The sequence below is a fragment of the Methylobacterium nodulans ORS 2060 genome (assembly GCF_000022085.1).
Taxonomy (GTDB): Bacteria; Pseudomonadota; Alphaproteobacteria; order Rhizobiales; family Beijerinckiaceae; genus Methylobacterium; species Methylobacterium nodulans.
Genome location: NC_011894.1, coordinates 7,250,084 through 7,471,992, shown reverse-complemented (window position 1 = coordinate 7,471,992; position 221,909 = coordinate 7,250,084). Strand labels below are relative to the sequence as shown.

The 221,909-nt window shown below is 70.8% G+C and carries 220 protein-coding genes, 2 tRNA genes and 1 pseudogene (1 of these 223 cut by a window edge); 141 read left to right on the top strand and 82 right to left on the bottom strand.

Annotated features, from left to right (window positions below; translation table 11 throughout):
* Positions 1-254: 254 nt before the first annotated feature.
* Positions 255-1,496 carry an argininosuccinate synthase gene (locus MNOD_RS34960; RefSeq protein WP_015933681.1) on the bottom strand — a complete coding sequence of 414 codons (1,242 nt, stop codon included), beginning with the start codon at positions 1,494-1,496 and terminating at the stop codon, positions 255-257.
* Positions 1,497-1,684: 188 nt separating this feature from the next.
* On the opposite strand from MNOD_RS34960, the gene MNOD_RS34955 reads away from it, so the two are divergent.
* The 7 genes from MNOD_RS34955 (at position 1,685) to MNOD_RS34925 (ending at position 8,636) form a co-directional block, all read left to right on the top strand.
* Positions 1,685-2,311 (top strand): 2-hydroxychromene-2-carboxylate isomerase, encoded by a 627-nt coding sequence (locus tag MNOD_RS34955; protein WP_015933680.1) that lies wholly within the window; start codon positions 1,685-1,687, stop codon positions 2,309-2,311.
* 332 nt (positions 2,312-2,643) lie between these two features.
* Entirely contained in the window at positions 2,644-3,336 is a 693-nt protein-coding gene (locus tag MNOD_RS34950; protein WP_015933679.1) for a DsbA family protein, read from the top strand.
* A gap of 242 nt (positions 3,337-3,578) precedes the next feature.
* Positions 3,579-4,151 carry a F0F1 ATP synthase subunit delta gene (locus MNOD_RS34945; RefSeq protein ID WP_015933678.1) on the top strand — a complete coding sequence of 191 codons (573 nt, stop codon included), beginning with the start codon at positions 3,579-3,581 and terminating at the stop codon, positions 4,149-4,151.
* 62 nt (positions 4,152-4,213) lie between these two features.
* Positions 4,214-5,743, top strand: coding sequence for a F0F1 ATP synthase subunit alpha (gene atpA / locus MNOD_RS34940; protein ID WP_015933677.1), 1,530 nt, complete (start codon positions 4,214-4,216; stop codon positions 5,741-5,743).
* 28 nt (positions 5,744-5,771) lie between these two features.
* Positions 5,772-6,650: a F0F1 ATP synthase subunit gamma gene (locus tag MNOD_RS34935; RefSeq protein WP_015933676.1), complete on the top strand. Its 879-nt coding sequence runs from the start codon at positions 5,772-5,774 to the stop codon at positions 6,648-6,650.
* Between the two features lie 25 nt (positions 6,651-6,675).
* A complete protein-coding gene (gene atpD / locus MNOD_RS34930; protein ID WP_015933675.1) occupies positions 6,676-8,130 on the top strand; it encodes a F0F1 ATP synthase subunit beta in 1,455 nt (484 codons plus the stop codon).
* Between the two features lie 104 nt (positions 8,131-8,234).
* Positions 8,235-8,636 (top strand): F0F1 ATP synthase subunit epsilon, encoded by a 402-nt coding sequence (locus tag MNOD_RS34925; protein WP_015933674.1) that lies wholly within the window; start codon positions 8,235-8,237, stop codon positions 8,634-8,636.
* Between the two features lie 374 nt (positions 8,637-9,010).
* Here the strand turns inward: MNOD_RS34925 and MNOD_RS34920 are convergent, their stop codons facing one another.
* The 6 genes from MNOD_RS34920 to MNOD_RS34900 form a co-directional block, all read right to left on the bottom strand.
* On the bottom strand, positions 9,011-9,688 hold the full coding sequence (locus tag MNOD_RS34920) for a carbonic anhydrase (protein WP_015933673.1): 678 nt from the start codon (positions 9,686-9,688) through the stop codon (positions 9,011-9,013).
* Positions 9,689-9,789: 101 nt separating this feature from the next.
* Positions 9,790-10,299 carry an NUDIX hydrolase gene (locus tag MNOD_RS34915; protein WP_015933672.1) on the bottom strand — a complete coding sequence of 170 codons (510 nt, stop codon included), beginning with the start codon at positions 10,297-10,299 and terminating at the stop codon, positions 9,790-9,792.
* The gene (locus MNOD_RS34910; protein WP_015933671.1) at positions 10,296-11,036 is read right to left on the bottom strand and encodes a DUF429 domain-containing protein; all 741 of its coding nucleotides are present in this window, start codon (positions 11,034-11,036) and stop codon (positions 10,296-10,298) included. The genes MNOD_RS34915 and MNOD_RS34910 overlap by 4 nt, the downstream gene beginning before the upstream one ends.
* 2 nt (positions 11,037-11,038) lie before the next feature.
* Positions 11,039-11,173 (bottom strand): hypothetical protein, encoded by a 135-nt coding sequence (locus MNOD_RS50185; protein WP_015933670.1) that lies wholly within the window; start codon positions 11,171-11,173, stop codon positions 11,039-11,041.
* Between the two features lie 7 nt (positions 11,174-11,180).
* Positions 11,181-13,358, bottom strand: coding sequence for a protein-disulfide reductase DsbD family protein (locus tag MNOD_RS34905; protein WP_015933669.1), 2,178 nt, complete (start codon positions 13,356-13,358; stop codon positions 11,181-11,183).
* A 107-nt stretch (positions 13,359-13,465) separates the two neighbouring features.
* Positions 13,466-13,795 carry a hypothetical protein gene (locus MNOD_RS34900; protein WP_015933668.1) on the bottom strand — a complete coding sequence of 110 codons (330 nt, stop codon included), beginning with the start codon at positions 13,793-13,795 and terminating at the stop codon, positions 13,466-13,468.
* On the opposite strand from MNOD_RS34900, the gene MNOD_RS34895 reads away from it, so the two are divergent.
* Both MNOD_RS34895 and MNOD_RS34890 read left to right on the top strand, forming a co-directional pair.
* Positions 13,788-14,000: a hypothetical protein gene (locus MNOD_RS34895; protein ID WP_043749962.1), complete on the top strand. Its 213-nt coding sequence runs from the start codon at positions 13,788-13,790 to the stop codon at positions 13,998-14,000. The genes MNOD_RS34900 and MNOD_RS34895 overlap by 8 nt on opposite strands.
* Positions 13,997-14,512 carry a GNAT family N-acetyltransferase gene (locus MNOD_RS34890; RefSeq protein ID WP_244424620.1) on the top strand — a complete coding sequence of 172 codons (516 nt, stop codon included), beginning with the start codon at positions 13,997-13,999 and terminating at the stop codon, positions 14,510-14,512. Before MNOD_RS34895 ends, MNOD_RS34890 begins: the two co-directional genes overlap by 4 nt.
* A 154-nt stretch (positions 14,513-14,666) precedes the next feature.
* Here MNOD_RS34890 and mutL read toward each other — a convergent pair whose 3' ends face one another.
* From mutL to MNOD_RS49595, 5 genes are all read right to left on the bottom strand, one after another.
* Complete coding sequence (gene mutL, locus MNOD_RS34885) at positions 14,667-16,532, bottom strand: DNA mismatch repair endonuclease MutL (RefSeq protein WP_015933666.1); 1,866 nt, start codon at positions 16,530-16,532, stop codon at positions 14,667-14,669.
* Positions 16,533-16,774: 242 nt separating this feature from the next.
* Complete coding sequence (locus MNOD_RS34880; RefSeq protein WP_015933665.1) at positions 16,775-16,987, bottom strand: hypothetical protein; 213 nt, start codon at positions 16,985-16,987, stop codon at positions 16,775-16,777.
* 214 nt (positions 16,988-17,201) lie between these two features.
* Positions 17,202-18,965 (bottom strand): ABC transporter ATP-binding protein, encoded by a 1,764-nt coding sequence (locus MNOD_RS34875; protein WP_015933664.1) that lies wholly within the window; start codon positions 18,963-18,965, stop codon positions 17,202-17,204.
* 236 nt (positions 18,966-19,201) lie between these two features.
* Positions 19,202-20,563 carry an MFS transporter gene (locus MNOD_RS34870; protein WP_015933663.1) on the bottom strand — a complete coding sequence of 454 codons (1,362 nt, stop codon included), beginning with the start codon at positions 20,561-20,563 and terminating at the stop codon, positions 19,202-19,204.
* Positions 20,560-21,249: a PRC-barrel domain-containing protein gene (locus MNOD_RS49595; RefSeq protein WP_244424619.1), complete on the bottom strand. Its 690-nt coding sequence runs from the start codon at positions 21,247-21,249 to the stop codon at positions 20,560-20,562. Before MNOD_RS49595 ends, MNOD_RS34870 begins: the two co-directional genes overlap by 4 nt.
* A 438-nt stretch (positions 21,250-21,687) precedes the next feature.
* Between MNOD_RS49595 and MNOD_RS34860 the strand changes: the two genes are divergently transcribed.
* From MNOD_RS34860 to MNOD_RS34835, 6 genes are all read left to right on the top strand, one after another.
* Entirely contained in the window at positions 21,688-22,446 is a 759-nt protein-coding gene (locus tag MNOD_RS34860; protein WP_015933661.1) for a pyridoxine 5'-phosphate synthase, read from the top strand.
* Positions 22,443-22,841 (top strand): holo-ACP synthase, encoded by a 399-nt coding sequence (gene acpS / locus MNOD_RS34855; protein WP_015933660.1) that lies wholly within the window; start codon positions 22,443-22,445, stop codon positions 22,839-22,841. Before MNOD_RS34860 ends, acpS begins: the two co-directional genes overlap by 4 nt.
* A gap of 134 nt (positions 22,842-22,975) precedes the next feature.
* Positions 22,976-23,767 carry a signal peptidase I gene (lepB, locus tag MNOD_RS34850; protein WP_015933659.1) on the top strand — a complete coding sequence of 264 codons (792 nt, stop codon included), beginning with the start codon at positions 22,976-22,978 and terminating at the stop codon, positions 23,765-23,767.
* Positions 23,768-23,778: 11 nt separating this feature from the next.
* Positions 23,779-24,513: a ribonuclease III gene (gene rnc / locus MNOD_RS34845; protein WP_015933658.1), complete on the top strand. Its 735-nt coding sequence runs from the start codon at positions 23,779-23,781 to the stop codon at positions 24,511-24,513.
* Between the two features lie 3 nt (positions 24,514-24,516).
* Positions 24,517-25,479, top strand: a complete 963-nt coding sequence (gene era / locus MNOD_RS34840; RefSeq protein ID WP_015933657.1) for a GTPase Era — start codon at positions 24,517-24,519, stop codon at positions 25,477-25,479.
* A gap of 254 nt (positions 25,480-25,733) precedes the next feature.
* On the top strand, positions 25,734-25,967 hold the full coding sequence (locus tag MNOD_RS34835) for a hypothetical protein (RefSeq protein ID WP_043749959.1): 234 nt from the start codon (positions 25,734-25,736) through the stop codon (positions 25,965-25,967).
* 438 nt (positions 25,968-26,405) lie between these two features.
* Here the strand turns inward: MNOD_RS34835 and MNOD_RS34830 are convergent, their stop codons facing one another.
* A complete protein-coding gene (locus tag MNOD_RS34830) occupies positions 26,406-28,481 on the bottom strand; it encodes a prolyl oligopeptidase family serine peptidase (RefSeq protein WP_015933656.1) in 2,076 nt (691 codons plus the stop codon).
* A gap of 179 nt (positions 28,482-28,660) precedes the next feature.
* Here MNOD_RS34830 and MNOD_RS34825 point away from each other — a divergent pair, with 179 nt between their 5' ends.
* Together MNOD_RS34825 and MNOD_RS34820 are read left to right on the top strand one after the other, a co-directional pair.
* Complete coding sequence (locus MNOD_RS34825) at positions 28,661-29,803, top strand: ceramide glucosyltransferase (RefSeq protein WP_015933655.1); 1,143 nt, start codon at positions 28,661-28,663, stop codon at positions 29,801-29,803.
* 59 nt (positions 29,804-29,862) lie between these two features.
* A tRNA-Leu gene (locus MNOD_RS34820) sits at positions 29,863-29,947 on the top strand.
* Between the two features lie 25 nt (positions 29,948-29,972).
* Here the strand turns inward: MNOD_RS34820 and MNOD_RS34815 are convergent.
* Genes MNOD_RS34815 through MNOD_RS50800 form a run of 3 tightly spaced genes read right to left on the bottom strand, consistent with a single transcriptional unit; the run spans position 29,973 to position 31,493 of the window.
* The gene (locus MNOD_RS34815) at positions 29,973-31,007 is read right to left on the bottom strand and encodes a tyrosine-type recombinase/integrase (RefSeq protein ID WP_015933654.1); all 1,035 of its coding nucleotides are present in this window, start codon (positions 31,005-31,007) and stop codon (positions 29,973-29,975) included.
* An 8-nt stretch (positions 31,008-31,015) separates the two neighbouring features.
* The gene (locus MNOD_RS34810) at positions 31,016-31,219 is read right to left on the bottom strand and encodes a hypothetical protein (RefSeq protein WP_015933653.1); all 204 of its coding nucleotides are present in this window, start codon (positions 31,217-31,219) and stop codon (positions 31,016-31,018) included.
* A 19-nt stretch (positions 31,220-31,238) separates the two neighbouring features.
* Positions 31,239-31,493: a hypothetical protein gene (locus MNOD_RS50800; RefSeq protein WP_015933652.1), complete on the bottom strand. Its 255-nt coding sequence runs from the start codon at positions 31,491-31,493 to the stop codon at positions 31,239-31,241.
* Between the two features lie 64 nt (positions 31,494-31,557).
* Here MNOD_RS50800 and MNOD_RS34800 point away from each other — a divergent pair, with 64 nt between their 5' ends.
* The 7 genes from MNOD_RS34800 to MNOD_RS47390 all read left to right on the top strand — a co-directional run bounded on the left by MNOD_RS34800 (position 31,558) and on the right by MNOD_RS47390 (position 38,136).
* Positions 31,558-31,815: a hypothetical protein gene (locus MNOD_RS34800; protein WP_015933651.1), complete on the top strand. Its 258-nt coding sequence runs from the start codon at positions 31,558-31,560 to the stop codon at positions 31,813-31,815.
* Positions 31,812-32,000 (top strand): hypothetical protein, encoded by a 189-nt coding sequence (locus MNOD_RS45860; RefSeq protein ID WP_015933650.1) that lies wholly within the window; start codon positions 31,812-31,814, stop codon positions 31,998-32,000. The genes MNOD_RS34800 and MNOD_RS45860 overlap by 4 nt, the downstream gene beginning before the upstream one ends.
* Positions 32,000-32,209, top strand: a complete 210-nt coding sequence (locus tag MNOD_RS45855) for a hypothetical protein (protein ID WP_015933649.1) — start codon at positions 32,000-32,002, stop codon at positions 32,207-32,209. The genes MNOD_RS45860 and MNOD_RS45855 overlap by 1 nt, the downstream gene beginning before the upstream one ends.
* A 537-nt stretch (positions 32,210-32,746) precedes the next feature.
* Positions 32,747-33,139: an MT-A70 family methyltransferase gene (locus MNOD_RS34785; RefSeq protein ID WP_015933648.1), complete on the top strand. Its 393-nt coding sequence runs from the start codon at positions 32,747-32,749 to the stop codon at positions 33,137-33,139.
* A 311-nt stretch (positions 33,140-33,450) separates the two neighbouring features.
* Positions 33,451-34,386, top strand: coding sequence for a helix-turn-helix domain-containing protein (locus MNOD_RS42050; protein ID WP_015933647.1), 936 nt, complete (start codon positions 33,451-33,453; stop codon positions 34,384-34,386).
* Positions 34,387-34,589: 203 nt separating this feature from the next.
* The gene (locus MNOD_RS34775) at positions 34,590-37,556 is read left to right on the top strand and encodes a tetratricopeptide repeat protein (RefSeq protein ID WP_015933646.1); all 2,967 of its coding nucleotides are present in this window, start codon (positions 34,590-34,592) and stop codon (positions 37,554-37,556) included.
* 304 nt (positions 37,557-37,860) lie between these two features.
* Positions 37,861-38,136: a hypothetical protein gene (locus MNOD_RS47390; protein WP_157091626.1), complete on the top strand. Its 276-nt coding sequence runs from the start codon at positions 37,861-37,863 to the stop codon at positions 38,134-38,136.
* Between the two features lie 40 nt (positions 38,137-38,176).
* Here MNOD_RS47390 and MNOD_RS34770 read toward each other — a convergent pair whose 3' ends face one another.
* The gene (locus MNOD_RS34770; RefSeq protein WP_015933645.1) at positions 38,177-38,539 is read right to left on the bottom strand and encodes a helix-turn-helix domain-containing protein; all 363 of its coding nucleotides are present in this window, start codon (positions 38,537-38,539) and stop codon (positions 38,177-38,179) included.
* Positions 38,526-38,807 carry a BrnT family toxin gene (locus MNOD_RS34765; RefSeq protein WP_015933644.1) on the bottom strand — a complete coding sequence of 94 codons (282 nt, stop codon included), beginning with the start codon at positions 38,805-38,807 and terminating at the stop codon, positions 38,526-38,528. The genes MNOD_RS34770 and MNOD_RS34765 overlap by 14 nt, the downstream gene beginning before the upstream one ends.
* A 110-nt stretch (positions 38,808-38,917) precedes the next feature.
* Here MNOD_RS34765 and MNOD_RS34760 point away from each other — a divergent pair, with 110 nt between their 5' ends.
* The 3 genes from MNOD_RS34760 to MNOD_RS34750 all read left to right on the top strand — a co-directional run bounded on the left by MNOD_RS34760 (position 38,918) and on the right by MNOD_RS34750 (position 41,331).
* The gene (locus MNOD_RS34760; RefSeq protein WP_015933643.1) at positions 38,918-39,376 is read left to right on the top strand and encodes a hypothetical protein; all 459 of its coding nucleotides are present in this window, start codon (positions 38,918-38,920) and stop codon (positions 39,374-39,376) included.
* A gap of 209 nt (positions 39,377-39,585) precedes the next feature.
* Positions 39,586-40,308, top strand: coding sequence for a hypothetical protein (locus tag MNOD_RS34755; RefSeq protein WP_043749951.1), 723 nt, complete (start codon positions 39,586-39,588; stop codon positions 40,306-40,308).
* Positions 40,309-40,473: 165 nt separating this feature from the next.
* The gene (locus MNOD_RS34750; protein ID WP_015927380.1) at positions 40,474-41,331 is read left to right on the top strand and encodes an IS5-like element ISMno12 family transposase; all 858 of its coding nucleotides are present in this window, start codon (positions 40,474-40,476) and stop codon (positions 41,329-41,331) included.
* Positions 41,332-41,495: 164 nt separating this feature from the next.
* Here MNOD_RS34750 and MNOD_RS49590 read toward each other — a convergent pair whose 3' ends face one another.
* The gene (locus MNOD_RS49590) at positions 41,496-43,265 is read right to left on the bottom strand and encodes an alpha/beta hydrolase family protein (RefSeq protein WP_244424618.1); all 1,770 of its coding nucleotides are present in this window, start codon (positions 43,263-43,265) and stop codon (positions 41,496-41,498) included.
* A 335-nt stretch (positions 43,266-43,600) separates the two neighbouring features.
* On the opposite strand from MNOD_RS49590, the gene MNOD_RS34740 reads away from it, so the two are divergent.
* The 14 genes from MNOD_RS34740 (at position 43,601) to MNOD_RS34660 (ending at position 54,388) form a co-directional block, all read left to right on the top strand.
* Positions 43,601-43,873, top strand: a complete 273-nt coding sequence (locus MNOD_RS34740) for a hypothetical protein (protein WP_015933640.1) — start codon at positions 43,601-43,603, stop codon at positions 43,871-43,873.
* Between the two features lie 79 nt (positions 43,874-43,952).
* Positions 43,953-44,840 (top strand): recombinase family protein, encoded by an 888-nt coding sequence (locus MNOD_RS34735; RefSeq protein ID WP_015933639.1) that lies wholly within the window; start codon positions 43,953-43,955, stop codon positions 44,838-44,840.
* Positions 44,837-45,115 (top strand): hypothetical protein, encoded by a 279-nt coding sequence (locus MNOD_RS34730; RefSeq protein WP_015933638.1) that lies wholly within the window; start codon positions 44,837-44,839, stop codon positions 45,113-45,115. Before MNOD_RS34735 ends, MNOD_RS34730 begins: the two co-directional genes overlap by 4 nt.
* 77 nt (positions 45,116-45,192) lie before the next feature.
* Positions 45,193-45,363: a hypothetical protein gene (locus MNOD_RS34725; RefSeq protein WP_157091625.1), complete on the top strand. Its 171-nt coding sequence runs from the start codon at positions 45,193-45,195 to the stop codon at positions 45,361-45,363.
* Positions 45,356-45,583 carry a hypothetical protein gene (locus tag MNOD_RS34720; RefSeq protein ID WP_015933636.1) on the top strand — a complete coding sequence of 76 codons (228 nt, stop codon included), beginning with the start codon at positions 45,356-45,358 and terminating at the stop codon, positions 45,581-45,583. Before MNOD_RS34725 ends, MNOD_RS34720 begins: the two co-directional genes overlap by 8 nt.
* 347 nt (positions 45,584-45,930) lie before the next feature.
* Positions 45,931-46,134, top strand: coding sequence for a CsbD family protein (locus tag MNOD_RS34710; RefSeq protein ID WP_015933634.1), 204 nt, complete (start codon positions 45,931-45,933; stop codon positions 46,132-46,134).
* A 238-nt stretch (positions 46,135-46,372) separates the two neighbouring features.
* Positions 46,373-46,588: a hypothetical protein gene (locus MNOD_RS34705; protein ID WP_015933633.1), complete on the top strand. Its 216-nt coding sequence runs from the start codon at positions 46,373-46,375 to the stop codon at positions 46,586-46,588.
* A gap of 1,329 nt (positions 46,589-47,917) precedes the next feature.
* Entirely contained in the window at positions 47,918-48,376 is a 459-nt protein-coding gene (locus tag MNOD_RS42045; protein WP_015933631.1) for a phage terminase small subunit P27 family, read from the top strand.
* Between the two features lie 4 nt (positions 48,377-48,380).
* Positions 48,381-50,126, top strand: coding sequence for a terminase large subunit (locus tag MNOD_RS34685; protein WP_015933630.1), 1,746 nt, complete (start codon positions 48,381-48,383; stop codon positions 50,124-50,126).
* Positions 50,123-51,409, top strand: a complete 1,287-nt coding sequence (locus MNOD_RS34680; RefSeq protein ID WP_015933629.1) for a phage portal protein — start codon at positions 50,123-50,125, stop codon at positions 51,407-51,409. Before MNOD_RS34685 ends, MNOD_RS34680 begins: the two co-directional genes overlap by 4 nt.
* Positions 51,381-52,094 carry a head maturation protease, ClpP-related gene (locus MNOD_RS34675; protein ID WP_015933628.1) on the top strand — a complete coding sequence of 238 codons (714 nt, stop codon included), beginning with the start codon at positions 51,381-51,383 and terminating at the stop codon, positions 52,092-52,094. Before MNOD_RS34680 ends, MNOD_RS34675 begins: the two co-directional genes overlap by 29 nt.
* A 64-nt stretch (positions 52,095-52,158) precedes the next feature.
* Complete coding sequence (locus MNOD_RS34670) at positions 52,159-53,412, top strand: phage major capsid protein (protein WP_015933627.1); 1,254 nt, start codon at positions 52,159-52,161, stop codon at positions 53,410-53,412.
* A gap of 74 nt (positions 53,413-53,486) precedes the next feature.
* Positions 53,487-53,780 carry a hypothetical protein gene (locus MNOD_RS48450; protein ID WP_015933626.1) on the top strand — a complete coding sequence of 98 codons (294 nt, stop codon included), beginning with the start codon at positions 53,487-53,489 and terminating at the stop codon, positions 53,778-53,780.
* Between the two features lie 2 nt (positions 53,781-53,782).
* Positions 53,783-54,388 (top strand): head-tail connector protein, encoded by a 606-nt coding sequence (locus MNOD_RS34660; RefSeq protein WP_015933625.1) that lies wholly within the window; start codon positions 53,783-53,785, stop codon positions 54,386-54,388.
* Between the two features lie 79 nt (positions 54,389-54,467).
* Here the strand turns inward: MNOD_RS34660 and MNOD_RS34655 are convergent, their stop codons facing one another.
* Genes MNOD_RS34655 through MNOD_RS50180 form a run of 3 tightly spaced genes read right to left on the bottom strand, consistent with a single transcriptional unit; the run spans position 54,468 to position 55,334 of the window.
* Positions 54,468-54,845 carry a helix-turn-helix domain-containing protein gene (locus MNOD_RS34655; RefSeq protein ID WP_015933624.1) on the bottom strand — a complete coding sequence of 126 codons (378 nt, stop codon included), beginning with the start codon at positions 54,843-54,845 and terminating at the stop codon, positions 54,468-54,470.
* 9 nt (positions 54,846-54,854) lie between these two features.
* Positions 54,855-55,157, bottom strand: a complete 303-nt coding sequence (locus MNOD_RS34650; RefSeq protein WP_043752892.1) for a type II toxin-antitoxin system HigB family toxin — start codon at positions 55,155-55,157, stop codon at positions 54,855-54,857.
* 48 nt (positions 55,158-55,205) lie between these two features.
* Entirely contained in the window at positions 55,206-55,334 is a 129-nt protein-coding gene (locus MNOD_RS50180; protein WP_015933622.1) for a hypothetical protein, read from the bottom strand.
* A gap of 134 nt (positions 55,335-55,468) precedes the next feature.
* Here MNOD_RS50180 and MNOD_RS34640 point away from each other — a divergent pair, with 134 nt between their 5' ends.
* Genes MNOD_RS34640 through MNOD_RS34630 form a run of 3 tightly spaced genes read left to right on the top strand, consistent with a single transcriptional unit; the run spans position 55,469 to position 56,769 of the window.
* Positions 55,469-55,807, top strand: coding sequence for a head-tail adaptor protein (locus MNOD_RS34640; protein ID WP_015933621.1), 339 nt, complete (start codon positions 55,469-55,471; stop codon positions 55,805-55,807).
* Positions 55,804-56,358 (top strand): HK97 gp10 family phage protein, encoded by a 555-nt coding sequence (locus MNOD_RS34635; RefSeq protein WP_015933620.1) that lies wholly within the window; start codon positions 55,804-55,806, stop codon positions 56,356-56,358. The genes MNOD_RS34640 and MNOD_RS34635 overlap by 4 nt, the downstream gene beginning before the upstream one ends.
* On the top strand, positions 56,359-56,769 hold the full coding sequence (locus tag MNOD_RS34630; RefSeq protein WP_015933619.1) for a DUF3168 domain-containing protein: 411 nt from the start codon (positions 56,359-56,361) through the stop codon (positions 56,767-56,769).
* A gap of 183 nt (positions 56,770-56,952) precedes the next feature.
* Here the strand turns inward: MNOD_RS34630 and MNOD_RS34625 are convergent, their stop codons facing one another.
* On the bottom strand, positions 56,953-57,462 hold the full coding sequence (locus MNOD_RS34625) for a cyclic nucleotide-binding domain-containing protein (RefSeq protein ID WP_015933618.1): 510 nt from the start codon (positions 57,460-57,462) through the stop codon (positions 56,953-56,955).
* A gap of 375 nt (positions 57,463-57,837) precedes the next feature.
* On the opposite strand from MNOD_RS34625, the gene MNOD_RS34620 reads away from it, so the two are divergent.
* The 13 genes from MNOD_RS34620 to MNOD_RS47380 all read left to right on the top strand — a co-directional run bounded on the left by MNOD_RS34620 (position 57,838) and on the right by MNOD_RS47380 (position 70,190).
* Positions 57,838-58,287 (top strand): phage tail tube protein, encoded by a 450-nt coding sequence (locus tag MNOD_RS34620; RefSeq protein WP_015933617.1) that lies wholly within the window; start codon positions 57,838-57,840, stop codon positions 58,285-58,287.
* An 18-nt stretch (positions 58,288-58,305) separates the two neighbouring features.
* On the top strand, positions 58,306-58,701 hold the full coding sequence (locus MNOD_RS34615; RefSeq protein WP_015933616.1) for a gene transfer agent family protein: 396 nt from the start codon (positions 58,306-58,308) through the stop codon (positions 58,699-58,701).
* Positions 58,698-58,856, top strand: a complete 159-nt coding sequence (locus tag MNOD_RS47385) for a hypothetical protein (protein ID WP_157091624.1) — start codon at positions 58,698-58,700, stop codon at positions 58,854-58,856. The genes MNOD_RS34615 and MNOD_RS47385 overlap by 4 nt, the downstream gene beginning before the upstream one ends.
* 3 nt (positions 58,857-58,859) lie before the next feature.
* Positions 58,860-60,884, top strand: coding sequence for a phage tail tape measure protein (locus MNOD_RS42040; RefSeq protein WP_015933614.1), 2,025 nt, complete (start codon positions 58,860-58,862; stop codon positions 60,882-60,884).
* Positions 60,884-61,519: a DUF2460 domain-containing protein gene (locus tag MNOD_RS34605; RefSeq protein ID WP_015933613.1), complete on the top strand. Its 636-nt coding sequence runs from the start codon at positions 60,884-60,886 to the stop codon at positions 61,517-61,519. Before MNOD_RS42040 ends, MNOD_RS34605 begins: the two co-directional genes overlap by 1 nt.
* The gene (locus MNOD_RS34600) at positions 61,516-62,400 is read left to right on the top strand and encodes a DUF2163 domain-containing protein (RefSeq protein WP_015933612.1); all 885 of its coding nucleotides are present in this window, start codon (positions 61,516-61,518) and stop codon (positions 62,398-62,400) included. Before MNOD_RS34605 ends, MNOD_RS34600 begins: the two co-directional genes overlap by 4 nt.
* A complete protein-coding gene (locus MNOD_RS34595) occupies positions 62,381-62,833 on the top strand; it encodes an NlpC/P60 family protein (protein ID WP_015932913.1) in 453 nt (150 codons plus the stop codon). The genes MNOD_RS34600 and MNOD_RS34595 overlap by 20 nt, the downstream gene beginning before the upstream one ends.
* The gene (locus MNOD_RS34590; RefSeq protein WP_015933611.1) at positions 62,830-66,732 is read left to right on the top strand and encodes a baseplate multidomain protein megatron; all 3,903 of its coding nucleotides are present in this window, start codon (positions 62,830-62,832) and stop codon (positions 66,730-66,732) included. Before MNOD_RS34595 ends, MNOD_RS34590 begins: the two co-directional genes overlap by 4 nt.
* The gene (locus tag MNOD_RS44530; protein WP_015932915.1) at positions 66,725-68,392 is read left to right on the top strand and encodes a DUF2793 domain-containing protein; all 1,668 of its coding nucleotides are present in this window, start codon (positions 66,725-66,727) and stop codon (positions 68,390-68,392) included. The genes MNOD_RS34590 and MNOD_RS44530 overlap by 8 nt, the downstream gene beginning before the upstream one ends.
* Before the next feature lie 74 nt (positions 68,393-68,466).
* Positions 68,467-69,042, top strand: coding sequence for a glycoside hydrolase family 108 protein (locus MNOD_RS34580; protein WP_015933610.1), 576 nt, complete (start codon positions 68,467-68,469; stop codon positions 69,040-69,042).
* Positions 69,043-69,092: 50 nt separating this feature from the next.
* Positions 69,093-69,281: a hypothetical protein gene (locus MNOD_RS34575; protein ID WP_015933609.1), complete on the top strand. Its 189-nt coding sequence runs from the start codon at positions 69,093-69,095 to the stop codon at positions 69,279-69,281.
* Between the two features lie 73 nt (positions 69,282-69,354).
* Positions 69,355-69,690, top strand: coding sequence for a hypothetical protein (locus MNOD_RS34570; RefSeq protein ID WP_015933608.1), 336 nt, complete (start codon positions 69,355-69,357; stop codon positions 69,688-69,690).
* 359 nt (positions 69,691-70,049) lie between these two features.
* Positions 70,050-70,190 (top strand): hypothetical protein, encoded by a 141-nt coding sequence (locus MNOD_RS47380; RefSeq protein WP_157091623.1) that lies wholly within the window; start codon positions 70,050-70,052, stop codon positions 70,188-70,190.
* Between the two features lie 65 nt (positions 70,191-70,255).
* Here MNOD_RS47380 and MNOD_RS34565 read toward each other — a convergent pair whose 3' ends face one another.
* A complete protein-coding gene (locus MNOD_RS34565; protein ID WP_244424617.1) occupies positions 70,256-71,317 on the bottom strand; it encodes a hypothetical protein in 1,062 nt (353 codons plus the stop codon).
* Positions 71,318-71,405: 88 nt separating this feature from the next.
* Here MNOD_RS34565 and MNOD_RS34560 point away from each other — a divergent pair, with 88 nt between their 5' ends.
* Positions 71,406-72,110 carry a carbonic anhydrase gene (locus MNOD_RS34560; protein ID WP_015933605.1) on the top strand — a complete coding sequence of 235 codons (705 nt, stop codon included), beginning with the start codon at positions 71,406-71,408 and terminating at the stop codon, positions 72,108-72,110.
* Positions 72,111-72,138: 28 nt separating this feature from the next.
* On the opposite strand, the gene MNOD_RS34555 is transcribed toward MNOD_RS34560, so the two are convergent.
* The 4 genes from MNOD_RS34555 to MNOD_RS34540 form a co-directional block, all read right to left on the bottom strand.
* Complete coding sequence (locus MNOD_RS34555) at positions 72,139-73,293, bottom strand: MBL fold metallo-hydrolase (RefSeq protein ID WP_043752874.1); 1,155 nt, start codon at positions 73,291-73,293, stop codon at positions 72,139-72,141.
* Positions 73,294-73,548: 255 nt separating this feature from the next.
* Positions 73,549-74,184, bottom strand: coding sequence for a molybdenum cofactor guanylyltransferase MobA (gene mobA / locus MNOD_RS34550; RefSeq protein ID WP_015933603.1), 636 nt, complete (start codon positions 74,182-74,184; stop codon positions 73,549-73,551).
* Entirely contained in the window at positions 74,181-75,305 is a 1,125-nt protein-coding gene (apbC, locus tag MNOD_RS34545) for an iron-sulfur cluster carrier protein ApbC (protein ID WP_015933602.1), read from the bottom strand. The genes mobA and apbC overlap by 4 nt, the downstream gene beginning before the upstream one ends.
* Before the next feature lie 500 nt (positions 75,306-75,805).
* Positions 75,806-76,102 (bottom strand): hypothetical protein, encoded by a 297-nt coding sequence (locus MNOD_RS34540; protein ID WP_015933601.1) that lies wholly within the window; start codon positions 76,100-76,102, stop codon positions 75,806-75,808.
* Between the two features lie 153 nt (positions 76,103-76,255).
* Between MNOD_RS34540 and MNOD_RS34535 the strand changes: the two genes are divergently transcribed.
* Complete coding sequence (locus MNOD_RS34535) at positions 76,256-76,624, top strand: VanZ family protein (RefSeq protein ID WP_015933600.1); 369 nt, start codon at positions 76,256-76,258, stop codon at positions 76,622-76,624.
* Between the two features lie 404 nt (positions 76,625-77,028).
* On the opposite strand, the gene MNOD_RS34530 is transcribed toward MNOD_RS34535, so the two are convergent.
* On the bottom strand, positions 77,029-77,811 hold the full coding sequence (locus MNOD_RS34530) for an SDR family oxidoreductase (RefSeq protein ID WP_015933599.1): 783 nt from the start codon (positions 77,809-77,811) through the stop codon (positions 77,029-77,031).
* 17 nt (positions 77,812-77,828) lie between these two features.
* Positions 77,829-79,217, bottom strand: coding sequence for an argininosuccinate lyase (gene argH, locus MNOD_RS34525; protein ID WP_015933598.1), 1,389 nt, complete (start codon positions 79,215-79,217; stop codon positions 77,829-77,831).
* On the opposite strand from argH, the gene tlpA reads away from it, so the two are divergent.
* Together tlpA and nhaA are read left to right on the top strand one after the other, a co-directional pair.
* Positions 79,216-79,869, top strand: coding sequence for a thiol:disulfide interchange protein TlpA (tlpA, locus tag MNOD_RS34520; protein WP_015933597.1), 654 nt, complete (start codon positions 79,216-79,218; stop codon positions 79,867-79,869). The two genes, argH and tlpA, sit on opposite strands and share 2 nt — an antisense overlap.
* Positions 79,870-79,927: 58 nt before the next feature.
* Positions 79,928-81,127, top strand: coding sequence for a Na+/H+ antiporter NhaA (gene nhaA, locus MNOD_RS34515; protein WP_015933596.1), 1,200 nt, complete (start codon positions 79,928-79,930; stop codon positions 81,125-81,127).
* A gap of 483 nt (positions 81,128-81,610) precedes the next feature.
* Here the strand turns inward: nhaA and dnaE are convergent, their stop codons facing one another.
* Positions 81,611-85,087, bottom strand: a complete 3,477-nt coding sequence (gene dnaE, locus MNOD_RS34510; protein ID WP_015933595.1) for a DNA polymerase III subunit alpha — start codon at positions 85,085-85,087, stop codon at positions 81,611-81,613.
* Positions 85,088-85,562: 475 nt separating this feature from the next.
* Here dnaE and MNOD_RS34505 point away from each other — a divergent pair, with 475 nt between their 5' ends.
* From MNOD_RS34505 to MNOD_RS34490, 4 genes are all read left to right on the top strand, one after another.
* Positions 85,563-86,930 carry a glutamate--cysteine ligase gene (locus tag MNOD_RS34505; protein WP_015933593.1) on the top strand — a complete coding sequence of 456 codons (1,368 nt, stop codon included), beginning with the start codon at positions 85,563-85,565 and terminating at the stop codon, positions 86,928-86,930.
* 269 nt (positions 86,931-87,199) lie between these two features.
* Positions 87,200-87,601: a hypothetical protein gene (locus tag MNOD_RS34500; RefSeq protein WP_015933592.1), complete on the top strand. Its 402-nt coding sequence runs from the start codon at positions 87,200-87,202 to the stop codon at positions 87,599-87,601.
* Positions 87,602-87,659: 58 nt separating this feature from the next.
* Positions 87,660-87,923 carry a sulfurtransferase TusA family protein gene (locus MNOD_RS34495; protein WP_015933591.1) on the top strand — a complete coding sequence of 88 codons (264 nt, stop codon included), beginning with the start codon at positions 87,660-87,662 and terminating at the stop codon, positions 87,921-87,923.
* A gap of 163 nt (positions 87,924-88,086) precedes the next feature.
* Positions 88,087-88,701, top strand: coding sequence for an NUDIX domain-containing protein (locus MNOD_RS34490; RefSeq protein WP_015933590.1), 615 nt, complete (start codon positions 88,087-88,089; stop codon positions 88,699-88,701).
* A gap of 420 nt (positions 88,702-89,121) precedes the next feature.
* On the opposite strand, the gene MNOD_RS34485 is transcribed toward MNOD_RS34490, so the two are convergent.
* From MNOD_RS34485 to MNOD_RS34475, 3 genes are all read right to left on the bottom strand, one after another.
* Entirely contained in the window at positions 89,122-89,751 is a 630-nt protein-coding gene (locus tag MNOD_RS34485) for a L,D-transpeptidase (protein WP_015933589.1), read from the bottom strand.
* Between the two features lie 272 nt (positions 89,752-90,023).
* Complete coding sequence (locus MNOD_RS34480; protein ID WP_015933588.1) at positions 90,024-90,395, bottom strand: cell division protein ZapA; 372 nt, start codon at positions 90,393-90,395, stop codon at positions 90,024-90,026.
* A gap of 27 nt (positions 90,396-90,422) precedes the next feature.
* The gene (locus MNOD_RS34475; protein WP_015933587.1) at positions 90,423-90,704 is read right to left on the bottom strand and encodes a DUF4164 domain-containing protein; all 282 of its coding nucleotides are present in this window, start codon (positions 90,702-90,704) and stop codon (positions 90,423-90,425) included.
* A gap of 392 nt (positions 90,705-91,096) precedes the next feature.
* Here MNOD_RS34475 and gap point away from each other — a divergent pair, with 392 nt between their 5' ends.
* From gap to MNOD_RS34410, 13 genes are all read left to right on the top strand, one after another.
* Positions 91,097-92,104 (top strand): type I glyceraldehyde-3-phosphate dehydrogenase, encoded by a 1,008-nt coding sequence (gap, locus tag MNOD_RS34470; protein WP_015933586.1) that lies wholly within the window; start codon positions 91,097-91,099, stop codon positions 92,102-92,104.
* A gap of 136 nt (positions 92,105-92,240) precedes the next feature.
* A complete protein-coding gene (locus MNOD_RS34465) occupies positions 92,241-92,705 on the top strand; it encodes a hypothetical protein (protein ID WP_015933585.1) in 465 nt (154 codons plus the stop codon).
* A gap of 37 nt (positions 92,706-92,742) precedes the next feature.
* Positions 92,743-93,939: a phosphoglycerate kinase gene (locus MNOD_RS34460; RefSeq protein WP_015933584.1), complete on the top strand. Its 1,197-nt coding sequence runs from the start codon at positions 92,743-92,745 to the stop codon at positions 93,937-93,939.
* 198 nt (positions 93,940-94,137) lie between these two features.
* On the top strand, positions 94,138-95,226 hold the full coding sequence (gene fba / locus MNOD_RS34455) for a class II fructose-bisphosphate aldolase (RefSeq protein ID WP_015933583.1): 1,089 nt from the start codon (positions 94,138-94,140) through the stop codon (positions 95,224-95,226).
* 252 nt (positions 95,227-95,478) lie between these two features.
* The gene (locus tag MNOD_RS34450) at positions 95,479-96,120 is read left to right on the top strand and encodes a thiamine phosphate synthase (RefSeq protein WP_043749936.1); all 642 of its coding nucleotides are present in this window, start codon (positions 95,479-95,481) and stop codon (positions 96,118-96,120) included.
* Positions 96,117-97,076, top strand: coding sequence for a tetratricopeptide repeat protein (locus MNOD_RS34445; protein WP_015933581.1), 960 nt, complete (start codon positions 96,117-96,119; stop codon positions 97,074-97,076). The genes MNOD_RS34450 and MNOD_RS34445 overlap by 4 nt, the downstream gene beginning before the upstream one ends.
* Before the next feature lie 95 nt (positions 97,077-97,171).
* The gene (locus MNOD_RS34440) at positions 97,172-97,966 is read left to right on the top strand and encodes an inositol monophosphatase family protein (protein ID WP_015933580.1); all 795 of its coding nucleotides are present in this window, start codon (positions 97,172-97,174) and stop codon (positions 97,964-97,966) included.
* A gap of 74 nt (positions 97,967-98,040) precedes the next feature.
* Positions 98,041-98,586, top strand: coding sequence for an adenine phosphoribosyltransferase (locus tag MNOD_RS34435; protein WP_015933579.1), 546 nt, complete (start codon positions 98,041-98,043; stop codon positions 98,584-98,586).
* A gap of 119 nt (positions 98,587-98,705) precedes the next feature.
* The gene (locus MNOD_RS34430) at positions 98,706-99,548 is read left to right on the top strand and encodes an isocitrate lyase/PEP mutase family protein (RefSeq protein WP_015933578.1); all 843 of its coding nucleotides are present in this window, start codon (positions 98,706-98,708) and stop codon (positions 99,546-99,548) included.
* Complete coding sequence (locus MNOD_RS34425) at positions 99,545-100,711, top strand: GNAT family N-acetyltransferase (RefSeq protein ID WP_015933577.1); 1,167 nt, start codon at positions 99,545-99,547, stop codon at positions 100,709-100,711. Before MNOD_RS34430 ends, MNOD_RS34425 begins: the two co-directional genes overlap by 4 nt.
* 23 nt (positions 100,712-100,734) lie before the next feature.
* Complete coding sequence (locus MNOD_RS34420) at positions 100,735-101,481, top strand: SDR family oxidoreductase (protein WP_015933576.1); 747 nt, start codon at positions 100,735-100,737, stop codon at positions 101,479-101,481.
* A gap of 21 nt (positions 101,482-101,502) precedes the next feature.
* The gene (denD, locus tag MNOD_RS34415) at positions 101,503-102,486 is read left to right on the top strand and encodes a D-erythronate dehydrogenase (protein ID WP_015933575.1); all 984 of its coding nucleotides are present in this window, start codon (positions 101,503-101,505) and stop codon (positions 102,484-102,486) included.
* Positions 102,487-102,601: 115 nt separating this feature from the next.
* Entirely contained in the window at positions 102,602-103,087 is a 486-nt protein-coding gene (locus MNOD_RS34410; RefSeq protein ID WP_015933574.1) for a hypothetical protein, read from the top strand.
* 50 nt (positions 103,088-103,137) lie between these two features.
* Here the strand turns inward: MNOD_RS34410 and MNOD_RS34405 are convergent, their stop codons facing one another.
* Genes MNOD_RS34405 through MNOD_RS34395 form a run of 3 tightly spaced genes read right to left on the bottom strand, consistent with a single transcriptional unit; the run spans position 103,138 to position 105,841 of the window.
* On the bottom strand, positions 103,138-104,556 hold the full coding sequence (locus MNOD_RS34405) for an ATP-binding protein (protein ID WP_015933573.1): 1,419 nt from the start codon (positions 104,554-104,556) through the stop codon (positions 103,138-103,140).
* A 3-nt stretch (positions 104,557-104,559) separates the two neighbouring features.
* Complete coding sequence (locus MNOD_RS34400) at positions 104,560-105,282, bottom strand: response regulator (RefSeq protein WP_015933572.1); 723 nt, start codon at positions 105,280-105,282, stop codon at positions 104,560-104,562.
* A gap of 4 nt (positions 105,283-105,286) precedes the next feature.
* A complete protein-coding gene (locus MNOD_RS34395; protein ID WP_015933571.1) occupies positions 105,287-105,841 on the bottom strand; it encodes a MarR family winged helix-turn-helix transcriptional regulator in 555 nt (184 codons plus the stop codon).
* A gap of 196 nt (positions 105,842-106,037) precedes the next feature.
* Between MNOD_RS34395 and MNOD_RS34390 the strand changes: the two genes are divergently transcribed.
* The 3 genes from MNOD_RS34390 (at position 106,038) to MNOD_RS34380 (ending at position 107,736) form a co-directional block, all read left to right on the top strand.
* Positions 106,038-106,925, top strand: a complete 888-nt coding sequence (locus MNOD_RS34390) for a branched-chain amino acid aminotransferase (RefSeq protein WP_015933570.1) — start codon at positions 106,038-106,040, stop codon at positions 106,923-106,925.
* A gap of 122 nt (positions 106,926-107,047) precedes the next feature.
* Entirely contained in the window at positions 107,048-107,305 is a 258-nt protein-coding gene (locus MNOD_RS34385) for a DUF3072 domain-containing protein (protein WP_015933569.1), read from the top strand.
* A 230-nt stretch (positions 107,306-107,535) separates the two neighbouring features.
* Positions 107,536-107,736, top strand: a complete 201-nt coding sequence (locus tag MNOD_RS34380) for a Flp family type IVb pilin (RefSeq protein ID WP_015933568.1) — start codon at positions 107,536-107,538, stop codon at positions 107,734-107,736.
* A 27-nt stretch (positions 107,737-107,763) separates the two neighbouring features.
* Here MNOD_RS34380 and MNOD_RS34375 read toward each other — a convergent pair whose 3' ends face one another.
* Positions 107,764-108,675, bottom strand: a complete 912-nt coding sequence (locus MNOD_RS34375; RefSeq protein WP_050783578.1) for a LysR substrate-binding domain-containing protein — start codon at positions 108,673-108,675, stop codon at positions 107,764-107,766.
* Between the two features lie 86 nt (positions 108,676-108,761).
* Between MNOD_RS34375 and MNOD_RS44525 the strand changes: the two genes are divergently transcribed.
* Complete coding sequence (locus MNOD_RS44525; RefSeq protein WP_015933566.1) at positions 108,762-109,082, top strand: DUF1127 domain-containing protein; 321 nt, start codon at positions 108,762-108,764, stop codon at positions 109,080-109,082.
* On the opposite strand, the gene MNOD_RS34370 is transcribed toward MNOD_RS44525, so the two are convergent.
* The 4 genes from MNOD_RS34370 to MNOD_RS34355 all read right to left on the bottom strand — a co-directional run bounded on the left by MNOD_RS34370 (position 109,020) and on the right by MNOD_RS34355 (position 114,546).
* Positions 109,020-110,495 (bottom strand): MATE family efflux transporter, encoded by a 1,476-nt coding sequence (locus tag MNOD_RS34370; RefSeq protein ID WP_015933565.1) that lies wholly within the window; start codon positions 110,493-110,495, stop codon positions 109,020-109,022. The genes MNOD_RS44525 and MNOD_RS34370 overlap by 63 nt on opposite strands.
* The gene (locus MNOD_RS34365; RefSeq protein ID WP_015933564.1) at positions 110,488-112,380 is read right to left on the bottom strand and encodes a monovalent cation:proton antiporter-2 (CPA2) family protein; all 1,893 of its coding nucleotides are present in this window, start codon (positions 112,378-112,380) and stop codon (positions 110,488-110,490) included. Before MNOD_RS34365 ends, MNOD_RS34370 begins: the two co-directional genes overlap by 8 nt.
* A gap of 148 nt (positions 112,381-112,528) precedes the next feature.
* The gene (locus tag MNOD_RS34360; RefSeq protein WP_015933563.1) at positions 112,529-113,188 is read right to left on the bottom strand and encodes a response regulator transcription factor; all 660 of its coding nucleotides are present in this window, start codon (positions 113,186-113,188) and stop codon (positions 112,529-112,531) included.
* Positions 113,185-114,546, bottom strand: a complete 1,362-nt coding sequence (locus MNOD_RS34355; RefSeq protein ID WP_015933562.1) for a sensor histidine kinase — start codon at positions 114,544-114,546, stop codon at positions 113,185-113,187. Before MNOD_RS34355 ends, MNOD_RS34360 begins: the two co-directional genes overlap by 4 nt.
* 309 nt (positions 114,547-114,855) lie before the next feature.
* Between MNOD_RS34355 and MNOD_RS34350 the strand changes: the two genes are divergently transcribed.
* From MNOD_RS34350 to MNOD_RS34340, 3 genes are all read left to right on the top strand, one after another.
* On the top strand, positions 114,856-115,761 hold the full coding sequence (locus MNOD_RS34350; RefSeq protein WP_015933561.1) for an MBL fold metallo-hydrolase: 906 nt from the start codon (positions 114,856-114,858) through the stop codon (positions 115,759-115,761).
* Between the two features lie 157 nt (positions 115,762-115,918).
* The gene (gene ispH, locus MNOD_RS34345) at positions 115,919-116,920 is read left to right on the top strand and encodes a 4-hydroxy-3-methylbut-2-enyl diphosphate reductase (protein ID WP_015933560.1); all 1,002 of its coding nucleotides are present in this window, start codon (positions 115,919-115,921) and stop codon (positions 116,918-116,920) included.
* Between the two features lie 120 nt (positions 116,921-117,040).
* On the top strand, positions 117,041-118,006 hold the full coding sequence (locus MNOD_RS34340; protein WP_015933559.1) for a homoserine kinase: 966 nt from the start codon (positions 117,041-117,043) through the stop codon (positions 118,004-118,006).
* On the opposite strand, the gene MNOD_RS34335 is transcribed toward MNOD_RS34340, so the two are convergent.
* Complete coding sequence (locus tag MNOD_RS34335) at positions 117,972-119,195, bottom strand: MFS transporter (protein WP_015933558.1); 1,224 nt, start codon at positions 119,193-119,195, stop codon at positions 117,972-117,974. The genes MNOD_RS34340 and MNOD_RS34335 overlap by 35 nt on opposite strands.
* Positions 119,196-119,664: 469 nt before the next feature.
* Between MNOD_RS34335 and MNOD_RS34330 the strand changes: the two genes are divergently transcribed.
* On the top strand, positions 119,665-119,868 hold the full coding sequence (locus tag MNOD_RS34330) for a hypothetical protein (RefSeq protein ID WP_015933557.1): 204 nt from the start codon (positions 119,665-119,667) through the stop codon (positions 119,866-119,868).
* A gap of 3 nt (positions 119,869-119,871) precedes the next feature.
* Here the strand turns inward: MNOD_RS34330 and MNOD_RS34325 are convergent, their stop codons facing one another.
* The gene (locus MNOD_RS34325) at positions 119,872-120,528 is read right to left on the bottom strand and encodes a GntR family transcriptional regulator (protein ID WP_015933556.1); all 657 of its coding nucleotides are present in this window, start codon (positions 120,526-120,528) and stop codon (positions 119,872-119,874) included.
* Between the two features lie 157 nt (positions 120,529-120,685).
* Here MNOD_RS34325 and dctP point away from each other — a divergent pair, with 157 nt between their 5' ends.
* The 8 genes from dctP (at position 120,686) to MNOD_RS34285 (ending at position 129,526) form a co-directional block, all read left to right on the top strand.
* Positions 120,686-121,702, top strand: a complete 1,017-nt coding sequence (dctP, locus tag MNOD_RS34320) for a TRAP transporter substrate-binding protein DctP (RefSeq protein ID WP_015933555.1) — start codon at positions 120,686-120,688, stop codon at positions 121,700-121,702.
* The gene (locus tag MNOD_RS34315) at positions 121,699-122,328 is read left to right on the top strand and encodes a TRAP transporter small permease (protein ID WP_015933554.1); all 630 of its coding nucleotides are present in this window, start codon (positions 121,699-121,701) and stop codon (positions 122,326-122,328) included. The genes dctP and MNOD_RS34315 overlap by 4 nt, the downstream gene beginning before the upstream one ends.
* Entirely contained in the window at positions 122,325-123,680 is a 1,356-nt protein-coding gene (locus MNOD_RS34310; RefSeq protein ID WP_015933553.1) for a TRAP transporter large permease, read from the top strand. Before MNOD_RS34315 ends, MNOD_RS34310 begins: the two co-directional genes overlap by 4 nt.
* Before the next feature lie 149 nt (positions 123,681-123,829).
* Positions 123,830-125,239 carry a malonyl-CoA decarboxylase gene (locus MNOD_RS34305; RefSeq protein ID WP_015933552.1) on the top strand — a complete coding sequence of 470 codons (1,410 nt, stop codon included), beginning with the start codon at positions 123,830-123,832 and terminating at the stop codon, positions 125,237-125,239.
* Between the two features lie 35 nt (positions 125,240-125,274).
* On the top strand, positions 125,275-126,798 hold the full coding sequence (locus MNOD_RS34300; protein ID WP_015933551.1) for a malonate--CoA ligase: 1,524 nt from the start codon (positions 125,275-125,277) through the stop codon (positions 126,796-126,798).
* Positions 126,799-127,372: 574 nt separating this feature from the next.
* Positions 127,373-128,533, top strand: coding sequence for an IS481 family transposase (locus tag MNOD_RS34295; RefSeq protein ID WP_043750061.1), 1,161 nt, complete (start codon positions 127,373-127,375; stop codon positions 128,531-128,533).
* 384 nt (positions 128,534-128,917) lie between these two features.
* Positions 128,918-129,130, top strand: a complete 213-nt coding sequence (locus tag MNOD_RS34290; RefSeq protein ID WP_015933550.1) for a hypothetical protein — start codon at positions 128,918-128,920, stop codon at positions 129,128-129,130.
* Positions 129,131-129,271: 141 nt separating this feature from the next.
* A complete protein-coding gene (locus tag MNOD_RS34285) occupies positions 129,272-129,526 on the top strand; it encodes a hypothetical protein (RefSeq protein WP_015933549.1) in 255 nt (84 codons plus the stop codon).
* A gap of 174 nt (positions 129,527-129,700) precedes the next feature.
* On the opposite strand, the gene MNOD_RS34280 is transcribed toward MNOD_RS34285, so the two are convergent.
* Positions 129,701-130,591: a LysR family transcriptional regulator gene (locus MNOD_RS34280; protein ID WP_015933548.1), complete on the bottom strand. Its 891-nt coding sequence runs from the start codon at positions 130,589-130,591 to the stop codon at positions 129,701-129,703.
* 301 nt (positions 130,592-130,892) lie between these two features.
* On the opposite strand from MNOD_RS34280, the gene sdhC reads away from it, so the two are divergent.
* From sdhC to MNOD_RS34245, 7 genes are all read left to right on the top strand, one after another.
* A complete protein-coding gene (gene sdhC / locus MNOD_RS34275) occupies positions 130,893-131,294 on the top strand; it encodes a succinate dehydrogenase, cytochrome b556 subunit (RefSeq protein ID WP_015933547.1) in 402 nt (133 codons plus the stop codon).
* A 13-nt stretch (positions 131,295-131,307) separates the two neighbouring features.
* Positions 131,308-131,721 (top strand): succinate dehydrogenase, hydrophobic membrane anchor protein, encoded by a 414-nt coding sequence (gene sdhD / locus MNOD_RS34270; RefSeq protein ID WP_015933546.1) that lies wholly within the window; start codon positions 131,308-131,310, stop codon positions 131,719-131,721.
* A gap of 26 nt (positions 131,722-131,747) precedes the next feature.
* Positions 131,748-133,574, top strand: coding sequence for a succinate dehydrogenase flavoprotein subunit (gene sdhA, locus MNOD_RS34265; RefSeq protein ID WP_015933545.1), 1,827 nt, complete (start codon positions 131,748-131,750; stop codon positions 133,572-133,574).
* A gap of 46 nt (positions 133,575-133,620) precedes the next feature.
* Positions 133,621-134,433 (top strand): class I SAM-dependent methyltransferase, encoded by an 813-nt coding sequence (locus MNOD_RS34260; RefSeq protein ID WP_015933544.1) that lies wholly within the window; start codon positions 133,621-133,623, stop codon positions 134,431-134,433.
* Between the two features lie 24 nt (positions 134,434-134,457).
* The gene (locus MNOD_RS34255) at positions 134,458-135,240 is read left to right on the top strand and encodes a succinate dehydrogenase iron-sulfur subunit (protein WP_015933543.1); all 783 of its coding nucleotides are present in this window, start codon (positions 134,458-134,460) and stop codon (positions 135,238-135,240) included.
* A gap of 167 nt (positions 135,241-135,407) precedes the next feature.
* On the top strand, positions 135,408-136,013 hold the full coding sequence (locus MNOD_RS34250; RefSeq protein WP_015933542.1) for an AprI/Inh family metalloprotease inhibitor: 606 nt from the start codon (positions 135,408-135,410) through the stop codon (positions 136,011-136,013).
* Positions 136,014-136,131: 118 nt separating this feature from the next.
* Entirely contained in the window at positions 136,132-137,211 is a 1,080-nt protein-coding gene (locus tag MNOD_RS34245) for a D-TA family PLP-dependent enzyme (protein WP_015933541.1), read from the top strand.
* A gap of 42 nt (positions 137,212-137,253) precedes the next feature.
* Here the strand turns inward: MNOD_RS34245 and MNOD_RS34240 are convergent, their stop codons facing one another.
* From MNOD_RS34240 to MNOD_RS34230, 3 genes are all read right to left on the bottom strand, one after another.
* Positions 137,254-138,837 (bottom strand): outer membrane beta-barrel protein, encoded by a 1,584-nt coding sequence (locus tag MNOD_RS34240; protein ID WP_244424615.1) that lies wholly within the window; start codon positions 138,835-138,837, stop codon positions 137,254-137,256.
* 112 nt (positions 138,838-138,949) lie between these two features.
* Positions 138,950-140,152: an MFS transporter gene (locus MNOD_RS34235; protein WP_015933539.1), complete on the bottom strand. Its 1,203-nt coding sequence runs from the start codon at positions 140,150-140,152 to the stop codon at positions 138,950-138,952.
* Positions 140,149-140,697, bottom strand: a complete 549-nt coding sequence (locus MNOD_RS34230; protein WP_015933538.1) for a GNAT family N-acetyltransferase — start codon at positions 140,695-140,697, stop codon at positions 140,149-140,151. The genes MNOD_RS34235 and MNOD_RS34230 overlap by 4 nt, the downstream gene beginning before the upstream one ends.
* Positions 140,698-140,852: 155 nt before the next feature.
* Between MNOD_RS34230 and MNOD_RS34225 the strand changes: the two genes are divergently transcribed.
* Positions 140,853-142,307: an MFS transporter gene (locus MNOD_RS34225; protein ID WP_015933537.1), complete on the top strand. Its 1,455-nt coding sequence runs from the start codon at positions 140,853-140,855 to the stop codon at positions 142,305-142,307.
* A gap of 13 nt (positions 142,308-142,320) precedes the next feature.
* On the opposite strand, the gene MNOD_RS34220 is transcribed toward MNOD_RS34225, so the two are convergent.
* Entirely contained in the window at positions 142,321-143,400 is a 1,080-nt protein-coding gene (locus tag MNOD_RS34220; RefSeq protein ID WP_015933536.1) for an NAD(P)H-dependent flavin oxidoreductase, read from the bottom strand.
* A gap of 500 nt (positions 143,401-143,900) precedes the next feature.
* On the opposite strand from MNOD_RS34220, the gene MNOD_RS34215 reads away from it, so the two are divergent.
* From MNOD_RS34215 to MNOD_RS34200, 4 genes are all read left to right on the top strand, one after another.
* Positions 143,901-145,421, top strand: a complete 1,521-nt coding sequence (locus tag MNOD_RS34215; RefSeq protein WP_015933535.1) for a DEAD/DEAH box helicase — start codon at positions 143,901-143,903, stop codon at positions 145,419-145,421.
* Positions 145,422-145,646: 225 nt separating this feature from the next.
* Complete coding sequence (locus MNOD_RS34210) at positions 145,647-145,832, top strand: YegP family protein (protein ID WP_015933534.1); 186 nt, start codon at positions 145,647-145,649, stop codon at positions 145,830-145,832.
* Positions 145,833-145,919: 87 nt separating this feature from the next.
* Complete coding sequence (locus tag MNOD_RS34205; protein WP_015933533.1) at positions 145,920-146,195, top strand: hypothetical protein; 276 nt, start codon at positions 145,920-145,922, stop codon at positions 146,193-146,195.
* A 106-nt stretch (positions 146,196-146,301) separates the two neighbouring features.
* Positions 146,302-146,553 carry a hypothetical protein gene (locus MNOD_RS34200; protein WP_157091622.1) on the top strand — a complete coding sequence of 84 codons (252 nt, stop codon included), beginning with the start codon at positions 146,302-146,304 and terminating at the stop codon, positions 146,551-146,553.
* Between the two features lie 53 nt (positions 146,554-146,606).
* Here the strand turns inward: MNOD_RS34200 and MNOD_RS34195 are convergent, their stop codons facing one another.
* From MNOD_RS34195 to MNOD_RS34145, 11 genes are all read right to left on the bottom strand, one after another.
* Positions 146,607-147,767 (bottom strand): ABC transporter permease, encoded by a 1,161-nt coding sequence (locus MNOD_RS34195; protein WP_015933531.1) that lies wholly within the window; start codon positions 147,765-147,767, stop codon positions 146,607-146,609.
* On the bottom strand, positions 147,764-148,789 hold the full coding sequence (locus MNOD_RS34190; protein ID WP_015933530.1) for an ABC transporter permease: 1,026 nt from the start codon (positions 148,787-148,789) through the stop codon (positions 147,764-147,766). Before MNOD_RS34190 ends, MNOD_RS34195 begins: the two co-directional genes overlap by 4 nt.
* A complete protein-coding gene (locus tag MNOD_RS34185; protein WP_015933529.1) occupies positions 148,786-150,780 on the bottom strand; it encodes an ABC transporter substrate-binding protein in 1,995 nt (664 codons plus the stop codon). Before MNOD_RS34185 ends, MNOD_RS34190 begins: the two co-directional genes overlap by 4 nt.
* The gene (locus MNOD_RS34180) at positions 150,777-151,670 is read right to left on the bottom strand and encodes a hypothetical protein (protein ID WP_015933528.1); all 894 of its coding nucleotides are present in this window, start codon (positions 151,668-151,670) and stop codon (positions 150,777-150,779) included. The genes MNOD_RS34185 and MNOD_RS34180 overlap by 4 nt, the downstream gene beginning before the upstream one ends.
* Positions 151,670-153,544 carry an ABC transporter ATP-binding protein gene (locus tag MNOD_RS34175; RefSeq protein WP_015933527.1) on the bottom strand — a complete coding sequence of 625 codons (1,875 nt, stop codon included), beginning with the start codon at positions 153,542-153,544 and terminating at the stop codon, positions 151,670-151,672. Before MNOD_RS34175 ends, MNOD_RS34180 begins: the two co-directional genes overlap by 1 nt.
* On the bottom strand, positions 153,541-155,556 hold the full coding sequence (locus MNOD_RS34170; RefSeq protein WP_015933526.1) for a glycosyltransferase: 2,016 nt from the start codon (positions 155,554-155,556) through the stop codon (positions 153,541-153,543). The genes MNOD_RS34175 and MNOD_RS34170 overlap by 4 nt, the downstream gene beginning before the upstream one ends.
* The gene (locus tag MNOD_RS34165; protein ID WP_244424614.1) at positions 155,553-156,581 is read right to left on the bottom strand and encodes a glycosyltransferase; all 1,029 of its coding nucleotides are present in this window, start codon (positions 156,579-156,581) and stop codon (positions 155,553-155,555) included. Before MNOD_RS34165 ends, MNOD_RS34170 begins: the two co-directional genes overlap by 4 nt.
* A 170-nt stretch (positions 156,582-156,751) precedes the next feature.
* On the bottom strand, positions 156,752-157,993 hold the full coding sequence (locus MNOD_RS34160) for a glycosyltransferase family 4 protein (protein ID WP_015933524.1): 1,242 nt from the start codon (positions 157,991-157,993) through the stop codon (positions 156,752-156,754).
* 13 nt (positions 157,994-158,006) lie between these two features.
* Positions 158,007-159,203 (bottom strand): glycosyltransferase family protein, encoded by a 1,197-nt coding sequence (locus MNOD_RS34155; RefSeq protein ID WP_015933523.1) that lies wholly within the window; start codon positions 159,201-159,203, stop codon positions 158,007-158,009.
* A 174-nt stretch (positions 159,204-159,377) separates the two neighbouring features.
* Positions 159,378-159,716 (bottom strand): c-type cytochrome, encoded by a 339-nt coding sequence (locus tag MNOD_RS34150; RefSeq protein WP_015933522.1) that lies wholly within the window; start codon positions 159,714-159,716, stop codon positions 159,378-159,380.
* A gap of 145 nt (positions 159,717-159,861) precedes the next feature.
* Positions 159,862-160,110: a helix-turn-helix domain-containing protein gene (locus tag MNOD_RS34145; protein WP_015933521.1), complete on the bottom strand. Its 249-nt coding sequence runs from the start codon at positions 160,108-160,110 to the stop codon at positions 159,862-159,864.
* A 694-nt stretch (positions 160,111-160,804) separates the two neighbouring features.
* Between MNOD_RS34145 and MNOD_RS47375 the strand changes: the two genes are divergently transcribed.
* The 6 genes from MNOD_RS47375 (at position 160,805) to MNOD_RS44520 (ending at position 166,608) form a co-directional block, all read left to right on the top strand.
* Positions 160,805-160,932: transfer RNA gene (locus MNOD_RS47375), tRNA-OTHER, on the top strand.
* 227 nt (positions 160,933-161,159) lie between these two features.
* Positions 161,160-162,752 carry a TROVE domain-containing protein gene (locus MNOD_RS34135; protein ID WP_015933520.1) on the top strand — a complete coding sequence of 531 codons (1,593 nt, stop codon included), beginning with the start codon at positions 161,160-161,162 and terminating at the stop codon, positions 162,750-162,752.
* Between the two features lie 146 nt (positions 162,753-162,898).
* On the top strand, positions 162,899-163,906 hold the full coding sequence (locus MNOD_RS34130; protein WP_015933519.1) for an LLM class flavin-dependent oxidoreductase: 1,008 nt from the start codon (positions 162,899-162,901) through the stop codon (positions 163,904-163,906).
* 94 nt (positions 163,907-164,000) lie between these two features.
* Complete coding sequence (locus MNOD_RS34125) at positions 164,001-165,704, top strand: lysine--tRNA ligase (RefSeq protein WP_015933518.1); 1,704 nt, start codon at positions 164,001-164,003, stop codon at positions 165,702-165,704.
* 28 nt (positions 165,705-165,732) lie between these two features.
* Positions 165,733-165,966: a DUF5397 domain-containing protein gene (locus MNOD_RS34120; RefSeq protein ID WP_015933517.1), complete on the top strand. Its 234-nt coding sequence runs from the start codon at positions 165,733-165,735 to the stop codon at positions 165,964-165,966.
* Between the two features lie 210 nt (positions 165,967-166,176).
* Positions 166,177-166,608 carry an HlyD family efflux transporter periplasmic adaptor subunit gene (locus MNOD_RS44520; protein WP_083786640.1) on the top strand — a complete coding sequence of 144 codons (432 nt, stop codon included), beginning with the start codon at positions 166,177-166,179 and terminating at the stop codon, positions 166,606-166,608.
* A 36-nt stretch (positions 166,609-166,644) separates the two neighbouring features.
* Here MNOD_RS44520 and MNOD_RS34110 read toward each other — a convergent pair whose 3' ends face one another.
* Entirely contained in the window at positions 166,645-167,043 is a 399-nt protein-coding gene (locus MNOD_RS34110) for a hypothetical protein (protein ID WP_015933515.1), read from the bottom strand.
* A gap of 206 nt (positions 167,044-167,249) precedes the next feature.
* Here MNOD_RS34110 and MNOD_RS34105 point away from each other — a divergent pair, with 206 nt between their 5' ends.
* From MNOD_RS34105 to MNOD_RS34095, 3 genes are read left to right on the top strand one after another with little or no spacing between them, the layout of a single operon-like run.
* Positions 167,250-167,549 carry a hypothetical protein gene (locus tag MNOD_RS34105; protein WP_015933514.1) on the top strand — a complete coding sequence of 100 codons (300 nt, stop codon included), beginning with the start codon at positions 167,250-167,252 and terminating at the stop codon, positions 167,547-167,549.
* A 1-nt stretch (position 167,550) separates the two neighbouring features.
* Positions 167,551-169,497 carry an AAA family ATPase gene (locus MNOD_RS34100; RefSeq protein ID WP_015933513.1) on the top strand — a complete coding sequence of 649 codons (1,947 nt, stop codon included), beginning with the start codon at positions 167,551-167,553 and terminating at the stop codon, positions 169,495-169,497.
* Complete coding sequence (locus MNOD_RS34095) at positions 169,494-170,486, top strand: hypothetical protein (protein ID WP_015933512.1); 993 nt, start codon at positions 169,494-169,496, stop codon at positions 170,484-170,486. The genes MNOD_RS34100 and MNOD_RS34095 overlap by 4 nt, the downstream gene beginning before the upstream one ends.
* Before the next feature lie 468 nt (positions 170,487-170,954).
* Here the strand turns inward: MNOD_RS34095 and MNOD_RS34090 are convergent, their stop codons facing one another.
* Positions 170,955-172,391 carry an aminotransferase-like domain-containing protein gene (locus MNOD_RS34090; protein WP_015933511.1) on the bottom strand — a complete coding sequence of 479 codons (1,437 nt, stop codon included), beginning with the start codon at positions 172,389-172,391 and terminating at the stop codon, positions 170,955-170,957.
* Positions 172,392-172,500: 109 nt separating this feature from the next.
* Here MNOD_RS34090 and MNOD_RS34085 point away from each other — a divergent pair, with 109 nt between their 5' ends.
* On the top strand, positions 172,501-173,397 hold the full coding sequence (locus tag MNOD_RS34085; RefSeq protein WP_015933510.1) for a DMT family transporter: 897 nt from the start codon (positions 172,501-172,503) through the stop codon (positions 173,395-173,397).
* Positions 173,398-173,461: 64 nt separating this feature from the next.
* On the opposite strand, the gene MNOD_RS34080 is transcribed toward MNOD_RS34085, so the two are convergent.
* A complete protein-coding gene (locus MNOD_RS34080) occupies positions 173,462-174,361 on the bottom strand; it encodes a hypothetical protein (protein ID WP_015933509.1) in 900 nt (299 codons plus the stop codon).
* A complete protein-coding gene (locus tag MNOD_RS34075; RefSeq protein WP_015933508.1) occupies positions 174,333-176,738 on the bottom strand; it encodes a YfhO family protein in 2,406 nt (801 codons plus the stop codon). The genes MNOD_RS34080 and MNOD_RS34075 overlap by 29 nt, the downstream gene beginning before the upstream one ends.
* A 184-nt stretch (positions 176,739-176,922) precedes the next feature.
* Between MNOD_RS34075 and MNOD_RS34070 the strand changes: the two genes are divergently transcribed.
* The 4 genes from MNOD_RS34070 (at position 176,923) to MNOD_RS34055 (ending at position 180,611) form a co-directional block, all read left to right on the top strand.
* On the top strand, positions 176,923-177,486 hold the full coding sequence (locus tag MNOD_RS34070; protein WP_015933507.1) for a nitroreductase family protein: 564 nt from the start codon (positions 176,923-176,925) through the stop codon (positions 177,484-177,486).
* Between the two features lie 145 nt (positions 177,487-177,631).
* Positions 177,632-178,261, top strand: a complete 630-nt coding sequence (locus MNOD_RS34065) for a flavin reductase family protein (RefSeq protein ID WP_015933506.1) — start codon at positions 177,632-177,634, stop codon at positions 178,259-178,261.
* A gap of 117 nt (positions 178,262-178,378) precedes the next feature.
* Entirely contained in the window at positions 178,379-179,368 is a 990-nt protein-coding gene (locus MNOD_RS34060; protein WP_043749921.1) for a lytic transglycosylase, read from the top strand.
* Between the two features lie 22 nt (positions 179,369-179,390).
* Positions 179,391-180,611, top strand: coding sequence for a DUF2336 domain-containing protein (locus tag MNOD_RS34055; RefSeq protein ID WP_015933504.1), 1,221 nt, complete (start codon positions 179,391-179,393; stop codon positions 180,609-180,611).
* Positions 180,612-180,897: 286 nt separating this feature from the next.
* Here MNOD_RS34055 and MNOD_RS34045 read toward each other — a convergent pair whose 3' ends face one another.
* Positions 180,898-181,944, bottom strand: coding sequence for an IS110-like element ISMno22 family transposase (locus tag MNOD_RS34045; RefSeq protein WP_015927379.1), 1,047 nt, complete (start codon positions 181,942-181,944; stop codon positions 180,898-180,900).
* 123 nt (positions 181,945-182,067) lie between these two features.
* Positions 182,068-182,843, bottom strand: a pseudogene (locus MNOD_RS34040) (MaoC/PaaZ C-terminal domain-containing protein); the annotation flags it as partial.
* Positions 182,844-183,225: 382 nt separating this feature from the next.
* Here MNOD_RS34040 and MNOD_RS34035 point away from each other — a divergent pair.
* The 7 genes from MNOD_RS34035 (at position 183,226) to MNOD_RS34005 (ending at position 189,195) form a co-directional block, all read left to right on the top strand.
* Positions 183,226-184,104 (top strand): PaaX family transcriptional regulator C-terminal domain-containing protein, encoded by an 879-nt coding sequence (locus MNOD_RS34035; RefSeq protein WP_015933503.1) that lies wholly within the window; start codon positions 183,226-183,228, stop codon positions 184,102-184,104.
* A 62-nt stretch (positions 184,105-184,166) separates the two neighbouring features.
* Positions 184,167-185,180, top strand: a complete 1,014-nt coding sequence (paaA, locus tag MNOD_RS34030) for a 1,2-phenylacetyl-CoA epoxidase subunit PaaA (RefSeq protein ID WP_015933502.1) — start codon at positions 184,167-184,169, stop codon at positions 185,178-185,180.
* Positions 185,181-185,190: 10 nt separating this feature from the next.
* Positions 185,191-185,478, top strand: coding sequence for a 1,2-phenylacetyl-CoA epoxidase subunit PaaB (gene paaB, locus MNOD_RS34025; protein WP_015933501.1), 288 nt, complete (start codon positions 185,191-185,193; stop codon positions 185,476-185,478).
* Positions 185,479-185,655: 177 nt separating this feature from the next.
* Positions 185,656-186,426: a 1,2-phenylacetyl-CoA epoxidase subunit PaaC gene (gene paaC / locus MNOD_RS34020; RefSeq protein WP_015933500.1), complete on the top strand. Its 771-nt coding sequence runs from the start codon at positions 185,656-185,658 to the stop codon at positions 186,424-186,426.
* A complete protein-coding gene (gene paaD / locus MNOD_RS34015) occupies positions 186,423-186,905 on the top strand; it encodes a 1,2-phenylacetyl-CoA epoxidase subunit PaaD (RefSeq protein WP_015933499.1) in 483 nt (160 codons plus the stop codon). The genes paaC and paaD overlap by 4 nt, the downstream gene beginning before the upstream one ends.
* Positions 186,906-186,916: 11 nt before the next feature.
* Positions 186,917-187,993, top strand: coding sequence for a 1,2-phenylacetyl-CoA epoxidase subunit PaaE (gene paaE / locus MNOD_RS34010; protein ID WP_015933498.1), 1,077 nt, complete (start codon positions 186,917-186,919; stop codon positions 187,991-187,993).
* Positions 187,994-188,757: 764 nt separating this feature from the next.
* Entirely contained in the window at positions 188,758-189,195 is a 438-nt protein-coding gene (locus MNOD_RS34005) for a Ros/MucR family transcriptional regulator (protein WP_015933497.1), read from the top strand.
* A gap of 240 nt (positions 189,196-189,435) precedes the next feature.
* Here the strand turns inward: MNOD_RS34005 and lpdA are convergent, their stop codons facing one another.
* From lpdA to MNOD_RS33985, 4 genes are all read right to left on the bottom strand, one after another.
* Entirely contained in the window at positions 189,436-191,295 is a 1,860-nt protein-coding gene (gene lpdA / locus MNOD_RS34000) for a dihydrolipoyl dehydrogenase (RefSeq protein ID WP_015933496.1), read from the bottom strand.
* 13 nt (positions 191,296-191,308) lie between these two features.
* Positions 191,309-192,631 (bottom strand): dihydrolipoyllysine-residue acetyltransferase, encoded by a 1,323-nt coding sequence (gene aceF / locus MNOD_RS33995; RefSeq protein ID WP_015933495.1) that lies wholly within the window; start codon positions 192,629-192,631, stop codon positions 191,309-191,311.
* A 125-nt stretch (positions 192,632-192,756) separates the two neighbouring features.
* Positions 192,757-195,426, bottom strand: coding sequence for a pyruvate dehydrogenase (acetyl-transferring), homodimeric type (gene aceE / locus MNOD_RS33990; RefSeq protein ID WP_015933494.1), 2,670 nt, complete (start codon positions 195,424-195,426; stop codon positions 192,757-192,759).
* A gap of 357 nt (positions 195,427-195,783) precedes the next feature.
* A complete protein-coding gene (locus MNOD_RS33985; protein ID WP_015933493.1) occupies positions 195,784-196,047 on the bottom strand; it encodes a DUF6489 family protein in 264 nt (87 codons plus the stop codon).
* 427 nt (positions 196,048-196,474) lie between these two features.
* Between MNOD_RS33985 and MNOD_RS33980 the strand changes: the two genes are divergently transcribed.
* Positions 196,475-196,771 (top strand): GCG_CRPN prefix-to-repeats domain-containing protein, encoded by a 297-nt coding sequence (locus MNOD_RS33980; protein ID WP_015933492.1) that lies wholly within the window; start codon positions 196,475-196,477, stop codon positions 196,769-196,771.
* A 451-nt stretch (positions 196,772-197,222) separates the two neighbouring features.
* Entirely contained in the window at positions 197,223-197,357 is a 135-nt protein-coding gene (locus MNOD_RS50175) for a hypothetical protein (RefSeq protein ID WP_280113439.1), read from the top strand.
* Between the two features lie 102 nt (positions 197,358-197,459).
* Here MNOD_RS50175 and MNOD_RS33970 read toward each other — a convergent pair whose 3' ends face one another.
* The 4 genes from MNOD_RS33970 to MNOD_RS33955 form a co-directional block, all read right to left on the bottom strand.
* Positions 197,460-197,897 carry a hypothetical protein gene (locus MNOD_RS33970; protein ID WP_015933490.1) on the bottom strand — a complete coding sequence of 146 codons (438 nt, stop codon included), beginning with the start codon at positions 197,895-197,897 and terminating at the stop codon, positions 197,460-197,462.
* A gap of 109 nt (positions 197,898-198,006) precedes the next feature.
* Positions 198,007-198,267 (bottom strand): hypothetical protein, encoded by a 261-nt coding sequence (locus MNOD_RS33965; protein WP_015933489.1) that lies wholly within the window; start codon positions 198,265-198,267, stop codon positions 198,007-198,009.
* A 178-nt stretch (positions 198,268-198,445) separates the two neighbouring features.
* The gene (mfd, locus tag MNOD_RS33960) at positions 198,446-202,018 is read right to left on the bottom strand and encodes a transcription-repair coupling factor (RefSeq protein WP_015933488.1); all 3,573 of its coding nucleotides are present in this window, start codon (positions 202,016-202,018) and stop codon (positions 198,446-198,448) included.
* A gap of 142 nt (positions 202,019-202,160) precedes the next feature.
* Positions 202,161-202,457 carry an FAD assembly factor SdhE gene (locus tag MNOD_RS33955; protein WP_015933487.1) on the bottom strand — a complete coding sequence of 99 codons (297 nt, stop codon included), beginning with the start codon at positions 202,455-202,457 and terminating at the stop codon, positions 202,161-202,163.
* A gap of 185 nt (positions 202,458-202,642) precedes the next feature.
* Between MNOD_RS33955 and recG the strand changes: the two genes are divergently transcribed.
* Positions 202,643-204,757: an ATP-dependent DNA helicase RecG gene (recG, locus tag MNOD_RS33950; RefSeq protein ID WP_015933486.1), complete on the top strand. Its 2,115-nt coding sequence runs from the start codon at positions 202,643-202,645 to the stop codon at positions 204,755-204,757.
* A gap of 42 nt (positions 204,758-204,799) precedes the next feature.
* Here the strand turns inward: recG and MNOD_RS33945 are convergent, their stop codons facing one another.
* Both MNOD_RS33945 and MNOD_RS33940 read right to left on the bottom strand, forming a co-directional pair.
* On the bottom strand, positions 204,800-205,141 hold the full coding sequence (locus tag MNOD_RS33945) for a response regulator (protein WP_015933485.1): 342 nt from the start codon (positions 205,139-205,141) through the stop codon (positions 204,800-204,802).
* A gap of 180 nt (positions 205,142-205,321) precedes the next feature.
* Entirely contained in the window at positions 205,322-206,602 is a 1,281-nt protein-coding gene (locus MNOD_RS33940; RefSeq protein WP_157091621.1) for an AMP-binding protein, read from the bottom strand.
* A gap of 252 nt (positions 206,603-206,854) precedes the next feature.
* Between MNOD_RS33940 and MNOD_RS33935 the strand changes: the two genes are divergently transcribed.
* Complete coding sequence (locus MNOD_RS33935) at positions 206,855-207,637, top strand: invasion associated locus B family protein (protein ID WP_015933483.1); 783 nt, start codon at positions 206,855-206,857, stop codon at positions 207,635-207,637.
* 85 nt (positions 207,638-207,722) lie between these two features.
* On the opposite strand, the gene hspQ is transcribed toward MNOD_RS33935, so the two are convergent.
* A complete protein-coding gene (gene hspQ / locus MNOD_RS33930; protein ID WP_043749914.1) occupies positions 207,723-208,082 on the bottom strand; it encodes a heat shock protein HspQ in 360 nt (119 codons plus the stop codon).
* 170 nt (positions 208,083-208,252) lie between these two features.
* Positions 208,253-209,305 carry an HpcH/HpaI aldolase/citrate lyase family protein gene (locus MNOD_RS33925; RefSeq protein WP_015933481.1) on the bottom strand — a complete coding sequence of 351 codons (1,053 nt, stop codon included), beginning with the start codon at positions 209,303-209,305 and terminating at the stop codon, positions 208,253-208,255.
* A 145-nt stretch (positions 209,306-209,450) separates the two neighbouring features.
* Here MNOD_RS33925 and MNOD_RS33920 point away from each other — a divergent pair, with 145 nt between their 5' ends.
* The 3 genes from MNOD_RS33920 (at position 209,451) to MNOD_RS33910 (ending at position 213,316) form a co-directional block, all read left to right on the top strand.
* Positions 209,451-210,446 (top strand): AEC family transporter, encoded by a 996-nt coding sequence (locus tag MNOD_RS33920; protein WP_244424613.1) that lies wholly within the window; start codon positions 209,451-209,453, stop codon positions 210,444-210,446.
* 214 nt (positions 210,447-210,660) lie between these two features.
* Positions 210,661-211,962, top strand: coding sequence for an SLC13 family permease (locus MNOD_RS33915; RefSeq protein WP_015933479.1), 1,302 nt, complete (start codon positions 210,661-210,663; stop codon positions 211,960-211,962).
* 124 nt (positions 211,963-212,086) lie between these two features.
* Positions 212,087-213,316, top strand: coding sequence for a patatin-like phospholipase family protein (locus tag MNOD_RS33910; protein ID WP_015933478.1), 1,230 nt, complete (start codon positions 212,087-212,089; stop codon positions 213,314-213,316).
* 7 nt (positions 213,317-213,323) lie between these two features.
* On the opposite strand, the gene hisI is transcribed toward MNOD_RS33910, so the two are convergent.
* Together hisI and folE are read right to left on the bottom strand one after the other, a co-directional pair.
* Positions 213,324-213,737 carry a phosphoribosyl-AMP cyclohydrolase gene (gene hisI / locus MNOD_RS33905; protein WP_015933477.1) on the bottom strand — a complete coding sequence of 138 codons (414 nt, stop codon included), beginning with the start codon at positions 213,735-213,737 and terminating at the stop codon, positions 213,324-213,326.
* Positions 213,737-214,396, bottom strand: a complete 660-nt coding sequence (gene folE / locus MNOD_RS33900; protein ID WP_015933476.1) for a GTP cyclohydrolase I FolE — start codon at positions 214,394-214,396, stop codon at positions 213,737-213,739. Before folE ends, hisI begins: the two co-directional genes overlap by 1 nt.
* 253 nt (positions 214,397-214,649) lie before the next feature.
* On the opposite strand from folE, the gene MNOD_RS33895 reads away from it, so the two are divergent.
* From MNOD_RS33895 to thrS, 3 genes are all read left to right on the top strand, one after another.
* Positions 214,650-215,102: an iron-sulfur cluster assembly scaffold protein gene (locus MNOD_RS33895; RefSeq protein ID WP_015933474.1), complete on the top strand. Its 453-nt coding sequence runs from the start codon at positions 214,650-214,652 to the stop codon at positions 215,100-215,102.
* Positions 215,099-215,434, top strand: coding sequence for a membrane protein insertion efficiency factor YidD (gene yidD, locus MNOD_RS33890; RefSeq protein ID WP_015933473.1), 336 nt, complete (start codon positions 215,099-215,101; stop codon positions 215,432-215,434). Before MNOD_RS33895 ends, yidD begins: the two co-directional genes overlap by 4 nt.
* Positions 215,435-215,540: 106 nt before the next feature.
* Entirely contained in the window at positions 215,541-217,553 is a 2,013-nt protein-coding gene (thrS, locus tag MNOD_RS33885; protein ID WP_015933472.1) for a threonine--tRNA ligase, read from the top strand.
* Between the two features lie 57 nt (positions 217,554-217,610).
* On the opposite strand, the gene MNOD_RS33880 is transcribed toward thrS, so the two are convergent.
* Together MNOD_RS33880 and MNOD_RS33875 are read right to left on the bottom strand one after the other, a co-directional pair.
* A complete protein-coding gene (locus MNOD_RS33880) occupies positions 217,611-217,916 on the bottom strand; it encodes an alkylphosphonate utilization protein (RefSeq protein WP_015933471.1) in 306 nt (101 codons plus the stop codon).
* Between the two features lie 260 nt (positions 217,917-218,176).
* The gene (locus tag MNOD_RS33875) at positions 218,177-218,857 is read right to left on the bottom strand and encodes a hypothetical protein (protein WP_015933470.1); all 681 of its coding nucleotides are present in this window, start codon (positions 218,855-218,857) and stop codon (positions 218,177-218,179) included.
* 348 nt (positions 218,858-219,205) lie between these two features.
* Here MNOD_RS33875 and MNOD_RS33870 point away from each other — a divergent pair, with 348 nt between their 5' ends.
* The 4 genes from MNOD_RS33870 to MNOD_RS33855 all read left to right on the top strand — a co-directional run.
* On the top strand, positions 219,206-219,916 hold the full coding sequence (locus MNOD_RS33870) for a hypothetical protein (RefSeq protein ID WP_015933469.1): 711 nt from the start codon (positions 219,206-219,208) through the stop codon (positions 219,914-219,916).
* Between the two features lie 377 nt (positions 219,917-220,293).
* Positions 220,294-220,719, top strand: a complete 426-nt coding sequence (locus MNOD_RS33865) for a response regulator (RefSeq protein WP_043749913.1) — start codon at positions 220,294-220,296, stop codon at positions 220,717-220,719.
* A gap of 376 nt (positions 220,720-221,095) precedes the next feature.
* Complete coding sequence (locus MNOD_RS33860) at positions 221,096-221,305, top strand: NepR family anti-sigma factor (protein ID WP_015933467.1); 210 nt, start codon at positions 221,096-221,098, stop codon at positions 221,303-221,305.
* Between the two features lie 175 nt (positions 221,306-221,480).
* Positions 221,481-221,909 carry the start of a dienelactone hydrolase family protein gene (locus tag MNOD_RS33855; protein WP_015933466.1) on the top strand. It continues 798 nt past the right edge of the window, so the window shows 429 of its 1,227 coding nt (coding positions 1-429); it begins with the start codon at positions 221,481-221,483; its stop codon lies beyond the right edge, outside the window.

Genomic DNA, 221,909 nt, shown 5'->3' with positions numbered 1-221,909 from the left:
CGGGGCCGGCCCGCCTGCGCGGCGGTCGGTCCCTGCATCGTGACGGCGGCGAGGAACCGGGCCGGACGGATCGGCCGCTCCACGCTCACCGTCGACAAGGGCCGCCCGGAGACGCCGGTCGGCGTCTGCCGGACCGGCGTGACGAAGACGGGCCCCCCACCTTCCGGTGGGGGGCCCGCGACTTACGTCCCGGACGAGGATCTCCGGGTGCTCTTCGTGTCGAGCGACGCGGCCAGCGGGCGCCCGCCCGGCGATCAGGCGCCGAGCTTGCGGCGGCGCTGCCCGAGCGTGCGCAGCCGCAGCGCGTTGAGCTTGATGAAGCCGGCCGCGTCGCGGTGGTCGTAGGCCACCGCGCCCTCCTCGAAGGTGACGAGGTCCTGGTCGTAGAGGGAGTTCGGGCTTTCGCGGCCGATCACGTGCACGCCGCCCTTGTAGAGCTTCAGCCGCACCGTGCCGGTGACCATCTCCTGGCTCTTGTCGATCAGCGCCTGGAGCATCTCGCGCTCGGGCGAGAACCAGAAACCGTTGTAGATCAGCTCGGCGTAGCGCGGCATCAGCTCGTCCTTGAGGTGGGCTGCGCCGCGGTCGAGGGTGATCGACTCGATCGCCCGGTGAGCCGGCAGCAGGATGGTGCCGCCGGGCGTCTCGTACATGCCGCGGCTCTTCATGCCGACGAAGCGGTTCTCGACGAGGTCGAGGCGGCCGATGCCGTTGGCGCGGCCGAGTTCGTTGAGCTTGGCGAGCAGGCTCGCGGGCGAGAGCCGCGTCCCATCGATCGAGACCGCATCGCCGCGCTCGAAGCCGATCGTGATCTCGGTCGGGGTATCGGGCGCCTCCTCGGGCGACAGCGTGCGCGAATAGACGTAGTCCGGCACGGTCTGGGCCGGATCCTCCAGCACCTTGCCCTCAGAGGAGGCGTGCAGGAGGTTGGCGTCCACCGAGAAGGGCGCCTCGCCCCGCTTGTCCTTCGCGATCGGGATCTGGTGCTGCTCGGCGAAGGCGATCAGCGCCTCGCGGGAGCGGAAATCCCATTCGCGCCAGGGGGCGATCACGGTCACGTCGGGCTTGAGCGCATAGTAGCCGAGCTCGAACCGGACCTGGTCGTTGCCCTTGCCGGTGGCGCCGTGCGCGACCGCGTCGGCCCCGACCTTCTCGGCGATCTCGATCTGCTTCTTGGCGATCAGCGGCCGGGCGATCGAGGTGCCGAGCAGGTAGACGCCCTCGTAGACCGCGTTCGCCCGGAACATCGGAAAAACGTAGTCGCGGACGAATTCCTCGCGCAGGTCCTCGATGAAGATGTTCTCGGGCTTGATCCCGAGCAGCTCCGCCTTGCGCCGGGCGGGCTCGAGCTCCTCGCCCTGGCCGAGATCGGCCGTGAAGGTGACCACCTCGCAGCCATAGGTGGTCTGGAGCCACTTGAGGATGATCGAGGTGTCGAGGCCGCCCGAATAGGCGAGCACGACCTTCTGCACGCGCTTCTGGGTCTTGTCGGACATGGGGATACGGGGCCTCGGCTGGCGGTGGGTGTGCGGAGAGGCGGGCCTTATCAGCCGAGCCCGCCGGGGTGCAACCGCCACGACCTCGCCGCGCTTCTTCCGCATGGCGGAGCAAGGCCCGGCCCCGCGCTTGTGGCGGGGAAGGTCCGGAGCGAAGCTCGAGGACACACGCGAAGGAGGACATCCGCATGCCGCGCCGGCCCACCCTCGAATTCTGGTTCGAGTTCGCGTCGACCTACTCCTATCTCGCGGCGATGCGGATCGAGGCGCTGGCGGAGGAAGCCGGGGTGGGCCTGCGCTGGCGGCCCTTCCTGCTCGGGCCGATCTTCGCGGGGCAGGGCTGGACCACCTCGCCCTTCAACCTCTTTCCCGCCAAGGGCCGCGCCATGTGGCGCGACCTCGCCCGCGAGGCCGCGCGGCTCGGCCTCCCACCCATCCGGCGGCCCGCCGACTTCCCGCAGAACAGCCTCGCGGCGGCGCGGGTCGCCAGCTACGGGGCGGACCAGCCCTGGATCGGCCCCTTCACCCGGGCGGTGTTCGAGGCGGAGTTCGCGCGCGGCCAGTCGATCGCCGAGCCCGCCGCGATCTCGGCGCTGCTCAACGGCCTCGGACTCGACGGGCCGGCCATCCTCAAGGCGGCGACCTCCGAGCCGAACAAGAGCCGGCTGCGCGTCGTCGGCGAGGAGGCGAAGTCCCGCGGCATCTTCGGAGCCCCGACCTTCCTCACCGAGGACGGCGAGTTGTTCTGGGGCAACGACCGCCTCGAGCAGGCCCTCGCCTGGGCGACGGGGGACCGCCCGCCGGGCCTCGCGTGAGACGGTTTATCGATGATCGGCTCGCCCGGCCTCCTCTCGCCCGCTCTCCCTGTCCCGGGCGCATATAGCGGCAGCGGAATGCGACCCGGGACCCGGATCTCCTTCCGCTGCTGCGGCAGTCGTCCGGGAAAGTGGGAGCGGGAAGGGGCGGAGAACCCGCGATCCGGTCCGCGAAGGATCCCGTTCGCATCCCGTCTCATCGCGCCCCCTTAAGCAACGCCGGCATCCGCAAGGCGAAACCATCGACCGGATGTCGAATGAGAGGCAACGGGCCGCCATCTTCCGGCCAAGCCGCTGCGCCACACCGGACGGGCAATCGCCGGATCACCCCCATGCCGCTCTCCCGCCGCTCCCTCCTTGCCGCGCTCCTGACCGCGGCGCCCGCCGCCCGGGCCACGGAGGGTCAATGGTTCCCGCTCACGGGCGACGACGGCCGTCCCGTGGCGAATACCCGGCTTCCGGGCGAGCTCGCCTCGGAGATCGCGGAGCTTCCGGGCATCACCTGGGTCGGCAGCGCCGAACCGGCGGTGACGCTCTACGAGTTCTTCGACTTCAACTGTCCCTGGTGCCGGGCGGCGGCGCGCGACCTCTCCGGCCTCCACGCCGCCAGCCCGACCCTGCGGATCGGCCTCGTCCACAACCCGATTCTCTCGCCCCGCTCGGCGCAGGCCGCCAAGGTCGCGCTCGCCCTGCAGCGCCGGGCGGGCTCGGGCGCGGCCTTCGCCCTCTACGGCGCCCTGCTCGGCCGCAGCGGGCCGATCGACGGCCCGCGCGCCCTCGAAGCCGCCCGCGACCTCGGCCACGACCGCGCCGCCCTGGAGGCGGAGGCCGATTCGGACCTCGTCGGCCGGGCGCTCGCCGGGCAGATGCGGCTCGCCGCCAATCTTGGCCTTTCGGCCACCCCGTCCTACGTCGTGGGGACGACCGCGCTCCTCGGCCATCCGGGCGGGCGGACCCTGGCGCGGGTGCTCGCAGCAGTCGAGACCTGCGACTCCGTCCTGTGCGGAGCGGAGAGCCCGGGCTGAGGCGGGACTTGAGGCATCCCGCCGAGCCACCCCCAACGCGCTCAACTCCCTGCCGAATGGCGGGCCTCCAGCCCCCCGGGCGTCGCCTTGCGCCCCCCGTGAACCCATGCTAGGCCCGCGCCGCGCCGGGAAGGGGGGCAGTGTCCGGTCCGGCGTCTTCCCATCATCGACGGGCCGCGCCGCCGCCACGCCTGCGACCGGCGGAAGCGGAACCCGGCGGGCCAGGTAGAGAGAGAGCGCTGGTGGCTCAGAACGGATCGGAATCGGGTTCCACCCTGGGCGGCGTCGCGGGGCGCTACGCCTCGGCCCTGTTCGAACTGGCGCGCGAGGAGCGCGCCGTGGACGCAGTCTCCGAGGGGCTCGACCGGTTCGACGCGCTGCTCAAGGAGAGCGCCGACCTGCAGCGCCTCGTGAGGAGTCCGGTCTTTACCTCCGAGGATCAGGTCAAGGCCATCGACGCGGTGCTCGCGCGCGCCGGGATCACGGGCCTCGCCGCCAACTTCATCCGCCTCTCGGCCGCCAACCGCCGCCTCTTCGTCCTGCCCGACATGATCCGGGCCTTCCGGGCGCTGGTGCGCGAATCCAAGGGCATCGTGCAGGCCGAGGTGCGGCTCGCCGAGACGCCCTCCGACGCGGTGCTGGAGGAGATCAAGGCGTCGCTGCGCGACGTGGCCCGCGCGGAGGTCGATGTCGACCTGCGCATCGATCCGAGCCTGATCGGCGGCATCGTGGTCAAGGTCGGCAGCCGCATGGTCGACGCCTCGCTGCGCACCAAGCTCAACAGCATCCGCCTCGCGATGCGGGACGCGCGCTGACGGCCCTTAAGCCTTCAGCGCCCCCGCTTCCTCGATAAACCCGAACGAGAGACGATCCGACCATGGACATCCGAGCCGCTGAGATCTCCGCGATCCTGAAGGAGCAGATCAAGAACTTCGGCCAGGAGGCCGAGGTCACCGAGGTCGGACAGGTCCTCTCCGTCGGCGACGGCATCGCCCGCGTCTACGGCCTCGACAAGGTCCAGGCCGGCGAGATGGTCGAGTTCGAGTCGGGCGTGCGCGGCATGGCCCTCAACCTCGAGCAGGACAATGTCGGCGTCGTGATCTTCGGCGTCGACCGCGACATCAAGGAAGGCCAGACCGTCAAGCGCACCGGCGCCATCGTGGACGTGCCGGTGGGCAAGGGCCTGCTCGGCCGCGTCGTCGACGCGCTCGGCAACCCGATCGATGGCAAGGGCCCGATCGTCGCCAGCGAGCGCCGCCGCGTGGACGTGAAGGCGCCGGGCATCATCCCGCGCAAGTCCGTGCACGAGCCGATGGCGACCGGCCTCAAGTCCGTGGACGCCCTGATCCCGATCGGCCGCGGCCAGCGCGAGCTGATCATCGGCGACCGCCAGACCGGCAAGACTGCGATCGCCCTCGACACGATCCTGAACCAGAAGCCGGCCCATGAGGGCTCGGACGAGAAGGCCAAGCTCTACTGCGTCTACGTCGCGGTGGGCCAGAAGCGCTCGACGGTCGCCCAGTTCGTGAAGGTGCTGGAGGATAACGGCGCCCTCGAATACTCGATCGTCATCGCGGCCACCGCCTCCGACCCGGCCCCGATGCAGTTCCTGGCGCCCTTCTCGGGCTGCGCTATGGGCGAGTTCTTCCGCGACAACGGCATGCACGCCGTGATCATCTACGACGACCTGTCCAAGCAGGCCGTCGCCTACCGCCAGATGTCGCTGTTGCTGCGCCGTCCGCCGGGCCGCGAGGCCTATCCGGGCGACGTGTTCTACCTGCACTCCCGGCTCCTGGAGCGCGCGGCCAAGATGGGCGACGCGGCCGGCGCCGGCTCGCTCACCGCGCTGCCGGTCATCGAGACCCAGGCGAACGACGTCTCGGCCTACATCCCCACCAACGTGATCTCGATCACCGACGGCCAGATCTTCCTCGAGACCGACCTGTTCTACCAGGGCGTGCGCCCGGCGGTGAATGTCGGCCTCTCGGTGTCGCGCGTCGGCTCGGCCGCGCAGACCAAGGCGATGAAGAAGGTCGCCGGCAAGATCAAGGGCGAGCTCGCGCAGTACCGCGAGATGGCCGCCTTCGCGCAGTTCGGCTCGGATCTCGATGCGGCGACGCAGCGCCTGCTCAACCGCGGCTCGCGCCTGACCGAGCTCCTCAAGCAGCCGCAATTCTCGCCGCTGAAGATGGAGGAGCAGGTCGCGGTGATCTATGCGGGCGTGAACGGCTACCTCGATCCGATCCCGGTCAACCGGGTGCGGGCCTTCGAGGACGGGCTGCTCGCCACCCTGCGCGGCAAGCATGCGGACCTTCTGGAGGCGATCCGCGCCTCCAAGGATCTCAGCGACGAGTCGGCGGCCAAGCTGAAGGGCGTGGTCGAGGCCTTCGCCAAGTCCTTCGGTTGAGACCGGCACGAGCCCCGAGGGACCCCCGATGGCGAGTCTGAAGGACCTGCGCAACCGCATCGCCTCGGTGAAGGCGACCCAGAAGATCACCAAGGCGATGCAGATGGTGGCGGCGGCCAAACTCCGCCGCGCGCAGAATGCGGCGGAGAATGCCCGCCCCTACGCGGAGCGCATGGCCGCCGTTCTCGGCAACCTCGCCACCAACCTGACGCCCGGGGCGGAGACGCCCCGGCTCCTGGCAGGGACCGGGGCGGACCGGGTGCATCTGCTCGTCGTCTGCACTGCGGAGCGCGGCCTCTGTGGCGCCTTCAACTCCTCGATCGCGCGGCTTGCGCGCGATCACGCCCGCCGCCTCGTGGCGGAGGGCAAGACCGTCAAGATCATCTGCGTGGGCAAGAAGGGCTACGACATCCTGCGCCGCGAGTTCCGCGACCAAATCGTCGAGCTGATCGAGCTGCGCGGCGTGCGCCAGCTCGGCTTCGAGAACGCGGAAGCGGTCACCGAGAACCTGCTCAACCGCTTCGAGGCGGGCGAGTTCGACATCGCGACCCTGTTCTACTCGCGCTTCCGCTCGGTGATCGCTCAAGTTCCGACCGCTCAGCAGATCATCCCGGCCGAGATCTCGCCGGCGTCCGAATCGGCGCAGACCGACGCGGCCTACGAGTACGAGCCGGAGGAGGGCGAGATCCTGGCGGCCCTGCTCCCGAAGAACCTCACCGTCCAGATCCTCCGCGCGCTCCTGGAGAACGCCGCCTCCGAGCAGGGCGCGCGCATGAGCGCCATGGACAGCGCAACCCGCAACGCCGGCGAGATGATCAAGAAGCAGACGCTGGTCTACAACCGGACCCGTCAGGCCATGATCACCAAGGAGCTGATCGAGATCATCTCCGGCGCCGAGGCGCTCTGACCGCACACTTCAGGGAATCCTTCAGATGGCGAATACTGCGACCCCCGGCGCCGGCTCGAACAAGGTCGGTCACATCACCCAGGTCATCGGCGCGGTCGTCGACGTGCAGTTCGACGGCCACCTGCCCGAGATCCTGAACGCCCTCGAGACCAAGAACCAGGGCAACCGCCTCGTCCTCGAAGTCGCCATGCAGCTCGGCGAGAACACCGTGCGCTGCATCGCCATGGACACCTCCGAGGGCCTGGTGCGCGGCCAGGAGGTCACCGATACGGGTGCCCCGATCAGGGTGCCGGTCGGCGCCAACACGCTGGGCCGCATCATGAACGTGATCGGCGAGCCGATCGACGAGGCCGGCGAGATCGCCGCCGAGAGCTACCGCGCCATCCACCAGCCGGCCCCGACCTACGCCGAGCAATCCACCGAGGCGCAGATCCTCGTCACCGGCATCAAGGTCGTGGATCTCCTCGCCCCCTACGCCAAGGGCGGCAAGATCGGCCTGTTCGGTGGCGCCGGCGTCGGCAAGACCGTGCTGATCATGGAGCTCATCAACAACATCGCGAAGGCCCATTCGGGCTACTCGGTCTTCGCGGGCGTGGGCGAGCGGACCCGTGAGGGCAACGACCTCTACCACGAGATGATCGAGTCCAAGGTGAACATGGACCCGAAGGAGCACGGCTCCGCCGAAGGGTCGAAATGCGCCCTGGTCTACGGCCAGATGAACGAGCCCCCGGGCGCCCGCGCCCGCGTCGCGCTCACCGGGCTGACCGTCGCCGAGCATTTCCGCGACGAGGGCCAGGACGTGCTGTTCTTCGTCGACAACATCTTCCGCTTCACGCAGGCGGGCTCGGAGGTGTCGGCGCTTCTGGGCCGCATCCCCTCGGCGGTGGGCTATCAGCCGACCCTCGCCACGGACATGGGCGCGCTCCAGGAGCGCATCACCACCACGAACAAGGGCTCGATCACCTCGGTCCAGGCGATCTACGTGCCGGCCGACGACCTGACCGACCCGGCGCCCGCCACCTCCTTCGCCCACCTCGACGCCACGACCGTGCTGTCCCGCTCGATCGCCGAGAAGGGCATCTACCCGGCGGTGGACCCGCTCGACTCGACCTCGCGCATGCTCTCGCCGACCATCCTCGGCGAGGAGCACTACAACGTCGCCCGCCGCGTCCAGCAGGTGCTGCAGCGCTACAAGGCGCTCCAGGACATCATCGCCATCCTGGGCATGGACGAGCTGTCCGAGGAGGACAAGCTGACGGTGGCCCGCGCCCGCAAGATCGAGCGCTTCCTCAGCCAGCCCTTCCACGTCGCCGAGGTGTTCACCGGCTCGCCGGGCAAGCTCGTGGCCCTCGAGGACACGATCAAGGGCTTCAAGGGCCTGGTCGAGGGTCAGTACGACCACCTGCCGGAGGCGGCCTTCTACATGGTGGGCACCATTGAGGAGGCGGTCGAGAAGGCCCAGCGCCTCGCCGCCGCCTGATCGGCACCGCGGATCGTCACGGTCGGCCGGGGATCGGGCTCGCGCCCGGTCCCCGTTCTGCGAACGAAACCGGGCACGCCCGAAACCGGAACTGACCTCATCCCATGGCCACTTTCCAGTTCGACCTCGTCGGCCCCGAGCGGGTCCTCTATTCGGGCCCGGTCGATGCCGTGCAGCTGCCCGGCTCCGAGGGCGAGATGACGGTGCTGCCGGGCCACGCGCCCGTGCTGACCACGCTCAAGACCGGCGTCCTCGTCATCACCGAGGGCCCGCAGCACGGAAAGCGCGTGCTGGTGCGCGGCGGCTTCGCCGAGATCAACGCCACCGGCCTCACCGTCATCGCCGAGCGGGCGACGCCGGTCGAGGAGCTGACCTCCGAGAGCATCGACGCGGAGATCATCGCCGCCGAGACGCATCGCGACGCCACCGATGATCTCGACAAGCGCCGCGACATCGACATGGCCATCGCGCAGCTGCGCGAATCGAAGGAAGCGCTGAAGTTCTGAAGTATGTCCAGGAGACATGGACACCGGCTCCCCGGCACCTCGTCTCCGTCCAGACATCCGATCAATCAAGGGCTGATCCCGTCTCCGAACTGCTCGTTCGGAGACGAACTCATTGAGCCCGCGCGGCGCGGAGCTCTGCTCCGCCCCTGTCCCGGGCGCATGCAGCGTCAGCGGAATGCAACCCGGGACCCAGCACAGGAAGTCGCGCAGCGACCGCTTGTCAGCGCCGGTGCTGGAAGATTGAGCCGCTTCGCGGCAACTCACCGTGCTGGATCCCGGATCTCCTTCCGCTGACGCTCCGGTCGTCCGGGACAGGGCGGAGACCGTGTCATCGCGCCCCCTTCAGCGAAGCCGTCGACCGGATGTCGGATGGATCAGCCTCCGGCGCCGGCCTCCTGGCAGCGGATCAGCCGCGTCGGGCTCGCCGAGGCCTCCGGCACCACCGGCTGGAACACGCCGGTCTCGGGATCGCGCACCCGAAGCTCGCCGGTCGCGATGCCGAAATGCGCCCCGTGCAGCTGGAGCCTGCCCTTCTCGACCAGGATCCGCACGCACGGAAAGGTCATCAGGTTCTTCAGGCTGTTGGCCACCGTCGCGTATTCCAGCTGCTCCAGGTAGTCGGGCCCGTCGCCGGAGCCGATCCGCTCGGCCGCAGGCGCAATCAGCGACACCCAGCGGCCGATGAAGTCGCCCGGCGAGAGCGGCGCCGCAGAATCCGCGAAGGCCCGCACGCCGCCGCAGCGGGCATGGCCCAGCACCACGATGTGCTTCACCTTGAGCGCCTGCACGGCGTACTCAAGGGCCGCCGAGGTGCCGTGATACTCGCCGCCCGTCTCGAAAGGCGGCACCAGATTGGCGACGTTGCGCACCACGAACAGCTCGCCCGGTCGCGCATCGAAGATCACCTCCGGCGAGACCCGGCTGTCGCAGCAGCTGATGACCATGATCTCGGGGCTCTGCCCCTCTGCGAGCGATTCGTAGCGACCGCGCTCGCGGGCGAAGCGGTCGTCCAGGAAGGCGCGGTAGCCTTCGGTGAGCGTATGGGGAAGCATGGGCCGGCTCATCGGTTGGGACGGGCGGTGTGAGTGGCGAGCCTGCCCGGGGCACTGCCCCGGGACCCCGGCAGAGGGACCAAGTCCCTCTGCACTCCCATCTAGGCTGCCCCCTCGCCCCAGACGAGTTGGACTTCCGTCACCGTCTCTCCCGCCGCGATCCGGCGGGCGAGGGCCGCAAGGCCGACCGGCTCGACGCGCTCCCGGGTGGCTTCGAGTTCGTCGAGCGGCCACCAGCGGGTGCCGAGCACCGGGTTGTCCTCCGTCTCGGCAAGGCGGGACGTGTCGATGCCGTCGCTCGGCAGGCGCACCACGAAGTAGCGCTCACGGGCGATGCGGGGCTTGATGAACAGCGTGAACGGCCCCTCGCAGCGGGCGACCAGCGGCCCGATCGGCGCGTCGGTCACGCCGATCTCCTCCTCCAGTTCGCGCCGGCAAGCCTCCTCGGGCGTCTCACCGGGCTCGATTCCGCCGCCCGGCATGAACCAGAAGCAGCGTTCGCCGGGCCGCGCCGGATCCACGTCGCGCACCGCCTGATAGGCGATGAGGAGCAGGCGGTTCTGCGGGTCGAAGACCAGGGCGCGGGCGATGTCGCGGGTCGGCAGGGTCATGGCGGAGCCTCGTGCGGGAGGAGGGTCCAGATCGCGGCGGACAGGCCATGCGCGTCGCGCTCCGGCGGATCGGGATAGGACACCCCGCATCCGCGCGCGATCCCCCGCGCAACGACGAGGGCGGCCAGGGCGTCGAGAAGGTCGTCGGGCTTGGCGCCCCGCGGCGGCGGGCCGGCGACGACCGCCTCCGGCAGGCCGGAGCGCCGCAGCAGCGCCCGGCGCTCGGCCATCCCGCCGGCCTTGCGCTTCGCTTGAGCGAGCGGCACGCCCCCGTTGAGGCTCGCGAAGGCGAGTTCGGGGTGGACCTCGTAGATGCGCTCGCGCAAAGCCGGGCGCGTCCGCAGAAGCCCGTCCACCGCGCGGATGCGGGGGAAGATGGCGTTGGCGGGCGGAGAAGGAGCGAAGGGCTGCAGCCCCGGCTGCCGGGCGAGCGCGATCGCCGCCGTGTAGTCGGCCGCATAGACCACCGCCCGCGACGAGGTCGGGAAGACGGAGCCGCGGCGCGGGCCGAGGAGCGGGCGCACGAGCTGCTCGGCGGCGCGCCCGCCCGCACCGACCTGCTCGGGCAGCCCGATCGGGATGTCGACCGCGACGACGGCCGGCGCCTCCGGCGCGTCGCAGATGGCGGCTAGGTCCGGCAGGATGCGGACGACGACGCGGGAGGGGTCGTCGAGGGCCTGGAACGCGGCGATCCAGCCGCCGGGGCATCCGTCGACCCCCGCGACCCAGGCGGGCACGCTTACGAAGCGTCTTTCACCGGGCAGCCATAGGGCTGCACGGTCTTCACCGCCATGGGCCGGCCGGCGGCCCCGCAGCCCAGGACCGCGCCGGACAGCGGCAGGATGGCGAGGGCGGCGCGGCGCTTCGTCCGCATCGGATCATCACTCCTTGGCGGAAGCCGGCGCGTCGAGGGCGGCGGCGCGGCGCGGCGGCGCGAGGCTCTCCAGCGCGGCGAGCACGGTCGATTCGGTGAGGATCTGCGGCAGCACCTGCGCGTCGCCGGGGCCCCGATAGAGCAGGTAGAGCGGCACGCCCGAGCGGCCATGCGCCTCAAGCACCCGCGTGATCTCGGGGTTCTGATTGGTCCAGTCGCCCTTCAGATAGACGACGTCGCGGGCGCGGAACGCCTGCCGGACGGCGGCCGTGGACAGGGAGGTGCGCTCGTTCACCTGGCAGGTGATGCACCATGCCGCCGTCATGTTCACGAAGACCGGTCGGCCCTCGGCCAGGAGCCCGTCGAGCCGCGCCTGAGTGAAGGGCTCGGGCCCGCCCGCCACCGCGACGGGGACCGCCTGCGCGCGGTCGCGGTCGAGGGCCGCGACGAGGATGCCGAGCGCCAGCACCCCGAGCACGGCTGCCCCTTGTGCGAGGCTTCTGCCCCAGGGACCCGCCTGGCGGGCACGTTCCAGCATCCAGGCGCAGAAGCCCACAAGGACGAGGCCGATCAGCGCCAGGAACAGGCCGCCCGGGCCGACCTGCTGGCTGAGCACCCAGACGAGCCACGCCACCGTCGCGTAGAGCGGGAAGGCGAGGAAGCCCCGGAGGGTCTCCATCCAGGGACCGGGCCGCGGCAGGCGCCGGATTGCGGCGGGCCAGAGGGTGAGGAGCAGGAAGGGCAGGGCGAGCCCGAGCCCGAGCGCCGCGAAGACCGCGAGGCTTAAGGTTGCTCCTTGCGTGAGGGCGAAACCCACCGCCACCCCCATGAAGGGCGCCGTGCAGGGCGTCGCCACGACGGTGGCGAGGACGCCGGTGAAGAACGAGCCTTCGAGCCCCGCCCGCCGCGTGAGCCCGTCGCCGATCCCGACGAAGCGCCCGCCGAGATGCACCACGCCCGACAGGCTTAAGCCCAGGGCGAACAGCCCGTAGGCGAGGCTCGCGACGACGAGGGGCGATTGCAGCTGGAAGCCCCAGCCGATCTGCGCGCCGCCGGCCCTGAACCCGACGAGCAGCGCGGCGAGGCCGAGGAAGGACGCCAGCACCCCCGCCGTGTAGGCGAGCCCGTGCAGGCGCACCCGCCCGGGGCTCTCGCCCGCCTGCCGCACCAGCCCGAGCACCTTGATCGACAGGACCGGGAACACGCAGGGCATCAGGTTGAGGAGGATGCCCCCGAGAAAGGCGAGAAAAGCTGCCTGCCACAGGCCGGCGGGGGCTTCCGGCGCCGCCGGCGCCGAAACCGGGGGAGATACCGCGGCAACGGCTTGCGCCGGCGCCTCGCCGAGCGCGAAAGCATGCCGGACCGGGCCGCTGCCCGTGTCCTCGGTGAGCGCCAGCACCCCATCGAGGCGCTCGACCGGCTCGGACGGGTTCAGGCTGCTGCGCTTGAGCCCGAGATGGAGCCCGCCCGCATCGACGGAGACATCCTGCGGGGCCGCGTGCTCGATCACCGTCTCGGAATAGGGGAAGAAGGCGACGTCGCGGATGGCCTCCCCCTTGAGGCCGGGCGCGTCGAGATGGAGGGTGAGCGTGTCGCCCGCGGCGGTCACCCGGGAGGGCCAGGGGGAGGGCTGCGGGAGCTGCGCCCGCGCGGCCTCGAACAGGTCGCGCTGACGGGGATCCGGCCGCACGCTAGTGCCCGGCGGCGCGACCGGCAGCGTGGCCGACACATTCGCCTCGCCCGGAATGCACTCGCGCTCGCAGACGAGGTAGGAGACCTTCGCGCGCAAGGTGACGGAGCGGGTATCGAGCGTCGCGGGCGGCGTCAGCGTGGCGGTGAGGAGCGTCTTGCCCTCATAGCCGAAATTGACGAGCTCCGAGACCGGGATGCGCGCGGGCACCGGCCACGCGATCGCACCCGCCGCGAAGCCCGGCGGCAGGGCCCAGGCGATCTCGGGGGCAAGGCCGGAATCGCCCGGATTGCGCCAGTAGACGTGCCAGTGCGGCTTCATCACCAGCCGCACTCCCACCGTGAAGGGCTGGCCCGCCGCCACCGCCCCGGGCTCGGCCACGAGTTCGGCCCGCACGAGGTCGGCGTACTTCGGGTTTATCCGCGGCGCCTGCGCGGCGGCGGGCAGGGCGGCGAGAGCCGCGATCGCAACGAGGAGCGACGGGACGTGGCGCATCGGAACCTTCCTGGTTCCCCATAGCGGCACTCCGTGGCGGGGGCGAGGCGGCGGGGGGACGCGTTTGCGTGAGCGGGTGCGGGACCACCATCCCGCGCCGCCGGCCCCTATTTGTGCGGGTTGCCGGACTGGCTGCCCGGGCCGGTCCCCGGCGAGCCGCTGCCGGTCGGGCGCTGCGTGCTCGACGTGACGCTCGGACCCATATTGCCGCCGCTCGCGCCCTGCGTGCCGGTCGAGCCCATACTGCCGGGATTGTTGCCGCCGATTCCGCTGCCGGGCGGCTGGCTCGACATGCCGGACCCGGTATTGGTGGGGGCGGCCGGGGCCGCGCCCGAGCCGTTGTTGATGCCCTGGGCCAGGGCGGGGGCGCTGACCGCCACCAAGGCCGCGAGGGCGAGGGCAGTGGGACGAGGCTTGATGGAAAGGGGCTTGGTCATCGGGACGCTCCGTGGTCGGCGCAATGCGCCGTTGCGACGGGCAACGGGATCGGCGCGCCGCCGTTCCGACTCCGGCTCCTGCACCACCGCCCGCATTGTCCGAACGCCCCTCACGCAGGAGGCGGCAGAGATCATGACCCAATCGGCACTGGTGGTCGGCATCGTCGGCAACACCCTCGCCCGGCACCTCCTGGTCGAGGGATGAACAAGACGATGCATGGCGCGCAATGGAGACGCCTGGAGGCCTCCGATTTGGCAGCAATCAATTCGATTGCCGATATTGTTCATGCAAACTACCCGGAGGATGAGGCGATCCTCCTCGAACGCTTGGCTCTGTATCCGGACGGGTGCTTCATCCTTGCAAGAGAGAACAATCCTGTCGGCTATATCATCAGCCATCCCTGGCAGTTCGGCCAACCACCAGAACTCAACTCTCTGCTAAATTCCATTCCAGATCCGGCAACAACTTATTTCATCCACGACATTGCGCTTTTGCCTATTGCCCGAGGGACGGGGGCCGCCTCCGCGATGATCCCGAACCTTATGAGACATGCAGCAACGGCACGCCTCCCCAACGTCTCCCTTGTGGCCGTGAACAACTCGATGGAGTTTTGGGAGCGACACGGTTTTCGTGTGTTCGAGGACCCTTCCCTCGGCACGAAGCTCTCAAGCTACGACGAAGATGCCCGTTTCATGTTTCGAAGCGTGCCGGCCTGAGTCTTGTTCTCACGCGCTCCCTGACGCCGAACCGGCCTCCACTGTGGCGGAGAGCGCTCTAAGCAGGCTTGCGTTGGCGTGCCACCACTTCGCTTGCTTAGGTCCTTAGCCTGTCGCAGGTTTTTGTCGGAAAACCGCGGGCTCCGAAACCTGCTTAGCGCCGCCCGAACAGCCGCTCGATGTCGTGGAGCTTGAGTTCGACATAGGTCGGGCGGCCGTGGTTGCACTGGCCCGAGAGGGGCGTCGCCTCCATCTCGCGCAAGAGCGCGTTCATCTCCTCGGGCCGCAGGCGGCGCCCGGCCCGGATCGAGCCGTGGCAGCTCATGCGCGAAAGCACGGCGTCGAGGCGCCGCGCGAGCGGATCGGCGCCGCCCTCCTGCAGCACGTCGACCACATCGGCGAGCAGCGCCCGGACGCTGCCGCCCGCCAGCGCCGCCGGCACCTCGCGCACCAGCACTGCCCCATGCCCGAAGGCTTCGAGGACGAGGCCGAGGGCTTCGAGGTCGCCCGCCGCCTCGGCGAGGCGGTCGGCCTCCGCCGGATCGAGCTCGACCACATCGGGGATCAGGAGGAGCTGGCGGGCGATGCCGCCCGCCGCGCGCTCGCGCTTGAGCCGCTCGTAGACTAGGCGCTCATGGGCCGCGTGCTGGTCGACGATGACGATGCCGTCCTGCGTCTGCGCCACGATATAGGTCTCGTGGAGCTGCGCCCGGGCGGCACCGAGCGGATGGGTCGGGGAGGCGGGCTCGGGCGCCGGCTCGCGCCAATCGGCGCCCGGCGGCATCGCCGCGCCGGCGAACGCCGCCTGCGCCTCATCGGCGAATCCGGCCGGCTGCTCGGCGGCTTCAGGCGCCCCGAGGAAGTCCTGCGCGAAGGACTCGACCCGGCCCGAGCCGCGGGGGGCGGCCGGCGGCGGATCCGGGCGGCGCAGCGGCAGTAGGGGGCCTTGCGCGGGGCGCAGGCTCTCCAGGGTTTTTGCCGCCACGCTGCCCGAGGCGCGCCCGCCCTCGCGGCGCAGGGCCTCGTGGATGGCGCTGACGATGAGGCCGCGCACCAGCCCGGGCTCGCGGAAGCGCACCTCCGTCTTGGCCGGATGCACGTTGACGTCGACTTCGGTCGGGTCGCAGGTCAGCGCCAGCGCCAGCACGGGATGGCGGTCGGAGGCCATCACATCCGCATAGGCGCCGCGCACCGCCCCGAGGAGCAGCCGGTCGCGCACGGGCCGGCCGTTGACCACGAAATGCATGTGGGTCGCCGCCGCCCGGTGGAAGGTCGGCAGGCCGATATGCCCGTCGAGGGCGAAGCCCTCGCGCTCCAGGCTCACGGGAACCGAGTTCGCGGCGAAATCGGCCCCCAGCACGGCGGCAAGGCGCCTCAGCCACGATCCCTGGCCGGTCTCGGCCGGGAAGGTGAGCCCGGCACCGCCTTCGCCCCGCAGGGTGAAGCGGATCTGCGGATGGGCAACCGCGAGCCGGCGCAGGATCTCGGCGACGGCGCCGGCCTCCGCCCGGTCGGATTTGAGGAACTTGAGCCGCGCCGGGGTGGCGGCGAACAGATCCGTGACCTCGACGCGGGTGCCGCGCTCGGCCGCGACCGGCCGCACCGGCCCCTTGATGCCGGCATCGACCACGAGGCCGTGGCCGCTCTCGGCCTCCGCCGTGCGCGAGACGAGGGAGAGCCGCGCCACGGCGCCGATCGAGGGCAGGGCCTCGCCGCGGAAGCCCAGCGTGTCGATGCGGTCGAGGTCGCCCTCCGGCAGCTTCGAGGTGGCGTGGCGCTCGACCGCGAGGGCGAGATCCTCGGGGCCCATGCCGATGCCGTCGTCGAGGACGCGGATCAGGCGCCGTCCCCCGGCCTGGATCGTCACCTCGATGCTGGTCGCGCCCGCGTCGATGGCGTTCTCGACCAGTTCCTTCACGGCCGCGGCCGGCCGCTCCACCACCTCGCCCGCCGCGATGCGGTCGACGAGCACCGGGTCGAGGCGGCGCACAGCCGGACGGGGCGGGGACGAGACGAGCATGACCTCAATATAGAGGTCGGGACGGGGCTTTGCGACGGCCCGCCCCCGGTCGGCGCCCATCACCCCCGCGCGGACTCGTCTCGGAAGGAATCAACCGGAAACCGTATGAAATCGTCCGGCATGCGCCTCGCCGTGTTCCGTTGCGGGGGGACGCTCGCCAATGTCCCCTCGGCGAGGGGGGTTCCGGACGCGCGAAGGGCCGCGCGAGGCGGCCCTTCGGGGAAGTGGATCGGACGGGTGGCCTACTCGCCGGCCATCATCTCGGGCGAGTAATGGCCGCACCAGTCGGAGGCCGAGACGACGGGCCACAGGCCGTGCCCCTGCGGCTCGGGCTGGCTCACGGGCGGATTGAAGCGGCACAGGCCCTCGTCGCCCTGCGGGCGGCCGGTATTGAGCTTGTGCGTGTCGTAGTAGCGGCAGGTGCGGCAAGCCATGCCGGTTTCGGTGCTCGCCATGCTCGTCTCCTCGCGCGTTTGGAATCCCTCCAGACAACCGTCGCCGAGCGCGGTGGGTTCCCGCGCCCGCTCCGACACTCACCTCACCACGGGTCGAACGAGAATCTGTCGGGCGCTTCGAGAAGCGCCCGACAGATTCTCAGGCATCGGTGGATCGGATGTTCGGACGGCGAAAAGGTGCCGGGGACCGGCATCCCCTTCTCCGGGACAGATTCTAGGCCGCCTCGCGCGACAGCTTGAGCGTCTCGCGCTGGATGAGATCGCGGTAGAAGCCGTCGAGATGGACGAGGCGCTCGGGCGAGCCGTCCTGGATCACCTGCCCGCCGTCCAGCACCACGATCCGGTCGAAATCCTTCAGCGTCGACAGCCGATGCGCGATGGCGATGACGGTGCGGCCCTTCATCAGGTTGCCGAGCGCCTCGCGGATCGCCTCCTCGGATTCGGTGTCGAGGGCCGAGGTCGCCTCGTCGAGGAGCAGGATCGGCGAATCCTTCAGGATCGCGCGGGCCACCGCGATGCGCTGGCGCTGGCCGCCCGAGAGCTTCACGCCGCGGTCGCCCACGATGGTGTCGAAGCCCTGCGGCAGGTCGTTGATGAACTCCGTGCAGCGCGCCGCCTCGGCGGCGGCCCAGACCTCCTCGTCGGTGGCGTCGGGCCGGCCGTAGCGGATGTTCTCGCGCAGCGAGCGGTGGAACAGCGAGATGTCCTGCGGCACGACGGTGATCGCCTCGCGCAAGGATTCCTGCGTCACCCGGCCGATATCCTGGCCGTCGATGAGGATGCGGCCGCCCTGCGGGTCGTAGAAGCGCTGCAGCAGGGTGAAGAGCGTCGACTTGCCGCCGCCCGAGCGCCCGACAAGCCCGACCCGCTGGCCGGGCTCGATGGCGAGGTTGAACTCCCTGAACACCTCGCGCCCGTCCGGGTAGCTGAAGGCGACGCGCTCGAAATCGAGCCGCGCGCCCTCGCCGACGAGGGGCTTCGCCTCCGGGTGGTCGCGCAGGTCGTGGGGCTGCAGCAGTGTGCGCAAGGCTTCCGAGAGCCGTGCCGTGTGCTGGGTGACGTCGACGAGAGCCACCGCGAGGTCGCGGGTCGCGGCCAGGATGGTGAGGCCGAGCGTGCAGACGAGCACCACCTGACCCGCCGTCGCGGCGCCCACCTCCCACATCCGCACCGCCCAGTAGAGCAGGCCCAGCACCGCCACCACCGTGATGATGGCGTGCATGACGCGCAGCTTCTCGAGATAGAGCAGGCTGCGGCGGCGCGCCGTCATCTCGACGCCGATGGTGCCGTCGAAGCGCACATATTCGCGCTTGAAGGCCGAGAAGGCGCGCACGAGCGGCATGTTGCTCACGAGGTCGACCATCTCGCCATCGACGGCGGCGGCCTTCTCGGCGAAGTCGTGGTGGAGCGGCTTGCCGGCCGCGGCGATGCGGAACATCAGCACCACGACGCCGCCGCAGATCACCAGCAGGCCCACCGCCATCGGGAGGCTGACCGCGCCGACATACAGGATGGCGCCGAAGGCCGCCGCGCAGGGCGGCATCACGTTCCAGACGAACATGTTCTCGGCGGTGAAGATCGCGTTCGAGGTCGCCGTGATGCGGCTCGCCAGCGTTCCGGGCTGCCGGTCGGCGAAGTAGGAGGGCGAATGGCCGGTCAGGTGCCGGAACAGGTCGCGGCGGATGTCGCCGGTCACCGCCACGAAGGTGAAGCTCGCGATCAGGCTCGCGACGCGCCAGAGCATGTTGTCGGCGCCGATGAAGACGATCAGGAGGGTGAGCGCCCCCCAGATCTCCCCGGATTGCGGACCCTTGCCGAGAGCGTCGACCACGCTCTTGAGCCCGTACTGCGTGCTGACCGAGCAGGCGACGGCACCCAGCACCGCCAGGACGATGGCCGCGTGCGGGAGCACGCGGCGGCGCAGGTAGCGGGCCACGAAAGCCCAGGGCCGTTCAGCGTAGGCGCAGAGGTCATCCATCGTGACGATCGATCCCGGTTCTTCGCCCGCGTGCGGCCGGTCGTGGGACGGAACGGATGTCCGGGAAGCCCGGAATACCCGCCAAAGCCGCAACGCGGAAGCGTCGCCTTATGTTGCAGGCAAAATAGGTCGGCCGCGTGGTTTTATAGCGAGCCTACATGAACAGGAGTTGAGCGGGCATGCTGCAATGCGGCAGCCTCGTGCGGCAGAGCAGCATACCGATGCCGGCCTGTGGCTCATCCGCCACGCCCCCGCCGCGTTTCCGGCATCACCAGCACGAGGGCCACGAACGCGAAGGCCGCGACCGCGGCGAGCCCCAGGAAGGCGGCGTTGGTCCCCAGATGGTCGGCCATGTAGCCCGAGAGCGTGGTGCTGATCGCCGCCCCGATTCCCATGCCGGTGCCGATCGCCCCGAGCGCGAGGTTGAAGCGGCCGGTGCCGCGGGTCGCATCCGCCACCACGAGCGGTACCATCACGCCGATCACCGCCGCCGAGACGCCGTCGAGCACCTGGATCAGCACCAGGAGCTCAGGTTCCTGCGTGTAGGCGATGAGGAGGCCGCGCAGGGGCAGGGCGGCGAAGCCCAGGATCAGGAGCGGCCGCCGGCCGTAGGTCTGGGCGGCCCGCCCGACCGCGGGCGCGATCAGCGCCATGACGATCTGCGGCGCCATGATGCAGGCAGCGATCAGCACCGTGGCGGTCTGGCTCGCGCGCATGGTGAGGACGCTGCCGACGAGGGGCAGCATCGCCGCATTGGCGACGTAGAACAGGAGGATGCAGGCGCCTAAGCACAGCAGCGCCCGGTTGGTGACGAGCAGCCTGAGGCCCGCCCAGCCGCTCGGCGGCGGCCCGCCGTCGCGACCTTGAGGGCGCACCACGCCGATCTCGTTCGCGCGGATGAACCAGAGGGCCACAAGCGTCGGGGCCACCAGGGCCGCCGTGACGTAGAACACTGCCGCGTTCGACAGATAGTAGCCGCAGGCGCCCATGCCGGCCGCCGCGAGCGCGTTGCCGATCGAGGAGAAGCGGGCGTTGCGGCCGAGCCGCTCGCCGAGGCGGGCATGGCCGGTGAGCCCGAGGCTGATCGCCGCGATGGCGGGGGTGAGCGTGCAGCTCGCCAGCGAATGGGCCGCCATCGCGAGCGCGGCGATCAGGAAGCTCGGCCACAGGCCGAGCCCCGCCGCGCTGGCGCCGATGATCGCGACCGAGAGGGCGGCGACGAGGCGCTTCGAGCGCACCCAATCCACGAAGGCGCCGCCCGGCACCTGCCCGAGCAGGCTGAACAGGCCGCCGATGGTGAGGACGAGGCCGATATCGGCCTGCGTCCACTGATGAGCGGTGAAGTGGACGGCGACGAAGGGGCCGAAGCCGGTCTGCAGATTGGCGACGAAGAACGCGAAGGCATCGAGGCCGCGGGTGCTCGCCTGCGACGGCTCCGGCTTCTCGCGGCGCTTGGCGGGCTGCGGCGGCAGGGCCGCGGTCCGCTCGCGCGGGGGCTCTGCCGTCGCACGCTCGCGCGACGCGTCCGGGCGCGCGTCGTAGCGGGGGACCTCGCGGTGGGCCAGGGAGCGGCGCTGAGAGTGGCGGGCCGGCGTCATTTCTCGGGCGGGTTGCGCGCGGCGGCCTGCTCGGGGTCGGTGGCGGGCGGCGCGGAGGCCGGTCCCTGGGCCGGCGAGGCCGGCCCCAGCACCACGATCGGGTCGCCGGGCTTGTATTCGGGGGACACCCGCACTTGGTTGCGGTTGAGCTGGAGCACGGCGCGGCCGGGCTTGTTGTCGGCCGAGAAGTGCAGGGCACGCCAGTCGACCGCGATCTTGCGCGAGCCGACGCCGAGGAAGCCGCCGAAATCGATGATCGCGGCCCGCGGCCGGCCTTCCTTATCCACGATGATGTCGATGATGCGGCCCATATCCTCGCCCGCGGCGCTGCGCACCGGCTTGCCGAGCACGCCGTCGTAATCCTGGGTGTCGAGCACGGTCGCGGGCGTGCCCGGCGGCATTGCCGGGGCGGGGGCCGGAGCCTGCACGGCAGCCGGCGGAGCCGGCGGGGCGGACTGCCCGGCCGGCGGGGCCGGCTGTGCGGCGGGCGGAACCGATTGCGAGGCGGGAGGCGGAGCCTGCGGCGCCGAAGGCGGCGCACCTGCTGAGGGCGGCGCGCCCGCGGGCACGTCCTGGGACTTCGCGGCGGGCGGCGATGAGGGCGGCACCGATCCGGTCTGCCCGACCGCCGCGACGGCCCAGAGGCTCGCGAGGGCCGTGACGGCCAGCCGCAGGATCGTGACCACTGTGTCTCCTCGTCTCGCTCGCATCACCATCCGATCGCCAACCGCGGCGAATCCGGCAGGTTCCGGCGCGGCGCGGAATGCACAGGGATAGCCGGCCATCGCGGCGAAGTTGTGGGCATGGTTGTGGGCATGGGCCGGCCGGGGCGGCCGGGCCGTCGGGCGACCGCCGCGGGCGGGCCGTCGAACAGACATGGTGGTGCGTCTCCGGGGCGGGCCTGCGGCCGGCCGAGCCTCATCGTGGATCCTCGCGAGCGGGTGACGGCCGGCACGGCCGCCTAATCCCGCCACCGCGTGACCAACCTTGCGGGCGCCCCGGCGAGGTGTCCAGGCGCGTCGGGCGGGATTCCGGGCGGGGAAGCGGCGAAACGCACAAGGGACGCCGCTGGCCCTGCCGCCCGCGCTCCGCTACACCGCGCCCATCCCGGGAGTCTTCGACCGATGTCCGCGTCACCGCTTCGCCTCGGCGTCAACATCGACCACATCGCCACGCTCCGGAACGCCCGCGGGGGCGTCATGCCGGATCCCCTGCGCGCCGCCCGCATCGCCGTCGCGGCGGGGGCGGACGGCATCACCGCGCATCTGCGCGAGGATCGCCGCCACATCCGGGACGAGGACGTGGAGCGGCTGAAGCGCGAGGTCGACCGGCCGCTCAACCTGGAAATGGCGATCACCGACGAGATGGTGGCGATCGCCGTGCGCCTGAAGCCGCACGCGGCCTGCCTCGTGCCCGAGCGGCGCGAGGAGCGCACCACCGAGGGCGGCCTCGACATCGTCACGGCCCGCGAGCCGGTCCGCGCCGCGGTGGCCCGCCTGTCGGCGGCCGGCATCCGGGTCTCGCTCTTCGTCGAGCCCGACGTGCACATCATGGACGCGGCCCGCGGCCTGGAGGCGCCGGTGGTGGAACTCCATACCGGCCGCTATTGCGAGGCGGTCGCGGCGGGCCACGCGGAGGAGGCGCAGCGCGAGCTCGCCCGCATCGCCCGGGCCGCGGCGCACGGCACCGCGCTCGGCCTCGAGGTCCATGCGGGGCACGGGCTCACGCTCGACAGCGTCGGGCCGGTCGCCGCGCTGCCGCAACTGCGGGAACTCAACATCGGCCACGCCATCGTGGCGGAATCGGTGTTCGTGGGCTTCTCGGAGGCGGTGCGCGCCATGCGGGCCGCCATGGATGCCGCCCGGGCCGGGGCAGCCGCGTGATCATCGGGATCGGCTCCGATCTCTGCGACATCCGGCGGATCACCCGATCCCTCGAGCGGTTCGGCGACCGCTTCACGCACCGGGTCTTCACCGAGGGCGAGCGGGCCCGCAGCGACCGCCGGGCCGCCCGGGCGCCGTCCTATGCCCGGCGCTTCGCCGCCAAGGAAGCCTGCGCGAAGGCGCTCGGCACCGGGATGGCGCAGGGGGTCTTCTGGCGCGACATGGAGGTGGTGAATCTCCCCAGCGGGCGCCCGACCCTGCGGCTCACCGGCGGAGCCGCCGCGCAGCTCGCCGCCATCACCCCCGCCGGGCACCGCGCGCTCGTCCACGTCACCCTCACGGACGACCCGCCGCTCGCCCAAGCCTTCGTGGTGATCGAGGCCCTGCCGGAATAGAGACCCGGACGGCGCAGCGGACCTCTCGCGTTGCGGGCGGCCAAGCGTTGGTCTAGACCGCCCGGCACCGCGGCTTGCTCGCCCGCGTCGGCGGTCGCCACGGCGAGAGGACGGACCGCCGGAGGCGATTGATCATGGAACGTGCCCGCAGCAACCACGACCTCAAGCCGGCCAAGGAGGCGGGCCTGTGGGAGTCCATCAAGGAGACCGTGAAGGTCGGACTCCAGGCGCTGCTGATCGCGGTCGTGGTGCGCACCCTGCTGTTCCAGCCCTTCAACATCCCGTCGGGCTCGCTGGTGCCGACCCTGCTGATCGGCGACTATCTCTTCGTCTCCAAATACTCGCTCGGCTACTCGAAATACTCGCTGCCCTTGAGCGAGTATCTGCCCTTCGAGATGCACGGCCGGATCTGGGGCGCGGCACCTAAGCGCGGCGACATCGTGGTGTTCAAGCTGCCCAAGGACAACGCGACCGACTACATCAAGCGGGTGATCGGGCTGCCGGGTGACCGGATCCAGATGATCAACGGGATCCTCAACATCAACGGCAAGCCGGTGAAGCGCGAGCAGATCGCCGATTACAGCACGACCGACGCGTTCGGTCAGCCGACCCAGGTGCCGCAATACGTCGAGACCCTGCCGAACGGCGTCTCGCACCGCATCATCGAGCGCGACGGCGACCGCGGGCTGTGGGACAACACCAATGTCTACACGGTGCCGCCCGGCCACTTCTTCATGATGGGCGACAACCGCGACAACTCGACGGATTCCCGCGACCTCGGCAGCGTCGGCTACGTGCCCTTCGAGAACCTCGTCGGGCGCGCGGAGGTGATCTTCTTCTCGATCGACGAGGGCTCCTCCGCCTGGCAGATCTGGAACTGGCCCTGGACCGTGCGCTGGAGCCGCCTGTTCAACCCGATCCACTGACGGAGGGCGCCGTGGGCGCAACCCGCCGGGGAAAACGCCGGGCCGACCGGCCGGACCTCTCGACCCTCGAAGAGAAGATCGGCCACCGCTTCGCCGACCAGGAGCTGCTGGTGCGGGCGCTGACCCATGTCAGCGCGGCGACCGGCCCGGAGAGCTACCAGCGCCTGGAGTTCCTCGGCGACCGGGTGCTCGGCCTCGCGGTGGCGGACGGGCTCTTCGCCGCCCTGCCAGGGGCCGACGAGGGCGATCTGTCGCGGCGCCTGTCGGGCCTCGTGCGCCGCGAGAGCTGCGCGGCGGTGGCCACCGCCTGGGACGTCGGGCCGCACCTCAAGCTCGGGGCGGGCGAGGTGTACGGCGGCGGGCGGCGCAACCCCGCGATCCTCGCCGATGTCTGCGAGGCGATCCTCGGGGCGATCTTCCTCGATGCCGGCTACGAGGCCGCCAAGACCGTGATCGACCGCGCCTTCGCGGCCGGCAACGAGGTCGAGGGCACGCGGACCCGCGACCCGAAATCGGCGTTGCAGGAATGGGCCCAGGGGCTCGGCCTCCCGACCCCGACCTATGCGGTGGTGGAACGCGCCGGCCCGGACCACGCGCCGATCTTCCGCATCGAGGCCCGCGTCTTAGGCGTCGCACCGGGCGTCGGCGTCGGCGGCTCGAAGCGCCTCGCCGAGCAGGAGGCCGCCCGCCTGCTCCTCATGCGCGAGGGCGTCTGGCGCGACGAGGGGGCCGCGGGTACGGAATGAGCCATGGCCGAGACACACGATCCCACCCGACCCCAAAACTCCACCGGACCCCAGGACCCCACTCCGCCCCTTGAGACCCGCGCGGGCTTCGTCGCCCTGATCGGGGTGCCGAATGCCGGCAAGTCGACCCTCCTCAACAGCCTCGTGGGCAGCAAGGTCTCGATCGTCTCCCGCAAGGTGCAGACGACGCGGGCGCTGGTGCGCGGCATCGCCATGGAGGGATCGGCGCAGATCGTGTTCGTGGATACGCCGGGCATCTTCGCGCCCAAGCGCCGGCTCGACCGGGCCATGGTGACCTCGGCCTGGAGCGGGGCGGCGGACGCGGACGCGGTCTGCCTGCTGATCGACGCCCGCAAGGGCGTGGATGCGGAGGTGGATGCGCTGCTCGACAGGCTGCCGGAGCTGCGCCGCCCCAAGATCCTCGTTCTCAACAAGATCGACGTGATCGCGCGCGAGCGGCTGCTCGAACTCGCCGCCTCCCTCAATGCGCGGCTGCCCTTCGACCACACCTTCATGGTGTCGGCGCTCACCGGCGACGGGGTGGCCGATCTGCGCCGGGTGCTGGCCGGGCTGATGCCGCCGGGCCCCTGGCTCTACCCCGAGGATCAGGTCTCGGACGCGCCCCTGCGCATGCTCGCGGCCGAGATCACCCGCGAGAAGATCTACGACCGGCTGCACGAGGAGCTGCCCTATTCCTCGACCGTCGAGACCGACCAGTGGCAGGTGCGGCCTGACGGGTCGGTGCGCATCGAGCAGACGATCTTCGTCGAGCGCGAGAGCCAGCGGAAGATCGTGCTCGGCAAGGGCGGCCAGACCATCAAGGCGATCGGGCAGGCGGCCCGCGTCGAGATCGCGGAGGCGGCCGAGGCGCCCGTCCATTTGTTCCTGTACGTGAAGGTGCGGGAGAACTGGGCCGACGATCCGGAACGCTACCGCGAGATGGGCCTGGAATTCCCGCGCGGCTGATGCTTGGTCCGTCGGCGCGTCAATCCTCATCGAAGGACCGGGAGAAGCGGGGTCCGGCGCGTCCTCCGGACCGGCAAGACGGCATGCGCCCGCAGGCGGCTCGACCTTTAAGGGGTCGTTAACAGGATCCGCCGATGGTCGGGGCGCCGGACAAGACGTTTCGACCTCCGGCCTCTGCGGCGGTTCGGTCCTGCCCCGATCACCGGTTTGCCGAGCCGTCGCCCTCCTCATCCTGCAAAGATCATGAGGTGGTGATGAGCCTGAACTGGACCCGGAGAGCCTCGGCCGCCAAGGCGATGGCCGTCACGAAAGCGCTCGCCGACCGGCGGGCGAGCGACGTCGCCCCGATCCTGGCCGAGATCCAGGCCGAGGGCATCACCACGATCGCCGGGATCGCGCGTGCGCTGACGGAGCGCGGCATCCCGGCCCCGCGGGGCGGCGGCTGGCGCCGCGAAACCGTCCTGAGCGCCTTGCGGCGCACCCACTGAACGCATGACATCAACGACCTTGCCGACCCTGACGGCTGAATGAACGCTCCCGGCAGTGGCGATCAATCCCGGCCCTCGTGCTGAGGTGGCGGCGATCGAAGATCGCACCGGCAGCCGGCCCTCTGGCCGGCATCAGCCGTCACGCACCCCTGACCGGTGATCCCGGCCACCCGAATCTTGGACGAGCGGTCAGGCGTGCTTCGAGGCCGCCCGCGCGATCTTCGATCACCAGTGCGATCTGTGATCGCCTGCACCTCAGAGGCTGTGAATCTTTCGGTTTTGGACTTTTCTGATCCTAATAAAATCAATCACTTAGCGGACGCTAGAAGGTCGAAAAGCCAAAAGATTCACACGCTCTCAGCATGGGGAGCGGGGCGGCTGCCAGGCAGGTCAGGTTCGCTTGAGGCGGCAGGGCGCCCGCTCCGGGTATCAGCCGCTTTAGGCCACCTCCGGCTCCCAGCCGATGCTCCGGCGCAGGAAGGCGGCGCAGAGGGCCGCGAAGGTCGCGGTCTCGGCGCTGTTCTTGCCGTAGGAATGGCCGCCGGCCTCCGGCTCGTAGAACCGCGCCGGATAGCCCATGGCCTGGAGCTTGGCAGCCATCTTGCGGGCATGCCCCGGATGGACCCGGTCGTCCCGGCGCGTGGTTGCGATCAGGATCGGCGGGTAGGGCCGGCCCGGCGCCGCGGCGTGGTAGGCGGAGACGTGCTGCAGGAAGTCCCAGTCCTCCGGCTTGTCCGGATCGCCGTACTCCGCCACCCAGCTCGCTCCGGCCAGGAGCCGGTGATAGCGGCGCATGTCGATGAGCGGGATGGTGCAGAGGAGGGCGCCGAAGCGCTCGGGGTAGCGGGTGAGCATGTTGGCAATGAGAAGGCCGCCGTTCGAGCCGCCCTCCGCGGCGATCCGGCCGGGCCGCGTCACGCCCCGCCGGACGAGGTCGGCAGCGACGGCCGCGAAGTCGTCGTGCGACAGGGCCTTGCCCTCGCGCCGCCCGGCCTCGTGCCAGCGGGTGCCGAACTCGCCGCCGCCGCGGATGTTCGCCACCACCCGGGTGCCTCCCTTCTCCAGCCACAGCCGCCCGAGCACCACCGAATAGCCCGCGAGATTGGAGACCTGGAAGCCGCCATAGCCGGAGAGATGCACCGGCGCCTCGCCGGTCTCGCCGGGCGGTCCCGCCTGGACGTAGGGGATGCGCTCGCCGTCGACCGAGACCGCCTCGTGGCGCGTCACCACGAGCCCCTCCGCCGAGAAGGCGGCGGGGGCCTGCCGCAGGACCGCAGGCGCGCCGGAGCCGGGGCGGGTCAGCATCAGGGTCGCGGGCGTGACCGGATCGTTGGCGGCGGCCAGGAGATCGCCGTTCGTCTCCTCCTCCTCTCCATCGAGCGGCCAGACATTCACCATGCCGAGTTCGGGCAGGCCCCCGACCTCGCTCTGCGCCCAATCCTCGGCGGGCGTGAAGACCGGGAAGGCGGCGCGCAGGTCGTCGAGCACCGAGAGGACGAGGTAGGGGCCCGACCAGAAGAAGCCCTGCAGGGCCCGGCGCGGGCCGGGCTCGAACAGCACCCGGAAGTCCCGGTCACCCGCCAGGAAGGCCTCGAGCCCGATCCCCAGCACCGTGTCGGACGGATGGGTCGCCGCCCCGATTGTCCAGGGCGTGCGCAGCCGGACCGCGAGGAAGCCTCCGTGCCACTGGGCCTCCGCATCCGTCGGCAGATCGAGACGGATCTTCGGCCCGGAGCGGTCGCCCAAATGGATCATCGCGTCGAAGAAGCCCGTGCGCTCGACGAAGACGAGGCGCTCAGGCGTGACGTCCCGGTCGGGCGCGCCGAAGACCGCCATGCTCTCGGGCGGCGCGGCGAACAGGACCGGAGCGGTCAGCGGATCGCTGCCGCGGGTCCAGAGCCGGACGGTGCGGGCGTATCCGGAGAGCGTCGCCATGTCCTCGCCGAGGGGGCTGGAGAGCAGCACCGTATCGCGATCGAGCCAGTCCGGATGGCTCTTGCCTTCCGGCAGCACGAAGCCGTCCGGCACGAAGCTCCGGGAGGGGAGATCGAATTCCCGCACCACGGTGGCGTCGCCGCCGCCCCGCGAGAGCTTCAGGAGCGCCCGGTCGTGCGAGCCGGGCAGGCTCACCGCGCCGGCCCAGACCCAATCCTCCTCCTCGGCCTGCGCCAGGGCATCGAGGTCGAGCAGCACCTCCCAGGCAGGATCGGGGGTGCGGTAGGCGTCGAGGGTCGTGCGCCGCCACAGGCCGCGCGGATGCTCCGCATCCTGCCAGAGATTGTAGAGGAGCCCGCCCCGGCGGGTGATGCCCGGGATCTTGTCGGGCCGGTCGAGGGCGGCCTTGAGACCGTCCCGGTCGGCGGCGAAACGCCCGTCCGCGTAGGCTTCGAGCGTCGCCGCGTTCTGCGCTTCGACCCAGGCCAGGGCCCGCGCGCCGTCGATCTCCTCCAGCCAGAGATAGGGGTCGTCGTCGGGGGCCGCGAGCGTCGGGCGAGGATCGGGCTCAAGCGTCATGGTGTTCCCTCGGCGGGTTCCGTCAGGGCAGGATGCAGCCCTCCGAACCTAGCCGCCGGCCGGCGCCCGTCCAGGGCCGGGGCCGCACCGTCACACGCCTGAAACACGCGGACTGTTTGTACGCCGGGCGTCCGGCACCTGCCGCGCGCGAACCATCCTTCGTGCCGACGGGACCTCGCATGACCGGCTCCTGGCTCGCCGCCGCCCTCTGCCTCGGCTTGACGGCGATCAACCTCGTCAGCCTCGCGATCGCGCTGTGGCGGATCGGGCGCAAGGCCCGGGGCCCCGCGCTCCTCCCTGAGCCGGTGACGATCGTGCGGCCTCTCTGCGGGCTCGAACCCTACAGCGAGGCGACCCTGGCCTCGGGCTTCCGGCTCGACTATCCGGCCTATGAGCTGATCTTCTGCGTGGCCCGGGCGAGCGATCCGATCGTCCCGCTGGTGCGGCGGCTGATGGCCGCCCATCCGGCCGTGCCGTCCCGGCTGATCATCGGGGACGAGCGGGTGAGCGAGAACCCCAAGCTCAACAACTGCATCCGCGGCTGGGAGGCGGCGCGGCACGACTGGATCATCCTGGCGGATTCGAACGTGCTGATGCCCACCGACTACGTGCAGCAGCTCTTCGCGGCGTGGCGGCCGGACACCGGCCTCGTCTGCTCGACGCCGGTCGGCGCAATGCCGCAGGGCTTCTGGGCCGAGGTGGAATGCGCCTTCCTCAACACGCTCCAGGCGCGCTGGCAATATGTGGGCGAGAGCCTCGGCCTCGGCTTCGCGCAGGGCAAGAGCATGCTCTGGCACCGGCCGTTCCTGGAGGCGCAGGGCGGGATCCGGGCGCTTGCCGCCGAGATCGCCGAGGATGCGGCGGCGACGAAGCTCGTGCGCGCGGCGGGCCGCCGCGTCCACCTCGTCGGGGCGCCGTTCCCGCAGCCGCTGGGGCGGCGCCGGGCCGCGGAGGTCTGGGCCCGCCAGCTGCGCTGGGCGCGCCTGCGCCGCGTGACCTTCCCGCTCTTCTTCGCACCCGAGATCGGCATCGGCGCGGTGATCCCGCTCGTCACCGGCTTCCTCGCCGCCGGGGGTGCGCCCGGCCTCCTCGCCGCCTGCGCGGTCGGTGCCGCATGGTACGGGGCCGAATGGGGGCTCGCCGCCCGGAACGGCTGGCATCGCTCGTGGCGCTGGCCCGCCGCCTGCCTCGCCCGCGACCTCATGCTGCTTGCGGTCTGGCTCGCCGCCTGGGTCGCCCGCGACATCGTCTGGCGCGGCAACGCCATGGACATCCGCACGAAGCCCGCGGCCCGCCTGGACGCCGACGCGACCGCAGCCTGACCCGGGCAGCCTGACCCGGGATTGACACCGCCGGGCGCTCACGGCACAGCGGGGCACGTGCCCGCATGGCGGAACTGGTAGACGCGGACGACTCAAAATCGTCAGCCGAAAGGCGTGGGGGTTCGATTCCCTCTGCGGGCACCACCTAATTTTCAAGCCGCTGAATTAGCTACGAATTTCCCGATGCATCCCGCACCTTGGACAAGGGTGCGGGAAGAACGGGTGCCTCGCGGGCCAGGCGGGCATTGTCCGCGGTCCGCGTGTACGTGGCGCTCTCGCGACTGCCCGGGCGCCAGCCGAACAGTGCATTGAGCTGCATCTCCGTCGCCCCTGCCTCGGCCGCGCGGCGCGCGCCGGCCTTGCGCAGACCATGGGCCGAGCCCGGGACCTTGGCCGCCCGGCAGGCCTCCCGGAACCAGTTGCCGAAGCCCTCCTTCACGAAGGGATGGCCGTCCATCCTGACGATGAAGGCAAGGTCCCCGGTCTTCGTCGCGGCGATCGACGCCGCGAGCTGCGGCAAAATCGGGCGCGTCACGGTGCGGATCGAGAAGGCATCGCCCTTCACGTGCTGGCGGCCGAGGCGCACGGCATCGCCGCGCCGCAGGCCGGTGTAGAGCAGGATGTCGAAGGCGAGCCGCTCGCGGGTGCCGAGGGGCCAGCGTGCCTCGAACCGCGCCAGCTCCTCCTCGGTCCACGTGTGAAAGCCGACGTCGTCATTCTCGCCGGCGAGCATCTTCACACCGGCGGTCGGATCCGTCGCCACGTAGCCGCGATCCACCGCCCAGCTAAACAGGGCGCGCATCGCCTTGATGAAGACGTTCGCCGCGTGCGGGCGATCGCGCCGTCTGTCGCGGCCGTTCAGGATGGCACGACGGTCGATGAGCTTGATGGGCTCATGGCCGGCCGTCTTCTCGATCGCCCGGTAGATCGCATGCCGCTGCTTGCGGGTCGCCGCGCTGAAATCCGACCACTCCGCACTCTCGACGTACTTGGCGAGCAGCCACGACAGCGTTCCGGGCGCCGGCCCCTTGCCAGCGGGTGGCGGCGTGCCCTCGACCGCGAGGCGGTAATCGCGCCAGAACTCCGGCGAGCCATAGGGCTCACGCATGCGGATCCGCTTGCCCTGGCCGACTCGCACGTACCAGACGGGCCTGCCGTGGCGCGTGACCTCACGGACGAGATGGGGCGGGCGCGAGCGGGGCATGTCGACGGTCACAGGATGATGTCCCTGTGCCGACCATCCGCCGGATCAATCTCGGCCGCAATCGACTCGGCGGACGGAGGATCCTCGGTCGTCTCAAGCGCCACACCATCGGGCCGCACGACCACTCGCACGACGGTGAGGCCGGCATCACGCATGGCGCGGATCGTGCGGGCGATGTCAGCTTGCCTGACAACCGCTTGGCGACGCGACATGGGTCAGGCTCTCCTCTGATCAGGTGTCGCGTGGTCCCAAGAGGCCGCGGGCGATGGTGAGGAGCGAGCCGCGGTACGTGGCCGGCATGGCGTCGAAGAGCTGCAGCAGCTCGGCCGCGTGCGGGGTGTTGAGCAGCGCCACCACGTCCGAGCCGGCGTGTCCGTCGCCGCCGTAAAGCGTCGAGACGGGAACCTCGAGGAGGTCAGCAATGGCCTGCAGCCGGCCCGCACCGACGCGGTTGAGCCCCTTCTCATAAATCGATGCTTCCGGCATGGTCCGGTGGCTTCGTGCCAGATATCCAGCAAAAACGGCAACCTTTGTTGCGGCTGATCTTGGCGTGCCGATCGACACCGCGACGAAATGGCTGTCGCGGGAGGCGCTGCCGAACGGGCGGACGCTGCTCCTGATGATCTGTGTCTACGGCCCGGAATTTTTGGCGGCGTGCCTGCGGGATCCGCCGGAGTGGCTGCAGATCGCGGCCACCGAGGCCGATCAACGTCGCCTCGAGGCCAAGCTCGCTGCCGTAAAGGCGCAGCTCGAGAGGCGGCGCCGCTGGCGGATTCCCGGCCTGCGCGCGGGGGAGCGGCCGGCATGACCGAGCGAGGCGCCCGGCCGCCGTGCGACGGCCTGCAGCGCACGGGCCTCCAGCTCCTCGGCGCCGCGCTGAAGGGCGCCGCCTGGGTGCCGACTCTCGCGGCCGAGGGCCTCGCGAAGCTGTCGCGCGCTTGCCTCGACGCGGCGCGCCCGCGCCGCACCCGCCCGCCGAACGGGGAGGCCTGATGCGCCACCCGCCCGATCGCCGCCCGCCGGCGCCCTCCATCGTCTGCCGCTGCCTGTGCGGGCAGCTCGCCACCGTGCACAGCGAGGCCGGCCGCTGGTTCTGCGCCGAGCATCTGCCGACCCGGGCTCCGGTCCCGCCGCCGGTCGCGCGGCCACCGGCCCGAATCCGTCCGGACGGCGGCCGCCAGCTCGAGCTGCCGCTGCCATGACGGCGGGGCGCGGCCTCCCCCGCGCCGACGAGACTCGGAATCCGACTCTTTTCCTAAGGGCTCTCCGCGTGCCTCCGCGTGCCGCTCGCCTGTCTCCGGCCGAGATCGAAACCCTCCGGCGCTCCCTCGAGCCCGAGGAGCGGGCAGCGGCGATCGCCCGCATGCGCGCCGGCACCCCTGGGGAAATTTCCCGCGGGTCGACGGGCTGGAAGGGGCGGGTGCGGGACAAGATCGGCCGACTGGCCGGCGTCTCCGGCCGGACGGTGGAGAAGATCGCCGACGTCTTTGCCGCGGCCGAGGCCGAGCCGGAGCGCTACGGCGCGATCGCGGCCGAGATGGAGCGCACCGGCCGGGTCGACGGCGCCTGGCTCAAAGTGCAGCGGTTGCGCGATGAGGCGCGGGTGCTGCGGCTTGCGCCGGTGCCGGGGCGCTTCCGCACCTTCGTCCTCGACCCGCCCTGGGACGTCGACGGCCTGTCCGAATCCTGCGGGCCGACCTACGCCCGCATGTCGCTCGCGGCGATCGCCGCGCTGCCCGGTGGCGGAGTGGGCCGACGAGCGCTGCCATCTCTATCTGTGGGTGACCAACAACGCGCTCGCGGTGGCGCTGCCGCTGCTGGCGCAGTGGGGCTTCGCCTACAAGGCCGTCCACACCTGGACCAAGCCCGAGCTTGGGCGCGGCAAGTACTTCCGCAACACGACCGAGCACGTGCTGTTCGGGGTTCGGGGCACGGTCGGGACGCGGTCCGCCGGCATGGCGACGCCCACGCACCATGCCTGGCCGGTGGGTGAGCACAGCGAGAAGCCGGAAGGCTTCTACGACCTGGTGCGGCGCTGCTCCTACCCGCCCTTCGGCGAGGCGTTCCAGCGCCAAGCGCGACCGGATTTCGTGAACCTGTTCCGCGATGTGAGCCGGGAGGCGGCGGAATGACAGCCTCCCGCTCGTGGCCGCCCATCCGCGGCCCTCCTCGCCGGACCAGAATGCCGATCCCATCGACGTGAGTGATCGCTTGCGCCTGCCGCCCTGCACGGGATCCGCAGCATCGCACGTCGCCCAGAGCATCAGCCTCGCCGCGGCCCAGGCCGATTCGGCGCAAGGCGGAGCTTTGCCCGGGATCGCCCCCCTCACAGCCTCGCCCGACCGTCGCGCGCTCAGGCGTGTGCGACGTCGGGCATTTGCGCGCCCGGGGCCTGAGCCGGCCTCGCGGCGCAACGATGACCTTTTGCGCCCCGAGCCCGACCATGAGCGTCCAGGCCATCACCTTCGTCATCGCCCAGCACATCCCCGACGCCGGCGCCAAGCTGCTCGCCATGGTGCTCGCCAACTACGTGGACCACCGCACCGGGCTGGCCTGGCCGACGGTCGAGGCGCTGGCCGCCGACACCTCGCAATCGGTGCGGACCGTCCAGCGCAAGCTGCGGGAGCTGGAGCAGCTCGGGCTCATCACCATCCTCAAGGGCGCGTGTCCGAAGACCGGGCGGCAGCGGGCGAACCGCTACCGCATGCACCTGCCGCACCTCGCGGCGGCGAGGGGTGACAAGACCGGCGGTTCGGGCCCGGCCGAGGCCGTGAGGGGTGACACTGCTGTCACCCCTCTAAAGGAATCCGTCAGAGAATCCGTCAGAAGGGAGGCCCCCCAACCCCCCGTGGCCGGGGGGCAGGCACGCGAGGCGAGGCAGGGGGAAAGGGAAGGGGCTGCGGCACCGCCGCAGCCCCGGCCACCGGACCCAGCGCCCGACGGCACGGTGGCGCAGCGATTCGAGCGACTGCTGACGGCCTATCCTGAATCAGGCCGAGCCTGGGCCAACCTGCAGGCGGCCCGCACGCTGTTTGCGGCCCTGAGCGCAGCGGAGCAGCTGCAGGCGATCGCCGCGGCCGGCGCCTACGCGGCGCATTGCGGGCGCAACCCGACCACCAAGCCGAAGCACCTGCAGAATTGGCTCCGCAACGGGCTCTTCCGGAACCACGCGCCTGCGGCCGCGGCGCCGGCCGAGCCCCGGCCCGAGCGGGTTTTCGTAGCGGCCGAGAGCGCGAGCTGGGAGGCGTGGCGGCAGCACTACTGCACTCTGGGCCGGGTGATGCCGCAGCCGGTGCGCAGCGATATCGCGCGGTGCGAGGGCTGGTGGTTCCCGAGCACCCAGCCGCCACGTGCGCCGGCTGCGGGAAGGATGTCGTGACGAGGGGCGACCGGTGGGCCGGCACTGGCGCCACGGTCGCCGAGCCAGAACTCATGCCGAAGCGAGCAAAGCATGAAGCTAGGCCGCTGCGGCCCGTTCTACAGACCATTCCAAGTTTGCGGCACGTCCCCTTCGGCCTGTATGCTGATAAAGTTGCATACGGCGCGAGTTTGCGACTGGTGCTGTAGCTGCAGGGTGAAGCCATGCGCAAGGCACATGTATTGATGCTTGCCTTGGGGCTCCTTGGCCAAGCGGCTTCGGCCGCTCATGCATTAGATGCGGCTGGTTTCAGCACTCGCGGCTATAAATTCCAGAGCAAGGGAGAGTACGACCGGGCGATCGCCGACTACGATCAGGCCTTGCGGCTCAATCCCAAGTACGTAACCGCCTACAGCAACCGCGGGTTCGCCTACCAGAGCAAGGGAGAGTATGATCGGGCGATCGCCGACTATGATCAAGTCCTGCGGCTCAATCCCAAGAACGTAATCGCCTACAACAATCGCGGGTTCGCCTACCAGAGCAAGGGTGAGTACGACCGGGCGATCGCCGACTACGATCAGGCCCTGCAGCTCAATCCCAAGTACGCGATCGCCTACAGAAATCGCGGGGATGTCTTCCGAAGCAAAGGTGAGCACGACCGGGCAATCGCAGACTACAGTCAAGCTTTGCGGTTTAATCCAAAGTACATATTCGCCTACAACAATCGTGGTCTAGTATTTCAAAGCAAGGGAGAATACGACCGGGCAATTGCGGACTTCGATCAGGCTCTACGGCTCGATCCAAAGTACGTCGTCGCCTACAACAATCGTGGTCTAGCCTTTCAGAGCAAGCGTGAGTACGACCGGGCGATCGCCGACTTCGATCAGGCCCTGCGGCTCGATTCCAAGTACAAATTCGCCTACAACAATCGCGGGCTAACCTTTCAGAGCAAGGGTGAGCACGACCGGGCGATCGCCGACTTCGATCAGGCCCTGCGGCTCGATCCAAAGTACACATTCGCCTACAGAAATCGCGGAGATGCCTTCCGGAGCAAAGGTGAGTACGACCGGGCAATCGCAGATTACGATCAAGCCCTGCTGCTCGATCCAAAGTACACGTTCGCCTACACTGCTCGCGCGTTCGCCTTCCAGAGCAAGCGTGACTACGACCGGGCACTCGCCGACTACGATCAGGCCCTGCGGCTCGATCCCAAATCCGTAGCCGCCTACAGAAATCGCGGGGATTTTTTTCGGAGCAAGGGTGACTACGACCGGGCGATCGCGGACTACGACGAGGCCTTGCGGCTCGATCCCAAGAACAAATTGGCCTACAACAATCGTGGGCTAGTCTTCCAGAGCAAAAATGAGTACAATCTGGCGATTGCAGACTTCGACCAGGCTTTGCTCATCGATCCTAAGGATGCAGTCATCTACAGAAATCGCGGGGATGTCTTCCGAAGCAAAGGTGAATACGACCGGGCAATAGCAAATTACGATCAAGCCTTGCAGCTCGATCCCAAATACGCAGCCGTCCACAACAATCGCGGGCTGGCCTTTTATCGCAAAGGTGAGTACGACCGGGCGTTAGCGGACTACGATCAATCTTTGCAGCTCGATCCTAAGCAAGCAGTCGTCTACACCAATCGCGGGGATGTCTTCCGGATCAAAGGTGAGCATGATCGGGCAATTGCAGACTACGATCAAGCTTTGCGGCTCGATCCTAAATACATATTCGCGTACAACAATCGTGGGCTAGTCTTCCAGAATAAAGGCGAGTACAATCGGGCGATCCTGGACTACGATCAGACCCTGCGGCTCGATCCCAAGTATGCAATCGCCTACGCCAATCGCGGAGATACCTTCCAGAGCAAGGGCGAGTACGACCGGGCGATCGCGGACTACGATCAAGCCCTGCAACACAATCCCAAATACGTGATCGCCTACAATGGCCGAGGGCTAGCTTTCTACCGCAAGGGCGAGCACGACCGGGCGATCGCGGACTACGAAGAGGCCCTGCGGCTCGATCCCAAGTCCGCAGCGGCCTTCAACAATCGTGGAGCGGCCCTCAACAAGAAGGGTGAGTACGACCGGGCGATCGCAGACCTCGACCAAGCCCTCCGGCTCAAGCCCGGGTTCACCAACCCGCATTACCATCGCGGGATGGCCTTCCGGCACAAGGGCGATCTCGACCGCGCGCTTGCGGACCTGAATGAAGCCGTGCGCCTCAATCCCAAGTACGCGGACGCCTACCAGGAACGCGGGGTGACGTTCCAGGCCCGGGGCGAGTCGGACCGGGCTCTGGCGGATCTCGCTGAGGCTGTGCGGCTGAAGCCTGAGCTTGAGGCAGACGCAACCTTCCTCAAGGTGCGCGGTGAGGCACAAGCGGCTCTGGCCAGCCGGCCTGCAGCCGCCGCGGTGGTCGCGGCCGTCCAGACCCCGCCGGTCGTACACACGCCTGCTGTGTCGGCTGTCACACCGCTATCTGAGACCAGGGTCGCGCTCGTGATCGGCAACAGTGCGTATGCCGCTGTCGCGCCGCTCGACAACCCGGCTCGGGACGCCAACGCAATCGCCCGCTCCTTGCGTGAAGCCGGCTTCAAGACTGTTCAGCTCAAGAACGATCTTCGCTACGATGATCTGCGGCGAGCTCTGAACAGCTTCTCGGCGGAAGCGGACAAAGCCGACTGGGCCGTCGTCTACTACGCGGGGCACGGCATCGAGGTCGGCGGCGTCAACTATCTCGTGCCCGTCGATGCCCGACTGAAGACGGACCGGGCCGTACAGTTCGAGGCAATACCGCTCGATCAAGTCCTGGGCAGCATTGAGGGTGCGCGCAAGCTGCGCCTCGTCATCTTGGATGCCTGTCGCGATAATCCATTCCTGCAGCAGATGACGCGTACGATCGCCGCGCGTTCGGTGGGACGAGGCCTGGCGAAGGTCGAGCCGGAGTCAAGCGGCACGTTGGTGGCATTCGCAGCCAAGCACGGCCAGGTTGCGCTGGATGGGCAGGATGGTCAGGTCAATAGTCCTTTCGCGGCAGCGCTGATCAAGAACATTGCAAAACCTGGCATCGAAATTCGCAAGATGTTCGGGCTGGTGCATGATGATGTGCTGGCGGGCACAGGTCGCAAGCAGGAGCCCTTCGTTTATGGCGCCCTCGGAGGAGACGATTACTTCTTTAATGTGCGCTGACAGGGGCGACGACGGGTCTCTGTCCGACCACCGCCAGGCGCCTGAGGGTCGAGTGAGGCGCCGTGCCGGGCTCCATTGTGGCGTCTACGGCAGCGCGCATCGCATGCTCAGGGCGCTGTGAGATCCTCTTCTCAGCATGAGACACGTGCAGTTGGGGCATTGTTTCGGCATTGATCGAGGCGACGCGATACAGGGCGCTGATGAGCTTCGATGAACAAATTCCGGTCCTGCGTGCGCCGCTGAACCGAGCGGGCCACCCCTCGGCGGCGTGACGGTGGGAGCATTGGCGCGGTGCCCCCGCACGGTGGACGAGGTCAAGGAATGGCTGATCTTGGCCGAGCGCAGCGCGGTCGCGGCGGCGCCGATTGTGGCGCGAGGCGAGTGTCCGATCGGCGGCAGCGTGTTCGTGGCGGCCGACTCGCCCGGGGCAGCCGCATGGGAGCGCTACTACGCGCGGTTCGGCCACCGGCCGCGTTGGACCGATTGCGGCCGGCACGGACTGGGTTGGTACATGCCCAGCGCCTTGCCGCCTTCCGTGTCAGCGGCGACGGCTGCGGGAGGAGGAGGACTGTCGTGCTGACCGCCACGATCCGGGCGCACCAACCGCTCATCCCGTTGGGTCAAGACGCGACGGCGAGCACACGGACGGCCCGTTCCGGATCGTCCTTCACCAGCCGGATGAGGGCGCGCAGGGCCGGATCGGGCCGCACCCGACCCTGCTCCCAGTTCCGCAGGGTGCCGAGCGGGATGCCGAGGGCCGCCGCGAAACCCTCCTGCGTCAGGGAGAGGCTCTTTCGGGTGCGGCGGACGTCCCGGGCGAACAGGCCCCGCTCGATCTCCTCGTCGGTGAGAGGCGGATTGTCCGGATCCGCCTCGGCGGCGGCCGTGATCGCCGCATCCGTCATCGCATCGAGCCGTGCTTCTTCCTCGGGGGTGAGGCGGGGCGGGGCGGCGGGATCGAGGCGGAACTTAGCAGGTGCCATAGCGGCGCTCCTCGGATCGGTTGCTGCGGCGGGCGGAGATGAGGCGCACCCGGTCGCCGCGCAGCGTGAAGACCACCGTGAACAAGCGCGGCCCGATCTGGCCGACGGCCTTACGGCGCTCCTCGCCATCGCCGTCATGCGAGGCGTCGAACTCGACCCGCTCGGGGTCGAGGAACACTGCGGCCGCGAAGGGGAAGGACACGTTGTGCTTCGCGAGGTTCGCCGCCGCCTTGCCCCCATCCCACTCGAAGTCGACCGGTGTGTCCATGGCTCAAAACTACGCTGTTAGCGTAGTTTCGTCAAGGCAGGCAGCTTCGGCCGAGGTGCGTTTCCTGTCGTTTCCGGGCATGTCTTCAGGTGCTGCGTGAACCTGACCCCATGCACTTCGACGATCTCCCCGGCGCCGACGCTCAGGGTAACCCTACCGAGGACAGCGCAGGCCTCGCCCGCGCCGATCCGCCGGCCCGGCCACCCTGCACCGTCGAAGAGGTCAAGGCCTGGCTGATCTGCGCAGAGCGTGGCGCGGCCAACGCCATCAAGTGGCGCAGCACCATGCCCGGCACCCACAAGGTGTGGACCTGGCCGGACCGCTTCATCAAGGATTACGATACGCGGCAGTACCTCAAGGCCTGGATCTGGTGCGAGGCACACGGTGAATCGTTCGCGCGCCTGTGCCGAGAGCGTGAACGCTGGAGCCAGCGGACCGGCAGCCGCAAAGTCGCCCAGGCTCTCGAGACTATCGCTGCCATGTTGAACTTCGAGGCGGCCGCGCGCGAGGGGGGCGCGATCGGCTCCGGCGATCGGGTAGAGCCGCTGTCTCGCCCTGCGACACCGTAGCTGCTTGCCCGTGGCGTTGATCAGGCCCGACCTCGCCTTGCGTAAGTAGAACAACCAGCCAGCGCGGGGGATCGCAGCCGATGACTGCTGCACATCGGTATCGTCAGGCTCTTCGCACACCGCTTTTTCAGTCTCGCTCACGGTATGACCGAGGCCCGGCGGTGGTGCCGGGTCAGCGCGATTTGCCCGCGGCCTCCGAAAATGTCCGCATGGCTGTTGGCTCAGTCGTCGATCCGTGGCCGAACCCGGATCGCGACCCGTTCGCAGAGCCGGAGCGGATCCAGGTCACGATCAATCGCAACACCGACCTCTTGGAGCGCGAGTTCGCGCACGGCCGGATCTCGGAGCCGGCCTACCTCGTCGGCCGCGTGCTGCAGGAGGCGTTCGAGCGGCGGGCCGGGCCGCGGGGCGGCAGTTCGCCGGAGGGGCGTGATCGCGTCGACCAGACGGTGGCGCATGAGCTGACGATCGCGCTCTCGATCGACGACGGGCGGTTCGTCGAGATGCTGATCGAGCGGCTTGAGCAGGCCGTCGGCAGCTACGGGGCGCGGTTCCTCCACCAAGTCCTGGCGCACGGGCGCGAGTTCGCGGAGATCTCCCGCGGGCTCGGCCGGGGCGACAGCCGACAGGCGGTGGCCTTCGTGGCGGAGCGCTTCCGCGATCTCCTCGAGGCGATCGCCGAGGACTGGCTGGCGGAGCAGACCTTCCACGGGCCCGACGAAGGCCAGATCCGCGGGACGCCGGCGGCACCGGCGCAGCCGGGCGAGTACTTCGATGCCGAAGGGCGTGCGACGACGAAGACGGGCGCGTTCCGCGTCTCGGATGATCACGACGGGTCGCGGCGGTTCCGCCCGGTGTGGAAGCGGCGGCGCATGGAGCAACAGGCCCACGGCGAGCTGGCGCGGCGGCCGGCGCCGAAGCGGCGTCGGTAGGATTTCGCGGCCCGCGCACGTTGTGCCATCTTCACGGCACCATCGGTTGAGTCGCATCTCTGGTGGCAGGACGGGTCGGGTCGCTCTGCAAGCGCCCGGCCCGTACCAAAGATCTAAGAGTCCGTTGGGAAAGGGTGGCCAAGAGAAAATGCGGGATGATAGAGCATGTCTGCTCGTCTCGAATGGATGAATGGCCCCTCCTTGGTCTGGACCGCTGCAAATCGGCCGCGCTATGATCGTCGCAGCCAGAGATACCCGAGTGATATGACGAACGACGAGTGGCTCACCCTGGAGCCACTGCTTCCTGTCGCGGAGGGGATCGGGCGGCCCCGGACCTATCCTATTCGGGACATCATGAACGGCATCCGCTACGTGCAGCGGTACGGCATTCCCTGGGATGCCATGCCAAAGGATCTGCCGCCCGCCAGTCTCTGCTACGATTACTGGCGGTTGCTCACCGATGGCGGCCACATGGACCGGATCAACCATCATCTCGTGATGAGGGATCGTGAGAAGTCCGGGAAAGAAGCCAGTCCAACGCTGGCGATTGTGGATGCCCAGGCGGTGAAGTGTGACGCCCCGCAAGGCGAGCGCGGGTACGATGCGGCGAAACAAGTGCTGGGGCGCAAGCGGCATCTGGCGGTCGACAGCGACGGACGCCTGCTTGCGGTGATGATCACTCCGGCCAACGTTCAGGATCAAGAGGGCGGGATCCCGCTCGTCAAGCGCTTGGTTCGTCTCTGTCCCTGGATCAAGACAATCGTGGTGGACGGTGGGTACAAGGCCCGTTTCATTGAGGCGGTTCAGGCTGGCACGAGCCGTGTCGTGGAAGTGGTCGTACGGCCGCAATTTGGGAAGGGCTTTGTGCTTCTGCCGAAACGATGGCGGATTGAGCAAAGCATCGGCGCTCTCACGGTGTCGCGCCGTCTCAAGCTGGATTACGATACGCTGCTTCACATCTCGGCGGCGGCTATGCTTTTCGCCTCTATAACTCGGCTTCTCGCGTCAATCACTATGAAATGACCCTTTCCCAACGGACTCTAAGAGCCCAACCGATAAGTGCCTCATGAGGGGCCGACGGGGGCCGTTCCGCTCTCCGCCCCCAGAATGCCCGCACCAGGTTTCGCAGTTTCGGCGGCTCACGGCAGGACGGACGCCGAATCAGTAGTTATTGTCTGTCTTCCGTCTCAGCTGAAGGTGAAGTTGGCCGCCGTCAGGCTCGAGGCCTGGACGTTCTGTAGCCGGATCGTGTCGCCCGCGCCGTAGGTGATGACCACATCTGCCCCGACCTGCTGGCTCGCCGCCTGGACGGCGGCGAAGGACGTGAAGACGCCGCCGTTGAAGGCGATCACGTCCCGCTCAGGCCCGCCCGTCACGAAGTCGCGGATGAGATCCTGGCCGTCGCCGCGGCCGAACCCGAAGGTGTCGGAGCCGGCGCCGCCCACGAGCTCGTCGTTGCCGGCATTGCCGAACAGCAGGTCGTTGCCGTCCTCCCCGTAAAGCGAGTCGGTGCCGAGACCTCCGCTGAGATAGTCATTGCCGCTTCCTGCACCGAGGAAGTCATCATCCTCTTCGCCAAATACTTGATCGTTCCCCTCGCTTCCAAAGAGCGTGTCATTGCCGAACCAGCCCCGAACTTGATCGTCGCCCTCGCCGCCGTCGACCCGATCATCGCCTTCATCGCCAAACAGGTGATCGTTACCTGCCGCCCCGCGCACCTCATCATTCCCGGAGCCGCCGGAGGCAAAATCATCACCGCGCCCGCCGTCAATAAGATCGTTGTCTTGCTCTCCAAAAAGGGAGTCGTTGCCGTACTCCCCAAATAGAGTATCGTTACCTAGGAACCCGCGCAGCTCGTCGTTGCCGCCTCCTCCAATCAATAGGTCGTTGCCCGCATCGCCAAAGACCGTATCGTTGCCACTGTCCCCGTAGAGTGAATCATTATTGTCAAACCCATGAATGAGATCATTTCCGAGGCCGCCGTGCATCTCGTCGGTTTCCGACGTGCCGGTCATAACCTCATGATCAGAGCTGCCGAATTGCGGAAGATTGTTCGCGAGAGCGTCGCTGCCGAGGAGGGCTGTGACGCTCGGGTCCTCAACTGCATCTGCATAGACGCTTATGATGTCCCCCGCAGTAAGTGTTTGCATCCATTCTGGCGTCGGAATGCTTGAAGTAATTCCCAGATCTGTTTGATATCGGTCCAGAAGGTGAAATTCGGCTGCAGCCCCTGCCAGCGCGACCAGCCCTGCAGCTTTCGCCTCAGCGCTCATTCCTGGTGCGAAAGCCAGACCCGCTCCGATCAGAATTGCGCGTCCTGCCGTCGGATCATCTGCTGGACCAATGAATTGCGCAGAGCCATACCGTTGGATCTGATCGCTTTGTAGAAAGAAGCTCTCATAAGGCAAAGGTGTGAAGCTGTAATTTGCGACCGGGTCACCATACTCGGCATTATTCGTCAACAAGCTGCCGCCTGGATCAGGTACTGCGCTGGATATAATACCTGGAGCACCATAAGTCGTTCCGCTGAGGCCGAGCTGTGCCGCCACGTATTCGGCCTCAGCAGCCCCAAGCGAGTGACCCGAAAGAAAAATTCTGTCCGTCGCAATGCCCTGATTTGACGCCTCCGCAATTACAGCTCTCGCAAAGTTCAGTGCTTCTGTAAATGCCGGCGGAATGCGTCCTTCGTAAATATCGAAATCAGCAGCAATCTGGCTTGTCACAAACTCTGGCTGATCAGAGAAATGACCCAGGTTTGTTCCTTCAAAACCGACGATTATGTATGGATCTGTGCCTTGTGATTTGAACGCAGCTCCGTAAAGACCGGTACTGTTATCTAGGATGTCAAATTGTCCGTTCCTTAAGTAAAATGGAGTTAGCTCACTAGGATAAGGTTGACCTTGCGTGTAGGTCCACTTCGCGACATCGAAATACTGACTCGGGGTCGGGTCTGCCACGTGAGGCCTCCCATGCATCCGACAGAGGTGCTCGATAGAGTTGCCGGTGCACGATGCCGGCCAATGATGATCAAGCATACGGCTATCCGGGCGGCGATGCAACCGGTAGTGTTATCGCCACTCCTATACCCTTACTGGTATATGAAGCCGCGTGGTGGCATCCGAGATGAAGCCACAGGGTGCACCATGCCTCTCATGAGGTTTATGCGCGCTCGGTGCACCAGGTGCTTGACACTGCCGCAGTCAATCGGCACGGATCGTCATGTTCGACGACATGCGCCCGCGGCCAGCCATCCGCGGGCGCATTGCGTTTCAACTCCCTGAAGGATCCGGACGTGATCGACCCGCTCGTCCAGGCGACGCAGCTGCGGACCTTCGCGTCCCGGCTCCGGCGCCTCGCCCCCACGCGCGACCCCGAGGCCTTCGTGGCTGACAAGGATCAGCTCGTCTCCGACCTGGAGCGGGCGGCGAGCGAGCTGAAGATCTCAGGCGCCGTGGCCACGGCCCTCGATGCCGGGCGGCGCGGACCAATCCAGTTCGGCGTGGTCGCGGTGGACGGCCGGATCGTCCCGGTCGTGCCCCGGCACCCGACCCGGCAAGACCGCTGATGGAGCCTTTTCCTGAATTTCCAAGAAAATACGGGAAACAGGGCCGCCATAACGCAAAAACACCAGCAATAACAATAGGTTGAGCGGAGTTTCAGGGTCCCGCCGGATCGCCCGTCTCCGGGCCCGGAACCGGGACCGCAGCGAGGCCAAGGCGGCGATCGCCACCAAGGCGATCGGCTACCTCCGGGTCTCGACCGAGGAGCAGGCCTCCAGCGGCTACGGCCTCGAGGCGCAGGAGCGCTCGGTCCGCGCCTTCGCGGTGAGCCAGGGCTACGACCTGGTCGCGGTGCTCGCGGACCCCGGCGTCTCCGGCGCGACCCGGCCGGCCGATCGCGAAGGCTTCCGCCAGGTGCTCGAGCTCGCCGCCGCCGGCGGCGTCGCCGTGCTCCTGGTGCACAAGTTCGACCGGCTCGCCCGCCACATCGCCTATGCGGTGACGACGGCCAACGATCTCGGCGCGACTCACTGCGTCGCGGTCCGCTCGATCACCGAGCCGATCGATACCGCTTCGCCCGCCGGCCGGATGATGTTTGCCGTGCTCGCCGCCATGGCCGAGGCCGAGCGGGACATCATCACCGAGCGCACCAAGGGCGGGCGCGTGATGAAAGCCGGGCGGGGCGGCATCGCCTGCGGGCGGCCGCCCTACGGCTACACGGTCGACCGCGAGGGCGGCCTGCGGATCGTGCCGGAGCAGGCCGCAGTGGTGCGGCGGATCTTCGCCGAGCGCGAGGTGGGCCGGATCCTGCAGCAGATCGCTGACGGGCTGAACGCGGACCGGATCTCCTCGCCGCGCGGGCGCGCCTGGCGCACCGGGCAGGTCAGCTACATCGTCAACAACCCCAAGTATCGGGGCGTTGTTGAGTATCTGTTCTTCAACGGATCGAGCGAGACCTACGTCAAGACGGATGGTCTGCACGCTGCGATCGTCGATCCTCCGCAGAAGTCTCGACGCAGGAAGAAGCCATGAGCGAGGCCGTAGCCTTCGCGTTGGGCGGTCCGGTGACCGCTCCGGCGCCATTCGCCGTTGGTGAGCGGCCCTCCGCCCGCGCCCTCGTGAGCGCCGTCGGGCGGATGGCGATCCAGGGCGTCGACACGATCGACGACCTGCACCGGCGCGCCGGCGAGTTCGAGACCGTGGTGCTCACCTCCACGTGCCCACTTGAGCGCACGGTCGCCTCGGCGATCGCCGCCGATCTCACGCGGCAGGCCCGCACGGCCAGCCTGACGGCGTGGCGCTTGTGAGCGGGGCTCGGACGGCGGCCAGGCGGGCCATCCGATCCGCCCGTGACGTCGCGGCGGAGATCCTCGATCGCAAGCGCGTGCCGTGCATCTGCCCGGCCCAGCACGACGAACTCGACGCGAAGGGCAAGCCGATCCGCGGGACCGGCGCCGTCGCCCGGACCACCGCCTTCAGCTACGTGCGCGGCCGGCTCCACGAACGGGCCGCGTGCGAGCGATGCGGCCGCTGCTGGAGCCGCATCAATGCCTGAGGCGGCCGAGCTTGCTGCGATCGACGCGCGCCTGACGGAGCTGCGCCTGCAGCGCGAGGCCCTGCAGTACGTCGACGATTTCGCCTTCTGGGGCGCGCAGAGTCGCGCGATCGACGCCGAGGTGCGCAGCCTGCAGGCGCGCCGGGCCGAGCTGACCAGGGCCATCCTGCAGCGCCAGCCTTTCCAAGGCTCGGCCGCCGCGATCTCGGGGCACGTGTGAGCGGACCGATGCACGGCGATCCTGACCTCGTGATGCTGCTGCAGCTGCAGGCCTACGCCAGTGAGATCTGGTGGCGCGCCGCGTTGCAGGTGCCGGCCGCCATGACTCGCATCACGCCCGCTCCAAGCGCCCCCACCCAGATCCACGCTCAACACGCCGCCAAGGCCTATAACCTAGGAGAGAAGCTCAGCGAGGGCCGGCGTAGAAACTCAATCGTGTCCTCCCCGTCTGGCCTGACACGACGCGGAAGTCGCCTCTTCATCCTGGGCCAAGCTGGAACGCGGGGTCAGACCCGTCAGTTCTCCCGCCAGCACCCTTGCCGGCAGCGATAGGGACAGGAGGAGATGATGGATTGGAACAGAGTCGAAGGGAACTGGAAACAGATCAAGGGCAGCGTGAAGGAGCAGTGGGGCAAGCTCACCGACGACGACCTCACCGCGATCAATGGCCGCCGTGACCAGCTCGAAGGGAAGATCCAGGAGCGCTACGGCTATCAGAAGGACCAAGTCCGGAGTGAGGTGGACGACTGGTACAATCGCCAGAGGTGGTGATCTCCGCGCCAGTTCGGTCCGCCTAACGAGGCGGCGGGTTGGGCAACAAAACACCCCCGGTGGCTAGCCGGGGGTTCTCCTAGTTCACCACCGGTCAGGAGAGAAGCTCCAACGGCACCTTGACCACCGCTGGCTGACCAACGGTAGCCTTGTTTAGGCCGTCACCCGGATAGTGGCTCCGACCGTAGGGGAGCCTCACGCCTGTTCCGGCTGAGGGCTCTGCCGCCACGAGGCGACAATGAGCGTGGAGCAGCGGGAATTCTATGCCAGCTCGAACGGTGATGTCTGGCTGCTGGTCCGGGAGGAGGGCACCGCAGACTGGCGCGTTCGCCATCAGGCCAATGCCGCCTCGGGTGGACATGTGACCGAGCTGCCGTTGGCCGCCTTCCTGGTTCAGAGCGAACACAAGCCCGAGCACGAGGAGTTCCTGCGCATCCTAGAGCATTTTCAGTGAAATCCGGGTCAGCCTTGATCGTATCCTGGGCTGCACCCGTCGTAGCCTGCCGGCGCGCCCGCGGCCTCACCGTGCGAGAGGCGATCAGGATTAAGCTGAAAATGCTCCAATGCGATCCTGGGCTGATGTTCCGGCCTGAACTCTACCGACTGGCACGCCGTTCGCCGACCTCACCGACGCAGGCGCTGATGCCAGGCATCGTAAAGAGGCATGCTGAGCAACTCGCGCGAGATCGCCAGCGCCTCCACTGAGCGGATCCTGCAATGGAGTGTATTAGTCAAAAGATCCCTCGATTGCAGCACGAGACGTTGCGAATTCTCAACGTCTTGGCAGGAGGCATCAAAACAGACTTCCAGCTTAGCTTCATGCTTCATGCTTCATGCTTCATGCTTCATGCTTCATGCTTATTCACAGACCTCTGAAGTTCTTTCACCTGAGTGAATGATCATACTAAGGTATCAAGCTGTGGCGCGCCGTCCTTCGCAGCATCGGGCCGCTGGTTGGCGGCCACCGGCTCAAGCGAGGCTGGAGCGCAACCGGGCGTATGACGCGCAGCGGCGCCGCGACAGCTCGTGGCGAGTTTGGTACGGCCTGAGCGTGTGGGCTTCGGCCCGAGAGGCGCAACTCGCCCGCGAGCCGCTATGCGAACGTCACAAGGCCCGCGGCGAGGTGGTGCCGGCGACGGTGGTGAACCATCGCCGGCCGCACCGGGGTGACTGGGCGCTGTTCATCGACCCTGCGAACCACGAGAGCGTCTGCGAGCGATGCCACAACCGCGACATCCAGCGCGAGGAGCGTTCAGCGCTTTCATGGCCGTTGCCGGAATAGCGCTGATTTGTACCATTGTAGGGGATGGTATTTTTTTGCGGAATAACTTTTAATTCCACAAATATCGCACGCATTCCTGTTCGGTTCTGAGCTACAAGAGACTCGGAGTTGGCATGAACGCTGTCGTATCTCACATGCCCGTGTTGCTGGATACTGGGTCGCCCGACACTCAAGGCCGTCTGCTTTTGGTTGGCGATTGGCTTGTGTGCATCCTAGTTTGGCTCTCGGCCGAGACGCACGACGACCCTCAGCTCCACCAGAAATGGTTCATGGAGGTGGGCTTCGGCCCTTGTAGTATCAGGCAAGATACTCCCCGCCTGTTCGGCACCCTCGAAGATGCCAAGGCATGGGTTGAGGAGCGAATGGGGCTGCGTTCGGACAAGTTCACTCGTCAGCGATGACCCGGGGGCCATCAAAAGTCCCCGCCGACCCCCCGCTTGACCGGTGTCTTAGCCAGAATTTCGCGCGTGCAATTTGGAGGCGTTTTTGTGAGCCGGGTTGATGGCCGGGCGTAAGCGCACGCCGGACGCGATCAAGCAGCTCGCCGGCACCGCGCAGCCCTGCCGCATGGACCCGGACGCGCTGGTCGCCGCCGAGGGCCGGCCTGAGCCGCCGGACTGGCTGAGCGCGCGCGCGGCGGCGATCTTCCGGGATCTCGCGGCGATCACCGACCGCATGCGGATCGCCTCGCCCGACGACATCGCCATGCTGGCGATGCTGGCCTCGCGGCTGGAGGAGATCGAGCTCTGCACGGTGGTGATCGAGGACCTCGGCCGCGTCTATCAGACGGTGAGCAACACCGGCGCCACCATGCACCGGGCCCGGCCCGAGGTCGGGATGCGCAACGAGGCGATGCGCCATGCGCAGTCGCTGCTGGCCGAGTTCGGCCTGTCGCCGGCAGCACGCTCGCGGGTGTCCGCGACCACGCCGGCCGAGGAGAACCCGTTCAAGGATCTGTGACGGCATGGCCGACCCGCACGTGGAGGCGGCGCACGCCTACGCGCGCGACGTCGTAGCCGGGCGCATCCCGGCCTGCCGCTGGATCCGACTCGCCTGTCAGCGCCACCTCGAGGACCTGGCGCGACAGGCGGAGGCGAACTTCCCGTACCGCTTCGACGAGCGGAAGGCGGCCAAGGTCTGCAAGTTCATCCAGCTGTTGCCCCACACCAAGGGGAAGTGGGCGCGTAAGGCCGAGCGGCTGCGCCTCGAGCCCTGGCAGCTGTTCAAGACCGCGGCCCTGTTCGGCTGGGTCAGGAAGGCGGACGGCCTGCGCCGCTACCGCAAGGCCTTCCTGCTGATCCCGCGCAAGAACGCGAAGAGCACTTGGGCCGCCGGCGTCGGGCTCTACCTCTTCGCCGCCGACGGCGAGTACGGGTCCGAGGTCTATTCGGGCGCCACCTCGGAGAAGCAGGCCTGGGAGGTGTTCCGGCCCGCCAAGCTGATGGCGCAGAAAACACCGGCGCTACTGCAGGCCTTCGGCATCCATGTGGGGGCGAAGAACCTGCACATCCTCGCCAACGGCTCGCGCTTCGAGCCGATGATCGGCACCCCGGGCGACGGCGCCTCGCCCTCGGCCTCGATCCACGACGAGTACCACGAGCACCCGACGGACGAGCAGGTCGACACCATGGAGACCGGCATGGGCGCGCGCGAGCAGCCCCTGCTGATCATCATCACCACGGCCGGCGACAACCTCGCGGGCCCGTGCTTCGCGCTGCAGCAGGAGGCGCAGAAGGTGCTGGAGGGCGCGCTCGACGACCCCGAGCTGTTCGCCCTGATCTACACCGTCGACCCGGAGGATGATTGGACCTCGGAGCTGGCCCTGCGCAAGGCCAACCCGAATTTCGACGTCTCGGTCTCGGGCGAGTACCTGCTCACCCGGCAGCGGGCGGCGCGCGCCAACGCCCGCAAGGCCGGGGTGTTCAAGACCAAGCACCTGAACGTCTGGGTGCAGGCGCGCGACGCCTACTTCAACGTCCAGCGCTGGATGGAGAGCGCGGTCCCGGATCTCGCCCTCGACGACTTCCGCGGCCAGCCCTGCCGGCTCGGCCTGGACTTGGCGTCGAAGGTCGACATCGCCGCCGGCGAGCTGCTGTTCGAGCTCGCCCGCTGCTCCTGCCCGAAGGCGGACGAGCTGCAGGCGCTCGGCTACCAGTACGCCCGCTTCGGCTTCTACTGGCTGCCCGAGGCGACCATCGAGCTTGGCGAGAGCGAGCACCATCGCGGCTGGCGCGACGCCAACCCGTCCTGGCTCACCCAGACGGACGGCGACATGATCGACTACTTCGCGATCCTGGACACGATCCTGGGGAGCGAGGGCGAGGACGGCGTCCGCACTGGCGGGCTCGTCGGCGATTTCCAGCTCGAGGAGATCGCCTACGATCCGCACCAGGCCACCATGCTGGTCACCGCCCTGCAGGAGGCCGGCGTCACCTGCGTCGAGGTGCGGCCGATCGTGCTGAACTTCAGCGAGCCGATGAAGCAGATGGAAGCGCTCATCCGCTCGCGGGCGATCGCCCATAACGGCGATCCCATCTTCACCTGGATGCTGTCCAACGTGGTCGCCAAGCCCGACCGCAAGGACAACGTCTATCCGACCAAGCTGCGGCCCGAGAACAAGATCGACGGCCCCGTGGCGCACATGATGGCCCTCGCCCGCTTCATGAGCGGCGAGGAGGCCGGCATCGCGAAAGGGTTCGTGGAGCTGTGAAGTTCTGGCGCCGCTCGGCGCGCCGGGCCGACGCGGCCCGCGTGGAGCCGACGATCGAGGCCTCGACGTCGTTCCTGTCGTCGGATGCCGAGGCTTGGGACCGGATCCTGCCGGGCGGCCTCCCCGGCAGCGTCTCGCCCGAGACGGCGATGCGGCACGCGGCGGTCTATCGCTGCGTCTCCATCATCGCCTTCGCGGCCGCGATGCTGCCGCTGAAGACCTACCGGGAGCTCGACAACGGCGACCGGGAGGCGAGCGCGGCGCATCCCGCCGCCGACCTGTTGCGGATCCGCCCGAACCCGCGCCTGTCCCGCACCATGTGGCTGCGCGCCACGCTGGCCCAGATGCTGCTGGAGGGCAACGCGGTCTCCTGGATCGAGCGCAAGGGCTCGGGCGACCCTGTGGCGCTCTGGCCGGTGCCGTTCCACCGGGTGGCGATCAGCCTCAACGGGGAGCGGCTACGCTACCGTCTGCAGCTCGACGACGGCCGCCTCATCGTCGTCGACCAGGACGATGTGCTGCATATCCCGGGCTCATCGGAATGGGATGGGCTCAAGGCCAACACCCCGATCCAGGCCATGGGTGCCGCCGTCGGGCTCGGGATCGAGGCCGACCGCTTCGCCAAGGAGTACTTCGAGAACGACGCCACGCCCTCCGGCTACATCAAGTATCCGGCCAAATATGCGGGCGATAAGGACGAGCTGCGCGGCTTCTGGGGCCGCACCTTCGGCCGGGGCCGCCGGCATTCCGGGCCGGCGGTGCTCGATCAGGGCGGCGAATACGTCCGCATCCCGATCTCCGCCCAGGACGCGCAGCTGCTCGACACGCGCCGGTTCCAGATCGAGGACATCGCCCGGATCTTCGGGGTGCCGCGCTTCCTGCTCGGCATGGACGAGACGAGCTGGGGTTCCGGCATCGAGGCGCTCGGCATCGGCTTCGTCACCTACACCCTCGACCCGCACCTCTGCGCGATCGAGGACGAGGTCAACCACAAGCTCTACGGCCGCGGCCGCCCCGCCCGCCCGGGCCCGAACCCGCCGCGCTACCTCGCCGAGTTCGACCGCGACGTGCTGGTGCGCGGCAACATCGAGAGCCGCTTCAAGGCGTACCGGCAGGGGCTCGGCGGCTCCTCGGGCCCGGGCTGGATGACCATCAACGAGGTGCGCCGCAAGCAGAACCTTCCGGCTCGCTCGGACGGCGACACGCTGACCCCGTGGCCCGGGCAGGGCCCCGCCACCCCCACCAAGGCCGACGATGGACAAGATCCTCCAGCTGCTGATTAGCAATCACGGCCGCGGCGCCGGCGCCCGCATCGTCACGGCGGCGGACGGCGCCGACGAGGCGACCGTCTACGTCTACGACGCGATCGGCTCGTACTACGGCATCGACGCGCAGACCTTTGTGCGCGAGCTCGCCGCGATCGAGGCCGGCACCATCCACCTGCGCCTCAACTCGCCGGGCGGGGATGTCTTCGCGGCCCGGGCCATGAAGACGGCCCTGGAGCAGCACAAGGCGAAGGTGGTGGCGCACATCGACGGCGTCGCGGCCTCGGCCGCCTCCTTCCTGATGCTGGCGGCCGACGAGATCGCGATCGCCGACGGCGCCTTCGTGATGATCCACGAGCCGTGGAGCCTCGCGCTCGGCACCGCCGACGAGATGCGGGCCTCGGCCGACCTGCTCGACAAGGTCGGGGAGGCGATCGCCGCGGACTATCAGCGACGCACGGGCAAGAGCGCCGAGGAGGTCGCCGCCTGGATGAAGGCGGAGACCTGGTTCTCCGCGGACGAGGCGATCGAGAACGGCTTTGCCGATCGCAAGGCCGAGAAGGCGGCGGTGGCGAACGCCTTCGACCTCACGGCCTTCCGCAATGCGCCCCGGGCGCTCCTGGAGCGCGCCCCCTTCGACGCGCTGGCGGCCGATCGCGGCCGCTACGAGGCCCGCCTGCGGCTGATCGAGCGCGCCGCCTGACCCGCCCGCCCCGGGCATCTCACCATGGCCGCCGCGCGCGGCCTTTTTCGTTGGAGCACACCCCATGACGCAGTCCGTTCAGGCCCTGCGGGAGCAGCGCGCGGCCAAGGCGCGCGAGGCCCGCAACCTCCTCGACACCAAGACCGGCAAGGACTGGACCGAGGAGGTCAAGAACCAAGTCGATGCCATCTACGCCGACATCGACCGCATCGACGAGCAGCTCACGCGCTTCGACCGCGTGCTGCAGATCGAGGACTCGCTCGAGCAGCGCGGCCAGGTCCTCGCCGATCGCTCCGGCCGTTCGGTGGACGAGAACGCCGCCATCCTCGCGAAGGAGAAGGCGATCTTCAACGCCTGGGCCCGCGGCGGCGTCGAGGCCCTGACCGACGAGCAGCGCGCCCACGTGAAGGCCCGCCGGGACGAGGCCCAGCGCATCTACGGCGCGCAATCGGTCGGCACCGGCTCCGAGGGCGGCTACCTGGCCCCGCGCGACTTCGCGGGCACGCTGCTGGAGCGCATGGCGGTCTTCGGTGGCATGCGCGCGCTCGCGACCGTGATCCAGACGGACGGCGGCAACCCGATCGACTACCCGACCGTCGACGAGACCGGCCAGGAAGGGGAGATCGTCGGCGAGGGGACAAACGCGACGACCGGCGACATCACCTTCGGCACGGTCAACATCGACGCGCACAAGTACTCGTCCAAGATCGTGGTGGTGCCGATCGAGCTCCTGCAGGACAGCCGCGTCGACATCGAGGCCTACGTGAACGTGGCGCTGGCCAACCGCCTCGCCCGCATCACCAACCGGCACTTCACGCTCGGCACCGGCACCAACCAGCCGCGCGGCGCCGTGACGGCGGCGGCGCAGGGCAAGGTCGGCGCCGCTGGGCAGACCACCTCCATCACCTACGACGATCTCGTGGACCTGGAGCATTCCGTCGATCCGGCCTACCGGCTCAACGGCCGCTGGCAGTTCCACGACCAGACCCTGAAGGTGATCAAGAAGCTCAAGGACGGACAGGGCCGGCCGCTCTGGCGCCCGGGCATCGCCGGCGGCGACCCGGCCGACATCCTCAACTACGGCTACACGATCAACCAGCACATGCCGCCGATGGCGGCCGGCGCGAAGTCGATCCTGTTCGGCGATCACACGAAGTACGTGATCCGCGACGTGATGGCGGTGACGCTGTTCCGCTTCGCGGACAGCCGCTACATGGAGAAGGGGCAGGTCGCGTTCCTGGCCTGGTCGCGGCACGACGGCGACCTGATCGACGCCTCGAACGACGCGCTGAAGTACTACCAGAACGCGGCCGCCTGATCGGCTCACCCGTGAGAGCAGCCGGGCGGCCGCGCGCCGCCCGGTCCGACCGCCCTGCGATCGAGGCCCCTCCCATGTACGTCCGCATGCTCACCGCCATGGCGGGTGACGCGTTCTCCCACCTGCCCGGCGACCTCGTCGACGTGCCGGAGGCGACCGCCGAGGCCTGGAAGACGGCCGGCCTCGCCGAGGATCCGCCCAAGGCGGCCGCCAGCGAGAAGGCCGCCAAGGACCTCCGCGCCCGGGTTGCCGAGCTCGAGGCGCAGCTCGCCGAGGCGCTCGCGGACCGGGACGCGCTGCGCCAGCAGATCGAGGTCCTGGCGGCCGCGAACGCCGATCTCACCGCGCAGCTCGCCCCGGCCGCCTGACCGTGCTGCGCTACCGCCGGGAGACGCCGCCGGCGGGCGAGGTCGTCACGCTCGCCCGGGCCCGCGAGCACCTGCGGCTCGATGCAGCCGACGGCCAGGACGCCCCGGTCACCGCGGCGCTCGCCGCGGCCGTCGAGCAGCTCGACGGCTACCACGGCCAGCTCCGCCATGCCCTGCTGACCCAGGTCTGGGAGGCAACGGGGGAGGGGCCGGGCGAGTGCGGCATCCCGGGCATGCGCGGCTTCCTGCTCGACCTGCCGCCCGTCCAGGCGGTGCTGTCGATCGAGTCCCTGTCGGGCGGCGCCTACCTGCCGCTTCCGGCCGGGAGCTGGCGCGAACTCTACCCGCTGCGCCGGCGCTGCCTCGCCGTGGTGCCGACGATCGGTGCCATCTGGCCGACAGCGGATCGCGACCCGGCCGCCTGGCGCATCCGGTTCCGGGCCGGCTACGGCGAGGCCGGTGACGCAGTGCCGGAGACGATCCGGTTCGCGATCCTGCTGCTTGCCACCGACCTGTTCGAGAACCGCGACGGCAAGCAGTTCGCCAACCTGGTTGAGAACCCCACGGTCGAGCGCCTGCTCGCCCCCTACCGACCCTCGGAGGCCTGAGAGAGGAGGCCCTGCTGCACGAACTCGCGGTTGGCCCTTAGCTGTTCGAGAGAAATGCGAGCCATAGCCTGCGCTGTCATCAGGCAGCGTCCTGCGCCAGCCGATACGGAGCAGCCAGCGCGGCGATGGGAAGCTTCCACGCTTCGCTGATGGCGCGGATCTGATCGAGGGTGAGATGGCGCTTCCGGTTCAGGATCTCCGAAGCCCGCGACCGCGATCCGAGAAGCTCTGCAAGCTCGGCTTGCGACCGACCCATGTCCTCGATCGCGAACCGTAGGATCTCGACCGGATCGGCCGCTTCGACCGGATGGTGCTCGTTCTCGTAAGCTTCGACCAGGGTCGCGAGAACGTCGAGCTTGTCTCCTTCAGGGGTACCGAGGGGCGCCCCCCAAAGACGCTCAATTTCCTTGAGCGCTTCGGCATGGTCGGTGTCATTGCGAATGGGGCGGATATCCATGGCAACCTCTTAGTATTGCGATACGGTCAGGGCATCTACAGCATCGTACTCAGCATGCGCGCCGAGGAACTTCACGAACACGATCTGTTTCTCGAAATCGAAGGCCGCGATCAGGCGGTAGTTGCCGCCGGAGATCGGGAAGCGGACGCGATCTGCGTTCAAAACCTTCGCCTTCGGGAAGGCAGACTGCACTTCAGACATAGAAGCAAAGGTCCCGGCCTTCATCACGGTATGCCACCGGATCAACGCCACCTTCGCGGCCGGATGCTTATCTGCGTAGTCCCGGAGGGTGCTGAAGGCGATGATCCGCATTCCCATGACGTAGCATGTTCCCGAATTGGGAACAAGAGGCGGACTGCTTCAAAGCTCAGAGGAGGGCTCGCACGCCTTTCGATCGTCCTCGTCGAACACGTGTTCAGCCACAGTGTAGGGAGGCCCTTCGAACCAGCCCATCGCCTCGGCCTCGGCGCCCGAGACCTCGCGGGTCATGGGCTTCCGTCCAGGCGTCAGGGTCGTGATTTGGGCCGCGTCCACCTGGATCGCTACGACCACACCGGTGCCGATGTCCGTGCAGCGCCAGCGCTTCCCACCACACAGGAACTCACCGCGGAGCCCGTGACCTGATGGATCCCGGCCGGACCGACAAGCGGGTCATTTTCCGCAGGCGTGTGGCCGTGCCGAAGGCCAGCGGCAACGGCACCAACCGCGAGTTCCGCGACCTCTTCCCCTGCTGGGCCGCGTGGCGGCCGCTCACGGGCCGCCGGCTCGCCGAAGCGGGCGGCGTGACCGACGGGATCGAGGGCGCGATCGTGGTGCGCGATACGCCCCGCACCCGCGACCTCACCGTGGCCGACCGCGTGATCCTTGACGGGCGGGACATGGCGCTGGAGTCGGTGCCGATCGGCGAGCGCAGCGGCTGGCTCACCATCAAGGTCTCGCGGCGGGTGGCGGGCTCGACGTGATCGGCGGCCTGTTCACCGCCGGCCGGCTCGCCTGGTCGGCGGTCACCGGCGTTGATGCGCTGGTCGACACGCTCGCCCGCATGGGCGTGAAGCTGGCCCTGCGCAGCCGCGCCATCGACCGCAGCGTGGCCGAGGACATCGTCGAGCGCGCCCGCGGCCGCGTGCCCCGCGACACCGGCCGGCTCTATTCCGGGATCGCGGTCACCGAGCGCGACGGCGTCTGCGGCGTGATCGCGAGCGCGGTCCACCCGGACGACCCCCGGGAGATGGATTACGCCTTCCTGGTCGAGCACGGCACGCGGCCGGGGGTGCGGGGCCAGCGCATCGCCGATCCGGACTTCTACCGCACGGCGGCCGGCGGCCGCGGCGGGATCAACCCGGCGACGGGGCGGCGCTTCCGGGTGGCGAACGCCAACCGGCGGTCGCAGCGCACGCATCCCGGCACCAAGCCGCAGCCGTATTTCTGGCCCGCGGTCGAGGAGGGGCTGGCGGCGCGCGGGATCGCCATGGCGGACGTCATCGCCGACGTCGCCGGCGAGGAGGGGTTCTAGATGCAGGCCTCCCCCGAGCTGACCTTCCTGACGGCCGTGCTGGCACGCTTGCGGGCGACATCGGTGGTGAACAATGCCGTCCGCGGCCGGATCTTCGACGACGTGCCGGACGAGGGGGATCGGAAGCCGCCCTGGATCCACGCCGGCCCGATGAATGCCCAGCGTGTCGAGATGGGCTGCTCGGCCGCCTGGGACCTGCGCCTGCGGCTCTACGTGGAGTCGGCGGCCTTCGACCGCGACGAGGCCTGGACGATCGCCCGGGCCGCCATGCGGGCGCTCGAGGGGCAGGAGCCGCCTGCGGCCGACGGCTTCACCGATCGCCTGACCATCCGCCAGTCCGGCGACGTCATCGATCCGCTCGCGGTCAAGTCCGTGTTCTTCGACGTCGCTACCCGCCTAATCGACGTCTAGGGTCAAAATCCAATCAGCTTGGCTGCTCGACGACCGCTCTTGACCCTTCTGAGACGTTAAGCTTCGCTCGCTTGAAGGCCGGGATCTAGCTGCAACCTGAACTACATCGACGCAAACTCCTGATCCACGGCGATCAATGCGTCGGCAAAACAGCGCTGCCGCCCTCATGTGCGTGGCCTGTTCTCACCCCTCAGGACGCTCGCGAATTTGCGTCATTGAACCGCGTGCAGCATTTGCCAGCTCGGCAATTCGGCTATCGGCTCGGCGGAGCCGCCGACAGAGCTCTCGGTTGATATTCTGCATTACCATCGCATACGCGTAGATGTCGGCCTTGTAATACGTGTACAGGTTTCGGGCTGTGATCTCGTACAGCCGTACTGGACTCTCCGCGACGAGGGTGGCTGATCGGTTCTGCACTTCGATGAGCGTCATTTCGCCGAAAAAATCACCAGGACCGAGATGGCTTATATCAACCACGCACCCCGAATCCCCGAGCTTGCTCACTACGAGCTCTCCGGAGTGAACAATATACATTGAGCGCCCCGGCTCTCCTTCCGCTATGACAGTGGCACCTGCCTCGAAGCGGCGCTCGACCAGCATCGAGATCAGGAGATCGAGACTCGCGTCTGAGAGGCCACCGAAGAAAGGTGTATCGACCAAGAACGCCTTCAGCTCGGGCGAACTGATAGCCATCAGCCTATTACACTCCCGCTTCCGGAACTCGGCCGCGCCGCATCTTTGTGGACTCTCCGTCCGTCCGCAAGTTTTTTACACGTCTGGCTAGGGCGCAAACCGGACGTTCAGTGGGCGACCAACGAACGACCGCAATCCACCGAGGCTGTGTGAAAACGGCTGCCGCCCGGGAGCGTGTAGAACGATCTCCTCCACATCGAACGATGGCCGAGGGCAAGATCACATATACTTCTACACGCCGGCCATATTGGGGAAGAGTTTACTATGTCATCCAGGCGAACCGCCGTTTTCACACGACCTCCACCCATAGCGACCCTTGTACAGCCAATCTGATTGGGTTTTGACCCTAGCGCCCCGAACACAAGGAGATCGAGGATGTCTCAAGCCGTTCCGTTCGGCGGAAAGGACCTGCGCTTGTTGCGCAAGTCCAGCGCCGCCGATGACAATCCGACGTTCCTCTGCACCGTCACGACCAAGGATCTGACCAAGACCTGGGAATACGACTACGCCACGGTGCCGGACTGCGACAGCCCGGACGCGCTGCCGGCCCGGCGCAGCATCAAGAAGATGAGCGCCTGGAGCGTCAACGCCTCCGGGATCGCCGATGCGAAGTCCTACCGCGAGCTCGACGCGGCCGCCGAGGCGGACACCCCGATGTTCGTGCGGATCCTGGTCGCCAGGCCCGCCGCGGCCGGCGGCGGCCATTGGGACGGCGCGGTCTGGTTCGAGAACCTGAAGATCGAGTCCCAGGACATGGGCGTCGTGAAGTTCTCCGCCCAGCTGCGCGGCGAGGGACCGCTCGCCTGGACCAACGCGACGCCGTGAGGCTTAGGAGCACACGCGATGAGGACGGACACCTCCCGCACGGCGCACTACGCCGAGTTCGCGGGCCGGCGGCGCAAGTTCGAGCTGCGCCTGGGCGAGATCGGCGAGCTCGAGCGCCGCTGCGGTGCCGGCATCGGCGCCATCATGCTGCGGCTGGCGAACCACACCTTCTACGGGGCCGACGTGCGCGAGACGGTGCGGCTCGGCCTGATCGGCGGCGGCGAGGACCTGGCCGGCGCCGAGGCGCTGATGCGCTACACCGTCGACGGCTTCCCGCTCAGCACCCACCTGCAACTCGCGGCCGACATCCTGTCGGCGGCGGTGGCCGGCGTGGAGCCGGAGGGAAACGGCGAGACGGAGGGGAGGAGCGACGCCCCGGCGACCTCTCCGTCTGGTACCGCGCCGGGGGCATGATGGGGCTGACGCCCCGGCAGATCGACGCGCTGGCGATCGCCGAGATGATCGCGATGGGCGAGGGCTTCCGCGCCTTCCACGGCGCCGAGGACCGCCCTGAGGAGCCGGACCTGGACGAGTTCTACCGAGCGCTCGCCGAGGCGCGGGGAGGCTGATCCGTGAACGCTCCCCTGACTATCCGCTTCGCCTCGGACATCTCCGGCGCGAAGGCCGGGATGCAGGACTTGGCCGCCGCCGTCGTCAGCAACATGACCAAGGTGTCCGCCGCGACCCTTGCCAGTATGCAGAACATGGACAGGCTCGGCCTCGCGTTTCAGCGGCTCAGCGGGTCTGTCGGGGCGATCCCGAGGATCGCCAATGACCTCGCCGCCGGTGTCGCCGCCTACGTCGTGTTCAAGCTTGCGCTGGACGGGCTCACGGCTGCCGCGAAGGCCGCCAGCGACGCCCTCGAGAGTACGGCGAAGATCGGCGATGACGCGGCACGGCTCGGCGTGTCGACGACCTTCCTGCAGACCTATCAGGCTCAGGCACGGGCTCTGAAGGTCGATGTCGATGATCTGACGCAATCCTTGGAAACGGCGAAGGCAGCCTTCACCGTGAAGCTGGGCGAAGGCGGCGTCGATGCGCGCAACCAGAGCAGCTTCGAGGCCCGTCTTCGTCAGCACATGGCGGTGGGGAACGTCACACAAGGCCAGATCGACAGCGTCGCCAACGCCATCGGCACCGAACAGAAGTTTCGCGCCGCACTGGATGTCATGATCCAGATGCAGGCGACGGGAAGGGAACTCGCCGCGCTGGACTTGGCGTCCCGCCTGTTCCCGCCCGGCATCGTCGACCGGATCCGCAGCGGCGAGATCGAACTCGACCGGTTCAAGAAGAGCATGGATGATGTCCGAAATCCGGACCTCGTCCTGTTGAAGCCGGAGGAGATCGCGCGAGCGCAAGAGCTGCAGCGGCGGCTTGAGGATGCTCAGGCCACGCTCGATCGCGTGGGCAAGGAGTTCTATCAAGACCTGGTGCGAGCAGGGGCTCGCCTCAAAGAGGATGCGATCATCTGGAAAGAGACGATCGCCGCCGGGGCGCAGATCCTCCTGACTGCGACACGGGGGGCGCAGCGGGCGGCCGCGGAGTATCAGCAAGGGGGAGCCGGTCTCTCGGCGGGACCGCGGAAGCCGTCGCTCGGCGCCGAGCTCGGCGCCATCGCTCCGCCTCCGAAAGCCGTCTCGACAGGCAGGTCGTTCGGACCAACCGACCAAGCCTACGAGAACGCGGTGACCAAGCTGCGCGGCAATCTCGGCAACAAGACCCTGCTGGACCAGGCCGCCCGTGCATCCGATGCCATGGCGAGCGGCATCCGGCAGAAGCGGGACACCTCGAACCCGCTGGTCAGCGCCAAGCCGCACAAAGCCGGCGGCGCGGACGGGGTAGACCCGCTCGAGGCCTTCATCGGTCAGATCGAGAAATCCGCGGCGGCCATCAAGGCGGAGGTCGCCGCCTACAGCAAGTCGAATGCCGAGAAGCAGATCGCGATCAATCTCGCAAAGGCGGAAGAGCAGGCCAAGCAGAAGGGCGTCACGCTGACGGACGAGCAGATCCGGCGCATCAAGGAGGCCTCGGCCGCGACAGCCCAGTACAAGGACAAGCTTTCCGACCTGGAGCAGGTGGAGCGCCAGGCGGCCGAGACGGCCCGCACCTTCGGCGACGCGCTGGCCAACGGCCTCGCGGATGCGGTGCTCGAGGGCAGGAGCCTCGGCGACGTGCTGATGAACTTGGAGAAGCAGCTCGCCCGCTCCGCGCTCCAGGCTCTGTTCACGGGGCAGGGGCCCTTGGCCGGCCTTCTCGGGACGGCCCCGGCCGCCAGCGCGGGCTCGAACGCCGTCGGCGGCCTGTTCGGCGAGATCACGAACTTGTTCCGCGCCAATGGCGGGTCCGTCGAGGCCGGGCGCGCCTATACGGTGGGCGAGCTCGGGCGCGAGCTGTTCGTGCCGAACCAGGACGGGCGGGTGATCCCGATCGCGCGCGGCGCCGGCCCGCCGGCCGCACCCGATGGCGCGAGTCGCGCGCGGCCGATCCAGGTCAGCATGGTGGTGCAGACGCCCGATGCGCCGAGCTTCGCGCGTTCCGAGGCCCAGATCACCGCTGCCCTCTACCGGGCAGTGCAGCGGGGCATGCGGTCGGGCTGATGGCCGCGCCCTTCCACGAGGTGCGCTTTCCCCTGAGCCTCTCCTACGGCTCGCGCGGCGGGCCCGAGCGGCGCACCGAGATCGTCACGCTGGGCTCGGGCGACGAGGAGCGCAACAGCCTCTGGCGCCACTCCCGCCGCTCCTACAATGCCGGCCCGGCCCTGCGCCGGGCCGAGGACATCGCCCTGCTGCTGGCCTTCTTCGAGGAGCGCCGCGGGCCGCTCTACGGCTTCCGCTGGCGCGACACCTTCGACCATGCCTCCTGTGCGCTTGGCCAGCAGCCGGCTCCCACCGACCAGCCGCTCGGCACCGGCGACGGCAGCACCACGGTGTTCCCGCTCGCCAAGACCTATGGCGGCGCCTTCGCTCCCTATCTCCGCCCCATCCTCAAGCCGGTCGCCGGCTCCGTGCGCATCGCGGTCGCCGGCACCGAGCTGCCGGCCTCCGCCTTCCAGGTCGATCCCACCACCGGGCGCGTCACCCTGGCCGCGGCGCCGGCGCCGGGTGCTGCCGTCACCGCCGGCTTCCTGTTCGATGTGCCGGTGCGCTTCGCCAGCGACCGCCTCGAGATCGACCACCAGGCCGTGCTGGCCGGCGTGGTCGCCGACATTCCGGTGATCGAGCTGCGCCGATGAAGACCCTGCCGCCCGGCCTCGCCGCCAGCCTCGCCAGCGGCGTCACCACCCTGTGCCGCTGCTGGATCCTCACCCGCAGCGACGGCCAGCGCCTCGGCTTCACGGATCACGACGAGGACGTCCTCTGTGACGGCGTGCTCTGCTCGGCCGAGAGCGGCGCCACCGGCAGCGCCCTCGAGCAGAGCGCGGGGCTCGCCGTCGACAGCCTGGAGATCATGGGCGCGCTGAGCAGCGGGCGCCTGGCCGAGGCCGAGCTCGCCCGCGGCCTCTACGACGGTGCCGCCGTCGCGGTGTGGTGGCTGGACTGGGCCGCCCCGGCCCATGCGGTGCTCATCCTGTCCGGCACCATCGGCGAGGTCTCGCGCGGCTGCACCGGCTTCACCGCCGAGGTGCGCGGGCTCGCCGATCGGCTGGCTCAGCCCTGCGGCCGGCTCTACCAGCGCTCCTGCGATGCCCTGTTCGGCGATCCCCGCTGCGGGATCGACGCCACATCGGCCACCTATCAGGGCAGCGGCCGCGTCACCGCCGTGCGCTCCGCCCGCGCGCTCGTCGCCGCGGGCCTCGAGGCCTACCGCACCGACTGGTTCACCGCCGGCCACCTGGTCTGGGCCTCCGGCGCCAATGCCGGGGCAGTCGTCGAGGTGCGCGCCCACCTGCGTTCCGGAGCGAGCGCCTTGCTCGAGCTGTGGGAGCCGATGCCGGCCCCGATGGCGGCCGGCGACAGCTTCACGCTCACGGCCGGCTGCGACAAGTCCTTCACGAGTTGCCGGGCCAAGTTCGGCAATGGCGTCCACTTCCGCGGCTTCCCGGATCTGCCGGGCAACGACTACGCGGTGTCGGCCAGCCCGGCGGGAGCGCAGAATGACGGCGGACGCCTCTGATCGCACCCGCGCGCGGGTCGTTGCGCTCGCCCGGACGTGGCTCGCCACCCCCTACCATCATCAGGCCGCGCTCAAGGGGGTGGGCTGCGACTGCCTCGGCCTGCTGCGCGGCGTCTATGCCGAGCTGTACGGCTGCGCGCCCGAAGCGCCGCCGCCCTACAGCCCGAGCTGGGCGGAGGACCACGGCAGCGAGACGCTGCGCGAGGCGGCCCGCCGCCACCTTGAGGAAATCCCGATCCCGCAGGCGGAAGCCGGTGACGTGCTGCTGTTCCGCTGGCGCGACGGGCTGCCGGCCAAGCACTGCGCCATCCTCTCCGGCCCCAGCCGGATGATCCACGCCTATGACGGCCATGCCGTCCTGGAGAGCGGGATCCCGCCGGCCTGGAGCCGGCGCATCGCGCATGCCTTCCGCTTTCCGGAGATCGCCCGATGAGCACGCTGGTGCTGTCCTATGCCGGCAAGGCGGTCGGCACCGCGCTCGGCGGGCCGCTCGGCGGCGTCCTCGGCGGGATCGCCGGGGCCGCCCTCGGCGGGGTGGCCGATCGCGCCCTGTTCGGCGCGCGGCCCAAGCCGCAGATCGCCAGCGGGCCGCGCCTGTCCGAGCTCTACGTCACCGCGTCCAGCGAGGGCGCGGCGATCGCCCGCGTCTACGGCCGCACCCGCGTCGCCGGCCAGATCATCTGGGCCACCAGGCTCAAGGAGACCCAGGCCGTCGAGACGGTGAAGACCCGCGGCGGCAAGGGGATGCCGCAGCCGAAGACCTACAACGTGACGTACAGCTACAGCGTCAGCATGGCGGTGGCCTTCTGCGAGGGGCCGATCCAGGCCCTCGGCGAGGTCTACGCGGACGGCAAGCCGATCCGGCTCGCCGACTACCAGGCCCGGCTCTATCTCGGCACGGAGGATCAGCTGCCGGATCCCAAGATCGAGGCGATCGAGGGCGCGGCCCCGGCCTACCGGGGCGTGGCTTATCTCGTGTTCGAGGATCTGCCGTTGGCCGCCTTCGGCAACCGCGTCCCGGTGATCACCGCCGAGATCATCCGCCGCCCGCCCGCCGCCAGTGCACGGCCCGCGCTGGAGGAGCTGATCACCGCCGTGACCCTGATCCCGGGCATGGGCGAGTTCGTCTATGCCACCGCCCCGGTGACGGCGCGCGAGTTCGGCGCCATTGCCGGGCAGAACACCGTCTCGGGCGGGGTCGATCTGCTGAAGGCGCTCGATCAGCTCCAGGCCGAGGCGCCGCGCTGCCGGCACGTCGCGCTGGTGGTGGCGTGGCACGGCACCGACCTGCGGCTTGCCGCCTGCCGGATCCTGCCGAAGGTCGAGACGGCCGCCAAGAGCACGGATGTGCCCTGGCGGGCCGGCGGCCTGTCGCGGGCGCAAGCGTCGGTGGTGAGCCGGGACGCGGACGGCGCCCCGCTGCTCGGCGGGGCGCCCTCGGATCTTTCGGTGGTGCAGGCGATCGGCGAGCTGAAGCGGCGGGGCTTGTCGGTCACGCTCTACCCGTTCGTGATGATGGACATCCCGGCCGGGAACGGCCTGCCCGACCCGTATGGCGGGCCCGAGCAGGCGGCGTTTCCCTGGCGCGGGCGCCTCAGCTGCGATCCGGCGATCGGCCGCCCGGGCAGCCCGGACAAGACCGCGGCGGCCGCCGCGCAGGTGGCGGCCTTCTTCGGCACGGTGAGGCCGGCCGATCTGGCCTGGACCGGCGCGACCGTCAGCTGCGCCCGGGACGAGTGGAGCTTCCGCCGCTTCATCCTGCACTGCGCCCGTCTGGCCGAGGCAGCGGGCGGGGTCGACAGCTTCCTGATCGGCTCGGAGATGGTCGGGCTGACCTCCGTGCGCTCGGATGCCGCCACCTTCCCGGCCGTGGCGCAGCTCAAGTCCCTGGCGGCCGACGCCCGCGCCATCCTCGGCGCCGGGGCTGCAATCGGCTACGGCGCCGACTGGAGCGAGTACGCCAATTATCGCCCGGCTGACGGCACGGGCGACCTCTACTTCCACCTCGATCCGCTCTGGGCGGACAGCAACATCGACTTCATCGGCATCGACAACTACATGCCGCTCGCCGACTGGCGCGACGGCTTCGATCATCTGGACGCGCAGGATCACAAGGCGATCTACGATCCGGAGTATCTGACGCAGAACATCGCCGGGGGCGAGCTGTTCGACTGGTACTATCCGACGCTCGCCGACCGCGACGCGCAGAACCGGGTGCCGATCACCGACAGCGCCCATGCCGAGCCGTGGGTGTTCCGGATCAAGGATCTGCGCGCCTGGTGGCTCAACCCGCACCACGACCGGCCCGGCGGCGTCCGGCAGGAAGCCGCCACCGCCTGGCGGCCCCAGTCCAAGCCGATCCGCTTCACCGAGGTGGGCTGCCCGGCCGTCGACAAGGGCGCCAACCAGCCCAACGTCTTCGTCGATCCGAAATCCTCCGAGAGCTTCCTGCCCCATTACTCCTCCGGGCGGCAGGACCTGATGATGCAGCGCGCCTACCTCGAGGCGACGCTGCGCCACTGGCAGAGCCCGGACGGCAACCCGGTCTCGACGGTCTACGGCGGCCGCATGGTCGATCCGCAGCGGCTGTTCGTGTGGACCTGGGATGCGCGGCCCTTCCCCGAGTTCCCGCGCCAGGTTTCGGTCTGGAGCGACAGCCCGAACTACAGCCTCGGGCATTGGCTCACCGGCCGGCTCAACCTCGGCCTGCTGCCCGACGTCGTCGCCGATCTCTGCGCCGGCAGCGGCGCGCCGGTCGACGTGTCGGCGCTGCACGGCCTCGTGCACGGCTACACCGTGGCCGAGGTGCAGGCCCCGCGCGACAGCCTGGCGCCCTTGCGCACCGCCTACTTCTTCGATGGGGTCGAGAGCGGCGGCGCCATCCACTTCCGGCCGCTCGCGCAGGCTCCGGTGGCCCACTTCACCGAAGCCGATCTGGTCGCCTCCGGCGCCGGGCCGGATTACCGGCGCACCCGCACGGACGAGACCGCGCTGCCGGCCGCGGTGGCGCTGAGCTACCTCGATCCGGCCCGCGCCTACCAGAGCGCGGCCGTCGAGGCGCGCCGCGCCGCCGGCCGCTCGGCCGCGGTGTCGCGGACCGCGCTGCCGCTGTGCCTGGAGGAGGGCGCCGCCCGCGGCTTGGCCCAGGCGCTGCTCTATCAGGCGGTGGTGGAGCGCGAGGCGGTCGGCGCGGTGCTGCCGCCCTCGGCCCTGGCCCTGGAGGCGGGCGACGTCGTCAGCCTGACGCTGGCCGGCAGCCGCACCGACTACCGCCTGACGCGGCTGGGCCTGGAGGCGGGCCGGCCGGTGAGCGCGGTGCGGGCGGACAGCGGCGTCTATGCCTACCGGGACGGCAGTGCCAGCGGGCGGGCGCCGGCCCCGCCGGCGACGATCGGGGTCGGGCTGTTCCAGGCCCTGGACCTGCCGCTGCTGCGCGCGGACGCGGTGGCGCATGCGCCGTACTTCGCCGGCTACACCGCGCCGTGGTCGCCGATCGCGGTGCTGCGGGCGCTCGGCGGCGGGCCGTTCGCGGCGGATGCGGTGGTGGCCGCCCGCTCGATCATCGGCCAGCTCACGGCCCCGCTCTCCAGCGGCCCCACCCAGCGCTGGGACCGGGTCTCGGCGCTCGACGTGCAGGTGCCGGCCGGGGCCGAGCTCACCTCCGCGCCGGAGATGGAGGTGCTCAACGGCGCCAACGCGGCGGCCCTGCTCACCCCCTCGGGCGAGTGGGAGATCCTGCAATGGGCCACCGCCACCCTGCTGGGGCCGGGCCGCTGTCGGCTGACCACCTTGCTGCGCGGGCAGCGCGGGACCGAGTTCGCCCTGGGCGACCCGACCCCGGCCGGGGCGCCGTTCGTGGTGCTCTCGGAGGCCCTGGTGCAGTCGAACATGCCCCTGGCCAGCCGGGCCCTGCCGCAGGTCTTCCGCTGGGGGCCGGCGGCACTGCCGCCGGAGGATGCGAGCTATGCGGGCGCCACCCTGACCATCGCGGGGGCGGGCCTGCGCCCCTACGCCCCGGTGCAGGCCCGGCTGCGGCGCCAGGCGAGCGGCGACCTCGTGCTGAGCTGGATCCGCCGCACCCGGCTCAACGGCGATGCCTGGGAGCAGACCGAGGTGCCGCTCGCCGAGGAGACCGAGGCCTATGCGGTCGAGATTCGCGACGGGATGACGGTGCTCCGCACGGTCCAGACCGACACGCCGCGCCTGACCTACACGGCGGCCGAGCAGGCGGCGGACTTCGGCGGGCCGGTGCTGCGCCTGTCCATCGCCATCCACCAGCTCTCCGCAACCTACGGCCGCGGCGCGGCCCTGAGGACGACGCTCCATGTCTGACGCAACGCCGCTGCTCGCGCTGCCGCTCCTGCAGGCGGCGCAGGCGCAGAAACACGTGACGCACAACGAGGCACTGCTCGGCCTCGACACGCTGGTGCAGCTCGCCGTCCTCGACAAGGACCGGCTCGAACCCCCGGCAAGCCCGGCCGAGGGCGACCGCTACCTGATCGCCGGAGCGAGCCCGAGCGGCGCGTGGACGGGATGGGCGGGGCGCATCGTCCGGTTTCAGGACGGCGCGTGGCGATCCTTCGTTCCGCGGCCCGGGTGGTTCGCCTGGGTCACCGATGAGGCGGACCTTTACACCTACACGGGCGGTGCGTGGGTCGGGTTCCGGGCCACGCTCACGGCGCTGCAGAACCTCGCCCGCCTCGGGATCGGCACCACGGCGGATGCCGCCAATCCGTTCGCGGCCAAGCTCAACGCGGCGCTGTGGACCGCGCTCGCCCGCGCCGAGGGCGGCACGGGCGACCTGCGCTACACCCTCAACAAGGACGCGCCCGCCAACACGCTCTCGCTGCTGTTCCAATCCGGCTGGTCCGGCCGGGCCGAGATCGGGCTGACCGGCGACGACGACCTGCACCTGAAGGTCTCGGCCGACGGCAGCGCCTGGATCGAGGCGCTGCGGATCGACCGCAGCACCGGCGGGCTCGTCGCCGGCCCGCTCGCGGCGGGCGCGCTGACGTACGGCAAGGCGAGCCGGCTCCCCGCCGCGACGAACCTCGACACGCTCACGACCGCGGGCTTCTACGACGGCGCGCAGCTCGTCAACGCGCCCACGGCCGAGTGGTGGTACATCGAGGTCCAGACCCACTCGAACAGCAGCCTCTACGCCCTGCAGCGGGCGACGCGGCTGAACGACGCCGCCGCGCGGGAGACCTGGCAGCGCGTCCGGGTCGCCGGCCGCTGGAGCAGCTGGGATCGCCTCTGGACCTCGGCCAGCTTCGATCCGACCACCAAGATGGACAAGGCGGGCGGCAGCTTCACGGCGGGCATCACCGTCCCCGGCGCCGTGGCCGTCAGCGGCCTTGCGGGCGAGGTGGCGTGGGCGGACCGCTGGAGCGGCGCCGCGCGCTGGGTGGTGTACGCGGCCGGCGGCCCGCTGCGGGTGTACCGGGACGACACCGGCGACCTGTTCTGGTTCACCGAGGCCGGGTTCCATCCGTCTGCCGACAACGCCAAAGCCAGCGGGCTCGCCCCGAACCGGTGGAGCACCGTCTACGCCGCGACCGGCTCGATCAACACCTCGGATGCCCGCGAGAAGACCGGGGTTGCGCCGCTGACCGAGGCGGAACTCGCGTGGGCGAGCGATCTCGCCAAGGAGATCGGCACCTTCCAGTTCCTCTCCGCAATTGCCGAGAAGGGCGCGGAGGGGGCGCGGCACCACATCGGCCTGACGGTGCAGCGGGCGATCGCGCTGGGGCAGGCGCGCGGCCTCGACCCGTTCCGCTACGCCTTCATCTGCTACGACAAGTGGGACGCCGAGCCCGAGGTCTCCGAGCCGATCCTCGGCGAGGACGGAGAGCCGAGCGGCGAGACCCGCGTGCTGTCGCCCGCCCGGCCGGCCGGCGACCGCTACGGCTTCCGGCCGGATCAGCTCGCGCTGTTCATCGCCCGCGGCCAGGAGGCCCGCTTGGCGGCGCTCGAAGCCCGCCTGAGCTGACCCCAGCCTGAGGTCCGGCAGGCCGGCTCGGCCGGACTTCGGCTCCCCCTGATCCCCACCCCTGGAGAGACTCGATGGCTGCGTCGCGCTTCGACGCTGCGCTCGCGCGCGTGCTCGCGCACGAGGGCGGCTGGTCCGATCATCCGGCCGACCCGGGCGGGCCCACCAACCTCGGGGTGACCCTCGGCACGCTCTCGGCCTGGCTGGGGCGGCCGGCGACCCGGGCGGAGGTGAAGGCGCTGACGCCCGCCTCGGTGGCGCCGCTGTACCGGGCGCGGTTCTGGGATGCGGTGCGCGGCGACGCCCTGCCGGCCGGGGTGGACCTCGCAGTGTTCGACTTCGCGGTGAACAGCGGCGTGAGGCGGGCCGCGATGGCGCTGCAGCGGGCGCTCGGCGTGGCGGATGACGGGCGGATCGGCCCGGCGACGCTGGCGGCGGCCGCCCGGGCGCCGGCCGCGCGCACGATCCGGCGGATCTCGGCCGACCGGCTCGCCTTCCTGCGGCGGCTGTCCACCTGGCCGAGCTTCGGCCGCGGCTGGGGGCGCCGCGTGAGCGAGGTCAGGGCCGCGGCCCTCGCGATGGCGGCCTCGGCTCCGACCGCCGCCTCCAAGCCCGGGTGGCGGCGCTGGACCGCCCGGCTCTCGGCCTGAGCCGTCCCGCGCGCCGCCGGGTCCCGCGGCGCAGACACCGGAGAGAGACCATGACGAAGTTCCTGACGCCGGGCGTGGTGACCGGCCTGCTCTCGGCCGCGGCGATCGGCGCCAGCCTCGCCGGCAAGCCCGCGCTCGCCGCCTTCCTCACCGACCCGTCCACCGCGGCGAACGTGCTGGCGGCCCTGGGCGCGATCGGCGCGCTCGCGGCCGGCCTCCTCAAGGGCGTGCGCTCGTGATCCCGGCGCTCTTCCCGCAAGCGGGGAGGGCGCCTCCTGTGGCCTGAGCTGATGGTCAGATGGTGAGGATCCGATGACCCAATCGACGGCTGACCCCGCCGGCGGGGCAATCATCCTGCCGAAGCGAGCCTCCCTGTGGGCGGTCGGGGCCGTGCTCGCGAGTGCCGCCGCGCAGCTGGTCTGGGCCGGCTCCTATGCGGCCAAGATCGAGTCGCGGCTGGAGGATCTGTCCGCGAGCGATACGCGGATCCTGACGCGTCTGGACGAGCGCTACGCCACCGTGTCGGGGCGGGTCGAGAGCCTGGAGCGTGACCGCGACCGGCTGGTGCGCCTCGAGGAGCAGGTGCGGATCGCGACGGACCTGCTGCGGGAAATCCGGCAGGAGATCCGGGCGCCGCCGCGGCGCTGACGCCGATCGGCCGCTCGAAATATGCATCCGCTCATGCGCCCCGGGCTCCGGCCCGGGGCGCTTTCGCGTTTGGGGATGACCGCGTTTCAGGTGCGGGGATCGCCGCAAATAACCTTTACGGTTCAAACAAGCGGAAATTCCCGCACCTACGCCATAATACCTTGAGAGGCCTTGGATATTCCGGAACCTCTGCGGGCACCACCTCCCGTTTGGAGAACGCTGCATGCCGCCAGAGCGGCATCCGTTTCGCCGGACGATGCTCTACGAGGCCGAACGACTGAAATCCAGGCGTGTGCCCGTATAGGCGCGCACCAGCTTGTTCGGCAGTTCGGCCTTGGCAATCTCGAAAGACGACGCTGGTGTCGCCGATGGGCCTCGCCGCCGCCAAGGACCAGTGTGACCGGCTCGTCGCCGAGGCTCATCAGGCGCTCGCGGCCTTCGGTGTCAAGGCTGATATGCTGCGCGCGACGGCGGATTTCGTGGCGCGGCGCGACCGGTAGGAGCGTTCCTGTCGAGACGGGGCCAAGCCACCGCTTCGGCAAGCAGGCAGGTCTGCTGCGCCGCATCAGCCGCTCGGCTCGGTGACCCGCGGCGCCGTTTGGACGGCGAGAAAGGCGGTGGTTTCCGCCGCGAGGCCGGAAAAATGAACCATCTGCCAGGAGGCCCAGCATTCGAACTCGTCGGCGAAGTCCTCACTCATCGTCACGAGGCGGCCGCTCGGACCAGTCGCGAACCAGCCCCGCCGCTCAGCTTCGCCGAGAAGATTGCCGATATGGGCGGGTGAGACCTGGAAGCGTCGCGCTAGGGTCCGGTAGCTCAGGGCAACCGGCGGCGAAGCACCGGGCAGGTTTTGCGCGTAATGGGCGCAGAGCACCGCATTCAGGAGCAGATAGCCGCAGTCGCGCCCGGCAAAATGCAAGATGCGGGGAAAGGGGTGAATGAGCGTGCCATGGGCCAGGACATAGGCCGCCGAGCGCCGCAGAACGTCGCCGAGCGCATGTTCATCCGTGACGAGCAGGGCGGCGCGATTCTGCGATGGCACCTCCAGCCTGTCGGCTGCTGCGACGAAGAGCCGAGCCGATCGGCCGATCTCTTCGATCATCTCCCGCGCTGGCCGCAGATGTCTGATGCGCCGGTCGTCAGGATCAGGTTCGGCAAGGATGAGATGGCCAGCCTTGAGAGCCGCGACGAGGCCTGCCGTCTGGCGGGCGCTTGAGCCCGCGACCCGCTGCAGGGCGGAGAGGGTCGGCGGCGGTCCCTCGCCATGCTGCCACGCGTAATAGTTGTGGATCAGCATGTAGCAGACGATGTAGCGGCGCATCTGGTCGAAGAACTTGTAGACCGGCCATTGCGCCGGGGCTCCCTCCGCCATGCCCCGACAATATCCGGCGAGGGTGGCCCGGAAGCTCGGATGCATGCGCAACCGCTGCGCCGCGGCCTCGAAGCCAGCGGGCAAAATAACGGCGGGACGATCGGTGGTCGCCGCCTGGTCCGTCGCATTCCGCCGTCTGCGCACCGAGGCCCGAACCCTGCAAAGTTTGGACTCTGATCGGCTGTCCCATTGAGAGATATATGATTCGGGCTGGGACGCCGATGCGCATCGGCGACGACGGCCCGCGCCGGACAATGGCGCAGAGGACCGATCGAGGCTGTGCCCGGCTTCGTTCCCGATGCCCGTTGCAGCCCGTTATCCAGACTCCGGGAGGACGACTTCAATGTGCGACGACCATCGGCTTCACTTCTCGCGACGGGGCATGCTCATGGCTGGCGCTGCGGCCTGGGCCGCCCTTCCGGTGTTGCCGAGCGTCGCGCAGCAGAATGCGGCTCCTGCCGCTCTGAGCCCTGACGCGGCGATCAGGCGCCTGATGGACGGCAATGGGCGTTACGTCGCCAACTCACCTGCCAACAAGGATTTTTCCGCCGGACGCGTTGCCCGGGTCGCCAAGCAGCATCCCTTCGCCGCGATCCTGAGTTGCGCCGACTCGCGGGTGGCGCCGGAACTCGCCTTCGACGAAGGGCCCGGCGAGTTGTTCGTCGTGCGCGTGGCCGGCAATTTCGTCAACGACGATGGCCTCGCCAGCCTCGAATACGGCGTCAAATTCCTCGGCATTCCGCTGATCATGGTGCTTGGCCACACCAATTGCGGCGCGGTCGATGCCACAATCAAGGTCCTGCAGGACAAGGCCACCCTCCCAGGCCATCTGCCGGCGCTCGTCAACTCGATCAAGCCAGCCGTGGAGGTCGCAAAAAAGACGGCCGCGCCCAACCTGCTCGACGCGGCGATCACCGAGAACGTGCGTTACAACGTCGAGCGGCTCAAGCAGGCCGGCCCCATCCTCTCGGGCTTCGTCGCGGACGGAAAGGCCAAGGTGGTCGGCGGCGTCTACGATCTCGCCAGCGGCAAGGTGAGCCTTGTCTGACCACGATCGCGTCATCGCGATCCTGCTCTCAAGATGCCGAACGGCTGAAATCCAGGCGCGTGCCCGTATAGGCGCGCACCAGCTTGTTCGGCAGCTCGGCCTTGGCGATCTCGAAGAACGGCTCCCCCGTGCAGTGGAGCGGAACAATGTAGTCCGGCCCGATCTCCTTCAGGGCCGCGACGGTCTGGCGGAGATAGTCGGGCGGGTAGGGGGCGAGGTGGAAGCCGCCGATGACCGCATGCACCTTCTCGACGCCCGAGACCGCCTGTGCCTGTCGGATCGCATTGACGACGCCCCGGTGGCTGCAGGAGGTCAGGACGATGAGGCCGCGCCCCTTGAGGTTGAAGGCGGTGGCGATCTCGTGCCGGAACTGATCGGGAATCCAGCCCGGGCCCTGATCGGCTTGCGCCACCCGGTCGGGATAGCAGCCCGAACCGCCCGTCACCCCGAGCCGCATCGCGCTCGGCGAGAGCAGCTTCTCGAAGCTGCGCTGGTCGATCTGGCCCGACGTGAAGCCATGGCCCGCCACGAGGGCAGGACGCTCCGTCGCCGTGACGGTCAGCCGCGCATCCTGAAGGGCCTTGCGGTCGATGACGCCGAAATCGCCCTTGACCGGGGGCGCTGTCCATTCGCGGGCGCAGAAGCAATCCTCGCCGCCGACATGGAACGGTAGTCCCGGCCTGATCTGCCCCTGATGGCTCGCGAGGAAGCCGGCGAGCCCCCCGAAATGGTCGTAGTGACCATGGCTCAGCACGAGGGCGTCGAGCTCGGACGGCTTCACCCCGAGCAGCGTCAGGTTGGTGGTGAGCGCCTGCGGGGTGAAGCCGAAATCGACCAGGACGCGGCGGGTCTCCTCGCCGCGCCGCGAGGTCACGTGCAGGGAGAGGCCGAACTCGCTGACGAGGGTCGGGCCCGGTGGGTGATCGGGGGAAATGCCCCAGCCGAAATGCTGGACGGCCAATCCTTCGAGCGTCCGGCTCGGCGCTACGGCGAACTGGTAGCTGTCGGTCACGATCCGCACCGATACGGCGTCGAGCTCCGGCACCGGCCCAGCGATCGCCTCGGCGCGCACAGGGCGGGCCCCACCGAGCAGATCCGCCAGCAGCAGGCTGAACGCCGCGGCCCCGCCCCCGCAGAGCACGTCCCGCCGCGCCGGATCATCGCAGACGAGACGCGATCGCATGGTTTCCCGAGCGTCGCGCTGGCCCGAATCGGGTGCAGGATCAATCACGACAGCCATTGCAACCTCCCGCCAATGCTCCAGAAACGGATCCACAGCAGGGGCGCGAGACGAGGCGCGCGGATGCGTTCGCCTGATCGGGCGTCCGAGAGGCCGACGATCTCACGCGGGAGCTTGGGCGGCAAGCGGCCCGGCTTGAGGGCCGCGGCGCAGCTGGCAGCCGTGATCGCGCGCCGCGGCGGGCCCCGGCCCCTCAGGTCAGCCGGCCGAGCCGCGCGCGGCGATCGCCTCGGCTACGGCCAGATCCTCGGGCGTGTTGAGGTTCAGGAACGGGTCGACGGGCTCGGCCGGCCACTCTGCCTGCGCGGCGCCGTGATCGGCGATCCATTGCCCGACCCGGCGCAATCCCTGCTCGACCAGCGCCGCGCGCAGATCCTCGCGCAGGGCCACGGGCCAGAGCCCGTCCACGAAATGGGAGCGTCCGCCCGACACCGCCGTCGCGAGCGGCGTCCCGGCCGCCGCGCGGGAGGCGTGGAGCCGCGCGACGAAATCGGCGGGCAGGAAGGGCGTGTCGCCCGCGACGCTCGCCACGAAATCCACCTCCGGGTGATGGGCGGCGGCGTGATCGAGGGCGGCGAGCACGCCCGCGAGCGGCCCCGGGGCGCCCGGGATCGGATCGGGCACGACCGGTCCGGCGAAGGCGCCCGCGAACCGCGCCGGATCGCCGTTGGCGTTGAGGATCAGGCCCGCGGCGCATTGCGGCGCGAAGCGGGCGGCCACCCGCGCGAGCAGGGTTTGCCCGCCGAGCCGCAGCAGGGGCTTGTCGCCGCCGCCCATCCGGCGGGCAAGGCCACCCGCCAGGATTACCCCGAGGGTCGGCGGCACCGCGCTCACTCGATGACGATCCGCGGCGGCGTGCGGCCAGCGGGCGCACCGCTCAGCTCCGCCCACAGCTTGGCGGCCATATCGCGGTAGATCGCGGCCTGCGGCCCGTCTGGATCGACCGCCACGACGGGACGCCCGGCATCCGAGGATTCGCGGATCGCCATGGTCAGCGGCACCTCGCCGAGGAAGGGCACGCCGAGGCGCTCTGCCTCGTGGCGGGCGCCGCCATGCCCGAAGATGGGCGAGGCGGTGCCGCAATTCGGGCAGATGAAGGTCGCCATGTTCTCGACGATGCCGAGGATCGGCACCTCGACGCGCCTGAACATCGTCACGCCGCGCCGCGCATCGATGAGCGCGAGATCCTGCGGGGTCGAGACGATCACCGCGCCGGCGAGGGGCGTCGCCTGGGCGAGCGTGAGCTGCGCGTCGCCGGTCCCGGGCGGCATGTCGACGACGAGGATGTCGAGCTCGCCCCAGGCCACCTCGCGCAGGAGCTGGGTCAGGGCCGACTGCACCATCGGGCCGCGCCAGATCATCGCCGTGTCCGCCTGGATCAGGAAGCCGATCGACATGACCGGCATGCCGTAGCCGTTGAGCGGCACGATGCGCTGCCCCTGCGGGGTGCTCACCGTCTCGGGCTTCTGGTCGAGGCCGAACAGCTTCGGCACCGAGGGACCGTAGATGTCCGCATCGAGGAGGCCGACCTTCAGCCCCTGCGCCTTGAGGGCGAGGGCGAGGTTGCAGGCGGTGGTCGACTTGCCGACGCCGCCCTTGCCCGAGGCGACCGCGATGACGTGGCGGATGCCGGGGAGGGCGGGCCCGGGCCGCGGACCGCCCCCCGGACCGGCCGGGCGCGGAGCCGCCTGCGCGCGCGCCTGGGGCCGCTCGGCCGTGAGGCTTGCAAGCACGCTCTTGACCCCGCCGACCTTCAGGACGGCGATCTCGGCCGCCTGCCGCACCGCCTCGAAGGCCTTGGCCTCGCTCGGGTCGATGGCGATCGAGAACATCACCCGGTTGCCGGGGTCGATCACGATCTCGGACAGGCGCCCCGAGGTCGGCAACGGGGTGCCCTTCGCGTCCACCGTCACGCCCGACAGCGCCCTCAGCACGTCCTCACGGGTGATCGCCACGTCTCGACACTCCTGGCGGGCGGGAAGCGCCCGGATCCTCCCGTCCATGTAACCCCGCGCGACGGAAACTCCAGAGCGGGATGCGTCCCTCTCCTCACGGCAACCGGCGCCCTGCCGGCGCGCATCCTCCGGGTGCGCGAGAGACACGAAGGATTTGCCGCCCGCGTCTCGGGTTGCGAGCGCGGCCGGAAGGCCGCCGGGAACGGCCGAATGCGGGACCCGCGCGCTTCGTGTGCTGCACCGCACCGCGGCTGCCAAGCCGGCGCCGTATCCCCTGCCCATCCACGGCATCATCCACAGATCAGGGAGGCAGCGATGCGCGAGCGGATCGAGGATCTCAGCTTCATCATGACGATTGCCGGCGTGGCGCTGGCGGGAAGCCTGCTCACCAGCCTGTTCGCCTGATGGCGCGGCGCGGACCCGGGCGGATCGTCGCGGGCCGCGGGCTCGGCGGCGCGGCGCGGACGAATCCGGCACTCGCGCGGCAGGCATGGCCGGTCTCAGGCGGGACGGTTCGGGGCCGGGATTCCGTAGAGAAGATGGCGGAAGGCGCTGCGGACATGCGCCTCCACCGGCTCCTCCCAGAGCGCGGCCGCCCGCTCGGCTCCGACGATCTCGCCGAGCTGCTGGGCCGCGAAGACCGCACCCGCCGCGCCGGTCATCCGCTCCTCGACCCGATCGAGCAGCCGCTCGATCTCCTCGCCTCGCAGCAGCGCCGTCCGCTGGAGCGTGCGGATCAGCTCCGTGGCGAGCGCCTCGAGAGCCCGCAGCCGGTCTTCGACTTCTTCCGTCCCCATGGCGCGCCTCGGTTCGAGAAACCGCTGCCTGCACGAGAGCACGGCACCCTGAAACGGCGCGCAAATGCAATCGCTCGAAATCGATCGAAGACGCTCTGGACACGAGCACCGTTTAGGTCGAAGTGGCAACAATCGTTGCGTGCAGGAGTGGCGATGCCGCGATCGGTCCTGATGCTGCGGAAGCTGGCCTTCGCCGCAGGATGTCTGTGCATCCCGGTCATCGTCTGGCTCTCCCTGATCCCGAGGGAGTGGGAGGTGAGGACCGGACTTGCCGGGCAGATCGAGCACGTCATTGCCTATGCGGGGACCGGGGCGGTGCTGGCCCTGGGGCTGCCGCGGCCGGCCGGATGGCGTCTCATTGCAAGTCTGACGGCCCTCGCCGTGGCGCTCGAGGTGGGACAGATCTGGGTGCCGGGACGGACCTCGCAGGTCATCGACGCGCTCGCCAGCATCAGCGGGGCGGGCCTCGGGGTTCTGGCCGGGTCCGCCCTGCGGCGCCTTCTCCTGCGCAGGATGGCGTGAGGGTCATCCGACATCCGGTTGATGGCTGCGCCAAGCGGATTTCGGCTTCGCTCAAGCCGGCGCGGAGCTCTGCTCCGGTTTCCTGACGGCGCGTCCGCAGACCGGATCACGCGGTCTCCACGCCTTCCCGGATTCTCCGCCCTTTTCGGCTCCCTCTTTCCGGGCCCGTTCGGGCCTGCACGACTGCAGCGTCAGCGGAAGGAGATCCGGGACCCAGCACGGTGAGTTGCCGCGAAGCGGCTCCGTTTGCCTCCACCGTGGCTGACAAGCGGGCGCTGCGCGACTTCCTGTGCTGGGGTCCCAGGTCGCATTCCGCTGACGCTGCATGCGCCCGGGACAGGGAGAGCGGGCGAGGGGAAGCCGGGCGAGCCGACGGTCTCTGAACGGACCGTCCGGAAACCGGATCAGACGGAGCGGATCGCCCCGCCGTCGACCCGGATCATGCTGCCGGTGACATAGGAGGCCCGCTCCGAGGCGAGGAAGCAGGCGACATCCGCGAATTCCTGCACCCGGCCGTAGCGCCTGGCCGGAATCGCCGCGCGGGCGGCCTCGGCGATCTCGGCCGGGGTCTTGCCCTGCGCCTTGGCGTTGGCGGCGTCGAGCTCGCCCGTGCGGTCGGTTTCGATGCGGCCCGGCAGGATCATGTTGACGGTCACGCCCTCGGCCGCCACCTCGCTCGCCAGCGTCTTCGCCCAGCCGGCGAGTGAGGCGCGCAGCGCATTCGACATCACGAGGTTCGGGATCGGCTGCTCGACGCCGCTCGACGCCACGATCAGGATGCGCCCGAAGCCCGCCTGCCGCATCCCCGGCAGCACGAGGCCGGCGAGCCGGATCACCGGCACCACCATGGCGTCGAACTGGGGCGCCCAGGCCTCGGGGGCGACCTTCGTCGCCTGCCCGGCCGGCGGGCCGCCCGTATTGGCGACCAGGATGTCGACGCCGCCAAGATGCTCCTGTGCGGCGGCATGGATCGCCGCGACGCTCTCCCGCAGGTCGCCCGCGACCGCGAAGGCGCGGCCCTGGCCGCGCGCGTTGATGGCGGCGACCACCTCGTTCAGGCGCTCAGCGCTGCGCGCCGCGAGGAGCACGTTCGCGCCCTCCGCCGCGAGCCCTTCGGCGATGCCGCGCCCGAGGCCGCGGCTGGAGGAGAGGACGATGGCACGCTTGCCTGTCAGGCCGAGATCCATGGGTTGGCTCCGTTCTGTCATTTCGTCTCGGAGAGCGCCTTGAGCCAGCGCTCCGCCTGGGCCCGCACGTTGGCGGGTGCGGTGCCGCCATAACTGGTGCGGCTCGCCACCGAGTTCTCGACGCCGAGGACGTCGTAGACCGCCGCCGTGATGCGGGGCTCCTCGGCCTGCATCTCGGCCAGCGAGAGGGCTTCGAGCCCGACGCCGCGCGCCGCCGCCACGCCGACGAGGCGGCCGGTGACGTGGTGGGCGTCGCGGAAGGGCAGGCCGAGTTCGCGCACCAGCCAATCGGCGAGGTCGGTCGCGGTGGCATAGCCCGAACCCGCGGCGGCCTTCAGCATCTCCGGGACGGGTTCGAGGTCGCGCACCATCCCGGCCATGGCGGCCAAGCACAGCGAGAGGGTCTGGAGCGCATCGAAGGTGCCCTCCTTGTCCTCCTGCATGTCCTTCGAATAGGCGAGCGGCAGCCCCTTCATGACGATGAGGAGGCCGGACAGGGCGCCGATCACCCGGCCGGCCTTCGCCCGCACCAGCTCGGCGGCGTCGGGATTGCGCTTCTGCGGCATGATCGAGGAGCCGGTGGTGAAGCGGTCGGAGAGCTTCACGAAGCCGAACTGGGCCGAGGTCCAGATCACGATCTCCTCGGCGAAGCGCGACAGGTGCACGGCCGCGATCGCGGCGGCCGAGAGGGCCTCAAGGGCGAAGTCGCGGTCGGCCACGGAATCGAGGGAGTTCGCGGTCGGCCGGTCGAAGCCGAGCGCCGCTGCGGTGGCGTGCCGATCGATGGGGAAGGAGGTGCCGGCCAAAGCCGCGGCCCCGAGCGGGCACTCGTTGAGGCGCGCCCGCGCATCGCGAAAACGGCCGCGGTCGCGCGCCAGCATCTCCACATAGGCGAGGAGGTGGTGGCCGAAGGTGACGGGCTGGGCCGATTGCAGGTGGGTGAAGCCCGGCATCACGGTGCCGGCATGTTTCAGCGCCGTCTCGGCGAGCGCCCGCTGCAGGTCGGCCGCCTGGGCGTCGAGTTCGTCGAGGGTGTCGCGCACCCACAGGCGCATGTCGGTGGCGACCTGGTCGTTGCGCGAGCGCGCGGTGTGCAGGCGCCCGGCCGCCGGGCCGACGATCTCCCGCAGCCGGCTCTCCACGTTCATGTGGATGTCTTCGAGCGAACGCGCGAACGTGAAGGCGCCGGACTCGATTTCCGCCTGCACCGTCTTGAGGCCGGCTTGAATCGCCGCCACATCGGCCTGCGGCAGGATCCCCGTCTTCCCCAGCATCGCCACATGGGCCAGAGAGCCCCGGATATCCTGGGGAGCGAGGCGCTTGTCGAAGCCGATGGAGGCGTTGATCTCCTCCATGATCTCGGCGGGGCCGCTCGCGAAGCGCCCGCCCCACATCCGGTTGCTCATGTCCGCACCTCGTCTCGCCGTCACGCCGCTGCGCCTCGCCTTGGGAGGCGGGGCGCTCGCCGCGGCGCTGGCCCTCGGGGCCGCCCTATACGCCGCGCGCAGCGGGGGCAACAGCGACGTCTGCGCGGCTGCCGCCGCGACCGCCGCCCGGGTGGCGCCGCTCGCCCGCGGGGAGGTGGCCGCCCTCCAGGTCGATCCGGCCCCGAGGCCCGCGCCGGCCCTGGCCTTCACCGGGCCCGACGGTGAGCCCCGCAGCCTCGAGGACCTTAAAGGAAGGACCGTGCTCCTGAACCTGTGGGCGACCTGGTGCGCGCCCTGCAAGGCCGAGATGCCGGCCCTCGACCGCCTCCAGGGCGCCCTCGGCGGCCCCGACTTCGAGGTCGTGGCGCTCAACGTCGACACCCGCAACCCCGACCGGCCGCCGGCCTGGATGCGGGAGAACGGGATCGCGCGGCTCGCCTATTATTCCGATCCGGCCGGCCGGGCGCTGCCGGTGCTGCAGAAGAGCGGCGAGGTGGTCGGCCTGCCGACGACGATCCTCATCGACAGGGCCGGCTGCGAGGTCGGCGTGATGAAGGGCCCGGCCGAGTGGGCGAGCGAGGACGCGCTCGCGCTGGTGCGGGCGGCGCTGGGGCGGCTCCAGCCGGGCTAGAGGCCCTTGCATCCGCCCGCGGCGTTGAACGAGCTCTGGATTCCTGGCAGGGGGCCCCATGACCACCACGCCCCCCGTCCGCCGTTTCCCGCGCCCGCTCTCGGCCCTGCGCACTCTCCTCTCCAGCAGCGCCGGCGGCGGCATCGTGCTGATGGCGAGCGCCGTTCTCGCCCTCGTGGTCGCGAACGGTCCGCTCGGCGAGGCCTATGCGCATGTGCTCCACGCCGAGATCGGCCCCTTAAGCCTGCTGCACTGGATCAACGACGGGCTGATGGCGGTCTTCTTCCTGCTCGTCGGGCTGGAGATCAAGCGCGAGTTCCTGGACGGCGGCCTGCGCACATGGCCCGACCGGGCGCTGCCCGGCATCGCGGCGCTCGGCGGCATGGTCGCCCCGGCGCTCGTCTATGTCGCCTTCAACCTGTCCACGCCCGAGACCCTGCGGGGCTGGGCGATACCCGCCGCGACCGACATCGCCTTCGCGCTCGGCGTGCTCGCGCTGCTCGGCTCCCGGGCGCCGGTCTCGCTCAAGATCTTCCTCACCGCCCTCGCCATCCTGGACGACCTCGGGGCGGTGCTGATCATCGCGGTGTTCTACACGGCGGACCTGTCCTGGCCGATGCTCGGGCTCGCCGCCGGGATCCTGGCGATGCTGGTCACGCTCAACCGCGTCGGCCTGCGGCGGCTCGGGCCCTACCTGATCCTCGGCGCGGCCCTGTGGCTCGTGGTGCTGCGCTCGGGGCTCCACGCGACGGTCGCGGGCGTGCTGCTCGCGCTCACCATCCCGTGCCGCCCGAGCCCGGGCCGGCCGGACGACGCGGGCTCGCCCCTGCACTGTCTCGAACACGCGCTCCAGCCCTTCGTCGCCTATGCCATCGTGCCGATCTTCGGCTTCGCCAATGCGGGCGTATCCGTGAAGGGGCTCGGGCTCGACACGCTTCTCGCCCCCGTGACCCTCGGGGTCGCGGCGGGCCTGTTCGTCGGCAAGCAGATCGGCGTGTTCGGCGGGATCTGGCTCGCGGTGAAGACCGGGCTCGCCAAGAAGCCGGCGGGCGCCACCTGGCGGCACGTCTATGGCGTGGCGCTGCTCTGCGGCATCGGCTTCACCATGAGCCTGTTCATCGGCGCGCTCGCCTTCGCGGCCCGTCCCGAATTCGAGGCCGAGACCAAGCTCGGCGTGCTTGCGGGCTCGCTGCTCTCCTCGCTCGCAGGCGCGTTGGTGCTGTCCTCGGCCGCCCGGAGGGCGCCCGCCCACGAGTAGTCCCGTTCCTGCCGCCCGCTCCCTCTGTCCCGGGCGCATGCAGCGCCAGCGGAAGAGATCCGGGATCCACACAGAAAGCCGCGAAGCGCCCGTGTTCGGCGACGGGGCTGAACAGCAACCGAGGTGCGTGGACGCCGCCCCGCTCCTCATGCTGAGGCGCCCGCGAAGCGGGCCTCGAAGCACCCCGGACCGGTGCTCCCGGCCACCCGATCTGGGAGGAGCAGGATCTTGGACGAGCGTTCAGGCGTGCTTCGAGGCTGAGCGATCTTCGATCGCCCAGCACCTCAGCATGAGGGCCGGGGTTGGCTGCCACAGCCGGGAGCGCTCGGTCAGCCGGTGTCATCCGTCAGGCTCGGCCCGGCCGGTGGGATGATGTACTGAGCCGCTTCGCGGCGAGTCCTCGCGCTGGATCCCCGGTCGCATTCCGCTGGCGCTGCATGCACCCGGGAAAGGGGAGAGCGGGCGAGGGGAGGCCGGGCGCCCTCAATTCACCTCGACCTGGACCACGCCCGGCACCGCCCGCAACGCGCCCGCGATCTGCGGCGTCGCCTGGTAGCGGTCCTTGAGGCGGATCTCGACCTCGCGCTCGCCGCCGTCGAGGATGAGGATCAGCGAGACCTCGCCCTCGCCGCGCATGGTCAGGCGCTGCTGCACGCTCGCGATCGGGCGCTCGTCGCGCAGGTAGATCCGCATCCCCTTCTGGTGGCGGGCGACCGCCTGGTCGAGGGGCTCGCAGGTCTGGATGCGGGCGCGCACGTCCTCGCCCTCGGCGCTCGCCTGGAGCTGCAGGGCCAGGGGCCGGCCGGGCTCCAGGAGTTCGCGGTACTGCTGCAGCCCCTCCGAGAACACGATCGCCTCGAAGTGACCGGTCTGGTCGGAGAGGTTGACGATGCCGATCTTGTTGCCGGTCTTGGTGCGCCGCTCCGAGCGGTCGAGGACGGTGGCGGCGACCCGCCCGACGCTGTTGCCGGCCCGGACCGAGCGGCAGAACTCGACCCAGGTCTGCACGCGCAGCTTCTTGAGCAGGTCGCCATACTCGTCGAGCGGGTGGCCCGACAGGAAGAAGCCGACCGCCTCGTATTCCTTCTTCAGCCGGTCGGCGGCCGGCCACGGCTCGTAGGCCGGGATCCGCAGGGCGACGTCGGAGGCGGCGACGCCCCCGAACATGTCGCTCATGCCCACCGCCTCGGCCTCGAGCGCCCCTTGGGCGAGGCGCAGCATCGGCTCGATGGCCGCGAAGGCCCGGGCTCGGTCGGGCTCGATCTCGTCGAGGGCGCCGGCCCCCACGAGGCTCTCCAGCGTGCGCTTGTTGACGAGCCGCGGATTGAGGCGCCGGGCGAAATCCCCGAGGTCGCGGAACGGGCGGTCCCCCCGCGCCTGGACGATTGCCTCGACGGCCGCCCGGCCCACGCCCTTGATGGCCGCGAGCGCGTACCGGATGGTGCCGTCATGCACCTCGAAGGTGACGCCCGAGCGGTTCACCGAGGGCGGTTCGACCTTGATGTCGAGGCGCTGCGCGTCCTGCCGCAGCTCCGCCAGCTTGTCGGTGTCGTCGAGATCCTGGGACATCGAGGCCGCCAGGAACTCCACCGGATAATTCGCCTTCAGGTAGGCGGTCTGGTAGGTGATGAGCGCATAGGCCGCCGCGTGCGACTTGTTGAAGCCGTAATCGGCGAACTTGGCGAGCAGGTCGAAGATCTCGTCGGCTTTGGCCCTGTCGAGGCCGCGCTCCATCGCACCCTTCAGGAAGCGGTCGCGCTGGGCGTCCATCTCGGCCTTGATCTTCTTGCCCATGGCGCGGCGCAGGAGGTCGGCGTCGCCGAGCGAATAGCCGGCGAGCACCTTGGCCACCTCCATCACTTGCTCCTGGTAGACGATGATGCCGAAGGTCTCGGCCAGGATCGGCTCCAGCTTGGGATGCGGGTACCAGACCGCCTCGTTGCCGGCGTCGCGCCCGAGCTTGCGCTCGCAATAGACCGGGATGTTGGCCATCGGGCCCGGGCGGTAGAGGGCGACGAGGGCGATGAGGTCCTCGAACCGGTCGGCGCACATCTCGACGAGCGCCTTGCGCATGCCCGCCGATTCCACCTGGAACACCCCGACCACCTCGCCCTTGCGCAGGCGCTCGTAGGTGTGCTCGTCGTCGATCGGCAGGGTGGCGAGGTCGATCTCGATCCCGCGCCGCTTCAGGAGGTCGGTGGCGCCGCGCAGCACCGTCAGGGTCTTGAGGCCCAGGAAGTCGAACTTCACGAGGCCGGCCTGCTCCACCCATTTCATGTTGAACTGGGTGACGCGCATGCCCGTCTTCGGGTCTCGGTAGAGCGGGACCAGCTCCTCGAGCGGCCGGTCGCCGATCACCACGCCGGCCGCATGGGTCGAGGCGTGCCGGTGCAGGCCCTCCAGCTTCTTGGCGATCTCCATCAGCCGCGCGACGACGGGCTCCTCCTCCATCGCGCTCTGCAGCCGCGGCTCGCCCTCGATCGCCTGCGCGAGGGTGACGGGGTTCGCGGGGTTCTGCGGCACTAGCTTGGTGAGCTTGTCGACCTGCCCGTAGGGCATCTCCAGCACGCGGCCGACGTCGCGCAGCACGCCGCGGGCGAGCAGCGTGCCGAAGGTGATGATCTGCGCCACCTGTCGCTCGCCGTAGCGGCTCTGCACGTACTCGATGACGCGCTCGCGCCCGACCACGCAGAAGTCGATGTCGAAATCCGGCATCGACACGCGCTCGGGATTGAGGAAGCGCTCGAACAGCAGGCCGAAGCGCAGCGGATCGAGGTCCGTGATGAGGAGCGACCAGGCGACCAGGGAGCCGGCGCCCGAGCCGCGGCCCGGGCCGACCGGAATGTCGTTGGCCTTGGCCCACTTGATGAAGTCCGAGACGATCAGGAAGTAGCCCGGGAACTTCATCTTGGTGATGATGCCGATCTCGTAGGCGAGACGGTCCCGGTAATCCTGCTCGGTCAGGCCCTCGGCGGGGCCCGCCTGGGCGAGGCGGCGCGTGAGCCCCGCCTCGGCCTGGCGCTTGAGCTCGCCCGCCTCGTCGAGGAACTCCGCAGCCTGCGCGGGCGCATGCCCCGCCGGGAGGCCGAAGCTCGGCAGGATCGGCTTGCGGGTGCGCACCCGATAGGCGCAGCGCATGGCGATCTCGACACTCGCCGCGAGGGCGTCCGGCAGGTCGCGGAACAGCTCGACCATCGCCGCGCGGGTCTTGAAGTCGTGGCGCGGGGTCAGGCGGCGGCGCTTCTCGTCCGAGACGATCCGACCCTCCGCGATGGCGAGGAGCGCGTCGTGCGCCTCGTAATCCTCCGGCTTGGCGAAGAACGGCTCGTTCGTGGCGACGAGGGGCAGCCCGTGCCGGTCGGCCAGCGCGATCAGCTCCGCCTCGACCGTGCGCTCGTCGGGCAGGCCGTGGCGCTGGATCTCCACGTAGAGATGGTCCTCGCCGAAGGCCTCCAGGAGGCGCGCGAGGCGGGAAGCCGCATGCTCCGGCCGGGCCGCCCGCAGGCACGAATCGAGCGGACCATCGAAGCCGCCGGTGAGCGCGATCAGGCCCGGCGCGCAATCCGTCAGCGCCTCGATGGGGACGCGGGGCGCCTCGCCGAGCGGCCCGTCGAAATAGGCGAGGCTCGCGAGCCTGAGGAGGTGCCCATAGCCGGTCTCGTCCTTGGCGAGCAGCACGAGATTCGGCAGCGGGGACGGCCCGCCGCGCTGACCGGGCTCGGGCGCCTCGAACAGCACCGAGAGCTGGATGCCGGCGATCGGCTGGATGCCGGCGCTCGCCGCCTTCTCGGAGAATTCGAGGGCGCCGAACAGGTTGTTGGTGTCCGTGAGCGCGAGCGCGGGCTGCCGGTCGGCGGAGGCTGCCTTGACGAGGTCGCCGATCTTCAGCGCCCCCTCCAGCAGCGAGTAGGAGGAGTGGGTGTGGAGGTGAACGAACCCGACGTCCTTGAGCACCCGCACTCGCCGCACTCCGCCTGTCCCGACCCGGCCGGTGAGCTTTGCAGGGAGCGCCTGGCGGAGTCACGTGCGGCCAGGCCACAGGCTGTGGACGAATCTCGGGCCTGGGGCGCCGCCTCAATGCAGGGACGCCAGCGCCACGGCCCAGAAGGCCACCGCGCCGGCGAGCAGCCCCATCGAGGCGATTTCCGTGACACCGAGGAGGATCTTGCGTAGGATCATCGAAGCGGCCCTCGTTCGCTGTAGGGACCATGTTTGTTCGTCGTCCGTTCGCAGTCAAAGGGGGCTGCGCGGCGATCTGGTCCTGCGGTAAACAAGCGGTGAACAGGCCGGCGATCGATCGCGCACGATCGTCGCTGCCGGGGCTGCGTTGCGGCGCACCAAGCACCGGCCTATCTAAGCGCGACCGTTTCGGCGGGGCGGGACGGGCGCGCGCCTCCCTCCGCTGGGCTCAGAACAACCGACGACGAGGTGGCGCATGGCGCGCGACGAGTCCGACGCGACCCCGCTCACCACGCGGGACGAACTGATCGAGTGGTTCGCGGCCGGCGAGAAGCCGAAGGACGCCTTCGTCATCGGCACCGAGCATGAGAAGGTGCCGTTCTACCGTGCCTCCCTCGCGCCGGTGCCCTACGAGGGCGAGCGCGGCATCGGCGCGCTGCTCGACGGGGTGCGGAAGGCGACCGGCTGGGAGCCGATCGTCGATGCGGGGCGGGTGATCGGGCTCGCCGCCGCGCAGGGAGGCGGGGCGATCTCACTCGAGCCCGGCGGCCAGTTCGAGCTGTCCGGCGCGCCGCTGCCCGACGTGCACGCGACGACGATCGAGCTCGCCCGCCATCTCGATGCGGCGCGCGCGGCCGCCGATCCTCTCGGCATCGGCTTTCTCACCCTCGGCATGAGCCCGAAATGGACGCGGGGTGAGACGCCCGTGATGCCCAAGAGCCGCTATCGCATCATGAAGGGCTACATGCCCAAGGTCGGCACCCTCGGCCTCGACATGATGCTGCGCACCGCCACCGTGCAGGTGAATCTCGACTTCGCCTCCGAGGCCGATATGGTGCGCAAGATGCGCGTCGGGCTCGCCCTGCAGCCCGTCGCCACGGCTTTGTTCGCCAACTCGCCCTTCACGGACGGGCGGCCGAACGGCTTCCTGTCGTTCCGCTCCGAGATCTGGCGCCACACCGACCCCGACCGCACCGGGATGCTGCCGCGGGCCTTCGAGCCGGGCTTCGGCTACGAGGCCTATGCGGACTGGCTCCTCGACGTGCCGATGTACTTCGTCAAGCGCGGGGAGACCTACCACGATGTCAGCGGCGCCTCGTTCCGCGACCTGATGGAGGGGCGGCTCGCGGCCCTGCCGGGCGAGCGCGCCACCCGCTCCGATTGGGCGAATCACGCCTCAACGGCCTTCCCGGAGGTGCGCCTCAAGCGCTTCATCGAGATGCGCGGCGCCGATGTGGGCGACCCCGGCATGATCGCCGCCCAGGCGGCCTTCTGGGTCGGGCTCCTCTACGACGACGCGGCCCTCGACGCGGCCCTCGACCTCGTCGACGGCTGGGACGCCGCCGCCCGCGAGGCGCTGCGGGCGGAGGTGCCGCGCCGGGCGCTCGAGGCCGAGATCGCCGGGCGGCGCCTGCGCGACGTCGCTCGCGATGCGCTCGCCATCGCGGAGGCGGGACTGCGCGCGAGGGGGCGCCGGGACGCGCAGGGGCGCGACGAGACGCTCCATCTCGCGCCCCTCCACGCCATCGCGGCCGGCCGGACCCGGGCGGAGGATCTGCTCGCCCTCTACGAGGGCCCGTGGAACGGTTCGGTCGATCCGGCGTTTGGCGCCTGCACCTTCTGAGGCGGGGATGGCGCAGCGGCCGGACCGAATCCTCCACCATCGTATCATCGGCACCTTTGGCTGTGCGCTTCCGCACAGTTCCCGCACAACCTCTCTGCTCTGCTGGGCAGGATGACGCAGCCGCCGACACGGCGCGTCGGTCCAGAGGTTGTCGTGACCCGAGGGAAGAGGGACCGGACAGGGAACGAGACCTGTCCCTGACCGTTCTAGTGCCCGACAGGGTCGCGAGGAGCCGACAGGCCCGAGCCCCCACAGCAGGAGAATGATCCATGTCCCGGATGAAGTCCCTCGCCCTGGCCGGCACAGCCGCCATGGCGCTCGGCGCCGGTCTCATCGGCTCGGCGCAGGCGGCTCCGCTCCCGGCCGCGACCTCGGCCGCAATCGCCGGCGCGCCCGCCACCGTCGATCAGGTGCGCTATCGCGGCGCCTATTACGGCGGTTATCGCGGCTACGGTTACCGCGGCTATGGCTACCGTCACTACGGTTACCGCCGGAACGTCGGCGGCGCCCTGGCGGCCGGCGCGGCTTTGGGCCTGATCGGCGGCGCCATCGCGGCGAGCGCAGCCCCGAGCTACGGCTATTACGGCTACCCGGCCTATGGCTATTACGGCTATCCGGCCTATGGCTACCCGGCCTATGGCTATCCGGCTTACGGCTATTACGGCTACTGATCCCGGCCCCCGGCTGCACGGCGGCCCGGCGCAGCCCGCGCCGGGCCGTTTCGCATGGATGTCTCCCCGCGTGAGCGACCCTGACGACCTCGACCTGCGCGGGCTCAAATGCCCGCTCCCGGTGCTGCGCACCCGCAAGGCCCTGCGCGGCCTGAGCCCCGGCGCCCGTCTCGTCGTCCGCTGCACGGACCCGCTCGCCGCCATCGACATCCCGCACCTGCTGCACGAGACCGGCGACCGGCTCGACGCCGCGACCGTCGCGGACGGCATCCTCACCTTCGAGATCCGGCGGGGCGAGCGCCCCGATGCGGCCGGCCCTTGACGGCTTGGAGTTCTGTCAGGCGCTTTGAGAAGCGCCTGACAGAACTCCAGGCTTTTGATTTGCCGGATGTCCGGACGGAGAACCGGTGGCCACTTCTCCTGGACATCCTTGAGCCGGCTGCCGCGAGGTGGGCCGGGCCACCGTTCCAACCGCGAGACTGCCCATGACCCGCCCCGATGCCCCACGCCGGAGCCCGCTCGCGACCCGGCCCCGGATCGTCGGCACGCGCACGCTCTACGAGGGCTGGGGCCGCTATCTCCTCGCCGAAGTGCGGCTTGCGGATGGCGGCACGATCACCCGGGAGGTCGAGGACCACGGCCGCGCGGTCGCGGTGCTGCCCTATGATCCCGAGCGCCGCACCGCCCTGCTGGTGCGCCAGTTCCGGGCACCGCCCTGCCTCGTCGACGGCGCCGAGAATCTCCTCGAAGCCCCGGCCGGATGCCTCGACGAGTCGGACCCGGCGGCCTGCGCCCGCCGGGAGGCCTTCGAGGAGGTGGGCGTGCGGCTCTCGACCCTCGAACCGGTCGCCCAGGCCTTCGCGATGCCGGGCATCTCGACCGAACTGATGGATCTCTACCTCGCCCCTTACGGGAGCGCCGACCGCGACGGGGAGGGTGGGGGGCTCGCCACCGAGCACGAGAACATCGTGGTGGTGGAGATGCCGCTCGCCGAACTCGCGGCGATGGCGGAGCAGGGCGGCCTGCGCGACCTGAAGACGCTCGTCCTCGTCCAGACCCTGCGCCTGCGCCGCCCGGACCTGTTCGCCGGCCCGGCCTGAATCGAAACCGGCTCTGCGGGCGAGAGGGAGCATGCCACGCCAAGGCGCTCGCTCCGTCTCGATCGAAACGGACGTGCGTGGAAAGCGCGCCGCTCCTCATGCTGAGGTGCTGGCGATCGCAGATCGCGCAGGCTGCCTCGAAGCACGCCTGAACGCTGGTCCGAGATTCTGGTGAATGGGAGACCGGTCCGGGGTGCTTCGAGGGCCGGCTCGCGCCGGCCACCTCAGCATGAGGGCCGTTGAGGGTGCCACGGCAGGGAGCGCTCAGTCGGCCGGTTTCATCAGTCAGGGGCGGCCCGGCCGGGGTGAACTGATGCCGCAGCCCGATGCCGACGCATCGCCGGCTCCAGGACAGCCCACCCCACGAAAAAGGCCGGCGTCGCCGCCGGCCTGCGAGGGGATGCCGCGCGGTCCGGCGCGTCAGCGCTGCACGACCACCCGGGTGCCGACCTTGGTGCGGCTGTAGAGGTCGATGACGTCGTCATTCGTCATGCGGATGCAGCCGGAGGACACGGCGGTGCCGATCGTCTCGGGCTCGTTCGAGCCGTGGATGCGGTAGAGCGTGCCGCCGAGATACATGGCGCGGGCGCCGAGCGGATTCTCCGGGCCGCCCTTCATGTAGCGCGGCAGGTCGGGCCGGCGGCGGAGCATCTGGGACGGCGGGCGCCAATCCGGCCATTCGCGCTTCATGGTGATGCTCTGCATGCCGCCCCAGGTGAAGCCCGGCCGGCCGACGCCGATACCGTAGCGCAGGGCCTGGCCGCCGCCGAGCACGTAGTAGAGCCGGCGCTCCGAGGTCGAGACCACGATCGTGCCGGGGCCGTAGGGGCCGTTATAGGCCACGGTCTCGCGCAGGATCGGGCTGAGCTTGGGCACCGTGGCATCCATCGCCTCGGGCGTGGCGGCCGAAGCCGAGGGGCGCACCGTGACGGTGAGCGCCTCGTTGAGCGGCTGGCGGGTGAGCGGGTCGATCTCGTAGGCGGCGGCGGGGACCGCCCAGGCGGCGACGGCGCAGGCGAGCGCAGCCAGAGCGGGGACGAAGCGGCGCATGGAAGCCTCGTGAGGAACTCTCGGCATGAGGGAGGAGCGATGCGTGAACTGCCGCGCATCGTACGGCGGGACCGATGGGCAAGCCGTAAACGCACCCCGGCTAAAGCCAAGCTTAAAACGGCCACGCTTGTGCGGTTGCGAAACCGACGTGCTTCGCAGGACACAGTGTTGCGCTCGCGTCGCATAGACCGAGGCGCGCGGGGTTAAAGTCGCTCTCGCCTGAGGAATGCGGGAGAGCCCGGGCCCGCCGCGCGGACGCGCGCCGGCGGAGGCTACGCTTCGGCCGGCCCCGGGGCGAGGCGGCGCACTGCCGCCTCGATGCGCTCGGCCGCCCGGCCGATGCCTTCGGCGATGCGCCCCTCCGCCGCCTCCCGCTCGGCGGCGGCCGCCGCCGCGGCCTCGCGCAGGGACGCGGTCTCGCGCTCCAGCGCCTCGACCCGACGGCGCATCTCGGCGAGCTCGTCCGAGACGGTGAGCGCTGCCATCACGTGAAGGCGCATGTCGCCGATCTCGCCGAAGGCCTTGCGCATCTCGCCGATGCGGGCGTCGAAGCCGCGCGCCAGCTCTTCGAGATGGCCCTCCTCGCCTTCGCCGCAGGCCATGCGGTAGGTCTTCCCGGCAATGCTCACCGTCACCTGAGGCATCGACGCGTCCCGTTCTCCTCTTTGGCGCTATCCGTCCGCGCGGCTGCGGCCGAGCACCCCTTCGACGGCGCCGATGGCGCGCCCGAGCCGGTGCTCGACGTCGTCGGTCACCGCCACGGCCTCCGCGAGCTGCGCGAGCGCGCCGTCGAGCTCGGCCGCGAGGCGAGCGCGATCCTCCTGCATGAGGGCGAGTTCGGCTTCGAGATCCCCGCGGCTGCGCTCCGCGTCGAGCCGTCGGGTCACGCCGGCATCGAGCAGGGCGACCGCGGCTTCGAGCCGGCGCAGCGCATCCTCCATCGCTGCACTCATGGTTCACCCCTCGACGCCAGGACACCGCGAAGACACCGCAAAAGCCTAAAGCGCGGCTTCGCCTCCCGCAATCGCCCCGCATGGTCCGGCCGGCCGGGCGCCGTGGATTTGACAGGCTAGACCGTCATGTTAGGAAGCCCGCGCTCGCGCCAGGCCATGTCGGCCGGCGGACAGCCGCAGAACCGGGTACCCGTGAGCTTTCCCGCCTCCCTCGTCCGCGCCGCCCGCAAGGGATCGTCCGGCGCGCGCGGGATGGCCGTCCGGGCCGCGGCACCTCATATCACCCTGCATTCCGATCCTGGCGGACGGGCGCCCGGCTGCGGGGCCGCGCGCGCGGGCCGCAACCTGAAACGGGGAGACGGAATCCCCGTTCCACCTCGGGAGTCATCGACATGACGGTCAAGGTCGCCATCAACGGCTTCGGACGCATCGGGCGCAACGTGCTGCGGGCCATCAAGGAGGCCGGGCGCACGGATATCGAAGTCGTCGCCCTCAACGACCTCGGCCCGGTCGAGACCAACGCCCACCTGCTGCGCTACGATTCCGTGCACGGCCGCTTCCCCGGCGAGGTGAAGGTCGAGGGCGATTCCATCGTGGTCGACGGCCAGCGCATCCGCGTCACCGCGATCAAGAGCCCGGCCGAGCTGCCCCACCGCGAGCTCGGCGTCGACATCGCGCTCGAATGCACCGGCATCTTCACGGCGCGCGACAAGGCCAAGGCGCATCTCGATGCCGGCGCCAAGCGCGTCATCGTCTCGGCCCCCTCCGACGGCGCCGACCTGACCGTCGTCTACGGCGTCAACCATCACAAGCTGAGCGCCGACCACCTCGTCATCTCGAACGCCTCGTGCACGACGAACTGCCTCGCGCCGGTCGCCAAGGTGCTCAACGACGCGGTCGGGATCGAGCGCGGCTTCATGACCACGATCCACTCCTACACCAACGACCAGCCGTCCCTCGATCAGATGCACAAGGATCTCTACCGGGCCCGCGCCGCTTCCCTGTCGATGATCCCGACCTCGACCGGCGCCGCCAAGGCGGTGGGCCTGGTGCTGCCGGAGCTCAACGGCAAGCTCGACGGCACCGCCATCCGGGTGCCGACCCCGAACGTCTCGGTCGTCGACTTCAAGTTCGTGGCCAAGCGCACCACCACGGTCGCCGAGATCAACGACGCCATCAAGGCGGCCGCCAACGGCCCGCTCAAGGGTGTGCTCGGCTACACCGAATCCCCGAACGTCTCGATCGACTTCAACCACGACCCGCATTCCTCGACCTTCCACATCGACCAGACCAAGGTGATGGACGGGACCTTCGTGCGGGTGCTGTCCTGGTACGACAACGAGTGGGGCTTCTCGAACCGCATGGCCGACACGGCCGTGGCGCTGGCCAAGCTGATCTGAGGACGGATCCGGGACGCTGGAGACCTGCAGAGCCGGCCCCCTCTCCCGCACGGGAGAGGGGGTCCCTGTGCTTTCCGTAAAGCTACCTTCCCATGCGCATTGACGCCCCGCCATGGGGCGATGCCGAGGAGCTGCCATGATCGACGCGACGGACGTCACCTCCACCTCCGGGACCGCCACCGCGAGCACCGCCCCGGTGCCGGCCGGCCCCCCATCGGTCCCGGCGACCACGGAAGCTTCCAGGACCGAGCCCGCCCGGCGCGCCGAGGCGGCCCCGGCGCTGCCGCCCCAGGTGAGCGATCAGCTCGCCCGCATCGAGGACAAGGCCTCGCGCATCGAGGACAAGTATGCCCGCTCGGAGGCGCTGCTCGCCCGGGTCGAGGACCGGGTCGAGGAGGCGGGCAACCGGATGAACGAGGCGGCCCGGCAATCCGACCTCGCGGCCCTGCGCAGCGAGGTGCGGGCGATCGCCGAGCGCACCCGGCGCCTGCCGGGCTTCGGCATGCTGCTGCTCACCGCGATCATCACCGCCGTGCTCACGGTGGCGCTCGTCCTCGCGGCGCAGCGCCTGAACCTGCAGACCCTGATTCCGCCGCGGTGATCCTCCCGCCCCGCCCGCCACAGGAGGCCAGAGGCCGATGACCCGTTTCCGTACCCTCGACGATGCCGGCGACCTCAAGGGCAAGCGCGTGCTCGTGCGTGTCGACCTCAACGTGCCGATGGAGAACGGCCGCGTCACCGACGCGACCCGCATCACCCGCGTGCTGCCGACGATCCGGGAGATCGCCGAGGCGGGCGGACGCGTGGTGCTGCTCGCGCATTTCGGCCGCCCCAAGGGCAAGCCCGACCCCAAGGAGTCGCTCCGGCCCATCGCCGAGGCGGTGGCGAAGGATCTCGGGCGCCCGGTCGCCTTCGCGGAGGACTGCATCGGGCCGAAGGCCGCCGAGGCCGTGGCGGCGCTCGGCGACGGCGGCGTGGCGATGCTGGAGAACACCCGCTTCCATGCGGGCGAGGAGAAGAACGACCCCGCCTTCGTGCAGGCCCTGGCGGCGAACGGCGACGTCTACGTGAACGAGGCCTTCTCGGCCTCGCACCGGGCGCATGCCTCGACCGAGGGCCTCGCCCATGTGCTGCCGGCCTATGCGGGGCGCCTGATGCAGGCGGAGATCGAGGCGCTCACCAAGGGCCTCGAAGCCCCGGCCCGGCCGGTGGTGGCGATCGTCGGCGGCTCGAAGGTCTCGACCAAGATCGACCTGCTCGTGAACCTCGTGGGCAAGGTCGACGCGCTGGTGATCGGCGGCGGCATGGCCAACACCTTCCTGCACGCGACCGGCCTCGGCGTCGGCAGGTCGCTCTGCGAGAGGGACCTGGCGGGAACCGCCCTGCGCATCATCGAGGCGGCGCGCGAGAAGAACTGCGCCATCATCCTGCCGGTCGACGCAGTGGTGGCCGAGGAGTTCAAGGCGAACGCGCCCCACCACACCTACGGCATCGACGCGATCCCCGAATCCGGGATGATCCTCGACGTCGGCGCGCAGTCGGTGGAGCGGGTGGCCGCCGCCCTCAACGATGCCAAGACGCTCGTCTGGAACGGGCCGCTCGGCGCCTTCGAGTTCCCGCCCTTCGACCAGGGCACCGTGGCGGCGGCCCGCCACGCGGCGGAGCGCACGAAGGCAGGCAAGCTCGTCTCGGTGGCGGGCGGCGGCGACACGGTCGCGGCGCTCAACCATGCGGGCGTGGCGGAAGCCTTCACCTACGTCTCGACGGCGGGCGGCGCCTTCCTCGAATGGCTCGAAGGCAAGCCGCTGCCGGGCGTCGACGCGCTGCGCGTCTGAAGCGTTGGTCCCGCGAAAGGCCCCGCTTCTCGCCGAGGCCGGGAGGCCGCTCGGAACCCCGATCGCGCGCCCATGTGATCGGGGCCCATGTGATCGGGGGGTGATCGGGGGTGAAGGTGGCGTTCAGGATGCCGCCGGTAGGACGGCGGCACGCCGATCGCCTATAATCGCGAAAATCGGTTCTGTCGGAGGGTTACGATGGCGCGCATCACGCTGAGGCAGCTTCTGGACCACGCGGCCGAGCACGGCTACGGGGTCCCCGCCTTCAACATCAACAACATGGAGCAGGGTCTCGCCATCATGACGGCGGCCGATGCCTGCGACGCGCCCGTCATCCTGCAGGCGAGCCGCGGCGCCCGCGCCTATGCCAACGACGTGATTCTGGCCAAGCTCATCGACGGGCTGGTGGAGATCTATCCCCACATCCCGGTCTGCATGCATCTCGACCACGGGAACAACGAGGCGACCTGCGCCACCGCGATCCAGTACGGCTTCACCTCGGTGATGATGGACGGGTCGCTCAAGGCGGACGGCAAGACCCCGGCCGACTATGCCTACAATGTCGAGATCACCCGCAAGGTGGCCGAGATGGCGCATTGGGCGGGCGTCTCGGTCGAGGGCGAACTCGGCGTGCTCGGCTCGCTGGAGAGCGGGAAGGGCGAGGCCGAGGACGGCCACGGCGCCGAGGGCGCCCTGTCGCACGACCAGCTCCTCACCGATCCCGACGAGGCGGTGAAGTTCGTGCAGGCCACCAAGGTCGACGCCCTCGCGGTGGCGATGGGCACCAGCCACGGCGCCTACAAGTTCACCCGCAAGCCGGACGGCGCCGTGCTCGCCATGCACGTGATCGAGGAGATCAACCGCCGCCTGCCGAACACCCACCTCGTGATGCACGGGTCGTCCTCCGTGCCGCAGGAGCTGCAGGACATCATCAACCAGTATGGCGGCGAGATGAAGCCGACCTGGGGCGTTCCGGTCGAGGAGATCCAGCGCGGCATCAAGCACGGCGTGCGCAAGATCAACATCGACACCGACAACCGCATGGCGATGACGGGCCAGATCCGCAAGGTTCTGACCGAGAACAAGGCGGAGTTCGATCCGCGCAAGTATCTCAAGCCCGCCATGGAGGCGATGACGAAGCTGTGCAAGCAGCGCTTCGAGGAGTTCGGCACGGCCGGCCATGCCGGCAAGATCCGGCCGATCTCGCTCTCGGAGATGGCCAAGCGCTACGCCTCCGGCAAGCTCGACCCGTCCTTCGGGTCCAAGCAGAAGGCTGCGGCGGAGTAACGCCGCGCGGCCGCGACGCGGGAACCGCGGGAACCCCTCTCCCGTGCGGGAGAGGGGTAGGGGTGAGGGTGGAGACGGTGCAGCAAGAAGACTGAACCGTGCCGCTGCTAGCGCGGCGCTCAGTGCCCTGTTCTGAAGCGTAGCACCCTCACCCCTGCCCCTCTCCCACTCGGGAGAGGGGTTCCCCGCGTGGACTCGTCTCGGAAAAGATCGACCGGAAACCATCTGAATATCGCCCCGCCCACACCCCGCATGACCGACCCGCAGACCCGTCTCGTCCTCATCACCGGCCCCGAGGCCGGACCCGACCTTGCCGAGCGGCTCGCCGCTGCCTGCCGGGCGGGGGACGTGGCGGCAGTGATCCTGCGGCTCGCCCCCGCCGACGAGCGCTCGCTCGTCAAGCGCGTCAAGGATCTCGCGCCCTCCGCCCAGGAGGCGGGGGCCGCCGTGCTCGTCGCCTGCGATGCGCCGGGTGTCGACCCCGTCGCCATTGCGGCGCGCGGCGGCGCCGACGGCGTCCATGCCCTGGCCGACGAGGAGCCCGGCGACGCCCTGCGCGACCTGCGCGAGCGCCTGCGCGACGGGCGCATCCTCGGGGCCGGCACCCTGCGCTCGCGCCACGCCGCCATGGAGGCGGGGGAGGCGGGCGCCGACTACGTCCTGTTCGGCGATGCGGAGCCGGCGAGCCGGGAGAGCGTGCGCGCCCAGGCGGCGTGGTGGGCGGAGATCTTCGAGACGCCCTGCGTGGCCGTTGCCCGCAGCCTCGACGCGGTCGCGGAGCTCGCGGCCACGGGCGCGGAGTTCGTCGCCCTCGACCCGGCCCTGTGGGACGGGCCGGACGCCGCCGCCACGGTGGCGGCCGCCCAGGAGCGGCTCGCGGGAGCCCGCCCGTGAGACGGGTCCTCCCGACCGGCCTCGCCCTGCTGATCGCCGGGGGCGCGCTCGCCGCGCCGACGCTCTCCACGACCCGGATGCTGCCCGGGCCGACGACGCTGCCGCCGGCCGACAGCGCCGATCCGAAGGCGGATGTCGCCTATGGCGCCTATCAGCGCGGCTACTACATCGCCGCCTTCCGGGAGGCGACGAAGCGGCTGGAGAAGGACAGGACCGACGCGGCCGCCATGACGCTGCTCGGCGAACTCTACAGCCAGGGCCTCGGCCTGCGCCAGGATCCCGCCAAGGCGGCGGAATGGTACCGGCTCGCGGCCAATCTCGGCGACCGGTCGGCGATGGGCCTCCTCGGCATGATGGCGATCGAGGGCCGCGGCATCGCGAAGGACCCGGCCGCGGGCCGGGCCTGGCTGGAGAAGGCCGCCGCGAAGGGCGAGCCCACTGCCTGCTACAACGTCGCCCTGATCCTGCTCGGCACGGGCGTGCCGGAGGATCTGAACCGCGCCGCCGCGCTCCTGCGCCAAGCCGCCGACCAGGAGGTTCCAGCGGCCCAGCACGCCCTCGGCATCCTCTACCTGAAGGGCCGCGGCGTGGAGAAGGATCCGGCTCAGGCCGCCCAGTTGTTTCGGCGCGCAGCGGATAACGGCGACGTTGCGGGCGAGGTCGAGTTCTCGATCCTGCTCTTCAACGGGGAAGGCGTGCCCAAGGATGAGGCGCGCGCCGCCCGCTACTTCCGGCACGCGGCCGGCCGCGGCAACGCGGTGGCGCAGAACCGCATCGCCCGCCTCTACGCGGCCGGGCGCGGCGTGCCGAAGAACCTCGTCGAGGCGGCGGCCTGGAACATGGCGGCGAGCGCGCAGGGGCTCACCGACGCATGGCTGACCCAGGCGCTCGCCGGGCTTAACCCCGAGGAGCGCGCGCGGGCCGAGCGCCTTGCCGCCGACCGGATGACGCCTTAAGGCCGGTTCCAACTTCCAGAGGGCGGACGGACGGCCGCGCGCGCGGCGCGCGGGAGCCGCCGCTTGCCGCCGAACCTGACCGGGACCGCCGCGCGATGATCAACTCCCCCCTCATGACCGTGATGGTCGACGCCGTGCGCAAGGCCGCGCGGGGCCTCAAGCGCGATTTCGGCGAGGTCGAGAACCTCCAGGTCTCGCGCAAGGGCCCGGGCAACTTCGTCTCCATCGCCGACAAGCGCGCCGAGGCGGTGCTGCGCGAGGCGCTGATGAAGGCGCGGCCCGGCTACAGCCTCATCATGGAGGAGGGCGGCAGCATCGAGGGGTCGGACAAGACCCATACCTGGCATGTCGATCCCCTCGACGGCACCACCAACTTCCTGCACGGGATTCCGCATTTCTGCATCTCGGTGGGGCTGGAGCGCGAGGGCGTGATCGTCGCCGGGGTGATCTACGACCCGATCAAGGACGAGTTGTTCATCGCCGAGCGCGGCCAGGGGGCCTTCCTGAACAACCGGCGGCTGCGCGTCTCGGCGCGCCGCGACCTCGCGGATGCGCTCGTCCTCTACGGCTCGCCCTATCTGGGGCGCGGCAACCACCCGCGGCTCCTCAAGGAGCTCGGCACCGTGATGGCGGTGACGGGCGGCGTGCGCCGCCAGGGCTCGGCCGCCCTCGACCTCGCCTACGTGGCCTGCGGGCGGGCCGATCTCTACTGGGAGCGCGACCTGCAGAGCTGGGACATGGCGGCGGGCCTCATCATGGTGCGCGAGGCGGGCGGCTTCGCGACGAGCGCCGATGGCGGGCCGGACGCGCTCGCCGCGCATTCGGTCGCCTGCGGCAACGAGCTCCTGCACCGCGACCTGATCGCCCTCCTCAAGAAGGCGAACCAGTAAGGCCAAGCTCTGGCAAGCGCCGCCCGGATCTGGTCTAACCATCCCGCCACTTGGCATTTCGACAAGGCTGCCGCATGGACCCGCGCACGCTCTCCGCGCTGAAGGATGCGATCCGCTCGATCCCCGATTATCCGAAGCCGGGCATCGTCTTCCGGGACATCACCACCCTGCTCGGCGATCCCGGAGCCTTCCGGCGGGCGGTCGACGCCCTGGTGCATCCCTTCGCGGGCGGCCGGATCGATCAGGTGGCGGGCATCGAGGCGCGGGGCTTCATCCTCGGCGGCGCGGTGGCCCACCAGCTCTCCTCGGGCTTCGTGCCGATCCGCAAGAAGGGCAAGCTGCCCCACACCACGGTCTCGATCGCCTACGCGCTCGAATACGGCACCGACGAGATGGAGATCCATTCGGATGCCGTGAAGCCGGGCGACCGGGTCGTCCTCGTCGACGACCTCATCGCCACCGGCGGCACGGCGAAGGCCGCCGTCGACCTGTTGCGCCAGATCGGCGCCGAGGTGGTGGCCGCCTGCTTCGTGATCGACCTGCCGGAACTCGGCGGCGCCGCCAAGCTGCGGGCCCTCGACGTGCCGGTCTGGACGCTGGTGGAGTTCGAGGGACATTGATCCGATCAAGGCGCGGGATCCCCTCTCCCGCACGAGAGAAGGGATCCCGCGCCCTCTTTTCTCCGAACAGATCAACCGGAAGCCGTATCACGTCACGCGTTCACCATTGGGAGGCCCGCATGACCGATCTCGCCGCCCGCCGCGCAGCCTTTCGCGCCCTCCACGCGAGCGGCTGCTTCGTGATGCCCAACCCCTGGGACCTCGGCACGGCCCGCTATCTCGCCTCCCTGGGCTTTCCGGCTCTCGCGACCACGAGTTCCGGCTACGCCTTCTCCCGCGCCCTGCCGGACACCGACTGGGCGGTGCCCCGCGACGCCATGCTCGCCCATATCGCCGAGATCGCGGCCGCCACGGACCTGCCGGTCAATGCCGATTTCGAATCCGGCTACGCGCACGACCCGGAGGGCGTCGCCGCGAACGTGACGCTCTGCGTGGCCGCGGGCATCGCCGGCCTGTCGATTGAGGACGCGACCGGTGACCCCGCCAAGCCCCTGTATGACCGCGACCACGCGGTCGAGCGCATCCGGGCGGCGCGGGCGGCGATCGACGCGACCGGAGCGGACGTGCTGCTGACGGGCCGGTGCGAAAGCTATCTCACCGGCCATCCCGAGCCCCTCCGCGAGGCGATCCCGCGGCTGCAGGCCTATGCGGAGGCAGGGGCCGACGTGCTCTACGCGCCCGGCCCGAAGCGCCGCGAGGAGATCCGCGCCATCGTCGAGGCCGTGGCGCCCCGCCCGGTCAACCTGCTGGTGAGCACCAATGGCGGCCTCAAGGTGGCGGATCTCGCCGCCCTCGGCGTGCGGCGGATCAGCGTCGGCTCCTCGCTCGCCCGGACGGCCTGGACCGGCTTCATCCGCGCCGCCAAGCGCATCCGCGACGAGGGGAGCTTCGCCGGGTTCGACGGCTCGGTGAGCTTCGCGGAGCTCAACGGCTTCTTCCGCCAGGACCGCCAGGGACGATGACACAGGACAGCGATCCGGCGACCGGCCTGCCCATCGGCGCGCCCGTCACGCCGGCCGATCCGGCGCCCCGGCCGGAGCGGACCACCCTCAGGGGACGCTTCGTCACGCTGGTGCCGCTCGACGCGGCGGCCCACGGGCCGGCGCTGGCGGCCGGCGCGGTCGGCCCCGGCACCGAGGCCCTCTGGCTCTACATGTCCCGCGGCCCCTTCGCCGATGCGGCCGCCTTCCAGGACTACCTGTCGGCCAGCGAGGCCTCGGCCGACCCGCTCTTCTTCACGATCCTCGACGCGCGCTCCGGCCAGGCCCTCGGCCACGCGACGCTGATGCGCATCGACCCGGCGAACCGCACCATCGAGGTCGGCAACATCCTCTACACCCCGGCGCTCCAGCGGACGCCAGGCGCCACCGAGGCGATGCGGCTGCTCGCCGGCTACGCCTTCGACCTCGGCTACCGGCGCTACGAGTGGAAGTGCAACGCCCTGAACGCCCCCTCCCGCGCCGCCGCCGCCCGCCTCGGCTTCACCTTCGAGGGCCTGTTCCGGCAGGCCATGATCGTGAAGGGCCGCAACCGGGACACGGCCTGGTTCTCGATGCTGGACGGGGAATGGCCGCAGGTCGGCCAAGCCCTCGACCGCTGGCTCGCCCCGGAGAATTTCTCCGGCGAGGGCACCCAGCGCCTGCGCCTCTCGGGCCTCACCGCCGCGGCGATTCCGGGCCACCGCTTGCGTCGCGCGACACGGGCGGACCTCGCCGCCCTCGGTGCCCTGCAGGGCGCGGCCTATGCGCCGAACCGCGCGCTCCTCGGGGTCGAGCCGCTGCCGCTCCTCACACCCCCCGAGACGCTGCTCGCCCGCTACGAGGTCTGGCTCCGCCACGAAGGCGAATCGCTCGCGGGCGCGCTCATCCTCGATCCCCGGCCCGATCACCTGCTGGTGTGGAGCATCGCGGTCGATCCGGCGCATCAGGGCCGGAGGCTCGGCACCAGCCTGCTCGAAGCGGTCGAGGCCCGCGCGAAGGATCTCGACCTGAGGGATCTGCGCCTCTACACGGGAGAGAGGCTCGCGCGCGCCATCGGGTGGTATGCGCGCCACGGCTGGAAGACGGAGCGGGTCGAGGCCCGCCCGGATCGCCGCCTGGTGCACATGGCCAAGCACCTCGCGTGACGGGCGAACCGGGAGGGGAGCGCATGGTGGGACGTCTAGCGGGCAAGAGCGCCGTCGTGACGGCGGCGGGGCAGGGAATCGGCCGGGCGATCGCCGAGGCGTTCCTGGCGGAGGGCGCCCGGGTCCTTGCCACCGACCTCGATGCGGGCAAGCTCGACGGCCTGGCCGGGGCCGTGACGGCTCCCCTCGACGTGCGCTCGGACGAGGCGGTGGCCGCCTTCGCGCGCGGCGCCGGTCCGGTCGACATCCTGGTCAATGCCGCGGGCTTCGTGCATCACGGCACCGTGCTCGACTGCACCGATGCGGAATGGGACTTCGCCTTCGACCTCAACGTGAAGTCGATGCACCGCACGATCCGGACCTTCCTGCCGGGCATGCTCGAGCGGGGCAGCGGCTCGATCGTCAACATCGCCTCGGCGGTCTCGACCCTCGCCGCCGCCCCGAACCGCTACGTCTACGCGGCCACCAAGGCGGCGGTGATCGGGCTCACCATGGCGGTCGCCCGCGACTTCATCCGCCAGGGCGTGCGCGCCAACGCGATCTGCCCCGGCACGATCCAGTCGCCCTCCCTGGACGAGCGGATCGTGGCGCTCGCCGCCTCCACCGGCACGACGGAGGCGGAGGCGCGCCAGGCCTTCGTCGATCGCCAGCCGATGGGTCGCCTCGGCACGCCCGAGGAGGTGGCGGCGCTGGCCGTCTATCTCGCCTCGGACGAATCGCGCTTCACGACCGGCCACACTCATCTCGTCGATGGCGGCTTCGCGCTCTGATGCCCGCCTGAGGAGCCCCCGATGCACATCCTGATTCTCGGTGCGGCCGGCATGGTCGGCCGCAAGCTGCTCGCCCGGCTGGTGCAGGACGGGCAGCTCGGCGGCACGCCGATCAGCCGGCTGACGCTGCACGACGTCGTGGCGCCCGAGGCGCCCGCGGGCCTGCGCGCCCCGGTCTCGCTCTCGGCCTCCGACTTCTCGCTGCCCGGCGAGGCGGAGCGGCTGGTCTCCGGGCGGCCGGACGTGATCTTCCACCTCGCGGCCATCGTCTCGGGCGAGGCCGAGGCCGATTTCGACAAGGGCTACCGGATCAACCTCGACGGCACCCGGCGCCTGTTCGACGCCGTGCGGGCGATCGGGGAGGGCTACTGCCCGCGCCTCGTCTTCACCTCCTCGCTCGCGGTGTTCGGCGCGCCGATGCCGGAGGTGATCGGCGACGAGTACCTGACGGCGCCGCTGACGAGCTACGGCACCCAGAAGGCCATCGGCGAGCTTCTCCTGTCCGACTACACGAGGCGAGGCATCTTCGACGGCATCGGCATCCGCCTGCCCACCATCTGCGTGCGGCCGGGCAAGCCCAACAAGGCGGCCTCCGGCTTCTTCTCCGGCATCATCCGCGAGCCGCTCGCCGGTCAGGAAGCGGTGCTGCCGGTTCCGGATTCCGTACGCCACTGGCACGCCTCGCCGCGCGCGGCGGTGGGATTCCTGCTGCATGCCGCAACCATCGAGGGCGCGCGGCTCGGCGACCGGCGCAATCTCACCATGCCGGGCGTCTCCGTCACCGTGGCGGAGCAGATCGAGGCCCTGCGCCGCATCGCGGGCGACGCGGTGGTCGCCCGCATCCGCCGGGAGCCCGATCCGACCATCGAGCGCATTGTGGCGGGCTGGCCGCGCGCCTTCGACGCGCGCCGCGCCCGCGAGCTCGGCTTCACGGCGGAGCTGGATTTCGACAGCATCATCCGGGCGCATATCGAGGACGAGCTCGGCGGGCGGATCGCGGCCTGAAGCAATCCGGCGGGCGGAAGACCGCCATCCGGACGGGTCCACGGAATCGCCGCCAAGCCGTGGCGATTCTCCGCAAGTTGCGGGCCGCGAATCCCGCTTCAGCCTCGGTGATCCCATGACCATCCGGAGAGCGCTGCTCGCCGCCTGCGCGGTCCTTTCGGCAGGCCTCGGCTACGTCGTCTGGGCGGTGTGCACCGAGGTCGGCTACGCGGCGGGCGGACGCGCCCTCAAGGCGCAGTACGGCCTCGTCGTCCTGTCCCACCCCGAGTGGAAGAGCCTGCGGCGACTGGCCATGATGAAGGCCGCCGCGCAGTGCCGCTGGGACCTCGACGAGGCGTCCTGGCGCCGGATCTACCGCCTCTACGTGGAGGACGACCGCTCCGTCCGGGCTGCCGTCTATGCGCGGCTGCTGCGGGAGCAGGAGCGCTACTTCCAGGACGATGCGGACGACCGGCGATGCGGCGCGGCCTGGTCGCGCTTCGGGGCCCATGGCGCCGACCTGCCCAATCTCCTCCGGGCCTCGGCCGTGGCCGGCACGGCGACGGCCGTGCGGGTCGCTCCGTCGGATGTCCGGACCGCCGCCGGCTCCCGCCACGAATAGAGGCGACCGGCGTCACCGCACGAGGACGATCGGTCTCGGGCGCAGGCCGCTCAGGCCGGGATGCGCACGGTCGCCCTGAGGCCCCCGAGGGGGCTGTCGTGCAGCGAGACGTCCCCGCCATGCGCCCGCGCGATGTCGAGCGCGATGGCGAGGCCGAGCCCCGAGCCGCCCGCATCCTGGCGGGCATCGTCGAGGCGCACGAAGGGCTTGAACACCTCCTCGCGCCGGTCGGGGGAGATGCCGGGCCCGTCATCGTCGACGGAGACTGCGAGCCAGCGGCTCTCCTGGCGGGCGGTGAGCGCGATCGTGTCGCCGTAGCGCGCCGCATTCGCCGCGAGGTTGAACAGGCAGCGCCGGAACGCATCGGGCCGCACCGTCACGGTGGAGGGCCCCTCGACCGTCACCTCGCTCACATGGCCGCCGAGCCGCTCCACATCGGTCCGCAGATCCTCCAGCAGCGCCCTCAGGTCGACGGGCGCGGCGTGCTCGCCGGAATCGCCGCGGGCGAAGGCCAGATAGGCCTCCAGCATCCGGCTCATCTCCTCCACGTCGCGGGTCAGATCGTCGATCTCCGGGCCCTGCCCGATGAGCGCGAGGGAGAGGCGGAAGCGCGTCAGGATGGTGCGCAGGTCGTGGCTCACCCCGTTCAGCATCGTGGTGCGCTGCTCCATCGCCCGCTCGATGCGCCGCTTCATCTCGATGAAGGCGTGGCCGGCCTTGCGCACCTCGCGGGCGCCGCGGGGGCGGAACTCCACGTCGCGCCCCTTGCCGAAGCTCTCGGCCACGTCGGCGAGCCGCAGGATCGGCCGGATCTGGTTGCGCAGGAACAGGATCGCGACGCCGAGCAGCACCAGCGAGGTGCCGCCCATCCACAAAAGGAAGATGTGCGAGTTCGACGCATAGGCCTGGCTGCGCCGGGCGATCACCCGCATGACGCCGCCGGGGATCTCCACCCGGATCTCGATCAGGCTCGACCGCCCGACCGTGTCGATCCAGAACGGCCGCTTGATCTGGCGGCGGATCTCGTCGGAGAGGGCCTCGTCGAGGAGCGAGAAGAAGGGCCGAGGCCCGGGGGGCGGGATCCTGGCCCCCTCCAGGATGTCGACGTCGAGGTTGAGCCGCTCGGCCGCGATGCGCTGGAGCGTCTCGGCATCCCGGTCCTGCGGGTAGCTCTCGTAGATGTCGATGAGCGCCGAGATATCCGCCGTCACCGCTGCCGACAGGCGCTTGGTCACGAGCTGCCAGTGCCGCTCCATGAAGGTGTAGGCGATCACCGACTGGAGCAGGACGACGGGCGCGATGATGATGATGAGCGAGCGGGCATAGAGCCCCTTCGGGAGCCGCTCGCTGATCACCCGGCCGAGGCGCCGCCAGATCGCGCGGGGCCCGAGCCGATCGGCGAGGGAGGCGCGCGCGCCGACCGGCGCGGGATCCCCCTCGGAGCCCGCGATCCCGCCGGGCAGCGCCATCGTCTAGTCCAGGACGAGCCGGTAGCCGACGCCCCGCACCGTCTGCACGTAGCGGGGATTGGCCGGATCGTCCTCAACCTTGCGGCGCAGGCGGTTCATCTGCACGTCGATGGTGCGCTCGTTGCCGGCCTCGGCCCCGCCCGTCAGCGCCTCGCGGGCGACGTTCCCGCCCTTGGCGAGGGCCAGGATGGTGAGGATCTCCCGCTCGCGCTCGCTCAGGCGGATGGGCTCGTCGTCGCGGGTGAGTTCGCCGCGCTCCACCCGGAACAGGAAGGGCCCGAAGCGGACCGCGTCGAGGGGCACGGCGGAGCCCGGATTCTCGCTCCGGGCGTTGCGGCGCAGGATGTTGTTGAGCCGCAGGATCAGCTCGCGCGGGTCGAAGGGCTTCGGCAGGTAGTCGTCCGCCCCGATCTCCAGCCCCGTCACCCGGTCGTTCGGGTTCGAGCGGGCGGTGAGCATCAGGATCGGCACCTGGGAGGTCAGACGGATCTGGCGCGCATAGTCGAAGCCGGTCTCGCCCGGCATCATCACGTCGAGGACGAGGGCGTCGAAGACGAGGTTCGCGCCCTTCGCCCGCGCCTCCGCGGCGCTCGCCGCTGCGGTGACCCGGTAGCCGTTCTCGTAGAGGAAGCGCGAGAGGAGGTCGCGCAGGCGCCGGTCGTCGTCGACGACGAGGATGTGCGGTGCGTGATCCGGCAGGTCCGGGCGCGCGGCAAGCGCCGTCATCCCCTCAGGCCTCCTCGACCGCCCGCGGCGGCGCGGCGGCGATGAGGCGGCTCACGGCGGCGCGATCGCCCGGGTCGATCATGGCGAGGAGGAAGCGGCTCGCCGGCCCGCGGGCGGCCGGACCGGCCTCCGCCAGGGCCAGGCGCACCCGCTCGCCCTGGATGCGGGCGAGCTCGACGGCGAGGCGGCGGCCCTTGGGCGTGCAGGTGAGCAGCCGATGGCGGCGGTCGCTCGTGCCGGCGCGCTGCGCGATGTAGCCCGTCTCGATCAATTCCTTGAGCACCCGGTTGAGGCTCTGCTTGGTGATGCGCAGGATATCGAGGAGTTCGGCGATCGTGAGGCCGGGATTGCGCTCCACGAAATGCAGTACCCGGTGATGCGCGCGCCCGAACCCGTATTCCGCCAGGATGCGGTCGGGGTCCGAGACGAAGTCCCGGTAGGCGAAGAACAGGAGCTCGATCAGGTCGTAGGCGTGACCGGCCTCGGGCAGGTCCTCGTTGGCGGCCTCCGGCGGCTCGGAGGGGCCTGGTCGGGTCCGGGCTGCCTGCGTCACCGTCATTCCCCTCGTTTCCCGGGCCGAAGGGCCCTTCGGCCCCGCCGTCCCATTTACGTCAGCCTTGTTGACATATCTCAGCCTCGTTGGTACCCGTCAACCCCGCCGGCGCAACGAACGTACGCCATTCGGGCTTTCCGAGCACGAAGATTGCGAGCCGGGCCGCCTTCGCGGAAATGAACCGCAACCGAGGATCATCGACATGTCCGTCATCCCCTTCGACCAGCGTGAAGGCCACATCTGGTTCGACGGCCGCATGGTGCCGTGGGCGGACGCGAAGATTCACGTACTCACGCACGGCCTGCACTACGGCTCCTGCGTGTTCGAGGGCGAGCGCGCCTATGGCGGGCAGATCTTCAAGAGCACGGAGCATTCGGCGCGGCTGCGCCGCTCGGCCGAGCTCCTCGACTTCGAGATCCCGTTCTCGGTGGCCGAGATCGACGCCGCCAAGGCGCTCGTCCTCAAGGAGAGCGGCCTGTCGGACGCCTATCTGCGCCCTGTGGCGTGGCGCGGCTCCGAGATGATGGGTGTCTCGGCGCAGCACAACACCATCCACCTCGCCATCGCGGCCTGGGAATGGCCGAGCTACTTCGATCCGGCCACCAAGATGAAGGGCATCCGCCTCGACCTCGCGGATTACCGCCGGCCCGATCCGCGCACCGCCCCCTCCGCCTCGAAGGCGGCGGGCCTCTACATGATCTGCACCATCTCGAAGCACCGGGCCGAGAGGAAGGGCTACGCGGACGCCCTGATGCTCGACTGGGAGGACAACGTGGCCGAATGCACCGGCGCCAACGTGTTCTTCATCAAGGACGGGGTCGTCCACACGCCGATCGCCGACCGCTTCCTGGACGGCATCACCCGGCAGACGGTGATCGAGCTGGCGCGCCGCCGCGGCTACGAGGTCGTCGAGCGGCGCATCCGGCCCGAGGAGATGGCGGGCTTCACCGAGTGCTTCATCACCGGCTCGGCCGCCGAGGTGACGCCGGTCTCCGAGATCGGCCCCTACCGGTTCCAGCCGGCCACCATGACCCGGACCCTGATGGACGATTACAGCGCCGAGGTGCAGCCCCGCGCCAAGGCGGCCTGAGGGGCGGTCCGACCCCCATCTCTCCACGGCGCCCCGGACCCTTGTCCGGGGCGCCGCCCGGAACACGACGCGTGCCTCCCGCGTTGCCCGTATGAGAACAATACGTGAACAAAGGAGACACCATGTCGGCCAGGACAAAAGACCAGCGCAACCGCAACCCGAAGGCGGCTCCTCCCGACGCGGCCGGGGACGCGTCGAACCGGATCAAGGATCCGAAGGATTGGACGACCGGCGACGAGCCGATGACCGGCGCCCAGGCCTCCTACCTCAAGACCCTGTCCGAACAAGCCGGGGACCAGGACGCCTTCGACCCCGATCTCGACAAGGCGGAGGCCTCGGAGCGCATCGATGCGTTGCGTAAGGCAACAGGAAAGGCCTGATACGGCATCCGGTTGATCTTTTCGAGATGAGTATGCGCAGGAAGAACCCCTCTCCCGGGCGGGAGAGGGGATCCCGCGGTCCCCGCGCCCTCTTGTCTCCGAACGGATCAACCGGAAACCGTATGACGGCAGCGGCACCGTGCCCGCAAGGCGGCTTTTCTCGGGTCGTCTTAACGGATGTTGAGGAGGTCGCCTCGTAGCATGGGTCGGTCCGGCGGAGGGAGGGTGTCGTGTTCGGGAATTGGCTGCGCGCCAGATCCGTCCGACGATTCCTGAACGACGGGGCGGGCTCGACCGCCATCGAATATGCGATGATCGCCGGATTGATCTTCCTGGCGGTGGCAGTGTCCCTCAACCTCTACGGCGCCTCGACCGGGAGCCTCTACACCAGCCTCGGCAACAAGGTGGTGGAGGTTCTCTCCCGGCCGTGAGCCCGGCGCCGCGACGAGGCCCGGCCGCTACTCGGCCGCCAGGCCGAGATTGTCCAGGCACTGGCGGATCTGCGCGGCGAGCGCATCGGCGAGCGGCATCGGCTCGGGCAGCCGGTGGCGCATCAGACCGATCCGGCAGGCGGGCAGGGCGGGAAAGCCCTCCGACGGGCTGAGGATGCGCATGCCCGGGCGCAGGGCGCTCTCCGGCAGGACCGAGACGGCGAGGCCAGCCTGCACCGCCGCGCCGACCGCGGTCGAACTCCAGCTCACGAACAGGATGCGGCTCTGGCGGCCGGCCCGCTCCAGGGCCGCGAGAGCGGCGGCGCGCCAGACGCAGGTCGGGCGCCCGAGGGCGAGCGGCAGGGGCGTCTCCGCATGCACGCGGTGGCGGCTCGACGTGACCCAGAGCAGGGCCTCGGTGCGGATCGTCTCGATGCCGCCGCGCTGGCGCGCCTCCGTGACGATGGCGAGGTCGAGGTCGCCGCTCGCGATCCGCCCGAGCAGCATGTCGGTGGGCTCGCAGATCACCGTCACCTCGGCCCGCGGATGGGCGCGGGCGAAGCGGGCCAGGATCTCCGGCAGGTAGCGGTCGGCGTAGTCGTCCGGGAGCCCGAGGCGCACGCGGCCCGCAAGGTCGGCCTCGCCGAAGGTGGCGAGGCACTCGGTCTGCAGCTGCACGATCCGGCGCGCGTAGTCGAGGAGCCGCTCGCCGTCATCGGTGAGCCGGACGCCGCGCCCGGCGCGCGAGAAGATCGCACGGCCGACCCGCTCCTCCAGCCGCTTCATCTGCATCGAGACGGCCGATTGCGTCTTGTGCACGAGGTCGGCGGCCTGGGTGAAGGAGCCGCTGTCGGCGATCGCCACGAGGGTGCGGAGCTGGTCGATGTCGAGGGGGTGCACGGAGGCGGCCTTCTCATCAGCATCCGTGATCTGACACATCTCAAGCATTCGCTCAACGCATCGGTCGAACCGGGGTATGAGGGCAGCGCGGCTGAGCCTCGGAACGGCTGCCGCTGGAGGTCAGGATGACGTTCGGTTTCGCTCCCCTCGGTGTTCTCTCGCTGGTCCTCCGGGCCGGTCGCGTGACCGGTCAGGGCATTGCGCAGGCCGCCCGCCTTCTCAGCCACCGGCGCGCCGCCCGCCGCCTCGCCGAGCTCGACGACCGCATGCTCAAAGACCTCGGGCTGACGCGCTGCGAGGTGGTGGGCGCCCTCACGCTCCCGTGGCGGGACGACCCGACCATGCACCTGGCGGATCGACGACAGGCTCGGGTCCCGGGTGCATCAGTGCGCATGAAGATCGTAGCCAGCGACGGGCGCCGCGTCGGGCCCAACCTCGCCGTCTGAGACGGGCAGGGGTGCCGCGCCGGCCCCGGCGACCCGCGCCGCGCCGGTCCCCGCCGGGACCGGCCGGCGCTCCAGGACGCCGACGACCCGGACGGCGCCGATCAGCGCGGCAGCGCCGAAGATCAGGGATCCGGCGCCGACGCCGACGATCACGCCCTCCGGCCCGCCGAGATGGGCGCCCAGCACCGCGAAGGGCATCGTACCGAGCGTCGCCCGCCCCCAGTTGAAGGCGGTCGAGAGCAGCGGAAAGCCGAGATTGTTGAACGCCGCGTTGGCGACGAACAGAAGCCCGTTGAAGAGCCAGATCCCGCCGCCCACGAGGCAAAAGACCCCGACGATACGGGCGGCCTCCCCGTCGAGGGCGAAGCTGCGCGCGATCGCCTCCCGCCCGAGCACCAGGGCGAGCCAGACGGCGAGGATGTAGACGGCCGTCACCAGGACGCAGTCCCGCAGGATCCGGCGCATCCGGTCGAAGCGCTGCGCACCCCAGTTCTGGCCGAGGATCGGCCCGACCGCGCCCGAGAGCGCGAACAATCCCCCGAAGGCGACCGGGATCAGCCGCTCGATCACCGTGTTGGCGGCGACGGCCTCAGTGCCGAATCCGGCCATGACCTGGGCCTGGAAGGCGCTCGCCACCGGCGGCGCCAGGTTCGTCAGCACGGCGGGCAGCGCGATGCGCAGCACTTCGGGCGCATCCGCGAGCACGGCGCGGCCGCGGGGGCGGGCCACCATCCGGTGCACGCTCACCGCCCCGTGCCAGCCCACCCCCGCGAAGGCGAGGCGGGCCGCCACCACGCTGAGCGCGGCCCCATCGAGGCCGAGCCCGAGGCCGAAGATCAGCAGTGGATCGAGCAGCGCCGTGACGGCGGCGCCCCCGATCGTCACCGCCATGGCCCGGCGCGCATCGGCGACCGCCCGCAGCACGCCCGACAACCCCATGCCGAGTGCCATGAGCGGCACCGAGGGGAGGGAGATCAGGAGGAAGCGCCGCGCGATCGGCACGCTGTCCGGCCCGGCCCCGATCAGCCGCAGGAGCGGGTCGAGGAGCGGCAGCAGGACGGCGAGGACGATGAGGCTGGCGGCGAGCGTCAGCACCAGGGCGGAGGCCGCGATGCGGCGCGCCGCCGCCCGGTCGCCGGCGCCGAGGGCCCGCGAGACCAGGGCGCCCACCGCGATCATCATGCCGATATTGATGGCGACCGCGAAGACCTGGAGGATCGTCGCGAAGCCCACCGCCGCGGTGAGGAGGGGATCCCCGAGCCAGGACACGTAGAGGAGCGACAGCAGGTCGACGGCGAAGACCGCCATCAGGCCGACCGATCCGGTCGCGCCCATCACCACCACATGGCGCAGGGTCGAGCCGGTGACGAAGGCGGCCTCGCCCGCCGCGAGGGCCCGCGACGCCTCAGGCATCGTCGGCGACCGGCTCCGGCGCAGGCTCCGGCTCCGGCGGGGCGGGACGCTCCTTGGCGATGATGTCCTGCGTCTCGGCCGTCAGCGCCCGCGACGAGCGCTTGGGGGTCGTCAGCGGCTCGGGCTTGATGCGGACCAGGCTGCGCATCGGGTCACTGCGGTCGAGGGGCTCGCCTGCCTGCTGCAGGACGAGGCGGGCGACGTCGCGCTTGCGCACGTCGTCGGCGATGCCGGCGGCCTCGGCGGCCGCGACGCCGAGCGCCTCCAGGGTGGCGCGGCCGAAGGCGAGGGCCGATTCCACCGTCTCGCGGATGACGAAGTCCACGTCCCGGTTCATCGCCTCGATCGCCTGCACCCGGTCGAAGGCCCGCACGTAGGTGCGGGCCGAGGGGAACTCGGCATGGACGAGGTCGATGATCTTGAGCGTCTCCTCGGGATCGTCGATGCAGATGCAGATCAGCTCGGCGCGCCCCGCCCCCGCCGCGCGCAGCACGTCGAGACGGGTGCCGTCGCCGTAATAGACCCGGAAGCCGAAGCGGGCGGCGCTGCGGATCTGCTCCACGTCCTTGTCGATCACCGTGACGCTGATGCCCTGCGCCAGCAGCACCTGGTTGAGGATCTGGCCGAAGCGGCCGAAACCGACCACGAGGACGCGGGCCTCCGCGTTCTCGATCACGTCGTAGGCCGGTTCGAGGGCACCGGTGCGGCGGCGGGCGAGGAACCCGTCGAGGCCCTTGGCGGCAAGCGGGCCGACCAGCATGGTGAGCGCCGCGAGCGCGATGGCGAGCCGCCCGGCCGCGCCGTCCACGATGCCGAGCTCGCCCGCCACCGGCAGCAGCACGAAGGCGAACTCGCCCGCGGGCGCGAGCACCGCCGCGCCGCGCAGGGCATCGAGCCAGGGCGAGCCGAACAGGCGGAAGAGCCCTGCCACGATGGTGGTCTTCAGGAGGATCGCCGAGACCATGGCGGCCGAGAGGCCGAGCCAGTGCGCGCGCACCAGCGCCACGTCGATCGACATGCCGACGCTCATGAAGAAGAGGCCGAGCAGCATGCCGCGGAACGGCTCGATATCGGCCTCGAGCTGGTGGCGGAAGTTCGATTCGGCGAGAAGCAGGCCGGCCAGGAAGGCGCCCATCGCCATCGAGAGGCCGACATGCTCCATCAGGAGCGCCGTGCCGAGCACGACGAGAAGGGCGGCGGCCGTCATCACCTCGCGGGCGCCGCTCGCCGCCAGAAGCCGGAAGAACGGGTTGAGGCCGTAGCGCCCGACCACCACCGCGGCGACCACCGCCGCCACCGCCGAGCCGGTCGAGGACAGGGCCTCGCTGAGCCAGTTCTCGCCAGCACTGGTGCCGGTGGAGGCGAGCAGCGGCAGCAGCGCCAGGATCGCGACGATCGACAGGTCCTGGAACAGCAGGATCGCGAAGGCGCGCTGGCCGTAGGGCGCGCCGAGGTCGCGGCGCTCCTGCAGCAATTGCAGGGCGACGGCGGTGGCCGAGAGGGCGAGCGCGATGCCGACCACCACGGAAGCGGCCGGCGCCAGTCCCCCCAGCATGGCGAGCCCCCCGAGGGCCGCCGCGCAGGTGACGAGCTGCAGGGTGCCGAGGCCCAGGATGTCGCGCCGCAGCGAGATCAGCCGCGAGATCTCGAGTTCGAGCCCGATGATGAACAGGAGCAGGACCACCCCGAGTTCGGAGACGCTGCGCGCCGTCTCGGCCTCGGGGATGAGCGAGAGCCCGGACGGCCCGATCACCACACCTGCCGCGAGATAGCCCAGAACGGCGCTCTGGCCGAGCATGCGGACGATCGGCACCCCGATCACCGCGGCCGAGAGGAAGGTCAGGACCGGCGGCAGGAAGCTGGCGTGGTCGGCGGTACTCGCCATCGCGGACGGGCTCCCGGGCGTAAAACGAGGGACCTCTACCCTTAACCCGGGGCCGCCCCGCAAGGCGAGACGCCCCGCTTAGGCCTCACGCCCGGCGGGGCGGGGATGCGTCCGCCGGGCGCTCCGCCCCCAGGGCCGGCTGCTCGGCCTATGGGGGCGGCTGCCCGACCCCCGGGAGAGCGACCAGCCCGGCCCCGGCAGCGATCCAGACCAGATGGGCGTCGGTGCGCGCGCCGAGCTTCGCCTTGATCAGCGAGAGATTGTTGTGCACCGTCTTCAGGCTCAGGCAGAGGGCCTCGGCGATGGCCTTCGAGGTCGCCCCGGCGGCCGCGAGGGCCAGGATCTCCACCTCGCGCGGGGAGAGCCCGTCCAGCGCCGAGCGCCCCCGGGCGACCTCCGCCTCCGCGAGCGCCCGCGCGATGTCGGCGCTCATTGCCCGCGCGCCCCGCATCACCGTGCCGACGGCCTCGACCAGCTCGCGCGGCGGGCTCGCCTTGGTGACGTAGCCCGCAGCCCCGGCCTCGAAGGCCTTCGCGGCGAGCGCCGCGCCCTGCCGCATGGTGAAGACGAGGATGCGCGCCTGCCGGTCCCACTGGCGGATGTGACGGATCGCCTCGATGCCGCTCGGGCCCGGCAGGGACAGGTCCAGGATCACCAGGGCGGGCGCATGCGCCTTGTAGAGGCGATAGGCCTCCGCGGCCGTGTCGGCCTCCGCGATGACGCTGAGGCCCGGCTGGCGCTCCAACAGGCGGCGGTAGCCCTCGCGCACCACCGGATGGTCGTCGACGAGCAGGATCGTGGTGGTCACGGCGCCCCCCTCGCCAGCATCGGCACGACGGCGCAGGCGCGGATGCCGGTCCCGGTGCCGGTGATGCTCACCCGGCCGCCGAGCGCGGCGATGCGCTCGCGCACGCCGAGGAGGCCGCGACCGGGCGCCGTGCGGAGGCGTCCGGCATCGCCGCCGCCGTCATCGTCGACGACGAGCGTCACGCTGCGCCCATCCCCCGGCGCCCGCAGCACCCGCAGGAAGACTCGGCCCGGGCGCCCGTGCCGGACCGCGTTCGTCAGGAATTCCTGGGCGATGCGGTAGAGGCTCAGGGCGGTCGGGGGCGGCACGTCGGCGAGGTCGCCGACCACGTCGATGTGGAACTCGGTCCCGGGGCGGCCCCCGGCCCCCCAGCCGGCCACGAGGGCGCGCAGGCTCCCCTCCAGACCGAGTTCCTCGATCTCCGGCGGTTCGAGCCGCGCGAGCGCCCCGCGCAGCGTTTCCATCATGCGCGCGGCGTTGCGGCCGATGGCGAGCGCGTCGGCGCGCAGATCCGGGCGCCCGTCGGCCGCCTCGGCGGCGATCGTCTCGGCGAGGGCGCCCGTGGCGGTGAGGCATTGCCCGAACTCGTCGTGCAGGTCCCGGGCGAGGGCCCGGCGCTCCTCCTCCTGAACCTGGAACAGGCGCAGCGTGAGGCTCCGCCGCTCCGCCTCGGTGCGGGCGAGGCGCTCGGCCATGGTGTTGAAGGCTGCGGCGATCCGGTCGAACTCCCGCACGGTGAAGGCCGGCAGGCGGGCGCCCGCATGGCCGGCCTCCAGCGCCCGCAGCCCGTCCACGATCCGCCCCGCCGGGGCGAGGAGCCGGCCCGCCGCGAGCCCGATGAGGAGCATCGTCGCGCCGACCATCCCGGCCGCGATGCCGGCGAGATCCCGGACCTGCCGCCACGCCCGGCCCGCGGAGGCCGCCGCCTCGGGCCAGGCCGTCGCCACCCCGATGACGCGGCCCCGGTAGACGATGCTGCGCATTGCCGGCGGACCGGAGCCCGCCGGGACGGCGGCGCGGAACCAGCCCGGTGCCTCGCCCCATCCCTCCCAGCCGCCGCAGAGCCGCCGGGGCGCCTCGGCGGCGAGGGCGACCTCGGCGCAGATGCCCGGCAGGACGGCAAGGACGGGAGGGGCCGCGTGCCCTTCGGGGTGTGCCTCGGCCGCCGCGGCCGGACCAGCGCCCGCGCTGCCGAGCCCGGGCTGACGCGCATACTGCTCGGCGATGCGGCGGGCGGAGGTCTCGGCCTCGGCCTGCAGGCCCTGGCGGACCTCGACCACGATGAAGGCGATCCCGCCCGCGAGGCAGAGAGCCGCCGCCAGGAGGACGTGAAGGGCGAGGCGGGCGAGAAGGCTCATGGAGGAAGCCTAGAGCAGACGAAGTGGATGCCGGTTCGTCGCAGAAAATGCGGCAAAAACAAAGAGCTAGAGCAGGATACGTTCACTGTGGACCGGATCCTGCTCGAGCGGCGGGCAAGATTCGTGGAGAGGGTTTCCGGCAGCGCCGCACCGGATCCCGGAAGCCGCATCTTGGCCTCGCGCGCGGGCGGTTCCGCAAGCCGGTGCGCAGGGGATCGGGAAGAATGCCCGCCTCCGGACGGGAGCTGCTCCCTGGCGCCGCCCGCCGCAACCCTGGATGATCGCGCCCTCCACCTCCCAGGAAGCCCCATGACCTGCCTTCTCTCACGCCGCTCCCTGCTCGCCGCCTCCGCCGCCCTCGCTCTCGCGCCCCGCGCGCGGGCCGGGGACGCCGCCTCCACCCGTGTGGGGGCCTTCATGGTGACGCCGCTGCTGGACGGGCTCTTCCCCCTGGAGCCGCGGATGATCCCCGGCGCCGAGAGCGAGGAGGGGCGGGCCCTGCTCGCGCAGGCGGGCCTGCCGCCCTCCGGGCCGTCGCCCGAGCCGGTCAACGCCTTCCTGATTCGCCGCCGGGACCGTGCCTGGCTGCTCGATGCGGGCTGCGGCACGGTGTTCGGGCCGGGCTTCGACCGGGTCGCGGGAGCGCTCGCCGCGCAGGGCCTCGATCCCGCGCGGATCGAGGCGGTGTGGCTCACGCATCTCCATGCCGACCATGCCGGCGGGCTGCTGACGCCGGAGGGCCGCGCCCGCTTCCCGCAGGCGGAGCTCGTGCTGCAGGAGGCGGAGGCCGCCTTCTGGGGCGATCCCGCCTCGCGGTCCCGGGCCCCCGCCGAGATGGCGCCGTTCTTCGACACCGCGCAGACCGTCCTGACGGCCTATGGCGACCGTCTGCGCCGCGTGAGCGGCGAGGCCGTGCTGGCGCCCGGCGCGGCCTTCCTGCCGCTGCCGGGGCACACGCCGGGCCATGCCGGCGTGGTCCTGGAGGACGGGCCCGACCGGCTGCTGATCTGGGGCGACGTGGTGCATTCCCGGATCCTGCAGTTCCGGCACCCCGGCTGGACGGTGATCTGGGACGCGGACAAGGCCGAGGCCGAAGCGACGCGCCGGCGCATCTTCGACCGCGCCGCGGCCGAGCGCCTGCCCGTGACGGGCATGCACCTGACGGGGCGGGGCAGGGTCGAGCGCCTGCGCGACGGCTACGCCTTCGTGGCCTGACCGGGCCCGCGCGGGCCGACCGCGCCGCCAGCGCGCATGGGTGCGCGGCGTCACGCCGCGCGCCGGCCCCCTCACGCGCCCCGGACTGTTGATCGCCGCATTTCGATGCGAAGATAGGTTGACAGGCACAGCCCCGCCTCGCCACATCCCGGCCATCATGAGCGCTCCCGTGAATCAGACCGACACCGGCGCAGTCGCGCCTGCCAAGCCCCCGCTCGAGATCATGCTCTGCGCCCCCCGCGGCTTCTGCGCGGGCGTGGTGCGGGCCATCGACGTGGTCGAGCGGGCGCTCGCGATCTACGGACCGCCGGTCTACGTCCGCCACGAAATCGTCCATAACAAGTACGTGGTCGAGAGCCTGAAGCGCAAAGGGGCGGTCTTCGTCGCCGAACTCGACGAGGTGCCGGACGGCGACGCCCCGGTGATCTTCTCGGCCCACGGGGTCGCCAAGACGGTCCCGCAGACCGCGGAGAGCCGCGGGCTGACCACCATCGACGCGACCTGCCCGCTCGTCACCAAGGTCCACCGCGAGGCGGAGATCCACCACAAGCGCGGCCGCCACGTGCTCCTCGTCGGGCATTCGGGCCATCCGGAGGTGGTCGGCACGATGGGCCAGCTGCCGGCGGGCTCCATCACCCTGGTGGAGGACCTGGAGCAGATCCAGGCCCTGGAGCCCGCGAACCGCGACAACCTCGCCTGGGTGACCCAGACCACCCTCTCGGTGGACGACACCCACCACATCGTCGAGGCGCTGAAGAAGAAGTTCCCGGCGATCGTCGGCCCGCACAAGGACGACATCTGCTACGCCACCACCAACCGCCAGGAGGCGGTCAAGCAGGTGGCGCCACTCGTCGATGCGCTCATCGTCGTCGGCTCGTCGAACTCCTCGAACTCGCAGCGCCTGCGCGAGGTGGCCGAGCGGGCCGGCTGCCCGATCACCCGCCTCGTCCTGCGCGCCGAGGAGATCGACTGGGACGCCTTCACCAACATCCGCCGGCTCGGCCTCACCGCCGGCGCCTCGGCCCCCGAGGTGCTGGTGGAGGAGATCATCGACGCCTTCGCGACCCGCTACACGGTGACCGTGGACACGGTCTCGACCACCACCGAGGACATGGTCTTCCCGTTGCCGCGGGAGCTGCGCAGCGAGGCCGCCGAATAGGCTTAGGCCTCTTTGACAAGCGCGGGGCGCCGCTCCATCACCGGGGCGGCGCCTTTTTCGCGCCGGGGCGACGCCGTCCGGCTGCCCCGCATTCCCAAGCATCGAGACGGACACCGGAGCGTGGCGGTCTATACCGAGGTTCCCGACGAGGCGCTCGGCGCCTTCCTCTCCGACTACAACATCGGCGGCCTGCTCTCCTACAAGGGCATCGCCGAGGGGGTCGAGAACACCAACTTCTTCCTGCACACCACGGCCGGCTCCTACATCCTGACGCTCTACGAGAAGCGGGTGGCCGAGCAGGACCTGCCGTTCTTCCTCGGGCTGATGGAGCATCTGGCGGCGCGCGGCCTCGCCTGCCCGCAGCCGATCCGCACCCGCGCCGGCACGGCGCTCGGGCGGCTCTGCGGCCGGCCCGCGGTCATCGTCTCGTTCCTCGAAGGGGTCTCGGTGCGCCGGCCCGGCACGCGCCACTGCCGCGCGCTCGGGCGCGCGCTCGCGGGCCTGCACGCGGCGGGCGCCGATTTCCCGATGCGGCGCCCGAACGCCCTCTCGGTGGAGGCGTGGCGCCCGCTCTTCGCCCAGGCCGAGGCGCAGGCCGACCGGGTCGCCCCCAATCTCGCGGAGCGCACCCGGGCCGATCTCGCCCGCCTGGAGGAGGCCTGGCCCAGCGACCTGCCGGGGGGCGTCATCCATGCCGACCTGTTCACCGACAACGTGTTCTTCATCGGCGACGAGGTGTCGGGGCTGATCGACTTCTACTTCGCCTGCACGGATGCCTTCGCGTACGACCTCGCCATCTGCCTCAACGCGTGGTGCTTCGAGCCCGACGGGTCGTTCAACCGCACCAAGGGGCAGGCGATGATCGCCGCCTATCAGTCCGCCCGGCCGCTCGAGCCGCGCGAGGTCGCTTCCCTGCCGCTCCTCTGCCAGGGGGCGGCCCTGCGCTTCATGCTGACGCGGCTCGTCGACTGGCTCAACGTGCCGCCGGGCGCGCTGGTGAAGCCCAAGGACCCGCTCGAATACGACCGCAAGCTCGCCTTCCACCGCCGGGTCACGGATGCGGCGGAGTATGGCTGGAGCCCGTGAGCCGGGGTTCGAGCAGGGGCACCAGCACGCCCGCCGCCGCGAAGGCGCCGCCGACGAGGCAGAGGAGCGGCCAGCCTCCCGCCGCGAAGGCGCGGGTGCCCGCCGAGGCGCCGAGCGCTCCGCCGACGAACACCGCCGTGAAGAACACCGTGTTGATGCGCCCCCGCGCGCCCGCCGCGAGGGCGTAAACCCGGGTCTGATTGGCGATGAGCGCGGTGTTGATGCCGATATCGATCAGGAGCACGCCGAGCCCCATCGCCAGGAGCGAGCGTTCGCCGAGGAGGTCGAACACCCCGAAGGCGGCGAGCGTCAGGAGCCCGCCGCCGATCACCACCGGGCGGGGGCTGCGCGTGTCGGCGAATCGCCCCGCCATCGGCGCGCAGAGGGCGCCCGCCGCGCCGATCAGGCCGAACAGCCCGGCACCCGCGGGATCGAGGCCGAAGGGCGGCCCCTGCACGAAGAGCGCGAGGCTGGTCCAGAAGGCGTTGAAGGCGGCGAACAGCAGGGCCTGGGCGAGGGCCGCGCGGCGTACGGTCGGCTGGGTCAGCGCGAGATCGAGCACGGATTCCATCAGCCGGCCATAGGGCAGCAGCGTTGCGGCCTTCGTCGTCGGCAGCGTCAGGCGGGCGAGCGCGGCGAGCGCCACCGAGAGCAGGGCGGCGGCCCCGAACATCGCCCGCCAGCCGAACCACGCTCCCACGAAACCGCTCAGCGTCCGCGCGAGCAGGATGCCGAGAAGCAGCCCGGTCATCACCTGCCCGACCATCCGCCCGCGGGCGGCGTCAGGCGCCAGCTCGGCCGCGAAGGGCACCGCCTGCTGGGCCGCCGTCGAGAGGACCCCGATCAGGAAGCTCGCCGCCGCCAGGGTGGGAAGCCCGGGGGCGAGCGCCGCCAGCAGGAGAGCGCCTGCGAGCAGCAGAAGCTGGCCCACGATCAGCCCGCGGCGCGGGTGACGGTCGCCCATGGGGACGAGGGCGAGGATGCCGAACCCGTAGCCGGCCAGGGTCGCGGTGGGCACGAGGCTCGATGCCGACGGACCGAATTCCTGGGCCAGAACACCGAGCAGCGGCTGGTTGTAGTAGATGTTCGCGACCGACCCGCCCGCGATCAGGCTGAGGCTGAGGCGCGTCGCGGCGGTCAGCGCCGGCGCGGCGGCGGCGTTCGGCATCGGTGAGGACAGGGAGGACATCGGCATCCGGCGGCAGATCATCCGGGAGGGCAGGGCGCGCGGCTTCGCGCCCGGGCAGGGTTCAGACCCGGCAGGGTCCAGAAGGGTAGGGTGCGAAACCGCGCGCGCACGGGGTGCCGCCGCGCAGCCGCCCCGCGCTGCGCTCATGGCGCGCCGGCGGGCCGCGCCCCTGGCCCGGTTGCGACGATCGCGGCACCGCGCGCCGACACATGTGCCCTTCCGCACCGCCGATGCCGTCCCCATGTGCCGAACGGGCCCCACACCGGAAATTCCGCTTGGCCTCAGCGCAAGAACCACGGATATTCGCAGTGTGGCGGCCTGTCGGGCGGCAAGGCTGATCTTCGCGGATCCGAACCGGCCGCACTGGTCTCACCGCACAGCCCGGCGGGACTGGGGAAACCCTTGGTCAGGCAGCTCCGAACGGCCGACGCCCGCGTCGGCGCGATCTGGACCCGTGAGGGATCGGACGATGGCGCAATACCGTGTTCTGTTCGCCAAGGAGATCATGGGGGTGCCGTTCGCGGTCGGCACGGTCGAGATCAGCCGCGCCCGCAATGCCGAGCGCGCCGAACGGGCTGCCGCCCTGCGGTTCGCCCGCTCTCACGGGGTCGAGGATTGGCGCGAGCGCGCCGACCGGATGGAACTCACCCCGCTGCCCGACCGCGAGGCGTGAGGTTTACGCAGCCGCATTGTCGCGGCGCAGGCTCAGGATCAGGTCCGAGAAGCGGTCGCCCTGCACGATGACGTGGGCGCGCATCCGCTCGGCCGCGAGCGCGCCGTCCCCCGCCAGGATCGCCTCGACGGCAGCCTCGTGCTCGGCAAAGGACTGGGCGAGGCGGTTGCGCACGCGCAGCTGAACACGCCGGAACGGCGCGAGCCGCCGGCTGAGCTGGGTCGCCTGCTCGCACAGGAAGCCGTTGCGCGAGGCCCGGTAGATCACCGCGTGGAACACCGTGTTCTCGGCATAGTAGGCGCTCGCGTCGCCGGTCTCGGCGGCGGCCCGGCAGGCTTCGAGGGCGGCGACGAGCTCCGCCTGATGCTGGGGCGTCAGCCGCCGCGCCGCGAGCCGCGCGCAGGCCGCCTCCAGCTCCGCCATCGTCTCGAACATCTCGAGGAGCTGCGTCGGGTCGGGGGTGCTCACCACCGCGCCCCGGCGCGGCTTCATCTCGATCAGGCCCGTCATGGCGAGCTGCAGCAGCGCCTCGCGGATCGGCGTGCGCGAGACGCCGAATCGCTCGGCGAGCTGCACCTCGTCGAGGCGGGTCCCCGGCGGCAGCACGCCGTCGACGATCTCGTCCTCGATCGTCTGCCTCAGCCGCTGTGCATGGTTCATGGCGCGTCCCGCCCCGCTCACCCGGCGATTATGCAGAGAGGTTGACAAAATATGCAAGAGCGGGCTTCTTTGAGTTCAATATGCCAGAGGCCGCATGAAGAATAACAAGCGGCCGCACACAGAACCGGGGCGGGCGCCCCGGACGGAGGAAATCGCCATGCCCCTCACGCGACGCTCCCTCATGGCCGCCGGTCTCGCCGCACCCGCCCTGCTCTCCGCCCGCGGCGCCCAGGCGGCCACGACCCTCAAGCTCTCGCACCAGTTCCCGGGCGGCTCGATCGACGAGGGCGACTTCCGCGACCGCATGTGCCGCAAGTTCGCGCTGGCCCTGAAGGAACGCTCGAAGGGCGCCCTCGAGCTTCAGGTCTATCCGGGCTCGTCGCTGATGAAGACGAACGCCCAGTTCAGCGCCATGCGCAAAGGGGCCCTCGACTTTAGCCTCTATCCGCTCCCTTATGCGGGCGGCGAGGTGCCCGAGACCAATATCGGGCTGATGCCGGCGCTCGTGACCTCCTACGAGCAGGCGACGGCCTGGAAGACCGCCCCGGTCGGCCGCAAGCTCACCGAGATCCTGCAGGCGAAGGGCATCGTGATGGTGTCCTGGGTCTGGCAGGCGGGCGGCGTCGCGAGCCGCGACCGCCCGCTGGTGACGCCCGAGGACGCCAAGGGCCTGAAGGTCCGCGGCGGCTCGCGCGAGATGGACCTGATGCTGAAGGCCGCCGGCGCCGCGACCCTCAGCCTGCCCTCGAACGAATCCTACGCGGCGATGCAGACCGGCGCCTGCGACGCGGTCATCACCTCCTCCACCAGCCTGATCTCCTTCCGCCTGGAGGAGCTCGCCAAGTCGCTGACCTCCGGCAAGGGCCGCTCCTACTGGTTCATGCTGGAGCCGATCATGATGTCGAAGATCGTCTTCGACCGGCTGCCGAAGGACCAGCAGGACCTGATCATGCAGGTGGGCGCGGAGCTGGAGGCCTTCGGGCAGGAGGGCGCCAAGGCCGACGACGCCCGCGTCGAGGAGGTCTTCCGGAAGGCCGGCGCCAAGATCGCCACCCTCGACGAGGCCACCCTGGGCCGCTGGCGGGCCATCGCCCGCGACACCGCCTGGAAGGACTACGCGGCCAAGTCGGCGAGCTGCGCCGAGATGCTCAAGCTCGCGGAGGCGGTTGCGTGAGCCACGCCTTCGACGCGGCCTCGGCCGCCGCCGCGGGCGCGGAAAGCGCGGGCGCCGCCCGCGCCCCCGGCGCGCTCGGAGCCATCGAGCGCGCGATGGGCGCCCTCAACCGCCTGATCCTGATGCTCGGCGGGCTCGCCCTCGTGGCGGCCTGCCTCGTCCTCTCCTACAGCGTCGTCGTCCGCTACTTCCTGAAGATCCCGACGGAGTGGCAGGACGAGACGGCGGTGTTCCTCATCGTCGGCGCGACCTTCCTGTCGGCCGCGGCCGTGCAGGCCCGAAGGGGCCACGTCGCCATCGAGGCGCTGACCGGCCTGCTGCCGCCGCGGGCGAACACCGTGCGGCTCTTCCTCGCCGACCTCGTCAGCCTGCTCTTCGTGGCCTTCTTCGCCTGGAAGAGCTGGACGCTGCTGCACGAGGCCTGGGTCGACGGGCAGATCTCGCAATCCACCTGGGGCCCGCCCCTGTGGATTCCCTACTCGCTGATGGCGCTCGGCATGAGCCTGCTCGGCCTCCAGCTCCTGCTGCAGCTCGCCGAGGCCCTGGCCCGCGGGCCGCTCGCCGCGGGCCGGATCGACCCGAAGATCGGGCTCGGCGCCGACCTCACCAAGGGAGCCGCCCGATGAGCACCGCCGTGGTCGGATTCCTCTATGCCGGGGCGACGCTGGGGGCGATGCTCTCAGGGATCCCGATCGCCTTCGCGCTCGGCGCCGTCGCCCTCGTCTTCATGCTGGCCTTCATGCCGGGGGCCTCCCTCGATACGGTGGCGCAGAACGTCTACGAGGAGATGGCCTCGATCACGCTGCTGTCGATCCCGCTCTTCATCCTGAAGGGGGCGGCGATCGGGCGCTCGAAGGCGGGCCAGGACCTCTACTCGGCGATGCATGCCTGGATGCACCGCATCCCCGGCGGGCTCGGCATCGCCAACGTCTTCGCCTGCGCGCTCTTCGCCGCCATGGCGGGATCGAGCCCGGCGACCTGCTCGGCGATCGGCTCGGCGGGCATCCCGGAGATGCGCAAGCGCGGCTATTCGGGGGGCTTCGCCGCCGGCATCATCGCGGCGGGCGGCACCCTCGGCATCCTGCTGCCGCCCTCGATCACCATGATCCTCTACGCGGTGGCGGCCGAGCAGTCGCTGGGCCGGCTCTTCCTCGCCGGCATCGGCCCGGGGTTCCTCCTCGTCTGCCTCTTCGCCGCCTATGCGATCTGGCGCTTCCGGCGGGAAGTCACCGCCGCCAAGGCGGCCGTGGCGGCGGGGAACGATGCGAGCCACCCGATCCTGGCCGAGGACCGCTACTCCATGGCGGAGCGCTTCTCGACCCTGCCGCGGGTGCTGCCTTTCGTGGTGCTGCTGACCGGCGTCATGGTGGCCCTCTACGGCGGCTATGCCACCCCGTCCGAGACGGCGGGCCTGGGCGGCATCCTGGCCCTCCTGCTGATCGCGCTCATCTACGGCGTGTGGAAGCCGCGGGACGTCGACCCGATCCTCACCGCGACGCTGCGGGAATCGACCATGCTGATGCTCATCATCGGCATGTCGCTCCTCTACGCCTACGTGATGAGCTACCTGCACATCTCGCAGGCCGCCGCGGCGGCGATCGTGGCGATGCAGCTCTCGCCCTGGCTGCTCCTCGGCACGATCCTGCTCCTCGTCGTCGGGCTCGGCTTCTTCCTCCCGCCGGTCTCGATCATCCTGATGACGGCGCCGATCATCCTGCCGCCGCTCAAGGCCGCGGGCTTCGACCTCGTCTGGTTCGGCGTGGTGATGACCATCACCATGGAGATGGGCCTGATCCATCCGCCGGTCGGCCTGAACATCTTCGTGATCAAGAACATCGCGCCGGACATCCCGCTCTCGGAGATCATCTGGGGCACGCTGCCCTTCGTGATCCTGATGGCGCTGGCGATCCTGATCCTCTGCCTCGTGCCCGGCATCGCCCTCTGGCTCCCGGACCAGTTCCTGGCGAGCGGGAAGTAGCGATGGGGGGCGCGACACCGAAACGCTGGGGAAACCGGCATCGTCCCCCCTCCGCCGCCCGGGCGGAACCCTATCTTGCACCCAAGGGCGACGCCGCGGCAGGAGACTTGCCGAAGGCGGACAGGCGGCACGGAGCGCAGCAGGGCGACATGGTGGCGATCTCCTTCCTCGGCGACCTTCTCCAGAGCATCACGGAGCGGGGCCGCGGGCTCATTCCCTTCGGCAAGAGCGAGGCGCTCTCCCGGGCGAGCGTGCCCGACCTCGTCAAGCTCTGCGAGGACCTGATCTCGCGGCGCGGCGAGGCCTCGGGCGTCGCGCTCGCCCGCATCATCCTCGACCGCTACGCCACCTTCACGGTGGCGGAGCGCCACGACTTCCTGCGCCGCATCGCCCTCGATTTCGGGGCGGACGGGACAGCCGTCGAGGGCGCCATCGCGGCCTATCAGGCGGCCCCCTCGCGGACCACGCTGGGGCGGCTGCACGAGGCGGCCGAGCCCCGCTCGCAGGAGCTGATCCGCCGCCTCAACCTCGCCCGCAACGGCACGTTCGCGCTGGTGCGGATGCGCGAGGACCTGTTCTCGCTGCGCGACACCCTGCGCGCCGCCGAGGAGCGCGATATCACCCTGATCGATGCGGTCGAGAGCCTCGACGCGGATTTCGAGCACCTGTTCGCCTCGTGGTTCAACCGCGGCTTCCTGGTGCTGCACCGGATCGACTGGACCACGCCGGCCCATATCCTGGAAAAGATCATCCGCTACGAGGCGGTGCACGAGATCTCCGGCTGGGACGACCTGCGGCGGCGGATCGAGCCTGCGGACCGGCGCTGCTTCGCCTTCTTCCACCCGGCCCTCGTCGACGAGCCGCTGATCTTCGTCGAGGTGGCGCTGACGACGGGCATCGCCTCGGCGATCGGACCGATCCTGGCGAATGAGCGCCAGCCCATGGCCTCGCGGGAGGCCACCACCGCCATCTTCTACTCGATCTCGAACTGCCAGCGGGGGCTCGCTGGCGTCACCTTCGGCAACTTCCTGATCAAGCAGGTGGTGGAGGATCTCTGCCGGGAGATGCCGGCGCTCAAGACCTTCGTGACGCTCTCGCCGGTGCCGGGCTTCCGGACCTGGCTCGACCGCGAGCGGCGGGCCGACGCGCCCCAGGGCCTCACCCGCGAGGACGTGGAGGTGCTGCGGCTCCTCGACAAGCCCGACTGGCACACCGACAAGGCGACCGCCGAGACGGTGCGCAAGGCGCTGCTGCCGGCCGCCGCCTACTACTTCCTGCGCGCCAAGACCCCGCGCGGCAAGCCGGTCGACCCGGTCGCGCGCTTCCATCTCGGCAACGGCGCGCGGCTGGAGCGGCTGAACTTCCTCGGTGACGTCTCGCCCAAGGGCCTGGCGCAGTCCTACGGGCTGATGGTGAACTACCTCTACGACCTCGCAGCGATCGAGAAGAACCACGAGACCTACGCCAATCTCGGCACGGTCTCGGCCTCGATCGCGGTCAACCGCGAATTGCGCCAAAACCTGCCCTCCGCCCGCGCGGTCGCGCTGGCGGAGGCCTGAGGCGGCCGTCGCCGCCACACTGCCGGATCCCCACCATGGCCAATCACTTCTTCGACCTCGTCCGCGCCCGCCTGCCGGGCGACCCCGCCGCGCGCCCCTTCCTGGAGACGCTCGACGGCCTGCGCTGGAGCTACGCCGACCTCGTCGCGGCCTCCGCTCGCTATGCCGCCGCCCTCATCGGCCTCGGCGTGAATCCCGGCGACCGGGTGGCCGTGCAGGTCGAGAAGAGCCCGGCCGTGCTCGCGCTCTATCTCGGCTGCGTGCGGGCGGGCGCGGTGTTCCTGCCCCTCAACACCGCCTATACGGCGGCCGAGATCGCCTATTTCCTGGGCGATGCCGAGCCGGCCCTGTTCGTGTGCGATCCGGGCAGGCTCGATGCGCTGAAGCCCGTGGCCGAGGCGGCCGGCGTGCCGCAGGTCGGCACCCTCGATGCGCGGGGCGAGGGCACCATGGCGGCGGAGGCCGCCGGCCAGACCGGCACTTTTGCGGACGTGGCCCGCGGCCCCGACGATCTCGCGGCGATCCTCTACACCTCGGGCACCACCGGGCGCTCCAAGGGCGCCATGCTGAGCCACGACAATCTCGCCTCGAACGCGCTGACCCTCGTCGAGGCGTGGCGCTTCACGCCCGACGACGTGCTGATCCACGCGCTCCCGGTCTTCCACACCCACGGCCTGTTCGTGGCGACCAACACGGTGCTGATGTCCGGCGCCGCGATGATCTTCCTGCCCCGCCTCGATCCGCCCCGCATCCTCGACCTGATGGGCCGGGCGAGCGTGCTGATGGGGGTTCCGACCTTCTATACCCGCCTCCTCAAGGAGCCGGGCCTGACGCAAGAGGCCGCCAGGGGCATGCGCCTCTTCGTCTCCGGCTCGGCGCCGCTTCTCGCCGAGACCCATCGCGAGTGGCGCGAGCGCACCGGCCATGCCATCCTCGAACGCTACGGCATGACCGAGACGAACATGAGCACCTCGAACCCCTACGAGGGGGACCGGGTGGCCGGCACGGTCGGGTTCCCGCTGCCGGGGGTGAGCCTGCGCGTCGTCGATCCCGAGAGCGGGGCGCCGCTCCCGACCGACGCGGTCGGCATGATCGAGGTGCGCGGCCCCAACGTGTTCAAGGGCTACTGGCGCATGCCGGAGAAGACGGCGGCCGAGTTCCGCCCCGACGGCTTCTTCATCACGGGCGATCTCGGCAAGATCGACGAGCGCGGCTACGTCCACATCGTCGGGCGCGGCAAGGACCTCATCATCACGGGCGGCTACAACGTCTATCCGAAGGAGGTCGAGACCGAGATCGACGCGCTCCCGGGCGTGCTCGAATCCGCCGTGATCGGCCTGCCGCACAAGGATTTCGGCGAAGGCGTCACGGCCGTCGTGGTGCGGCGGCCGGGCGCGCAGGTGAGCGAGGCGGAGATCCTCGGCGCGCTGGAGAGCCGGCTCGCCAAGTTCAAGCTGCCCAAGCGCGTCCTGTTCGCGGAGGAATTACCGCGCAACACCATGGGCAAGGTGCAGAAGAACGTGCTGCGCGAGGCCAATCGGGATCTCTACGGCGGGTGAGGGGGGCGGGCACCGAGTTGTCCTGGCTTGGAACCGGTACCCTGCCGCGATCGAAACCGCTTTCGGTGAGGCTGGCGGTCCGGGAAACTGCCCCCACTCCTCATGCTGATACGGCTTCCGGTTGATCTTTTCGAGACGAGTTCACGCGGGGAACCCCTCTCCCGGGCGGGCTACAGCATTCACACATCTCATCCGGAGACCCGGGATCCGAGGGTGACAGTGGGGGACCGGCCGTTGATTTCAATGCGGTTTTCGAAGCAACCAAGTTCGAAGCACCGCGTAGACAGCCGACCTCCTAAACCATTGTCACTCTTTTATTTTTCGAGATGTGTGAATCCGCTAGCCCAGCCGGGAGAGGGGCAGGCGATCGAAGATCGCGCGTGAGGGTCCCGGACGGAGCCGCCATGAATCACTAAGCGTTGTGCTGGCAGCGGGACTGCTCAGTCCCTCTTGCTGAACCACCTGGGCCCTCACCCCTGCCCCTCTCCCGCTGTATAGACCGGAGACAAGGGTTACAGGTGTTCGGAGACATGGGTGACACAATGGCCAAGAGCAATCGATGCGGGAGCGTGTCGTGCCTTGGCAAGAGGTGTCAGTCATAGACAACCGCGCCGAGTTCGTGGGTCTGGCCCAGCAGGAGGCGGCGAACGTGGCGGCGCTGTGCCGCCGCTTCGGGATCAGCCGCAAGACTGGCTACAAGTGGCTGGGCCGGGCGCGGAGTGGCGCGGGCTTGGACGACCGCTCGCGGCGCCCGCACGCCAGCCCGGCCCGCACGTCCCCCGAGATGGAGGAGGCGGTGCTGGAACTGCGCACGGCTCATCCGAGTTGGGGTGGGCGCAAGCTGCGCCGACGGCTGCAGGATCAGGGCCAGGAGGTGGTCCCGGCCGCCTCGACGATCACCGCCGTGCTGGCGCGCCACGCCCGGCTGGGCCAACCCGATGCCCCCAGCATCCCGTTCACCCGCTTCGAGCACCCCCGGCCCAACGCTCTCTGGCAGATGGACTTCAAGGGCCACTTCGCCCATGCCGGCGGCCGCTGCCACCCTCTCACCGTGCTGGACGACCACAGCCGCTACGCACTCTGCCTGGCGGCCTGTGCCGACGAGGTCACCGCGACCGTGCAGGGGCAGCTGAGTGCCACGTTCCGGCGCTACGGCCTGCCCGAGCGGATCAACCTGGACAACGGCAGCCCCTGGGGCAACGGACCGGGCCAGCGCTACACGCCTCTCACCGTGTGGCTGCTGCGGCTGGGCATCCACATCAGCCACAGCCGGCCCTACCATCCGCAGACCAACGGCAAGGACGAGCGCTTCCATCGCACCCTCAAGCGCGACGTGCTGCATGGCGCGTTCTACGCCAGCCTGGCGGCCTGCCAGCGGGCGTTCGATCGCTTCCGGCTGATCTACAACAGCGAGCGCCCGCACGAGGCCTTAGGCTTGGCGGTGCCGGCCAGCCGCTACCAGATCAGCCGGCGCGCTTATCCGGCCGAGCTGCCGGCGATCGAGTACGATCCGACCGATCAGGTGCGGCGCGTGCAGCGGGACGGCTGGATCAGCGTGCGCGGCCAGCTCGTGCGAGTGCCCAAGGCGTTCGTCGGCCAGCCGCTGGCCCTGCGGCCCACTCAGACCGATGGTCGGGTCGACCTTGTGTTCATCACCCACAGGGTGGGGCAGATCGACCTGACACAGCCAACACTCAGGGTGCAACCTGTCACCCATGTCTCCGAACACCTGTAACCCTTGTCTCCGGTCCGTACACCCGCACGGGAGAGGGGTTCCCCGCGCTGCCCGCGCCCTGTCTCGGAACAGATCAGCCGGAAGCCGTATGAGGTGCTTCGAGGCGGCCTGTGCGATCTTTGATCGCCAGCGCCTCAGCATGAGGGGCGGAGTGCATCCCATCGAACGACTGTGCCTTCATTGCTTTAAACCTCTGAGAATTGACCAATTAACGGACCATCGGAAAGACAATCTGCAATTAAATTTATAATCGCCCTCTGGGTCGCCACCGGGACCGCACGCCGTCCTGCGTCCCCGCAATCCACACCACCCCGCCCGCAACCTTGACCGCTCGCCCTTCGCGTGTTGTGTTCTTGTTATGTTCTCACAGTGAGTCGGACGGCGATGGCGGATGGCGCGAGGCAGGTCGAATTGCATCCGGCCCTCGACGCGGTCACCGCAACCTACCTGCGGGAGGCGGGCGGCGATCCGGCCGCCGCGCTCCGGCAGGCGGTGGCGGATGCCCTCGCGGCCCTCGACGAGGCGGAGCGGCAGCGGACGGCGCAGGAGCGGCTGATCTCCCGCGGCTACGTCCGGGGTGCCCGGCCACGGGCATGAGCCGCCGGGCGACCGGCTTCGCCGTGTCCCGCCTCGCCATGTCCCGCCTCGCCATGTGCGGGCGAGCACCTTGGCGGGCGGATGGCGGGGCTATTTCGCCGACTGTCAGAGATCAGGCAGAGATCGGGACGGAGCGGAACCATGGACACGAAGGCAGACCTGATCCGGTACGACATCCGCCGCGACCGCTTCGGCTGGACGGTCTACGACGTCCGCACCGGTCAGACCGCCGTGATCGACGGCGTGCTGCAGGTCGGCCTCGACATGGACGAGGCGGATGCCATCGCGGATGCGCTGAGCGCGGATGCGCCGCTCCCGGGTGTCCCGGGCGCCGTCGCGGCGGCGCGCTGGCAGCTCGCGGCGGCGCCCGATGCGGCCCGATTTCGCCGCGCCTGAGACGCAATCCGACCCCACCGCGGACACCGGACGGGACAGGCCGGCCCCGCGCGGGAGCGACGCGGAGGGGACCCGACCGCCGCGCACCGGCTCCTTGTCCGGGCCCGCCGGACGGACGACCTGAGGCGGGCACATTCCGACACGGCCGGACGGACGACGCGCCCCGAGGGCGGCTCACTCCCGATGGGCGCGCAGATGCGCCACGAAATCCTGCGCGAAGGGAGGGAGCGCCTCGAGGTCGCGCACACAGATCGTCAGATCGCGCGCCGCCCAAGGGTCGTCGAGCCCGACGATCGCGATCGCCATGGTGCGGGCCGCCCGCCGGGCGGTGGTCTCCGGCACGATGCCGAGGCCGACCCGGCACTCCACCAGCCGGCAGACCGCGTCGAAGCCCCGCAGCTGCACCCGCAGGCGCAGCGGCTGGCCGATCCGCGCCGCCTTGGTGAGGAGGAAGCGGGTGAGGGCGCTGGCCCGGTCGAGCCCGACCACCTCGTGGCCGAGCACCTCCGCGAAGCCGACGGAGGCGCGGGAGGCCAGCGGATGGTCGGCCGCCACCACCAGCACGAAGCGGTCGCGCCGGAACGGATAGGTCTGGAGCGCGCCGGTCTCGACGGTTGCCGCCACGAGGCCGAGATCGGCCGCGCCCTCGGCCACCAGCCCGACGATCTCGTCGGAGAGCCGCTCCTCGATCTCGACGCTCACCCCCGGATGCTGCGTCAGATAGGCGGAGAGCACCTCGGGCAGGAATTCCGTCAGCGCATTGGTGTTCGAGAGGACGCGGATCTGCCCCGCGGCGCCGCCCGCGAAGGCGGCGAGGTCGGCCTGCAGGCGCTCCACCCCGCCGAGGATCGCGCGGGCATGGGACAGCAGGGTCCGCCCGGCCGGGGTCGGCGTGACCCCGTGCCGGGCGCGGGTGAGCAGCGCCGCGCCGAGGGAAGCCTCCATCGCCCGGATGCGATGGCTCGCGGCGGCGAGCGCGAGATTCGCCCGGTTCGCCCCATGGGTGATCGAGCCCGCCTCGACCACGTGACGGAACAGGCTGAGGTCGACGAGGTCGAAATGCATGGTGCGCGACCTGATTGGGCGGGAACCAGGCCGATCCTGCGCCGGCCACGAAGGGCGACGCCCGCGATCCCTGGTATACCAGAGGAGCGGCGCCGCTTCAGCCTTCGCGGCACGCGAAGCCTCAGTCAATGAGATTCGCATTGCGAACCGGACCATTTCCAAAGAAAGAGGGCAATAGCGGGTGGCGTGCGCCGGGTGCCGGGCTCAATCTCAGGCGCGTTGCCGGCCCGTGACGGAGCCGATAAGCACCTGAGTCGAGAGCCGGACCAGCCTCGGGCTTCTACGGAGGAAGGATCGCATCATGGCCGAAATCGTCAGGCCCGCCGTGGCCCGACCGCTGTCGCCCCACCTCCAGATCTACCGCTGGACCTGGACCATGGCGATGTCGGTGGCCCACCGACTCACCGGCATCGCGCTCTATGGCGGCACCGCGCTCGTGGCGATCTGGCTGGTCGCGCTCGCCTCCGGCAAGGCGGCCTACGATCCCGTGGCGTGGCTCTACGGCTCGATCCTCGGGCGCCTCGTGATCTTCGTCTATACCTGGATCCTGATGCACCACATGCTGGGCGGCATCCGGCACCTCGTGTGGGACTTCGGCTACGGCATGGAGCCCGGCACCCGCATCGCCATGGCGAAGTACACGCTCGTCGGCTCGGTCGTGCTCACGCTCGTGATCTGGGCCGTGGCCCTTCTGGCGCGCTGACAGGAGAGGCGTCATGGTCGACAACCGTCCCGAGGCCACCCGCACCATCCGCACCGCCTATGCCCGCGTCCAGGGGCTCGGCCCGGCCCATCACGGCACGAGCGAATGGTGGCTGCACCGCGTCACCGCGGTCTCCAACATCCCGCTCATCGTCTCCTTCGTGGTGATCGTGGCGCTCTGCGCCGGCCGCTCCTACGAGGACGCGGTGCGTCTCGTGTCGCACCCGCTCGTCGCGATCCTGCTCATCCTCGGCGTCCTCTCGGTGACGAATCACATGCGGATGGGCCTGCAGATCGTCATCGAGGATTACGTGCACGACAAGGGGCTGAAGATCGCGGCGGTGATCGCCAACACCTTCTACAGCGTCGTCGTGGCGGTCGCCTGCCTCTACGCCATCGTGCGGATCAGCCTGCGCGCCTTCGTCTGACGTCTTCTCATCCAGGGATCACGCCCATGGCCACCAACGGAAAAGCCGCGCCGGCCCAGACCGGCAAGGCGTACCCCATCGTCGATCACACCTTCGACGTCGTCGTCGTCGGCGCGGGCGGCGCGGGCCTTCGCGCCACGGTCGGCTGCAGCCAGGCCGGGCTTCGCACCGCCTGCATCACCAAGGTGTTCCCGACCCGCTCGCACACCGTGGCGGCGCAGGGCGGCATCTCGGCCTCCCTCGGCAATATGGGGCCGGACGACTGGCGCTGGCACATGTACGACACCGTGAAGGGGTCGGACTGGCTCGGCGACCAGGACGCGATCGAATACCTGGTGCGCAACGCGCCGGCCGCGGTCTACGAGCTCGAACATTGGGGCGTGCCCTTCTCGCGCACCGCCGAGGGCAAGATCTACCAGCGGCCCTTCGGCGGCATGACCACCGAATACGGCAAGGGCACGGCCCAGCGCACTTGCGCGGCCGCCGACCGCACCGGCCACGCCATGCTGCACACCCTCTACGGGCAGGCGGCCAAGAACAAGACCAACTTCTTCATCGAGTATTTCGCCCTCGACCTGATCATGGACGAGGAGGGGCGCTGCCGCGGCGTGATCGCCCTCGACCAGTCCACGGGCGAGATCCACCGCTTCCGCGCCGCCATGACCATCCTGGCGACGGGCGGCTACGGGCGCGCCTATTTCTCGGCGACCTCCGCCCATACCTGCACGGGCGACGGCAACGCCATGGTGCTGCGCGCCGGCCTTGCGCTCGAGGACATGGAATTCGTGCAGTTCCACCCGACCGGCATCTACGGGGCGGGCTGCCTGATCACCGAGGGCGCGCGCGGCGAGGGCGGCTACCTGACCAATTCCGAGGGCGAGCGCTTCATGGAGCGCTACGCGCCCTCGGCCAAGGACCTCGCCTCGCGCGACGTGGTCTCCCGCTCCATGACCATGGAGATCCGCGCCGGCCGCGGCGTCGGCAAGAACAAGGACCACATCTTCCTGCACCTCGACCACCTCGACCCCAAGATCCTGCACGAGCGCCTGCCCGGCATCTCGGAATCCGCCAAGATCTTCGCGGGCGTCGACGTGACCAGGGAGCCGATCCCGGTGCTGCCGACCGTGCATTACAACATGGGCGGCATCCCGACGAACTATCACGGCGAGGTGCTGACCCTGAAGGACGGCAACCCGGATTACGTGGTGCCGGGCCTGATGGCGATCGGCGAGGCGGCCTGCGTGTCGGTGCACGGCGCCAACCGGCTGGGCTCGAACTCGCTCATCGATCTCGTGGTGTTCGGCCGCGCCGCGGGCCTGCGCTGCGCCGAGGTCATCGAGGCGAATGGCCGCCAGCCCGACCTGCCGCGGGATTCCGCCGACAAGGCGCTCGCCCGCCTCGACCGCTTCCGCTACGCCAACGGCAGCAAGCCCACCGCGGAACTCCGCCTCGACATGCAGAAGACCATGCAGAACAACTGCGCGGTCTTCCGCACCGGCGAGGTGCTGGAGGAGGGCAAGCACCTCATCCACCAGGTCTGGTCGGGCATCGACGACATCCGCGTCACCGACCGCTCGATGGTGTGGAACACCGACCTCCTGGAGACGCTGGAATTCGACAACCTGATCGGCCAGGCGGTGGTGACCATGGAATCGGCGGTCAACCGCACGGAATCCCGCGGCGCGCATGCCCGCGAGGACTTCCCGGACCGCAACGACAAGGACTGGATGAAGCACACGCTCGCCTGGCTCGACAGTGAGGGCCGCAAGGTCACGATCGATTACCGGCCGGTCCACACCTACACGATGTCGAACGACATCGCGTATATCGAGCCGAAGGCGCGGGTCTACTGAGCGCCGTGCCGGACCAGGCTGGCGCTGGAACGCGCGGGAGGGCGCCATGCTGAAGCGGATGCGCCGGGCGAAGCCTGCGGTCTCGCCCGACTTCCTCCGGATCGGGGCGCCGCCCGCCCCGCCCGCCTCCTGGGAGGAGGTCGTGCGCGCGGGCTCGACCGGGTTCGATCCGGCCGCGGAGCACGCGCGGATGGATAACCCGATGCGCGACGCCTATTTCGCGCAAGGTGACCGCCTCGCCTCGAAGTGGACCCACTATCTCGACGCCTATGACCGTCATCTGTCGCGCTACCGGGGCAAGCCCGTCCGTCTTCTGGAGATCGGCGTCAATCACGGCGGCTCGCTCCAGGTCTGGCGGCGCTATCTCGGGCCGCAGGCGGTGATCCACGGCCTCGACATCGATCCGCGCTGCGCCGGCGTGGGCGATCCGGGCACGACCATCCATATCGGCAGCCAGACCGACCGGGCCCTGCTGCGGCGCATCGTGGAGGCGATGGGCGGGATCGACGTGGTGATCGACGACGGGAGCCATGTGAGCGCCCATCAGATCGCCACCTTCGAGACCCTCTACCCCCTGATGGCGCCGGACGGCGTCTACGCGGTCGAGGACGTCCACTGCTCCTACTGGCCGGCGGTCGGCGGCGGATTGCGGGCGCCCGGCGCCTTCATGGAATACGCCAAGGACCTGCTCGACCGGCTGCATGCCCGCTACGTGCTCGACCCCGACCCGGAGCCGCGCGATCCGGGCTTCGCCGACGTCACCGATTCCATCGCCTTCTACGACAGCCTCGTCGTGTTCGAGCGGCGCCCGAAGGGACCCGCCCGGGCAATTCCCGTCGGTCACCGCATGCTCGATTGAATCTTTCGGGAGCCTCTTTTCGTCATGGCCCAGTTCACCCTTCCCAAGAACTCGCAATACACCGAGGGCAAGACCTGGCCGAAGCCGGCCGGCGCCAAGAACCTGCAGGAGTTCCGGATCTACCGCTGGAACCAGGATGACGGCGCCAATCCGCGGATCGACACCTACTACGTCGACCGCGACGATTGCGGCCCGATGGTCCTCGACGCGCTCCTGTGGATCAAGAACAAGGTCGACCCGACCCTGACCTTCCGGCGCTCCTGCCGCGAGGGCATCTGCGGCTCCTGCGCCATGAACATCATGGGGCAGAACACGCTGGCCTGCACGCTCGGCATCGACGATTGCAAGTCGAGCCAGATCAAGATCTATCCGCTGCCGCACATGCCGGTGCTGAAGGATCTGGTGCCGGACCTGTCGAGCTTCTTCGCCCAGCATGCGGCGATCGAGCCCTGGCTGCAGACCGAGACCCCGGCCCCCGAGAAGGAATGGCGCCAGACGCCGGAGGACCGCGCCCGGCTCGACGGCCTCTACGAGTGCATCCTGTGCGCCTGCTGCACCACCTCCTGCCCGAGCTACTGGTGGAACGGCGACCGCTTCCTCGGCCCGGCGGCGCTGCTCCAGGCCTATCGCTGGCTGATCGACAGCCGCGACGAGCATACGGGCGAGCGGCTCGACATCCTGCACGACCCGTTCCGGCTCTACCGCTGCCACACCATCATGAACTGCGCCAATACCTGCCCGAAGGGCCTCAACCCGGCCAAGGCCATCGCCGAGATCAAGAAGATGATGGTGGCGCGGGAGGTGTGATCCCCCCTCGGGGGTATGCGCCCCCCTCGGGGGCGCCCCCTGATGCCTGCGGGTCACACCCGCTCGAAAAGGCGCCTCCGGGCGCCTTTGTCGTTTCCGCCGGCCCTGCCCGCGCCTTCGCGGGCGCGTATCTCGCGGCGAGCCGCTCTCCTGCCCGGGACCCCGTGATGCCGCGTCCGTATCTCCGCTCCGTCGCCGTTCTGGCACTCGCCGCAAGCCTCGGGGCCTGCGCCTCGTCGCGCTTCGACCAGCCGCGCGTCGCCGCACGGCAGGCGGCGCGCCCGGCCGCGCCGGACATCGAGCCCGATCTCGGTGCGCCGGGCCTCGCGGCGGGCCCCGTCACCTCGGCCCCGCTCGCGCCGCCCCCGGGCGCGAGCGCCGCGCCGGGCGAGGTCGCCGCCAATCCGGGCGGCCCGATCATCGCCGAGCCGAGCCCGCCGCCGGTGCAGCAGCAGGCCGCCGTGGCGCCGCCCCCGCCGCCGGTCTCGAGCGGCGGGCGCTCGGCGGTGGTCGGGGGGTGGACCGCCAAGGATGCGACCGGGGCGAGCTGCCGCCTGACCCTCGCCAGCACCCCGGCCCTCGACCTCTACAAGGCGACGTCGAGCGGCTGCGCCAACAAGGATCTCGCCCGGGTCACGGCCTGGGACTACCGGGACGGCGAAGTCTATCTGTACCAGCCGGGCGGCACCGTCGCGGCGCGCCTGCGCCCGGCGGGCGGGGCCATGGACGGCGCCCTGTCGAAATCCGGCGCGCCGCTCTCGCTGGTGCGGTGAGGCCGCGCGGGGCTTGGACTCGCCCCACGAGACGTGGCATGCGGTGCCGACATCCCGACACGCAGAATTGCGGGACCGCTGCGCCCGACCGCCTCGTCGCACTCCCCCTGGAGGCCCCATGACCACCCTCGCCGAAGAGGTCGCCCGCACGTTCGGCTCGCCCGCCGTGATGATCGACCTCGACCAAGTCGAGCGGAACATCGCCCGGCTCCAGGCGGCCTGCGACGCCGCCGGGCTCGCCAACCGCCCGCACATCAAGACCCACAAGAGCCCGGTGCTCGCACGGCTGCAGCAGGAGGCAGGCGCGCGCGGCCTGACCTGCCAGACCCTCGGCGAGGCCGAGGTGATGGCCGAGGCCGGCCTCTCGGACATCCTGATCAGCTACAACCTCGTCGGCCCGGAGAAGCTCGAACGCCTCGCCCGGCTGCTGCGGCGCATGCCGCTCACCGTGAGCGCGGACCATCCGGCGGTGGTGGAGGGCCTCGGCGAGGCCGCGGCGGCGGCGGAGCGGCCCCTCGACGTGGTGGTGGAATGCGACACGGGCCGGGCCCGCGCCGGCGTCGCGACGCCCGCAGAGGCGGTGGCGCTCGCCCGGATGATCGCCGGCACGCCCGCCCTGCGCTTCGCCGGGCTCCTCCTCTATCCGCCGGAGGACGGCGTTCAGGCGACGCAGGGCTTCCTCGACGCCGTCCAGGCGGGGCTTGCCGGGGAGGGACTTCAGGCCCGCATCGTCTCGACGGGCGGCACCCCGAACCTGAAGCATCTCGGGGCGATCCGGGGCGCCACCGAGCACCGGGCCGGCACCTTCATCTTCAACGATCGCATGATGATGGCCTGCGGCGCCGCGACCCTGGCGGATTGCGCCCTCGATGTGGTGGCGACGGTGGTGAGCCGGGCGACGCCGGAGCGGGGCGTCCTCGATGCGGGCTCGAAGACGCTCACGGCGGATCCAGGCGGCGGCCTCGACGGCTACGGGCTGATCCGCGAGGTGCCGCAGGCCCGCATCCACAAGCTCGCCGAGGAGCACGGCTTCCTCGACCTCGCGGCCTGCCCGGACGCGCTGCCCGTCGGCGCGGTAGTGCGCGTGGTGCCCAACCATGTCTGCGTCGTCGTCAACATGGTCGACCGGCTGGTGACCACCCGGGGCGGGCGCATCATCGGCGAGATCCCGGTCGCGGCCCGCGGCCTGACGGGCTGATCCGCGCGTCCGCGGCTCAAGGGCCGACCCGCGCTGCACGGCTCACGGGTTGACGCGCAGGCCCACCAGGACGGTGTCGGCGGCGTAGCTCGACCCGGCCGAGGTGCTGTGCAGGTTCTCGTGCGCGTAGCTCACCCGGATGCCGAGCCAGCGGTTGAGCCGGTAATCGATCTTGAGGCCGGCGAGGTAGCCGTCCTCGCGGATGCCCACGCCCTGATAGTCGTTGCTGTAGAGCGTGCCGATCAGCGTCAGGCGCAGGTTGCGCCGCAGGTCGTGGATGAGCTCGGCACCGATGGCTTGCGTCAGCACGCCGCTCGCATTCGGCACCACGGTCTCGATCACGCCGGTGCTGGCGGTGAGGCGCAGGGTAGTGAGTGGCGTCGCCGCCCAGGCGAGCGCGCCGTCGAAGACCGGACCCGTGACGTCGCGCAGCCGGCTGTCCGCGTAGCTGCGGCGCAGATACCCGCCCGACACCTCGCCGGTGAGGATCCGGCTCAGCTCGAAGGTGCTGCCGGCCCGGAGCGTCAGCCCGTCCGAGTTGCGGCGGTAGCCGGAGAAGTCCACCGCATAGTCGTGGATGCGGGTATCGACGAGCACGTCCACGAAGGGCGTGAAGCCGGGCCGGATCTCGTAGCCCGTGCGCAGGCGCAGGCCGTAGGTATTGGCGTTGCGGTCGGCCTGGCGCTGGACGCCGCCATTGGCGAGTTGCGCGTCGTCGTAGGTCTCGCGGGCGACGACGCCGCGCAGCGCCACCTGCAGGCGGTTGAAGTCCTGCACCACGCCGACCGAGCCGCCATAGGCGGCCACGATCGGGCGCTCGCGCAGCTGCGCGTTCAGGTCCGGGCTGCCCGCGCGCTGGGTCGTGATCGCGTAGCGGCCCTCGACCTCGAACCGGGTGTCGCGGGACGCGTCGAGGCGCAAAAGGAAGGCCCCGTCGCCGTCGGGACGGCTGGCGGCCCGGTTGTCCGGATAGTCGCTGTAGCCGCCGCGCAGCGCGCCGGTGAGCGAATGGGCCGACCAGTCGCTCTGGAATCCGAGTTCGCCGTCGGTGCGCAGGGCGAGCGATCCCTTGCCCCGCGCGGTGCGGTCCGGATTGGTGTCGTAGCCGATGCTCTGCTGAAGGGCAGGGAAGAGCGTGAGGCCGCCGACCCTCAGGCCGAGGGGCGCGTAGGGATCGGTCGGGTCGATCGGGCGCCGACGCAGCAGCGGCCCGGCGAGGACCGGGTCGGGCAGGACGGTCACGGGCTCCTGCACGGCCGGGCGCAGGCGCGCATCGGGGACCGGCAACTGGGTCGCCTGCCGGATGCTCGCTGCCGTCGGCGGCCGGGAGCGTCGGCGCGGCGGGGTGCGGGACCGCTCACCCGCGCCGGCCCCGCGGATGCCCGCTGCCCGCAGGGTCGGATCCGAGGAGCCCCGCAGGCCTGCAGCGCCCGGCGGCGCGGGCCGGCCGCCGGTGGACCCGTCACGGTCGAGGGAAGTCCCCAGCCCGGGATCGGATCCGAGGCTCGGCAGGGTCTGGGCGGAAGCGGCCCCCGAAAGCAGGGCGAGCGCCGCGAGCGCGAGCCCGGAGGCGCCCCGGCGCCGCGCCGCGCCCCGCCGCAACCTGACCCTCGGCCGCTCTGCCACCACCGGCCGCTCCGCCTGCACCGGACCTGCCGCCAGCAGGGCACCGGACCATCATGGTTAAGAGCGCTACAATCGGCATGGTTAAGGGCACGTAACTGACGCTTCGGCAGGATCAGCCGCCGAGCTCCGCGAGATCCGGCGCGCCGCGGCCGAAGCGCCACCACAGCCACGCCGAGGCGCCGACCACGACTCCCGAGAGCGCCAGGGAGAGAGCGAGCGCCGCCGTCTCGCCGAAGCGCTCGATCACCGCCGCGAAGGCGAGCGGGGCGAGGGCCGAGACGACGAAGCTCGGGGCGAGCAGGCGCCCGACCAGAGTCCCGTAGGCCTGCGGCGCGAACAGGACGAGCGGCACCGTCCCGCGGACGATGGTGAGCAGCCCGTTCCCGGCCCCGTAGAGGAGCGCGAAGGCCAGCGCCGCGGCGGTGGCGGCCCCGCTCGCGAAACCCGCCGCGAAGCCCGCGGGCAGGAGCAGCGCCGCGGCGAGCCCGAGGGCAAGCGGGCTGAGGTGCCGCCCGAACAGCACCTCGCCGAGGCGCGAGCCGGTCTGGCCGATGCCCCGCACGGTGCCGATCCAGACCGCCGCGGCGGGGCCGATCCCGAGCCCGATCAGGATCGGGATCATGTGGGCGGACATGGCTGCGTTGAGGACGCTCGCGAGGGCCGCGGTGAGGGCGTAGAGCCGTCCGGCGAGACGCGCCTCGGCCGGCGTGCGCGCGAGCGGCGGCCTGGCGCACACCCGTTCGCCGGAGGTCTCCGCCGCGTGGCGCCGGTCCGGGATGGCGAGGTGGAGCGGCAGGGTCGCGACCGCCAGCCCCGCATAGGCGAGGAGCGCCATGCGCCAGCCATACGCCTCGGCGAGCGCATGGCCGACCGGCCAGAGCACGCTCGAGGCCAGCCCGCCGAACAGCGTCACCTGGGCGATCGGCCCGCGGGCCTCCGGGCCGCCGATGCGCGCCAGCGCGGCGAAGGCCGCCTCGTAGAGCGTCATGCGCATGCCGAGCCCGAGCACCAGCCAGGACAGGCCGTAGCCCGCGAGGCCGCGGCAGGACGCGAGCCCGACGAGCCCGGCCGCCACCACGAGGGAGCCGAGGCTCATCACCGCCCGGCCGCCCCGCGCGTCGATGGCGCGCCCGACCGCCGGAGAGGCGAAGCCCATGGCGAGGAGGCCGACCGAGAACCCGCCATAGGTCAGGCTCGGGGAGATCCCGAGATCGGCCCCGATCTCAGGGCCGAACACGCCGACGAGGTAGTAGCTGATGCCCCAGAGCACGAGCTGCGAGAGGCCGAGCCGCAGCACGAGGCCGGCGCGGATCACCGCGGATCCGGCGGCACCGCGTCGCCTTGCCCCAGCGCCCGCTGCATCAGCACCGTGTCGAGCCATTGTCCGTGCTTCCATCCGACCGCGCGCAGCACGCCCACCTGGGCGAAGCCCAGAGCCGCATGCAGGCGGATCGAGGCGGTGTTCGCCGAATCCCCGATCACCGCGACCATCTGGCGGAAGCCCCGCTCGGTTGCGGCCGCGATCAGATCGCCGAGCAGGCGCCGGCCGATGCCCTGCCCGTGCCGGGCCGGATCGACATAGACCGAGTTCTCGACCGTGCTCCGGTAGGCCGGCCGCGCCCGGTAGGGCCCCGCATAGGCATAGCCGAGCAGGGTCTCGCCCCGCATGGCCGCGAGGAAGGGGAAGCCCGCGCCGACGAGGCCCGCGTGGCGGCGCAGCATCTCGGGGATGTCCGGCGGATCGAGCTCGAACGAGGCGCGGCCGGTCAGGACCGCCTGGGCGTAGATCGCCTGCACGGCCGGAATGTCCTCCGGTCCGCAGGGCCGCACGATCATCGCCCCATCCGGAATCGCCGCCATGCCGGGCCGCCTCCCTGTCCGGCTCTGCTTGTGGCACGGCTTCGGGCTTGAGCGCATCGCGGATCGATGCATGGCGGCCGTAAGCCGGATGCAGGGGGCGGGATGCACCCGCCGCCCTATCTTCCCCGTGACCCGCTCCCAGCCGCCAGGTGCCGATGTCGTCGCTCGCCCCCGCCCCGACCCGCCCCGATGAGGGCATCATCGAGACCGATGTCTCGGCCCGCCTCGACCGGCTGCCCTGGGGGCGGTTCCACACCCTGGTGGTGCTGGCGCTCGGCATCACCTGGATCCTCGACGGGCTGGAAGTCACGCTGGCGGGGGCGCTCGCGGGGGCGCTCCGCGAGAGCCCGACCCTGCGCTTCACCAATGCGGAGATCGGGCTCGCCACTTCGAGCTATCTCGCCGGGGCGGTGCTGGGGGCGATCTGGTTCGGCTGGCTCACCGACCGGCTCGGGCGCAAGAAGCTGTTCTTCGTCACGCTCGCCGTCTACCTCGCGGCCACCGCCGCCACCGGCTTCTCCTGGAATCTGTGGAGCTTCTGCCTGTTCCGGTTCCTCACCGGGGCCGGAATCGGCGGCGAGTACACGGCGATCAACTCGACGATCCAGGAGCTGATCCCGGCCCGCGCCCGCGGCTGGACCGACCTCGTCATCAACGGCTCGTTCTGGCTCGGCGCGGTGCTGGGCGCGGGTGCCTCGCTCATCGTGCTCGATCCTGCCCTGTTCGGCCCCGACCACGGCTGGCGCGCGGCCTTCCTGCTCGGCGCGTTCCTCGGCCTCGTCATCCTCCTCCTGCGCACCTGGATCCCCGAGAGCCCGCGCTGGCTGATGACCCACGGCCGCGCCGGGGAGGCCGAAGCCGTGGTGGCAGGGATCGAGGAGCGGTTCCGGCGCGAGGGGCACATCCTCTCCCGAGGCCCGTTCCGGATGGCGCGCCTGCGCCAGCGCCGCCACACCCCGCTCGCCGAGGTGTTTTCGACGCTCGCCCGCTACCGGCAGCGCGCCCTCGTCGGGCTCTCCCTGATGGCGGCCCAGGCCTTCTTCTACAACGCGATCTTCTTCACCTACGGGCTGATCCTGATCGATTTCTACAAGGTGCCGGCGGGGGCGATCGGCTGGTACATCCTGCCCTTCGCGGCCGGCAACTTCTTCGGCCCGGTGGTGCTCGGGCGCCTGTTCGACACGCTCGGCCGCAAGCCGATGATCGCGCTGACCTACGGGATCTCGGGGCTGCTCTTGGCCCTGAGCGGGCTGCTGTTCCAGCAGCAAGTGCTGACCGCCACGACGCTCACGCTGAGCTGGATGACGGTATTCTTCTTCGCCTCCGCGGCGGCGAGCTCGGCCTACCTGACGGTGAGCGAAGTCTTCCCGCTGGAGATCCGGGCGCTCGCGATCGCGGTGTTCTACGCGATCGGCACGGGGATCGGGGCGGCGGGGCCGGCCCTGTTCGGGCTCCTGATCGAGGGGCAGTCCCGCGAGGCGATCCTCGGCGGCTATCTGGTCGCCTCCGGCTTGATGATCGCGGCCGGGATCGTGGCGGGAATCTGGGGCGTCGCGGCCGAGCGGCGCGCGCTGGAGGAGGTCGCCACGCCGCTCGCCGCGGCGGAGTGATCCGGCGGGGCGATCAGCGCAGCAGCGCCCGCATGCCCTCCCACAGGTCGGCCACGACCTCGCCCGCGGGCTCGGCCCGGGCGAAACCGGCGGCCTGACCGGCCCAGGCCTGCATCCGCTCCACATCGCCTGCGCGGGTCGCGGCGTCGCGCATCGCCTGCGTCAGGCCGCGCTGGACGGGGTAGGGTGCTGGGGGAGGCGCCTCGGGCGCCGTCGCCGCCGCCACATAGGCGGTTGCGAGGCTGCGCCCCGCCCGGCCGCTGAACACCCGGGCGACCCGCGTATCCTCGGGCCGCGCCCGGCCGAGCGCCGCCGCCCAGGCGGGGGCGAGCTTCGCCTCCGGGCAGCGCAGGAACCCGGTGCCGATCTGGACCGCGCTCGCGCCGAGGAGAAGGGCGGCGGCCGCGCCCCGCGCCTCCGCGATGCCGCCCGTCGCGACGACCGGAATCCGCACCGCATCCACCACCGCCGGCACCAGCGCCAGGGTGCCGACCATCTCGGCCTCGGCTCGTCCCGCATCGAAACAGCCGCGATGGCCGCCGGCCTCCGCGCCCTGGGCCACGACCGCATCCGCGCCGGCCGCCTCGGCGGCGAGGGCTTCTGCCACCGTCGAGACATTCGCCCACCAGGCGATGCCGCGCGCCTTCAGCCGCTCGACGAAGGCGGGCGGGTAGAGCCCCATGACCGAGGAGACGATCGGCGGCGCCGCTTCGAGGAGGGCCTCGCACTGGGCCGAGAAGTCCGGCGGCGTCGCGTCGCCGGCCTCCGGCGGCACCGCCGGACCGAAAGTCCCGAGGAAGGTCCTGAGGCGCGCCTCGTGGTCCGGGTCGCGCACGGGCGCCGGATCGGGGATCCAGAGGTTGAGCTGGAACGGCCCGGCGCTCCCCGCCCGCATCTCGGCGGCCCAGGCGAGGATCGCGGGCGGAGGCATGAGCAGCGCGCCGCAGGCCCCGAGCCCGCCGGCCTCGGCCACCGCGATCGACAGGGAGGGCGGGCAGGCGCCGGCCATCGGCGCGAGCAGGATCGGGAGGCGCAGGCCGTAGCGCGTGCAGAAAGCCTCGGCGCGGGCGAGGGCAGGGTGCAGGTCGGACATGGGGGGATTTGAACTCCCGCCGCAGCGCGACCGCAAGCGGGAACTTACAGGTCGGGCAGGCTCGCCGACGAAGGCCCTCGGGGACGAAGGCCCTCGGGAGAGCCGTACGGCAGGGGATGACGTGGCTCGGAGCAACCTGGCAGGCCCACCGCTCCTCATGCTGAGGTGCGAGGTGGGCGCCAGAGCCGGCCCCAGGGCAGCCGCCCGACACCGCCGCCATCCGGGGAGGTCCGACCGCCGGCCCTCCCGCATTGACTTCGCACCCGCACACCGCCATATCGCACCTGCAGCGTCAGCGGCCTCTCCGGCCCGCGTGAGGGGGCTGCGTGACGGATTGGCCCGCTTTCCCGCGCGGCAGGCCCGGCCCCTCTCTTCGATCGCTTGACCCCTCCGGGCAGCCCCATCACGCGGGCGGCCCTCCCCAGAACGACGGATCGCGATCGCGGTGCTGCGCGCACCCGTCCGGGCGATCCCGCTGCTTCCCGAGAGACAGATTCACCTTGACCCAGTTCGTTGATTTCGGCCTCGCGGCGCCGATCATGAAGGCGCTCGCCGAGACCGGCTACGTCACGCCGACCCCGATCCAGGCGCAGGCGGTGCCGCCCGCCATGACCGGCCGCGATCTCTGCGGCATCGCCCAGACCGGCACCGGCAAGACCGCCGCCTTCGCGCTGCCGATCCTGCACCGCCTCGCCAGCGAGACCCCGGCCAAGCGCGCCCCGCGCCGCGGCTGCCGGGTCCTCGTCCTCTCGCCGACCCGCGAGCTCGCCAGCCAGATCGCCGACAGTTTTCGCGATTACGGCAAGTTCCTGCCCTTCAGCACCACCGTGGTGTTCGGCGGCGTCACCATCGGCCGCCAGGAGCGGGCGCTGGCGAACGGCATCGACGTCCTGGTCGCGACCCCGGGCCGGCTCCTCGACCTCGTCGACCGCCGGTCGCTGAGCCTCGACTCCGTCGAGTACCTCGTCCTCGACGAGGCCGACCAGATGCTCGACCTCGGCTTCATCCACGCGCTCAAGCGCATCGTCACCCTGCTGCCGAAGGCGCGCCAGAGCCTGTTCTTCTCGGCCACCATGCCGAAGAACATCGCGACCCTCGCGGCGCAGTACCTGCGCGACCCGGTCCAGGTGGCGGTGACGCCCGTCGCCACCACGGCCGAGCGCGTCGAGCAGCGGGTCATCCACGTCTCGACCGGCGCCAAGCAGGCGCTGCTCGGCACGATCCTGCGCGACGAATCGATCGACCGGGTGCTGGTCTTCACCCGCACCAAGCACGGCGCCGACCGCGTCGTGCGAGGTCTGGAGAAGGTCGGCATCGGCTCGGCGGCGATCCACGGCAACAAGTCCCAGCCCCAGCGCGAGCGGGCGCTCGCCGCCTTCCGGGCCGGGACCTGCCGGGTGCTCGTCGCCACCGACATCGCCGCCCGCGGCATCGACGTCGAGGGCGTCACCCATGTGGTGAATTTCGACCTGCCGAACGTGCCGGAGGCCTATGTCCACCGCATCGGCCGCACGGCCCGCGCAGGCGCGGACGGGCTCGCCATCTCGTTCTGCAACGAGGAGGAGCGCGCGTATCTCCGCGACATCGAGCGCCTGACCCGCCAGAAGGTGCCCGAGATGGCGATCCCCGTGGGCTTCGTGCCCCCGAGCCGCCAGGAGGCCGCCGAGGCGGTAGCGGAGGCCGAGCGCGACCGGCGCCAGCCCGGGCCGCGGGGCCAGCGCCCCGGCCGGTCGCACGGCGCGCGTCCGCAGGGCGGGCCCGGCGGTCGCCCGCAGGGCGGGCGCCAGCATGGCCAGGGCGGACGCCCCGGCGAGGGACGGCCCCGCGACGGCGGCCGCCCGGCCCAGGAGGCGCGTCCCGGCCGTCCGGCGCAGGATGGGCGCCCGGCGGCGCACCGGGCCGAGGGCCCGAAGGGCCATGGCCGGCCGCAGGGGCAGCCGCACCGCGACCGCGGCCGGGCCCCCGCCCAAGGCGGCCAGGACGGCCGCGCCATCGGCTGGCTCGACCGCGCGCCGCGCTAAGGCGCAGCACCGGTCCGGGCCATCACCCCCGGCATTGCAACGAGCGGCCCGCGCCTCACAGGCTGAGTGCGGGCCGCTCCCGTTTTGGGGTCGAGGCAAGTCTTATCGAGGCAAGTCTTATCGAAACAAGTCTTGCGGCGGCGCCGGTTCCTGGCGCGACCCGCATTGCCGCGCTTTCGGAAGCCCCCATCTCTCCGGGCGGATCATCCATCACAGGAGGGCACGATGCGCTTCGAACTGTTCCGGGACGCGGGCGGGCACTGGCGCTGGCGGCTGCGGGCCACGAACGGCGAGGTGATCGCCGATTCGGCGGAGGGCTACATCCGCCGCGAGGATTGCGAGCACGGCATCGCCCTCGTGAAGGGGGCGGCACAGGCACCCGTCATCGACATGACGTTGAAGATCGCCTGAGGCGCAGTGAACCGAAGCCCGCCTCGCGCGTTGTGGGCACTCGCGCTCCCCTGGAGCGCGTCACCCCTCACGCAGGAGTTCTCCCACGTGCTGAAGACCGTGATCCTGGCCGCCGGCCTGGTGCTGGGCGGTGCCGCTCTCGCGCCGCAAGCCGCGACCGCCGCGCCCCTCTCCGCTCCCGCAGCCGCGCCGGGTCCCACCGCCTGGGCGCAGTACGGCTACTATCGCCGGCACCACCACCATTGGGGCCGCCCCTACGGCTATCGCCGCTTCGGGCCGCCCTACGGCCGCGCCTACGGGTACCGCCGCCATCATCACGGCTTCTACGGCCATCCCCACCGCCGCGGCTTCTACCGCTACTGAGCCGTTCCCGGGGCCGGCGCCGCGCCGGCCCTTCCCGGTGGCCTTCGCCCCATTCGTGGCTGCGCCGGAGCGGCCTGCCGCATTCCCGCCCCACTGATGGCCATGGTTGGACGAGCTCGGCCGTTCCGGCGGCCGCGCCTCGACCAATCAAGGGGAAACCGGAATGCCGTACAGCATCGCGGAACGTCGCCGTCGCATCGAAGCTCAGCTTCAGGACTACGAACGGGCGCTCGCCGAGATCCGCAGCTCCGCCGGCCAGGGCGCCAACAGCCGCGCCCTGCAGCTCCAGCACGCCCGCCTGATCGCCCAGGCGCGCAGCGAACTGGCGTCCCTCGACGCCGCGCAGGCCCAGAACTAAGGCGCAGTCACCCCGGCCCCGCGGGGGATGAGGTTCGCGGGGCCGAAAGGGGCTCAGTGGTAGGGATCTGCGGCGTCGCGCAGGCCGTCGCCCAGGAAGTTGAAGGCGAGCACCACCAACACCACCGGCAGGATCGGCAGCAGCAGCCAGGGATGGAGCTGCACCGCCGCGAGGTTCTGCGCCTCGTTGAGCAGCACGCCCCAGCTCGTCACCGGGGGCCGCAGGCCGAGCCCCAGGAAGGACAGGGCGGTCTCCCCTAAGATCATCGAGGGGATGGACAGGGTCGCCGAAGCGATCAGGTGGCTCATGAAGTTCGGGATCAGGTGCCGGCCGATGATCCGCGCCTTCGAGGCGCCCATCAGCTCGGCGGCCCGCACGTAATCCTCCTCGCGCAGGGCCAGGAGCTTCGAGCGCACGGCGCGGGCGAGCCCCGGCCAGTCGAGGAGGCCGAGGATCAGCGTGATGCCGAAGAAGACCAGGATCGGGCTCCAGTTCGGCGGCAGGGCCGCCGAGAGGGCGAGCCAGAGGGGCAGCTCCGGCAGCGAGCGCAGGATCTCGATCAGCCGCTGCACGAGGTTGTCGACCCAGCCGCCGAGATAGCCCGCGAGTCCCCCGAAGAAGAGCCCGAGCGCGAAGGACACCGCGATGCCCACGATGCCGACGGTGAGCGAGATGCGCGCGCCCGACACGATGCGCGAGAACAGATCGCGCCCGAGCCGGTCGGTGCCGGCGAGGAACAGCGTGCCGCCCTCGGGCGGGCAGACCACATGCCAATCCGTCTTCCACAGCCCCCAGAACTCGTAAGCTTCGCCCCGGCAGAGAAAGCGCAGCTTCTGCACCACCGTGCGGTCGATAGTGTACTCCCGGTGGAAGCTCTCAAGGTTGAAGGTGAACGTGTAGGGATGGGTATAGGGGCCGACGAAGCGGCCCTCGTGGAACAGATACACTTTCTGCGGCGGCGCATAGAGGAAGTCGCCGTGGCGCTTGGCCGGGTTGTAGGGGGCCAGCACCTCCACGAAGGGGATGAGCCCGTAGAACAGGAGCAGCACGAGGCCGGCCGCCACCGCCACCTTGTGCTTGCGGAACTTCCACCAGGTGAGCCGCCAGGAGGAGGCGCGGTCGAAGACCTCGCTCTCCGCCCCCAGCGGCTCGGTGCGGCCCGGATCGAAGGGCGCCGGATCGACGAAGTGGCGCGGGCGGACTTCCAGGTTCATCGGCCCGAGCCTCCGAGGCGGATGCGTGGATCGAGCCAGGCGAGCAGCAGATCGGAGATCAGCATCCCGATCACGGTGAGAACGGCCACGAACATCAGGATGAAGCCCGCCAGGAACTGGTCCTGGCTCTTGAGCGCCGCGAGCAGGATCGGCCCGACCGTCGGCAGGCTCAGGACCAGCGAGACCAGCACCGAGCCCGAGACGAGGTGCGGCAGCAGGTTGCCGATATCGGCGATGAAGGGGTTGAGGGACATCCGGAACGGGTACTTGAGCAGCGCCCGGGTCGGGGGCAGGCCCTTGGCCTTGGCGGTGATGACGTACTGCTTGGCGAGTTCGTCGAGGAGGTTGGCCCGCATGCGCCGGATCATGGCGGCGGTGCCCCCGAGACCGATCACCAGCGTCGGCACGACCAGATGGGCGAGGAGCGACTGCACCTTCTCCCAGGTCCAGGGCTGGCCCGCATAGGTGCTGTCGTAGAGCCCGCCGATCGAGATCCCGAGCCAGCGATTGGCGTAGAACAGCATGATCAGGGCGAGCAGGAAGGAGGGCGTCGCCAGCCCGAGATAGCCGATGAAGGTCGCGATGTAGTCGCCGAGCGAATATTGCCGGGTCGCCGAGTAGATCGCGATCGGGATCGAGACGAGGTGGACGAAGATCACCACCGCGAGGTTGACCACCAGGGTCAGCCAGAGGGCGTCCCCCACCACCTCGCGCACCGGCCGGTCATACTCGAAGGACCAGCCCCAATTGCCCTGGATGAGGCCGTTGAAGGCGCCGTCCGGGTTCGGCCAGACCCCGATCCAGCGCAGGTACTGTTCCCAGACCGGCCGGTCGAGCCCGTATTGCTGCATCAGGAACTGCGCCTTGGCGACCGAGGCGGCCTCGCCCTGCGAGCGCAGCTCGGCGATCTGGTTCGTCAGGAAGTCGCCCGGCGGCAGCTTGATGATGAAGAAGACCAGGGCCGAGATGACGAGCAGCGTCAGCGCCATGGTGAGGATGCGCCGCAGCAGGTAACGGATCACCGCGCAGCCTCCTTGCGGTCCGGCCCCCAGAAGAACTCGTCCATGCGGTAGACCCCGATCATCGCGGTCGGCTTCCAGCTGTAGGTCGCCTTGTCGGGCAGGTTGAGGAGGCGGGTCTTGGCGACGACGGGCTGCAGCGCCCCCGAGACGGTGCCGATCACCCATTGGTTCTCGGCCCGGTTTTGCAGCATCTCGCCCCAGATCCGGGCCTGCAGGGCGGCATCGCCCGTCTCCATCCACTGGGCGTTGAGATCGATGAGGGCCTTCGCCTCGGGCAGGTCGCAGGGTTCGCCCTCGCGCCCCTTCGTCTCCGCGAACTGCCCCCATTTGGGCCACGCATAGGAGTCCTGGTGGACGGGGGCGAGTTCGTCCGGCGGCATCTCGGCGGTGGGGATCGCGAGGTCGAGCCCCTGGGCCGCCGCCATCGTGGTCAGCCCCGCATAGGCGCGGTTGCGCAGCACCGTGCGGTCCTGCGGCTTGACGAAGAGCTTGACCCCGACCTCGCGCCAGAACTCGGCGATCAGGGTCAGCCCATCGGTGAGGAGCAGGCTCTCGCCGTCGGTCTCGACGACGATCTCGAGCTCCCGCCCGTCCGGCAGCAGCCGGATGCCGGCGCCGTTGCGCTGCGTGAGGCCGACCGCATCGAGGAGGCGGGAGGCCTCGTCGGGGTCGTAGCCGGCATAGAGGGTCCGGTATTCCGGCTTGTAGAGGGGGCTGCCCTCCACGACGGTGTCGTTGCCCTCGGTGCCGAGACCGAACAGGAGCGCGTTGTTGAGGGTGCGCCGGTCGATGGCGAGCGACAGGGCGCGGCGGAAGCGCACGTCGCGGTTGAGCTTGCGCCAGACCGGGTCGGCGGTGGTGAGGTTGGGGTAGAGGGCGATCTCGGAGCCGCGGGCGGTGGGCCACAGGTGGGTGCGGTAGCCCTTGGCCTGCTCGCCCTCCCGCAGGATCGGGATGTCCTCCATGGTGAGGCCGCGGAACAGCAGGTCGGCCTCGCCCGCATTGGCCTTGGCGGCGAAGAGGCCGCCCGCCGCGACGTCCATCAGCACCCGGTCGAGATAGGGAAGCTGCTGCCCCTGGCTGTCGACCCGGTGGTAGTAGGGGTTGCGCACGAACACGAACCTGGCGGCGGGCGCCGTGTTGGTGACGCGCCAGGGCTGGAGCGTGGGCAGGTCCGGGTTCGTCTGCTCGAACATCCCGTCGAGCCGGTTGTGCAGGGCGGCCCAGCCCTTGACCTTCTGCTGCTTGACCGCGGCATCAAGGTCCTTCTTGGGGGCGTAGCGGGCGTGGAACTGCTTCAGGTAATGCGCCGGCCGGTAGATGAAGGGATCCCGCGGCGAGGCGAGTTCGGGCAGGAAGCGCGGGTTGGGCTTCTCCCAGGTGTAGCGGACATGCAGCGGATCGAGCACCTCGAAGCGGGGCGGCTGCCCGTCGACGAGCATGAATTCCGGCGGGCCGGACGGGCTCAGATCCTTGTTGAGGGCCACGTCCTCCCACCAGTAGCGGAAGTCTTCCGCCGTGAAGGGCTGCCCGTCCGACCAGCGATGGCCGGCCCGCAGCGTGAAGGTGAAGACCTTATCGTCCTGGGCCTCGAACCGCGCCAGCAGATCGGGCCGCAGCGTGAGCTTGGCGTCGTAGCCGACGAGGCGCGTATAGGCGTAGGCCGAGATGTAGCGGATGTCCCGCGGCTTGGCGACCAGGGTGACGATCTCGCCCCCGGGCTTGCCCACCTGCCGGCCTTCGGCCGCGAGATCGACGACGAGGGGCTCCGAGGGAAGACGCTCGGCGGCAGGAGGCTCGTCGGCGGCACGGGCGAGGGCGGGGAGGAGGGCGAGGAGCGCGGCGGCCACGATCGGAATGCAGCTCCGCACCCGGAAGCCTCCGTGCTTCTCGTGCCGAGGTGGGTCGAGCCTGCCGGTGTCCGGATGAGCCGGCCCGTCCCGCGCTCGATCCCGCGGCAGGAGAAACGGGCTCCTGCGCCACAGCCTCATGTCGAGTCTCCCGAACCGGGTGGCGCCAGCGCCACGTAGGTGATCCGCGCCGGGGAGTAGCCGGTGGCGGCGTGCAGGTCGTCGAAGGCATGGGAAGCGGCGATCACCGCGCGGGCCGCGCGGGCCTCCGGATCGTCGGGCCGATAGACGAATTCCCGCCCGTTGCGCCGCCAGCGCACCGGCTCCGGCCCGGCCGCCGCGTCCATCAGCATCGCGATGGTCGGGAAGGCGGGGCCGCCATGGGCATGCAGGCGGTGGGCGGCCGCGTCGTCGTCGAAGATCAGCCGGGTGATGCCCCGCGCCCGCGCCTCCACCACCCGGCGCGCCTGGCTGATGTGGTCGTCGAAGAAGCCGACCGCCTGCGCGAGGTCGAGCCCCGCGAGGTCGCAGGCCGACCAGTCGCGGGCGTGGTAGCGCGCTCCGGGATCGCGGTAGCGCAGGCCCGAGAGGTCCGGGTCGAAGCAGAGGATCTCGGCCTCCGGGCAGGCCTGCCGGGCGATCCAGGTGGTGAGGCCGCGGAACACGCCCGATTCGATCACGATGCGGGGCCGCAGCGCCCGCATCAGGACGTAGAGCTGGAGCGCGCCGTTGAAGCCGTTGCCGCCCCGGCGCTGCGCCACGGGCGCGGTCCCGATCAGGTCCCAGAAGGCTGCCACTTCCGGCCACGCCCCGCCCGGCAGGGCGAGGCCGCAGGCCGCCAGATCCGCGTCGAGCCGCACCGCGGCGGAACCGATCAGCGCCTCGGTCTCGCGCCGGGACAGGGGCCGGTGCGTCCAGTCCGGCACCGCCGGGACCAGGTCGTAGCCGAGCCGGTCGAACAGGGGGCCGAGCAGCCGGCGCCGCAGGCGCTCCAGCAGAGGATGCGGGCGGAGGGCCGAGGCGGGGGGCATCAGGCGGCCCGCCGCAGGGCCGGCCCGGCGACGCGCACGCAATGGCCGGGCGACACTTCCTGCATGATGCCGGTCTCGGGCCCGGCGAGCCGGAAGGGCTCGGGCCAGAGGGCCGGGTCGGAGAAGCGATCGCTCATCAGGAGCTTGAGGTCGAGGGGATGGTCGAGGTCGGGCTCCGGCACGGCGGCGAGGAGCGCCCGCGTGTAGGGATGGACCGGGTTGCGGAACAGGGCCGCCTTGGGGGCCTCCTCCACGATGAAGCCCCGGCACATCACCGCGATGGTGTCGGCGATGTAGTCGACCACCGCGAGGTTGTGGGAGACGAACATGTAGGCGATGCCGAGGCTCGCCTGCAGGTCCTTGAGCAGGTTGAGCACCTGCGCCTGGACCGACACGTCGAGGGCCGAGACCGGCTCGTCGCAGAGCAGCACCCGGGGCTTGAGCGCGAGCGCCCGCGCGATGCCGAGGCGCTGGCGCTGCCCGCCCGAGAAGGCGTGCGGGTAGCGGCGCAGGGAGCGCGGGTCGAGCCCGACCATGTCGAGCAGTTCCTTCGCCCGCTCGTAGCGCTCGTCCGGCGTGCCGACGCCGTGGATGCGCAGGGGCTCGGTCAGGATCTCGTAGACCGTCATCCGCGGGTTGAGCGAGGAGAACGGATCCTGGAAGACGAACTGCACCGCGCGGCGGAAATCCTTCAGCTCCTTGTCCTTGAGGGCGAAGACGTCCCGCGGGCCGCGCCCGGAGCCGTCGTCGAAGCGCACCGTGCCGGCATCGGGACTGATCGCCCGCATGACGATCTTCGACAGGGTGGTCTTGCCGCAGCCCGACTCGCCGACGAGGCCCAGCGTCCGGCACGGCCACAGGTCGAGGCTCACGCCCCGGACCGCGTCGATGCGCCGGACCTTGCCGCTGAACCAGCCCGACCGCAGGGTGTAGGACTTGCGGATATCGGCGATCGAGAGGAGCGGCCCGTCCGGATCGGGTCGGTGCGGCTCGCCGGCCTTGCGGGCAAGCACCGCGCTCTTCACCTCGCGGATCGGGGTCAGCCGCTCGCCCTCCGCCATGTGGAAGCGCGGCACCGCCCGCATCAGCGCCTGGAGGTAGGGATGGCCTGGCCGGCGGAAGATGTCCTCGCGCGAGCCCGCCTCCATCACGCGGCCCCGGTAGAGCACCACCACCTCGTCCGCCATATTGGCGACGACCCCGAGGTCGTGGGTGATGAGGAGCATCGCCATGCCGGTCTCGGCCTGCAGTTCCCGCAGGAGGTCGAGGATCTGGGCCTGGGTGGTGACGTCGAGGGCCGTGGTCGGCTCGTCCGCGATGAGCAGGGCGGGCCTGGTGATGAGCGCCATGGCGATCATGGCGCGCTGGCGCAGGCCGCCCGAGAGCTCGAACGGATAGGTGACGAGCGCCCGCTTCGGATCGGGGAAGCCGACACGCTCGAAGACCTGCATGGCGCGCTGGCGCGCCTCCTCGCCCGAGACGTCGGCGTGGAGCCGCAGCGCCTCCGTGACCTGGTCGCCCACCGTGTGGAGGGGCGACAGCGAGGTCATCGGCTCCTGGAAGATCATCGCGATGCGCCCGCCGCGCAGGCTGCGCATCTCCGCCGAATCGGTCCCGAGCCGGGCGATTTCGACGGGCTTCGGGGATGCGAGATCGTCGAACCGGATGGCGCCGCCGGTGATGCGGGCGGCCTTCGGCAGGATGCGCAGGATGGCCTGCGCGGTCACCGACTTGCCCGAGCCGGATTCGCCCACGAGGGCGACGGTGCGGCCGGCCGGCACGTCGAGAGACAGCCCGTCGACCGCCCGGAAGGCTCCGGTATCGGCCGAGAAGTCGACCGTGAGATCGCGGATCGACAGGAGTGGTGCCGTCATCCTGGTGCTTTTCGTCCCTTCGGGTCGTCCTCGGCCGAGGGCGGGTCCCGCGGCGTCCCGGCGACCCTAACGTGAGTTTGTGACACGGGCGATGCCTTCGGCGCAAACAGAGCCGCGGCCCGCGCGATGCCGACGATCGGATGTCGGGTCAGACGCTCGAGCAAGGCTGCGCAGAAGGCCCAGGTTGCGGCGTCCTGCACGAGATGATGCGTGAGGAGGCCGACCGGCTCGTCCCGCTCCGCCGCTTGCCCAATCGTCTCCGCCGCCCGGGGGAGCAGGACGGCCGGATCGACGAGGCCCCGCCCGGGCGCGTGCCATGCGACCGGATCGATATGGGTGTTGACCTGGATCAGGCCGGGCAAAGCCGGCCCGCGCAGGCCGAAGGCGGAGAATCCCCGGTAGCCGAGCCCCGGCAGGGCCGGCGGAAGCTCGGGAGCGATCCGGTTCCAGGGCGGCACCAGCACGGGCAGGGGCGGGCGCCCGAACCGCGCCCGCGCCAGCGCGAGCGCCCGGCGCGCCTCGTCTTCGAGGAGCGCGGGCGGCCGGTGGGGCCCGAGTTCCGCCTTCTTGCCCGCGGGCGCGTGGTTTTCGTGGATCAGCCCGTGGACGAGGCAGTCGATCTCGTCCTCCGCCGCGAGCCGCGCGGCGAGGGACGGCGCGGCGCGGCCCGGGATCGCCGCGAGCGCCACCGGGACACCAGTCCGCCGGCTCAGGGCCAGAAGCCGGTCGAGGGCGGGCGTATGGGCGCAAGCATCGTCGTCGCGCCACCACAGGGTGAGGGTGCGGCCCGCACCGGCGAGGCGCGCGAGGGCCTCATCGAGCGGGGACCAGTCGAGGGCGGGGAGGATGGAGGGAAGGGCGGCCGTCCGCTCCGCCAGCATGGCCTCCACGATCGCCACGGAGCGGGCGGCGCCGTCGAGGGCAACGGGCGGGCGATCGAGGCCGGGCGCTCCCGCGGGCGCGGCGAGCAGCGCCGCCACGGCCTCGGCCAGCCGCTCCGCCGTCAGCTCCGCCTCCGGCAGCACCCGGGCGAGACCGCGGGCCGCCAGCGTCTCGGCCCGCAGCCGCTGCTCGGTCTCGTGCCCGGCCTCGAAGGGCACGAGCAGCGCCGGGCAGCCGCTGCGCAGGAGATCCAGGACGGTGTTGTAGCCCGCCTGGCTCACCGAGAGCGCCGCCCCGGCGAGCAGCGCCCGGAAATCGGGCCGCGCCCGCTCCACCGTGACGTTGCCGGGCGCCGTCTCCCGCAGCGCGGCGAGATCGGCCTCCGGAACCGCCCGGCCGACCAGCACCCGCCAGGAGACCTCCGGCACGAGCCGCGCGGCGCCGAGCGCCGCCTGCTGCAGCGGCAGGCCGGCCGCGCTCGACCCGCCCGAGACCACGATGCCGGCCCGGATCTCCGGCACCGGCAGCACCGCGGCCGGCGCCTCGTCGACATAACCCGTATAGCGCAGCAGCGGCCGGATCGCCCCGTCGACCGGCCAGGAGGCGTCGAGCGGCAGCAGCGCCGGGTCGGCATGGACCAGCACCGCGTCATAGGCCGACAGGCGCGCATGCGTCGCGGCGATGCGGTCCGGGCGGCTCGGCCGCGCCAGGACGTCGCGCACGGAGGCGAGGAGGAGCGGGCGTGGCGCCGCGGCGCGGGCCGCCGCCACCAGCGCCTCGAACTCTTCGGCGAGCACCCGGCGGCCGAAGGGGAAGAGCTCGGTGATCACCGCGTCGGCCTCGGCCTCCGCCAGGGCCGCGAGCAAAGCCGCCCGCCGGGCCGCGAGATGGTCCGGCCCGACCGGCGCCCCGTCCGGATCGAGCAGCGCCGTGAAGGCCGTGCCGGCGATCCGCACCGGCGGCAGTTGCCGCAACCGGATTCCGTCGAGGCGGGGCAGGGCGGCCGGCATGCCCCCGGAGACCAGCGTGACCGCATGACCGGCCCCCGCGAAGGCGCGGGCGAGCGCCGCCGCCCGGGTCAGGTGCCCGGCCCCGAGGAGATGCGTGACCGCGATCAGGATGCGGCTCATGCGGCGCGTCCCGGCAGGGAGGCGAGGGCTGCCCGCAGGCGCCCCGCCGCGGCGGCGAGGCCCCGCTCCTCGCGCGCGAAGGCGAGCGCTGCCCGGCCGAGGGCGGCCCGCGCCGCCGGATCGGCGGCGAGCCGCCGGATCGCGCCGGAGAGCGCCGCGGCATCGCCCGGCGCCGTCACGAGGCCGGTGACGCCGTCGCGCACCACGTCCGGCACGCCGCCGAAGCCGCCCGCCGCGACCGGGCAGCCATGGGCCTGCGCCTCCAGCAGCACCATGCCGTAGGCCTCGTTGACCGCCGGCCAGACCAGGAGATCGGCCCCCGCGTAGAGGAGCGAGAGGGCGGAGGCGCTAAGCCTGCCGTGGCGGCGCACCCGGTCGCCGAACGGGGCGAGGAGGGCGGAGACCTTCGCCGCCGCGGGCCCGTCACCAACAACGTCGAGGGTCCAGGCGATGTCGCCGCAGCGCGTCAGGGTGTCGGCGAGGAGGCGGTAGGAGGCGAGCTTGTCCCCCTCCCGCATCATCGCGACGGTGAGGAGCCGCAGGGGCCCTCCGGCCCGCGGGGCTGCCGGCGGCAGCGGCCAGTCCTGCGGATCGAGGAAGGGCGGCAGCTCGGCGATGATCTGCCGGGCCGGGCGGGCCGCCTCAACGGCCGGCCGGTCGCGGCGGTTCATCACCAGGATCAGGTCGGCGGCATCGAGGGCGGCCTCCGCGCCCGCATGCCCGACGGCGTGCGGGCCGGCTGCACGTTTGGGCGCCCGCGAGCCCTCCGCGATCACGTAGGGGATGCCGAGGGCGGCGGCCACCGCGGGACCGATCCAGTCCGGCGCCTTGTAGTAGACGTGGTAGGTGAACCAGAGGCGGGGCGGCGCCGCGCGCCACGCTTCGACGAGCCGGGCCGCCTCGGCCGCGGCCGCCTCGCGTAAGGTGGGATGCCGCTCCCCGGTGGCATCGTGGGTGCGCAGCCCGCTCGCCGTCACGGGTTCGAAGCCGGCCGCCGCCAGGGCCCTGAGGAGGAGCCGCGCCATGGTGCGCTCACCCGAGGGAACCGGGTGGTCGGGCGGCTTCATCGGCGCGTAGAAGGCGATTGCGGGGTGTCCAGAGGGCCCTCGGCCCTCTGGCCGGGGTGCAGGGGCAGGATGCCCCTGCATCGGGCTTCGCCCGAGCCCACCAAGGTTCCGCCTTGGATCCGCCGGGGTCACCGACCCCGGTCCCCATGAAGGAGTTCCGCGATCCGGTCGATCCCGGCCTGCGCCCCGAACTCCGCCCGCAGCCGCGACAGCGCCGCCGCGCCGAGCCGCGCGCGCTCGCCCGGATCGCGCCCCAGGAGGTTGATGGCGTTCGACAAGGCCGCCCAGTCGCCGGGCGGCACCAGCCGGCCCTCGATCCCGTCGCGCAGGAATTCCGGAATGCCCGCGAAGTCGGTGGCGACGATGGCGAGCCGCTGCGAGGCCGCCTCCAGCAGCACGTTCGGCAGGCCGTCCCGGTCGCCCGAGGGGGCGCGCTTGGCCGGCAGCGCGAACAGGTCGGCCTCGCGCAGGAGCGCCACCACGTCGGGCTGCGGCCGCGCGCCGAGGAACGCCACGCGCGGGCCGAGCCCGAGCGAGGCGGCCTTGGCCTTCAGGGCCGGCAGCGCCTCGCCGCTCCCCACATGGGCGAGGCGCCAGTGCAGGCCCGGCGGCAGCGCGGCCAGCGCATCGAGGAGATCGCCGAAGCCCTTCTTGGCGACCGCCCGCCCCACCGTGACGATGCGCAGCGGATCGGCCGGATCGCTGCCGTCGCGGGGCGGCCGGGCGGCCGGCGGCTCCGGGAAGCGCCCGAGATCGAGGCCGTGGTAGACGAGGGAGACATGCTCCGGGCGGGCGGCGAGCGCCCGGAGCCGGGCCGCTCCCGCCGCCGTGCAGGTCACCGCGAAGGTCAGGCGCTTATCGTCGAGCTTCTCGGCGAGTTCCCAGTCCGGCGTCGTCCAGATGTCCTTGGCATGGGCCGAGACGCTCCAGGAGCGGCCCGTGAGGAGAGCGGCGTAGCGGCCGACCGAGGCGGGCGTGTGCAGGTAATGGACGTGGATATGGGCGATCTCCGCCGGGAGCTCGCGGGCGAGCACCAGCGCCTGGCCAAGGCGCCGCAGGCGGTTGGGCGTGAGGTCGCGCCGCAGGTCGCGCCAGACCAGGGCGAGGAGCGGCCGCAGGCCCGGGCGCCGGAGGGCGGCGACGAGCCCGCGCAGGACCCGCCAGGGCGCCTCGTACAGGTATTCGGGCAGGTAGGAAACGGGCGCGTCGATCTGCCGGTGCATGGGATGCACGGCCCCGTCATGGGGCCGGCGCAGGGACCAGATCGCGAGCGGGATCCCCCGCGCCTCCAGGCCCAGCAGCTCCTGGGCGATGAAGGTCTCGGACAGGCGCGGATAGCCCTTGACCAGGACGGCGATGCGAGCGGGCATGGGACTAAAAGCACTACTCCGCGGCCACGCGAGGCGCGCCGGCCGGCCCCTGGACGAGCCGGCAGATCGCCGGCAGGCCGCCGAGAAGGCCGGGGATCGGCCGGGCGGAGGGACGCGGGCGATCGGGCAGCGCGGCGAGCGCCGCCGCCATGCGCTCCGGCTCCGCCCGGTCCGGCGTCAGCGTCTCGACGAGGCCGAGCCGGGCGGCGGCCTCGGCGCGGATCAGCTGCTCCCGGCGCGGGCGCATCCGCGGCAGAATCAGCGCCGGCCGGTCGAAGGACAGGATCTCGCAGAAGGTGTTGTAGCCGCCCATGGCCACGACGCCCGCGGCGCGGCGCATCAGCCGCTCCAGCCGCGCATCGAAATCGAGGGCAGAGAGGCGCGGATGGGCGTCGATCCGCGCCTGGAGGGCGTCGCGCGCCCGGGGCGGGAAGAAGGGCCCGAACACGACGAGCGCCCGATGGGGCAGGCCTCGCGCCTCGTAGGCCCGCACCACCGCCTCCACGAGCTCGACGCCATCCCCACCGCCGCCAGGCGTGACGAGGAGGAAGGGCTCCTCCTCGGCCTGCGCGGCCCCGGCCTCCGGCGCCTCGCGGCGGAGATAGCCCGTATAGGTCAGGCGCTCGGCGACGCCCGCCGGCAGCGCCAGGCCGGCGAGCGGCGCATAGATCTCCTTAAGGCCGTAGATCCAGATCGCGTCGTAGAGGGGCAGCACGCCGAGCGCGCCCTTGCGCTCCCATTCGGGCACGAGCAGCGCGGGATCGTCGAGCACGTCGCGCAGGCCCAGCACGAGGCGGCAGCCCCGGGCCTTGAGGGGAGCCAGCACCGGCAGCACCTCGCCGTGGAAGCCGGTCGGCTCCTTGTCGACGAGGAAGAGATCCGGGTCGAAGCGCCGGGCGACGTGGCGGATCAGCGCCGCGCGGGTCGCCACCACGGCCTCGAGGTCGTGCGCCGCCCCATGGCTGCGATAGGCGCCGCTGCCGAGCTTCACCACGCCCGGCAGGCGGCGGCAGGCGACCCCCGGCGCGAACCGGAAGGCATGGCTCACCGGCGAGCCGGACAGGATCAGCACCCGGCGCTCCGGCGCCTCCGCCACGAGGGCATGCGCGATGGCGCGCGCCCGACGCAGGTGCCCGAGACCGAACGTGTCGTGCGAATAGATCAGCACCCGCTGCGGGGCGCCGCCGGGAACGGATCCGGGCTGCGCCATCAGGATGCCCGGATGCCGACGGCGCACAGCGGAACCGGCGACCGGGAGCGGCTCGGAAACAACGGCATCCTGCGACGGACCTCCCGGAACGGAGCGTCACTGTCCTACCGCATCCGCACCCCGCGCGGCTACCCGCCCCGGAGGATTACGGCCCGGACTGTTGCACCGCCGCATTCAGGACGGGGGCACGACCTCGACCTCAATCGCGCTGTAATAGGCCGCGAGATCCGCGATGTCGGCGTCCGTGAGGTCTTTGGCGGCCACCGACATGACCTCGTTCCTGCGGGTTCCGCTGCGGAACTCGCCCAGCGCCTTGATCAGGTAGGGCTCGACCTGGCCGGCGAGGTTCGGCGCGTCGGGAAGCTTCGAGATGCCGTCGAGGCCGTGGCAGGCCTGGCACGCCACGGCCTTCTTCCGGCCCGCCGCGGCATCGCCCGCCTGGGCGGCAGTGCCGGCGAGGAGCGCGAGGCCGGCGAGACAGGCCAGCGCGAGAGGGGCGTGGGGCAGCGGCATCGCGGGTCTCCGGGACGGCTGAGGGGATGGCTCTCCGGTCCGGAGAGACTAAGGAGATCTTGGCGTTTGGACCGGCACGGCAAGGGCGCGGCCGCCCCCTCCGCCCGGAGCTCGTCGGCGGCCGGGGCGGCAGTATCGCTCCCGGTCAGGCCGCGGGCCGGCGCAACAGAACCCCGAATCCCTCCGACTCGTCGCCGACGAAGCGGACGCCCTCGCGCTCCAGCGCGGAGCGGATCGCCGACAGCGTGCGGGCGCGAGGCGTGACCTGCTCGCTCTCGATCATGTTGAGGGTCACCACCGAGACGGCCGCGCGGGCGGCGAGCACCGCCTGCGTCCATTTCAGAAGGCCACGTCCGGCGCGGATCTGCGCCGGATTGATCGGGACGGAATCCATGTCGGGGAGATGGGGCGAACTGAAAGATTCTTCAAGTTTCCCGTTGACACCCCCGACCGCCCCCGCTACTCACCCCGCCATCGGCCTGCCGGGCCGGTGATCGAGGTTCATCGCACCATCCGGACGTCCGCGGTCGCGAGCCGCGGGGGCGGAACGCCCAGTCCACCTTGGTCAGACATGTCCGGCAGGCCCCGTCGCCGGCGCGGGCCGGAGACGCTCGGTTACCGCCTTCCACGCGAAACCACCGAGCGTCAGTGCATGCCCGCGCCACCCTGGGGTCCCTCGCGGACGGAGAACGGCATGAAAGAGTGCGATCTGATCGCCGCCTTCGCCTGTCCACGGGGCGAAACCAGCGGTCACGGCGGCAGGATTCAAGGCCGAGCCTCGCTCGGAGCCTGACCCGGCGCCGGCTGCGGCGCAACATTCCTCACATCATCCATCCTGTCCGATCGTTGCCCGTGCGGGCCGAACGGAGACGGTTATCTGGTAGAGCGCCGCAGGGTCCGCCCTGCGGAGGGTGCGGGTTCGAAGCCCGCCGGGTCGCGAGATCCGTAGCTCAATCGCACCGTCCCCGATCCCCACGCCTGCACGGCCCACGCACGGCCGGATCTGCGTCTCGTCGGCCGCGCGGGCCGAGGAGGGACGGTTACCACTGCGAATGGGGAGGTCGCGGGTTCGAACCCCGCCGGGCCGAAAGTTCCGTAGCTCAGCCGGTAGAGCACCACGACACCGTTCCTCACACCACGACCGCGCGGCCCGCACGGGCCGGACGGAGAAGGTTATCGCAGGATCTGGGGGGTGCGGGTGCGAGTCCCGCCGAGCCGAAAGGTCCGTAGCTCAAATAGAGCACCAGAAGATCCTTCACCGACATTCATGACCGTGCGGCTTCAAGGCCGGCGGAGCGAGACGCAACACGATCGGCCGCGCGGGCAGAGCGCGCGCGGCCGTCCCCCGCGGCGCACCAGCGCCGCCACCCACCGAAGCCAGGCCGACGGAGCAGGCTCCCGAGGCCTCGCCAAAAGAGGACCGAGCCAGGAGAGGACCGAGCGATGGTCGACTACGCGAAGCTGTTCTCGCTCCGGCGCACCCCGCAGTCGGAGTCCATCCCCGGAACCGTGCCGAACACGGCTGGGGGCCACGCCTTCCCGGTCGACGACTGGACGCAGCTCGATCGCTTCCTCGTGCTCGGGTCCGAGGGCGGCTCCTACTACGCGGGCGAGCGGGCGCTCACCCGCGAGAATGCGGGCGCCGTGCTGCGCTGCCTCGCGGCGGATGGGGTGCGGGCGGTCGAGGCCATCGTCGCGGTGAGCGAGGGCGGCCGCGCGCCCAAGCAGGACCCGGCGATCTTCGCCCTCGCGCTCGCCGCGGGCGCGGCGGATCTGGCGGTGCGCCGCGCGGCGCTGGCTGCCCTGCCGCGGGTCTGCCGCACCGGCACGCACCTGTTTCGGTTCGCCGGGGCTGTTGACGCCACGCGCGGCTGGGGCCGGGGCCTGCGCCGGGCGGTCGGGCGCTGGTACGGCGAGCGCTCCGTCGAGGCGCTCGCCTACCAGGCGGTGAAGTACCGCGCGCGGTATGGCTGGACGCACCGCGACCTCCTGCGGCTCGCCCACCCGGAGACCGGGGAGGCGGAGCGGGCGGCGCTGTTCGACTGGATCTGCCGCGGCACGCTCGGCGAGGCCCTGCCGCCCCTCGTGCACGCCTTCGCGGCGGTGCAGCGGGAGGGCGTGAACGGGGCGACGGCAGCGGCGCTCGTCCGCTCGCACGGCCTGCCCTGGGAGGCGCTGCCGACCGAGCTCCTCGCGAGCCGGGCGGTGAACGAGGCGCTGCTCGACGGCATGCCGGTCGGCGCGATGGTGCGCCAGCTCGGGCGCCTGACGGCGGCCGGGGTGCTGGCGCCGTTCTCCGCCGGGACCGCGCGGGTCGTCGCCGCGCTGTCGGACCGGGAGCGCCTGCTCAAGGCGCGCCTGCACCCGATGGCGCTCCTCGTCGCGCTCAAGACCTATGCGTCGGGGCGCGGCGAGCGGGGCCGCCTCGCCTGGGAGCCGGTCGGGGCGATCGTGGAGGCGCTGAACGCCGCCTTCTACACGGCGTTCCGGGCGGTGGAGCCCACGGGCCGCCGGCTCGTCCTCGCGCTCGACGTGTCGGGCTCGATGGGTTCGGGCTCGGTCGCCGGGTCGAGCCTCACGCCCCGGGAGGCGGCCGCCGCCATGGCGCTCGTCACCGCGGCGACCGAGGAGAGCTGGCAGGTGGTCGGCTTCACGGCCGGCGCCCGCGGACGCGGCACGGCGCTGACGCCCCTGCCGTTCGGGCCGTCGATGCGGCTCGACGCGGCGGTGGCGGCTACCGAAGGCCTGCCCTTCGGCGGCACCGACTGCGCCCTGCCGATGCTGTGGGCGCTGGAGCGCGGCATCCCGGCCGACGCCTTCGTGGTCTACACGGACTCGGAGACGTGGGCGGGAGAGGTGCATCCGGTCCAGGCCCTGCGGACCTACCGGGAGCGCACCGGGATCGCCGCGAAGCTCGTGGTCGTGGGGCTCGTCTCCAACGGCTTCAGCATCGCCGACCCGAACGACGCCGGCATGCTCGACGTCGTCGGGTTCGACACCGCGGCCCCGGCGCTGATCGCGGACTTCCTCCGCTGAGACAGGGCGGGCGGCTTCCTCGGGAGCCGCCCGCCCATCCGTCCTGCGCGACCCGTGCATGCCACGCCCGCCCCGGGCGGGCTTGCATCGCGTCGATCCGAGCCAGAACTCTCCCCCGGGGGTCATGCCAACCACGGGAGCCCGGGATGCCGCCCTTCTCCGTCCTCGACCTCGCGCCGATCCCGCTCGGCGCCACGCCCGCCGACGCGCTGGCCAACACCCTCGACCTCGCGCGCCGCGCGGAGGCGCTCGGCTACACCCGCTACTGGCTCGCCGAGCACCACAACATGGTCGGCATCGCCAGCGCCGCGACCGCCGTGGTGATCGCCCATGTGGCGGCGGGGACGCAGCGCATCCGGGTTGGGGCCGGGGGCATCATGCTGCCGAACCATGCGCCCCTGGTGATCGCCGAGCAGTTCGGCACGCTCGCCTCCCTGCATCCGGGCCGCATCGATCTCGGGCTCGGCCGCGCCCCCGGCACCGACGGGCGCACGCTCCGGGCGCTGCGGCGCGACCCCTCCGCCGCCGACACCTTCCCGCAGGACGTGCTCGAACTCCAGGCGCTGCTTGGGCCCGTGCAGCCCGGGCAGGTGGTCCAGGCGGTGCCCGGAGCCGGCACGCAGGTGCCCCTCTGGATCCTCGGCTCCAGCCTGTTCGGGGCGCAGCTCGCCGCGATGCTGGGCCTGCCCTTCGCCTTCGCGTCCCATTTCGCGCCCGACGCCCTGATGCAGGCCCTCGACGTCTACCGCTCCCGCTTCGAGCCCTCCGCCCAGCTCGACCGCCCCTACGCCATGGTCGGCGTCAACGTGATCGCGGCGGAGACCGACGCAGAGGCGCGCCACCTGTTCACCTCACCCCAGCAATCCTTCACCAACCTGTTCCGCGGCACCCGCGGCCAGCTCCTGCCGCCGATCGACGACATCGACGCCTATTGGTCGCCCGAGGAGAAGGTGCAGGCCTCGCGCATGCTCGCCTGCTCGTTCGTCGGCGCCAGGGAGACCGTGCGCCAGGGCCTGGAGGCGTTCGTCGCCCGCACGCAGGCCGACGAGATCATGGTGGCGGCGGCGATCTACGACCACCGGGCCCGGCTGCGCTCCTACGAGATCCTGGCCGGGCTCCAGGGGGCGCGGGCGCCCGAGCCGACACTCGCCTGACCGAGCTTCGTTGACCCGGGGGGACGCACTCCATAGGGTGCGCGGCCTGAACCTCTTTCAAGCCTAGCGCCCGCATCCGGGTCATCGAGAAACCATGTCCGCCCCGCTCCGCATCGACCCCGCCCTCCTCGACGCCGCTGCGACCTCCGCGGCATGGCCCTTCGAGGAGGCGCGCAAACTCGTCGCACGGCTCGAGCGGTCGCCGAAGGCGGAGGTGCTGTTCGAGACCGGCTACGGACCCTCGGGGCTGCCGCATATCGGCACCTTCGGGGAGGTCGCCCGCACCTCGATGGTGCGCCACGCCTTCCGGGTGCTCACCAACGACGCCGTGCCGACCCGGCTGATCGCCTTCTCGGACGACATGGACGGCTTACGCAAGGTGCCGGACAACGTGCCGAACCGGGCGCTCCTCGCCGAGAATCTCAACAAGCCGCTCACCGCCGTGCCCGATCCGTTCGGCACGCATGACAGCTTCGGCGCGCACAACAACGCGGAGCTGCGCCGCTTCCTCGATTCCTTCGGCTTCGACTACGAGTTCCGCTCGGCCACCGACTGCTATCGGGCCGGCCTGTTCGACGCGACGCTGCTGCGGGTGCTGGAGCGCTACGACGCCGTGATGGCGGTGATGCTGCCCTCGCTGCGGGCCGAGCGCTCGGCCTCCTACTCGCCCTTCCTGCCGCTTCATCCCGTCACCGGCCACGTCATGCAGGTGCCGATCGACGAGGTGAGGGTGGGCGCCGGCACCATCGTCTGGCGCGACCCGGCCACGGGCGAGCGCTACGAGACCCCGGTGACCGGCGGCCACACCAAGCTGCAGTGGAAGCCCGACTGGGCCATGCGCTGGGTGGCGCTCGGCGTCGATTACGAGATGGCCGGCAAGGACCTGATCGACTCGGTCAAGCTGTCGGGCCAGATCGCCCGCGCGCTCGGCGCCGAGCCGCCCGAGGGCTTCAACTACGAGCTCTTCCTTGACGAGAAGGGCCAGAAGATCTCGAAGTCCAAGGGCAACGGCCTCACCATCGACGAGTGGCTGGCCTATGGCACGCCCGAGAGCCTCGCGCTGTTCATGTACAACAGGCCGCGCGAGGCCAAGCGTCTGCACTTCGACGTGATCCCGCGCCACGTCGACGACTACCTGTCGTTCCTGGAAAAATTCCCGGGCCAGGAGCCGAAGCTGAAGCTCGGCAACCCGGTCTGGCACATCCATGCGGGCTCGCCGCCGGCGCCGGAGCTGGTGGCGGGCGGCAGCGCCATCAGCTTCGCGATGCTGCTCAACCTGGTGGCGGTGGCGAATACCGAGGATCCGGCCGTGCTCTGGGGCTTCATCCGCCGCTACGCGCCGGAGGTCTCGCCGCAGACGCAGCCGCGCCTCGACCGGCTGGTGCACCACGCGGTGCGCTACTACCGGGACTTCGTGCGGCCGGCCAAGCAGTACCGGGCGCCCGACGCCGCGGCGATCGCGGCCCTCGCCGACCTGTCGGCGACGCTCGCCGCACACGAGGGCTCGACCGATCCGGAGGAATTGCAGGCCGTCGTCTACGAGGTCGGCCGGCGGCACTACCCGGACCTCTCCGGCAAGGCCAAGAGCCCGGACGGGCGCCCGGGCGTGGCGCAGACCTGGTTCACCACGCTCTACGGCACGCTGCTCGGCGAGGCCCGCGGCCCCCGCTTCGGCTCCTTCGTCGCCCTCTACGGCGTCGCCGAGACCCGGGCGCTGATCGCCCGGGCGCTGTCGGGTGCGCTCGTCGAGGAGCATGCGGCCTTCCTGGCGAGCCGGGAGCAGAAGGCGGCGGAGTAGGATAGGATGGCGCTCTCCCGTCGGGTGAGTGACATGCAGCCAGCCGCCGATTCCAGTCGGCGCGATCAAGAGCTTCGGCCCGCTTGGGCCGAAGTACCAGGTCGGCCGTGCGCTTTACCCGCTGGAGAGCGGCGACTGGATGATCGAGATCACCCTGGTCGAGACCGGCGAGAAGACCGAGTATCGGCTCACGCGGCTCATCGGCGATCCTGAACAAGATTGGAAATCTCTCTGGATTGAGAATAAAATCGCACACGGCTAAGGGAGAGAAATGATGCCATCAATTCCAGTTCGTGTGATCGATGACCTTCTTTTCGCGTTAATGCTCGCAGCAGCCGCAATTGGCATTGGAAGCTTGGGAGAGAAAGTCTTCGGGGTCAGCCAGACCTCTGTTGGACTACCAATGTTCGCGGTATTTTGCGTCGTTTTCTTCATCCAGCGAGCTCTACGGCATAGATAGGGCACATATTGAGTGGCTCTTACGATCAAGAATAAGATTGACATTGGCCCAGGTCAGGCCTGGGCCAATGTTTGTTGGGTGTTTATTTTCGCCGCCATGGGCTTGGCGATTTTCCCTTTGTCAGCCAGCTTTTCTCGCCGTGAACAAGTCAGCAGTTTTTTAACTGCCGACCCACAGATTGTAAGGATTGACGCTCCTCGACCAGGCCGGATACAGCGCATCGCCGTACGTGAAGGACAGGGCGTGAAGCGAGGAGAAATCCTCATCTCCGTCGATCCGGATCCTGTCCTGGTGAGTGGCAAGCCCGCAGCTCAGGCGGAACTCGAACGCCTCAAAGTGACCGAGCAAGAGCTGCAGAATCGCGTTCAATCCATCGGTTCGCAGATCACTCTAAAAGGTGAGGAGCTTGCGGACCGCATCGACGCGGTAACGGATGCACGCTGATGTTCGCGGTCACCGCGGTGGTGAAGTCCTGACGCCTCACGCGCCCACGGCGAGCGCCCGGGGGGCGCGCACCGCCACCTTCCGCGGTGCGGGCGGCGTCAGGCGCACGAGGTCGGCGAGCGGCACGAAGCCGTCCGTCTCCGGGCCGGGAAGCCGCGTGCCGAAGCCCAGCGCGAAGGACAGGGTGAGCTTCGAATCCGGCACGATGCCGTAGGCGGCGAGCGCCGCCAGAAAGGCCTCCCGGAAGCTGCGCACGCCGCACCACGCCTTCTCGGAGAGGTGCAGCGGCCAGTCCCAGTAGCCGTCCGGGCGCTTGGCCGCCACCGTGCCGCGGGCGATGAAGTAGCCGGTGCCGCGATGCTCCAGCCCCTCCTCGGACAGGACCCAATCCCGGTTCTCGAACAGCACCGCGTCGTCGAGGCAGGTCGCCGCCATCGTCAGGACTCCCGGCTCCGGTGCGGGCCCGTGCCGCGCTGGCGCCGGCACCCGATCTATGGAACAGATGAGGAACACTGGGCTGATTTGAGACAGGCGTCAATGGGCCCGCGCGAACATTCCTGGAACAACCCGGAAGCCGGCCGGGCCCCTGGCGCGCCGGGGCGCGGGATGCCACTTCAGGGACGGACAAGACGGGGAGCAGCATGGAGCGGAGCCGGACGAGCCAGGAGACCGAGGCGCTCAAGCGCCTGGAGGCGCTGCGTCCCGCCTATGAGCGCCTGCGCGCCGACCGGATCCGGGCCGAGAGCGACGTCGAGCGCCTGACCGCCGAGCTGGAGGCCGCCCGCGCCCAAGCCCGGGAGGAGCTCGGCACGGACGACGAGGCGGCGATCCGGGCGATGATCGAGGAGATGCGCGCCGAGAATGCCCGCCGGGTCGAGGCCTTCGCGGAGGCGCTGCGGGCGGTGCAGGACCGGCTCGACGGCCTGACCGAGAGACGCTGAGATGGCTCCCGACGAGGCGGCCCGCGCCGTCGAGCGGCTCGGCCGCGCGCTCGCCCGGGCCGAGGCCCGCCGCGCCGCGCTCATCGACGAGAGGGACGAGCGCGTCCGGGCGGTGGCCGCCGCCAAGGGGCGGCTCGACCTGCGCGATGCGGTGGACCTCTGCCTGCGCGAATTGCAGCAGGAGACGCATCAGCGCAGCCTCGCGAGCTTCGAGACGCTGCTCTCGGCCCTGGTGCAGGAGGTGCTGCCGGGCGAGAAGCCGGTCTCCCTCGAACTCACCACCGAGCGCGGCCTGCCGGCCCTCGATATCGGGCTCCTGCGCCCGGACGGGGGCCGCGAGGACGTCCTGGAGGACAATGGCGGCGCCATGACCAACGTGGTCGGCATGGCGCTGCGGCTGATCGCGGTGGTGAAGGCCGGGGTCGGGCGCTTCATCGCGCTCGACGAGGCCGATTGCTGGATCGCGCCGGACCGCGTGCCGGCCTTCTACCGAGTGCTGGAGGACGGGGCGGCGCGGCTCGGGCTGCAATGCCTCGCCATCTCGCACCACGACACCGCGGGCTTCGGCCCCGCCACGCGGGTGAGCCGCATCGGCGGCCACCCGGCGAGCGGCGTGCTGATCGACGGGCCGGCCGAGGTCTGCGCCGCCGAATGGGCGCCGGATGCGACGGGCTTCCGCTTCATCCGCCTCACCGACGTCCAGGGCTTCGCCGACGCCACGCTGCCTCTCGGCCCCGGGGTCAACGCGCTCGTCGGCCCGAACAACCGCGGCAAGTCCACGGTGATCCGGGCGCTGCGGGCCGTCTTCTACGGCGAGGCCCGCGACGGACTAGTGCGGGCCGGCAAGCCCGCGGCCCGCATCGAGATCGGGGTCGCGGGCGGGCGCACCTTACGCTTCGTGCGCCAGCCGAAGCGCACGCCCGTCAATCTCTGGTCGCTGCACGAGCCGGACGGCTCCCTCGTCGTCGAGAACGGCGCGCATCTCGAGACCGGCGGGCGGGACGTGCCGGACTGGGTCGACCGGCTCTTCGGCATCACCCGGGTCGAGGAGCTGGAGGTGCATGTCGCGCACCAGAAGTTCCCGGTCTTCCTGCTCGGCGAGAAGGCGCCCAAGCGCTCCGCCGTGCTGTCGATCGGCCGCGAGGCCGGCTACATCCGCGACATGCAGGCGCTCCAACGCGAGCGCATCGTCGATGACCAGCGCATCGTGCGCGAGGGCGAGCGGCGCATCACCGCCCTGCGCGACCTCCTGGAGCCCTTCGCGGAACTCGACACCTTAAGCGCCGCCGTGGCGGATCTGCGCGAGGAGGCGGGCCGCATCGCCGCGGGCGCGGCGCGGCTGCGCGCGGTCGAGGGCCGGGCCGCCGAACTCGCGCGGCTCTCCCGGGCGCGCGCAGCCGCCGCGGCGCGGAGCGCGGCCCTGATCGCGCTGCCCGCCCCCGAGGGGGTGGCGGATCTCGGCCGCCTGCTCGCCGAGGCGCGTCATCGCGAGGGCGTAGGCCAGCGCCTGCTTGCCGCCTCCGGCGGGCTCGCCCGCGCGACCGCGCAGGCGGCCGTCCTGGCTGCGCTGCCCGCCGGCCTGCCGGTGCCGCGGGCGAGCGCCGCGGCCGAGCGGCATGCGACGGTGCTCGCGCGCCTGACCCGCGATCTCGCCCGAGCCCAAGCCCGCGCGCAGGCGCTCGGCGCGCTGCCGCCGGCCGCCCCCGCCCTGGCGCAGAACGCGCCGTCCTTAAGCGCCGCCGCCCGCCTGCAGGACCTGGCCGCCACGCTCGCCGCCGCGACGGCGCGGGTGGCCGAGGCCGAGGCGGGCCTCGCCGCCATCGAGGCCGAGACGGCGGCTCTGCTCGCCGCGACGGGCGGGCGCTGCCCGGCCTGCGGCGGCCCCGCCGCCCCCGGCACCCTGCTCGACGGCCACCGGCACGCGCCGCTCCGCCCGGAGGCCGCATGATCCTCGGCCGCGAGCGTCTCGACGCCCCGCCTGTGCCCTGCGCGGGCCTCCTCCTCATCGGGGATCCGCACTTGGCCTCCCGGCGGCCCGGCCGCCGCAAGGATCCGGACTGGCCCGGGCCGGTGCTCGCCAAGCTCGACCATTGCGTGGCGGTGGCGAATGCCCGCGACCTCGCGCCGGTGCTGCTCGGCGACCTGTTCGAGCATCCGGTCGAACCCGACGAGAGCCTGAAGGCCCGCCTCATCCGCATCCTGAAAGGGTTTCGCCACCGGCCGCTCGCCAATGTCGGCAACCACGACATCCGCCACACGCGCCTCTCGGACGGGGACAGCCTCGCGGTGCTGGCGGTGAGCGACGTCCTCGACGTCGCCCCCGAATCCGGCCCCGTGGCGCAGTTCGCCCTCGGGGGCAGGCGGCTCGGCGTCGGAGTGACGCCCTACGGGCAGGCGATCCCGGCCGATGTGCGCGGCCTGATGCCGGAGGCGGACCGCGTCCTCTGGCTCACCCACCACGACCTCGCCTTCGGGGCGGGCTATCCGGGGGCGGTGCCGCCGCATGCGATTCTCGGCTGCGCGCTGGCGGTGAACGGCCATGTGCACAGGCGCCACGCGCCGGTCACGGTCGGTGGCACGGTCTGGTTCAATCCCGGCACCATCACCCGGGGCTCGGTCGACCTCATCGCGCATGAGCCGGCGGCCTGGATCCTGGGGGCGGACCTCGCGCCCGTGGCCGAACCCCTGCCGCACCAGACCGAGGTGTTCGACCTCACGGGCCGGCAGGTCGCGCCCGCGCGGCCCGAGGCGCCTGTCGAGAGCGCCTTCGTGTCGCTCCTGCGCGCCGAGACCGCCACGGACCTCGCCCGCAGCGACGACGGTGCGCTGATCCGCGAGGCGATCGAGGCCAAGTTCGCCCGCGACGACACGCCCGAACCGGTGCGCGCGGCGATCCGCTCGCTGATGGAGGAGGCAGTGGCGCGGCGGGGCACCTAAATCGAACCTGACGTGCATGGCACCCGCCCCGCTCCTCATGCTGAGGTGCTGGCGATCGAAGATCGCGTAGCCTCGAAGCACCCCGGACCGGTGCTCCTGCCCACCCTGATTTGGACGAACGTTCAGGGGTGCTTCGAGGCAGCCTGCGCGATCTTCGATCGCCAGTGCGATCTGCGATCGCCCGCGCCTCAGCATGAGGGCCGGTGGGGCTGCCATGAACGGGAGCGCTCATTCAGCCGCGGTTTCATCCGTCGGGGTCAGCCCGGGCCGGTGGCGAACTGATCCCAACGGCCCAGGCTGCTGACGTAAGCCAAGTGCTGCCGCGCATGCTCGCGCATCGGGCCGGTGACCTGTCTCGAATTTTCGACACCAAGCCAAAGGCTTCGTCAGAGGCTTGGCGAAAATTCGAGAGCGGAACCAACGGTCATTTTCAACGACCGTTGGTACGAGAGACGGATGCGGGCGGCCTCATGAGCGGACCTGCGCCGGGGCGCGCTCACGGGCCGTCGCGTGCATCTCCCCCTCCATCGCCCGCTCCAGCACCGCGAAGACCTGCGGATCGGCGCTTTGGGCCACATTGAAGCGCAGGAACCGTCCGGCGCTCTGCGACAGGCTGAAGACGTTGCCGGGGGCGAGCACCACGGATTCGGCGAGCGCCCGGCGGGCGACCACGGCGGCGTCGAGCCCCGCCGGGAGGGCAGCCCAGAGGAAGAGGCCGCCGCGGGGCATCAGCCAGGGCCGAAGGCCGAGGGCGCCGAGGCGGCGGGCGGTCAGCCCCATGGCATCGGCGAGCCGCGCGCGCAGGCCGTCGAGGTAGCGCCGGTAGCTGCCGTCGGCGAGGAAGCGGTGGACGAGGTTCGCCGAGAGCCGCCCGCTGCCGAAGGACGTGGCGAGCTTGAGGTCGACCAAGCGGTCCACCCACTCGGCCCGCAGGGCCACGTGCCCGCAGCGGACAGCCGCCGAGAGGGTCTTGGAGAAGCTGCCGATGTGGATGACGCGGTCGAGCCCGTCCAGGGCGGCGAGCCGGGGCGAGGGGTCGGGTTCGAGATCGTCGAACAGGGCATCCTCGACGATGAGCGCGTCATGGGCCTCGGCGAGGCGCAGCACCCGGTGCGCGGTCGCGGCGCTCATGGTGGCGCCGGTCGGGTTCTGGAGCGCCGAGTTGGTCAGGTAGAAGCGCGGGCCATGCGCCCGCAGGGACGCCGCGAAGGCGTCGAGATCCGGCCCCGCCGGCGTCCAGGGCACGCCGACCACCTTCGCCCGATGCGCCTGCAGCAGGGCGCGGAAGTTGAAGTAGCAGGGATCGTCCACCAGCACCGTGTCGCCGGGCTCCAGGAGCAGGCGAGCGATCAGGTCGAGGGCCTGGGTGGCCGAGGCGGTGAGCACGATCCGGTCCGGCCCGGCCGGGATGCCCTGGTCGTGCAGGCGCCGGGCGAGGAGCCCGCGCAGGGGCGCATGGCCCAGCGGCTCGTCGTAGTCGAGCAGGTCGGCGGCCTCGCCGCGCGCGAGGCCGCGCAGGGCGCGGCGCAAAGCCTCGTCGGGCAGCCAGGCGGGCGGCAGCCAGCCGCAGCCGGGCTTGAGCACGCCCGCGCCCGCCTCGAGAGTCTGGCGCGAGACCCAGAGCGGGTCGACCGCCCGGTCGAGGCGCGGGCCGATCGCCGCGAGCGTGAGGGGCCGCGCCGCCCCGGCCACGTAGAAGCCCGAGCCGGGCCGCGAGACGATGGCGCCCTCCGCGACGAGCCGGTCATAGGCCTCGACCACCGTCGATTTCGACACGCCCATCGCGGCGGCGAAGCCCCGCACGGAGGGGATCCGGGCCCCCGGCGCGAGGGTGCGGCCGGCGATGCGCTGGCGGATCGCCGCGGCCACTGCCGCAACCCGGGTCAGATCCTGCGACACCTGCATCCGTACTGGTCTCCGGATCCGGACAGTTCGCCCGAACCGTACCGGGTTCGTGCCTGTCGCGACAGGGCTCCGGACGCGATGGTCCCTCCCGCATCACGGGAGGACGGGCATGCGCGGCGGGATAGCAGTGGTGGCGGGGACGGACGGGGGACCGGCGCGGCGGGCCTTCGCCGACGGGCTGATCGGGGTCCTGATCTTCTCCGGCTCGCTGCCGGCGACGCGGCTCGCGGTCATGGATCTCGACCCGTTCTTCGTCACCGCCGTCCGGGCGGGCGTGGCGGGCCTCGCCGCGCTGGCGCTGCTCGTGGGATTGCGCCAGCCCGCACCGGAGCGGCGGGATCTCGGCGCCCTGGCGCTGGTGGCGCTCGGCGTCGTGATCGGCTGGCCGCTCTGCACGGCGCTCGCGCTCGAGACCGTCACGGCCGCGCACGGCACGGTGACGGTGGCCTGCCTGCCGCTGGCGACGGCGCTCTTCGCAGTGTGGCGCGGGGGCGAGCGGCCGAAGCCGGCCTTCTGGCTGTTCTCGGGCCTCGGCAGCGCGATCGTCGCCGCCTTCGCGCTGCGCCAGGGCGGCGGGCGGCTCGGTGCGGGCGATGCGTGGCTCTTCCTCGGGATGGTGCTGTGTGCGCTCGGCTACGCCGAGGGGGCGCGGCTGGCGCGCCGGCTCGGCGGCTGGCAGGTGGTGGCCTGGGCCCTCGTGCTGTCGCTGCCCGCCTCCTTGCCCGCGTCGTGGCTGCTGCGACCGGCCTCCTGGTCAGGGGTCGGCTTGCCGGCGCTCGCGAGCCTCGCCTACGTGTCGCTGTTCAGCATGCTGATCGGCTTCGTATTCTGGTATCGCGGGCTGGCGCGGGGCGGTATCGCGGCGGTGGGGCAGGTGCAATTGCTCCAGCCCTTCGCCAGCCTCGTCCTCGCCGCACTCGTCCTGGGCGAACAGGTCGAGACCGGACTCGTCCTCGCCTGCGCGGCGGTGGTCGCGACGGTCGCGGGGGCCAAGCGCTACGCCTGATTCCCGGCGGGTCCAGGGCCGCCTCGGCCCTGGCGGGGTGCGGGGCAGCGCCCCGCATATCCCCTCACGGATCTTTAGCAATGGCCTCAATATCCCGGTCGACGCCGCTCTCGACCTTGAAGTCCTGGGTGTAGACCCTGCCGTCATGGCGGGCGATGAGCTGGTACTCGCCCTCGGCCAGCGTCACCTGCGGGAACGCCCCGATCGCCTCGCGGATCGTGTCGCCGCCGGGGGTGAGCACGCTGAAGGCCGTGCCCGCGAAGGCTTCGGTGCCGGGCGCCGCGACGAGCTTCAGGGTCACGGTCGCGGCCCGGTGATTGAGGGTCGCGTCGGTGATGCGGCCGTTCTCGACCTTGAGGTCCGCGCGCTGGATGGCGTTCGAATCGCCCCAGGTCGAGACCACGTGATAGGTGCCCTCCGGCAGGCGGATCAGCTCCCCGGCCTTGACGCCGTCACGCACGAGGCGGCCCTCCGGGTTGTTGCCGATCGGCACGAAGATCGCGAAGGCGAGCTGGCTGCCAGGAATGCGGGCGTCGCCGACGGCGCCCGCGAGGCGGAGCGCCCCGGCATTGACGGTGATCTGGTCGGTCAGACCCGCGGGCGCGAGGGTGACGCGCTTCGAGGTGCTTACGAAGCCGTAGGTGACGTTGGCGAGATAGCTGCCGGGCGGCAGCCGGAAGGTCGGCTGTGCCTCCTCGGAGCGGGCGAGGATGGCGGGCCGGCCGGCATCGCTGCGATCCTCGTAGATGCGCCAGGTGAGGCCACCCCGGATCGGCTTGCCCTCGCTCGTCAGCACGGCGCGTAAGGAAAGGGCGGCCTCCGGCACTGCGGGCGTGGCGAGGGGCGGGGGCCCTTGCGTGACGGAGGGGGCCGGCGGGCGCGCCGGCGCGTCCTGCGCCACGGCCGGCCCCGCGCAGAGAAGCGCGAGTGCCGCCTTACCGAAGAGCCGTCTCGCCCGCCTCATCCCCATCCCTCGCCAGCAACTCGCTCGCCGCCGCCATCAGGTTGCCGACCGAGAGGGGCCGGAACCGGAACTCCACCACATGGCGCCCCTTGGGCACCTCGACGCCGCGGAACAGCAGGTTGGTGCGCAGGATCGGGCGGCGCGCGCCGTCCACCCGCGCCTCCCAGCCCGGGTAGTAGAGATCGTGCAGCACCAGCACGGCGTCGCGGTCGGTGTCGACCTCCACCGTGACGAGAGTGCGGCGGTAGGAAAGGATCGAGGCCGAGCCGGCGGCGGGGGTCACCGGCGCGGCCGGGTCGGCCTGCCCGTAGGCGCCCTTGACCTTCGGCAGGCTCTCCTGGTCGACGAGGGCGGTGGCGTTGCCCTCGAATTCGGGCAATTCGTCCTGGGACAGCACGTCCTCGGAATCGACCGGCACGAGACGGGTCGCCAGATAGGCGCGGGGCCGCGCGGGATCGAGGCGGTAGATCCACATCTGGCCCGAGCCGTAGAGGAGCTTCGCCCCGGTGAGCTGCGGGAAGTGGCGCGGCAGGCGCCCGGCCGGCCGGTCGAGCACGAGGTATTCGAGGCCGAGCAGGCTCGCGAGCCGCGAGCAATAGCCGCGGAACAGGGCCGGGAACTGGCGCAGGTTCGGGTCGGCGGCATTCTCGCCGGGGCCGACCGCCCGTTCGTAATCCGAGAGCCGCAGCGGGTTGTAGCCGATCGTGTCCTCGAACCCGAGCACCATCGAGGCGTTCTGCCAGGCGCCGCCGAGCCCCAGGATCTCGACGCGGGGATGCTCGCCCTTGGCGTGGCGCGCCGCGAGCTCCGCCTTGAGCAGATTGAGGCCCTGGAGCTGCTCGGGGGGCAGCTGCCGGAACACAGCGTAGCGCTCGGCGGGCTCCGCGTTGAGGGAGGAGCCGGCATTGCGCCAGATCAGCTCGGCGCCCGTCACGGCGACGAGGGCAGTCGCCACGAGGGCGCGCCTTTGCGCGCGGCGCAGCGCCGCCACGGCCGCAAGCGCCAGGCTTGCGCCGATCGCGACATCGCGCAGCGCATCCGCGAGGTGGCCGGCCGGCAGCGCGAAGGCCAGCGCGGCGGCCAGCGCAGCGACGAGCAGCGCCAGCGCCAGGACCGGCAGGGCGCGCTGCCAGCCGCAGGGCAGGGCCGGGGCGCCGTCCTGAACGAAGCGGTGCACGAGGTAGCCCGCCGTGAGCGCGAGGCCGATATTGATCACGAAGGTGGCGTCGGCGGGCCGGCGGTAGAGGTCGATGCCCGGGACGTGGTCGAACAGCAGCGCGAAGAGCGGCGTGTAGCGGCCGAGCGCGTAGAGGAGCGCGCCGGCGAGCACCAGGGCCGGGAAGCGGATCTCCCGCGCGAGAAGCCGCCCGCCCGCGATCCCGTGCCAGAGGATCAGCAGCGCCGGGATCGTGCCGGCGAACAGGTAGTTGATCGCCCGGTCGGTCCAGGTGCCGCCGATGAGCGACGACCAGTCCGGCCCCCAGTAGTCGTAGGTCCAGCGCAGGGAGCCGAACACGTCCGCGAACAGGCCCGTGGCGAGGCTCTCGGGCGGCAGCGAGCCCATGGCGGCGACCCCGTAGCCGAAGGCCGGGCGGGTCGAGGTCATCAGGAGCTGCATGGTGAGAAGGGAGGGCACCGCGAGCAGCGCCCCGCCGACCACCGCCATGACGGCGAAGAGGCTGAGCCGCGTGCGGAGATACGCGAGAGGACGCCCGGCCTCCAGGACGGAATAGAGCGCCCGGGCGATCAGCACGCCGCCGCACAGGAACGCGACCTGGTCGCGCCCGACCGTCATCAGCGCGGCGATCACCGCGAAGGCGAGGCCGAAGGCGTAGGAGCGCCGGTCGAGCGCCTCTTCGAGCAGCCAGAGGGCGAGGGGAAAGTAGCCGTAGGAGAGGATCATCCCCGTGTGCTGGAGCCGGGCCGAGGCCGAGCCGCCGAGCACGAAGATCATGGCGGCCACCACCGCCCCCGCCGGATGCCAGCCCCGGCGGCGGAACAGCGGCAGCATCGCCACGGCGCCCGGGATGAGATGGGCGAAGACGACCGCGTCGAACAGCTCCATCGAGGGCGAGGGCACCGCCCAGGCGAAGAGCAGCATCGTCGGCGTGAACAGCAGCGATTGCGGATCGGCCACCGACGGATGGCCGGCGAAGTGGTAGGGGTTCCAGAGCGGCAGTTCCCCATTCGCCAGCGCGGCGCCGAGATAGCGCAGCATCGGGTAGAAGTGGTTCTTCGAATCCCAGGGCACGACCGTGCCGGTGAGCGGCCAGACCGCGGCGGCGGCGGCCCAGAAGGTCAGCACGGCGGCAAGCGCCAGGAGAAAGGCGCGCGGCGTCCAGGCCTGGGCGCGCGGCGGGGCGAGGAGGCGGCTCATGGTCGGGCGTTCCGGCAGCGTCTCTTCTGGCGGGATCCGGCGGTGCGGCGGGCCTTGTGCCAAGCTCCCGTGACGGTTTTCGGGCCGGATTGCAAAGCCCGCCGCACGGCGCCTATCTGAGGCCGCACGCGCGGCGGCCCGCCGGGCCGTGCCTGTTCTTCTACACTCCTGCACTGAAGGCCCGATGAACGCGACTCTCGATCTCCTGCGCACCCGGCGCTCGGTGCCGCCCGCGATGCTGACCGGCCCGGGGCCGACGGCGGAGGATCTCGCCGCGATCCTGACCGTCGCCTCCCGGGTGCCCGACCACGGCAAGCTCGCGCCCTGGCGCTTCGTCGTGATCGAGGGGGAGGGCGCCGAGCGCATCGGCGCGGTGATCGAGGCGGCCTTCGCCGCCGACCATCCGGAGGCCGACGCGGCGCGGCTCGCCGCCGAGCGGCGGCGCCTCGCCCAGGCGCCCGTGGTCGTCGCGGTGGTGTCGCGGGCGGGCCCGCACATGAAGATCCCCGACTGGGAGCAGGTGCTCTCGGCAGGGGCGGCGGCCATGAACCTCGTGATCGCCGCCAACGCGCTGGGCTTTTCCACCTCCTGGCTCACCGAGTGGATCGCCTACGACCGGCGCATCCTCGACGCGCTCGGGCTCGCGCCCGAGGAGCGGCTCGCGGGCTTCGTCCATATCGGCCGCGCCACGCAGGTGCCCTCCGACCGGCCGCGGCCGGAGCTGTCGGCGATCGTGACGCGGTTCTGAACTCGCCACGGACCGAGCCGGCCCGAGCGAAGCCGAAATCCGCGTGGCGAAGGCAGAGGCGACGGCGCGAGCCCCGCCGCGGCCCCTGTCCAGGCGGCGGAAGGGTGCTAGGGTCCGGCTTCTCCCGGGACGAACGGACTCCCCCATGCATTATGACGCCGAGACCCGCAGCCTGCCGCACAACCCGTTCAAGGCGCTCGTCGCGCCGCGGCCGATCGGATGGATCAGCGCGCTCGACCGCGACGGGCGGCTCAACCTGTCGCCCTACTCGTTCTTCAACGGCGTCGCGGACAATCCCGAGATGGTCATGTTCTCGTCCTTCGGCCGCAAGGACGCGCTGAGCTTCGCGGAGGATGGGGGCGAGTTCGTCTGCAGCTTCGCGAGCCTCGAACTCAAGGAGGCGATGAACAAGACCTCGGCGCCGCTGCCGCGGGGTGAGAGCGAGTTCACCTTCGCGGGGCTCACGCCGGCGCCGTCGCGCAAGGTGCGCCCGCCCCGGGTGGCGGAGGCGCCCGCCGCCATCGAGTGCAAGTGGCTCAAGACCATCCCGCTCGTGCCGCTGGAGGGAGGCGAGGCGCGCTACTTCATGGCGATCGGACAGGTGGTGTCGATCTACATCGACGACCGCTTCGTCACGCCGGACGGCCGGGTGGACACGGGCGCCATGCAGCCGCTGATGCGCGGCGGCTATTTCGACTATTTCTCGGTCGACGGGCAGACCCGTTTCGAGATGCGCCGGCCGGCGGGCGGCGGCGGCGACGCGCCGCGCCGGTGACCGCCACCGCCGGGACAGGGCCGGACCCGGCAGCTTCAACCTTCGTTTACCATGATCCCGGCATGGTGACCTTCGGGAGACGGCACCCGGACAGCGGTGCCGCCCCGCCGGGGCGCCATGTTCCTCTTCACCACGTCCTCACCCCCGTCCCGGGACACGGCGCAGAGCCGGAACTTGAGCGCATCGGGCCCGGTGGTCGAGGCGATCCGCCAGGGCGCGGAGAAGACCGGCACCGGCTTCGACTACCTCCTGGCCACGGCGCAGCGGGAATCGAGCCTCGATCCGACCGCCAGGGCCGCGACCTCGTCGGCGAGCGGGCTGTTCCAGTTCATCGAACAGACCTGGCTCGGCGTGCTCAAGCAGGACGGGCCGGCTTTGGGCCTGAGCGCCTACGCGGACGCGATCACGGCGAAGCCCCAAGGTGGCTATACGGTGAGCGACCCGGCCGCCCGGCAGGCGATCCTCGATCTGCGCCAGGACCCGGAGGTGGCCTCCGCCATGGCGGGGGCGCTGACGCGGCGCAACCATGACGCCCTCGCGGCGGAGCTCGGCCGCGAGCCGACAAGTGGCGACCTCTACGCCGCCCATATGCTCGGCCCCCGGGGCGCCGCGATGCTGATCCGCTCGGCGCAGTTCACGCCGGCCCGGGCCGCCGCCACCGACCTGCCCGAGGCCGCGAGCGCCAATCGCAGCCTGTTCTACGACCGGACGGGGCGCCCCCGCGGCGCGGCCGAGCTCTACGCGCTCCTCTCGGCGAGCCAGTCCGGCGCCGCACCGGCAGCGACCTCGGGCGAATCCGCCGCCACGCTGGAACCCGGGACCGGCCTGCGCGCGCTGTTCCAGACCGATGCGCGCCGCGGGCCCGTCTCCGAGAGCGTCGCGCGCCTCTGGCAGACGCGCGCGAGCGACGCGCCCGCGGCCCCGAGCTACTTCCCGCGCTCCGACGAGGCGGCGACACAGACGGCCGCTGTGGCGGCGCCGGCGGCCGCGGCGCCGATGAACGCGCCGACTCTCACCGCCGCCCCGCTGCCGCCTGCCCGCCCGCCCGAGTTCGCCGCCGCCGGCCGGCCGCTCGCGAGCCTCTACCGCTCGACCGGACGCCCCTGATGCCCCTCCCGGATTCGCCTCGATGATGATCCGCCAGTTCCTGCTCTGGACGCAGCACGAATCCGCCGGCAGGCGGGCCGAGGCCGCCTCGTCGCTGGCGCGGGCCTATCTGTACGCCCGGCTCGACCCGGAGGCGCGCTGGGAGGCGAAGACCGCGATCACGGCCCTCCTCGACGATCCCTCGCCGCTGGTGCGCCGGGCCCTGGCCGAAGCCTGCGCCAATGCCCCGGAGGCGCCCCGCCCGGTGGTGGTGGCGCTGGCCCAGGACGTGCCGGAGATCGCCGCCCTCGTGCTGGCGCGCTCGCCGGTCCTGTCGGATGCCGACCTCGTCGATTGCGCGGCGATCGGCGAGGAGACGGGCCGCGCCGCCATCGCCGCGCGTCCGAGCCTGTCGCCCATGGTCTGCGGCGCGCTGGCCGAGATCGCCGGCCCCGCCTCCCTGGGCCGGCTCGCCGCCAATCCGGGCGCCGCGATCACGCCGGGCAGCCTGCTGCGGATGGTGGAGCGCCACGGCGACGACGGAGCCTTGCGCGAGGCGCTGCTCGCGCGGCCGGACCTGCCGCTCGAGGTGCGCCAGGCCGTGGCGGCTAGCCTTGCCCGATCCCTCTCGGACTTCGTGATCGCCTGCGGCTGGCTGCCGCCTGAGCGGGGCGAGCGCGTTGCCCGCGAGGCGCGCGACCGCACGACGCTCGGCCTCGCCGAGGGCGCGGCGCGGGAGGATCTGCGTCGCCTCGTGACCTATCTGCGCCGCAACGGCCAGCTCACCGCCGGCCTGATCCTGCGGGCGATGCTGTCGCGGCGCATGGCCTTCACGGAAGCGGCCCTCGCCGACCTCTCCGGCCTGCCGGTCGAGCGGGTCTCTGGCCTCCTGCACGAGTCCCACGGCCAGGGCTTCGCGGCCCTCTATCGCCGGGCGGGCCTGCCGGGCCCCCTCGAACCCGCCTTCGCGGCCGCGATGTCCGCCTGGCGCGAGGAGGCGAGCGGCTTCACCGAGGAATCCGGCCCCGCGCTCTCGCGCCGGATGATCGAGCGGGCGGTGACGGCCTGCGAGCGTCTGCCCTTCGCCGAGAGCCACGCCCTCGTCGCGCTCCTCAACCGGTTCGACGCGGAGGCCGCCCGCGAGGAGGCCCGGCTCCTCGCCCGGACCATCGCCAGCGAGGCCGCGGTCGCCGCCGTGCTCGACTCGATCCCCGCCGCCCTCATCGAGAGCTACGGGCAGGACCGCCTGCGGATCGCGGCTTAGAGTCCTCTCTGATTGGGGTCGTTTAGGTCAAGCTGCTCGTTGTGGTTTCTCCGGCTTGTGTCGCCCCGTGGGTCACACGCTTCTCTTCGCGGTCGGCGCTTGGCCGCCGCATGATGGGGTCAGGAGGGCGAGGCGTCTCAATCTGTTTCACGACCTTGCGGGTTTGCACCCGCAGGTTCTGGACTCTCAACGAGATCGCCAGGCCCATCGTCCCCACGGGAACGATCCGGTTCACCCTTTCGGGTTCATGCGTGGTGTTTTGCCCTCCTGTTTCGCGGTGACGGCGTCATCCTGCGAGCGTGGCACCCTCTGCGGGCTCCTTACCCCAGCGGAACGCGGTGCCGTCGCTCCACATGCGATGGAGGATGACGGCGAGCTTGCGGGCGACCGCGACGCGGGCGCGGGCCATGCCGCGACGCCTGGCGATCTTCATCCCCCAGGCGCGCAGGCTCGACCATTTCTGGCTCCGCACCAGCAGCGTATGCGCCGCCTCGTAGAGCGCGGTGCGCGCGAGTTCGTCGCCGCAACGGCTGATCTTGCCCTGGATGTCGGTCTCGCCGGACTGGTAGCGCGCCGGCGTCAGACCGAGATGGGCGCCGACGTCGCGCGAGCGCCTGAACCGGTCGGGCCGGTCGATCGTCGCCCGGAAGGCAAGCGCGGTGATGGGGCCGACGCCCGGCACGCTCATCAGCCGCTGGCAGACCGCCTCTTTCTTGACGAGATCCATGACCTGCTTCGTCAAGCCGGCGAGTGCGGTCAGCATGCTGGCCAGCACCTCCAGGAGCGGTTCGACGAGCTGCGTCATCAGGGGCACGCCCTCGGCCAGTTCGCGTACGCGGCCGGCGAAGGCTGCACGGCCAGGCGTGCCGAGCTTGAGCCCGGCTTCGCGCAGGATCCCCCGCACCACGTTCTCGATCGAACGCATCTCGTTGAGCACCGTGCGGCGCGCCACCAGCAGCGAACGCCACAGCCGGCACTGACGGCTCTTGACATGGACCTGCCGGAACCAGCCCGTCCGCATGATCTGCGCCAGGGCGCGTGCGTCGTTGCGGTCGGTCTTGTTGGGCATCGTCTTCATCGCGGCATTGGCCTGGCGCGTCTCGATGCAGATCGCCGGCAAGCCCGCCTCGCGCAGGCCGTCGTGCAGCCAGGCCGTCAGCGAGCACGCTTCCAGGCCGATGCGCTCCAGGGGCAGGCCGATCTGGTTCAGCGCCTGCACCAGCGCGCCAGGCTCACTCGCCGCCCGCGCCTCCCGCACGATCCGACCCGTATCGTCGACAACGCAGATCGCGGTCTCTTCCAGCGAAACGTCCAGTCCGGCATAATACTTCACGGCTGCTCCTTCCCGATGCTTGTGGCCGCTCAACACGGACCACGTTCCAACATCCCGAACGGAGCAGCCACCCTCGGCTAAGACCCCAATCACCCCATCTGTTTGATCCGTTTGATCCGACCTTCAGGCGGACCGCCGCGCGTTCAAGGTCAGGAGCTCGTAGGTCGCCGCCGTCTCGCCCGCGCCGGTCAGGATCTCCACGTCCCAGCGCACCTCGCCATACTGCGCATTGCGGGGGGATTTCGCCTTGGCGGTGAGCCGCACGCGGATCGCCTCGCCGGGTTGCAGCGGCTTGAGGAAGCGCAGGGAGTCGAGGCCGTAATTCGCCAGCACAGGACCCGGATCGGGATCGACGAACAGCCCCGCCGCGAAAGCGAGCAGAGGTAGCCGTGGGCGACCCGGCCGGGGAAGAACGGATGCCCGCGCACCGCTCCGTCGCTCATATGGGCGTAGAAGATGTCGCCGGTGAAATGCGCGAAATGCTCGATGTCCTCGACCGTGACGATGCGCTCGCGCGAGCGGAAGCTGCGGCCGATCTCCAGATCCTCAAAGGCGAGCCGGAACGGATGGGTGTCGCTCTCGACGAGCGGCGCCCCCCGGATCCACTGGCCGGTGAGGCGGGAGAGGAGGGCGGGGGAGCCCTGGAGGGCCGTGCGCTGCAGGTAGGGGCGCAGGCTGCGCATCCCGCCGAGTTCCTCGCCGCCGCCCGCCCGGCCCGGCCCGCCATGGACGAGGTGAGGCAGGGGCGCGCCGTGGCCCGTCTGCTCCGACGCGCAGTCCCGGTCGACCACCAGCAGCCGGCCGTGGAAGGCGGACAGGCCGAAGACGAGGTCGGAGGCGACGCCCGGATCATGCGTGTAGAGGGAGGCGACGAGGCCGCCCTCGCCGCGATTGGCGAGCGCCTTCAGCATCGCGGCGCGCTCGTGGAAGGTGAGGCGGCGCAGGGCCGGGCCACCGACACGGCGGGCATGATCGAGCACCGCCTGCATGGCGATCCCGCCGCTCGCCACCTCGGCGACCGGCTCGCCCGTGACGGCGCTGCGCACCAGCACGCAATCCTGGCCGGGCGCGGTTCAGCGCCCCTGGACGTAGCTCTCCAGCTGCATGGCGCATCCTCCCCGGACTCGTTGATGCGCATTATTGACCGACCGGACGGTTGGTCAAGCAGCCGGCCCAAGGCGGTGCGCCCCGATCGGGAGTCCCCAAATGGTTGATCGATCGGATGTCCGGATCGAGAACCGGACTCTCCCGCTCGTGGACAGACCCGAGGATTCCCGCCGGATGGCCGCCTACGTCCAGGTGCTGATCGATCAGTTCCACCGCCGGACGCCGATCCGTGCCGGATCGCTGGTGGTGACGGTGTTCGGCGACGCGGTGGTGCCCCGCGGCGGGGTGCTGTCGCTCGAATCCCTGCTCGCAATCACCCGCGCCCTGCGGATCGGGGACGGGGTGGTGCGCACGGCGCTCTCGCGCCTCGTGGCCGACGGATGGTTCGCGCGCCGGAAGGTCGGCCGCAACAGCTTCTACCGCCTCACGCCGGAAGGCGCCGAGCCCTTCGCGCAGGCGACCCGGCGGATCTACGACAGCGCCCCTCAGCCGTGGTCGGGCCGGTTCGACCTCCTCCTTCTCGACGGGGCCGAGGACCGGCCGGGCCTGCGGGCGGACCTCGCCGCGGCGGGCTACGGTGCGCTCGGCCCCGACCTGATGATCGGTGCGGTCGCGCAGGCGGGCGAGGGGGCCTTCCTGCGGCTCGCGGCGACGCCGGAGGATCCCGAGACCGCGCGGCGCCTCGCGGCCCGGGCCTGGCCCCTCGATGCGGTCGGGGCGCGCTATGCCCGCTTCGTCGCCGCCTTTGGTCCCGCCGCCGCGTCCCTCGCCGAGGGCGAGCGGCCGGACGACCTCCATGCCCTCGTGCTGCGGCTCCTCCTCATCCACGAATACCGCCGGGTGGTCCTGCGGGATCCGGGCCTGCCCGCCTGCCTGTTGCCGGAGGACTGGCCGGGCGAGGCCGCCCGCGACCTGTGCGGGCGGCTCTACCGCAGCCTGCTTCCGGCCTCGGAACGCTGGCTCTCCGCCCATGCCCGCACGGACGAGGGCCCGCTGCCGCCGCCCGGCCCTGCCTTCGCGGAGCGCTTCGCGGCGGCCTCACATGTTACATGAAATCTTGCAGTATGCATTTTTCGTGACATATTGAGAGGCGAATCCCAGGGAGGGATCGCCTCATGTACACGCAGGCGCTGAACGCCCGGGACGCCGTGGCGGAGGCTGGCCCGGAGGAGGCGGGGCGTCATGCCCGCTTCCAGGCGCGGATCGAGGCCGAGGAGCGCATCGAGCCGAACGACTGGATGCCCGAGGCCTACCGGCGCACCCTGGTCCGGCAGATCTCGCAGCACGCCCATTCGGAGATCGTCGGGATGCTGCCGGAGGGCAACTGGATCACCCGGGCGCCCTCGCTCAAGCGCAAGGCGGCTCTGCTCGCCAAGGTCCAGGACGAGGCCGGCCACGGGCTCTACCTCTACGCGGCGGCCGAGACGCTCGGCGTCGCCCGCGAGGACCTCGTCGACCAGCTCCTCGACGGCCGGGCCAAGTATTCGTCGATCTTCAACTACCCGACCCTGACCTGGGCCGATATCGGGGCGATCGGCTGGCTCGTCGACGGAGCGGCAATCATGAACCAGATCCCGCTCTGCCGCTGCTCCTACGGCCCCTACGCACGGGCGATGATCCGCATCTGCAAGGAGGAGAGCTTCCACCAGCGCCAGGGCTACGAGATCATGCTCACCCTCTGCCGCGGCACGCCCGAGCAGAAGGCGATGGCGCAGGACGCCCTGAACCGCTGGTGGTGGCCCTGCCTGATGATGTTCGGCCCGCCCGATTCCGAGAGCCAGCATTCCGAGCAATCGGCGCGCTGGAAGATCAAGCGCTTCTCGAACGACGAGCTGCGCCAGAAGTTCGTGGACGCGACGGTGCCGCAGGGTCATCATCTCGGCCTCGCATTCCCGGACCCCGAACTCGCCTACGATGCCGAAACCGGCCATTGGCGCTTCGGGGCGATCGACTGGGAGGAGTTCCGGCAGGTGCTGGCCGGGAACGGCCCCTGCAACCGCCAGCGGATGAGGCAGCGCCGGGACGCGCATGCCGCCGGGGCCTGGGTGCGCGAGGCGGCGCTGGCCCATGCCGGGAAGCGCGCGCGCCGCGCTTCCGCAGAGGCCGGCCCGGCCTCTGCGGCCGCCTGAGGAGGAGCCCATGGCCGAGGCGAAGATGCCGCTCTGGGAGGTGTTCCTCCGCTCGCGCAACGGTCTCGCGCACAAGCATGTGGGCTCGCTGCACGCGGCGGACGCGGCGATGGCCCTGCAGGCGGCGCGGGACGTCTACACGCGGCGCGGGGAGGGGCTGTCGATCTGGGTCGTGCCCTCCAGTGCCATCGTGGCCTCGGACCCCGCAGACAAGACCATGCTGTTCGAGCCCACCGCCTCGAAGATCTACCGGCACCCGACCTTCTACGAGGTGCCGGACGAGGTGGGGCACATGTGATTACCAACGGCCCAGGCTGCCGAGGCAGCAGGTGCTGCCGCGCATGCTCACGCATCGGGCCGTCGACCCATCTCGAAGTGTCGACACCAAGCCTTTGGCTTGGCGACAATCCGAGAGCGGAACCAACAGTCATTGAAAATGACCGTTGGTATGAGCGCCGGATCCGGGGATCGGGACATGCCCACCACCTCCATCGCGGTTGCCGAGACGCCGCTCCTCGCCCTGGTGCTGCGGCGAGCCGACGACGCGCTGATCCTGGGCCATCGCCTCTCGGAATGGTGCGGGCACGCGCCGATGCTCGAGGAGGACATCGCGCTCGCCAACCTCGCCCTCGACTGCGTGGGCCAGGCCCGGGCGCTCTACGACTACGCCGCCGCGCTCGACGGAAGGGGGCTCACCGAGGACGATCTCGCCTACCGGCGCGAGGCGCACCAGTACCGGAACTGCCTTCTCGTCGAGCAGCCGAACGGCGACTTCGCCGCGACGATCGTGCGGCAGGTGCTGTTCTCGGCCTTCGCCGACCCCTACTGGCGGGCCATGACGGGCTCGGCCGATCCGACCCTCGCGGCCATCGCCGCCAAGACCGAGAAGGAGACCGCCTATCACCTGCGCCACGCGGGCGAGTGGCTGATCCGCCTCGGCGACGGCACGCAGGAGAGCCACGCACGGGCGCAGGCCGCGCTCGACGATCTCTGGCCCTATGCGGCGGAGCTGTTCGAGCCGGACCCGCCCGGCCTCCCAGCCGAGAGCATCGCAGTCGATCCGGCCGCCCTGCGCCCGGCCTTCGACGCGGCCCTTGAGGCGCTCCTCGGCGAGGCGACGCTGGAGCGCCCCTCCGGCCGCTTCGCCCAGAGCGGAGGGCGGGCGGGACGCCACAGCGAGCATCTCGGCTTCATCCTGGCCGATCTGCAATACCTGCAGCGCGCCCATCCGGGAGCCGTGTGGTGAGCGACGCGGCGGCCCGGGCCTATGCGGCGGCGGCGAGCGTCCGCGATCCGGAGATCCCGGTGCTCACCATCGCGGATCTCGGCGTGCTGCGCGAGGTGACGGTCCGGGACGGCATCGTCGAGGTCGCCCTCACCCCGACCTATTCGGGCTGCCCGGCCATGGATGCGATCGGCCTCGACGTGCAGGTGGCGCTCGCCGCCGCCGGCTTCCCGCAGGTCCGCCTGCGCCTCGTGCGCGCGCCCGCCTGGACCACCGACTGGATGACGGAGGAGGGCCGGGCCAAGCTCAGGGCCTTCGGCATTGCGCCGCCCGCCGCGAAGGCCTCCCGCCGCGCCCTGTTCGGCGAGGAGGCGGTCACCTGCCCGCATTGCGGGTCCGGACGCACCGAGCGCCTGTCCGAGTTCGGCTCGACCCCCTGCAAGGCGCTGTGGCGCTGCCTCGCCTGCCGCGAGCCCTTCGACGCCTTCAAGTGCATCTAGACGAGGCCGCGATGAGCGCCCGCTTCCACCGCCTGCGCATCAGCGAGATCCGCCGCGAGACGCCGGAGGCGGTCTCCATCGCCTTCGCGGTCCCCGAGGCGCTCCGCGAGACCTTCGCCTTCTCCTGCGGCCAGTACCTGACCCTGCGCACCACGCTCGGCGGCGAGGAGGTGCGGCGCTCCTACTCGATCTGTTCCGGGCTCGACGACGGGGAATTGCGCATCGCGGTCAAGCGCGTGGAGGGCGGCCTGTTCTCGGCCTTCGCCACCGAGGCGCTCGCGGCCGGCGACGCGATCGACGTGATGCCGCCGATGGGCCGCTTCGGCATCGCGCCGGAGCCCGGACGGGCGCGCACCTACGCGGCCTTCGCGGCGGGCTCCGGCATCACGCCGATCCTGTCGATCCTGCGCACCCTGCTCGCCCGGGAGCCGGAGAGCCGATTCTTCCTGGTCTACGGCAACCGCAGCACGGGCTCGATCCTGTTCCGCGAGGAACTGGAGGACCTGAAGGACCGCTTCCTCGACCGGCTCGGCGTGTTCCACGTCCTGTCGCGGGAGGCGCAGGACGTCGCAGCCCTCAACGGGCGCCTCGACGGTCCCAAGGTCGCGCTCCTCCTGCGGACCCTCGTGCCGGCGGCCACGATCGACCATGCCTTCGTGTGCGGCCCCTCCGGCATGCTGGATTGCGTCGTGGCGGCCCTGCGCGAGGCGGGGCTCGACGCGGCACGCATCCATGTCGAGCGCTTCACGCCGGAGGGGCCGGAACGGCCGGCGCGCGCGCCCGTACCGGCTTCGGCTCCGGAGACTCCCGCGGCCCGCGCCACCATCATCGCCAACGGCGTCGCGACCGCGATCCCTGTGGCGCCCGGGGAGACCGTGCTCGAGGCGGCGATCCGGGCCGGCCTCGACCTGCCCTATTCGTGCCGGGGCGGCATGTGCTGCACCTGCCGGGCCAAGGTGGCCGAGGGCGCGGTCGCGATGGATCTCAACTACTCCCTCGAACCCTGGGAGATCGCGGCGGGATTCGCGCTCGCCTGCCAGGCGAAGCCCACGACCGACCGGGTGGTGATCGACTTCGACCACGTTTAGCGCGCTCCCCGTCGAAGTGGACACCGGTTCGGCACAAGGGAGCGCGTGACATCGGGAGCTTCGAGCCGTGATCCGGCCCGACCGGTCGGGCACGGCTCCAGGCGGGCGCGACGCAAGCCGCGGCGCCCTCACGTCCGCCCGGCCCGGATCAGCTCTGCCCAGCTCAGACGGCCTGCGCGACGGTGCCTGCCGGACGGGAACATCCCATCCAGGCCCTGCCGTCCACGCGACGTCCGAGGACAATTCAAATCGTATGAATTCCCTCCTATCAATATTTCACATTCGCCTTCATCATCAATTCTGCCCGATCCGCGCATCATGAGCACGCGCGAGATGTCGTGCACTGCACCTCACGGTAGCGCCAACTTCCCTCGGCACGCATGCCACGCCGGTCCTTCGTCGCTTCTCTAGGCGGCGGGAGCGGCGGCAGTGCTTTTCACTGAGCTTTATCAAACTCTGATCATCCACAAAATCGGATCGAATTTGATACAAATACCGCCACAACCAATGCATCAAAACGCAACCGGTGGTAGGTAATACCTGTGCATTCCCGAGGCGCATCCACAAGAACTACGTATGGAGAACGATGTTCCTGCTTTCTCCATCTTGCGGGCAGGAGCAAGAAGCGCCAACACCTCTGCTGCGGATTCCGGAGTAGTGCCTCGGCACAGTCCGGAGCTCGCCTTACGAGAACACGAGGGCCGACCGTGAATGCATGCGCGGGCGCGGCCCGGCATTACCACCCCTTACGGAACGGAAATCCGATGATGACAGACGTGGATGGTCGGGACGCGGACGCCGAGGAGCTCGTCACGCTGACGGCCGATATCGTGTCGGCCTATGTTTCGAAGAATTCGGTGCCGGCGTCGGAGTTGCCCGGGCTGCTGACGTCCATCCACGGCACCCTGCAGGCGCTCGTGTCGCCGCCGCCGGCGGCGCCGGAGAAGCCGGTGCCGCCGATCCCGGTCAAGAAGACGGTGACGCCGGACGCCATCATCAGCCTGGAGGACGGCAAGCCCTACAAGTCGCTCAAGCGGCACCTGACGACGCGCGGCCTGACGCCCGAGCAGTACCGCGAGAAATGGGGCCTGCCGCCGGACTACCCGATGGTGGCGGCGAACTACGCGGCCCAGCGCTCCGAACTCGCCAAGAGCATCGGCCTCGGCCAGCAGCGCAAGAACCGCGCGCCCCGAAAGGGCTGAGACAGGTGGCGGGCGGACCCGAAGGACCGCCCGCCAGCGATGCCCATGTCGACGGCCCGAGAAGCCGACGCATCGGTCCGTCGGTATCGGTTCACATCGGCCCGCCCCCCTGACGGATGATACGGCTGACCGAGCGCTCCCTGATGTGGCAGCCCCAACCGGCCCTCATGCAGGATGGCCGGCTGCCGCCGGCCATCTTGCATGAGGAGCGCGGTCGCTTCCACGCACCTCGGGTTCGATTCAGTGGGCCGGGCGCTTGGGCATGTAGAGGTCGGTGATCGTGCCCTCGAAGGCCTCCGCCGCCATGCCGATCGTCTCGGAGAGGGTCGGGTGCGGGTGGATGGTGAGCCCGATGTCGCTCGCATCCGCCCCCATCTCGATGGCGAGCGCCGCCTCCGCGATCAGGTCGCCGGCGGACGGCCCGACGATGCCGCAGCCGAGGATCCGGTCGCTCGCCTCGTCGAACAGCACCTTGGTCAGCCCCTCGTCGCGCCCCAGCGACAGCGAGCGCCCGCTCGCCGCCCAGGGAAACACCCCCTTGCCCACCTTGATCCCCTTGGCCTTGGCCTCGTTCTCGGTCAGCCCGACCCAGGCCACCTCCGGGTCCGTGTAGGCCACCGACGGGATCACCTTGGCGTCGAAGAACGCGTTCTTCCCCGCCGCGGTCTCGGCCGCGACCTTGCCCTCGTGCGTCGCCTTGTGGGCCAGCATCGGCTGCCCGACCACGTCGCCGATGGCGAAGATGTGCGGCACGTTGGTGCGCATCTGCTTGTCGACCGGGATGAAGCCGCGCTCGTCCACGATCACGCCCGCGGCCTCCGCTGCGATCAGCTTGCCGTTCGGCCGCCGCCCCACCGATACCAGCACCTTGTCGAAAGTGTCGGTGGCGGGTGCGGATCCCCCCTCGAAGCTCACCTTCAGGCCCTCGGGCAGGGCCTCGACGCCGGTGACCTTGGTCTTGAGGTGGATCGCCTCATACTGCTTGCTGATCCGCTTCATCAGCGGCGTGATGATGTCCTTGTCGGCGCCCGGGATGATCTGGTCCATCAGCTCGACGATGGTCACCTTGGCGCCCAGCGCGTGATAGACCGTGGCCATCTCGAGCCCGATGATGCCGCCGCCGATGACGAGCAGGCGCTTGGGGATGCCGTCGAGTTCGAGCGCCCCGGTCGAGTCGATCACCCGCTTGTCGTCGTGCGGGATGAACGGCATCTGGATCGGCTCCGAGCCGGCCGCGATGATCGCCTGCTCGAAGCCGATGATGCGGGTCCGGCCCTCGTGCTCGACCGCGACCTGATGCGGGCTGACGAAGCGGCCGGTGCCGGTCACCACCGTCACCTTGCGCTGCTTGGCCAAGCCCCCGAGGCCGCCCGTGAGGCGCTTGACGACGCCGTCCTTCCAGCCCCGGAGCTTGTCGACATCGATCGCGGGGCTTGAGAAGCTGATGCCGTGCGCCGCCATGGCGTGGCTCTCGTCGATCACCTTGGCGGCGTGGAGGAGCGCCTTCGAGGGGATGCAGCCGACATTGAGGCACACGCCCCCCAGGCTCGCCCAGCGCTCGACCAGGACCACCGACTTGCCGAGATCGGCGGCCCGGAAGGCGGCCGTGTAGCCGCCGGGGCCGGCGCCGAGCACTAGCACCTCGGCCCGCATCTCCTCGCCGGAGACCGGGGCCGCGGCCTGCGGCGCGGGCGGCGTCGCGCCGTCCCCACCGCCCACCGCGGACGAGCCGTAGCCCGCCTGCCCCTCGCCGGGGGCATGGCTCGGAAGGCCGCTGGCGGCCCGCGCGCCCGCTGGCGCGCCCGCCGGCGCGGCGGGGGCCGCCTTCTCGGTGATGCCGGGCTTCGGCTGGCCGGCCCCGGCCGCCTCCGTCATCATCAGGATCAGGTCGCCCTCCGAGACCTTGTCGCCGGGCTTGACCTTCACCTCCGCCACCGTGCCGGAGACGGGCGAGGGGACATCCATCGTCGCCTTGTCGGATTCGAGCACGATCAGCGTGTCGTCGACGCCGATCGTGTCGCCGGGCTTCACGATCACCTCGATGATCGGGACATCCTTGAAGTCGCCGATGTCGGGCAGGCGGACCTCGGTGCTGCTCATGCGCTGCGCCTCCTCAGATCACGAGCCGCCGCACGTCCTCCAGGACGTGGGCGAGGTGGCGGGTGAAGCGGGCGGCGAGCGCCCCGTCGATGACCCGGTGGTCGTAGGAGACCGAGAGCGGCAGCATCAGCCGCGGCTTGAACTCGGACCCGTCCCAGACCGGCGCCATCCTGGAGCGCACGACGCCCAGGATCGCCACCTCGGGCGCGTTGACGAGCGGTGTGAAGGCGGTGCCGCCGATGCCGCCGAGCGACGAGATCGTGAAGCTCGCCCCCTGCATGTCGCCGCTCGACAGCTTGCCGTCGCGGGCCTTCTTCGAGAGCGCGCCGAGCTCCTGGCTGATCTCGGTGATGCCCTTGCGCTCGGCATCCTTGACCACCGGCACCACCAGCCCGTCCGGCGTGTCGACCGCAACGCCGATATTGTAGTAGCGCTTGAGGATCAGAGATTCCTTGTCGGGCGACAGCGAGGCGTTGAACTCGGGGTGTTGGCGCAGCGCCGAGACCGCGGCCTTGATCAGGAAGGCGAGCAGCGTGACGCGGTAGCCCTTCTCCTTGGCGGTCGTGTCGAGGTCCTTGCGGTAGGCGTCGGTCTCGGTGATGTCGGCCTCGTCCTGATGGGTGACGAGCGGCACGTTGAGCCACGCCCGGTGCAGGTGCGGCCCCGAGATCTTCTTGATCCGGGCGAGCGGCCTGGTCTCGATGGGCCCGAACTTCTCGAAGTCGACGGCCGGGATCTCCGGGATGCCCATGCCGCCGCCCGGGAAGACCACGCCGCCGGCGGCCGCCGGAGCGACCGCGCGCGTCAGGTGGCCCTTCACGTCCTCCTTGGTGACGCGGCCCTTCTCGCCGGTGCCCTTGATGGCGGTGAGGTCGACGCCGAGCTCGCGGGCCAGCCGCCGCACGGCCGGGCTCGCATGGACCTGCGAGAAGTCCGGGATCGCCGAGGGGGCCGGAGCCGGAGCCGGGGCCGGGGCCTGCGGGGCTGGCGCCTGCGGCGCGGGGGCGCTCGGGGCGGGTGGGGGCTCCTGCCGGGACATCAGGGCCGCGGTATCGGCCGCGGCGGCCGCGCCGTTGCCTTTGGCCTCGCCCCTGGCCTCGCCCTCGCCCTTGAGGAGCAGGATCGGGTGCCCCTCGCTCACCTTGTCGCCGATCTTGATCAGGAGCTTCTCGACCACGCCGGCGGAGGGCGAGGGCACCTCCATGGTGGCCTTGTCGGATTCGAGCGAGATCAGCGGGTCGTCCGGCCCGATGCTGTCGCCCTCCTTCACATGCACCTCGATGATCGGGACATCCTTGAAATCACCGATATCCGGAACCTTGACCTCGGTCGCCACGACGTCTCTCCCGTTGCGTCACATCATTGGAATAGGCAGTTGCGCCAGGAAGCGCGGGATCCCCTCTCCCGTGCGGGAGAGGGGTTCCGTCGCGCTGCCCGCGCCTCGGGCAAAACCGGCCGGCCTCACACCGTCCAGGGGGCGGGCTTGGCCGGATCGATGCCGTACTTGGCGATCGCCTCCGCCACCTTGGCCGCCGGCACCTTGCCGTCCTCGGCGAGGCTCTTCAGCGCCGCCACCGCCACCCAGCGCCGGTCGACCTCGAAGAAGTCGCGCAGGCGCACCCGGTAGTCGGAGCGGCCGAACCCGTCCGTGCCCAGCACCCGGTAGCGGCCGGGCACGAAGGGACGGATCTGGTCGGCGAAGAGCCGCATGTAGTCGGTGGCCGCGATCACCGGGCCGGAGCGGCCCGACAGGCAGGTCTCGACATAGGACTTCTTCGGCGTCTCGGTCGGGTGCAGCAGGTTCCAGCGCTCCACGGCCATCGCCTCGCGCCTCAGCTCGGTGAAGCTCGGGCAGGACCAGATATCCGCCGCGATCCCGAAATCCTGCTGCAGCAGCTCCGCCCCGGCGATCACCTCGCGCAGGATGGTGCCCGAGCCGAGGAGCTGCACCCGCGGCCCCGAACCCTGCCCTTCGCGGAACAGGTACATCCCTTTGAGGATGCCCGCTTCCGCCCCCTCCGGCATGCCCGGATGGGCGTAGTTCTCGTTCATCAGGGTGATGTAGTAGAAGACGTCCTCCTGCTCGGCATACATCCGCCGCAGGCCGTCCTGCACGATCACCGCGACCTCGTACGAGAAGGTCGGGTCGTAGGAGATGCAGTTGGGGATGGTGGCCGAGATCAGGTGGCTGTGGCCGTCCTCGTGCTGCAGACCCTCGCCGTTGAGCGTGGTGCGCCCGGCCGTGCCGCCGATCAGGAAGCCCCGCGCCCTGAGGTCGCCCGCCGCCCAGGCGAGGTCGCCGACCCGCTGGAACCCGAACATCGAGTAGTAGATGTAGAACGGGATCGTCGGCGCGTCGGAATGCGAATAGGCGGTCGCCGCCGCGATCCAGGACGACATGGCGCCGGCCTCGTTGATGCCCTCCTGGAGCATCTGACCGGTCTTGTCCTCCTTGTAGTACATCAGCTGGTTGGCGTCCTCGGGCCGGTAGAGCTGGCCGACCTGGCTGAAGATGCCGAACTGGCGGAACATGCCCTCCATGCCGAAGGTGCGACTCTCGTCGGGCACGATCGGCACGATGCGCTTGCCGATCTCCTTGTCGCGCAGGAGCGTGTTGAGCACCCGCACGAAGGCCATGGTGGTGGAGATCTCGCGGCCCGCCGTCTCCTTGAGCTGCGCCTCGAAGGCCGAGAGCGGCGGGACAGCGAGGCTCTGCGATTTCTGCCGCCGGGCCGGCAGCGGGCCGCCGAGCGCCTGGCGGCGGGCCATCAGGTAGCGGTGCTCGGGGCTGCCTTCGGGGAAGCGGATGAACGGGATGCCGCCGATCTGCTCGTCCGAGAGGTCGATCTGGAAGCGGTCGCGGAACTGCTTGAGGACCGCCTCGCCCATCTTCTTCTGCTGGTGGGTGATGTTCTGGCCCTCGCCCGCCTCGCCCATGCCGTAGCCCTTCACGGTCTTGGCAAGGATGACGGTGGGCTGGCCCTTGTGCTTCACGGCCGCGTCGTAGGCCGCATAGACCTTGCTCGGATCGTGGCCGCCGCGGGTCAGCCGCCAGATGTCCTCGTCGCTCCAGTCGGCGACCAGCGCCTTGGTCTCAGGGTAGCGGCCGAAGAAGTGCTCGCGGATATAGGCGCCGTTCTTGGACTTGAAGTCCTGGTACTCGCCGTCGACGCACTCCGCCATCAGGCGGGCCAGCATGCCGGAGGTGTCGCGGGCCAGAAGCTGGTCCCAGCCCGAGCCCCACAGCACCTTGATGACGTTCCAGCCCGCGCCGCGGAAATTGGCCTCGAGCTCCTGGATGATCTTGCCGTTGCCGCGCACCGGCCCGTCGAGGCGCTGCAGGTTGCAGTTCACCACGAAGATCAGGTTGTCGAGTTTTTCCCGCGAGGCGAGGGAGATGGCGCCGAGGGACTCGGGCTCGTCCATCTCGCCGTCGCCCATGAAGGCCCAGACCTTGCGGCCGTCGGTGTCGGCGAGGCCCCGGTGGTGCAGGTAGCGCAGGTAGCGGGCCTGATAGATCGCCATCAGGGGCCCGAGCCCCATCGAGACGGTGGGGAACTGCCAGAAGTCCGGCATCAGCCAGGGATGCGGATAGGAGGAGAGACCCTGGCCCCCGACCTCCTGGCGGAAGTTGAGCAGCTGCTCCTCGGTGAGCCGCCCCTCCAGATAGGCGCGGGCATAGATGCCCGGCGAGGAATGGCCCTGGATGTAGATCAGGTCGCCGCCGTGGGTCTCGCTGGCGGCGCGCCAGAAATGCATGAAGCCGGTGTCGTAGAGGGTGGCGGCCGACTGGAAGCTGGCGATGTGGCCGCCGAGCTCGGAGGATTCCTTGTTGGCCCGCAGGATGAGCGCGATGGCGTTCCAGCGGATGGCGGAGCGGATGCGGTGCTCGATCGCCCGGTCGCCCGGGTGGCGGGGCTGGGCCTCGACGGGGATGGTGTTGAGATAGGCGGTGTTGGCGGAATAGGGGACCGGCGCGCCCTTCTTGCGGGCCTCCTCAATGACCTGCTCGATGAGGAAATGCGCCCGGTCGGGACCCTCCACCTCCAGCACGCCGTCGAGGGAGTCGAGCCATTCGCGGGTTTCGATCGGATCGGGATCGCGCGTGTCGAGATCGCGGCTGCGTTCCACTCTAGTCCTCCCTCGTCTGCCCTGCGGCCGGACCATGCGGCCGGCGGAGCTGGTCTGGGCCTGCGCCGAGCACAGGCCATGCCAGGGCTCACGCTATTGGACCTGCGAGGAAGTGCAAGGGCTTGACGGCGGCACGGCGCAATTCCGGTTCCGGTATTCCGGAATGTGGAACCACGACGGTCTGGAAGTTCGGACACGCCGCATCGCCGCGGCCGCCCGGGGCCGGGATCCGGCAACCCTGTATTGGCGTGATGCAGGATCAGGACCGGAGCGACTCCCGGACGACGGAGCCGCACCCGGCAGCCGCCGGCGCGCCTGTCCGACGGGCGCCCTCGCGGACAACCGGATCTCGCGCCCTCACTCGCCCTTGGCCGGGGGCGACGCCCCGCCGAATCCCTGCTGGAACATCTTCAGGAACAGGGACTGCATCTGCTCGGCATTCTGGGGAAACAGCGAGAACCAGCTGCGCATGATCGTATCAGGCGAGAACCGCTCCATATCGGCGAGCATCCGCCGCTCGACCTCAGCCATAACGGCCGCCTGCATGGGTTCGACGTTCGGGAGGCCGACGAACTGACGCGCTTCCAGCGGAGTACAGTCGACCTCGACCCGAAATTTCATGATGACCTTCCCTCACAGGGCACACGACCCGCGCTCACACAGGGCCATTCCCAGCGGTTTGTAAAGACCGGATGCCGGGTTTTACCATAGGCCATTGATCTCGGCCGGTTGATCTGGATCAACGCAGCCTCCGGGCCGCCGGACGAGGATGGGACGTCGCCCTGCTGCGGCATGATTGCGAGCAGACGACGGCGGGCCGGGCCTTGCCGGACCGGGGGGACCTTCAAGCCCGGCCCGCTTTATCTCCAGCGCAACCCTTCGTCCTCGCCGGCAGAGCCTCCGCGCCCGCTCTGCCGGGCTGTCCGGAGCCTGGCCGGCCCAGTGTCTTCGTGACATTCGGCACATTCAACGTACACCGAAAAGACTACCTCTTCTCTTGTCCCTGCTTCGCGACAGCGCGCATGGACAGTCGAGAGGAGCAGATATCATGATCAATACGAAGCTTCTGGCGCTGGCTGCAGTCGCGGGCGGTCTCGGTTTCGCCTCGGCGGCGAGCGCCGCTCCGGGCGCCGTCGCGCCGGCCGGCGTGATCGCGGGGGACACGCAGGTCGAAACCGTCGCCTACGGCTGCGGCCCGGGCTGGGCGCCGAACGCGTGGGGTCATTGCCGTCCGATCTATCGGCCGTATTACGGATATGGCTACGGCTATCGTCCCTACGGCTACTACCGCCCGGCCTGGGGCTACGGCTACCGGCCCCACGGCATCGGCATCCGCATCTTCTGATGCCCGGCCGTTGACGGGACCCATGGCGGCGTCCTGCCGGTGGCGGGACGCCGCCCTGCCGAAGCCGGTGCCCGCCCGCGGCACCGGCTCGTTCGCGTGTGACCGTGCCGCGCGAGCCCGGATCCGCCTCGACCCGGGCGGGGATGCGCGCCGTCGGACCGCGATTCGCGGCCGCGACCCAGCCCGTCGCGCCGGGCGCTCGTTCGTCGCGCGAATCCGCCGCCGCGATACCGCCCAGGGTCGCGACTCATGTTGATACTGGGGACAAGTCGCCCGACTCACACCCGCTCGGCGCCACTTGGCGCGCCTGTCGCATGCCGTTCACATGCAGATTCTTGTCAGTTGTCTGCCCTGCACATGCGAGGCGGAACCTTGCGAGGCAGCCATGGAGTTTCGGGTAGAACAGGAACAGCCGGGCCAATGGGGTTGGCGTCTTCTCGGACCGCGCGGCGTGACTCTGCTGCGCTCGGATGAAACCTACGGAAGCCAGGTCCAGGCTTCGGCAGCAGCGACGGCCTTCGCCCGGCTCGTCGTGCAGGCGTCGCGGCGGATGACCGCCCCGGCGCCCGTCGTCGTCCTGCCCTGAGGGATCCTCCCGGCCGTACCGGATCCTGCTCTCGATCCTGGATTTGACAGCGTTTCCTGCGACGAGCCGGCATCTCCCTCGTCGGCCGACGCTCCTACGGCGCTACCGGACCAGGCAGGCGTCGTTCGCACCAGGGCCGAGCACGATGTCGCCCTGGCGCGGCGCATTGGCCGCGAAGGGCCCCGTGCCCTGGAGGCCGAGATGCCCACGGCCGAAGGTCGAGGCGAGGATGTTCGTGCCGAGCTCGATGTAGCAGCGGTCCAGCAGCGCCTCGTAGGGAAGATGCGCCTCCGCGACGACGGCGCCGGAGCGCCCGCAGGTGGCGGCGAGATCGAACTGTCCCGGCGCCGACAGCCGCACGGAGCGCGACCGGCCCGGCGGCAGCACGAAGGCCGGGCCGCCATTCTGGCTCCCCACCAGCGTCAGCGCCGACCGGTTGACGATGCGGCGCGTACAGCCGGCCTGCGCCTCGGCGAGGGGCAGGAGGGCGAGCAAAGCCGCCGCGGCGGGGGACAGGCGGAGGAGCGAGACGGGAAGCATGCGCGAAGAGGCCCTTCGCCGGCCGGGTCACGGCGCCGATGCCGGGATCCGCGCGGCGTATCTGCCCGCGAAATGGGGCGGTGGCACAAGGGTTCCAGATCCGGCCCGACTACTTGCAGCCTGCGCAGATGCTGCTGTCGATCGCGTCGTCGCGCCTCTCCTCGCGGGTGCGATCGTCGATCCTGCGCTCCAGCGCCCGGTCCGCCGGGCCGGGCTGCGGCACCGTCTGGCCGGTGGACCGCGTGTAGGGCGCCGTGATCGTCGTGCCGGGGCCCCCGCCGGTGCCGGTCCGGTCGGCCTCCGCCTGGGCCTGCGCCGCCGCGGGCACCAGCAGGAAGCTGCCGGCCACCAGGATTCTCGCCGCGCTCATCACCGCCTGCTCCCCATCCGCCGGGAAGGATGGGGAACTCTCGCCGATGCCGGCGAGGAGCGCAACCTGTGCGCTTAGAATCTGTCAGGCACTTCTCAAAGCGCCTGACAGATTCCCGGTTTTTGCTGTGCCGCAGGTTTTCGACGGAAAACCGCAGGGCACTTTTTTCGAAACCTGCTCAGGCCGCCTTCTTGCGCGTGGCGAGCTTGGCGAGGTCGCGCAGGATCGCGGTGGTCTCCTTCAGCCGCTCGGCCACCGTGCCGAGGTCGCGGATGAAGACCACGCTCATGTCGGGGCGCACCTTGGCGAAGGAGCGCTGCTCGGCGATGTAGGCGGCGAGCTTGGCCGGATTGGCGAAGGCGCGATCGCGAAAATGCATCACGATGCCCTTCGGCCCGGCCTCGACCTTCTCGACATTCGTCTCCCGGCACAGGATCTTGATGGTCACGATCTTGAGGAGCTGCTCCACCTCGGGGGGCAGGGGGCCGAAGCGGTCGATGAGCTCGGCCCCGAAGCTCTCGAGCTCCGCGTCGTTCTCCAGCGTCGCGAGGCGCCGGTAGAGGCCGAGCCGCACCGAGAGATCGGAGACGTAGTCCTCCGGCATGGTGACGGGCGCGCCGAGCGCGATGGTGGGCGACCATTGCTCGTCGGCGGGCACCTCCTGGCCGGCCTTGAGGGCCGCGACCGCATCCTCCAGCATCTGCTGGTAGAGCTCGTAGCCGACCTCCTTGATGTGGCCGGACTGCTCCTCGCCGAGCAGGTTGCCGGCGCCGCGGATGTCGAGGTCGTGGCTCGCGAGCTGGAAGCCCGCCCCCAGCGTGTCGAGGGATTGCAGCACCTTGAGGCGCCGCTCGGCCTGGACCGTGAGCGTCTTGTTCTCCGGCGTCGTGAACAGCGCGTAGGCGCGCGCCTTCGAGCGGCCGACGCGCCCGCGCAGCTGGTAGAGCTGGGCGAGCCCGAACATGTCGGCCCGGTGCACGATCAGGGTGTTGGCGGTCGGGATGTCGAGGCCCGATTCCACGATCGTGGTCGAGAGCAGGATGTCGAACCTGCCCTCGTAGAAGGCCGTCATCACGTCCTCGAGCTGGCCCGCCGCCATCTGCCCGTGCGCGATGCCGACCTTGGCCTCCGGCATCTCCCGGTCGAGGAAGCGCTTGACCTCGTCGAGATGGTCGATGCGGGGCACCACGTAGAAGGCCTGGCCCCCCCGGTAGCGCTCGCGCAGCAGCGCCTCGCGGATCAGCAGCGGGTCGAAGGGCGTCACGAAGGTGCGCACCGCCAGCCGGTCCACCGGGGGCGTGGCGATGATCGACAATTCGCGCACGCCCGTCATGGCGAGCTGCAGGGTGCGCGGGATCGGCGTCGCCGAGAGCGTCAGCACGTGCACCTCGGAGCGCAGCGCCTTCAGCCGCTCCTTGTGGGCGACGCCGAAATGCTGCTCCTCGTCGATGATGATGAGGCCGAGATCCCTGAAGGCGACAGTCTTGGCCAGCAGCGCGTGGGTGCCGACCACGATGTCGACCGTGCCGTTGGCCAAGCCCTCCCGGACCTTCTTCAGCTCGGTATTCGACACGAAGCGGGAGGCCTGCGCGATGTTGACCGGCAGCGCTTTGAAGCGCTCCGCGAAAGTGCGGTAGTGCTGGCGGGCGAGCAGTGTCGTCGGCACCACCACGGCCACCTGCTTGCCCGAGATCGCCGTGACGAAGGCGGCGCGCAGCGCCACCTCGGTCTTGCCGAAGCCGACATCGCCGCAGATCAGCCGGTCCATCGGCCGCCCGGCCGTGAGGTCGCCCAGCGTCGCGGCGATGGCCGCCTCCTGGTCCTCGGTCTCCTCGTAGGGGAAGCGGGCCGCGAACTCGCCATAGGTGCCCTCCGGCGGCTCCATCCTGGGCGCGGACCTGAGGAAGCGCTCGGCCGCGACCTTGATGAGGGCGCCCGCCATCTCGAGGATGCGCCGCTTGAGCTTCGCCTTGCGGGCCTGCCACGCCCCACCACCGAGCTTGTCGAGAGGGACATCGGCCTCCTCCGAGCCGTAGCGGGTGAGGAGCTCGATGTTCTCGACCGGCAGGAGCAGCAGGCCGCCGCTGTACTGGATCTCCAGGCAGTCATGCGGCGCGCCCGCCGCCGTCACGGTCTTGAGGCCGGTGAAGCGGCCGATGCCGTGGTCGGCATGCACGACGAGGTCGCCGGCCTCGAGCGCCTGCACCTCCAGGATCACGTCCTGGGGCCGCTTGACCTTGCGCGTGGGCCGCACGAGGCGGTCGCCCAGGATGTCGGTCTCGGCGATCACCGCGAGGCGCTCGATGGTGAAGCCGGATTCGAGGCCCCAGACCGCCACCGCCACGTCCTGCCCGCGCTTGAGCGCCAGGACATCGGAGAACCGCGTGATGGTCTTCGGCTTGCCGAGGCCGTGGTCGGCGAGCACGCCGCAGAGCCGGTCGCGGGAGCCCTCGGACCACGCCGCCAGGATCACGTGGTGGCCGGTGCCCTGCAGGTCGCGGAGGTGCTGGATCGCCGCGTCGAAGACGTTGACGCCCTCCTGCGCCCGCTCGGGCGCGAAGCTGCGGGCGGGCACGGCCTCGCAGTCGATCACGCTGCGCCCCGCGGCCTCCGGCACCGCGAAGGGGGTGAGGCGCGCGACCGTCGCGCCCTCGACCCGCTTCGCCCACTCGGCCGGCGAGAGGTAGAGCGCATCGGGCTTGAGCGGCTTGTAGGGGGCGACGCCGGGCTGCGGCGTCCGTAAGCCCTCGCAACGGGCGTCGTAGTAGTCCTGGACCTGGCCGAGCCGCTCGCCCGCCGCGTCGTCCACGTCCCGGTCGAAGATCAGGGGCACGCCCGCAAGATAGTCGAACAGGGTATCGAGCCGGTCGGCGAAGAGCGGCAGCCAGTGCTCGATCCCGGCCGCGCGGCGCCCCTCGCTCACCGCCTCGTAGAGCCGGTCGTCGCGGGTGGCGGCCCCGAAGGTCGAGACGTAGCCCTGGCGGAAGCGGCGGATGCTCTCGGTGGTGAGCTGCACCTCGCTCATCGGCACGAGGTCGAGGGAGCGCAGCTGCCCGATGGTGCGCTGGGTCTCGGGATCGAAGCTGCGGATGGATTCGAGCGTGTCGCCGAAGAAATCGAGGCGCACCGGGTTCGGCAGGCCGGGCGGCGAGAGGTCGATGATGCCGCCCCGCACGGCGTATTCGCCGGTGTCGCGCACGGTGCCGGTGCGCAGGAAGCCGTTGGCTTCGAGCCACGCCACGATCTTGTCGGTGTCGAGCGCGTTGCCGACCGCAGCCGAGAAGGTCTCGACCGCGATGCGGTCGCGCGCGGGCACCCGCTGCACGAGCGCGTTGACCGTGGTGGCGACGATGCGCGGCCGCTCCTCGGACGAGCGCGAGCGGGCGAGCCGCGACAGGGCCGTCATGCGCTCCGCGGCGATGGCCGGGTTCGGAGAGACCCGGTCGTAGGGCTGGCAGTCCCAGGCGGGGACGCTCAGCACCTCGATCTCGGGCGCCACGAAGGCGAGCGCGCTCGCGAAGGCCGCCGAGCGGGTGCCGTCGCGGGCGACGTGGACCAGCACCGCCGGGCCCTGCGCCGTCTGGCCGAGCGCCCGGGCAAGGTCGGCCACCACCAGGGCGTCGAACCCGTCCGGCACCCGGGCGAGGGTGGGGCTGTCGCCGCGTCGAAGCGCCTCGACGGCCCGGGTGAGGGCGGCGGATTTGGGGAGCGCGAACCGGGCGACCGGCGGCTTGGGATTGGCTTTGGCCATTGAGGAAAATCCGGGGGGTCCGGGGCCTCAGGCCCCGGCGGGTCGAGGGCGGAGCCCCGTGGGGTTCGGGGCAAAGCCCCGCGGCGGGGGCTTCGCGCCCCCGCACCCGCGCCAGAGGGCCGAAAGGCCCTCTGGACTCCCTTTAGCTGTGGATGGGGGCGCCGTGCTGATGGAAGCCCTTCAGGCGGCGGAAGACGGGGGTGTCGTAGTTGGCGGGAGCCTCCTCCTCGCCGCAGATCCAGCGGAAGAGGTCGCGGTCCGGCACCTCGATCAGGCGCTCGAACTCGTCCAGCTCCGCATCGGTCAGGGTGCCGATCTCCGCATCGGCGAAGCGGCCCATGATCAGGTCCATCTCGCGGATGCCCCGATGCCAGGAGCGGAAGAGGGTGCGGCGGCGGCGCGGATCGAGGTCGGCGCTGCTGCGGGTGGTGCCGGTCATCACGCTGGTTCCCGAGAGACAACGGGAGCGGGCCCGCGTGGGGCGAAAAGCCCCCGCGGATCCGCATGGTCCCGCGTCCTATATGGGGAAGCGGCCCTCCGCGTCATCCCGGATCGTCGCGAGAGCAGCCCAACCCGGCCGGGCTCGTGTATACCGCCCCGGTTCGATTCCGCCCCCGACCCGGCATGTCGTTGCGTCCCTCCCTGCTCGATCCCCTGTTCGCGCCGGCCACGGTGCTCCCCGGCGCGGGCCCCAAGATGGCGGTGCTCGTCGACAAGCTGCTCGGCACCCCCGAGCACCCGGCCCGGGTCGTGGACCTGCTGTTCCACCTGCCGCACGGGGGCGTGGCGCACCAGCTGAAGGGCTCGATCGCCGCGGCGCCGACCGGCGAGCCCGTGACGCTCTGCGTGACCGTGGTGGCCCACCGGCCGCCGCAGCAGGTCGGCGGGCGGCGGCCCTATCGGGTGCTGGTGGAGGATGCGACGGGCGACATCAGCCTCGTCTTCTTCAACATGCCCCGCGCGCGCATCGAGAAGATGCTGCCCGCGGGCGCGCGCCGCTACGTCTCGGGCCGCATCGAGCTCTGGGACGGCTTTCGCCAGATGGTGCATCCGGCCCGCATCCTCGACGAGAAGGGTTTTTCGGAGTTGCCCTCCGTCGAGCCGCTCTACGGGGCGACCGAGGGCCTGACCTCGCGGGTCATCGGCAAGCTCGCGCAGGGCGCGCTGGAGCGTCTGCCCGACCTGCCCGAATGGCAGGATCCGGCCTGGCTCGCCCGCCAAAGCTGGCCCTCCTTCGCGGAGGCCCTGCGGGCCGAGCACCGGCCGGACAAGCCGCCCCCCGCGGAGGGCGAGCCGGCCCCCGCCACGCGGCGGCGCCTCGCCTACGACGAGCTTCTCGCCTCGCAGCTCGCGCTGGCCCTCGTGCGCAGCCGGATGCGGCGCCCGCCGGGGCGGATCAATGCCGGCGACGGGGAATTGTCGCGGCGCATCGAGGCGGCGCTGCCCTTCCGCCTCACTGGCGCGCAGGTCCGGGCGCTCGCGGAGATCCGCGGCGACATGCGCTCCGACCGGCGCATGCTGCGGCTGCTTCAGGGTGATGTCGGCTCCGGAAAGACCGCCGTGGCGATGCTCGCCATGGCCTCGGCGATCGAGGCCGGGCGGCAGGCCGCCCTGATGGCGCCCACCGAGATCCTGGCCCGCCAGCATGCGGAGCGCCTGCGCCCGCTCGCCGAGGCGGCCGGCCTCCCGCTCGTGCTGATGACCGGCCGTGACCGCAATGCGGAGCGGCGCGCGACGCTGGCCGGCCTCGCGGAGGGCTCGATCCCGATCGCCATCGGCACCCACGCCCTGTTCCAGGAGGAGGTGGCTTTCCGCGATCTCGGCCTCGCCGTGGTCGACGAGCAGCACCGCTTCGGCGTGCACCAGCGCCTCGCGCTCGGCGCCAAGGGCGCGGCGGTGGACATCCTGGTCATGACCGCGACCCCGATCCCGCGCACCCTCGCGCTCACCTGTTTCGGCGACATGGAGGTCTCGATCCTCGACGAGAAGCCGGCGGGGCGCCAGCCCATTGCCACGCGCCTCGTCTCGACCGAGCGGCTCGACGAGGTCGTGGCGGGGCTCGAACGGGCGCTCGCCCGCGGCGAGCGGGTCTACTGGATCTGCCCGCTCGTCGCCGAATCCGAGTTCACCGACCTTGCGGCGGCCGAGGAGCGCTTCGCGGATCTGCGCCAGCATTTCGGGGAGGCGGTGGGCCTCGTGCACGGCAAGATGCCGGGTCGCGAGAAGGACGAGGCGATGGAGCGCTTCGCCGCCGGCACCACCCGCATCCTGGTCTCGACCACGGTGGTGGAGGTGGGCGTCGACGTGCCGGAGGCAACCATCATGGTGATCGAGCACGCCGAGCGCTTCGGCCTCGCGCAGCTTCACCAGCTCCGCGGCCGGGTCGGGCGGGGCTCGGGGGCCTCGACCTGCCTTCTCCTCTATCGCGGCCCCCTCGGGCAGGTGGCGCGGGCGCGGCTGGAGATGATGCGCGAGACCGAGGACGGCTTCCGCATCGCCGAGGAGGATCTGCGCCTGCGCGGCGAGGGGGAGGTGCTGGGCACCCGCCAATCGGGCCTCGCCGCCTTCCGGCTCGCCAGGCCGGAGGCCGACGGCGACCTGCTGCTGGCGGCCCGCGACGATGCGCGCCTGATCGTGGAGCGCGATCCCGCGCTCAAGAGCGAGCGGGGTCGGGCGCTCCGCACGCTGCTCTACCTGTTCGAGCGCGATGCCGCCGTGAAGCTGCTGGGGGCGGGGTAGGGTCTGCGGGATCCCGATCCCGGGGCCATCGGCCCCGCCCGCTCAAAGCTCCGGCTCGTTGAACACCCGGGTGCCGATCCGGCTCTGGAGATCGATCGGTCCGCCGGTCTGGCCGCCGGCCCCGTCGACCACGATCACGGGCACGCCGGCGCTGCGCATCTGCTCGCGCAGGCGCTCGACCCGGGTGCGGAAGGTCCCCTTCTCGCTGGACGGAAGGTGCAGGAGGACCGCCGCGGGCCGGGGCATCATGGCCAGGACGTCGTCCGCCGCATCGAGGGACGCCGTGACGCTGGCATAGCCCAGCTCGGCGAGTTCGGCGGAGAGAGCCCGATCGACGGCGCGGTGGCCATCGTCGACGACGAGAACTTTCTGCAGCGCACCCATGATGCAAGCATTAACCCGTTGCGCGCCTTTCGGGAAGGCATCGCGGCAACAACTCCGGTAGCCGCCAAAGGTTCATGCGGGGCGGGCAAGATGCCGCGTGGCAAGCCTTAATCGCCACCACGACGCGGCGGCGCAACATCCTGCCGATAAAGGAGTAAAACCAAAGATCGCGCGGCGGTCTCAAGCCTCGGCGACAGCCGTGACGACGCCCGCGAGCAGCGTCGTCGAAAATCGCGAGGGCCGCCAATCATCCACAGTTTCGTCGCGGGCGATACCGCGGTGCAACAGGCGCGCGGCGCTCGCAGGCCCGCGGAAGGCAAGGCGCCCATCGGGCTCGCGGCGGATCCGGAGCAGGCCGCCCGAAGCGGCGCGCTCCGGCGAGGCGAGCAGGAGCGCGACGTCGTTCGCGTCGCGCCGGCCCGCCACCAGCGCCGTCTCGTCGAACACCACGATATCGACGATGCCCGGCCGGCCGGGCGTGCGCGCGCTCAGGCGCACCGGCGCCCGGTGCACGAAGAGGATGCTGCGCAGGCGCGCGGCGACGCCCGCCTGCGCGAGCCCGGGCTCCATCCAGCCCGGCGCCACCAGATGGGTGGGCCCCTCCCGTGCCAGGGCGGCCGACAGGGAGACGCTGTCGAAGACCGGATGCGACTCGAGCGTCGCCCCGCTGAGGAGGGCGGCCGCGAGGCCAGGCACGAGGCCGCGCAGGTCGGTGGGCGGGAGAAGGCTCACGATCCGGTCGCCGGGCTCGATCCGGGCGGGGGCGAGGCACAGGGCCGTCGCGGCGGTGAGCGCGTCGCCGTCCCGCAGGACGGGCCGGGGCGTCTCCTCGCCCGTGAAGGTGACGAGCCCCGCCGCCTCGGCGCTTCCGAACGCCGCCGGATCGCCCCGGTGGTCGAGGACGACGCGGTCGAGGCCGATCACCCCGTCCGGCACGTGGGGGCCGAAGGCCGCGACGAAGCGCAAGGGGAAGTAGCGCGCCGCGACCCGGCACAGGCGCTCGGCCGGCCGGTCGGCGCCGAGCTGGCCGTGGGTGATCACCGCCTGCAGCTGCGCCGCCTCGGCGGCCTGGAGCAGGCGCGCCTCGTCCCAGGTGACGGGGATGAGGCAGGGCAGGTGGCCGGCCTGCTCGATCGCCATCAGGGCGAGGTGGCTCTCCGCCACGCCGGCCATGCACAGGCCCACCGGGCTGCGCGGCGGCAGGCGCAGCGCCCGCAGGCCCGCGGTGAGCCGCGCCGCGATCTCGCGCGCCGCCGCGAAGGTCCAGGTGATGGCCGGCCGCCCGCTCCAGGCCGGCTTGTCGGGCTGGTCCACGAAGGCGATGCGGTCGGGATGCCGGTCCGCCGTCGCGGCGAGCAAAGCCGCGAGGCCGAGGGGACGGGCCGGCGCGCGCGCCGGCTCCGGCTCCGCCCCGGGGCGAAGGGCCCCCGCGTCCCGTCTCGCCGCCTGTTGAGCCGCCACCACGCACCTCGTCCTCTCAAGGGCGCGACTCTCTGCGGCCATGGTTAAAACACCCTGAAGATCGCCCTCGCCAGGGACACGGGCATGCGGTAAGGCGCGACGTCCGGGAGGTCATGTCTTCGCCTCAATCCGCGGGGAAGCAGGCACCCGGAGGTCGAGCGAGGTCGCCGGCCGCGCTCCCGCACACGCCCAACCGCCGCAGGCGCGGCTCAAGGCTTCGAGAACCAAGCCGTTTCGAGGGGTTTCCACCTGATGTTCTTCGCGACTCGTTCCGCGCGCCCGCACCAGGCCGCCGCCTTCCTCGCCCTGGCCGGGCTCGGGCTCGGCCTCGCGACCGGCCCCGCCCTGGCCCAGCCCAAGAAGCCTGCCGCCCCCGCCCAGCAGCCGGCCGCCCCCGCCCAGCCGGCTCAAGGCGCCGCCCAGCAGCAGACGGGTCCGCAGGTCGTGCAGGTGAAGTCCGAGCCGTCCCAGACCGAATGGACCAAGGTCTGCGGCAAGGACCAGGGGAGCGGCGCCGAGGTTTGCTACACCACCCGCGACTTCGTCTCCGAGCAGGGCCAGCCGGTCCTCGCCGCCGCGATCTACGACCTCAAGGGCGCGCAGGGGAATGCGCGCGTGGCGCGCTTCCTGCTGCCGCTCGGCCTCCTGCTGCAGCCCGGCATCCGCTTCTCGGTGGATCAGGGCCAGGCGCTGCCCGGCCGCTACGCCGTCTGCTTCCCGAACGGCTGCTTCGCCGAGGTGCCGGGCCTGAAGGACGACATCATCGCGGCCCTCAAGAAGGGCACCACGCTGAACCTGAGCGTCCAGAACCAGGCCCAGCGCGAGGTCACCTTCGCGGTGCCGCTCGCCGGCTTCGGCAAGGCCTTCGACGGCGCCCCGATCGACCCGAAGGTGCTCGAAGAGCAGCAGAAGAAGCTCCAGGCCGAGCTGGAGCGCCGCAGCGAGGAGATGCGCAAGCAGCTCGAAGCGCAGAAGAACGGCGCTGCGGCCCCCGCGGCACCCCAGGCTCCCGCCGCCAACGCCGCGCCGAAGTAAGCGCCAGGACGCGATTCAACGAGAAAGGGCCGGGTGGCGACACCCGGCCCTTTCTCGTTGGCCGATCGGCGCGAGGAGCGCGCGCTCAGTTCGCGCCGTCGCCGCGCATCCGGTAGGTCCCGGTCGCGGCGTCGTGCACGAAGAGTTCGGGGATGCGGGCGTGGCGCAGGGCCTCGCCGGAGGTGTCCGGTACGAGGTTCTGCTCGGACACGTAGGCCACGTACTCGGTCTCCTGGTTCTCGGCCAGGAGATGGTAGAAGGGCTGGTCCTTGGAGGGCCGCACCTCCTCGGGGATCGCCAGCCACCATTCCTCGGTGTTGCTGAACACCGGGTCGACGTCGAAGATGATGCCGCGGAACGGATAGATCCGGTGGCGCACCACCGCCCCGATGTTGAACTTGGCGCGGCGGATCGCGACGGGGCCGGGATCGGGGTGCGGGGACATGGCTGGCAGCGGGGAGGTGGCGGGCAGATCGGCGGGAGAGGTCGAGCGGGAACGCATCCGACACAGGTAAGTGCGGCGGCGCGGGATTGCACCCGCGCCGCCACGCCACATCATGCCACAGGAACCGATCCGGCGGGAGCTTCAGCCCAACAGCCCCGGCCCGAGAGCCCTCAGCCCAAGCCGTAGGTCCGGGCGAGGTCGGGATCCTTGCTGGCGACGAGCTTGGCGAGGTTCACGATCACGCTCGCCTGTTTCCAGGTGGCGTCGTCCTGCATCTTGCCGTCGAGCATGACCGCGCCGGTGCCGTCCGGCATCGCCTCCAGGATCCGCTTGGCGAAGGCGACCTCGGCCGGATCGGGCGCGAAGACCTTCTTGGCGATGGCGACTTGGCTCGGATGCAGCGTCCAGGCGCCCGCGCAGCCCATCAGGAAGGCGTTGCGGAACTGCGCCTCGCAGGCGGCGCTGTCGGAGAAGTCGCCGAACGGGCCGTAGAAGGCCTTGATGCCGTTCGCCTGGCAGGCATCGACCATCTTGGCGATGGTGTAGTGCCAGAGGTCCTGCTGCACGCTCGCGCGCTCGGCCACGCCCTCGACCGGATCGGCGATGACCCGGTAGTCCGGATGGCCGCCGCCGACCCGGGTCGTCTTCATGCCGCGGGAGGCCGCGAGATCCGCCGGGCCGAGGCTCATGCCGTGCATGCGCGGGGAGGCGCTCGCGATGGCGTCCACATTCGCCACGCCCTCGGCGGTCTCCAGGATCGCATGGACGAGGATCGGCTTCGTCACCCCGGCCCGGGCTTCGAGCTGGGCGAGGAGCTGGTCGATGTAGTGGATGTCCCACGGCCCCTCGACCTTGGGCACCATCACCACGTCGAGCCGGTTGCCGACCTCGGTGACGATCTCGAACAGGTCGTCGAGGATCCAGGGGCTGTTGAGCGCATTGATGCGCGTCCACAGGCCGGTGCCGGCGGCGGCGAAGTCGGTCGCCTGCGCCATGGCGATGAAGCCCTTGCGGGCGGCGAGCTTCTGGTCGGCCGGAACCGCATCCTCCAGGTTGCCCAGCACCACGTCGACCTGGGTGGCGAGCTCCGGCACCCGGGCGCGCACCTTCTCATTGTGCGGGGGCACGAAGTGGATCATGCGCTCCAGGCGCACCGGCAGCTCGCGGAACGGCGCGGGCGCACCGGTGGCGAGCGGCTGGAAGAAGCGGCGCGGCAGTTTCATGACGGAGGTCTCCCGACCGAGAAAGGGTAGCGTGAGCCCTGCGCCGCGCGGGGCGGGGAAGCGCGTCCGCTGCCCTGGCTCACACCCGAGGGTTAGTGCAAGGGCTGCGTCAGCGTAAAGACGCGTGCGATCCGCCGATGGTCGAGTGCGGACGGGCGGCCGGGGGCGGGACGTGGATTTCCAGGCGCTGTTCGATCTTCTGGCGCCCTTCTTCGGGCTCATCGCCGTGGGCTGGGCGGCGGGGCGCTTCGTCCCGCGGCCCGAGGGGCCGGCGGGCTTCGCGTGGCTGCAATTCTACGTCATCTATGTGGCGCTGCCCTGCCTGTTCTTCCGCCTCGTCTCCGACAAGCCCCTCGGCGAGGTGATGAACGGCCGCTTCGTCGCCGGCACCACGCTGGCGACCGGGCTCGCCTTCGCCCTGTCCCTCGCCATCGGCCTCAGGGCGAGCCGCGGGGCTCTGGCGGAGGCGACGCTCCAGGGCATGGCCGGCTCCTACGCCAATATCGGCTATATGGGGCCGCCGCTCGTGCTCGGGGCGCTCGGGCCCGCTTCGGGCGCGCCGGTGGCGCTGGTCTTCGTGTTCGACAGCCTGTTCCTGTTCACCCTCGTGCCGCTGCTGATGGCCCTTTCGGGCCACGAGCGCCGGAGCCTCGCGGCGGCGCTCGGCACGGTGCTGGTGCGCGTCGCCACCCATCCGTTCAACCTCGCGGCGGCGGCGGGCGTCGTCTGGGGCGCCCTGCAATGGCGCCTGCCGATCGTCCTCGACCGCATCTCCGGCTCGCTCGCCCAGACCGCCGCGCCGACCGCCCTGTTCATGCTTGGACTCACGGTGGCGCTCCGCCCCGCGCGCCTGCCCCCGCCGGAGGTGGCGGCCCTCGTGACGGTCAAGCTCCTGGTGCACCCGCTGATCGCGCTCGGCTTGCTCACGCTGGTCGGCGGCCTGCCCCCGGTCTGGATCGCCGCCGGGGTGCTGATGGCGGCGCTGCCGCCGGCGCTCAACATCTTCGTGGTCTCCTCGCAATACGGGCTCGGCACCGAGCGCGCCTCCGCCTGCCTCCTCGCCGGCACCCTGGCGTCGATCCTGACGCTCACGGCCTTCGTCTGGGCGGTGAAGGGCGGGTGGCTGGTGGCGGGGCTGTAGCGGCTCGCGGATCCGGCCGATGGGAGCGCCCGTCCCACTCCCGACCCCGGGATGAGGTCGGGAGTGGGATCCGCCGCGCAAGCTTGGGCCGCGGGCCTTCGCGGGCGGCGAAGCGCGCCTCGCGCAATCACGCATGTCGGCGGCGAGGGGGGCATGCGATGGAGTCCGCCGGACTGGGCGCAGGTCCGCCCGGCCCGCGAACGAGGAAACGCCGATGGGATCCGCCGTGGCCCCCGGGGGCCTGCTGCTGCCCGGGCTGGTGGCCGGGGCGACCATCCTGCTCTGGGCGACGGCGCGGCTGCCCGAATACCTCACGGCGCTCCTGTTCTTCGCCGCTGCCATGGTGCTGCAGGCCGCCCCGGCGGAGGCGGTCTTCGCCGGCTTCCAGTCGGCCGCCTTCTGGCTGGTGCTGAGCGGCTTCGTGATCGGCGCGGCGATCCGCAAGGTCGGCCTCGCCGACCGGGTGGCGCGCCGGCTCGCCCCGCATCTCTCCGGCTCCTGGCCGCGCCTCGTCGGCGGCACCGTGGCACTCACCTACGCGCTCGCCTTCGTGATGCCCTCCAACATGGGCCGCATCGCACTCCTGATGCCGATCGTCATGGCGCTCGGCCGGCGCTGCGGCCTCAAGGAGCGCGGGCGCATCGCGCTCGCCCTGGCGGTCGGCTTCGGCACCTTCCAATTGTCGGCGAGCATCCTGCCCGCGAACGTGCCGAACCTCGTCATGGCGGGCGCGGCCGAGAGCGCCTACGGGCTGCATTTCGGCTACCTGTCCTACCTCGCCCTCCACGCTCCCGTTCTCGGCCTCCTCAAGGGGCTGGTGCTGGCCGCCTGCCTCTGTGTGCTGTTCCCGGACCGCCCCCGCGCGGTCCCGGCGGAGCCGGACGAGCCCCTCGGCCGGGCGGAGCGGCGGCTCGCCCTCCTGCTCCTCGCGACCCTGCTCCTCTGGGCCACGGACACGCTCCATGGCGTGTCCCCGGCCTGGATCGGCCTTGCCGCCGCCTGCCTGTGCCTGCTGCCGCGGATCGGCTTCCTGTCGGGCGAGGATTTTTCGTCCGGCGTGAACATCCGGACCTGCCTCTACATCGCGGGCGTGCTCAGCCTCGCCGCAGTGGTGGCGCGCACGGGCCTCGGCGATGCGCTCGGCCGGCTGCTGCTCTGGATCCTCCCGCGCGATCCGGCCCATCCGGCCCTCGGCTTCGCGTCGATCCTCGGCGTCGTCTCGGTCCTGAACTTCGCGGTCACCGGCAGCGCCGCGCCGGCCCTGTTCACGCCGCTCGCCCGGGCGCTCGCGGATGGCACCGGCCTGCCGCTCCCGACCGTCGTCATGGCGCAGGTGATCGGCTACGCGACGCCGCTCCTGCCGTACCAGGCGGCGCCCATCGTGGTGGCGATGGGCATGGCCGGCGTGCCGGCCCGCGACGGCCTGCGCCTGTGCCTCGCGGTGGCGCTCGTCACCTTCGCGCTGCTCGCGCCCCTCGACTACGCGTGGTTCCGCCTGCTCGGCTGGATCGGCTGAGCCGGCTTGGTCCTCCGGGTCGATCGCTCCCGGGTGCGGTTTCGCACATGCGAAGGGGCGGGCCCGGAACGGGGCGGAAAACGCGGCGTTTTCTCCGCGAGGCGGGCGGCGGAGGACGTGAGCGATGTCGGGATCGATCCGGCGGCGGGGCTTGGCCTGCGCCGCGATCCTTCTGATCGGCAGCAGCACGATGGCGCCGGCCCTCGCCGGCAGCCGGGCAGCGGAGAGGCCGCACAAGGCCGCGCGGGTCGAATTCACGGCGGCCGACCTCGCGGCGGCGCGCCCCGACGGCCTGCCCAGCGACGTGCGCCTGCCCGCCGACGACCCGCAAGCCTATCGGGCTTTCCTGGAGCAGGCGCCGCAGGCCGCCAAGGCTCCCTGGCTCGTCCTCTCCGGCGGCGGTGAGAACGGCGCCTTCGCGGCCGGGCTGCTGAAGGGATGGTCGGCGGCCGGCGACCGGCCCGATTTCGGCGTGGTCACGGGCGTCTCGACCGGGGCGCTGATCGCGCCCTTCGCCTTTGCGGGCCGCCGCTACGACGACACCCTCGAACAGGCCTACACCCAGACCACCGCCGCGGATGTGTTCGAGTTCGGCGGCGGCAGCGAGAGCCTGACCGATACCTGGCCGCTCAAGCGGCAGATCGAGCGGAGCGTCACGCCCGCGCTCCTCGCCGACATCGCGGCCGAGCAGCGCAAGGGGCGCCGCCTCCTCGTCGTGACCACTGAGATCGACAGCGGCCGGCCGGTCCTGTGGGACATGGGCGCGGTCGCCGCGAAGGGCGGTCCCGCCGCCCTCAAGCTGTTCCGGCAGGTGATCCTCGCCTCCGCGGCGATCCCGGGCATCTTCCCGCCCGTGATGATCGACGCCGAGGCCGGCGGCAAGAAGTTCCAGGAGATGCACGCGGATGGCGGCGCCACGGCGCCGTTCTTCGTGGCGCCCGGCCGCACCCTCCTGGGGGAGGAGCCCGACCCCGGATCGATCCCCGCGCCCGCTCTCTACCTCGTCGTCAACAACACCCTGTCGTCCGACTTCCAGGTCACCCAGCGCAGCACACTCAGTATCCTCGGCCGCTCGCTCTCGGCCGCGATCCGCGCCCAGACGGCGACGGCGATCGCGCTGACCAAGACCTTCGCGGCGCGCACCGGGCTGCCCCTGCAGGTGGCCCTGATCGATTCGCGCTTCACGCGCCGCTCGCCCGGGCTCTTCGACCAGGGCTACATGCGGGCGCTCTTCGCGCATGCCGAGCGGCTCGGTCGCGCCGGCACGGCCTTCGACTGGACGCCCGACGCGATCACGACCAGCACGGTGCCGGCGGGCGACGACCGGCGCGCCGACGCCCGGCGGCAGCCGTAAAGCGAACTCAACCGGCCGGGACGAGGCGCACCGTGCCCGTCCCGGGATCGACCGAGACGGCGCGGTAGAAGCAGGAGCGGCGGCCCGTGTGGCAGCAGCCGCCGTCGCCGCCGACCCGGACGCGCAGCAGGAGCGCGTCCTGGTCGCAATCGACCCGCATCTCCACCACGGTCTGGATCTGGCCGCTCGTGGCGCCCTTGTGCCAGAGCTCGCCCCGCGAGCGCGACCAGTACCACGCCTCGCCGGTCTCCAGCGTGCGCGCGAGCGATTCGCGGTTCATGTGGGCGAGCATGAGGGGCGCGCCGGTCTCGGCATCGACGGCGAGCGCCGTGATCAGGCCGTCCGGCCCGAAGCGCGGCGTGAAGGCCGTGCCCTCCTCGACCTCGCGGGGGCTGCCGGGCGGGGGAAGATCGATCGCCATCAGCGCTGGTCGCGCACGAGGGTGAGGAAGCGGACCTGCTCGTGCGGGTCCTGCTTGAACACGCCGGTGAACTGCGTGGTGAGGGTCGAGACGCCGGCTTTCTGCACGCCGCGCATCGCCATGCAGAGATGCTCGGCCTCGACCATCACGGCGACGCCGCGGGGATTGAGCACCGAATCGATCGTCTCGGCGATCTGGGCCGTCATGGTCTCCTGCGTCTGCAAGCGGCGCGCGAAGGCATCGACCACCCGGGCGAGCTTCGAGAGCCCGACCACCCCGCGGCGCGGGTAGTAGGCGATGTGGGCCTTGCCGATGAACGGCACCATGTGGTGCTCGCAATGCGAGTGGAACGGGATGTCGCGCACCAGCACGATGTCGCCGTAGCCCTCGACCTCCTCGAACACCCGGTCGAGGATGTTGGTCGGGTCCTGGCGGTAGCCGCCGAAGATCTGCTCGTAGGCGCGCGCGACGCGCTGGGGCGTCTCGCGCAGGCCCTCGCGCTCCGGATCGTCGCCCGCCCAGCGGATCAGCGTGCGCACGGCGGCCTCCGCCTCCTGGCGGGTCGGGCGTTCGGTGATGCGCTCCGGACGGGCCACGTCGCTGCGCCTGTCGGCCGCATCCGGCAACCGAACCGACAAGGACTTCAGCACCGCATCCATGGAGCCTCCCGCCCGCGGGATACGGGCCTCGCATCGTGTCGTCAGCCCCGGGCGGATGGGGACGAGCCTCCCGGGGACGCGCCGCGTCCCGCATGCTCGCGATCCGGCACTGGGCCGCCTATATCGTGCCTCAGGGTCCGGCGCGCAATGCGCCGGCTGCACATCAGATCACATGGGCCGCCCTCTGCTCCAAGTCCACGGGGAAGTCCATCTGGTGTGGGGAGCCCGCCCTCGTCCATAAGTCCGAGCCGCCATGCTGAGCGACATCTACAACCGGCGCATTCTCGAACTCGCCGCGGACATCCCCCGGCTCGGCCGCCTGGCGGCCCCGGAGGCGAGCGCGAGCAAGCATTCGAAGCTGTGCGGCTCGACCGTCACGGTGGACCTCACCACGGAGGGCGACACCGTCACGGATTTCGCCCATGAGGTGAAGGCCTGCGCGCTGGGGCAGGCCTCGTCCTCGCTGATGGCCCGCCACGTGGTCGGCGCCACCGCCGCGGAGCTGCGGGAATTGCGCGATCAGGTGCGGCGGATGCTCAAGGAGGGCGGCCCCGCCCCCGAGGGCAAGTGGGCCGCCTTCGCCGTGCTGGAGCCGGTGCGCGATTTCAAGGCGCGGCACGCCTCGACGCTCCTGACCTTCGAGGCCGTGGTCGACGCCCTCGACCAGATCGCGGCGCGGCGCGCCCCGGTGCAGGCGAGCGCGTGAGCCTGCCCCGCCGCGCCGCGCATGTCGCCATCCGCGGTTACCAGCTCACCCTGTCGGGCCTCGTCGGGCGCCAGTGCCGGCACTGGCCCTCCTGCTCGGCCTACACGGACGAGGCGATAGAGCGGCACGGGCTCTGGGCGGGCGGCTGGATGGGCTTGGCCCGGATCTGCCGCTGCGGCCCCTTCGGCACCCACGGCATCGATCTCGTGCCCGAGCGGCTGCCGGAGGGCGCCGCCTGGCACCGGCCCTGGGCCTATGGGCGCTGGCGGGGCGTCAACGCGCCGGCCACGCCGCTCGCCGAGGAGGTGCACGATCCCCTCCCGGGCCCTTGACGCGGATTCTCGCGCGCTGGCCTTTTCCGGCGGCGCTGCTATGGAGGCGGCCTTGATCCCATCCGCTTACCTGCACGGTGCGCAGGAGTGAGCCGAAGGAGCTTCCATGCCGATCCTGACATTCCCCGACGGCGCCACACGCGCCTACGACGCCGCGGTCACAGGCCGCGCGGTGGTCGAGGGCATCGCCAAGTCGCTCGCCAAGCGCACGGTCGCGATGGCGCTCGATGGCACCGTCCACGACCTCGACGACGCGATCACCCATGACGCGCGCATCGAGTTCCTCGACCGCACCGACCCGCGGGCCCTCGAACTGATCCGCCACGACTGCGCGCATGTGCTCGCCGAAGCCGTGCAGTCCCTCTGGCCCGAGACCCAGGTCACGATCGGCCCGGTGATCGAGAACGGCTTCTACTACGATTTCTACCGCGAGACCCCGTTCACGCCCGACGACTTCGCGGCGATCGAGGCGCGGATGCGCGAGATCATCGCGCGGGACGCCCCCTTCACCAAGGAGGTCTGGGCGCGCGACGACGTGCGGGCGCTGTTCGCCGACAAGGGCGAGAGCTTCAAGGTCGAGCTCGTGGACGCGATCCCGCCGGGCGAGGACCTGAAGATCTACCGGCAGGGCGAGTGGTTCGACCTCTGCCGCGGCCCGCACATGACCTCCACGGGCAAGATCGGCGCGGCCTTCAAGCTCATGAAGGTCGCGGGCGCCTACTGGCGCGGCGATTCCTCGCGGCCGATGCTGAGCCGCATCTACGGCACGGCCTGGGCGAGCCAGGCCGATCTCGACGCCTATCTCCACCGGCTGGAGGAGGCCGAGCGGCGCGACCATCGCCGCCTCGGCCGGGAGATGGACCTGTTCCACTTCCAGGAGGAGGGGCCGGGCGTCGTCTTCTGGCACCCGAAGGGCTGGACCCTGTTCCAGGAGCTGATCGCCTACATGCGGCGGCGCCTGAAGGGCGACTACCGCGAGGTCAACGCTCCCCAGATCCTCGACAAGGCCCTGTGGGAGACCTCGGGCCACTGGGACTGGTACCGGGAGAACATGTTCGTCACCAAGACCGAGGACGAGCGCGTCTTCGCGATCAAGCCGATGAACTGCCCCGGCCACGTGCAGATCTTCAAGCACGGCCTCAAGTCGTACCGCGATCTGCCGCTGCGCCTTGCGGAATTCGGCGCGGTGTCGCGCTACGAGCCCTCGGGCGCGCTGCACGGGCTGATGCGGGTGCGCGCCTTCACCCAGGACGACGCCCATGTCTTCTGCACCGAGGACCAGCTCGCCGCCGAGTGCCTGAAGATCAACGACCTGATCCTCTCCACCTACGCGGATTTCGGCTTCGACGAGATCGTCGTGAAGCTCTCGACGCGGCCCGAGAAGCGCGTGGGCTCGGATGCGCTCTGGGATCACGCCGAGGAGGTGATGACCCGGGTGCTCGCCCAGATCGAGGAGCAGTCCGGCGGCCGCATCAGGACCGCGATCAACCCGGGCGAGGGCGCCTTCTACGGACCCAAATTCGAGTATGTGCTGCGCGACGCCATCGGGCGCGACTGGCAATGCGGCACCACCCAGGTGGACTTCAACCTGCCTGAGCGGTTCGGCGCCTTCTACGTCGATGCCGACGGGCAGAAGAAGACGCCCGTGATGGTCCACCGCGCCATCTGCGGCTCGATGGAGCGCTTCGCCGGCATCCTGATCGAGCACTTCGCCGGCCATTTCCCGCTTTGGCTCGCGCCCCTGCAGGTGGTGGTGGCGACGATCACCAGCGACGCCGACCTCTATGCCCGCGAGGTGCTGGCGGCGGCGGAGGCGGCGGGGCTTCGGGCCGAGCTCGACCTGCGCAACGAGAAGATCAACTACAAGGTCCGCGAGCACTCGCACGCCAAGGTGCCGGTGATGCTGGTGGTCGGGCGCCGCGAGGGCGAGGAGGGCACGGTCTCGATCCGGCGCCTCGGCAGCCAGCAGACCCGCACGGCGCCCCTCGACCAGGCGCTCGCGGAGCTCGTCGCCGAGGCGACCGCCCCGGACTGGCGCCGCCGCGATGCGGTGGAAGCCACGGTGCCGAGCGGGAACGTGGCCCTCGACGCGCATCACGGGGTCGCGGCGGCGCCTTAAGCCTGCCGACAGCCGCCGCACCTTCGTGCGGCGGCTCCAGGGCCGGCCGTCTCGAGGTCAGCGCTTGCGCACGAACTCCGTCCGCAGAACGAGTCCCTTGATGGTGTCGTGGCGGCAGTCGATCTCCTCTGGGTTGTCCGTAAGCCGGATGGAGCGGATGACCGTGCCCTGCTTCAGGGTCTGGTTCGCACCCTTGACCTTCAGGTCCTTGATCAGGGTCACGGAATCGCCGTCGGAGAGAATGTTTCCGGCTGCGTCGAGAACCTTGACCTCCGCGGCCGCCGCGGCGGCTGCCACTTCCGAGGCCGGACGCCATTCGCCGGTCGCCTCGTCGTACACGTATTCGTCGTCGTCCTGGACCATATCTGCCTCCATCGTGAGCCGGACGCCTTCTCGCGACCCTCAGGGCAGCCGGCAAGAGCCCGAGGAGCAGACCGGGACAGATGCGCGCTGGCTTCACTTGGCTTCCGGTTGATCCGTCAGGGGCGGCTCGGCCGGTGGCGAACTCATCCCGACGGCCCAAGCTGTTGACATGTCGGGCTGTTGACCCGTCTCGAATGCGCGACGCCAAGCCAGAGACCTGACCGAACGAAGAACCGGCCTCCGCTTCTCCCGGACAAACTCTAGAACCCGAACGGGTCCGCGAAGGGCAGGGGCCGGCGGCGGACCGGCGTCTCGGGCACGATCGGGCGTCCGATATCCACGGCGACGAGCCCCTCGACCGCGAGCGCCAGCACCGCCGCGACGCCGTCCACCGCATTCTGGACCACCGCCGCGCACTCGACCAAGCGGCCCGTGCCGCATTCGTCGAGGTAGTGCAGGATCCGCACCCGGTCGCCCGCCGACACGAAGGTGCGCCGGCAGGCCATCACCAGCCGCACCGTCGAGATCCGAGGCTCGGCGCGCAGCGTCGCCGCGCTCTCGATCACGAAGCGCCGCCCATCCTCCGCCACCACCGGCTCGCCCGCCACATAGGCGACCCGGAACGGGTGGCGTGCGAGATCCGCCTCCGCCACCACGTCGACCAGCAGCCCCGGCTCGTCCGTGCGCGTCTGCTCGAAATCGGCCGCGTGCTCCACCACCTCCCCGCCCACCAGCAGCCGCGCGGGGGCCGGCGCGGCACGCAGCGACTCGACCGCCGGATCGAGGGCCGCGATCGCCAGGAAATCGGCCACCAGCGCCATGCGCGGCGCCGCGATCGCGGGCGCCGGCATCGACCGCCGGCCGCTGCCGCGCACCGCGCTGCGACGGGTGCCGGGCCGCTCCAGCAGGGCGGCAGGATCGTGCAGGAGAGGGGCGCTCATGGCCGGTCGATGCTCCGGAAACGCGGGCAGGCGCAGGCACGGCGCGCCCGCACTTCAAGATCTTGCCGCTTCATCTCACAGGAACATTACGCGAACGTTTCTGCCCCGGTCAACGGCACCACAATGCCACTGAGAGAAGCGTTGCCATGATGGTCTTATCCCTCACGCCGCTTTGCGTCGCTCACCCGTCGCAAGGCGGGCGGGAATGCGATGCTTGGACGCGCCTGTGCTTGCATCAATCACGCCAAATCGCTCGCTATTCGATCATCCTTATGCTACAAGAGCATCCGTGGAAGCGGGGGTCCGCGCGACCCCCGCAACCACCTTCGAGCAGGTGAGATCGATCGCATGAGCGCAACGACCGACAAGCAGATCGCGGAGATTCTCGCGACCTACGGGGAGCCGCTGGCCGGCAATGTCTGGCGGGTGCAGGGGACCGCCGTGATCTACCACAAGGCCCTGGAGCGGATCGCCGCCCAGGCCCGCATCCGCTTCGACGCGCCGGTGATCGTGCGGGCGGAGCGCGACGAGGCGGTGATCCTGGTCACCGGCCACATGCCGGGCGCGAACGGCGACCGCACCGAATGGTCGATCGGCGAGGCGCTCATCGGCGTGAACTACCGCGTCTCGGCCAAGCAGGCCGCCTACGTCTTCGCCATGGCCGAGAAGCGGGCCAAGGACCGCGTCATCCTCAAGCTCGTGGGCCTGCACGGCCTGCTCTACTCCGAGGACGAGGCCGACGAGTTCAAGGCCTCCCGCCCGGACCTCCAGCCAGCGGCCAAGGCCAAGGGCGGCCGGGAGCCGGAGGAGGAGGCCGCGGCGGAACCCGCCGAGGTCGCGGCCTCCGAGGCCGACCTCTCCGGGGAGGCCGATCTCAAGGCGCAGATCGACCGGGCGAAGAGCATCAACGCCGTGACCGACCTGATGCTCGCCCCCGAGACACAGGCCCGGCTCGCCGCCATGGCGCCGGGCCTGCGCGACGAGGTGCGCGAGCATGCCAAGCAGCGCCTCGTCAGCCTCGGCTGGCCGGCCAAGAGCCGCAAGGCGGCGGCGGCCTGACGAGCCGCAAGCCGCGGCCCGATTCTCACGCCTTCAGGCGCTTGCGGGGGCGGTCCGGGATCCGGGCCGCCCCTCATCGCATGTGCGGCAGCGCACGCCGCATCGGCCCCATTGGCTGGATCATGAAGGGGGATTAGTCGCTCGCCGCCTTGCTCCGGCCCGCCGCCGGAGCAAGATGCGGCGTGCGGACGCGAACGGACGGATCGGGCAGGGGATCGGCACGTTGTCCTGCTCAGAGCCACGGGCTTGCGACCGACTCGCCCTTGATTCGGCTCATCAAGAGCAAGATGATGCGCTGGTGGTCAAGCTTACGTGAGCCCGCCCGGAGAACCGTTCGGGGCGATGCAACCGGTGAACTGGACGCCCGTTCCATGCCTATGAGCGATTCCGGCGACGCGAAGCCACAACCCGTCATCCTGGTCGTCGAGGACGAACCGGAGGAGCGCTTCCTGGCAGCCACGCTGCTGGAGGAGACGGGGTTCCGCGTGATCGAGGCGGAAACCGCCGAGAAGGCCCTCGCCATCCTGCGCGAGCGGGGCGAGGAGGTGAACGTCGTCTTCTCCGACGTGCGCACCCCGGGACCGATCGGCGGATTCGAACTCGCGCGGATCATCGGCGTGACCTGGCCGCGCGTCCATGTCCTCCTCACCTCCGGCGATGCCGGCGACCAGCCGAGCGATCTGCGGATGTCCGCCACCTTCATCCCCAAGCCCTGGCGGGCGCTCGACATCCTCACGCTGGTCGAGCAGGCGGCCGGCTATCACGGCGGACGCTCCCCGGTGGGGGACGCGAGCGCAGGCTAGAAACGCCTCCCGCGATTCGGCAGGCAGCACGACGCGATGGCGCCGCCGAGGGGCCGCGCGGCGCGCGGCCTGCCCCGGACCGATCGCGAGCTGCGCCTTCATGAATTTCCACCCTTGGCGTAGGGGACCGGCCAAGCGGAACCGGCTTGTCGCGAGTCTGCGCCAAGTTCTCGGCACGAGCGGCGGAGGGGGATTGCACGGCAAGGTGAATGCGCGGGCAGCCCTGATCCGGAACCGGGATGCGAGGCGTTACGCAACCCGGCCGGACCGACCGCGTTGTTACTCGTGATTTGTTGACACCTGCCGCCTCCTGATCCCGTGCGGGTTTCGGGTGGATCCCCAGAACTGGAGACAGGGCCCCGCCCGAAGACGCGCCATGAAGGTGATCCCGAGCAACCATGCGGCCAGTTTCGGCCAGACGCACGCGACGGCCTCGTCGCTGGCGGATGCGCTGCTGCTCGCCAAACTCGGGCATGACCTGCGGCTGCTCTACACCGAGTTGGTCGATCAGCCGGTGCCCGAGGCGCTGAGCCGGCTCATCGCGCGTCTCGACGCGATCGACGCGGAGCACCCCGATCAGGCGTGAGCGGCGCGGCAAAGGCGGGAGGAGGGGCGCCGCGACTGTACCGCGGAAGTGACAGAATCGCCCTACCGTTGCCGCACCACCGATGATGCCTTGAGATTGGGGACGATCTGGTGTGGGTTGGGGCCGATCGACGGTCCGGCCCTCCGCCGGCGGATCCCCGCTGTCTCCCGGTCGCATGCGCCCTACCTCCCGCACCTGCCGCGCCCTCCTGCTGACACTCGGCCTCGTCGCGGGGATGGGGGAGGCGGGCGCCGCCACTCCGCCGCCCCAGCCGAAGGACGGGCCGGGCGGCACCGCCTACATCGCCCAGAGCGTCGTCAAACGGGCCCTCGGGCGCCCGGGCGCGGTCACCTTCGCCTTCTACGGCAACGGCACGGCTCCTGCGGCGGGGCGCCCCGTCGTCGTGTTCCTGCATGCCTGGGGTGCGACCAACCCCCAATCCTACGGCTCCTGGATCGAGCACCTCGCCCGCGAGGGCTACCTCGTGCTGTTCCCGCGCTTCCAGGAGGTGAACCGCACGCGGCCGGCGGATGCCAGCGCGACCGCCGCGAGCCTCGTCAAGGAGGCTCTCGACGCCCTTGCGGGCGACGCGGAGGCCAAGCCC

What these genes read in the sequence shown, in the direction of transcription:
- MNOD_RS34960 (WP_015933681.1), bottom strand. Translation starts at nt 1,496, where the DNA reads ATGTCCGACAAGACCCAGAAGCGCGTGCAGAAGGTCGTGCTCGCCTAT.
- MNOD_RS34955 (WP_015933680.1), top strand. Translation starts at nt 1,685, where the DNA reads ATGCCGCGCCGGCCCACCCTCGAATTCTGGTTCGAGTTCGCGTCGACC.
- MNOD_RS34950 (WP_015933679.1), top strand. Translation starts at nt 2,644, where the DNA reads ATGCCGCTCTCCCGCCGCTCCCTCCTTGCCGCGCTCCTGACCGCGGCG.
- atpA (WP_015933677.1), top strand. Translation starts at nt 4,214, where the DNA reads ATGGACATCCGAGCCGCTGAGATCTCCGCGATCCTGAAGGAGCAGATC.
- MNOD_RS34935 (WP_015933676.1), top strand. Translation starts at nt 5,772, where the DNA reads ATGGCGAGTCTGAAGGACCTGCGCAACCGCATCGCCTCGGTGAAGGCG.
- atpD (WP_015933675.1), top strand. Translation starts at nt 6,676, where the DNA reads ATGGCGAATACTGCGACCCCCGGCGCCGGCTCGAACAAGGTCGGTCAC.
- MNOD_RS34925 (WP_015933674.1), top strand. Translation starts at nt 8,235, where the DNA reads ATGGCCACTTTCCAGTTCGACCTCGTCGGCCCCGAGCGGGTCCTCTAT.
- MNOD_RS34920 (WP_015933673.1), bottom strand. Translation starts at nt 9,688, where the DNA reads ATGCTTCCCCATACGCTCACCGAAGGCTACCGCGCCTTCCTGGACGAC.
- MNOD_RS34915 (WP_015933672.1), bottom strand. Translation starts at nt 10,299, where the DNA reads ATGACCCTGCCGACCCGCGACATCGCCCGCGCCCTGGTCTTCGACCCG.
- MNOD_RS50185 (WP_015933670.1), bottom strand. Translation starts at nt 11,173, where the DNA reads ATGCGGACGAAGCGCCGCGCCGCCCTCGCCATCCTGCCGCTGTCCGGC.
- MNOD_RS34905 (WP_015933669.1), bottom strand. Translation starts at nt 13,358, where the DNA reads ATGCGCCACGTCCCGTCGCTCCTCGTTGCGATCGCGGCTCTCGCCGCC.
- MNOD_RS34900 (WP_015933668.1), bottom strand. Translation starts at nt 13,795, where the DNA reads ATGACCAAGCCCCTTTCCATCAAGCCTCGTCCCACTGCCCTCGCCCTC.
- MNOD_RS34890 (WP_244424620.1), top strand. Translation starts at nt 13,997, where the DNA reads ATGAACAAGACGATGCATGGCGCGCAATGGAGACGCCTGGAGGCCTCC.
- mutL (WP_015933666.1), bottom strand. Translation starts at nt 16,532, where the DNA reads ATGCTCGTCTCGTCCCCGCCCCGTCCGGCTGTGCGCCGCCTCGACCCG.
- MNOD_RS34880 (WP_015933665.1), bottom strand. Translation starts at nt 16,987, where the DNA reads ATGGCGAGCACCGAAACCGGCATGGCTTGCCGCACCTGCCGCTACTAC.
- MNOD_RS34875 (WP_015933664.1), bottom strand. Translation starts at nt 18,965, where the DNA reads ATGGATGACCTCTGCGCCTACGCTGAACGGCCCTGGGCTTTCGTGGCC.
- MNOD_RS34870 (WP_015933663.1), bottom strand. Translation starts at nt 20,563, where the DNA reads ATGACGCCGGCCCGCCACTCTCAGCGCCGCTCCCTGGCCCACCGCGAG.
- MNOD_RS34860 (WP_015933661.1), top strand. Translation starts at nt 21,688, where the DNA reads ATGTCCGCGTCACCGCTTCGCCTCGGCGTCAACATCGACCACATCGCC.
- lepB (WP_015933659.1), top strand. Translation starts at nt 22,976, where the DNA reads ATGGAACGTGCCCGCAGCAACCACGACCTCAAGCCGGCCAAGGAGGCG.
- era (WP_015933657.1), top strand. Translation starts at nt 24,517, where the DNA reads ATGGCCGAGACACACGATCCCACCCGACCCCAAAACTCCACCGGACCC.
- MNOD_RS34835 (WP_043749959.1), top strand. Translation starts at nt 25,734, where the DNA reads ATGAGCCTGAACTGGACCCGGAGAGCCTCGGCCGCCAAGGCGATGGCC.
- MNOD_RS34830 (WP_015933656.1), bottom strand. Translation starts at nt 28,481, where the DNA reads ATGACGCTTGAGCCCGATCCTCGCCCGACGCTCGCGGCCCCCGACGAC.
- MNOD_RS34825 (WP_015933655.1), top strand. Translation starts at nt 28,661, where the DNA reads ATGACCGGCTCCTGGCTCGCCGCCGCCCTCTGCCTCGGCTTGACGGCG.
- MNOD_RS34815 (WP_015933654.1), bottom strand. Translation starts at nt 31,007, where the DNA reads ATGCCCCGCTCGCGCCCGCCCCATCTCGTCCGTGAGGTCACGCGCCAC.
- MNOD_RS34810 (WP_015933653.1), bottom strand. Translation starts at nt 31,219, where the DNA reads ATGTCGCGTCGCCAAGCGGTTGTCAGGCAAGCTGACATCGCCCGCACG.
- MNOD_RS50800 (WP_015933652.1), bottom strand. Translation starts at nt 31,493, where the DNA reads ATGCCGGAAGCATCGATTTATGAGAAGGGGCTCAACCGCGTCGGTGCG.
- MNOD_RS45860 (WP_015933650.1), top strand. Translation starts at nt 31,812, where the DNA reads ATGACCGAGCGAGGCGCCCGGCCGCCGTGCGACGGCCTGCAGCGCACG.
- MNOD_RS45855 (WP_015933649.1), top strand. Translation starts at nt 32,000, where the DNA reads ATGCGCCACCCGCCCGATCGCCGCCCGCCGGCGCCCTCCATCGTCTGC.
- MNOD_RS42050 (WP_015933647.1), top strand. Translation starts at nt 33,451, where the DNA reads ATGAGCGTCCAGGCCATCACCTTCGTCATCGCCCAGCACATCCCCGAC.
- MNOD_RS34775 (WP_015933646.1), top strand. Translation starts at nt 34,590, where the DNA reads ATGCGCAAGGCACATGTATTGATGCTTGCCTTGGGGCTCCTTGGCCAA.
- MNOD_RS34770 (WP_015933645.1), bottom strand. Translation starts at nt 38,539, where the DNA reads ATGGCACCTGCTAAGTTCCGCCTCGATCCCGCCGCCCCGCCCCGCCTC.
- MNOD_RS34765 (WP_015933644.1), bottom strand. Translation starts at nt 38,807, where the DNA reads ATGGACACACCGGTCGACTTCGAGTGGGATGGGGGCAAGGCGGCGGCG.
- MNOD_RS34760 (WP_015933643.1), top strand. Translation starts at nt 38,918, where the DNA reads ATGCACTTCGACGATCTCCCCGGCGCCGACGCTCAGGGTAACCCTACC.
- MNOD_RS34755 (WP_043749951.1), top strand. Translation starts at nt 39,586, where the DNA reads ATGGCTGTTGGCTCAGTCGTCGATCCGTGGCCGAACCCGGATCGCGAC.
- MNOD_RS34750 (WP_015927380.1), top strand. Translation starts at nt 40,474, where the DNA reads ATGTCTGCTCGTCTCGAATGGATGAATGGCCCCTCCTTGGTCTGGACC.
- MNOD_RS34730 (WP_015933638.1), top strand. Translation starts at nt 44,837, where the DNA reads ATGAGCGAGGCCGTAGCCTTCGCGTTGGGCGGTCCGGTGACCGCTCCG.
- MNOD_RS34720 (WP_015933636.1), top strand. Translation starts at nt 45,356, where the DNA reads ATGCCTGAGGCGGCCGAGCTTGCTGCGATCGACGCGCGCCTGACGGAG.
- MNOD_RS34710 (WP_015933634.1), top strand. Translation starts at nt 45,931, where the DNA reads ATGGATTGGAACAGAGTCGAAGGGAACTGGAAACAGATCAAGGGCAGC.
- MNOD_RS34705 (WP_015933633.1), top strand. Translation starts at nt 46,373, where the DNA reads ATGAGCGTGGAGCAGCGGGAATTCTATGCCAGCTCGAACGGTGATGTC.
- MNOD_RS42045 (WP_015933631.1), top strand. Translation starts at nt 47,918, where the DNA reads ATGGCCGGGCGTAAGCGCACGCCGGACGCGATCAAGCAGCTCGCCGGC.
- MNOD_RS34685 (WP_015933630.1), top strand. Translation starts at nt 48,381, where the DNA reads ATGGCCGACCCGCACGTGGAGGCGGCGCACGCCTACGCGCGCGACGTC.
- MNOD_RS34675 (WP_015933628.1), top strand. Translation starts at nt 51,381, where the DNA reads ATGGACAAGATCCTCCAGCTGCTGATTAGCAATCACGGCCGCGGCGCC.
- MNOD_RS34670 (WP_015933627.1), top strand. Translation starts at nt 52,159, where the DNA reads ATGACGCAGTCCGTTCAGGCCCTGCGGGAGCAGCGCGCGGCCAAGGCG.
- MNOD_RS48450 (WP_015933626.1), top strand. Translation starts at nt 53,487, where the DNA reads ATGTACGTCCGCATGCTCACCGCCATGGCGGGTGACGCGTTCTCCCAC.
- MNOD_RS34655 (WP_015933624.1), bottom strand. Translation starts at nt 54,845, where the DNA reads ATGGATATCCGCCCCATTCGCAATGACACCGACCATGCCGAAGCGCTC.
- MNOD_RS34650 (WP_043752892.1), bottom strand. Translation starts at nt 55,157, where the DNA reads ATGCGGATCATCGCCTTCAGCACCCTCCGGGACTACGCAGATAAGCAT.
- MNOD_RS50180 (WP_015933622.1), bottom strand. Translation starts at nt 55,334, where the DNA reads ATGACCCGCGAGGTCTCGGGCGCCGAGGCCGAGGCGATGGGCTGGTTC.
- MNOD_RS34640 (WP_015933621.1), top strand. Translation starts at nt 55,469, where the DNA reads ATGGATCCCGGCCGGACCGACAAGCGGGTCATTTTCCGCAGGCGTGTG.
- MNOD_RS34630 (WP_015933619.1), top strand. Translation starts at nt 56,359, where the DNA reads ATGCAGGCCTCCCCCGAGCTGACCTTCCTGACGGCCGTGCTGGCACGC.
- MNOD_RS34625 (WP_015933618.1), bottom strand. Translation starts at nt 57,462, where the DNA reads ATGGCTATCAGTTCGCCCGAGCTGAAGGCGTTCTTGGTCGATACACCT.
- MNOD_RS34620 (WP_015933617.1), top strand. Translation starts at nt 57,838, where the DNA reads ATGTCTCAAGCCGTTCCGTTCGGCGGAAAGGACCTGCGCTTGTTGCGC.
- MNOD_RS34615 (WP_015933616.1), top strand. Translation starts at nt 58,306, where the DNA reads ATGAGGACGGACACCTCCCGCACGGCGCACTACGCCGAGTTCGCGGGC.
- MNOD_RS47385 (WP_157091624.1), top strand. Translation starts at nt 58,698, where the DNA reads ATGATGGGGCTGACGCCCCGGCAGATCGACGCGCTGGCGATCGCCGAG.
- MNOD_RS34605 (WP_015933613.1), top strand. Translation starts at nt 60,884, where the DNA reads ATGGCCGCGCCCTTCCACGAGGTGCGCTTTCCCCTGAGCCTCTCCTAC.
- MNOD_RS34600 (WP_015933612.1), top strand. Translation starts at nt 61,516, where the DNA reads ATGAAGACCCTGCCGCCCGGCCTCGCCGCCAGCCTCGCCAGCGGCGTC.
- MNOD_RS34595 (WP_015932913.1), top strand. Translation starts at nt 62,381, where the DNA reads ATGACGGCGGACGCCTCTGATCGCACCCGCGCGCGGGTCGTTGCGCTC.
- MNOD_RS34590 (WP_015933611.1), top strand. Translation starts at nt 62,830, where the DNA reads ATGAGCACGCTGGTGCTGTCCTATGCCGGCAAGGCGGTCGGCACCGCG.
- MNOD_RS44530 (WP_015932915.1), top strand. Translation starts at nt 66,725, where the DNA reads ATGTCTGACGCAACGCCGCTGCTCGCGCTGCCGCTCCTGCAGGCGGCG.
- MNOD_RS34580 (WP_015933610.1), top strand. Translation starts at nt 68,467, where the DNA reads ATGGCTGCGTCGCGCTTCGACGCTGCGCTCGCGCGCGTGCTCGCGCAC.
- MNOD_RS34575 (WP_015933609.1), top strand. Translation starts at nt 69,093, where the DNA reads ATGACGAAGTTCCTGACGCCGGGCGTGGTGACCGGCCTGCTCTCGGCC.
- MNOD_RS34570 (WP_015933608.1), top strand. Translation starts at nt 69,355, where the DNA reads ATGACCCAATCGACGGCTGACCCCGCCGGCGGGGCAATCATCCTGCCG.
- MNOD_RS34560 (WP_015933605.1), top strand. Translation starts at nt 71,406, where the DNA reads ATGTGCGACGACCATCGGCTTCACTTCTCGCGACGGGGCATGCTCATG.
- MNOD_RS34555 (WP_043752874.1), bottom strand. Translation starts at nt 73,293, where the DNA reads ATGCGATCGCGTCTCGTCTGCGATGATCCGGCGCGGCGGGACGTGCTC.
- MNOD_RS34540 (WP_015933601.1), bottom strand. Translation starts at nt 76,102, where the DNA reads ATGGGGACGGAAGAAGTCGAAGACCGGCTGCGGGCTCTCGAGGCGCTC.
- MNOD_RS34535 (WP_015933600.1), top strand. Translation starts at nt 76,256, where the DNA reads ATGCCGCGATCGGTCCTGATGCTGCGGAAGCTGGCCTTCGCCGCAGGA.
- MNOD_RS34530 (WP_015933599.1), bottom strand. Translation starts at nt 77,811, where the DNA reads ATGGATCTCGGCCTGACAGGCAAGCGTGCCATCGTCCTCTCCTCCAGC.
- tlpA (WP_015933597.1), top strand. Translation starts at nt 79,216, where the DNA reads ATGTCCGCACCTCGTCTCGCCGTCACGCCGCTGCGCCTCGCCTTGGGA.
- argH (WP_015933598.1), bottom strand. Translation starts at nt 79,217, where the DNA reads ATGAGCAACCGGATGTGGGGCGGGCGCTTCGCGAGCGGCCCCGCCGAG.
- nhaA (WP_015933596.1), top strand. Translation starts at nt 79,928, where the DNA reads ATGACCACCACGCCCCCCGTCCGCCGTTTCCCGCGCCCGCTCTCGGCC.
- MNOD_RS34505 (WP_015933593.1), top strand. Translation starts at nt 85,563, where the DNA reads ATGGCGCGCGACGAGTCCGACGCGACCCCGCTCACCACGCGGGACGAA.
- MNOD_RS34500 (WP_015933592.1), top strand. Translation starts at nt 87,200, where the DNA reads ATGTCCCGGATGAAGTCCCTCGCCCTGGCCGGCACAGCCGCCATGGCG.
- MNOD_RS34495 (WP_015933591.1), top strand. Translation starts at nt 87,660, where the DNA reads ATGTCTCCCCGCGTGAGCGACCCTGACGACCTCGACCTGCGCGGGCTC.
- MNOD_RS34490 (WP_015933590.1), top strand. Translation starts at nt 88,087, where the DNA reads ATGACCCGCCCCGATGCCCCACGCCGGAGCCCGCTCGCGACCCGGCCC.
- MNOD_RS34485 (WP_015933589.1), bottom strand. Translation starts at nt 89,751, where the DNA reads ATGCGCCGCTTCGTCCCCGCTCTGGCTGCGCTCGCCTGCGCCGTCGCC.
- MNOD_RS34480 (WP_015933588.1), bottom strand. Translation starts at nt 90,395, where the DNA reads ATGCCTCAGGTGACGGTGAGCATTGCCGGGAAGACCTACCGCATGGCC.
- MNOD_RS34475 (WP_015933587.1), bottom strand. Translation starts at nt 90,704, where the DNA reads ATGAGTGCAGCGATGGAGGATGCGCTGCGCCGGCTCGAAGCCGCGGTC.
- gap (WP_015933586.1), top strand. Translation starts at nt 91,097, where the DNA reads ATGACGGTCAAGGTCGCCATCAACGGCTTCGGACGCATCGGGCGCAAC.
- MNOD_RS34465 (WP_015933585.1), top strand. Translation starts at nt 92,241, where the DNA reads ATGATCGACGCGACGGACGTCACCTCCACCTCCGGGACCGCCACCGCG.
- MNOD_RS34460 (WP_015933584.1), top strand. Translation starts at nt 92,743, where the DNA reads ATGACCCGTTTCCGTACCCTCGACGATGCCGGCGACCTCAAGGGCAAG.
- fba (WP_015933583.1), top strand. Translation starts at nt 94,138, where the DNA reads ATGGCGCGCATCACGCTGAGGCAGCTTCTGGACCACGCGGCCGAGCAC.
- MNOD_RS34450 (WP_043749936.1), top strand. Translation starts at nt 95,479, where the DNA reads ATGACCGACCCGCAGACCCGTCTCGTCCTCATCACCGGCCCCGAGGCC.
- MNOD_RS34440 (WP_015933580.1), top strand. Translation starts at nt 97,172, where the DNA reads ATGATCAACTCCCCCCTCATGACCGTGATGGTCGACGCCGTGCGCAAG.
- MNOD_RS34435 (WP_015933579.1), top strand. Translation starts at nt 98,041, where the DNA reads ATGGACCCGCGCACGCTCTCCGCGCTGAAGGATGCGATCCGCTCGATC.
- MNOD_RS34430 (WP_015933578.1), top strand. Translation starts at nt 98,706, where the DNA reads ATGACCGATCTCGCCGCCCGCCGCGCAGCCTTTCGCGCCCTCCACGCG.
- MNOD_RS34425 (WP_015933577.1), top strand. Translation starts at nt 99,545, where the DNA reads ATGACACAGGACAGCGATCCGGCGACCGGCCTGCCCATCGGCGCGCCC.
- MNOD_RS34420 (WP_015933576.1), top strand. Translation starts at nt 100,735, where the DNA reads ATGGTGGGACGTCTAGCGGGCAAGAGCGCCGTCGTGACGGCGGCGGGG.
- denD (WP_015933575.1), top strand. Translation starts at nt 101,503, where the DNA reads ATGCACATCCTGATTCTCGGTGCGGCCGGCATGGTCGGCCGCAAGCTG.
- MNOD_RS34410 (WP_015933574.1), top strand. Translation starts at nt 102,602, where the DNA reads ATGACCATCCGGAGAGCGCTGCTCGCCGCCTGCGCGGTCCTTTCGGCA.
- MNOD_RS34405 (WP_015933573.1), bottom strand. Translation starts at nt 104,556, where the DNA reads ATGGCGCTGCCCGGCGGGATCGCGGGCTCCGAGGGGGATCCCGCGCCG.
- MNOD_RS34400 (WP_015933572.1), bottom strand. Translation starts at nt 105,282, where the DNA reads ATGACGGCGCTTGCCGCGCGCCCGGACCTGCCGGATCACGCACCGCAC.
- MNOD_RS34395 (WP_015933571.1), bottom strand. Translation starts at nt 105,841, where the DNA reads ATGACGGTGACGCAGGCAGCCCGGACCCGACCAGGCCCCTCCGAGCCG.
- MNOD_RS34390 (WP_015933570.1), top strand. Translation starts at nt 106,038, where the DNA reads ATGTCCGTCATCCCCTTCGACCAGCGTGAAGGCCACATCTGGTTCGAC.
- MNOD_RS34385 (WP_015933569.1), top strand. Translation starts at nt 107,048, where the DNA reads ATGTCGGCCAGGACAAAAGACCAGCGCAACCGCAACCCGAAGGCGGCT.
- MNOD_RS34375 (WP_050783578.1), bottom strand. Translation starts at nt 108,675, where the DNA reads ATGTGTCAGATCACGGATGCTGATGAGAAGGCCGCCTCCGTGCACCCC.
- MNOD_RS44525 (WP_015933566.1), top strand. Translation starts at nt 108,762, where the DNA reads ATGACGTTCGGTTTCGCTCCCCTCGGTGTTCTCTCGCTGGTCCTCCGG.
- MNOD_RS34370 (WP_015933565.1), bottom strand. Translation starts at nt 110,495, where the DNA reads ATGCCTGAGGCGTCGCGGGCCCTCGCGGCGGGCGAGGCCGCCTTCGTC.
- MNOD_RS34365 (WP_015933564.1), bottom strand. Translation starts at nt 112,380, where the DNA reads ATGGCGAGTACCGCCGACCACGCCAGCTTCCTGCCGCCGGTCCTGACC.
- MNOD_RS34355 (WP_015933562.1), bottom strand. Translation starts at nt 114,546, where the DNA reads ATGAGCCTTCTCGCCCGCCTCGCCCTTCACGTCCTCCTGGCGGCGGCT.
- MNOD_RS34350 (WP_015933561.1), top strand. Translation starts at nt 114,856, where the DNA reads ATGACCTGCCTTCTCTCACGCCGCTCCCTGCTCGCCGCCTCCGCCGCC.
- ispH (WP_015933560.1), top strand. Translation starts at nt 115,919, where the DNA reads ATGAGCGCTCCCGTGAATCAGACCGACACCGGCGCAGTCGCGCCTGCC.
- MNOD_RS34335 (WP_015933558.1), bottom strand. Translation starts at nt 119,195, where the DNA reads ATGTCCTCCCTGTCCTCACCGATGCCGAACGCCGCCGCCGCGCCGGCG.
- MNOD_RS34330 (WP_015933557.1), top strand. Translation starts at nt 119,665, where the DNA reads ATGGCGCAATACCGTGTTCTGTTCGCCAAGGAGATCATGGGGGTGCCG.
- MNOD_RS34325 (WP_015933556.1), bottom strand. Translation starts at nt 120,528, where the DNA reads ATGAACCATGCACAGCGGCTGAGGCAGACGATCGAGGACGAGATCGTC.
- dctP (WP_015933555.1), top strand. Translation starts at nt 120,686, where the DNA reads ATGCCCCTCACGCGACGCTCCCTCATGGCCGCCGGTCTCGCCGCACCC.
- MNOD_RS34310 (WP_015933553.1), top strand. Translation starts at nt 122,325, where the DNA reads ATGAGCACCGCCGTGGTCGGATTCCTCTATGCCGGGGCGACGCTGGGG.
- MNOD_RS34305 (WP_015933552.1), top strand. Translation starts at nt 123,830, where the DNA reads ATGGTGGCGATCTCCTTCCTCGGCGACCTTCTCCAGAGCATCACGGAG.
- MNOD_RS34300 (WP_015933551.1), top strand. Translation starts at nt 125,275, where the DNA reads ATGGCCAATCACTTCTTCGACCTCGTCCGCGCCCGCCTGCCGGGCGAC.
- MNOD_RS34290 (WP_015933550.1), top strand. Translation starts at nt 128,918, where the DNA reads ATGGCGGATGGCGCGAGGCAGGTCGAATTGCATCCGGCCCTCGACGCG.
- MNOD_RS34285 (WP_015933549.1), top strand. Translation starts at nt 129,272, where the DNA reads ATGGACACGAAGGCAGACCTGATCCGGTACGACATCCGCCGCGACCGC.
- MNOD_RS34280 (WP_015933548.1), bottom strand. Translation starts at nt 130,591, where the DNA reads ATGCATTTCGACCTCGTCGACCTCAGCCTGTTCCGTCACGTGGTCGAG.
- sdhC (WP_015933547.1), top strand. Translation starts at nt 130,893, where the DNA reads ATGGCCGAAATCGTCAGGCCCGCCGTGGCCCGACCGCTGTCGCCCCAC.
- sdhD (WP_015933546.1), top strand. Translation starts at nt 131,308, where the DNA reads ATGGTCGACAACCGTCCCGAGGCCACCCGCACCATCCGCACCGCCTAT.
- sdhA (WP_015933545.1), top strand. Translation starts at nt 131,748, where the DNA reads ATGGCCACCAACGGAAAAGCCGCGCCGGCCCAGACCGGCAAGGCGTAC.
- MNOD_RS34260 (WP_015933544.1), top strand. Translation starts at nt 133,621, where the DNA reads ATGCTGAAGCGGATGCGCCGGGCGAAGCCTGCGGTCTCGCCCGACTTC.
- MNOD_RS34255 (WP_015933543.1), top strand. Translation starts at nt 134,458, where the DNA reads ATGGCCCAGTTCACCCTTCCCAAGAACTCGCAATACACCGAGGGCAAG.
- MNOD_RS34250 (WP_015933542.1), top strand. Translation starts at nt 135,408, where the DNA reads ATGCCGCGTCCGTATCTCCGCTCCGTCGCCGTTCTGGCACTCGCCGCA.
- MNOD_RS34245 (WP_015933541.1), top strand. Translation starts at nt 136,132, where the DNA reads ATGACCACCCTCGCCGAAGAGGTCGCCCGCACGTTCGGCTCGCCCGCC.
- MNOD_RS34230 (WP_015933538.1), bottom strand. Translation starts at nt 140,697, where the DNA reads ATGGCGGCGATTCCGGATGGGGCGATGATCGTGCGGCCCTGCGGACCG.
- MNOD_RS34225 (WP_015933537.1), top strand. Translation starts at nt 140,853, where the DNA reads ATGTCGTCGCTCGCCCCCGCCCCGACCCGCCCCGATGAGGGCATCATC.
- MNOD_RS34220 (WP_015933536.1), bottom strand. Translation starts at nt 143,400, where the DNA reads ATGTCCGACCTGCACCCTGCCCTCGCCCGCGCCGAGGCTTTCTGCACG.
- MNOD_RS34210 (WP_015933534.1), top strand. Translation starts at nt 145,647, where the DNA reads ATGCGCTTCGAACTGTTCCGGGACGCGGGCGGGCACTGGCGCTGGCGG.
- MNOD_RS34195 (WP_015933531.1), bottom strand. Translation starts at nt 147,767, where the DNA reads ATGAACCTGGAAGTCCGCCCGCGCCACTTCGTCGATCCGGCGCCCTTC.
- MNOD_RS34185 (WP_015933529.1), bottom strand. Translation starts at nt 150,780, where the DNA reads ATGAGGCTGTGGCGCAGGAGCCCGTTTCTCCTGCCGCGGGATCGAGCG.
- MNOD_RS34180 (WP_015933528.1), bottom strand. Translation starts at nt 151,670, where the DNA reads ATGCCCCCCGCCTCGGCCCTCCGCCCGCATCCTCTGCTGGAGCGCCTG.
- MNOD_RS34175 (WP_015933527.1), bottom strand. Translation starts at nt 153,544, where the DNA reads ATGACGGCACCACTCCTGTCGATCCGCGATCTCACGGTCGACTTCTCG.
- MNOD_RS34170 (WP_015933526.1), bottom strand. Translation starts at nt 155,556, where the DNA reads ATGAGCCGCATCCTGATCGCGGTCACGCATCTCCTCGGGGCCGGGCAC.
- MNOD_RS34165 (WP_244424614.1), bottom strand. Translation starts at nt 156,581, where the DNA reads ATGGCGCGGCTCCTCCTCAGGGCCCTGGCGGCGGCCGGCTTCGAACCC.
- MNOD_RS34160 (WP_015933524.1), bottom strand. Translation starts at nt 157,993, where the DNA reads ATGCCCGCTCGCATCGCCGTCCTGGTCAAGGGCTATCCGCGCCTGTCC.
- MNOD_RS34155 (WP_015933523.1), bottom strand. Translation starts at nt 159,203, where the DNA reads ATGGCGCAGCCCGGATCCGTTCCCGGCGGCGCCCCGCAGCGGGTGCTG.
- MNOD_RS34150 (WP_015933522.1), bottom strand. Translation starts at nt 159,716, where the DNA reads ATGCCGCTGCCCCACGCCCCTCTCGCGCTGGCCTGTCTCGCCGGCCTC.
- MNOD_RS34145 (WP_015933521.1), bottom strand. Translation starts at nt 160,110, where the DNA reads ATGGATTCCGTCCCGATCAATCCGGCGCAGATCCGCGCCGGACGTGGC.
- MNOD_RS34135 (WP_015933520.1), top strand. Translation starts at nt 161,160, where the DNA reads ATGGTCGACTACGCGAAGCTGTTCTCGCTCCGGCGCACCCCGCAGTCG.
- MNOD_RS34130 (WP_015933519.1), top strand. Translation starts at nt 162,899, where the DNA reads ATGCCGCCCTTCTCCGTCCTCGACCTCGCGCCGATCCCGCTCGGCGCC.
- MNOD_RS34125 (WP_015933518.1), top strand. Translation starts at nt 164,001, where the DNA reads ATGTCCGCCCCGCTCCGCATCGACCCCGCCCTCCTCGACGCCGCTGCG.
- MNOD_RS34110 (WP_015933515.1), bottom strand. Translation starts at nt 167,043, where the DNA reads ATGGCGGCGACCTGCCTCGACGACGCGGTGCTGTTCGAGAACCGGGAT.
- MNOD_RS34105 (WP_015933514.1), top strand. Translation starts at nt 167,250, where the DNA reads ATGGAGCGGAGCCGGACGAGCCAGGAGACCGAGGCGCTCAAGCGCCTG.
- MNOD_RS34100 (WP_015933513.1), top strand. Translation starts at nt 167,551, where the DNA reads ATGGCTCCCGACGAGGCGGCCCGCGCCGTCGAGCGGCTCGGCCGCGCG.
- MNOD_RS34095 (WP_015933512.1), top strand. Translation starts at nt 169,494, where the DNA reads ATGATCCTCGGCCGCGAGCGTCTCGACGCCCCGCCTGTGCCCTGCGCG.
- MNOD_RS34090 (WP_015933511.1), bottom strand. Translation starts at nt 172,391, where the DNA reads ATGCAGGTGTCGCAGGATCTGACCCGGGTTGCGGCAGTGGCCGCGGCG.
- MNOD_RS34085 (WP_015933510.1), top strand. Translation starts at nt 172,501, where the DNA reads ATGCGCGGCGGGATAGCAGTGGTGGCGGGGACGGACGGGGGACCGGCG.
- MNOD_RS34080 (WP_015933509.1), bottom strand. Translation starts at nt 174,361, where the DNA reads ATGAGGCGGGCGAGACGGCTCTTCGGTAAGGCGGCACTCGCGCTTCTC.
- MNOD_RS34075 (WP_015933508.1), bottom strand. Translation starts at nt 176,738, where the DNA reads ATGAGCCGCCTCCTCGCCCCGCCGCGCGCCCAGGCCTGGACGCCGCGC.
- MNOD_RS34070 (WP_015933507.1), top strand. Translation starts at nt 176,923, where the DNA reads ATGAACGCGACTCTCGATCTCCTGCGCACCCGGCGCTCGGTGCCGCCC.
- MNOD_RS34065 (WP_015933506.1), top strand. Translation starts at nt 177,632, where the DNA reads ATGCATTATGACGCCGAGACCCGCAGCCTGCCGCACAACCCGTTCAAG.
- MNOD_RS34060 (WP_043749921.1), top strand. Translation starts at nt 178,379, where the DNA reads ATGTTCCTCTTCACCACGTCCTCACCCCCGTCCCGGGACACGGCGCAG.
- MNOD_RS34055 (WP_015933504.1), top strand. Translation starts at nt 179,391, where the DNA reads ATGATGATCCGCCAGTTCCTGCTCTGGACGCAGCACGAATCCGCCGGC.
- MNOD_RS34035 (WP_015933503.1), top strand. Translation starts at nt 183,226, where the DNA reads ATGGCCGCCTACGTCCAGGTGCTGATCGATCAGTTCCACCGCCGGACG.
- paaA (WP_015933502.1), top strand. Translation starts at nt 184,167, where the DNA reads ATGTACACGCAGGCGCTGAACGCCCGGGACGCCGTGGCGGAGGCTGGC.
- paaB (WP_015933501.1), top strand. Translation starts at nt 185,191, where the DNA reads ATGGCCGAGGCGAAGATGCCGCTCTGGGAGGTGTTCCTCCGCTCGCGC.
- paaC (WP_015933500.1), top strand. Translation starts at nt 185,656, where the DNA reads ATGCCCACCACCTCCATCGCGGTTGCCGAGACGCCGCTCCTCGCCCTG.
- paaE (WP_015933498.1), top strand. Translation starts at nt 186,917, where the DNA reads ATGAGCGCCCGCTTCCACCGCCTGCGCATCAGCGAGATCCGCCGCGAG.
- MNOD_RS34005 (WP_015933497.1), top strand. Translation starts at nt 188,758, where the DNA reads ATGATGACAGACGTGGATGGTCGGGACGCGGACGCCGAGGAGCTCGTC.
- lpdA (WP_015933496.1), bottom strand. Translation starts at nt 191,295, where the DNA reads ATGAGCAGCACCGAGGTCCGCCTGCCCGACATCGGCGACTTCAAGGAT.
- MNOD_RS33985 (WP_015933493.1), bottom strand. Translation starts at nt 196,047, where the DNA reads ATGAAATTTCGGGTCGAGGTCGACTGTACTCCGCTGGAAGCGCGTCAG.
- MNOD_RS33980 (WP_015933492.1), top strand. Translation starts at nt 196,475, where the DNA reads ATGATCAATACGAAGCTTCTGGCGCTGGCTGCAGTCGCGGGCGGTCTC.
- MNOD_RS33970 (WP_015933490.1), bottom strand. Translation starts at nt 197,897, where the DNA reads ATGCTTCCCGTCTCGCTCCTCCGCCTGTCCCCCGCCGCGGCGGCTTTG.
- MNOD_RS33965 (WP_015933489.1), bottom strand. Translation starts at nt 198,267, where the DNA reads ATGAGCGCGGCGAGAATCCTGGTGGCCGGCAGCTTCCTGCTGGTGCCC.
- mfd (WP_015933488.1), bottom strand. Translation starts at nt 202,018, where the DNA reads ATGGCCAAAGCCAATCCCAAGCCGCCGGTCGCCCGGTTCGCGCTCCCC.
- MNOD_RS33955 (WP_015933487.1), bottom strand. Translation starts at nt 202,457, where the DNA reads ATGACCGGCACCACCCGCAGCAGCGCCGACCTCGATCCGCGCCGCCGC.
- recG (WP_015933486.1), top strand. Translation starts at nt 202,643, where the DNA reads ATGTCGTTGCGTCCCTCCCTGCTCGATCCCCTGTTCGCGCCGGCCACG.
- MNOD_RS33945 (WP_015933485.1), bottom strand. Translation starts at nt 205,141, where the DNA reads ATGGGTGCGCTGCAGAAAGTTCTCGTCGTCGACGATGGCCACCGCGCC.
- MNOD_RS33935 (WP_015933483.1), top strand. Translation starts at nt 206,855, where the DNA reads ATGTTCTTCGCGACTCGTTCCGCGCGCCCGCACCAGGCCGCCGCCTTC.
- hspQ (WP_043749914.1), bottom strand. Translation starts at nt 208,082, where the DNA reads ATGTCCCCGCACCCCGATCCCGGCCCCGTCGCGATCCGCCGCGCCAAG.
- MNOD_RS33925 (WP_015933481.1), bottom strand. Translation starts at nt 209,305, where the DNA reads ATGAAACTGCCGCGCCGCTTCTTCCAGCCGCTCGCCACCGGTGCGCCC.
- MNOD_RS33915 (WP_015933479.1), top strand. Translation starts at nt 210,661, where the DNA reads ATGGGATCCGCCGTGGCCCCCGGGGGCCTGCTGCTGCCCGGGCTGGTG.
- MNOD_RS33910 (WP_015933478.1), top strand. Translation starts at nt 212,087, where the DNA reads ATGTCGGGATCGATCCGGCGGCGGGGCTTGGCCTGCGCCGCGATCCTT.
- hisI (WP_015933477.1), bottom strand. Translation starts at nt 213,737, where the DNA reads ATGGCGATCGATCTTCCCCCGCCCGGCAGCCCCCGCGAGGTCGAGGAG.
- folE (WP_015933476.1), bottom strand. Translation starts at nt 214,396, where the DNA reads ATGGATGCGGTGCTGAAGTCCTTGTCGGTTCGGTTGCCGGATGCGGCC.
- MNOD_RS33895 (WP_015933474.1), top strand. Translation starts at nt 214,650, where the DNA reads ATGCTGAGCGACATCTACAACCGGCGCATTCTCGAACTCGCCGCGGAC.
- thrS (WP_015933472.1), top strand. Translation starts at nt 215,541, where the DNA reads ATGCCGATCCTGACATTCCCCGACGGCGCCACACGCGCCTACGACGCC.
- MNOD_RS33880 (WP_015933471.1), bottom strand. Translation starts at nt 217,916, where the DNA reads ATGGTCCAGGACGACGACGAATACGTGTACGACGAGGCGACCGGCGAA.
- MNOD_RS33875 (WP_015933470.1), bottom strand. Translation starts at nt 218,857, where the DNA reads ATGAGCGCCCCTCTCCTGCACGATCCTGCCGCCCTGCTGGAGCGGCCC.
- MNOD_RS33870 (WP_015933469.1), top strand. Translation starts at nt 219,206, where the DNA reads ATGAGCGCAACGACCGACAAGCAGATCGCGGAGATTCTCGCGACCTAC.
- MNOD_RS33865 (WP_043749913.1), top strand. Translation starts at nt 220,294, where the DNA reads ATGAGCGATTCCGGCGACGCGAAGCCACAACCCGTCATCCTGGTCGTC.
- MNOD_RS33860 (WP_015933467.1), top strand. Translation starts at nt 221,096, where the DNA reads ATGAAGGTGATCCCGAGCAACCATGCGGCCAGTTTCGGCCAGACGCAC.